Origin of the sequence: Sorangium sp. So ce362, from assembly GCF_051519845.1 — a bacterium.
GTDB lineage: Bacteria > Myxococcota_A > Polyangia > Polyangiales > Polyangiaceae > Sorangium.
On the sequence record NZ_CP150332.1, the window covers coordinates 6,564,533 to 6,795,218 of the forward strand.

The 230,686-nt window shown below is 70.4% G+C and carries 177 protein-coding genes and 8 pseudogenes (2 of these 185 cut by a window edge); 72 read left to right on the forward strand and 113 right to left on the reverse strand.

Going from position 1 to position 230,686, the window contains the following annotated elements:
- Window positions 1-250 carry the start of a glutamate racemase gene (murI, locus tag WMF17_RS24955; protein ID WP_437595636.1) on the reverse strand. Its footprint begins 680 nt before the window's first position, so only the first 250 of its 930 coding nucleotides appear in the window; it begins with the start codon at window positions 248-250; the stop codon falls past the left edge of the window.
- Window positions 247-1,659 carry a homoserine dehydrogenase gene (locus tag WMF17_RS24960; protein ID WP_437643605.1) on the reverse strand — a complete coding sequence of 471 codons (1,413 nt, stop codon included), beginning with the start codon at window positions 1,657-1,659 and terminating at the stop codon, window positions 247-249. Before WMF17_RS24960 ends, murI begins: the two co-directional genes overlap by 4 nt.
- Window positions 1,660-1,715: 56 nt before the next feature.
- Between WMF17_RS24960 and WMF17_RS24965 the strand changes: the two genes are divergently transcribed.
- The 3 genes from WMF17_RS24965 (at window position 1,716) to ribA (ending at window position 6,749) form a co-directional block, all read left to right on the forward strand.
- Complete coding sequence (locus tag WMF17_RS24965) at window positions 1,716-3,647, forward strand: type VI secretion system contractile sheath domain-containing protein (protein ID WP_437643607.1); 1,932 nt, start codon at window positions 1,716-1,718, stop codon at window positions 3,645-3,647.
- Between the two features lie 764 nt (window positions 3,648-4,411).
- Window positions 4,412-5,860, forward strand: a complete 1,449-nt coding sequence (locus tag WMF17_RS24970) for an FAD-dependent oxidoreductase (RefSeq protein WP_437643609.1) — start codon at window positions 4,412-4,414, stop codon at window positions 5,858-5,860.
- Window positions 5,861-5,990: 130 nt separating this feature from the next.
- Window positions 5,991-6,749 carry a GTP cyclohydrolase II gene (gene ribA / locus WMF17_RS24975; protein ID WP_437595642.1) on the forward strand — a complete coding sequence of 253 codons (759 nt, stop codon included), beginning with the start codon at window positions 5,991-5,993 and terminating at the stop codon, window positions 6,747-6,749.
- A gap of 113 nt (window positions 6,750-6,862) precedes the next feature.
- On the opposite strand, the gene WMF17_RS24980 is transcribed toward ribA, so the two are convergent.
- The 3 genes from WMF17_RS24980 to WMF17_RS24990 all read right to left on the reverse strand — a co-directional run bounded on the left by WMF17_RS24980 (window position 6,863) and on the right by WMF17_RS24990 (window position 9,350).
- Window positions 6,863-7,405 (reverse strand): hypothetical protein, encoded by a 543-nt coding sequence (locus WMF17_RS24980; protein WP_437643610.1) that lies wholly within the window; start codon window positions 7,403-7,405, stop codon window positions 6,863-6,865.
- A 260-nt stretch (window positions 7,406-7,665) separates the two neighbouring features.
- Entirely contained in the window at window positions 7,666-8,523 is an 858-nt protein-coding gene (locus tag WMF17_RS24985; RefSeq protein WP_437643612.1) for a phosphatase PAP2 family protein, read from the reverse strand.
- Between the two features lie 143 nt (window positions 8,524-8,666).
- Complete coding sequence (locus WMF17_RS24990; protein ID WP_437595645.1) at window positions 8,667-9,350, reverse strand: TetR/AcrR family transcriptional regulator; 684 nt, start codon at window positions 9,348-9,350, stop codon at window positions 8,667-8,669.
- 169 nt (window positions 9,351-9,519) lie between these two features.
- Between WMF17_RS24990 and WMF17_RS24995 the strand changes: the two genes are divergently transcribed.
- Window positions 9,520-10,740 carry an acyl-CoA dehydrogenase family protein gene (locus tag WMF17_RS24995; protein ID WP_437595646.1) on the forward strand — a complete coding sequence of 407 codons (1,221 nt, stop codon included), beginning with the start codon at window positions 9,520-9,522 and terminating at the stop codon, window positions 10,738-10,740.
- 6 nt (window positions 10,741-10,746) lie between these two features.
- Here WMF17_RS24995 and WMF17_RS25000 read toward each other — a convergent pair whose 3' ends face one another.
- The 5 genes from WMF17_RS25000 to WMF17_RS25020 all read right to left on the reverse strand — a co-directional run bounded on the left by WMF17_RS25000 (window position 10,747) and on the right by WMF17_RS25020 (window position 15,195).
- Window positions 10,747-11,163 carry a class I SAM-dependent methyltransferase gene (locus tag WMF17_RS25000; RefSeq protein ID WP_437643614.1) on the reverse strand — a complete coding sequence of 139 codons (417 nt, stop codon included), beginning with the start codon at window positions 11,161-11,163 and terminating at the stop codon, window positions 10,747-10,749.
- 15 nt (window positions 11,164-11,178) lie between these two features.
- Window positions 11,179-11,661, reverse strand: coding sequence for a DUF1348 family protein (locus WMF17_RS25005; RefSeq protein WP_437595648.1), 483 nt, complete (start codon window positions 11,659-11,661; stop codon window positions 11,179-11,181).
- Between the two features lie 125 nt (window positions 11,662-11,786).
- Entirely contained in the window at window positions 11,787-12,881 is a 1,095-nt protein-coding gene (locus WMF17_RS25010; protein ID WP_437595649.1) for an MBL fold metallo-hydrolase, read from the reverse strand.
- Window positions 12,878-13,453, reverse strand: a complete 576-nt coding sequence (locus tag WMF17_RS25015; RefSeq protein ID WP_437595650.1) for a TetR/AcrR family transcriptional regulator — start codon at window positions 13,451-13,453, stop codon at window positions 12,878-12,880. Before WMF17_RS25015 ends, WMF17_RS25010 begins: the two co-directional genes overlap by 4 nt.
- A 230-nt stretch (window positions 13,454-13,683) precedes the next feature.
- Window positions 13,684-15,195, reverse strand: coding sequence for a sialate O-acetylesterase (locus WMF17_RS25020; RefSeq protein ID WP_437643616.1), 1,512 nt, complete (start codon window positions 15,193-15,195; stop codon window positions 13,684-13,686).
- A gap of 399 nt (window positions 15,196-15,594) precedes the next feature.
- On the opposite strand from WMF17_RS25020, the gene WMF17_RS25025 reads away from it, so the two are divergent.
- On the forward strand, window positions 15,595-16,389 hold the full coding sequence (locus WMF17_RS25025) for an SDR family NAD(P)-dependent oxidoreductase (protein ID WP_437643618.1): 795 nt from the start codon (window positions 15,595-15,597) through the stop codon (window positions 16,387-16,389).
- Between the two features lies 1 nt (window position 16,390).
- Window positions 16,391-16,918, forward strand: coding sequence for an RNA polymerase sigma factor (locus WMF17_RS25030; RefSeq protein WP_437595653.1), 528 nt, complete (start codon window positions 16,391-16,393; stop codon window positions 16,916-16,918).
- A gap of 13 nt (window positions 16,919-16,931) precedes the next feature.
- Here the strand turns inward: WMF17_RS25030 and WMF17_RS25035 are convergent, their stop codons facing one another.
- Together WMF17_RS25035 and WMF17_RS25040 are read right to left on the reverse strand one after the other, a co-directional pair.
- Window positions 16,932-17,543: a DUF417 family protein gene (locus WMF17_RS25035; RefSeq protein ID WP_437643620.1), complete on the reverse strand. Its 612-nt coding sequence runs from the start codon at window positions 17,541-17,543 to the stop codon at window positions 16,932-16,934.
- Between the two features lie 347 nt (window positions 17,544-17,890).
- Window positions 17,891-19,837 carry a di-heme oxidoredictase family protein gene (locus tag WMF17_RS25040; RefSeq protein ID WP_437595655.1) on the reverse strand — a complete coding sequence of 649 codons (1,947 nt, stop codon included), beginning with the start codon at window positions 19,835-19,837 and terminating at the stop codon, window positions 17,891-17,893.
- 426 nt (window positions 19,838-20,263) lie between these two features.
- Here WMF17_RS25040 and WMF17_RS25045 point away from each other — a divergent pair, with 426 nt between their 5' ends.
- On the forward strand, window positions 20,264-20,542 hold the full coding sequence (locus WMF17_RS25045) for a hypothetical protein (RefSeq protein WP_437604384.1): 279 nt from the start codon (window positions 20,264-20,266) through the stop codon (window positions 20,540-20,542).
- A 49-nt stretch (window positions 20,543-20,591) separates the two neighbouring features.
- Here WMF17_RS25045 and WMF17_RS25050 read toward each other — a convergent pair.
- Window positions 20,592-20,726, reverse strand: a pseudogene (locus WMF17_RS25050) (MerR family transcriptional regulator); the annotation flags it as partial.
- 488 nt (window positions 20,727-21,214) lie between these two features.
- Between WMF17_RS25050 and WMF17_RS25055 the strand changes: the two are divergent.
- Window positions 21,215-21,868: an FMN-binding negative transcriptional regulator gene (locus WMF17_RS25055; protein WP_437643622.1), complete on the forward strand. Its 654-nt coding sequence runs from the start codon at window positions 21,215-21,217 to the stop codon at window positions 21,866-21,868.
- Between the two features lie 110 nt (window positions 21,869-21,978).
- On the opposite strand, the gene WMF17_RS25060 is transcribed toward WMF17_RS25055, so the two are convergent.
- From WMF17_RS25060 to WMF17_RS25095, 8 genes are all read right to left on the reverse strand, one after another.
- On the reverse strand, window positions 21,979-23,103 hold the full coding sequence (locus tag WMF17_RS25060; RefSeq protein WP_437643624.1) for a LamG domain-containing protein: 1,125 nt from the start codon (window positions 23,101-23,103) through the stop codon (window positions 21,979-21,981).
- A 181-nt stretch (window positions 23,104-23,284) separates the two neighbouring features.
- Complete coding sequence (locus WMF17_RS25065; RefSeq protein WP_437643626.1) at window positions 23,285-24,199, reverse strand: hypothetical protein; 915 nt, start codon at window positions 24,197-24,199, stop codon at window positions 23,285-23,287.
- A 98-nt stretch (window positions 24,200-24,297) separates the two neighbouring features.
- A complete protein-coding gene (locus WMF17_RS25070) occupies window positions 24,298-25,314 on the reverse strand; it encodes a LamG domain-containing protein (protein WP_437595659.1) in 1,017 nt (338 codons plus the stop codon).
- A 149-nt stretch (window positions 25,315-25,463) separates the two neighbouring features.
- Window positions 25,464-26,315 (reverse strand): arabinan endo-1,5-alpha-L-arabinosidase, encoded by an 852-nt coding sequence (locus tag WMF17_RS25075; RefSeq protein WP_437643627.1) that lies wholly within the window; start codon window positions 26,313-26,315, stop codon window positions 25,464-25,466.
- A 419-nt stretch (window positions 26,316-26,734) separates the two neighbouring features.
- Complete coding sequence (locus WMF17_RS25080) at window positions 26,735-28,393, reverse strand: serine/threonine protein kinase (RefSeq protein ID WP_437643629.1); 1,659 nt, start codon at window positions 28,391-28,393, stop codon at window positions 26,735-26,737.
- A gap of 264 nt (window positions 28,394-28,657) precedes the next feature.
- On the reverse strand, window positions 28,658-30,796 hold the full coding sequence (locus tag WMF17_RS25085) for a carbohydrate binding domain-containing protein (RefSeq protein WP_437643631.1): 2,139 nt from the start codon (window positions 30,794-30,796) through the stop codon (window positions 28,658-28,660).
- 549 nt (window positions 30,797-31,345) lie between these two features.
- The gene (locus WMF17_RS25090; protein WP_437643633.1) at window positions 31,346-32,164 is read right to left on the reverse strand and encodes a hypothetical protein; all 819 of its coding nucleotides are present in this window, start codon (window positions 32,162-32,164) and stop codon (window positions 31,346-31,348) included.
- A gap of 389 nt (window positions 32,165-32,553) precedes the next feature.
- Complete coding sequence (locus WMF17_RS25095; protein WP_437643634.1) at window positions 32,554-33,174, reverse strand: JAB domain-containing protein; 621 nt, start codon at window positions 33,172-33,174, stop codon at window positions 32,554-32,556.
- Between the two features lie 179 nt (window positions 33,175-33,353).
- Between WMF17_RS25095 and WMF17_RS25100 the strand changes: the two are divergent.
- Window positions 33,354-33,734 (forward strand): annotated as a pseudogene (locus tag WMF17_RS25100) (AAA family ATPase); the annotation flags it as partial.
- 44 nt (window positions 33,735-33,778) lie between these two features.
- Here WMF17_RS25100 and WMF17_RS25105 read toward each other — a convergent pair.
- Entirely contained in the window at window positions 33,779-35,323 is a 1,545-nt protein-coding gene (locus tag WMF17_RS25105) for an ISKra4 family transposase (RefSeq protein WP_437643636.1), read from the reverse strand.
- A gap of 393 nt (window positions 35,324-35,716) precedes the next feature.
- On the opposite strand from WMF17_RS25105, the pseudogene WMF17_RS25110 reads away from it, so the two are divergent.
- Window positions 35,717-36,595 (forward strand): annotated as a pseudogene (locus WMF17_RS25110) (AAA family ATPase); the annotation flags it as partial.
- Complete coding sequence (locus tag WMF17_RS25115) at window positions 36,595-37,218, forward strand: DUF4276 family protein (RefSeq protein ID WP_437643638.1); 624 nt, start codon at window positions 36,595-36,597, stop codon at window positions 37,216-37,218. The pseudogene WMF17_RS25110 and the gene WMF17_RS25115, both read left to right, overlap by 1 nt.
- A gap of 24 nt (window positions 37,219-37,242) precedes the next feature.
- Here WMF17_RS25115 and WMF17_RS25120 read toward each other — a convergent pair whose 3' ends face one another.
- From WMF17_RS25120 to WMF17_RS25140, 5 genes are read right to left on the reverse strand one after another with little or no spacing between them, the layout of a single operon-like run.
- Window positions 37,243-38,793 (reverse strand): sensor histidine kinase, encoded by a 1,551-nt coding sequence (locus tag WMF17_RS25120; protein WP_437643640.1) that lies wholly within the window; start codon window positions 38,791-38,793, stop codon window positions 37,243-37,245.
- Window positions 38,794-38,805: 12 nt separating this feature from the next.
- Entirely contained in the window at window positions 38,806-39,504 is a 699-nt protein-coding gene (locus tag WMF17_RS25125; RefSeq protein WP_437643641.1) for a response regulator, read from the reverse strand.
- The gene (locus WMF17_RS25130; protein ID WP_437643643.1) at window positions 39,501-40,199 is read right to left on the reverse strand and encodes a hypothetical protein; all 699 of its coding nucleotides are present in this window, start codon (window positions 40,197-40,199) and stop codon (window positions 39,501-39,503) included. The genes WMF17_RS25125 and WMF17_RS25130 overlap by 4 nt, the downstream gene beginning before the upstream one ends.
- A complete protein-coding gene (locus WMF17_RS25135) occupies window positions 40,196-40,969 on the reverse strand; it encodes a hypothetical protein (RefSeq protein ID WP_437643645.1) in 774 nt (257 codons plus the stop codon). Before WMF17_RS25135 ends, WMF17_RS25130 begins: the two co-directional genes overlap by 4 nt.
- Window positions 40,966-41,634, reverse strand: coding sequence for a hypothetical protein (locus tag WMF17_RS25140; protein ID WP_437643647.1), 669 nt, complete (start codon window positions 41,632-41,634; stop codon window positions 40,966-40,968). The genes WMF17_RS25135 and WMF17_RS25140 overlap by 4 nt, the downstream gene beginning before the upstream one ends.
- 343 nt (window positions 41,635-41,977) lie before the next feature.
- On the opposite strand from WMF17_RS25140, the gene WMF17_RS25145 reads away from it, so the two are divergent.
- A complete protein-coding gene (locus tag WMF17_RS25145; RefSeq protein ID WP_437651386.1) occupies window positions 41,978-42,565 on the forward strand; it encodes a Uma2 family endonuclease in 588 nt (195 codons plus the stop codon).
- 39 nt (window positions 42,566-42,604) lie between these two features.
- Here WMF17_RS25145 and WMF17_RS25150 read toward each other — a convergent pair whose 3' ends face one another.
- Window positions 42,605-44,446: an IgGFc-binding protein gene (locus WMF17_RS25150; RefSeq protein ID WP_437595678.1), complete on the reverse strand. Its 1,842-nt coding sequence runs from the start codon at window positions 44,444-44,446 to the stop codon at window positions 42,605-42,607.
- A 391-nt stretch (window positions 44,447-44,837) separates the two neighbouring features.
- Between WMF17_RS25150 and leuA the strand changes: the two genes are divergently transcribed.
- Together leuA and WMF17_RS25160 are read left to right on the forward strand one after the other, a co-directional pair.
- Entirely contained in the window at window positions 44,838-46,532 is a 1,695-nt protein-coding gene (gene leuA / locus WMF17_RS25155) for a 2-isopropylmalate synthase (protein WP_437595679.1), read from the forward strand.
- A gap of 113 nt (window positions 46,533-46,645) precedes the next feature.
- On the forward strand, window positions 46,646-47,020 hold the full coding sequence (locus tag WMF17_RS25160; protein WP_437595681.1) for a UDP-N-acetylglucosamine-peptide N-acetylglucosaminyltransferase: 375 nt from the start codon (window positions 46,646-46,648) through the stop codon (window positions 47,018-47,020).
- A 33-nt stretch (window positions 47,021-47,053) separates the two neighbouring features.
- On the opposite strand, the gene WMF17_RS25165 is transcribed toward WMF17_RS25160, so the two are convergent.
- The 4 genes from WMF17_RS25165 to WMF17_RS25180 all read right to left on the reverse strand — a co-directional run bounded on the left by WMF17_RS25165 (window position 47,054) and on the right by WMF17_RS25180 (window position 57,609).
- Window positions 47,054-48,538: a cytochrome P450 gene (locus WMF17_RS25165; protein ID WP_437643649.1), complete on the reverse strand. Its 1,485-nt coding sequence runs from the start codon at window positions 48,536-48,538 to the stop codon at window positions 47,054-47,056.
- A gap of 94 nt (window positions 48,539-48,632) precedes the next feature.
- On the reverse strand, window positions 48,633-50,168 hold the full coding sequence (locus WMF17_RS25170) for an SDR family oxidoreductase (protein ID WP_437643651.1): 1,536 nt from the start codon (window positions 50,166-50,168) through the stop codon (window positions 48,633-48,635).
- A 29-nt stretch (window positions 50,169-50,197) separates the two neighbouring features.
- Window positions 50,198-50,932, reverse strand: coding sequence for a 4'-phosphopantetheinyl transferase family protein (locus WMF17_RS25175; RefSeq protein WP_437595684.1), 735 nt, complete (start codon window positions 50,930-50,932; stop codon window positions 50,198-50,200).
- Window positions 50,929-57,609: an SDR family NAD(P)-dependent oxidoreductase gene (locus WMF17_RS25180; protein WP_437643653.1), complete on the reverse strand. Its 6,681-nt coding sequence runs from the start codon at window positions 57,607-57,609 to the stop codon at window positions 50,929-50,931. The genes WMF17_RS25175 and WMF17_RS25180 overlap by 4 nt, the downstream gene beginning before the upstream one ends.
- Window positions 57,610-57,970: 361 nt before the next feature.
- On the opposite strand from WMF17_RS25180, the gene WMF17_RS25185 reads away from it, so the two are divergent.
- Window positions 57,971-58,483, forward strand: a complete 513-nt coding sequence (locus tag WMF17_RS25185) for a MarR family winged helix-turn-helix transcriptional regulator (protein ID WP_437595687.1) — start codon at window positions 57,971-57,973, stop codon at window positions 58,481-58,483.
- A 54-nt stretch (window positions 58,484-58,537) separates the two neighbouring features.
- Here WMF17_RS25185 and WMF17_RS25190 read toward each other — a convergent pair whose 3' ends face one another.
- The gene (locus tag WMF17_RS25190) at window positions 58,538-60,373 is read right to left on the reverse strand and encodes a sialidase family protein (protein WP_437643655.1); all 1,836 of its coding nucleotides are present in this window, start codon (window positions 60,371-60,373) and stop codon (window positions 58,538-58,540) included.
- Between the two features lie 580 nt (window positions 60,374-60,953).
- Between WMF17_RS25190 and WMF17_RS25195 the strand changes: the two genes are divergently transcribed.
- Window positions 60,954-61,571 carry an ECF-type sigma factor gene (locus WMF17_RS25195; RefSeq protein WP_437643657.1) on the forward strand — a complete coding sequence of 206 codons (618 nt, stop codon included), beginning with the start codon at window positions 60,954-60,956 and terminating at the stop codon, window positions 61,569-61,571.
- Entirely contained in the window at window positions 61,555-63,159 is a 1,605-nt protein-coding gene (locus tag WMF17_RS25200) for a serine/threonine-protein kinase (RefSeq protein WP_437595690.1), read from the forward strand. Before WMF17_RS25195 ends, WMF17_RS25200 begins: the two co-directional genes overlap by 17 nt.
- 117 nt (window positions 63,160-63,276) lie before the next feature.
- Here the strand turns inward: WMF17_RS25200 and WMF17_RS25205 are convergent, their stop codons facing one another.
- Both WMF17_RS25205 and WMF17_RS25210 read right to left on the reverse strand, forming a co-directional pair.
- Window positions 63,277-63,945 (reverse strand): hypothetical protein, encoded by a 669-nt coding sequence (locus WMF17_RS25205; RefSeq protein ID WP_437595691.1) that lies wholly within the window; start codon window positions 63,943-63,945, stop codon window positions 63,277-63,279.
- A gap of 246 nt (window positions 63,946-64,191) precedes the next feature.
- Entirely contained in the window at window positions 64,192-64,866 is a 675-nt protein-coding gene (locus WMF17_RS25210; protein ID WP_437595692.1) for a response regulator, read from the reverse strand.
- Between the two features lie 620 nt (window positions 64,867-65,486).
- On the opposite strand from WMF17_RS25210, the gene WMF17_RS25215 reads away from it, so the two are divergent.
- From WMF17_RS25215 to WMF17_RS25235, 5 genes are all read left to right on the forward strand, one after another.
- Window positions 65,487-65,936 (forward strand): PAS domain S-box protein, encoded by a 450-nt coding sequence (locus WMF17_RS25215; RefSeq protein ID WP_437595693.1) that lies wholly within the window; start codon window positions 65,487-65,489, stop codon window positions 65,934-65,936.
- Window positions 65,891-66,229 (forward strand): STAS domain-containing protein, encoded by a 339-nt coding sequence (locus tag WMF17_RS25220; RefSeq protein WP_437595694.1) that lies wholly within the window; start codon window positions 65,891-65,893, stop codon window positions 66,227-66,229. Before WMF17_RS25215 ends, WMF17_RS25220 begins: the two co-directional genes overlap by 46 nt.
- Before the next feature lie 245 nt (window positions 66,230-66,474).
- Window positions 66,475-67,449 (forward strand): GAF domain-containing protein, encoded by a 975-nt coding sequence (locus WMF17_RS25225; RefSeq protein ID WP_437643659.1) that lies wholly within the window; start codon window positions 66,475-66,477, stop codon window positions 67,447-67,449.
- Window positions 67,443-67,643 carry a hypothetical protein gene (locus WMF17_RS25230; protein WP_437595696.1) on the forward strand — a complete coding sequence of 67 codons (201 nt, stop codon included), beginning with the start codon at window positions 67,443-67,445 and terminating at the stop codon, window positions 67,641-67,643. Before WMF17_RS25225 ends, WMF17_RS25230 begins: the two co-directional genes overlap by 7 nt.
- A gap of 345 nt (window positions 67,644-67,988) precedes the next feature.
- Window positions 67,989-69,611, forward strand: a complete 1,623-nt coding sequence (locus WMF17_RS25235) for a glycoside hydrolase family 5 protein (RefSeq protein WP_437643661.1) — start codon at window positions 67,989-67,991, stop codon at window positions 69,609-69,611.
- A 130-nt stretch (window positions 69,612-69,741) separates the two neighbouring features.
- Here the strand turns inward: WMF17_RS25235 and WMF17_RS25240 are convergent, their stop codons facing one another.
- The gene (locus WMF17_RS25240) at window positions 69,742-70,176 is read right to left on the reverse strand and encodes a YciI family protein (RefSeq protein WP_437595698.1); all 435 of its coding nucleotides are present in this window, start codon (window positions 70,174-70,176) and stop codon (window positions 69,742-69,744) included.
- A gap of 571 nt (window positions 70,177-70,747) precedes the next feature.
- On the opposite strand from WMF17_RS25240, the gene WMF17_RS25245 reads away from it, so the two are divergent.
- Window positions 70,748-70,981: a helix-turn-helix domain-containing protein gene (locus tag WMF17_RS25245; RefSeq protein ID WP_437643663.1), complete on the forward strand. Its 234-nt coding sequence runs from the start codon at window positions 70,748-70,750 to the stop codon at window positions 70,979-70,981.
- 45 nt (window positions 70,982-71,026) lie between these two features.
- Here the strand turns inward: WMF17_RS25245 and WMF17_RS25250 are convergent, their stop codons facing one another.
- Entirely contained in the window at window positions 71,027-72,226 is a 1,200-nt protein-coding gene (locus WMF17_RS25250; protein WP_437595701.1) for an acyl-CoA dehydrogenase family protein, read from the reverse strand.
- 49 nt (window positions 72,227-72,275) lie between these two features.
- On the opposite strand from WMF17_RS25250, the gene WMF17_RS25255 reads away from it, so the two are divergent.
- The 5 genes from WMF17_RS25255 to WMF17_RS25275 all read left to right on the forward strand — a co-directional run bounded on the left by WMF17_RS25255 (window position 72,276) and on the right by WMF17_RS25275 (window position 77,370).
- A complete protein-coding gene (locus tag WMF17_RS25255) occupies window positions 72,276-73,358 on the forward strand; it encodes a phosphotransferase (RefSeq protein WP_437643665.1) in 1,083 nt (360 codons plus the stop codon).
- A 415-nt stretch (window positions 73,359-73,773) separates the two neighbouring features.
- Window positions 73,774-74,379, forward strand: a complete 606-nt coding sequence (locus tag WMF17_RS25260; protein ID WP_437643667.1) for an RNA polymerase sigma factor — start codon at window positions 73,774-73,776, stop codon at window positions 74,377-74,379.
- Between the two features lie 8 nt (window positions 74,380-74,387).
- Window positions 74,388-75,653, forward strand: coding sequence for a FecR domain-containing protein (locus WMF17_RS25265; protein WP_437643669.1), 1,266 nt, complete (start codon window positions 74,388-74,390; stop codon window positions 75,651-75,653).
- A gap of 162 nt (window positions 75,654-75,815) precedes the next feature.
- The gene (locus WMF17_RS25270) at window positions 75,816-76,796 is read left to right on the forward strand and encodes a hypothetical protein (protein ID WP_437595705.1); all 981 of its coding nucleotides are present in this window, start codon (window positions 75,816-75,818) and stop codon (window positions 76,794-76,796) included.
- 19 nt (window positions 76,797-76,815) lie between these two features.
- The gene (locus tag WMF17_RS25275) at window positions 76,816-77,370 is read left to right on the forward strand and encodes a hypothetical protein (protein WP_437643670.1); all 555 of its coding nucleotides are present in this window, start codon (window positions 76,816-76,818) and stop codon (window positions 77,368-77,370) included.
- Window positions 77,371-77,421: 51 nt separating this feature from the next.
- Here WMF17_RS25275 and WMF17_RS25280 read toward each other — a convergent pair whose 3' ends face one another.
- The 3 genes from WMF17_RS25280 to WMF17_RS25290 form a co-directional block, all read right to left on the reverse strand.
- Window positions 77,422-80,145, reverse strand: a complete 2,724-nt coding sequence (locus tag WMF17_RS25280; protein WP_437643672.1) for an NAD(P)-binding protein — start codon at window positions 80,143-80,145, stop codon at window positions 77,422-77,424.
- A gap of 486 nt (window positions 80,146-80,631) precedes the next feature.
- Window positions 80,632-80,982 carry a hypothetical protein gene (locus tag WMF17_RS25285; protein ID WP_437595708.1) on the reverse strand — a complete coding sequence of 117 codons (351 nt, stop codon included), beginning with the start codon at window positions 80,980-80,982 and terminating at the stop codon, window positions 80,632-80,634.
- A gap of 666 nt (window positions 80,983-81,648) precedes the next feature.
- Entirely contained in the window at window positions 81,649-83,193 is a 1,545-nt protein-coding gene (locus WMF17_RS25290; protein WP_437643636.1) for an ISKra4 family transposase, read from the reverse strand.
- A gap of 722 nt (window positions 83,194-83,915) precedes the next feature.
- Between WMF17_RS25290 and WMF17_RS25295 the strand changes: the two genes are divergently transcribed.
- The 3 genes from WMF17_RS25295 (at window position 83,916) to WMF17_RS25305 (ending at window position 88,861) form a co-directional block, all read left to right on the forward strand.
- The gene (locus WMF17_RS25295; RefSeq protein ID WP_437643674.1) at window positions 83,916-85,466 is read left to right on the forward strand and encodes a cellulose binding domain-containing protein; all 1,551 of its coding nucleotides are present in this window, start codon (window positions 83,916-83,918) and stop codon (window positions 85,464-85,466) included.
- Between the two features lie 252 nt (window positions 85,467-85,718).
- Window positions 85,719-86,081, forward strand: a complete 363-nt coding sequence (locus WMF17_RS25300; protein WP_437595710.1) for a protein kinase domain-containing protein — start codon at window positions 85,719-85,721, stop codon at window positions 86,079-86,081.
- A 1,265-nt stretch (window positions 86,082-87,346) separates the two neighbouring features.
- Complete coding sequence (locus WMF17_RS25305; protein WP_437595712.1) at window positions 87,347-88,861, forward strand: cellulose binding domain-containing protein; 1,515 nt, start codon at window positions 87,347-87,349, stop codon at window positions 88,859-88,861.
- Window positions 88,862-89,006: 145 nt separating this feature from the next.
- On the opposite strand, the gene WMF17_RS25310 is transcribed toward WMF17_RS25305, so the two are convergent.
- The 3 genes from WMF17_RS25310 to WMF17_RS25320 form a co-directional block, all read right to left on the reverse strand.
- Window positions 89,007-90,275, reverse strand: a complete 1,269-nt coding sequence (locus WMF17_RS25310) for a PH domain-containing protein (protein WP_437643676.1) — start codon at window positions 90,273-90,275, stop codon at window positions 89,007-89,009.
- A 147-nt stretch (window positions 90,276-90,422) separates the two neighbouring features.
- A complete protein-coding gene (locus tag WMF17_RS25315; protein WP_437595714.1) occupies window positions 90,423-90,662 on the reverse strand; it encodes a VF530 family DNA-binding protein in 240 nt (79 codons plus the stop codon).
- A 1,054-nt stretch (window positions 90,663-91,716) separates the two neighbouring features.
- Complete coding sequence (locus WMF17_RS25320; RefSeq protein ID WP_437643678.1) at window positions 91,717-92,637, reverse strand: transposase; 921 nt, start codon at window positions 92,635-92,637, stop codon at window positions 91,717-91,719.
- Between the two features lie 404 nt (window positions 92,638-93,041).
- On the opposite strand from WMF17_RS25320, the gene WMF17_RS25325 reads away from it, so the two are divergent.
- Window positions 93,042-94,331, forward strand: coding sequence for a DUF6688 family protein (locus WMF17_RS25325; protein ID WP_437643679.1), 1,290 nt, complete (start codon window positions 93,042-93,044; stop codon window positions 94,329-94,331).
- Between the two features lie 254 nt (window positions 94,332-94,585).
- Here WMF17_RS25325 and WMF17_RS25330 read toward each other — a convergent pair whose 3' ends face one another.
- Window positions 94,586-97,375, reverse strand: coding sequence for a YncE family protein (locus WMF17_RS25330; RefSeq protein ID WP_437643681.1), 2,790 nt, complete (start codon window positions 97,373-97,375; stop codon window positions 94,586-94,588).
- 509 nt (window positions 97,376-97,884) lie between these two features.
- On the opposite strand from WMF17_RS25330, the gene WMF17_RS25335 reads away from it, so the two are divergent.
- From WMF17_RS25335 to WMF17_RS25345, 3 genes are all read left to right on the forward strand, one after another.
- Window positions 97,885-99,951, forward strand: coding sequence for a toxin-antitoxin system YwqK family antitoxin (locus WMF17_RS25335; RefSeq protein WP_437643683.1), 2,067 nt, complete (start codon window positions 97,885-97,887; stop codon window positions 99,949-99,951).
- A 136-nt stretch (window positions 99,952-100,087) separates the two neighbouring features.
- Entirely contained in the window at window positions 100,088-100,576 is a 489-nt protein-coding gene (gene smpB, locus WMF17_RS25340; RefSeq protein WP_437595720.1) for an SsrA-binding protein SmpB, read from the forward strand.
- A 640-nt stretch (window positions 100,577-101,216) separates the two neighbouring features.
- Window positions 101,217-101,792: a hypothetical protein gene (locus tag WMF17_RS25345; protein WP_437643685.1), complete on the forward strand. Its 576-nt coding sequence runs from the start codon at window positions 101,217-101,219 to the stop codon at window positions 101,790-101,792.
- Between the two features lie 123 nt (window positions 101,793-101,915).
- Here the strand turns inward: WMF17_RS25345 and WMF17_RS25350 are convergent, their stop codons facing one another.
- The gene (locus tag WMF17_RS25350) at window positions 101,916-103,232 is read right to left on the reverse strand and encodes an extracellular catalytic domain type 1 short-chain-length polyhydroxyalkanoate depolymerase (RefSeq protein WP_437643687.1); all 1,317 of its coding nucleotides are present in this window, start codon (window positions 103,230-103,232) and stop codon (window positions 101,916-101,918) included.
- Window positions 103,233-103,438: 206 nt separating this feature from the next.
- Window positions 103,439-104,824 (reverse strand): sigma 54-interacting transcriptional regulator, encoded by a 1,386-nt coding sequence (locus WMF17_RS25355; RefSeq protein ID WP_437643689.1) that lies wholly within the window; start codon window positions 104,822-104,824, stop codon window positions 103,439-103,441.
- A gap of 159 nt (window positions 104,825-104,983) precedes the next feature.
- Here WMF17_RS25355 and WMF17_RS25360 point away from each other — a divergent pair, with 159 nt between their 5' ends.
- Window positions 104,984-106,852, forward strand: coding sequence for a hypothetical protein (locus WMF17_RS25360; protein WP_437595724.1), 1,869 nt, complete (start codon window positions 104,984-104,986; stop codon window positions 106,850-106,852).
- Window positions 106,853-106,871: 19 nt separating this feature from the next.
- On the opposite strand, the gene WMF17_RS25365 is transcribed toward WMF17_RS25360, so the two are convergent.
- From WMF17_RS25365 to WMF17_RS25375, 3 genes are all read right to left on the reverse strand, one after another.
- Entirely contained in the window at window positions 106,872-110,132 is a 3,261-nt protein-coding gene (locus WMF17_RS25365; protein WP_437643691.1) for a protein kinase domain-containing protein, read from the reverse strand.
- 57 nt (window positions 110,133-110,189) lie between these two features.
- Entirely contained in the window at window positions 110,190-111,734 is a 1,545-nt protein-coding gene (locus WMF17_RS25370) for an ISKra4 family transposase (RefSeq protein WP_437643636.1), read from the reverse strand.
- A gap of 812 nt (window positions 111,735-112,546) precedes the next feature.
- The gene (locus WMF17_RS25375; protein ID WP_437643693.1) at window positions 112,547-113,197 is read right to left on the reverse strand and encodes a glutathione S-transferase N-terminal domain-containing protein; all 651 of its coding nucleotides are present in this window, start codon (window positions 113,195-113,197) and stop codon (window positions 112,547-112,549) included.
- Window positions 113,198-114,160: 963 nt separating this feature from the next.
- Between WMF17_RS25375 and WMF17_RS25380 the strand changes: the two are divergent.
- A pseudogene (locus WMF17_RS25380) lies at window positions 114,161-114,385 on the forward strand (hypothetical protein); the annotation flags it as partial.
- Window positions 114,386-114,402: 17 nt separating this feature from the next.
- Here WMF17_RS25380 and WMF17_RS25385 read toward each other — a convergent pair.
- The 7 genes from WMF17_RS25385 to WMF17_RS25415 form a co-directional block, all read right to left on the reverse strand.
- Entirely contained in the window at window positions 114,403-115,662 is a 1,260-nt protein-coding gene (locus WMF17_RS25385) for a hypothetical protein (protein ID WP_437643695.1), read from the reverse strand.
- A gap of 20 nt (window positions 115,663-115,682) precedes the next feature.
- Window positions 115,683-116,075: a DUF4150 domain-containing protein gene (locus tag WMF17_RS25390; protein WP_437476167.1), complete on the reverse strand. Its 393-nt coding sequence runs from the start codon at window positions 116,073-116,075 to the stop codon at window positions 115,683-115,685.
- Window positions 116,076-116,126: 51 nt separating this feature from the next.
- Window positions 116,127-116,846: a DUF3540 domain-containing protein gene (locus tag WMF17_RS25395; RefSeq protein WP_437643697.1), complete on the reverse strand. Its 720-nt coding sequence runs from the start codon at window positions 116,844-116,846 to the stop codon at window positions 116,127-116,129.
- A 109-nt stretch (window positions 116,847-116,955) separates the two neighbouring features.
- Window positions 116,956-118,029 (reverse strand): pentapeptide repeat-containing protein, encoded by a 1,074-nt coding sequence (locus WMF17_RS25400; RefSeq protein WP_437643699.1) that lies wholly within the window; start codon window positions 118,027-118,029, stop codon window positions 116,956-116,958.
- Window positions 118,026-120,698: a DUF2169 family type VI secretion system accessory protein gene (locus WMF17_RS25405; RefSeq protein ID WP_437643701.1), complete on the reverse strand. Its 2,673-nt coding sequence runs from the start codon at window positions 120,696-120,698 to the stop codon at window positions 118,026-118,028. Before WMF17_RS25405 ends, WMF17_RS25400 begins: the two co-directional genes overlap by 4 nt.
- 6 nt (window positions 120,699-120,704) lie before the next feature.
- Window positions 120,705-123,140: a type VI secretion system Vgr family protein gene (locus tag WMF17_RS25410; RefSeq protein ID WP_437595732.1), complete on the reverse strand. Its 2,436-nt coding sequence runs from the start codon at window positions 123,138-123,140 to the stop codon at window positions 120,705-120,707.
- Window positions 123,141-123,449: 309 nt separating this feature from the next.
- Window positions 123,450-124,241 carry an N-formylglutamate amidohydrolase gene (locus WMF17_RS25415; protein WP_437643703.1) on the reverse strand — a complete coding sequence of 264 codons (792 nt, stop codon included), beginning with the start codon at window positions 124,239-124,241 and terminating at the stop codon, window positions 123,450-123,452.
- A gap of 89 nt (window positions 124,242-124,330) precedes the next feature.
- Between WMF17_RS25415 and WMF17_RS25420 the strand changes: the two genes are divergently transcribed.
- From WMF17_RS25420 to WMF17_RS25435, 4 genes are all read left to right on the forward strand, one after another.
- Window positions 124,331-125,479: a hypothetical protein gene (locus WMF17_RS25420; protein ID WP_437643705.1), complete on the forward strand. Its 1,149-nt coding sequence runs from the start codon at window positions 124,331-124,333 to the stop codon at window positions 125,477-125,479.
- A gap of 134 nt (window positions 125,480-125,613) precedes the next feature.
- Window positions 125,614-127,050, forward strand: a complete 1,437-nt coding sequence (locus WMF17_RS25425) for an amidase (protein ID WP_437643707.1) — start codon at window positions 125,614-125,616, stop codon at window positions 127,048-127,050.
- A gap of 331 nt (window positions 127,051-127,381) precedes the next feature.
- Entirely contained in the window at window positions 127,382-128,695 is a 1,314-nt protein-coding gene (locus WMF17_RS25430; protein ID WP_437643709.1) for a glycoside hydrolase family 30 protein, read from the forward strand.
- Window positions 128,696-128,946: 251 nt separating this feature from the next.
- Window positions 128,947-129,735 carry a YbhB/YbcL family Raf kinase inhibitor-like protein gene (locus WMF17_RS25435; protein WP_437595737.1) on the forward strand — a complete coding sequence of 263 codons (789 nt, stop codon included), beginning with the start codon at window positions 128,947-128,949 and terminating at the stop codon, window positions 129,733-129,735.
- A 181-nt stretch (window positions 129,736-129,916) separates the two neighbouring features.
- On the opposite strand, the gene WMF17_RS25440 is transcribed toward WMF17_RS25435, so the two are convergent.
- Window positions 129,917-130,555, reverse strand: coding sequence for a pectate lyase (locus WMF17_RS25440; protein ID WP_437651388.1), 639 nt, complete (start codon window positions 130,553-130,555; stop codon window positions 129,917-129,919).
- Between the two features lie 9 nt (window positions 130,556-130,564).
- Window positions 130,565-131,050 (reverse strand): annotated as a pseudogene (locus WMF17_RS25445) (pectate lyase); the annotation flags it as partial.
- An 824-nt stretch (window positions 131,051-131,874) separates the two neighbouring features.
- Here WMF17_RS25445 and WMF17_RS25450 point away from each other — a divergent pair.
- Window positions 131,875-133,320 (forward strand): sigma 54-interacting transcriptional regulator, encoded by a 1,446-nt coding sequence (locus WMF17_RS25450; RefSeq protein ID WP_437643711.1) that lies wholly within the window; start codon window positions 131,875-131,877, stop codon window positions 133,318-133,320.
- A 128-nt stretch (window positions 133,321-133,448) separates the two neighbouring features.
- Here the strand turns inward: WMF17_RS25450 and WMF17_RS25455 are convergent, their stop codons facing one another.
- The 5 genes and pseudogenes from WMF17_RS25455 to WMF17_RS25475 all read right to left on the reverse strand — a co-directional run bounded on the left by WMF17_RS25455 (window position 133,449) and on the right by WMF17_RS25475 (window position 139,004).
- On the reverse strand, window positions 133,449-134,918 hold the full coding sequence (locus tag WMF17_RS25455; protein ID WP_437643713.1) for a serine/threonine-protein kinase: 1,470 nt from the start codon (window positions 134,916-134,918) through the stop codon (window positions 133,449-133,451).
- A gap of 244 nt (window positions 134,919-135,162) precedes the next feature.
- Complete coding sequence (locus tag WMF17_RS25460) at window positions 135,163-135,636, reverse strand: NAD(P)-binding domain-containing protein (protein ID WP_437643715.1); 474 nt, start codon at window positions 135,634-135,636, stop codon at window positions 135,163-135,165.
- Window positions 135,605-135,790 (reverse strand): annotated as a pseudogene (locus WMF17_RS25465) (hypothetical protein); the annotation flags it as partial. The gene WMF17_RS25460 and the pseudogene WMF17_RS25465, both read right to left, overlap by 32 nt.
- 61 nt (window positions 135,791-135,851) lie before the next feature.
- Window positions 135,852-136,019 (reverse strand): hypothetical protein, encoded by a 168-nt coding sequence (locus WMF17_RS25470; RefSeq protein ID WP_437643716.1) that lies wholly within the window; start codon window positions 136,017-136,019, stop codon window positions 135,852-135,854.
- Between the two features lie 552 nt (window positions 136,020-136,571).
- Window positions 136,572-139,004 carry an alpha-glucuronidase family glycosyl hydrolase gene (locus WMF17_RS25475; protein WP_437643718.1) on the reverse strand — a complete coding sequence of 811 codons (2,433 nt, stop codon included), beginning with the start codon at window positions 139,002-139,004 and terminating at the stop codon, window positions 136,572-136,574.
- A 594-nt stretch (window positions 139,005-139,598) separates the two neighbouring features.
- Here WMF17_RS25475 and WMF17_RS25480 point away from each other — a divergent pair.
- Both WMF17_RS25480 and WMF17_RS25485 read left to right on the forward strand, forming a co-directional pair.
- Entirely contained in the window at window positions 139,599-140,120 is a 522-nt protein-coding gene (locus WMF17_RS25480; protein WP_437643720.1) for a hypothetical protein, read from the forward strand.
- Between the two features lie 364 nt (window positions 140,121-140,484).
- Window positions 140,485-146,013 carry a DUF4215 domain-containing protein gene (locus tag WMF17_RS25485; protein WP_437643722.1) on the forward strand — a complete coding sequence of 1,843 codons (5,529 nt, stop codon included), beginning with the start codon at window positions 140,485-140,487 and terminating at the stop codon, window positions 146,011-146,013.
- Here WMF17_RS25485 and WMF17_RS25490 read toward each other — a convergent pair.
- Together WMF17_RS25490 and WMF17_RS25495 are read right to left on the reverse strand one after the other, a co-directional pair.
- Entirely contained in the window at window positions 146,010-146,228 is a 219-nt protein-coding gene (locus WMF17_RS25490; protein ID WP_437643724.1) for a hypothetical protein, read from the reverse strand. The two genes, WMF17_RS25485 and WMF17_RS25490, sit on opposite strands and share 4 nt — an antisense overlap.
- A gap of 176 nt (window positions 146,229-146,404) precedes the next feature.
- A complete protein-coding gene (locus WMF17_RS25495) occupies window positions 146,405-147,223 on the reverse strand; it encodes a hypothetical protein (RefSeq protein WP_437643726.1) in 819 nt (272 codons plus the stop codon).
- Between the two features lie 217 nt (window positions 147,224-147,440).
- Between WMF17_RS25495 and WMF17_RS25500 the strand changes: the two genes are divergently transcribed.
- Both WMF17_RS25500 and WMF17_RS25505 read left to right on the forward strand, forming a co-directional pair.
- Entirely contained in the window at window positions 147,441-148,571 is a 1,131-nt protein-coding gene (locus WMF17_RS25500; protein WP_437595747.1) for a hybrid sensor histidine kinase/response regulator, read from the forward strand.
- Window positions 148,561-150,942 carry a PAS domain-containing hybrid sensor histidine kinase/response regulator gene (locus WMF17_RS25505; RefSeq protein WP_437643728.1) on the forward strand — a complete coding sequence of 794 codons (2,382 nt, stop codon included), beginning with the start codon at window positions 148,561-148,563 and terminating at the stop codon, window positions 150,940-150,942. Before WMF17_RS25500 ends, WMF17_RS25505 begins: the two co-directional genes overlap by 11 nt.
- 13 nt (window positions 150,943-150,955) lie before the next feature.
- On the opposite strand, the gene WMF17_RS25510 is transcribed toward WMF17_RS25505, so the two are convergent.
- The 5 genes from WMF17_RS25510 to WMF17_RS25530 form a co-directional block, all read right to left on the reverse strand.
- Window positions 150,956-152,293, reverse strand: a complete 1,338-nt coding sequence (locus WMF17_RS25510) for an SLC13 family permease (RefSeq protein WP_437643730.1) — start codon at window positions 152,291-152,293, stop codon at window positions 150,956-150,958.
- Window positions 152,290-153,003, reverse strand: a complete 714-nt coding sequence (locus WMF17_RS25515) for a hypothetical protein (RefSeq protein ID WP_437643732.1) — start codon at window positions 153,001-153,003, stop codon at window positions 152,290-152,292. Before WMF17_RS25515 ends, WMF17_RS25510 begins: the two co-directional genes overlap by 4 nt.
- Entirely contained in the window at window positions 153,003-153,455 is a 453-nt protein-coding gene (locus WMF17_RS25520) for a hypothetical protein (RefSeq protein WP_437595751.1), read from the reverse strand. The genes WMF17_RS25515 and WMF17_RS25520 overlap by 1 nt, the downstream gene beginning before the upstream one ends.
- Window positions 153,456-153,862: 407 nt before the next feature.
- Window positions 153,863-155,068 carry a hypothetical protein gene (locus WMF17_RS25525; protein WP_437595752.1) on the reverse strand — a complete coding sequence of 402 codons (1,206 nt, stop codon included), beginning with the start codon at window positions 155,066-155,068 and terminating at the stop codon, window positions 153,863-153,865.
- Window positions 155,069-155,250: 182 nt separating this feature from the next.
- Window positions 155,251-155,562: a glutathione S-transferase family protein gene (locus WMF17_RS25530; protein WP_437595753.1), complete on the reverse strand. Its 312-nt coding sequence runs from the start codon at window positions 155,560-155,562 to the stop codon at window positions 155,251-155,253.
- 143 nt (window positions 155,563-155,705) lie between these two features.
- Here WMF17_RS25530 and WMF17_RS25535 point away from each other — a divergent pair, with 143 nt between their 5' ends.
- Complete coding sequence (locus WMF17_RS25535; protein WP_437604307.1) at window positions 155,706-156,134, forward strand: YciI family protein; 429 nt, start codon at window positions 155,706-155,708, stop codon at window positions 156,132-156,134.
- 22 nt (window positions 156,135-156,156) lie between these two features.
- Here the strand turns inward: WMF17_RS25535 and argC are convergent, their stop codons facing one another.
- A complete protein-coding gene (gene argC / locus WMF17_RS25540) occupies window positions 156,157-157,107 on the reverse strand; it encodes an N-acetyl-gamma-glutamyl-phosphate reductase (RefSeq protein ID WP_437595754.1) in 951 nt (316 codons plus the stop codon).
- A gap of 48 nt (window positions 157,108-157,155) precedes the next feature.
- Here argC and WMF17_RS25545 point away from each other — a divergent pair, with 48 nt between their 5' ends.
- Both WMF17_RS25545 and WMF17_RS25550 read left to right on the forward strand, forming a co-directional pair.
- Window positions 157,156-157,347 carry a hypothetical protein gene (locus tag WMF17_RS25545; protein ID WP_437595755.1) on the forward strand — a complete coding sequence of 64 codons (192 nt, stop codon included), beginning with the start codon at window positions 157,156-157,158 and terminating at the stop codon, window positions 157,345-157,347.
- Between the two features lie 48 nt (window positions 157,348-157,395).
- Entirely contained in the window at window positions 157,396-158,643 is a 1,248-nt protein-coding gene (locus tag WMF17_RS25550; RefSeq protein ID WP_437595756.1) for a dicarboxylate/amino acid:cation symporter, read from the forward strand.
- 117 nt (window positions 158,644-158,760) lie between these two features.
- Here the strand turns inward: WMF17_RS25550 and WMF17_RS25555 are convergent, their stop codons facing one another.
- From WMF17_RS25555 to WMF17_RS25565, 3 genes are all read right to left on the reverse strand, one after another.
- Window positions 158,761-159,975, reverse strand: coding sequence for a glycoside hydrolase family 11 protein (locus tag WMF17_RS25555; RefSeq protein ID WP_437595757.1), 1,215 nt, complete (start codon window positions 159,973-159,975; stop codon window positions 158,761-158,763).
- Window positions 159,976-160,892: 917 nt separating this feature from the next.
- A complete protein-coding gene (locus WMF17_RS25560; RefSeq protein WP_437595758.1) occupies window positions 160,893-161,129 on the reverse strand; it encodes a hypothetical protein in 237 nt (78 codons plus the stop codon).
- A gap of 65 nt (window positions 161,130-161,194) precedes the next feature.
- On the reverse strand, window positions 161,195-161,596 hold the full coding sequence (locus tag WMF17_RS25565) for a group II truncated hemoglobin (protein WP_437595759.1): 402 nt from the start codon (window positions 161,594-161,596) through the stop codon (window positions 161,195-161,197).
- Between the two features lie 337 nt (window positions 161,597-161,933).
- Between WMF17_RS25565 and WMF17_RS25570 the strand changes: the two genes are divergently transcribed.
- From WMF17_RS25570 to WMF17_RS25590, 5 genes are all read left to right on the forward strand, one after another.
- Window positions 161,934-167,525 (forward strand): nSTAND1 domain-containing NTPase, encoded by a 5,592-nt coding sequence (locus tag WMF17_RS25570; RefSeq protein ID WP_437643734.1) that lies wholly within the window; start codon window positions 161,934-161,936, stop codon window positions 167,523-167,525.
- A 672-nt stretch (window positions 167,526-168,197) separates the two neighbouring features.
- Window positions 168,198-169,178, forward strand: coding sequence for a hypothetical protein (locus WMF17_RS25575; RefSeq protein ID WP_437643735.1), 981 nt, complete (start codon window positions 168,198-168,200; stop codon window positions 169,176-169,178).
- Window positions 169,172-170,743, forward strand: a complete 1,572-nt coding sequence (locus WMF17_RS25580) for a protein kinase (protein ID WP_437643737.1) — start codon at window positions 169,172-169,174, stop codon at window positions 170,741-170,743. Before WMF17_RS25575 ends, WMF17_RS25580 begins: the two co-directional genes overlap by 7 nt.
- 254 nt (window positions 170,744-170,997) lie before the next feature.
- Entirely contained in the window at window positions 170,998-171,654 is a 657-nt protein-coding gene (locus tag WMF17_RS25585; RefSeq protein WP_437595763.1) for a hypothetical protein, read from the forward strand.
- A gap of 1,901 nt (window positions 171,655-173,555) precedes the next feature.
- Entirely contained in the window at window positions 173,556-173,756 is a 201-nt protein-coding gene (locus WMF17_RS25590; protein ID WP_437643739.1) for a hypothetical protein, read from the forward strand.
- 151 nt (window positions 173,757-173,907) lie between these two features.
- Here WMF17_RS25590 and WMF17_RS25595 read toward each other — a convergent pair whose 3' ends face one another.
- Both WMF17_RS25595 and WMF17_RS25600 read right to left on the reverse strand, forming a co-directional pair.
- The gene (locus WMF17_RS25595) at window positions 173,908-174,162 is read right to left on the reverse strand and encodes a hypothetical protein (protein WP_437643741.1); all 255 of its coding nucleotides are present in this window, start codon (window positions 174,160-174,162) and stop codon (window positions 173,908-173,910) included.
- Window positions 174,163-174,204: 42 nt separating this feature from the next.
- Complete coding sequence (locus WMF17_RS25600; protein WP_437643743.1) at window positions 174,205-174,450, reverse strand: hypothetical protein; 246 nt, start codon at window positions 174,448-174,450, stop codon at window positions 174,205-174,207.
- Window positions 174,451-175,087: 637 nt separating this feature from the next.
- Between WMF17_RS25600 and WMF17_RS25605 the strand changes: the two genes are divergently transcribed.
- Window positions 175,088-175,954: a hypothetical protein gene (locus WMF17_RS25605; protein WP_437643745.1), complete on the forward strand. Its 867-nt coding sequence runs from the start codon at window positions 175,088-175,090 to the stop codon at window positions 175,952-175,954.
- A gap of 282 nt (window positions 175,955-176,236) precedes the next feature.
- Here the strand turns inward: WMF17_RS25605 and WMF17_RS25610 are convergent, their stop codons facing one another.
- Entirely contained in the window at window positions 176,237-176,476 is a 240-nt protein-coding gene (locus WMF17_RS25610) for a hypothetical protein (RefSeq protein WP_437643747.1), read from the reverse strand.
- 274 nt (window positions 176,477-176,750) lie between these two features.
- Between WMF17_RS25610 and WMF17_RS25615 the strand changes: the two genes are divergently transcribed.
- A complete protein-coding gene (locus WMF17_RS25615; protein ID WP_437643749.1) occupies window positions 176,751-177,194 on the forward strand; it encodes a WD40 repeat domain-containing protein in 444 nt (147 codons plus the stop codon).
- Between the two features lie 318 nt (window positions 177,195-177,512).
- Here the strand turns inward: WMF17_RS25615 and WMF17_RS25620 are convergent, their stop codons facing one another.
- The 4 genes from WMF17_RS25620 to WMF17_RS25635 form a co-directional block, all read right to left on the reverse strand.
- On the reverse strand, window positions 177,513-179,099 hold the full coding sequence (locus WMF17_RS25620; protein ID WP_437643751.1) for a chondroitinase-B domain-containing protein: 1,587 nt from the start codon (window positions 179,097-179,099) through the stop codon (window positions 177,513-177,515).
- 130 nt (window positions 179,100-179,229) lie between these two features.
- Entirely contained in the window at window positions 179,230-180,438 is a 1,209-nt protein-coding gene (locus WMF17_RS25625; protein ID WP_437643753.1) for a tyrosine-type recombinase/integrase, read from the reverse strand.
- 172 nt (window positions 180,439-180,610) lie between these two features.
- Window positions 180,611-180,853: a hypothetical protein gene (locus tag WMF17_RS25630; protein ID WP_437643755.1), complete on the reverse strand. Its 243-nt coding sequence runs from the start codon at window positions 180,851-180,853 to the stop codon at window positions 180,611-180,613.
- Between the two features lie 59 nt (window positions 180,854-180,912).
- The gene (locus WMF17_RS25635; protein WP_437643756.1) at window positions 180,913-181,410 is read right to left on the reverse strand and encodes an RNA polymerase sigma factor; all 498 of its coding nucleotides are present in this window, start codon (window positions 181,408-181,410) and stop codon (window positions 180,913-180,915) included.
- Window positions 181,411-181,762: 352 nt separating this feature from the next.
- On the opposite strand from WMF17_RS25635, the gene WMF17_RS25640 reads away from it, so the two are divergent.
- Complete coding sequence (locus WMF17_RS25640) at window positions 181,763-182,035, forward strand: helix-turn-helix domain-containing protein (RefSeq protein ID WP_437643758.1); 273 nt, start codon at window positions 181,763-181,765, stop codon at window positions 182,033-182,035.
- A 14-nt stretch (window positions 182,036-182,049) separates the two neighbouring features.
- Here WMF17_RS25640 and WMF17_RS25645 read toward each other — a convergent pair whose 3' ends face one another.
- From WMF17_RS25645 to WMF17_RS25665, 5 genes are all read right to left on the reverse strand, one after another.
- Complete coding sequence (locus WMF17_RS25645) at window positions 182,050-182,655, reverse strand: hypothetical protein (RefSeq protein ID WP_437643760.1); 606 nt, start codon at window positions 182,653-182,655, stop codon at window positions 182,050-182,052.
- A gap of 16 nt (window positions 182,656-182,671) precedes the next feature.
- The gene (locus WMF17_RS25650) at window positions 182,672-183,328 is read right to left on the reverse strand and encodes a hypothetical protein (protein WP_437643762.1); all 657 of its coding nucleotides are present in this window, start codon (window positions 183,326-183,328) and stop codon (window positions 182,672-182,674) included.
- A 3-nt stretch (window positions 183,329-183,331) separates the two neighbouring features.
- On the reverse strand, window positions 183,332-183,634 hold the full coding sequence (locus WMF17_RS25655; RefSeq protein WP_437643764.1) for a hypothetical protein: 303 nt from the start codon (window positions 183,632-183,634) through the stop codon (window positions 183,332-183,334).
- Window positions 183,635-183,654: 20 nt separating this feature from the next.
- Window positions 183,655-184,986 carry a hypothetical protein gene (locus tag WMF17_RS25660; protein WP_437643765.1) on the reverse strand — a complete coding sequence of 444 codons (1,332 nt, stop codon included), beginning with the start codon at window positions 184,984-184,986 and terminating at the stop codon, window positions 183,655-183,657.
- A gap of 188 nt (window positions 184,987-185,174) precedes the next feature.
- On the reverse strand, window positions 185,175-185,693 hold the full coding sequence (locus tag WMF17_RS25665; RefSeq protein ID WP_437643767.1) for a hypothetical protein: 519 nt from the start codon (window positions 185,691-185,693) through the stop codon (window positions 185,175-185,177).
- A gap of 11 nt (window positions 185,694-185,704) precedes the next feature.
- On the opposite strand from WMF17_RS25665, the gene WMF17_RS25670 reads away from it, so the two are divergent.
- Window positions 185,705-186,076 (forward strand): hypothetical protein, encoded by a 372-nt coding sequence (locus WMF17_RS25670; RefSeq protein ID WP_437643769.1) that lies wholly within the window; start codon window positions 185,705-185,707, stop codon window positions 186,074-186,076.
- A 44-nt stretch (window positions 186,077-186,120) separates the two neighbouring features.
- On the opposite strand, the gene WMF17_RS25675 is transcribed toward WMF17_RS25670, so the two are convergent.
- Entirely contained in the window at window positions 186,121-186,369 is a 249-nt protein-coding gene (locus WMF17_RS25675; RefSeq protein ID WP_437643771.1) for a hypothetical protein, read from the reverse strand.
- Between the two features lie 98 nt (window positions 186,370-186,467).
- On the opposite strand from WMF17_RS25675, the gene WMF17_RS25680 reads away from it, so the two are divergent.
- Window positions 186,468-186,812, forward strand: a complete 345-nt coding sequence (locus WMF17_RS25680; protein WP_437643773.1) for a hypothetical protein — start codon at window positions 186,468-186,470, stop codon at window positions 186,810-186,812.
- A gap of 487 nt (window positions 186,813-187,299) precedes the next feature.
- On the opposite strand, the gene WMF17_RS25685 is transcribed toward WMF17_RS25680, so the two are convergent.
- The 4 genes from WMF17_RS25685 to WMF17_RS25700 form a co-directional block, all read right to left on the reverse strand.
- Complete coding sequence (locus WMF17_RS25685) at window positions 187,300-189,045, reverse strand: DNA primase family protein (RefSeq protein ID WP_437643775.1); 1,746 nt, start codon at window positions 189,043-189,045, stop codon at window positions 187,300-187,302.
- A complete protein-coding gene (locus WMF17_RS25690) occupies window positions 189,035-189,490 on the reverse strand; it encodes an ERCC4 domain-containing protein (protein WP_437643777.1) in 456 nt (151 codons plus the stop codon). Before WMF17_RS25690 ends, WMF17_RS25685 begins: the two co-directional genes overlap by 11 nt.
- Entirely contained in the window at window positions 189,487-189,762 is a 276-nt protein-coding gene (locus WMF17_RS25695; protein ID WP_437643779.1) for a helix-turn-helix domain-containing protein, read from the reverse strand. Before WMF17_RS25695 ends, WMF17_RS25690 begins: the two co-directional genes overlap by 4 nt.
- Window positions 189,763-191,130: 1,368 nt before the next feature.
- The gene (locus WMF17_RS25700) at window positions 191,131-192,468 is read right to left on the reverse strand and encodes a hypothetical protein (RefSeq protein WP_437643780.1); all 1,338 of its coding nucleotides are present in this window, start codon (window positions 192,466-192,468) and stop codon (window positions 191,131-191,133) included.
- A gap of 153 nt (window positions 192,469-192,621) precedes the next feature.
- Between WMF17_RS25700 and WMF17_RS25705 the strand changes: the two genes are divergently transcribed.
- Window positions 192,622-193,464: a DUF6602 domain-containing protein gene (locus WMF17_RS25705; protein WP_437651390.1), complete on the forward strand. Its 843-nt coding sequence runs from the start codon at window positions 192,622-192,624 to the stop codon at window positions 193,462-193,464.
- 566 nt (window positions 193,465-194,030) lie between these two features.
- Window positions 194,031-195,209, forward strand: coding sequence for a toll/interleukin-1 receptor domain-containing protein (locus WMF17_RS25710; RefSeq protein WP_437651392.1), 1,179 nt, complete (start codon window positions 194,031-194,033; stop codon window positions 195,207-195,209).
- A 158-nt stretch (window positions 195,210-195,367) separates the two neighbouring features.
- On the opposite strand, the gene WMF17_RS25715 is transcribed toward WMF17_RS25710, so the two are convergent.
- A complete protein-coding gene (locus WMF17_RS25715) occupies window positions 195,368-195,646 on the reverse strand; it encodes a hypothetical protein (RefSeq protein ID WP_437643782.1) in 279 nt (92 codons plus the stop codon).
- A 270-nt stretch (window positions 195,647-195,916) separates the two neighbouring features.
- Between WMF17_RS25715 and WMF17_RS25720 the strand changes: the two genes are divergently transcribed.
- Complete coding sequence (locus WMF17_RS25720) at window positions 195,917-196,273, forward strand: hypothetical protein (protein ID WP_437595780.1); 357 nt, start codon at window positions 195,917-195,919, stop codon at window positions 196,271-196,273.
- Here the strand turns inward: WMF17_RS25720 and WMF17_RS25725 are convergent.
- From WMF17_RS25725 to WMF17_RS25735, 3 genes and pseudogenes are all read right to left on the reverse strand, one after another.
- Window positions 196,270-196,390: pseudogene (locus WMF17_RS25725) on the reverse strand (IS5/IS1182 family transposase); the annotation flags it as partial. The gene WMF17_RS25720 and the pseudogene WMF17_RS25725 sit on opposite strands and share 4 nt — an antisense overlap.
- Before the next feature lie 168 nt (window positions 196,391-196,558).
- Window positions 196,559-196,873, reverse strand: coding sequence for an S-adenosylmethionine:tRNA ribosyltransferase-isomerase (locus WMF17_RS25730; protein ID WP_437643784.1), 315 nt, complete (start codon window positions 196,871-196,873; stop codon window positions 196,559-196,561).
- Complete coding sequence (locus tag WMF17_RS25735) at window positions 196,870-197,196, reverse strand: SDR family oxidoreductase (protein WP_437643786.1); 327 nt, start codon at window positions 197,194-197,196, stop codon at window positions 196,870-196,872. The genes WMF17_RS25730 and WMF17_RS25735 overlap by 4 nt, the downstream gene beginning before the upstream one ends.
- Before the next feature lie 91 nt (window positions 197,197-197,287).
- Between WMF17_RS25735 and WMF17_RS25740 the strand changes: the two genes are divergently transcribed.
- Entirely contained in the window at window positions 197,288-197,848 is a 561-nt protein-coding gene (locus WMF17_RS25740) for a helix-turn-helix domain-containing protein (RefSeq protein WP_437595783.1), read from the forward strand.
- 55 nt (window positions 197,849-197,903) lie between these two features.
- Here WMF17_RS25740 and WMF17_RS25745 read toward each other — a convergent pair whose 3' ends face one another.
- The 15 genes and pseudogenes from WMF17_RS25745 to WMF17_RS25815 all read right to left on the reverse strand — a co-directional run bounded on the left by WMF17_RS25745 (window position 197,904) and on the right by WMF17_RS25815 (window position 220,214).
- A complete protein-coding gene (locus WMF17_RS25745) occupies window positions 197,904-198,929 on the reverse strand; it encodes a hypothetical protein (protein ID WP_437643788.1) in 1,026 nt (341 codons plus the stop codon).
- 53 nt (window positions 198,930-198,982) lie between these two features.
- The gene (locus WMF17_RS25750) at window positions 198,983-200,293 is read right to left on the reverse strand and encodes a family 1 glycosylhydrolase (RefSeq protein WP_437643789.1); all 1,311 of its coding nucleotides are present in this window, start codon (window positions 200,291-200,293) and stop codon (window positions 198,983-198,985) included.
- 46 nt (window positions 200,294-200,339) lie between these two features.
- Complete coding sequence (locus tag WMF17_RS25755; protein ID WP_437643791.1) at window positions 200,340-202,280, reverse strand: glycoside hydrolase family 2 protein; 1,941 nt, start codon at window positions 202,278-202,280, stop codon at window positions 200,340-200,342.
- Between the two features lie 131 nt (window positions 202,281-202,411).
- Window positions 202,412-202,594, reverse strand: a pseudogene (locus WMF17_RS25760) (UDP-galactopyranose mutase); the annotation flags it as partial.
- Between the two features lie 67 nt (window positions 202,595-202,661).
- On the reverse strand, window positions 202,662-203,252 hold the full coding sequence (locus WMF17_RS25765) for a TIGR00730 family Rossman fold protein (protein WP_437595786.1): 591 nt from the start codon (window positions 203,250-203,252) through the stop codon (window positions 202,662-202,664).
- 130 nt (window positions 203,253-203,382) lie between these two features.
- Window positions 203,383-204,867 carry a type VI secretion system contractile sheath large subunit gene (tssC, locus tag WMF17_RS25770; RefSeq protein ID WP_437595787.1) on the reverse strand — a complete coding sequence of 495 codons (1,485 nt, stop codon included), beginning with the start codon at window positions 204,865-204,867 and terminating at the stop codon, window positions 203,383-203,385.
- Window positions 204,868-204,870: 3 nt separating this feature from the next.
- On the reverse strand, window positions 204,871-205,362 hold the full coding sequence (tssB, locus tag WMF17_RS25775; protein ID WP_437476489.1) for a type VI secretion system contractile sheath small subunit: 492 nt from the start codon (window positions 205,360-205,362) through the stop codon (window positions 204,871-204,873).
- Window positions 205,363-205,512: 150 nt separating this feature from the next.
- Entirely contained in the window at window positions 205,513-207,189 is a 1,677-nt protein-coding gene (tssA, locus tag WMF17_RS25780; protein ID WP_437643793.1) for a type VI secretion system protein TssA, read from the reverse strand.
- Window positions 207,190-207,323: 134 nt separating this feature from the next.
- A complete protein-coding gene (gene tagF / locus WMF17_RS25785; protein ID WP_437643795.1) occupies window positions 207,324-208,319 on the reverse strand; it encodes a type VI secretion system-associated protein TagF in 996 nt (331 codons plus the stop codon).
- Window positions 208,320-208,454: 135 nt separating this feature from the next.
- Window positions 208,455-212,165, reverse strand: a complete 3,711-nt coding sequence (tssM, locus tag WMF17_RS25790) for a type VI secretion system membrane subunit TssM (protein ID WP_437643797.1) — start codon at window positions 212,163-212,165, stop codon at window positions 208,455-208,457.
- A 42-nt stretch (window positions 212,166-212,207) separates the two neighbouring features.
- The gene (locus tag WMF17_RS25795; RefSeq protein WP_437643799.1) at window positions 212,208-212,885 is read right to left on the reverse strand and encodes a DotU family type IV/VI secretion system protein; all 678 of its coding nucleotides are present in this window, start codon (window positions 212,883-212,885) and stop codon (window positions 212,208-212,210) included.
- Window positions 212,886-212,919: 34 nt separating this feature from the next.
- Window positions 212,920-214,281 (reverse strand): type VI secretion system baseplate subunit TssK, encoded by a 1,362-nt coding sequence (gene tssK / locus WMF17_RS25800; protein ID WP_437643801.1) that lies wholly within the window; start codon window positions 214,279-214,281, stop codon window positions 212,920-212,922.
- 160 nt (window positions 214,282-214,441) lie between these two features.
- Entirely contained in the window at window positions 214,442-215,230 is a 789-nt protein-coding gene (gene tssJ / locus WMF17_RS25805; RefSeq protein ID WP_437643803.1) for a type VI secretion system lipoprotein TssJ, read from the reverse strand.
- 390 nt (window positions 215,231-215,620) lie between these two features.
- The gene (tssH, locus tag WMF17_RS25810; RefSeq protein WP_437643805.1) at window positions 215,621-218,320 is read right to left on the reverse strand and encodes a type VI secretion system ATPase TssH; all 2,700 of its coding nucleotides are present in this window, start codon (window positions 218,318-218,320) and stop codon (window positions 215,621-215,623) included.
- A gap of 37 nt (window positions 218,321-218,357) precedes the next feature.
- Window positions 218,358-220,214, reverse strand: a complete 1,857-nt coding sequence (locus WMF17_RS25815; protein WP_437595805.1) for a transglycosylase SLT domain-containing protein — start codon at window positions 220,212-220,214, stop codon at window positions 218,358-218,360.
- Between the two features lie 194 nt (window positions 220,215-220,408).
- Here WMF17_RS25815 and WMF17_RS25820 point away from each other — a divergent pair, with 194 nt between their 5' ends.
- Together WMF17_RS25820 and WMF17_RS25825 are read left to right on the forward strand one after the other, a co-directional pair.
- Window positions 220,409-221,701, forward strand: coding sequence for a type VI secretion system-associated FHA domain protein (locus WMF17_RS25820; protein ID WP_437595806.1), 1,293 nt, complete (start codon window positions 220,409-220,411; stop codon window positions 221,699-221,701).
- A gap of 90 nt (window positions 221,702-221,791) precedes the next feature.
- Window positions 221,792-222,484, forward strand: coding sequence for a hypothetical protein (locus WMF17_RS25825; protein ID WP_437595807.1), 693 nt, complete (start codon window positions 221,792-221,794; stop codon window positions 222,482-222,484).
- Between the two features lie 96 nt (window positions 222,485-222,580).
- Here WMF17_RS25825 and WMF17_RS25830 read toward each other — a convergent pair whose 3' ends face one another.
- Both WMF17_RS25830 and WMF17_RS25835 read right to left on the reverse strand, forming a co-directional pair.
- Entirely contained in the window at window positions 222,581-223,498 is a 918-nt protein-coding gene (locus WMF17_RS25830) for a hypothetical protein (RefSeq protein WP_437595808.1), read from the reverse strand.
- Window positions 223,495-223,644, reverse strand: a complete 150-nt coding sequence (locus tag WMF17_RS25835) for a hypothetical protein (protein ID WP_437595809.1) — start codon at window positions 223,642-223,644, stop codon at window positions 223,495-223,497. Before WMF17_RS25835 ends, WMF17_RS25830 begins: the two co-directional genes overlap by 4 nt.
- Window positions 223,645-224,020: 376 nt before the next feature.
- Between WMF17_RS25835 and WMF17_RS25840 the strand changes: the two genes are divergently transcribed.
- The 5 genes from WMF17_RS25840 (at window position 224,021) to tssG (ending at window position 228,566) form a co-directional block, all read left to right on the forward strand.
- Window positions 224,021-224,530 carry an Hcp family type VI secretion system effector gene (locus WMF17_RS25840; RefSeq protein ID WP_437595810.1) on the forward strand — a complete coding sequence of 170 codons (510 nt, stop codon included), beginning with the start codon at window positions 224,021-224,023 and terminating at the stop codon, window positions 224,528-224,530.
- 143 nt (window positions 224,531-224,673) lie between these two features.
- On the forward strand, window positions 224,674-225,159 hold the full coding sequence (tssD, locus tag WMF17_RS25845; RefSeq protein ID WP_437595812.1) for a type VI secretion system tube protein TssD: 486 nt from the start codon (window positions 224,674-224,676) through the stop codon (window positions 225,157-225,159).
- Between the two features lie 47 nt (window positions 225,160-225,206).
- Window positions 225,207-225,629: a type VI secretion system baseplate subunit TssE gene (tssE, locus tag WMF17_RS25850; protein WP_437595813.1), complete on the forward strand. Its 423-nt coding sequence runs from the start codon at window positions 225,207-225,209 to the stop codon at window positions 225,627-225,629.
- 34 nt (window positions 225,630-225,663) lie between these two features.
- Complete coding sequence (gene tssF, locus WMF17_RS25855; RefSeq protein ID WP_437595814.1) at window positions 225,664-227,472, forward strand: type VI secretion system baseplate subunit TssF; 1,809 nt, start codon at window positions 225,664-225,666, stop codon at window positions 227,470-227,472.
- The gene (tssG, locus tag WMF17_RS25860; protein WP_437595815.1) at window positions 227,436-228,566 is read left to right on the forward strand and encodes a type VI secretion system baseplate subunit TssG; all 1,131 of its coding nucleotides are present in this window, start codon (window positions 227,436-227,438) and stop codon (window positions 228,564-228,566) included. Before tssF ends, tssG begins: the two co-directional genes overlap by 37 nt.
- A gap of 92 nt (window positions 228,567-228,658) precedes the next feature.
- On the opposite strand, the gene WMF17_RS25865 is transcribed toward tssG, so the two are convergent.
- On the reverse strand, window positions 228,659-229,366 hold the full coding sequence (locus tag WMF17_RS25865; protein ID WP_437643807.1) for a hypothetical protein: 708 nt from the start codon (window positions 229,364-229,366) through the stop codon (window positions 228,659-228,661).
- A gap of 147 nt (window positions 229,367-229,513) precedes the next feature.
- On the opposite strand from WMF17_RS25865, the gene WMF17_RS25870 reads away from it, so the two are divergent.
- Window positions 229,514-230,221: a hypothetical protein gene (locus WMF17_RS25870; protein ID WP_437595817.1), complete on the forward strand. Its 708-nt coding sequence runs from the start codon at window positions 229,514-229,516 to the stop codon at window positions 230,219-230,221.
- A gap of 81 nt (window positions 230,222-230,302) precedes the next feature.
- Window positions 230,303-230,686, forward strand: the beginning of a protein-coding gene (locus WMF17_RS25875) for a hypothetical protein (RefSeq protein ID WP_437595818.1). 663 nt of this gene lie beyond the right edge of the window; 384 of the gene's 1,047 nt are visible here — the first part of the coding sequence; its start codon is at window positions 230,303-230,305; its stop codon lies off the right edge, out of view.

A 230,686-nucleotide genomic window follows, 5' to 3' on the forward strand; every position in this document is an offset into this window, starting at 1 on the left:
TCGCGACGGCGCTCACCGTGTTGCACGCGACGACGATCGCCTTGACGCCGCGCCCGATGAGCACGCGGGCGCAGCCGAGCGCATAGCGGACCACCGTCTCGGGCGACCGGGTGCCGTACGGGACGCGCGCCGTGTCGCCGAGGTAGACGATGTCCTCCGCCGGGCAGCGCCGGCGCAGCGCGCGCACGACCGTGAGGCCGCCGAGGCCCGAGTCGAACACGCCGAGCGGCGCGTCGCGCTGGGACGTCACGGCTCCTCGATGCGGAAGAGGTGCACCGGCTCGCGGAGGAAGTGCTCGCGCGCGACCGCGTCGATCGCGCCCCGCACGAGCCCCTCCGGCGCGTCGTGCGTGATGAGCACCACGTCGACCGCGGGCTCGCGGGCCGCCGGGCCGCCCGCGGACGCCGCGCCCGAGCTCCCCTTGGTCGGCCCCTGCTGCACGATCTGCTCGATGCTGACGCCGGCGTCGCCGAGCGCGCCGGCGAGGCGACCCATGACGCCCGGGCGGTCCTCGACCGCGAAGCGCAGGTAGTACCGCGAGACGGTCTCGCTGAGCGGACGGACCGGGCGGGGCTTGATCGACATGCCGCGGCCCTGCATGCCCGCGACGCCCGAGGCGATCGAGCGCGCGACGTCGAGGATGTCGGAGACGACGCTGACCGCGGTCGGCAGGTCGCCGGCGCCGCGGCCGTAGACGAGCGACGGACCGACGGCGCGCCCCTCGAGGAGCACGGCGTTGAGCACGCCGGAGACGTTGGCGAGCACGCTCTGCTTCGGGATCAGCGTGGGGTGCACGCGTAGCTCGATGGAGTCGCCGAGGTCGCGGCCGATCGCGAGGTGCTTGATCGTGTAGCCGAACCGATCGGCGTAGCGGTGGTCGGCCTCCTCGATGGTGCGGATCCCGGACGTGGGCACGTCGGCGCTGTCGACCTGCGCCCCGAAGGCGAGCATCGCCAGCACGATCAGCTTGTGCGCCGCGTCATGGCCGTCGACGTCGAGCGTCGGGTCGGCCTCGGCGTAGCCGAGCTCCTGCGCCTCGCGCAGCGCGACGTCGAACGACGACCCCGTGTCGCGCATGCGCGTGAGGATGTAGTTGCAGGTGCCGTTCAAGATCGCGGTGACGCGCTCGACCCAGTCGCTCGCGAACGCGTCGCGGAGCGTCCGGATGATCGGGATGCCGCCGCCGACCGCCCCCTCGAACGCGAGGTCGACCTGGCGCGACGCGGCCCGCGCGAGGAGCGCGGGGCCGTGGGCGGCGAGCAGCAGCTTGTTCGCGGTGACCACGCCCTTGCCGCGATCGATGGCGCGCTCGATCAGCGCGCGCGCGGGCGTATCGCCGCCCATCACCTCGACGACGACGTCGATCGCGGGGTCGTCGACAACGTCCTCGGGGTTCGTGGAGAGCAGGCCGCGATCCAGGGCCGCGACGCGCTCCTTCTCGAGGTCGCGCACGACCACGCGCTTCACAACGAGGGGCACGCCGGCGCGCTCCGCCAGGTAGCCGGAGTTCTCGGCGAGGAGGCGGAGGACGCCGCCCCCGACCGTCCCGCAGCCGAGGAGCCCGATCTGGATGGGGGCGCCGCCACGCAGGCGCCTGCGATCGCTGGCGGCGTGGGGTTCAGGGTTCAAGTTCAGGGGCGAGGCGCCTTCCGTCTTCATGCGCGCGGAGCTTAGCGCTTCTCGCGCCGAGAGGTGACGCCTATGCTGCGAGGGCCATGGCGGAAACGATCAAGGGCGTTCTGGGCGACGAGTTCAGGTTCCACGTGGGCGAGGACGGGGGCGCCGTGGAGCGGGGGCCGCTGCTCCCGCTGCGCGTGCTCGTGATCGCCGATCTCACCCCGCGCGATCCCCACAACGCCGGGGCGAGCCCGCCCGCCGGCGCGGCCCGCGTCGACGCGAGCCGGTTCGATAACCTCTTCGCGATACTCCGGCCGCGGATCGCGATCGAGGTGCCGAGCGTGCTCGCGGGCGGCCGGGCCGCGCGCGTCGACCTGTCGCCCACCGGTTTGAAGAGCTTCCGGCCCGACGCGCTGTGCGCCGAGGTGCCGCTGCTGCGCTCGCTCCTCGACGGCCGGCGCGTCCTCGAGCGGCTACGCGACGGGTCGGCCACGCTCGATCAGGCGCGCGCCGAGCTCGATCGGCTCTGGGGCGGCTCCCCGCTCGTGCGCGACATCCTCGGCCTGCTCCCGGCGGAGCGCGAGGGCGCGTCGCCGGGTCGACCCGCCGCGCCGGCGCCGGAGCGACCCGCCGCGCCCGCGCCGGCCTCGGACGTGGACGCGCTGCTCTCGATGGTTGATCTCGGCGGCGGCGGGGACGCCGGCGCGGTGCCCCCGCCGGCGGAGGCGGGCGGCGCCGGTCAGAGGCCCGCGGAGGGGGGGCGGTTCTCGGAGCTCATCGCGACCGTGGCGGCGAGCGCCCGCCCCCGCGCGGGGCAGGCCGCTCGGCCCGCCGAGGCGATCGGGCAGATCGAGCGCGCGATCGGCGCGCAGCTCGGCGCGATCCTGCAGCACCCGGAGGTGCGGCGCCTCGAGGAGGCGTGGCGGGGGCTGAGCCTGCTCGTGGACCGCGTGAAGGCGGCGGAGGGCGTCCGGGTCGAGGTCGTCAGCGCCCGGCCGGACGAGGCGGCCGGCGCGCTCGCGCGGGTGCTCGCGCAGACGGCGAGATCCGAGCCGCCGGCGTCGGTCACGATCGTGGACGTCGCGATCGACGGCAGCGCCGCCGCGCTCGCGCGGCTCGAGGCGATCGCGCGCGTCGCCGAGGCGCACGCGCTCCCCGCCGTGGTGAACGGCGACGCGCGGCTGCTCGGGGTCGACGATCTCGACGGCATCGAGCGGCTCGACAACAAGGCCGCGCTGTTCCGCGCGGCGCACCGGGCGCCGTGGCGCGCCGCGGCGGCGCGGCCTTGCATGCGGTGGGTCGCGATCGCCATGAACCACGTGCTCGGCCGGATGCCCTACGACAAGTCGAGCTCGCGGATCCGGGAGGCGGCGATCGTCGAGCAGCCGGGCGACGAGGGCGGCCGCGTCTGGATCGCGCCGGCGTACGTCGTCGGCGCGCTGATCGCGGCGAGCTTCCGCGAGACGGCGTGGCCGTGCCGCATCGCGGGCGCGATAGGCGGCGGCGTGGTCGGCGACCTGCCGGTGCACGAGGTGAAGGGCGCGTACGAGGGCGACGAGGGCGTCGCGATCCCGACAGAGGCGTTCGTGTCGACGGAGACCCAGCGCGATCTCTCGAAGAGCGGCGTGCTCCTGCTCGCGTCGGCCCCGAACAGCGACGCCGTGTACGTCCTCACCGCGCCGACGGCCTATGTCCCTCCGGAGAAGCTCACGTACGACAGCCCGACGGCCGAGCCCGAAGAGCGCCTCGAGCGCGTCTCGCTCGTCGACCAGCTCTTCGTCGCGCGCGTTGTCCAGTTCCTGCGCGCGCTCTGCGCGAAGCTGCCCGCGGACAGCGACCCCGCGGAGGTGCAGCCGGTCGTCGAGGGGGCGCTGTGGACGCTGTTCGAGCGCGCGCCCCCGGCCAGCATCGAGCTCGCGGTGAAGGCCGGCCGCGGCGAGGGCGGGGCGCAGATCGCGGTCACGGTGCGCCCGCGCCGCTTCCTCGGGGTCGGGCTCGACGAGGTGTCGCTCGAGCTGCCGCTCGGCTGACGCCTCGGCAGGATTGACGCCGCCCGGCCCGCGGGGGAAGAATCGCCCGCATGCGGCTCCGCGTCGCGATCCTCATCTCCGTCCTGAGCAGCCTCGTGACGACGTGCGAACGGCCGCCGGCCCCGCAGGCGCCGACGGCCGAGTGCGGCTGCCGCAAGAAATAGCCGCCGGGTTCGCGCATCTCGGCCGGGCCCTCCTCATCGGCCGTCTCGCGAAGAACGACACGGCGGCCCCCCGGGCCGAATCGGCCCCTGTCGCCGCGGAGCACGAGCTCCTCGGGCGGAGTTGACCTGTCTTGCGGGGGGATGAGCTTCCGGAAGACCTGAGATCGCTCACCCCACCTCGGCGGAGCTCCGGCGGAGGAATCCTGCGTGGCGCACTCACACGCACCGCAGAATCGCCACCCGCCATCCGGAGGCATCGTCTCGACACGATCTCTCCGAGGCGGTCGGCCGGCGCTTCTCCGGTGACGACGATGCGCGTGGAACGATCGCCTCTCTCGTCCCGACGGAGCGCATCGGATTGCGCCTTTACGCAGATGCTCCGCCACGCAGTCGCTCATTGCGCAGTCGCTCCTCGGCGCAGTCACCGATTGCTCAGTCGCTCCGCGGTGCAGTCGCTCCGTTGCTCAGTCGCTCCGTTGCGCGGTTGCGCGCGAATTGCGCAGCTCGCGCGACGCGCGCTGACCGACTCCTCAGGAGGCGGGCGTTGCGTCCGCCCTGCGTTCGTCGGGAACGGCCCGCGTATTGCAATCCCGACGCCGCATGAAGCCTTGCACCCAGCAGAACATCCGCTCCAACCACTCGTTCGCCGGCCGCAGGGCCGTGGTGATCGGTGGGAGCATCGCGGGCCTGGTCGCAGCCCGCGTGCTCGCCGACCATTTCGACGAGGTGGACGTTATCGAGCGCGACGGCATCCCCGACGACCTCCGCGAGGCCCGCAAGGGCGCGCCGCAGGCCCGCCACCTCCACGGCCTGCTCGCCCGGGGAGAGCGCATCCTGAACGACCTGTTCCCCGGGTTCACCGAGGACCTGATCCGGGACGGGGCCGTCGCGTACGACTTCGGGGTCGGCCTCGCCTGGCACCACCTCGGCGCGTGGAAGCCGCGCTTCCATACCGGCGTCCAGACCGTGTGCATGACCCGGCCGCTGCTCGAGGCGCACGTGCGCCGCCGCACGTTCGCGCTGCCCGCGGTGCGGCGCCTGGATCGGCGCGATGTGATCGAGCTCTCGGCCTCTCCCGATCGCTCCCGGATCACCGGCGTCGTGGTCCGGCGGCGCGACGACCCGGGCGGGCTCGAGGAGCTCTCGGCGGACCTCGTGGTGGACGCCAGCGGGCGCGGCTCGCGCGCGCCCGTGTGGCTCGAGGCGCTCGGCTATGCGCGGCCCGACGAGTCGACAATCCAGGTCCGGGTGGGGTACGCCGGCCGGCAGTACCGCCCGCGGGATCCGGCGCAGGTCCCGTGGACGTCGCTGTACGTCCTCGGCTCGCCGTCCGATAGCCGGCGGTTCGGCTGTATCGCGCCGGTCGAGGGCGGGCGCTGGGTCGTGGTGCTCGCGGGCCTGTTCGGCGACCACCCGCCCGCCGATCCCGAGGGCTTCCTGGAGTTCGCGCGCGGGCTGCCGAACGACGCGCTCTACCGGGCGCTGCTCGGGGCCGAGCCGGTGACGGACATCGCCACCTACAAGTTCCCGGCGCACCTCCGGCGGCACTACGAGCGCATGGCGAGGATGCCCGAGGGGCTCGCCGTGCTGGGCGACGCGCTCGCGAGCTTCAACCCCGTTTACGGACAGGGGATGACGTCGGCCTGTCTCCAGGCGCTCGCGCTCGACACAGCGCTCGCGGAGCAGCGCCGCCGCGCGGGCCCCGGCGCGATCACGGGGCTCGCGCGCCGCTACCACGTGGCCGCCGCGAAGGCGGTCGATCTGCCGTGGCAGATGTCCACCGGGGAAGACCTCGCCTACCCCGAGACCGACGGCCGGAGGCCGCTCCTCCAGCCGATCCTGCGCTGGTACACCGGCATGCTGCACCGCGCCGCGCAGGTCGATCGCGAGGTTTACGTGCGCTTCGTGCGCGCGATGCACATGCTCGACGGGCCCGAGGCGCTCGTGGATCCCCGCCTGATCCTGCGCGTGCTGCGCGCGGGGAGATCGCCCTCGCCGCCCGGGGTGGCCGCGGCCGCCCCGACCCACCGGCAGCCCGCCGACGCCTGAGCGGCCCCGGCTGCCGCCTCGCGGCGGAGCGCGGCGGCAGGCGTTGCCTGCCCGTCCTGTTCTGGTAAGAAGTACGCGCATTTACCCATCACCGCTCGGCGCGCGAGGCGGCTCCTCGCGGAGGCAGGACATGACCGACCCGATGAATCCGCTGCTCGAGCTCGTCACCCGGGATCGAGAGCACGACTGCGATGGGTATGGCCACGTGAACGTCTGTGTGCGGGTGGTCGGCGTCGCCGAGCTGCCGACGCGCGCCGGTCATTTCCGCATCGTCGCGTTCTGGAACAACCGCGACGCCAAGGAGCACATCGCGATGGTGCACGGCGACGTCGTCGGCGCCTCGAACGTGCCGACAAGGCTGCACTCCGAGTGCCTGACCGGCGACGCCATGGGCTCGCTGCGCTGCGACTGCCGCGATCAGCTCCTCGAAGGGCTGAAGAAGATCAAGAGCATGGGGCGGGGCATCCTGCTCTATCTGCGCCAGGAGGGCCGCGGGATCGGCCTCATCAACAAGATCCGCGCGTATGCGCTGCAGGATCAGGGGCTCGACACGGTCGACGCGAACCTCGCGCTCGGCTTCCGCGACGATGAGCGCGACTACGCCGTGGCGGCGCACATGCTGCACAGCCTGAACGTGAGGTCGGTCGAGCTCATCACGAACAACCCGGACAAGATCCAGCAGCTCACGCAATACGGGGTGTCCGTGACCGGGCGTATCCCGCACGTGATCCGGCCGAACGATCACAACCGCTTTTATCTGGAGACCAAGGCGAAGCGGTCGGGTCATTTCATCGATACGTGGGGCAAGCCGCACCTGGTCGAGCAGAGCGATCCGGTCGTTGTCGACGGGATGTCACCGCCCCGGTCCGAGCCGCCCCCCGCGAGCTGAGGCGCCGCGGGAGGGGGCCCGGGCAGAGCGGCGTCTGCGCCCGGCGGCCTCCATCGAGGTCGGTCAGACTCGGTCAGGCTTCGCGGGCGCCGCGCGGCGCTGTCGTCATCGTCTCACGGCGCGGCGAGCAGGCGGCGCACCCGGCCCGCGTGGGGGCTCGACGGGAACTGCGCGAGGAACGCGTCGGCGCGGGCGCGCGCGTGGTCGGCGCGCCCGCGGCGCAGCAGCGCGTCGATCGCGATGAGCTCCCGCTCCGCCGCGAGCCGGCCGTGGGGGAACTCGGCCCGGTGCTCGTCGAGCAGGGCGAGCGGCGCCTCCGGCGACCGCGCGAGCGCGGCCCTGATCGACGCGAGCCGTCCGGCCTCCTGGAGCAGCTCGTCGCGCTCCAGCAGGGCGGCCCCCGGCGCGGCCGGCCGAGCCGCGGCACCGCCCTGGCCGGCGCTCCTCGAAGCCAGCTCCCCGCGCGCGGCGGCCCGAGGCGGCGGCTCGGCGCCGGGCACAGGCGCCCCGAGCGCCTGATCGCTGCAGCCCGCGAGGAGGACAGGGAGCGCGGCGGCGAGGCCGCCTGCGATCCATCGATGGCGTGACGAATGGTGAACGACGTTCATGTCGCCGGACTCCTTCATGCGGCCGAGCTGACGGATCTCCGCTGACACGGGCTCGCGCCGAGGCGCGCGCCCATTCCCGGCCGCAGCTCGCCGTCGCCGATGCCGCGGGGGCGGCACGGCGTAGTCGACGTGTTCGGTTCGCGCTCCAGCAACGGCGGCTCGAGCGCCAGCATCCGTGGCTGACAGGCGTAGTGTAAAAATCGAATACCGCTTTGTCAACTCTACTTACATAGGTCGTCTGAAAGCAGCGTGGGCTCTTGTCGAAGGCGGCGGTCGCCGCACTCGGCTCACACTCGGCTGAAAAACGCTCAAAACGTGCCGGCGATGCCCGCGCCGACGCCGCCGCTCGCGGGTGCGAGCGAGAGACGGAAACCCTGCGTGTCCGGACCGGCAACGCCCGGGCGCGGACCGTGAAACAGAGCTGGAATCAGCACGCCGGCGGCGGAGCCGAACACGGCGCCCGTGAGCACATCGGTGAAATAATGGCGGTCGCCGGCGATGCGCAGATAGCCGGAGAGCGCGGCGATCGCCATTCCTTGCGCCCATACCCACGGCGCCGCGCGATAGCCGCGCATCGACGCCACGGTGCCGCTCGCGGCGGCGAGGGAGAAGGCGGCCGTGGCGTGGCCGGAGAAAAAGGAGAGATCGTCGTCGTGCGGGACGGGGCGCGAGCAGCTCTCACCCGCGCAGAGCACATCCTGGTTGTCGTGGCGGGAATAGGGCCGCTGGCGGCCGACAAGGTACTTGGTGAGCTGGTTCAGGCCCATCGCCACCACCATCGCTTCGGTGACGATCACGAGGTCGGCGGCGGTGTTCTCGGAGCGGCCGTCGTACCACGCGGCGAGCGCGGTGAGGCCCAGCGCGGAGGCGGGCGCGACGCCGAAGACGGTCACGTTGCTGAGATCATGGGCGGTTTCCGGGTCGCCGCTCCAGACCAGCGCGTCGCGGATCGACGTGTCGAGCGCGTTGGCCGCGCACCAGCGGCACGACGCGGGCGCGAGGCCCTTCTTGGAGAGCTCGGAGATGACCCACCCGGCGCCGCCGACCACGGTGATCGGCAGATCGATCTCCGGCCGGTACGTGAGCTCGGGAGACGGCTCGGCGGCGGCGGCGGCCGGCGACAGGGTGGCAAGGAGGGCGGGCAGAGCGATCGCGGCGGTACGCACAAGGAGCGCGAGCGTAACCCGGGCGGCACGGCGCGGGAATCGATGCGCGCCGGGGATCGCCCCTCCCCTCCGCAAGGTGCCGCCGCTTGCCGGTGGCGCCCGCCTCGGGTCGCCGGCGGCGTCCACCGGGGTCGCCTCCCCGCTCAGGCGCGCGACGGCCCGGGCGCGGTGACGAGCAGCCCGTCGAGCAGGCGCGCGTGGGCGTCGTCGACAAGGCGCCGGAGCTCCACCGGGCCGGCCTTGGACAGCGCGCCCGCCGCCGCGAGGGTCGCGAGGCCGTGGTGCATCGCCCAGATCGGGACCGCCAGCGCCATCGGATCGCCCGGCGGGAACGCCCCGGCGCGCTGCGCCTCCTCGATGAACCCGAGGAGCACCCCGAGGTTCTGCGACGTGGCCGCCGCGACCCGCGGGTCCTCCACGTTCACCTCGCCGGAGTACATCACGAGGAAGGGCGCCGGGTGCTCCAGCGCGAAGCGGACATAGGCGAAGCCGGCGGCCAGGAAGCGCGCCCGGAGCTCGCCGCCGGCCTCCTCGAGGGCGGCCGAGATCTGCGCGCCGAGCGCCGCGCTCGCCTGCACCGCGAGCTCCGTCATCAGGGCGCGCTTGTCCGCGAAGTGACGGTACGGCGCGGCGTGCGAGACGCCGATGCGCCGCGCGACCTCGCGCAGCGTGAAGCTCGCGTTCCCCTGCGCCTCGATGAGCGCGAGGGCCTCCTCCAGCACGGCGCGCCGGAGGTCGCCGTGGTGGTAGGGCCGGTCGGCGGCGCGCGACGCGGGAGCAGGAGGGGTGCGCGCGCGCGGGCGGCGGCGCTTCAGGGGGGGAGCCACAGCGCAGGCGCACGGTACCACGAAGTCGGCCCGCCGCAGGGCCCGCGGGACGGCCGCGGCGAAAATGTTGGCAGTGGAAACTTTCGAATGTTGCCAGTGTCATCATCGGGCGCGCGGGCGGCCCGGAGGGGCCGGCGCGCCGTACCCCCGTCCAGGAAAGGAGCCCCGTATGTCCGAGCCCCGTCGATCCCCCGATCGCGAACACCTCCTCGCCGCGGTGGAGCGCGTCCGCGGCGTCGCCGCCGCCCACGCCGAGGCGTCCGAGCGGCTGCGCACGCTCGCGCCTGCGGTCGTCGACGCGCTGCGGTCGAGCGGCCTCCTCGCGATGGCCGCGCCGCGCGCGCTCGGCGGCGCGGAGAGCGATCCGCTGACGCAGCTGGAGGTCTTCGAGGCGATGGCGCGCGCGGACGCCTCCGCGGGGTGGTCGCTGATGATCAGCGCGCTGCTCGCCGCCCTCGCCGGGGGCACCTTGCCCGACGACGGGGCCCGGCAGGTGTTCGCGGGGCCGTTCCCCACCTTCGCAGGGCTCCAGGTCCCGAGCGGCCTCGCGCGGCGCGTCCCGGGGGGCTACGTGCTCGAGGGCCGCTGGGCGTTCGGCAGCGGCGTGCGGCACGCGCGCTGGGTGTTCACCTGCGCCGTCGTGGCGCCGGAAAACGGGGCCCCTCCGGCGGGGCCGCCCGAGATGATCAGCCTCGCCGTCCCCATCGAGCAGGTGGTGCTCGAGGACACGTGGGATGTCGCCGGCCTGCGCGGCACCGGGAGCGATCACTACCGGATCGAGGGCGCGCTCGTGCCCGAGGCGCTGACGTGCCCCTTCCCGGGGGCCCCGCGGCGGCGCGGCGGCGCGCTGTACGCGATCCCCCTGATCGCCCAGCTCGCGGCCGGTCACGTCGGCTTCGCGCTCGGCGTCGGGCGGCGCGCGCTCGACGAGATCGCCGCGGTCGCTCCGCGCCGCATCAAGGCGTGGCCGCAGCTCGCGCTGGGCAGCCACGCGGCATTCCACATGGACCTCGGGCGCGCGGAGGCGAAGCTCGCCGCGGCGCGCGCCTATGCGTTCGACGCCGTGGGGCGGATGTGGGACCGGGCGCGCGCGGGGGAGGCGCTCTCGATCGAGGACTGGGCGGCGATCCGGCTCGTCCAGACCTACGCGACCGACGTCGCCGCGGAGGTCGCGGGCTTCGCTTACCGGGCCGGCGGCGGGGGCGCGCTGTACGCGGCGAGCCCGCTGCAGCGCTGCTTCCGCGATATCCACGCGGCGACGCAGCACATCGCCGCGACCGACGACGCCTACGAGTTCGCGGGGCGCGCGCGGCTCGGGATCGCCGAGCTGCACCCGATGCTCGCCCCGCGACAGGCCGCGGGCGGCGACCAGGAGCGACAGGCCGGCTGATCGAGCTCACTCACGGGGCCGGGGAACCAGCAGCGGAAAAGCGGTGGCCGTGATCCGTGCGTGATTCGACCAGCGCGGGCAGCTTGCCACGGCGTCGGGCGAGCCGCCGGCGACCGGCCAGGCATCGTGAATGTCGTGCTGCACGAAGCGGACGCGGGGGGAGACCACGCGGGCCCTCGCCTGCCGCAGCATCCCTTCGGAGAAATCCAGCGCGAGGACGCTCCCCGCGCGCTCGGCGAGCCACTGCGTGTTGCGCCCGGTGCCGCAGCCGATCTCGATCACGTCACGGCCGGCCAGCTCCAGGCCCCGTTGCCGGAGGACCGCGGCCGAGAGCTCGCGGGTCCGGTTGGGATCGTCATCGTACGTCGCGGCCCAGCGATCGTACGCCGTGGCGATCTCGGGCCTGCTCGGAGAGGCGGTCATGCGCCTGCCCGCCGCCTAGAGCCCGAGCTCGCTCAGCCCCGGGTGATCGTCCGGCCGGCGTCCGAGAGGCCAGTGGAACTTCCGGTCCTCCGCCGCGATGCGCACGTCATTGATGCTCGCCTCGCGCCGCCGCATCAACCCGTGGGCGTCGAACTCCCATTGCTCGTTGCCATGGGCTCGATACCAGCTCCCGCTGTCGTCGCGCCATTCATAGACGAAGCGCACCGCGATCCGCTCCTCCGTGAACGCCCAGACCTCCTTGATCAGCCGGTAGTCGAGCTCCCGCTGCCATTTGCGGTGCAGGAACGCCTCGATCGCCTCCCTCCCCTGGAAGAACTCCGCCCGGTTCCGCCAGCGGCTATCGACGGTGTACGCCTGAGCCACGCGAGCGGGCTCACGGCTGTTCCAGGCGTCCTCAGCCAGCCGCGCTTTCCGGGCGGCGGTCTCGGCGGTGAAGGGCGGCAACGGCGGACGCGGCGCGGCGGGATCCTGGCTCAAGGTGCACCTGAACGAACCTTCGTCCAATCTCCCCTTCCCGGCAACCCCCTTTTCGCGCTCGGCTCCCCAGCGGCTCTCCGGGGCTCCCCCGCTCCCCTCCTGCGGCCGGTACGCGCACGGCCGGCTCAGCGCGGGAGGGGCATCCACGCGCCGTCCACCGGAACGTGGATGTGCGCGGACAGGCGCTTCGTCGCGGCGCGCTGCACGAACGCCGTGACCGGCTCGCGGTAATGGCCGAAGGTGGTGTGGTGGATCGGGATCACGTGGCGGGCGCGGAGGAGCGCCGCGGCGGCCACGGCCTCCTCGGCGTCCATCGTGCGGAGGCCGCGCGCGCCGTCGACGCCGACCGCGCCGAGGTGCGGCAGCCAGAGGTCGATGGGCGCGAAGCGGGCCGCCACCGCGCGCATGGGATCGGTGAAGACCGAATCGCCGGTCCAGTAGATCGAATAGGGATTCTCGCCCTCCCAGCGCAGCACATACCCGTTCCCCTTTCCTAGCGTCGCGTCGAGCGCCGCATCGTGGGTATGGTTCGCCGGGACGGCGAGGATCCGGAGGCGGCCGGCGCGGGTCGGAATGACCGTCTCGCTGTCCCAGTCGAGCGGCGTCAGCCTCGTGAACCCCGCGGCGCGCGCCGCCTCGGCCGCGTCGGGCGGGAGGACGAAGGGGACGTCCTTCGGGAGCGTCTCCTTCGCGACCGCATCGAAGTGGTCGGCGTGGTTGTGGCTGAGGAGGATGACGTCGAGGCGCCCGAGCGGCTCGGCGGGAGGATCCGTGTAGCGGGCGACCGGCGCATTCTCGACGCCGGTCGACGGGTGCTTCGGGAAGACGAACGCGGCAGGCCCGCGCGGCCCGAGGACGGGATCGGTGAGGAGCCGGAGCCCGTCGCGCTCGAGGATCGCCGTCGGACCGCCACGCCACTGGAGACGCGCGCTCGAGGCCTCGGCGGCGGTCGATGCGCCTGCCGAGGGCCCGGCGGCGGCCGATACGCCGGCCGATACGCCGGCCGGCGGCGCGCTGGCGTCGACGCGGTTCGCCGGCGCGCACGCGGCCAGGGAGAGCGCGAGCAGCGGTGCGGCGAGGGCGGCCGCGCGCGCCGGCGGCGTCCGCGGGAGGCGCGCAGAGCGCTCGCCGTACCCGGGCACCGCCCCGGTGAGATGAGGGTCCGGAAGCTGCTCGGCACATCGAATCGACCCGCTCGGGACACGCATGCTCTGGTTCATCGTCGTCGCCTTCCTGGCCGCGCTGTGGCGAGGAGCACCTCGGCGAGGGAACGCGCGCGCGCGGCGGCGCCCGGTCCCCCCTCGCGGACGGCGGTCACCGTCGCGCCGTCGATCAGCAACAGGAGCTGCGGCGCCAGCGCGCCGGCGTCCGGCACGCCGGCGTCGCGCAGGAGCCCCTCGAGATAGTCGATGAGCCGCTGCTTGTGGCGCTGCGACGCCTCGTGGGCGGGGTGGCTCCGGCTCGCGACCTCGACCATCGTGTTGAGGAACGCGCACCCGCGGAAGTCGTTCGCGGCGAACCGCTCGGCGAACGCGTCGAAGACCGCGAGCGGTCGCTCGCACGGGTCGCTCGCGAGCTCCTCGACGCGCCCGGCCAGCCACGCGCGAAAGCGCGCGTCGCGCGCGTCGAGCACCGCCACGAGCAGCTCGTCCTTGGTCCGGAAGTGGCGATAAAAGGTGGCCTTGGCGACCTCCGCCTCGGCGATCAGGCGATCGACGCCGACGGCGCGATACCCCTCCGCATAGAAGAGGCGCTCCGCAACCTCGAGGATGTGCCGCCGGGCGTCGCTCACGTCCCTGATTAAGACAGACAGGTCTGTCTTGTCAAGGGCGCGTCGCCGCCGGCGCGAGCGCTCGGCGTGGAGCGCCAAGAAAGGAAGGGAGAAGACCCCTGTTTCTTCTCTTCCTGTCCTGGCGTCCTTGGCGCCTCGGCGGTTCACCCGCTCTGTGTCGCTGTACCCGACGCGGCCAAGCGCCGCTGCGCGGCGCGAACCCTCCCTCGCACCGGCGCCGCCCCTTCACTTCACGGGACGCTCATCTCGAACGCCACGCTGTAGTTCGGCTGGGCCTTGCCCGTGACCGAGCCGACGAACGGATCCGAGTCGCGCAGCTGACCCCAGCGCGTCGTGCCGCCCGCCATCGACGTTCCGTCGGTCGTCGCCGCGTAGCCGACCATCACGCCGGAAGCCGGGAGGCTCCGCGCCGTGATCTTCACCGCCTCGCCGTCGATCTCGACACCGCTGATCTCGATCCGGGTGTTGCCGCTCCAGAGCTCGAATCCGCGGCCCTGCGCCCACTCGGTGAACGCCGTCTGGTGGGGAGACGGCAGCGCGCTGTCCCAGACGAGCGGCGGCACCGGGACGTGGAAGCGCACGGTGACGACGTCGCCGCTGCGCTCGACGCGCGTCGGCTGGAGCGGCTGCCAGTCCTTCCCGAGGACGACCTTCTCGAAGTAGACCTGGCCGTACTTCTCGCCGAGCTGCTGGTACCCGCTCGCGTTGAGGTGGATATGATCCTGCGCGTACGGATACTGGTACTTCGGACCCGAGCAGACGATATCGCCCGGATGGGTCACGCCCACGCGCCACTGCGCCAGGGTCGATGTCGACCGCGAGCCCACCTCGGTGTGCACCGAGTGCTGCTGAGATACAAGCATCGGGATGCTCCGCGACTGCCCGGTGAGCGGCGGGATGTCCTGGTTGTAGTCGGACCACAGCTTGAACAGCTCGTCCTCGTAGGTCGCGCTGCCGGCGTCAGACTCGCCGTGCGTGATGAGGATGGCGCCGACGCCGAAGGTCTTGCCGGCCTGGCTGGCGAGCCGCGCGATCGCCTCGGCCTCGAACAGCGTCGCCGCGTAGGCGCGGCCCATGGACGTGGCGCCGCTGGCCACCTCGGTGGCGCCCTTCCGGAGGACGCTCATCGGCTGGCCGCTCTCGCCGACGACGGTGTGCACCGTGACGTGATCGCCGCCCGCGGCCGCCTTCACCAGCGACGAGATCTGGTCGGCCATCGCGGTGTGGGGCGTCTCGCCGTAGAGGTTCTTCGGGTAGGCGCTCGGGTAGGTCGTCGCGAAGTTGCGGATGGGCTCGACGAGCGGCACCAGGGAGAGGGCGCTGCTCTCCGGATCGAACGGCGGCACGCTCGCGTCCCCGAGGGACAGCTTCAGGTTGTTGAAGCGCTGCTGCGTCCCGATGGGCGGCGTCCCCTCCGCGCCGACCGACAGGCTCTGTCCCGTGCCGACGATGCCGGTCCAGTCCCAGGCCGGCGCCGGAGGTACGCCGCCGCCGGTGCCGCCGGTGCCCACCGAGCTGCCCCCCGTCCCTGCGCCGCCCCCCCCTTCCGCCGCGCCTCCGGAGCCGGCGGAGGCGCCGGAGCCGCCGGCGCCGCTCCCGCTGCTCGTCGCGCCCTGACCGCCGGCGCCTGCGTCGCCCCCTGCGCCGGAGGATGAATCGCTCGATGAACCGCACCCGAGCCCCATCAGGAGAAGAACGAGGATACCTGACGAGCTGAGGCCCAAGAACGATGGTTTTCGCATGATGGCTCCTTGTCGCCCACGAGCTGGTCCGCAGATCCCTGCATGCGGGAGAGTGGATCACCGGTCCTCGCGATCGAGGCGGGACCGGCGATGCCGCGGAGGCGATCCGCGCTGGCGTCAGGCACGGCTGTCCAGGGCCACGGCGCAGGGCGCGGGCTGTGGTGCGCGGTAAGCGCATAGTAGAACCAAACCGGTTAAGCTTGTCAAGTTTTCAAGGCTCCACTCGATACGCTCTCACTGTAATACAAACAACACGTGCTCGCTCCTTCGCCTGCGCACCGTGAGGGGCCGCTTTCACGCCACAGCGCTGCCGGGCGAGCCATGAGGAGGAGGATGGACTAGGCCCTCCCCCTGTCGCGCGGGGAGCGGCGTCGCCCCCCGCGCCGAGGAGGACCCATCATGGACCTGCGAATTTCTGGTCAACGAGCGATTGTCACCGGCTCGACCGCCGGGATCGGGCACGCCATCGCGCAGCGCCTCGCCGGAGAGGGGGCCGAGGTCATCATCACCGGGCGCACCCAGGCTCGCGTCGACAAGGCCGTCGCCACCCTCCTCGAGCAGGCGCCCTCGGGGCGGGTGCGCGGCCTGGCCGCGGATCTGGGCACCGAGGCGGGCTGCCGCACGCTCATCGAGGCCACGCCCGACGCCGAGATCCTCGTCAACAACGTCGGCGTCTACGGCCCCAAGCCGTTCGAGGAGATCACCGCCCGCGACTGGCAGGAGATCTTCGCCACCAACGTCATCTCGGGCGCGCTGCTCTCGCAGCACTACCTGCCCCGGATGCTCGCCCGCGGCGCGGGCCGGGTCATCTTCATCTCCAGCGAGTCGGCGGTGCAGATCCCGGCCGAGATGATTCACTACGGCGTCACAAAGACCGCCCAGTCGGCCCTCGCCCGCGGCCTCGCCGAGCTCACGCGGGGCACGGCGGTGACCGTGAACTCGGTCCTGGTCGGGCCGACCCGGTCCGAGGGCGTCGATCGCTTCGTGACCGATCTGGCGTCGAGCCGCGGCGCGAGCGTCGCGCAGGTCGAGAGCGAGTTCTTCACCACCACGCGCCCGACCTCGCTCCTCGGCCGCTTCATCACCACCGAAGAGGTCGCCAACGTGGTCGCCTTCCTGGCGAGCGGGCTCGCCGCGGCGGTGAACGGCGCCGCCGTGCGCGCCGAGGGCGGCCTCTTGAAGGGCGTCTTCTGAGATGAGCGACAAGGGATTTCTGAGCTGGGTGACGCGGCTGGTCCTCCTGCACCGCCGCGATCTGCTGGGGGTCGCGAGGCACCAGGGCCTCGCGGCCGAGGACGCGCTCGACGCCGTGCAACAGGCCTTCGTGACCTTCCTGCGATTGCCCCACGCGCGCGCCCTCACCGACGAGGAAGAGGACAGCCGCAAGCTCCTCACCGTCCTGGTGCGCAACGAGGCCCGCAATGGGCGGCGCCGGCATCATCGCAGCCGGCCGCACCTCGGCGACCCCGCGGCGATCGAGGAGCTCGATGCCGGCGCGCCCTCGGTCGAGGCGCTGATCGCTGCGGCCGAGGCGCACGTGACCGCGCTCGGCTGCATCGACCGCCTCGGCGAGGTGCAGGCGCGGGTCGTGACGTTGCGGCTGCTCGACGAGCTCCCCGGAGAGGCCGTGGCGGAGCAGCTCGGCCTCACGGCCAACCACGTGGCCGTGCTCCTCCACCGGGCCAAGCAGCAGCTCCGCGAGTGCATCGACGAGCGAGCCTGAGCGGAGCGATCGCTCACGCCGCCGGGCCGACGGCTCCGGCGGGCGCTCTCCTGGGCGCGCGTCGCGCCATGTACTCTCGAGCGGACTGGGCCATGGTGACCAGCGCGGCGCCGAGCATGATCGCGTCCTTGATCACCAGGCGGCCCCGCCCGCTCAAGTACGGGAACCCGTGCTCCGCGTCGCCGAGCTTCGGCACCCAGCTCTCGGGCGTGGTGATCAGGAACGACAGGGTGACGACGGACATCCCCACCACGAGGAGGCTGCCCACCGCGCCGAGCTCGGGCCTCCAGTAATGCGCGGCGATCAAGAGGCCAAGGCCGACGATCGCCGCGCCGAGCCCCCACGAGAATCGATAGGTCCCGTTGGCCTCGTGCCAGGCCCGGTTGGCCGCCACGAGCTCTCCCTCCTTGTTCATGTGCCTCGTGTACTCGGGCGCCGGGTGTTCGTAGAAGAAGCTCATCGCCGGGCTGTTGGCGACGAAGGGCACGATGCCATCGGCCTCGTAGGGAAACGCCTTGAGCCCGCCGATCCACAGGAGCACGGTGATCAGCCCGATGCGCAGCGCGTGCATTCCGAGGCGATCGGCGCGCGCGGCCCATCGCATCGCAGCTTGGAACCAGGTCATGGGAATGCCTCCAGTCAGGGGAGCCCGGGGCCGGAGACTGCCCGGCCACGGGGATCACCCGCAGAGGTCGCGGAGCCGCCGGGCGTTACAAGGCGCCGCGACTTTCTGTCGGCGTGCGTCTCCAGCCCGTGCTCTCCACCCACGCCGCCAGGTAGGGCGCGCTCGCCTCGCGCCGCTGGAGCAGCACAAGGAACGGCGACGTCACCTGGAAGGACCGGGGCGGCGCGCGCTCGGCGAGGCGCTCGCGGCGTGGCTCTGGTCGCGGGGGGTCCGGGAGGACGCGCGGGGCGTGTCGCTCCAGGGCGAGCGGCTCCCGCGCGAAGAGAGCCCGCTTCGCGGCTGCTTCTTCAGAGTGCTTCGAGGAATTTCACGACCTGGAGCTGCTCTTCACGGCTCAGGCGGCGCCACCTCTCCATCACGTTCTTCGCCTCGCTCCGGTTCGGGCTGCTCCGGCGGCATATGTCGTACTCTGCGATGTCGAGCGTCGGCCTCGGGCAGAGTGAGTCATCGGGCCCGCCGTGCGCGTTGGGCGGCGGCGACGGCAGGTCATGGAGCTCGATGGCGGCCAGGAGCGCCTCATCGAGGTTCGTGATCACCAGACGCTCGTTGACGGCGCCCGCGTAGCTCGCCACGGTCTCGGCAGGGCGGAGGACGTTCAGGAACACCCGCGCGTCATGCAGGAAGGGCGCGCCCGTCTTGCCGATGCCCATGAGCGGCGGCGTCCTCCACTCGTTGCCCATCGCGCGACCCTGATCGGGCAGGGCGAAGTCGGCGAGGTTGCGGCTGATGCCGGGGTAGGGCGCCGGCCTGAGCGCCTCTGGGCGGACGAACGGGAACTTGCCCATGTCGTGGATCAGAAGATCGGAGAAGAGCGGCGCCCAGCGGTTGCTGAGCAGCTCGCCGCCCACCCTCGCCGGCGATCTCCCCGTCCTCATGATCGGGATGTGGCAACCGACGCAGTTGAGCTTCCGGTCCGCTGCGATGCCGCGGTCGGCGTCCGGATCGCCGAAATTCGTCGGCGTCATCCCGGGCACCATGCGGCTGCGGAACGCCTCGAGATCGACGCCGAAGAGCCTCGCGCCTGCGTGGATGTCGGCGGCGAGCGGCGTCGACGGTGTGGGTTCGAGCAGCTCGGACGCAACGTCAGGGATCCCGAGCAGGCGCAGGAGTGTGCGCAGATCTTCCACCGCCTCGGCGGTGAGCTCCGGATCGGGGACGATGTCGCAACCTCGGCCCTGGTTTTCCTGGTTCAGGGGTTGCTCGGTCGGAAGGAAGGGGCTCGTGAGCCCGATCTCCCCCTGTGTGCCGCCGACGTCGAACTGAAGGAGCGTCGGCCCTGCCGCCCGCAGCCCGAACCGCGAGAGCCGCACCTCGGAGTCGCCCCCGACGAACGCGAGGTCGGCGCGGTTCTCGTTGTGCCTTCCGGAGATGCAGTCGTTTGCACAGAGGCGCGAATCCGGGGATGGCGGGAGCGACGATGTGCTGCCCTCGACATCCTCTGGATCTTCGTTGGCCAGGATATCGCCGGCGTAGACAGCCTCCATCAGACCGCGCCCGATGTAGGGCGGAGCGGCCCGCTCACCCACCGCCCGCACGAACCCGAGGTCGCTGATCCCGGTGACCGGATCCGCGCCGCCCGCGAAGTTCGGATCGATGGACTCGGGCGGGATGGTGTCGATCTCGCAAAGTGGGACGGACCTGACGTGTTGAATGGGTCCGCCGAACTGCGTGAGCGGATCGAACCTGCCGGTGATGACGTTGAAGTCGCCGAAGAGCGTGAACGAGGCGGTTGGCGGCGGCTGCGAGCGCGAGATCTCCGAGTAGTCCGTCACGCCCTGCCGTCCGGCACGGGAGACGGGGGTGCTCTCGAAGTTGAGGTCGGCGGGCGGGCTCCAGAGCCTGCCGAGCGCCTCGGACTGGTTTCTCTCGATGTCGTCCGAGTTCAGATGGCAGCCGAGGCACCTCGGCTGGTTGAACATGGGCCCGACGCCCTCTTCTTGCGTGTGGATGGTGATGAAGAAGTGAAGCGGGCTGTTCGCGTCATCCGGGTCCAGGAAGCGGCGCTCGGCCGGCGTGGCCTCGGGGTACGTGAGGTGCTCCGCGTCGTTCCTCGCGCCGAAGAGCTCCCGCGGTACGCGCACGACAGGACGGAGCGCGCCCGGATCCGACGGACCTGCGATGCCGGCGAGGTCGTCTTCAGTCCCCGGGCCGCCTGCCCCGCCGGTGATCTCGCCCGTACATCCTGCCGCAGCCAGGGTGGCGAGCACGCTATGCATCAAGAATCTAGTCTTCAATGTCCCCTCCTCATAACCGACCGTGGTGGATCGCCGGCAATCCGTCCGTCCGGCGCCTGCGCGCGTCCGACGTCTCTGGAGGACTGCGGAGGACGCGTTCTGCTCCCTCCCGTCGGTCCTGCGGCGCGCCCAGTGGCCTGACGGCGCAGGCATGACGGGGACACTCGCGGATGAGCTCCTTCTTCGTGTTATGGGCACAATGCATCATTTGCGCGCAGCGCCTGTGTGATAAGGAGCCAGCGACTATCTCGACAGGCAGGAAATCTGCCAGGATGACGAAAGAATCTGCGACGGTGTCCGATGTTCGGAGCGCATGAGGCGTCTGAACCGTCGTGGTCGCGACCGCCGTGGCGGCTACCCCAACCTGGGTCGACGCGCGACGGTCGCCGCTACCGGATCGCGGCGCAGTCGAAGAAGGGAGGCGTCGTGCCCCGGGGTCCCTCACATCCGTGGGCCGACGGCTCGCTGCGGCTCCACACCTTTGCGACGGTGCTCGGGCTGATGCTCGTCAGCCTGGCACGCATCGCCCTTGGCACCGACGCCTCCGCCGCGCTGAGCAGCGCCATGATGGACAGCCTCGGCGACATCCGCGCCACGCTGGTCCGGACCGCAACGGGCGCCCAGGGACGGCGCCCCACGATCCCGCTCGCGCCCGAACTGAACCCAGAACAGCGCCAGCCTTGCGCCGGATTCCCAGCTTCTTGATCGCGAGCGCCCGCAGGAGGTGCTCGCGGCCGCACGTCGTACGGCGGCCGCGGAACGCGAGCTTGTGCATCAGGCCCTCCGCGATCCAGTGCTTGATCGTGCCGGTGCTCACGCCGGCGGCGCGCGCCAGCTCGACGGCGCTGTAACCGCGCGGGGCGACAGGGGGCGCAGGGACCAGGGGCATCGAGACATGCCTAGCCGAAGAACCAGACAAAACTCGACGTAATCTAGAAAATGCGTCCTGGATTCGAGGTACATGGAAGCTACAACGAGAGTTTCGTCGCTCTGATCTGGATAAATACGTGCTTGATCCAGAGAATTAACTCAAAAAACTGGGTCGAATCACCCTGGATCTAGAAAAACAGCTCAGAAATCGAGCAAATCGGGCCACTCTTCGTGCCCGCTCGATGAAGACATGGCCCGGCTCGACTTCCGGGCGCCGGCCTCTCGACGCGCTGCTGCCGCTGCTGCTGAGTCGCACACCGATATCAAGCCGTCCCGCGAGGATATCCGCATGGTTCCTCTCGTCGTCGCCCGAAATCCCAGGCGCTCTCTCCGGGATAGGTCCTAAGCTCTCGGGCCGATGGATGTCGTCTCCGACCCTCCCCTACGAGGAGGAGGTCTTCGAGCACCGTCGTCTCCGGCGGGCGCTCCGTGGTACACCCTGCCGGCATGACGACGGGCGTGCCGCGATCCATCTACCTTCCCAGGGCCTTCGAGGCACACGACCTCGCTGGTCTCCACGATCTCGTCGACGCGCACCCCTTCGGCATGCTCGTCGCGCCCGGGGAGGACGGCGTGCCCATGATCGCGCACCTGCCCTTCCTGCTCGATCGCGACAGCGGCCCTCACGGCACCTTGCTCGCGCATGTCGCGCGGGCCAACCCGATCCGGCGCGCGCTTGACGGGAGCACGCCGGTCCTGGCCGTCTTCCGCGGGCCGCACGGGTACATCTCGCCCGGGTGGTACGCCTCGCGCGACGACGTGCCGACCTGGAACTACGCCGTCGTCCACGCGCACGGCGCGCCGCGGGCCATCGAGGACCACGACGCGCTCCTCGCGCTGCTCGCGCGCCTCTCCGACGTGAACGAGCACGGGCAGCCCGACCCCTGGAGCGTCGCGGAGCTCTCGCCGGAGAAGCGAAGCGCGCTGCTCCCCGCGATCGTCGGCCTCTCCATGGAGATCACGCGGATCGAGGGCAAGCTCAAGCTCTCGCAGAACCGCCGCCCCGAGGATCGTGACGGCGCCATCGCCGGGCTGCGCGCGCGGGGCACGCCCGACGACCGCGCGCTCGTGGATCTGATGGAGCGCGCCCGCCCTCGCTGAGCCGTCAGACCTCCGCGCTCTTGCCGACCTGCGCTTGAGGCGGAGGTGGTCAATGGCCCGTACCATGTCTCGAAGCCCCCCTCCTCGCGCCTCCCCGCGCGTCCTCTCGCCTACGGCGCGGCGAGGGCCGCCATCTCGTCGGCCGAGAGGGCGCGGTCGTAGATCCGGAAGTCGTCCATGTACCCCTTGAGGAAGGGATCCGCCTCGAACTGCGAATCGCCAAGGAAGTTCCTCATCGTGGGCGCCAGCTGGGACGGCTTCACGTCGTCTGGAGGCGCCGGCGTGGTCGATGCAACGGAGACACCATCGATCCATATCTGGTACGTGCCGCTCGAGATCGTGACGGCCACATGCTTCCAGACGTCGACGGTCAGCGGGTTCGGGACCGCCACGATCGCCTCGTTTTCGTCGTTGTAAACCGCGAAATGCAGCTCCCCGGCAGCGTTGGACGGGGTGAGATACATGAATCCGTTACCGCCGAAATCGAAGATGCGAGACCACATGTCGATGCTGCTCAGGTTGACCCAGGTCGCGATGGTGAGATCGTCGAGGCCGTCGATGAGGGCGTCGGGGAGATCGACGAAGGGGTCGGCGCCCTGCAGGCTGAGCGCGCCGCCGATTCGCCCCGTCGGCGACCATCCGGCGCTCCCGGCGAGCGTGGCGTCATTCGCGTTCCCCGACGCGTCGCTGGCGATGAGGCCGGCCTCCTCGTCGAACGTATAGTGCACGACGAGCGTCGGAGCCGGCCCGGCGCCGCCGCCGCCGCCCGCTCCGCCGCCGCCTTCACCACCGCCGCTGCCGCCGCTGCCGGTCGCACCACCGCTGCCGCCTGCGCCGCCGCTGCCGGTCGCACCACCGCTGCCGCCGGCGCCGCCGCTGCCGGTCGCACCACCGCTGCCGCCGGCGCCGCCGCTGCCGCCATCACCACCGCTGCCGCCGGCGCCGCCGCTGCCGCCATCACCACCGCTGCCGCCGGCGCCGCCGCTGCCGCCCGCGCCGCCGAGGCCGCCTGTCCCCTCGCCGCCCGCGCCCCCGATGCCGCCCGTCCCCTCGCCGCCCGCGCCGCCCGTGCCAGGCGTGGTCCCGCCGCTGCCGCCTGAGCCGCTCGTGGTGGAGCTTCCACCCGACGTCGTCCCGCTGCCGCCGCTGCCGCCATTGCCGCCGCTTCCCGGGTCGTCATCGCTCGATCCGCATCCGGTGGCGACTGTTCCGAGCATCACGGCCGTGAGCAGCATGGCCCCGAGACTACCCGACAAGATCGATGCCTCTCTCATAGCATCCTCCAATGAAGCGATTCCTCGAGCATCACGGAACGGTCCGACGGTGCTCGAGAAGGGTTGTTAAAGTGGAGCAGGTCGCGCCGACGACGGCGACCCTCGTCAAGATTCCAGCGTCCGGTCGAGAGATGATACCATCTCACATACCGCGGAACGACACCGTACCATACACTCCGGTCCGGTTCGGCTCCACGGACACCGTGATCGGCCGCTCCTCCGTGGGACGGAGCAGATAGGTCAGCGCGGCGCCCGCGAACGCCGCTGCGCCTACACCGAGAGAGATGTCGGCTATCAGGTACCGCGTATGCACGTTGGCAAGATCGCTGTCCGTGCACTTCGGCCTGCAGGTCTGTTCGAGGTGGTCCTGCTCGGATCGACCCATGAGGCCCCACACCGCAAAGCTCGCCGCGCCCGCGACCCCCACGCCCGCCAGCACGTAGGTCCACGCCGGCACCGGACGGTAGCTCTCCGTCATGAGGGCCTGAGCCACCGGGGCCTGCGGGACCACGACGGGCTCGAGCGCGACGTTCAGCTGCCGGAAGCGCTGCCCCTCGAAGAGGATGAGCTCCTTGGCCACCGGCCTGTGCCCGTCATGCTCGACACGGTACGTATGCTTCCCCGGGTCGAGCCTGAGCGGCGCACCGCTCGACGACAGCTCGACCGGCTGGCCGTCGACCAGGACCCTCGACCCGGCGACCTGCTCGCCGCCGCTCGTCACGTTGAAGACGACCGACGGCGTCGCCCTCTCGATCTCGTCGACCCACGCGACGCAATCGCGAAGGACCGGCGCCGGGCATTCGGATCGCGCGCAGCCCTTCAGCACACGGCGCGCCTCGAGCAGCCGCTGATTCCTCCGGAGCGCCTGCACCTCGGCGTGCGCCGCGACACACTGCTCCACCCCCGAGGCCGCTCCCGCTTCCGGCACCACGGGCTCGTCCGCCGGCGCCGAGAGCGGCCAGAGAGAGGTCGCCAGCAGCGCGAGCCCCACGCACCCGCCGCGCCTCATCCCGAGAGGCTTCGCCCATCGCAGCACGTCCGTCTCTCCAGCCATCACGCCGAGCTCCTCGTGTCCAGCACACTCGCATCCGACAGCCCGTGGAGCAAACTTCCGACGGTCCGCCGGCCGCGGTCGCGCGCGGCCGCCGCCCCCGGTCACAGCGCCGCGAGGGCCGCCACCTCGGCCGCCGAGAGCGCACGATCGTAGATCCTGAAGTCGTCCACGATCCCGTTGAAGTAGGGATCCGTCGGGAACTGGGAGCGGCCGATGAAGTTCTGGGTCGTGTTCCCCACCTCCGAGGGTCGGGTGTAGATCAGATCGCTGGTCATCACCTCGACCCCGTCGACGTAAATCGAAGAGCGATTCGGGTTGAAGGAGGCCGTCACCGCGACGTGCCTCCACGCCCCGACCGTCAAGGTCCAGTCCGCTGTATACTCATCGACGCCCGCAAGGGAGTTCACCGAGAAGCGGAGGCCCGGCGGATCCGCCGCCTTCGGGCACAGGTAGATCCACGCCGATTCCCCGGATCCGAAGTCGAAGATCCGCTGCCACAGCTGCTGCCGGCCGAGGGAGACCCAGAGAGCAAACGTGATCTCGTCGAGCGTCTGCAAGATCCCGGGCGGAACCTCCACGTACTGCTCGACCCCCGAGAGGGACAGCGCGTTTCCGATGTGCCCCGGCACCCACGTCCCACCCATCACGATCGCGTCGTGCAGCACGTCGCCGGTGGCGTCCGCCGCGAGGTCCCCCTCGGTCTCGTCGAACGTGTAGTGCAGGAAGAGCCCGGATTCGAGATCGACGAGGGGACCGCCCCCGGCGCCGGCGCCGCCATCCCCGCCGCCATCCCCCCCGACACCGCCGGCGCCCCCGGCAGCGCCGGCACCGCCATCCCCGCCGGCGCCCCCGACGCCGCCATCCCCCCCGACACCGCCGGCGCCCTCAGCAGCGCCGCCATCGCCGCCGGCCCCGGCGAGGCCTCCCGAGCCACTGCTGCTCTCGCTGGAGCTCTGCGTCGAAGAGCCGCCCCCGGCGCTCGTCGTCTCCTGCTGGAGATGGGACAGGTCTTCGACGAACGAGCACGCCCCGAGGAACAGGGGAGCGATCGCCAGGAGCGCACGTGCCGCCGGACGAAGAGCCGCAGGGCCGGCCAGCATCCTTCCATGACCTGCCATGTTCATGTCACCTCCCACACGATGGATGTCTCCTGAGCGCGCGCGATGCAGTGGTCGTGGCCGCGGGGACCACGGCCACCGCGGGAGTATAGGGGAAGGAGCCCGGCGCCCGCGACAAACCGACGTATGAGCCACCCCCGAGCGCCAGCTCACGGCCCGCCGGACTCCGGCCAGCCATCGGTGCCCCAGCTCAGCTCGGCGACGCGAAGGGCCCACATGCCGTCCGCGTCGGCGTCGTACGAATGGTAGATGTGATACCAGGACTCACCATCTCGGATCAAGCCGTTGCTGCCAGGCCCACGCCACCTCGAGCTGCTGGTCAGCACGCGCGAGCCGCCGCCGTCGAGCATGCGGCTCCCGAGCCTGTCCACGTAAGGACCGGCGAGCGCCTGGGACCGGCCGACCATGATCTTGTACGTGCTGCCCGAGCCGACGCAGCAGGTGTCGAACGAGGCAAACAGGTAATAATGTTCGCCTCGCCTCACGACGAACGGCGCCTCGATGGCCGTGCTCGGGCGTGAGGCGATGGACGTGAGCGTCCCGTCGACGGGAGCGCCTGCGAGGGTGAGCTGCATGAGCTTGAGCCCCGACCAGAAGCTCCCGAACACGAGCCAGGGCGTGCCCCGCTCGTCGATCACGACGTTCGGGTCGATGGCGTTGTAATCGGTGCCCTCGCTGCAGACGACGGCGCCGTGATCCAACCAGCGGGTATGCGCGTCGTCCAGAGACGGCCTTGTCGCGTGACCGATGCAGGAGCGGTTCGTCCCGAAGTACGAGGCCGCATAATACAGATGATAGAGCCCGCCCCAGTAAGAGATGTCCGGCGCCCAGAGCGCGTCGACGTCTCCCACCGCGCTCGCGACCCATTCTGGCGTGGAGCTGAATACGGCGCCGGCGAGGCCCCAATGCACGAGGTCCGCCGAGGTCCGGATCGCGATCCCGGGGCCGGTGGAGAAGACATAATACAGATCCCCCGCCCGGAGGATCGACGGGTCGTGCACTCCCTGGACGTCCCCGCTGAGTACGAGCGCGACCGGAGGCAGGTCCGTCGTGACGGGTCCGCCGCCGTCACCCCCCGCACCCCCGGTGCCCGCGCCTCCAGAGCTCGCGCCCCCGGTGCCCGCGCCCCCGGAACCCGCGCCTTCGGAACCCGCGCCTCCAGTGCCCGCGCCCCCGGTGCCCGCGCCCCCGGTGCCCGCGCCTCCGGAACCCGCGCCTCCGGAACCCGCGCCTCCAGTGCCCGCGCTCCCGGAACCCGCGCCTCCAGTGCCCGCCGAGGAACCGGACGACACGCTCACCGTCGCCGGTCCGCCGGCGCCGCCCTGTGTTCCGGCGTCTCCGCCTGTCCCGCAACCGCTCATCACAGCCAGGGCCAGCGCGGAGAGCGCCCCCGTACCCGAGGTCGTGTCGACAGGCGATCTCACATGCACTCGACCTTGAAGCGTTTGATCCCATCGGCGTCGATGGTGTACGGCGGGTCGCATCGCACGCTCGGCGGGCTGACAGGCGCGGCGGGAGCTGGCTTGGCCGCCGACGCCGGAGGCGAGGCGACCTCGTCCGGCGCCTTCGCGGACGACCCGGCCTGCTTTGCCGTCGGCCTGGCCTGCTTCGCCGACGGCCTGGCCGGCTTCGCCGACGGCCTGGCCGGCTTCGCCGACGGATCGGCCGGCTTCGCCGACGGCTCGGCCTGCTGCGCGGATGGCGCAGCGGCCACCGCGACGGAGGCAGAGCCCGACGAGGGAACGGTCTCCTCGCGCAGCGGGGGCGCCGGCTCCCCGGACGCCGTGACGGCGGCGGGCGCAACGGGTGTGGGCGACGGAGGCGGCGGCGCCAGCGCAGCACCGGCGTCCACGGACGGGCTCGGGGAGCGCGACGAACGGAAGGTGACGCCGAGGACGACGCCGACGCCGATCACGAGCACGGCCGCGGCGAAGAGCGAGCGGGACGCCCGCTTCAGCCACGGGCGCGGCGCCTCGCCTTGCGCGTCCGTGCGCCGCGAGTCCGAGCTCGTCATCGTCGCGTAGCCGGCGCGCGCGAGCGATTGAGACAGCGGCGGCGGCGACGACGACGCGACGTCGACCGGCGCGGACGAGCGCACCATGGAGGCCCGGCGCTTCATCTCCTCGCCGATGATGCGCCTCGTCTGCGTGCGGAGCTCCTCGAACTCGCGCGACACGAACCTGCCGATGTCGCGGTTCGTCACGGGGATCATCCCGGCGAGGAACACCTCGAGGTCGACCTCGAGCTCCGGCGCGGTGGCATAGCGAGCCTCCCGCGAGAACGACAGCGCCTTGACAATGATGCGCTCGAGCTCCTCGGGCACGTCGGGGTTGGCGTCGCGCGGCCTCGGGAGGTTCCCGTTCAAGACGCGATTCATGATGACGACGTCGCTCAGCCCCTTCCACAGCCGCTCGCCCGTCGCGGCCTCCCAGAGCATGACGCCCACCGCGTACAGATCCGCCCGCCGATCGACCTTGTTCCCCTCGATCTGCTCGGGCGGCATGTACCCGATCTTGCCCTTGATCACCCCCGTCGCCGTCTCGGCCCCCGTGCCCAGGAGCTTCGCGATGCCAAAATCGATGAGCTTGACCTGACCATCGTAGGTCACGAAGACGTTGTGCGGCGAGACGTCGCGGTGCACGACGTCGAGGGGCTCGCCGTCGAAGCCGGTGAGCTCGTGGGCGTAATGAAGGCCGCGAAGCACGTCGATGATGATGCGGAGGTGCATCTCCAGCGGGAGCTTGGTGCGCGCCTTCGACCGGACGACCGAGAGCGGCTGGCCCTCGAGGTACTCCAGCACGATGGCGGCCCCGCGGGTCGTCTGGACGATCGCGCTCGTCTGGACGATGTTCGCGTGGTTCAAGCGAGCCGAGAACCGCGCCTCGTTGATGAACATCTCGCGCAGCTCGGCGTTGTCCTGGAAGTCGGGCCTGAGAAACTTCAGGACGACGAGCTTGTCCACGCCCTCCGCGCCGCTCTGCACGGCGAGGAAGACGTGCGCGGTTCCTCCCCGCCCGAGCTCGAGCAGGAGATGATGCCCCTCCTCGATCGGACGACTGCTGGACGGCCCTACGTTCACCTCGTCGATGATGGCACGAAGAAAACGGCCACGACCAGACGGTTTCAACGGGCTCTCGAGCCATCCGCCGCGAGGCGCTGCATTGTTCCACCTCCCTGCGAAAACAAAGGTGAGATATTGTCGTAGTATCGTCGCGTCAACGCGGCGTACGCCCGAGCACCAGCATCCGCGATACGCGGGTGGGCTCACATGCGCATTGCCTTGCGGCGCCGGCTCGCCACAGGGCCCGCGCGCTCGACGGGGTGGGCACGCCTGGCGCCGAGCCTAGTTGACCCCCGCGGCGCACTGGCCCCAGGGGGCGCAGCGCAGGCCCGCGGCGCACGCGCCGCACGTTCCGCCGCACCTGTCGTCGCCGCACGACACGCCCGTGCAGTCCGGCTGGCAGGCGCGCTCCGCCGTGCCGAGGTAGAGGTTATCGAGGGTCACCTCGGTGCCGTCGTGGCGGCTCGCGCCGTCGTTCCCGAGGTCGATCTCGAATTTGTAGGTGCCGGCGCTCTCGGGCGTGAAGCTCGGCGGGCTGCAGGTCGACCAGGCGGTCCCGACATCGCAGTCGAAGGCGGCGAGCGTCGTCCAGGGATCGTGCGCCAGCGCGATCTTGATGGGCACGACGCGGGGCGCGCTCGCCTTGACGTCCACCTGCCATGTGTGCTCCGTGCCGGCTGCCAGCGGGAAGCCCTCCTGCCGGACCTGGACATTCCACGGCTGCGTGCCGCCGTTATCGATGCGCACCCACTGCACGTGGCCGTGGTCGCCGCCCTCGTCGATGATCTCGGTGAGGCCGCCGCCGCCCTCGAAGAAGATGTCGCTGCGGTGGTACGTGTGGTCCTCGTTGAACCCGCAGTTCTTGAGGAGGTTGTCCGGCGCGCCGTCGCCGTCGCCGTCCTGGCACGCGGCCGACGGCAGCCTGGGGTACCCCGAGGCGCGGTGATACCAGCGGACGTAGTCGACCTCGAGCCTGGCGAGGTCGCCCTGGGTCGCCCAGTCGACGTCGATGCACGACGCCGCGGTCTCGTCGCACTGGCCGTCCACGCACGCGGCGCCGTTCGCGCACTGGGCGGCGGAGGAGCACGCTCGGTCCTTCCACCCGAGGCAGCCGAGCTCGCCGCCCACGGCGAGGTTCATGATGAGGTACATGGGCTGGCGGTACTCGGTCGCGCCCTCTCCGATGCTGAACACGCCGACGGGCGTCCCGCCGTTCTGCGGCAGCTCGTCGATGTAGATCGCGAAGCGGTCCTCGTCCCAGAGGAAGCCCCAGGTGTGCCACGCGCGATAGTCAAGGGTCACGCCGTCCCAGGTCGACCTCGCGCCGCCGACGTCGGCGTCGCATTTCGCGTCGCCGCCGTTGGGCCACGCGCTGCAGGCGTTCGGCTCCCAGCCGCCGGGGCTCGCCGCGATCTCCCCCGCCTCGGGCCGCTCGCGCCAGAGCGCGTTGAAGCCCATCGCCCGGTTGTCGGGGTAGAGGGCGGGGTTCTCCTTGATCTGGGTGTACTCCATCACGTCGATCTCGCCGTTCATCGGCCAGCCGACGCTGTCGTCCACCCCGCCGTCCTTGAGGGCGCCGTTCGCGCCGAGCAGCCAGATGGCGGGCCACATGCCGCTCGGCGGGACGTCCCCCGCCGCGAGCTCGGCGAAGGGCATGCGCGCCCGGAACTCGAGGTAGCCGTACCGGAGCTCGATCTTCTCGTCCGTGCTGAGGCGGCCGGACGTGTACGTCATCCCGTTCGCGGGCGGGTTGGCGATGCCGGTGTGCGGAGCGCACTCGTCGTGGTCCCAGACGCTGTTCTGGTTCTTGTCGCTCAGGCAATACCCGTCCATGCAGGTCCCGTTCGCGTCGCAGTCCGCCGCGCCCGCGCACGTCTTCCAGACAACGCAATCGAGGGGCTCTTCGCGCGCGAGGAGGGTGAGCTTTCCCTCCTCGACGCAGTAGTTCCAGGTGTCGGGGTGGTCGGTGCACTCGCGGTTCGTGTAGGCCTGCTGCTCGAAGTTGACGCCCAGGTTTTCTTTGCTCCAGAAGCCGGCGTTGACCCGCGACCTCGGCTGGCCTGCGCCGAGATCGCCGCCGAACTCGTCGGCCCAGGTGAGCGTATGCGCCTCGCCGTCGATGACGATCGGCGGGCCGGCAGGCGCGCTGCCCCCGGCCCCGCCGCCCGCCCCACCGGCTCCGCTGCCCGCCCCACCGCCGCCGCCCGCACCACCGCCGCCGCTGCCCGAGGTCGCCTGCGTCGCGCTGCCCGTGCTCGCGGTGGTCGCGGCGGCCTCGCCGCGGCCGTCCTCCCCCCCGCAGCCGAGCACGACGAGGCCGAGCGCGAGCGCGCCGTGACCGAGGGCGCCAGGTCGCCGGGTGATCGCGCGGGAGCGCGCGCGTCGTCCGTGAGATCTCGCGTCGCGGTCTTCGTTGCGCATGGGGGGCAACGATAGACAGGAGGGAGAGCGAGCTCCAGATCGAATGAGGAGCCCCCGGGAGCCCGTTGCCCCAGCCCGCCGTCTGAACCGATTAATCCTGGTCCGACGGCCATGAAGAACGCGCGCTTCTTTCCTCGGGGCGCGCGCACGTCGTTCGTCGCCACACCCGGGCGACGGATCGAGTCCTCGGGTGCGCTCCGGCTTTCGTCGAGGAGCATGCAGGACCGCTCGCTCGCGCTCTGCGCTGAGGGCCGGAGGGGGTGCCGAGCCCGGGCAGGCGCTCTGTTTTGCGGTCCGGAGGGGTCCCTACCCCCCCTCTGGCACAAGATCCAGCACGTTCCCGGCGGTTCTGGCACAGAATTCCGGTGTAAAACGCGAATTCTGGCACAATCTGGCTCCCGGAGACGCTCTGCAGAGCGTCCTCGAGGGGTCCGGACCCCTGTGTGTCGCAATGCATTGCGTTTGTGCCAGTGCCGGACCCCCCTCGTCTGGCACAGATTACGGGGGGTTGGCACAGGGCGGGCGGTGGGCGGCGTTACGCGAGCGGGCTCAGAGGTCGACCGGCGCCGGCGCGGCGCTCGGCGCGTCGGGCGGAGGGGGCGCAGCGGGCTCGCCCTCGGGCTTGTCGTTCTTCCGGGCGGCGCCGCGACCGCTCGGCCCGACGCTCCAGGTCGCGAGCGGCGCGAGCAGCTTGTCGGCGAGCTCCTGCGTCTCCGGCTCGTCGGGCTCGACCGCGCCCATCACCTTGATCACGTACGCGCGCAGCGCATCGGTGAAGGCGTCGAGCGCCTCGCGCACGCTCGGCGGCGCCGCCGCGGCCGCGGCCGTGGGCGCCGTGACGCCGAGCGCCTTGCCGTAGGCGGCGTGCGCGGACTCCAGGACGACGAGGAAGCGCTTGCCGCCGAGCGCCTCGAGGCGCGCGTCGAGGCCGTTCTTGCGGATGCGCTGCAGCCGGAGCTCGCTCTCGGACCACTCGAGGACGTACGTGAGCTGGAGGAACTTGAGCCCTCCCGTGAAGATGGCCGCCTTCAGCGCGCTCGCCTCGGCGACCTCGGGCGCGTCGGACGGCAGCTTTGTGAACGCGGTCAGGAAGTCGTGGAGACCGCTCCAGCAACCGTCGATGACACGGTCGCACTGGACGGCATCCTCGCTCGCCTCCCCTCCTCCGGACAGCGACACCTGATCGCGCAGCGCCGACGCGAGCTCGCCGTGCCGCGACGAGAGCACGGCGAGCGCCCGCGCGATGCCCTTCGCGAGCTGCTTCTTCGCGGGCTTCGCCGCCGTGAGCAGCTGCTCGCCGAGCGCCATCGCCCCGACGGCGGTGAGGCGGGGGAGCTGGATCACTTCAGAAGCGGTGTATTTGCTCATGAGATCATCCTCGTCCGTGGCAGGAGCGCGGGATTGCGCTGGAATGCCAGACGGGCAAGCGTGCTCTATTCATGATGGGAAGAGAGGTGTCCAGAGAGAAGTGGAGGAGAAGATGATTTATAGAAGAAGCGAGGGTGTCGAAATCCTGCGGTGTCCGGGGGAGCGCGGGGGATGGATGGGTGAGAAAAACGAGGGATGTTGCTGGGATAGCTTGGCTGGCATCGTTCTGGCCAGGAGGGAGGCCGGAGGCGCCCAGTGCGGCCTCGGGAGGCCCCGTCGAAAGGTTGCTCTCGGCAGCGGCGGCAGGGACGTCCCGGGCCTGGTGGTCGCTCCGCGCGACGCACGGGTCTGGCGGCGAGGACGCCGGTGGGCGCCAGGATCCCGACGGTCTAGCGGGATGAGCCAGCCCGGAAGACCGAGGCGAAGCGCCCGGCGGGCGTCAGGATGACGTGGTCCTGGAGGGGAACGCCGATCAGGTGGGCGGCGTGCTCGATCTCCCGGGTCAGCTCGACGTCGTCGTCGGACGGGGCGGGGTCGCCGCCGGGGTGGTTGTGGGCCAGCACGAACGCGACGGCGCCGAGCTCGATGGCGGCGCGAAGGACATCGGCGGCGCGGACGGAGCCGCCCAGGAGGCCGCCGCGGCAGACCATGCGCGCGCCGCGGACGCGATCGTGGGCGTCGAGCGCGGCGAGCCAGACCTCCTCGTGGACGAGCGGCGCCAGCGTCGGGTGGAAGAAGCGGGCGACGTCGCGCGGGCGGCGCAGGCGCTTCGGGCGGCGCGTGCGCGCGGCGTGAACGCGCCGACCGAGCTCGAAGGCGGCGGCGAGGCGGGTCGCCGCCTGGAGCGCGAGCTCGGCGCGCTCCGCCAGCGCGACGGGCGACAGGCGCGCGAGGGACGGGAGGTCCTCGGCAGGGAAGGCACGGCGGCCGAGGGCGGGCAGGCCGAGCACCAGCTCCAGCGCCCGTCCGGTTGACCTCCCTCTGCCCTTGATCGATAACCATCGCGCCATGTTCGACCTCGTGAAGCCATCTGCACCGAGCTCCTCAGCAGGGTCTGCATCTCCGGCCTCTGGAAGAGAACGAATCCACGCAGGCTGGAACCAGGCTGGGCGTGCTCGGATGACGGGCCGACGGCACTGAGCGGATTGCGGTAAATAACGTCCTCGCTCCTTCCCTGAACGCACCTACCATGCCCAGACGCCCTGCGCACGCTGTCCCTCTCATCGAGACCCTACGGGTCAAGAACTACCGTGCCCTGCGAGACCTCGAGCTGAGGGAGCTGACGCCGCTGACGGTACTGCTCGGCCCGAACGGCAGCGGAAAGTCGACCCTCTTCGATGTCTTCGCGTTCCTGTCCGAGTGCTTCACGGATGGTGTTCGTCGCGCGTGGGACAAGCGCGGCCGCTTCAAGGAGCTGCGCTCTCGCGGGGCCGAAGGGCCGATCGAGATCGAGGTCCGCTACATCGAGCCGGGTTTCACCCCCACCGTCTACCAGTTGACCATTGACGAGACGCGTCGAGGTCCGGTGGTGGCGGCCGAGTCGCTGCGCTGGACGCGAACACAGCGCGGGGGAAATAATTTGGGTGCGGCTCTTCTGGAACGAGGGCGTTTTGCTCATTTCACCCGGCGCAGTTTGGGTCGAGGCGGCGGCAGCGGTGAGGGGACATCGCCTCCTGCATAACGTGCACGGTGCGTTCGGTCATGCTCCTGCTGCAGGTGGAACGCCCAGTAGGCTTCGAAGTCGCCGCTCGAGCGCAGCGAGCGGAGGCGCAGCACCGCCTCTGCGCCTTGGAGCGACCAGCGAGCCCCGGTGCGGTCCATGCGATCCTTGACGAGATGGCGGCATGCGCCCTCGATCACCCCCGTGGCGATGGGCAGCCCCGCTGCGAGCGCGCGATCGTAGTGCAAGAGCGTCCGATGCTTCACGAGGTAGCCGATGCAGGTATCGAGCGTCACCGCTGTCCCCATGTCCACCACGCGGCTGCTGGCATGGCGCCGGATGGTGCTGGCAATGGCTCCGGCCGTGCGCCCCGCGAGCAGCTCGTGCAGCCGGCACGTCACCCACTGCTCGACCTCCTTGGTCCCGTCGGCGAAGAAGCAGTGCGCGGCCTTCCAGAGATATTCAAGCACGTGGATGATATCGAGGACTATTGTGATCTCGACGCATGCCTTCTTCGCGGCGCGCTTGACCAGGGTGATCTGGTCCTTGTTGCCGTCGACCAGCACCACCCACCGCCGAAGGCGTTCCGGATCGCGACGCAGGCCTTCAGCAAACGCCGCCGAGATCACCTCTCGCGATGACTTCTCCACGCTCGCCCAGACCCGTTTGTTCACCGGCCGCGGCCGTTGCGCGGCGACGTCATGCACAGGGCGCAAGTCGTTCACGATGTCGTCAGGCGTGCGGACCCAGGGGTCTATCGTGTAGAGGGTGGCGACCTCGGCCATTCGCTTCCGGTTGCGCTTCTCGCCCTTGGCGAGGCGCTTCGTGAGCTTGTGTTTCCCCGCTTCCGCAGCCTTCCGCGTCGCAGGTCGGAGGTCTTCGCGCCGCATCGCGATCCCCTTGCCGTCGAAGCTGAGTACCAGCAGCGCCTGAGTGTCCTCGACTTCGACGGCGCGGGTGGAGTAGAACGCATCGAAGTCCTGCGCGGCGCGCTCCGCGAGCTCCTCCACCTGGCGCTTCGGCACCGCGGCGCCGGTCGATTTTCTCAATCCCTCAACGACCTCATCGAACGAGCTGCGGGCGGCGCTCTCGGCGACGTAGCGACGGACGCTGTGCGAGTAGAGCTCGTCCGGGAGGCTCAGCGCCGCATCCATCGGATGAAGACCGGGGACGCCCGGCGCCTGATAGGCCGCGCGTGGCACATCGACCTCTCCGACGACCGACATGAGCGCTCTGCTGCTGAGACGTCGATGCTTGCGCTGAACGCCGTCCGCGCCCTTGACCTCCACGGGCCTTTCGCGCTCGGCCCGAAGCTCGAGGTGGGCCTGGAGGAGCCGCCGCTGGTACTCGCGCCCCTCGTCGACGACGAACCCCTCCAGCTCGGCATGCGTGCTCTCCATCGACTCGGATGACCGAAGATGCTTCTCCATGGCTTCTGCCTGCTCCCGGGCGCTCTCGAAAGGGTCCTGACCTGCTGCAACGGCGTACGCGGCGCTCACGACCAAGTCCTCCTGCCGGTCCAACCTGCCTGTCGGGACCGGCCTCTTGCAGAGGCCATGGATACGTCAGATTCGTGGAATTTCAACGCGTTGCATTTTCGCGCCCGGAATTATCACCTGTGGCGAAGTATACGATCGTCAATCCGTCGAATGTGGCCTCGCCCGCGCCCGGATTCTTTCACCTCTCGCGGCCGAACCTGGGCTGCGGCTTCGCGCTTGGGCCGGCGGATAAGTGCACGGCATCAACGTCGCAGGGGGGCCAAGTCCACCGGCTACGTCGACGGGCGTCTGCGTCGATGTGATAGGGGCGCGGTCCCAGGGACCGCGCCTTCGGCGCAACACCATGAAAGCGCACGGACTTTTGTCGTCGCCAAGGATCTACACCCAAATAATTTCAGGTTTCTCGATTTCAAATATGGCGAGGGCTACGTCATCGGCGGCGAACGGCCGGACGCAGGCGGCGGTCGAACCGAGGAACGTCTGGCATCCGCCGAGGTGCTCGCCGTCAACACCCTCGGGCAATTCAAGAGCCACCCACGCGTGGTCGCACTGCGAAATTTTATCACGGGCTGGTATCTCTCGTATCTCACGACCACCACGTCCGGCGCGCGAAATTCGCCCGAAGCTGGTCCACAGGAGCGGCTCTCCCAGACTGGCGATAACCTCGCGAATGTGGTGCAGTACCTGCGCGAGCTGCATCCAGAGCGGCTGGATGAGATCCTCGCAATCCTTCGCAGTCGTGTCCCTCAGCTCGACAAAGTCGATGCCCGCGTGCTCGAGGATGGCCGGCTCCTCCTCCAGCTCAAAGACGCGCCGTTTGCGGAGCCGATCCAGGCGCGCTTCGCGTCGGACGGGACCCTGAAGATGCTTGCGTACCTCACCGTGCTATACGACCCGGAGCCGTGGCCCCTCATCGGCATCGAGGAGCCCGAGAACTTCCTTCACCCCAGACTTCTACCCGAGCTCGCCGAGGAGTGCCGAGTTGCGTCGGAGAAGAGCCAATTGTTCGTCACCACGCACTCACCGTTCTTCGTGGACGCCTTGAATCCCAGGGAGCTCCGCGTCGTGTACCGCGACGAACACGGATACACGCAGACCCAGCGTGCGGCGAACATGCCTGGGATCCCCGAGTTCATCGATTCTGGGTCGAAGCTCGGTCAGCTCTGGATCGAGGGCCACTTCGAAGCAGGCGATCCGCTGGTACGCGCAGGGAGGCCGCTTCGATCTGGCGTCGGCCGAGCGCACCCGAAGAAGGCCTCGGAGCGGCACTGATGCATCTCGAGATCCTCGTGGAGGAGCCCTCTGCGGAGGTTGCGCTGAATGAGCTCGTACCGAAGATCGTGCCTGGATGCACATTCACGCTACACCCGCATCAGGGGAAGACCCAGCTCCTGGACCGCCTGCCGGCCAAGCTTTCGGGTTATGCGAAATGGCTCGCCGAGGACTGCCGCATTGTCGTCCTGGTAGACCGGGATCGCGAGGATTGCATAGCATTGAAGAAGAGGATCGTCGAGGCGGAACGAAAAGCGAGACTGCCGAAGCCCCTTCTCTGTCGCATTGCCATCGAGGAGCTCGAAGCGTGGTTTTTGGGTGACATCCCGGCGCTGGTGCGGGCATATCCCGGCGTACCACCTGGCGTCGGTTCAAGAAGGCGATTCCGGGATCCGGATGCCGTCGTGGGCGGGACGTGGGAGGCGCTCCAGCAGATCCTGCAGCAAGCTGGGTATTTCCCCTCAGGGTTGGCAAAGATCGCGGCCGCGCGTGCAATCACCCCTCACATGGACGTCGAGGCGAACACCTCGCGCTCCTTCCAGGTGTTTCGGGAGGGGCTACGTCTCCTCGCCGCAGGGCAGGGTACGATTGCTGCCGCGGGTGGTCCGTCTCGCTCACGTTGACTCTGGAGCGCCACCCAGCCCTCTCTACTGCCTCACCGGCAGCTCCACAACGAACCGCGCCCCCTCCCCCGGCGCGCTCTCCACCGTCACCGCCCCGCCGTGCGCCTCGACGACGCTCTTCACGATGGCCAGCCCGAGCCCCGTCCCGTTGCGGCTCTCGTCGGTCGTGAAGAACCTGTCGAAGATCCGCGCCCGGTGCTGCGCTGGCACCCCCGGCCCCCGGTCGCGCACCGAGATCCTCGCCGTCCTTCCACCTCCCCCGCCCTCCCCGCCCTCCACGGTCACCACCACCGCCTCCCCCGGCGGCGAGAACCTCACCGCGTTGTCCACGAGGTTCAAGAGCGCCGTCTCCAGGTCCGTCGGCCGCGCCCGGAGCAGCCGCTTCCGCATCTCGTACCGCAGCACGACCGGCTGCCCGGGGGTCGCGCACCGCTCCACGACGCGCGCCACGAGCGCCTCCAGGTCGAGCACCGTCATCGCCTCGCTCGAGGCCTCGATGCGGCTCAGCTCCAGGAGCCTCGAGACAAGCCGGTCGAGCCGCGCCACGTCGAGCTCGATGTTCCGCAAAAAGCGCCGCCGCGCCTCGAGATCGTCCGCCGCCCCCTCGTCCAGCAGCTCGGCAGCCCCACGGATCGACGTGAGCGGCGACTTGAACTCGTGCGCCACGTCGGCCGCGAAATCCGAGATGTACCGCAGGCGCGCCCCCAGCCGCTCGTTCATCGCCGCGAACGACGCGCCGAGGTCGCGGATCTCGCCGCTGCCCGAGACGGGCACCACGATGTCGCGCTCGCCGGAAGCGATGCGCTTGGCCGCGCGCGAGAGCTTGCCGAGCGGCCTCGAGATCGACCACGCGAGCGCCAGCGTGACGAGGCCGGTGAACAGGCTCGCGATCAAGAGGACGCGGAGGAGCCCCGAGCGGATCCGGTGCAGCTCGACAAGCACCGGCTGCGTCGAGCGCACAACGTAGACGGCGCCCAGCACCTCGCCGCGCCGCCGGATCGGCTCGGCCAGGAACAGGAGGACCGCCGGCTGCCGCTCCCGGACGCGCGTCCTCGCGGCGCGACGCCCGGCGAGCGCGTCGCGCACCTCCGGGCGGTCCGGGACCTCGGGCCAGCGCTCACGCGCGTTCTCGCCGAAAGACCGCACCTCGTCGGCGAGATCCGCGAGGCCCCGGCCCGAACCACCCTGGCTGCGCGGCGAGATGAGCCGGGGGGCGGCCGGCTCCGGCCCCTCGGGCGGACCGTTCTCGTGCGAGTCGGCGACCACCACGCCCGCCCCGTCGAGCACCCGGACGCGCGTGCGCGTGTGCCTCGCGGCCCGGGTCAGGACGTCGCCGTGCTCCGGCGCGTCGAGCTCGAGCCCCCGGTCGAGCGCCGAGGTGAGCATCGCCGCGACCAGGACCGCCTGGTTCGCCATGTCGCGCTCCAGCGAGCCGAGCAGCTGCCGCTCGTAGAGGCGCGCGAACTCGAGCCCCGCCACCGGCACGAGCAGGACCACCAGGTTGACGATGAGCAGCCGGACACGGATCCGGCCAAGCTCGCGGCGCAGGCGCTCGGTCATCGCAATGCCCGGCATCGCGCGGCCCGGCTACGCCCCGTGCACCTTGTAGCCGACGCCGTGGACCGTCGCGATCGGATCACCGCCAACTACGCGAAATTTCGCGCGAATCCGGCGAACGTGGGTGTCGATTGTGCGCTCCGTGATGAGGTTGTCGTAGCGGTAGGCGCGCTGCATGAGCTGGCCGCGCGAGAGCACCACCCCCGGCCGCTCGAGCAGCGCGCCGAGCACGCCGAGCTCGGTCGCGGTGAGCGACACGAGCTGCCCGAGGTAGCGGGCCTCGTGACGGTCGGTGTCGACCTCGATCGGGCCGTGGCGGAGCACCGCCGTGCGCGCGTCGGCGGGCGGCGGCGCGGGCGGCGGCGCCTCGGCCCGCCGGAGCAGCGCGCGCACGCGCGCCACGAGCTCGCGCGGCGAGAACGGCTTCGTGAGGTAGTCGTCGCCGCCGAGCTCGAGGCCGACGATCCGGTCGACCTCGTCGCCGCGCGCCGACAGGAAGAGGATCGGCGTCCTGCTCGCGGCGCGCAGCCGCCGGCACACCTCCAGGCCGTCGAGCTCGGGGAGCATGACGTCGAGCACGATGAGGTCCACCTGCCCCGCCCCCGCCGCGTCGAGCGCGGCGCGCCCGTCGGCCACCGCCGTCACGGTGTAGCCCTCCTTCTGCAAGGCGTAGAGCAGGACCTCGCGGATGCGCGCCTCATCGTCGACGACCAGGATGTGCTTGCTCACGTCGCGATCGGTTCCTCTGATCCAGCGCCGCCGTGCGCGTCGATGGCCGCGCCGAGGCCCTCCACGCGCGCCCAGACCTCGGACACGATACCACCGACGCCCTCGACCGAGGATCCGGCGAAGCGCGCCAGGACGAGCTGCGTGCGCAGCGCCTGGACGAGATCCGCGAGCTCCTCGAGGGCGCGGGCGTCACGGTCGCGCATCGCCCGCAGGCGGCGGATGTTCTCGAGGTGGAGGTGCGCCGTCGCCAGCGCGCGCCCCCCGGCGCCGCCGCGCTCGATCTCGGCGACGCGCGCCGCGGCGGCGGCCTCGTCGAAGCCGTCCTGGCGGAGCAGCGCGTCGAGCTCGGCGTGGCGGGCGGCGGCGCGCGCCACCTCGGCCTCGATGCGCGAGGCGGCCTCGCGCGACAGGAGCGCCTCGAACGAGGTGCCGGCGCACGCGCTGACCCCCTCGCGCAGGGCCCCCTGGACGCGCGCGGCGGCGGTGCCCGCGCCGGCGTCCGGTCGCCCGCCGCCCTCGCCGCGGCCCGCGGTGAGCGCGACGGGCGCCCAGATGGGCCAGAGCGGCACGCAGAGCGCCGCGGAGAGCGCGGCGCGGCGGCGCGCGTCGCCGCGATCGCGCGAGGCGCGGTACACCGCCACGGCGCAGGCGAGGCCCGCGATCAGGTACAGGATCGAGAGGTCGCGGAGGCTCATCGGGCCCCCTCCGGCAAGCCGCCGCGCGCGGCGTCCCCACCGCTGGCATAGGCGGGCGCGCCGTCCGGCTGCGACGCTCGGCCGTCGTCGTGCCCCTCGAGGGAGCACGGGTCGTCGTAGATCCCGAGCGCCGAGCGGCAGCTCTTCACGAACGCGTCGGCGAAGCTCCCCTCGCGGGCGCGCAGGAACGGGACCTCCGTTTCGCTCGGACGGCCGAGGTACGGCCGGAGGATCCACGCCGCCTGGCCGCCGATCGCGAAGAAGACGGCCATGAAGGCGACCGCGGTGAGCGCGCGGCCCGGGCCCGCGCCGATGCCGCGCACGAGCACGCCGAGCGCCGCGAGGCCCGCGACGGCGTAGGCGAGCCAGGCGGCGACCGAGGAGGCGTGGTAGCCGAGCCCCAGGTCGATGAGCAGCCAGAGCACGGGCGCGAACGCGAGCAGCACGAGCGAGGAGCGGCCCGCCGACGCGAGGGCGAGGGCGATGACGGACCGCATCGGCCAGGGTCGGCCGAGGACCGCCGCGAGCGCGTGGAACGCCGGGGCGCAGAGCGCGAGCGTGATCAGCATCGCGAGCGGCACCTTGACGGCCGCGTAGAGGATCTGCTCGTCGCCGCGGAAGCTCCCGATCACGCCGCCGAACACGGCCGAGCCGAGGGCGATGGCGCCGAGCGACGCGAGCGCGATGGCGCGGACGTCCCTGTCCTCGCGGCAGCTCGCGGCCACCTCGGAGGGCGCCCGGAGCAGGCGGCTCAGGACGACGGCGCTCACGAGTTACCCCCGTCCAGGAGCGGGAGCGCTTCCCACCAGACGCGCAGGGCGAGCACGACGGCGAACGCCGCGAACCCGAGGAGCGCCGCGGTGTACCCGGACCGGGTGAAGAGGCCCTGATCGCGCCGGAGCGCGGCGCCGAGGTCGCGCAGGAAGACGCGCACGCCGAGGGCGCCGCCGACCGCGAGGCCGAGCAGCCCCATGAGCGCCGCCGTGTCCTGCGACCCGCTCGTGACGACGAAGAGCGCGGCGGCGGGCGCGAGGCCGCCGAGCACGAGGCCTGTCGTCGCGGCGGCGCGCGCGGTGGCCGACAGGACGCGCGCGGGGTCGAGCGGCGCGTCGAAGAGGGTCAGGACGATCGCCAGCGCGGGGACGCCGAGGCAGGCGACGGCGACCATGGCCGCGGGGACGCCGGCGGCGTGGTGGACGAACGACATGCCGCCCTGCCGCGCGCCGAGCGCGAGGCCATAGACCGAGGCGAGGCCGACGCCGACGCCGAACCTGGACAGGTCCTGACGGAGCTCGGCCGCCGGCCGCTCGACGAGGAGAGCGGCCGTCCAGCTGGGGTGTCCAGCGCGCGCCGCGGGCTCGGCGACCGCGCCGGCCGCGGGGGGCGGCGGCGCGTCGTCCCGGGGCGCCGCGGGCCCGGGAACACCGGCTTCCATGCCGGGCTCCGGCGAGGGTGGGATGAGAAGACAGGGAGCTTGCGCGTGCACAGGACCTCCGGGGTGGTGAGCGCTGCGCGGCACGCTCGACCGAGCCTCCTGGACCGATCGCCCGGGAGGCTCGGCCTGCTCGCTGCCGCCGCAGGCCTCGATGGGAGTACCCCCCGGGCGAGGCGCGCCCGCGCCCGCGACAAGGAACGGACGCGGAGAGGTTGTGGCGAAGTTGTGGCAGGTCGCCCGCCGTGGCCGGAGCCACCCGGGAGCAGGGACGTCGTCCACCCCCGGACAGGCGCCGGCCGCCGTCGGCCTGCAAGCGAGCGGCAGCGCGCGCTATGCTGGCGGGATGTCGGTCGCCTTCCAGCTCGGGCCCCGGGCCGGCCTCGCCGATCTGCTGGCCATCCCGGAGGAGCAGCGCTTTCACGAGATCCTCGACGGCGAGCTCGTGCGCAAGGCCATGCCCAGCGGCCCCCACGGCAGGGCGCAGCGCGTCCTCGGAGGCCGCATCGGCGATCCGTACGACCGGCGTCCAGGCGGGCGGCTCCCGGGCGGGTGGTGGATCGTGACCGAGGCCGAGGTGCAGCTCGAAGAGGATCAGGTCTATCGCCCCGACGTTGTCGGATGGCGGCGGGAGAGGTTGCCCGAGCTGCCCAGGACGACGCCGATCTCGGTACGGCCCGACTGGGTGTGCGAGGTGCTGTCGCCCTCCAGCGCGCGCAACGATCGGGTGAAGAAGATGCGCGTCTATCAGCGATGCGGGGTGCCACATTACTGGATCGTGGATCCCGAGGACCAGACGCTGACAGTCCACCGCTGGACGTCCGAGGGATATCTGCTGATCCTCACCGCCGAGCGCGGAGAGCGCGTCAGGGCAGAGCCGTTCGGGGAGGTGGAGCTGGAGATGGACGCGCTCTTCGGAGACGAGGCCCCGTGACAGCGGTCGATCGGCCGTCAGCGTGGCCGGCGGGTGACGTCAACGCGGGACGGGCGGGGCCACGACGTCGTTGATGCTCTCGACGTTGCCGCCGGCGGGGTAGCCGTACGAAGCGAAGAAGTCCGTGCCCCAGACGGTGACGCCGAAGGCGCCCGCGCTGCTCGCCTCGTGCTGACTCGTCTCGCACGCGGGGGTCGCGCCCACGAAGCCGCGGCTCAGATCGACGTGGGCCACCTCGAACGCGCCCGCGGTCCCGACAGGGCGCCACCCGGTCACCGGACCGAGACAGCTCAGCTCCACGTCCGCGAAGCCGTTCGGGCCTCTGACGCGGGTGATCACCAGGCTTGTCGTGGCATAGGTCGGATCGGTGAAGAACACGTATCGCTCGAGGAACTGCTCGGGCGGCAGCTGGATGACCCACTCCTCGTCCCCGAGCTGGCACGGTGAGCCGGAGACCGGGATCTCCGCCACGCAGCCAGGGCGCGTCCAGGCGGGGGCGCCGGGCATGTACTGCGTGAGCATGAAGGGGTGATCGCCGCCCTGCGACCGCACCGAGAACAGCGACGTCGTCTGGAACTCCGCGACCTCGCCCGCCTCCAGGGTGACGGGCGCGCCGGCCGGCGGCGCCGGATCCCAGGACAGCGTCGTGTCGTCGGCCACGCCCAGGAGACGGTAGACGACGCTCTCCGGCTCCTGCGAGGACAGCCGCGAGACAACGCCGGCGCCGACGTACTCGCCGCCGAGAGCGCTGATGGGGACGATCTGCTGGTGGGCGGCGTCCTGACCGCCGCCGGCCGGGGACGTCTTTGTCGCCACCTGCAGGTACGTGTTGCCGGTCCACACGCCGATGGGCTTGCTCGACTGGAGCACAGCGCCGCTCGGGTCGACGCCCATCCACTGGACGACATCGCCGGCGCCGAGCTGGATCTGCGTGGCGGTGTTGGCCGGAGCGCCCGGGACGCCGGGACCACCGGGGAGGCTCGACGGGGGAACGAGATCCACCGTTGTGTCGTCCTCGGCGGCGACGAGCATCATCCACGGAACGCCGAGGCCGTGGAGGTGCGGCGCCAGGGCGTAGTAGTTGGTGCCCCACGTGCTGCGCGGGAGCAGGAGCGAGGCGCTGGGGAGGAAGCTCGACGCCCCGCCGTACGGCAGGATGTCGTACGCCGAGACGGGCGTGTCCGACGCGACCTGAAACGCGGCGCCGGTGCCGCTGTTGTGCACCGCTACATCGGCCAGCACGGCGGGAGGCCGCGGGCACTCGAGCGAGTCGAAGCCGGTCGATGCACCCGTCCGGTGCGAGAGGAACAGCACCGCCACCTCGCCCGGCGGGATGCCGTTCTTGGGCAGGCGCGTGTACCTGGTGCTCGGACCGATGCCGCTCGGGAGGTAGGTGAACCCGGTCGCGTCGAGCGCCTCGCCGTCGTAAGCGACGCGGAGCCTGGCGTGGCGATCCCAGGTATTCGCGAGGAAGACCGCATGGCACGCGCCGCTGAACGTGGAGCCGGCGAGATCGTTCTGGAAGAACGGCGGCGACGGCGCGAGGTAGTCGCAACCGATCGAGCCGCCCGCCTTCTCGGCGGCCTCGCAGGCGGGGATGCACTGCCCCTGGTAACACCCCAGCTGGGGCGGGCACGCGCCGAGGACGTTCCCCTCGGCGTCCACGACGTCTCTCATGTCCGCGGAGCATCCGCTCCCCGTCAAGCCGCCGCTGATGCCGCCGCCGACACCCAGGTCGCCGATGGTCCCCGAGCCGCCCATCCCGTCCTCGGCCGCCGGTCTGGGCGGGTTCCGGAACGGGTCGGCCCTGGGGGTGCAGGCGGCGGCGAGGAGGGACGGCGGCAATAGCGCGACGAGAAGATAAGTGAGGGAGAACCTCATCTCCTGAAGTCATCGTGTCGCCGGAGAACTGTCAAGCGCTGTCGGGCCGTCGGCTGGCGAGGCGTGCCGCAGCTGCGCGAAGTTCCTTAGCAAAATCATCGTCGTGCTCCCGCGCGAAGCAAGAAGCCGACGGATCGCGGCCAGCGCGCGCAGAGCCCCCTCGCGCCGCCGCGCTGGACAAGCAAGAGCACGTTCGCTAGGCTGCCCCGCGATGTCTGTCGTGCCCGCGCGCTCCCTTTGCCCCCGCCTAGGCCTACGGCCTCGGGGGCTCTGCGCGCGCTGCTGACGACGTTCATCCTCGCAGCTCGGCCCCCTCGGTCTCTTGTCCCGGTGGGGGTCCTCGCATCGTCGTCGCGACGACTCCCATCTTCATCCTTCAGGGAGTCCTGTCATGTCCACGATGCCCGTCCACAAGTACAAGCCGTTTCAGCCCATCCATCTGCCCGATCGGCGCTGGCCCAGCCGCGTGATCGAGAGGGCGCCGCGCTGGTGCAGCGTGGATCTGCGCGACGGCAACCAGGCCCTCGTCGAGCCCATGGGCCCCGAGCGCAAGCTCCGCATGTGGCACGAGCTCCTGCGCATGGGATTCAAGGAGATCGAGGTGGGCTTTCCCAGCGCGTCGCAGCCCGACTTCGACTTCGTGCGCCGGATCATCGACGAGGGGCTCGTCCCGGACGACGTGACCCTCCAGGTGCTCACGCAGGCGCGCGCCGACCTGATCGAGCGGACCTTCGAGGCCATCCGCGGGGCGCGCCGCGCCGTGGTTCACCTCTACAACTCCACGTCCACGCTCCAGCGGCGCGTGGTGTTCGGCCTGGACCGCGCGGGCATCGTCGATATCGCCGTGCGCGGGGCGAGGCTCGTGAAGGAGCTCTCGGCGCGCATGCCCGAGACCGAGGTCGTGCTCGAGTACTCCCCCGAGAGCTTCACGGGCACCGAGCTCGATTTCGCGAAGGAGATCTGCGAGGCCGTGATGGACGTGTGGCACCCCACCCCGTCACGGAAGATCATCCTGAACCTGCCATCCACCGTGGAGATGGCCACGCCGAACGTCTACGCGGATCAGATCGAGTGGATGCACCGGAACCTGAAGCAGCGCGACTGCATCGTGCTGAGCGTGCACCCGCACAACGATCGCGGGACCGCGGTGGCCGCGGCGGAGCTCGCCGTGATGGCGGGCGCCGACCGCGTCGAGGGCACGCTGTTCGGCAACGGCGAGCGCACGGGGAACGTCGATGTCATCACGCTGGCGCTCAACCTGTTCTCCCAGGGCGTCGATCCGGAGCTCGAGATCCACGACGTCCAGGCGATCAAGGAGACGGCAGAGCACTGCAACCGACTGCCGGTCCACCCGCGCCACCCCTATGTCGGCGAGCTCGTGTACACCGCCTTCTCGGGCTCGCACCAGGACGCGATCAAGAAGGGCTGGAAGGCGCTGCGCGAGAGCGGGAGCACGGTCTGGGAGGTGCCCTACCTGCCCATCGATCCGCAGGACGTGGGGCGCGGCTACGAGGCGGTGATCCGCGTGAACAGCCAGTCGGGGAAGAGCGGCGTGGCGTACGTGCTCGAGCACGACCATGGCTATGCGCTGCCGAAGGGGCTCGCGATCGAGCTGAGCCAGGCGGTGCAGCGCAGGGCGGAGCGGACCGAGGGCGAGGTGCAGAAGGCCGAGATCCTGGCGATCTTCGAGCGCGAGTACGTGAACCGCAGCGGGCCGCTGCGCGTGACGGCGCACAGGCGAAGCGGCCAGGGCGAGGGTGAACGACACGAGTTCCACGTCCAGATCCGCGGTGTCCCCCAGGTGCTGAGCGCCGCCGGAAAGAGCCCGGTCGAGGCCTTCGCCAGCGCGCTCTCGCGTCACGCCGGGATCGCGATCGCGCTGGACGAGCACGCGGAGCAGGCGGCCGAGCGGAGCGCAGGCGCCGAGTCCGTGGCGTACGCGGCGATCTCGGTCGGGCGCAAACGCACCTTCGGGGTGGGGACGCACCGGAGCGCCGTCATGGCGTCGCTCGCCGCGGTCGCGTCGGCGTGGAACCGCGCGCGCCCGGCGGAGCCGGCGCGGCTCGCGGCGGCGGCGGCGGAGTGAGCGGGCGCGCGGCCCGCGCCGGGTCGTGAGGCGCGCCGGTGGACCACCGCTCATCGACCTGGGCGGTCTTTCGCTCGCGCTCGCGGCTGAACGCCGGTACCTTGAGCAGACGCATGGCCCCGGCGCTGGTCGCGGAAGTGTCTCGCCTCTATCAGGCCGCGTGGAGGGATCCCGCTCAGTGGAGGTCCGCGCTCGATCGCGCTGAGCGCTTGTTGCGCCAACATCTCGAAACGGAGCCGGACTGCATCGATGCGCTGACGTCGCTCGGTGCTGTTCTGTCCGACGCGGGGCGGCACGCTGAAGCCCTGATAGCGCTGCGACGCGCCGAGGGGCTCGGCTCCACCGACGCGAACACGTATTACAATCTGGCCGTCGCCATGATGAACACGAGCGAGCGCGGCGAAGCGCGCGGCTACTTCAAGCAGGCCGCTCGGCTCGAAGCGGGGGCAGGCACCCTGCAGGCCTACTTTGATCCACACGCACACTGAACAAGCACTCCGGCCCTGAGGGCCGATGCGCCGTCAGGCCCGGGCGCCGTACGGGCAGCCGTTGGACCTCGCGGCGGGCGTCGCCGCGGGGGCGACCGCGACGGGCTCCGCGGCCGCGGGCTCGCCCCGAGTCGCCGGCGCCGCGCGCGCCGTCCTCACCGGCTCCCGCCGCTTCAGGATCATGCGCATGCCGTTCACCGGCTGCAGCGAGATGAAGCCGCGGCAACGCGGGTCGAAGCCGGGGACCAGCCGGAGTCGATACCGCTGGAGCGCCATCGCGACCATGATCTTGCCTTCGAGCTGCCCCATGAACTCGCCCAGGCAGATCCGCTGGCCGGCGCCGAAGGGGATGTAGGCGAGCTTGTCGTCCGCGCTCCGCCGGTGATTCGCGAAGCGCTCGGGGTCGAACCGCAGCGGATCGCTCCAGAACTCCGGGTGCCGGTGCGTCACCCACGGGACGATGGCCACCGTCGACCCCGCGGCGACGTGGTGGCCGCCGAGGACGTCATCCTCCAGCGGGCTGCGGAGGATGAACGGCACGGAGGGCAGGAGCCGGAGGCACTCGTTGAAGACCATGGCGAGGTACGGCATCGACTCGACGTCCTTCGCCGTCGGGGCCCGGCCGCCGAGGACGCGGTCGATCTCGTCGGTGAGCCGGGCGGACACCTCGGGGTGCTGCGCGAGGAGGTACAGCGCCCAGGAGGCGGTGACGCTCGATGTCTCGTGCCCGACCATCAGGATGGTCTTGATCTCGTCCCGCAGCTGCGCGCGGTCCATCGTGGCGCCGGTCTCGGGATCGACCGAGCTCATGAGGCGCACGAGCACGTTGTCCGCGTCGCCCGCGCCGCGCTGATAGCCGTCGATGATGCCGTCGATCACGGTGTGCACGCGGTCCATGGCCCGGCGGAAGCGCAGGTGGCTGGGCAGCGGCCAGGACAGGGGCGGGTTGACCAGGGAGTACATCCGGCTGAGCGCGATCGACAGCGCGTATTTGAACGCCTCGCGGACAGTGTCCGTGTGGGCCTGCAGCGCGGCGCCGAAGAACGCCTCGCCCGCGATACCGAACGTCACGTCCATCATGTCGTCGTTGATGTCGCGCTCGAACTCCCCCGGCTGGGCGTCCCAGCGCCGCAGCGCCGCCTCCATGTGGTCGACGATGATAGGCACGAGCTTGAGCGTGTTCGCGTGGTTGAACTGGGGCTGCACGTGCCGGCGCTGGCGCCGCCAGAGCTCGCCCTCGCTGTTCACGAGGCCCCAGCCCAGCACGTGGGCGAGCTCGTGATACCGCTTGCCCTTGGGGTAGTTCCGGATGTTGGCGCGGAGGACATGCGCGATGTCGTTCGGGTGAAACGCCATGACGAAATCCTCGGCGCCGGGCGCCCGCAGGCGCACGACGTCGCCGTACCGCGCGAAGAGGTGCTCGTAATGGCGCATGTCGCCGGTCCTGAAATTCGCCAGGTACCGCAGGCTGGCCAGCGGGCCCGGGCCGGGGGGCTGCCGGTAGAGATTGGCAATCATGATTCCTCCTTCTCCGCTATCTGAAAGGGAGCTTTCGCGAGCTCACGCGAGATTCCGCGCGCCGAGACCAGGCCGGTACCCACCATCGCAGCCGTCAGATGCACAGCGAGCCCCCGCCGTCGACGGTGAGGGTCGCGCCGTTGATCATCCGCGCCCCGTCCGACAGGAGCAGCAGGACGGCCTCGGCGACGTCCTCCTCGGTGCAGAGCCGGCCGCCCGGCGTGCGAGACTCCCAGTAAGGGAGGATCCGCTCGTGATCCGGGTAGTTGCTCGTCACGTGGCCGTAGATCGGCCCGGCGGAGATGCAGTTGACCTGCACGTTCCGCGGGGCGAGCTCGACGGCGAGCGCGCGGCTGAGCGACTCCACCGCGGCCTTCACGGCGCCCATGGCGCCGAAGTGCTCCAGGTACCGCGACGACCCGTTCGACGACAGCGCGACGATCCGCCCGCCGCCGTGGCGCTCCATCAGGCGCGCCGCGCGCATGGCGCACTGGTGATACCCGATGACGTTCGTGCGGAACGCGAGCTCCCAGTGCTCCGGGGTCGTCTGTTCGAGGGGGCCGAACCGGCCGTTCGACGCGTTGCTGACGAAGTGGTGCAGCTCGCCCACCTCGCGCGCGATCGCCTCGAAGAGCTTGTCGACGTGCGCGGGGTTGGCGACCGAGCCCCAGACGTGCACCGCGTCGCCGCCGGCGCCGCGGATCTCGTCGGCGACCGCGTCGCCGTCGTCCCGCGAGTGGAAGCTGTTGATGACGACCCGCGCGCCGGCGCGCCCGAGCTGCGTCGCGATGGCGCGGCCCAGCCCGCGGCTCGATCCGGTCACGAGGACCGTCTTGCCCGCGAGCGCTGCCAGAGGAGCCGGGTTCGCGCGCTGCGCGACGGGAGCCGCCGGCGCGCGCGCCGCGGCGACCTGCGCGGGCGGCGCGGGCGGCGTCGCGCCGAGGAGGCGCGCGAGGCCGCCGACCGTGCGGGCCTCGTCGAGCGCCCCCGCGAGGGCGTCCGGCAGGGCGCCGCGCTGCCGGAGGAGCGCGTGGACCTCGTCGCGGCGGCGGCGGTCGATCCCGAGGTCCTCTTCGAGCCGCGCGTCGGGGACGAGCAGCTCGACGGGGTGGCGCGTCACGTCCGCGAGCGCCTGGACAACGACGCGGAGCGCCTCGCCCGCTGACTCCGGCGACGGCCTTGCCGTCAGGCCCGCCGGCTGGGCGGCGCTGCTCGCCGCGCCATCGCCCGCAGCGTGGCCATTGACGTGCCCGGCCGGCTGCGCGTGGCCGTTGGCGTGCCCGGCGAGCCCCGCGTGGCCGTTGGCGTGCCCGGCGAGCCCCGCGTGGCCATTCCCATGCCTCCCGCCCCCCGCAACGTCGGCCCACGGCGCGGCGTCGGAGTGCGCCGCGAGCGTGCGCGAGAGGAAGTCGCTGACGCGGGCCACCGTGCGCAGCTCGTCGGGCTTCGCCTTGAGCGCCTCCGAGAGGCCGAAATCCGCGCGCAGCGTCGCGAGGATCTCGCCGCGCTTCACGGAGTCGATACCGAGATCCTGCTCCAGGTCGGCGTCGGCGACGACGACCTCGTCGGGGTAGCGCGTCATGCGCACGAAGACGGAGCGAACGTGTTCGAGGAGATCTTGAGCTTGCATCGTCGAAACCTCGTGGTTGTGAGAGCCATTCATCCCAGAGCGGCGACCGGAGAGACCGGCACGGTCGCGACGAGCGCGAACGCACCGGTCAGCACGGCCCGGCCGAAGAACTGCCCGCCGCGCGCGGTCAGCGCGAAGGCGCGGACGGAGGGCGGCGCCAGGCGCACGCCTCCCGGCGGGAGCGCGATGTCGATGTCCCGGAAGGAGAACCGGGCGGGCAGATCGAGCGCTCCCGTCTTGTAGAGCGCCTCCTTCGCGCTCCAGAGCAGCGTCTCGAGCGCGGCGCGATCGACCCCCGCCGCGGCGCCGCGCGCGAGCCCCCGGCGCTCGCGCGGCGTGAAGTGCTCGTCGGCGAAGACCGCCGCGCGCGCCTCGACCCGCTCGACGTCCACGCCGACGGCGCGCGCCGTGGTGACCGCCGCCGCCGCGAGGTCGCCCGCGTGGGAGAGCGACAGCGCGAACGCGCCGTCGTCGAAGCGCGGGGGACCGCCGCCGGGCCCCGTGATCGCGCAGGCGAGGTAGTCCGCCGGCCGGTGCGCCGCGAGCGCGGCCGCGTCCAGCGAGACCAGCGGCGCGCCGCGGCCGGCGGCGAGCTCCAGCCGCAGCCACTTCGCGGCGACGCGCGCGCACGCGGACTGCGCCCGGCGGGCAGCGACGCGCTGGCCGGCGCACGCGCGGCGCTCGCCGGCGGTCAGGTAGGGATCGAGGCGCGCCGCCGTGCATTCGTCCGCCCGGACGACCGCGATCGCGAGCGGCGGCGTCACGACGCCCCCAGCGGCAGCGACGCCGGCGCGGCCCCGCGCGCGTCCGCGGCCACGCGGCCCACCACGAGCCCCTCGAGCCCCTCGACGTCGAGCAGCACGCCGCCCGCCGGGTCGAGCGCCTGCGCCCACGCGCCGAGGACGCGATCGCCCGCCGCAGCCGGGACCGCGGCGACGAGCCGGACCGCGCCGCCCGCGTCGCGGATCGCGAGGTCGTTCGCGGCCGCTCCGAAGCGGATGCGATCGACGCCGCCCGCGGCGCACACCGGGAACGCGCCCGCCTCGTCGCGGCGCAGCGTGCCGAGCGTCAGGAGGGCGTCGAGCAGGAGGAACGGCGTGGCGGCCGCGCGCAGCCGCCCGAGGGCGCCGTCCTCAGGGGCGCGGAAGCGGGCCGATTTGAGCGCGTCGCCGAGCACGAAGGTGCCGAGGTGATCGAACCAGCCCGCGTGCCGGAGCGGCGCGCCGGGGCTCGCGTAGGGATCGCGGACCGCCGGCCCCTCGACGCGCCCGGCGTGGCGCGGGGCGAGGGCGTCGCGGCGGGCGTCGATCGCGCCGAGCTCGACGACGCAGGTCGCGAAGACAACGTCGGCGCGGAGGAGCACGCCCGACCTGTGGACGAAGTCGCCACGGACCTCGACGGCGCACGCGGCGCGGCCGCCGGCGAGCCGCTCGTGGCGGGTCGTCACCGTACGCACCTCGCGCGCCGCGTCGTCGGGCAGGCGCAGGAACTCGAGGAAGCGCACGTCGCGGACCTCGCGGACGAGCGCGCCGCCGTCCGCCGTCGCGAGCGCGTGCCGGACGGCCAGCTCGACGAGGAACGCGCCGGCCGCGACGGCGCTCGAGCGCGCCCGGTGGTCGGAGAGCCACGGATCGACGCGCGGATCGAGCGTCCACGTGCGGTCCGGCGGGCTCGCCGCCGCGATGCGCGGCGCCGGCGCGCCCGCCGCCGCGATGCGCGGGGCGAAGCGCTCGATCTCGCTGTCGGTGAGCAGGACATGGGCCCCGCCGGCGGGGCGCTCGGCCACGAGATCGAGGAAGATCTGCCTCCCCTCCTCCGGCTCGATGCCCCGGAGCCCGCGCGCCGCGCCGAGCGCGCTGTACTCCGACCCGGCGGTCATGCCGACGCCGTTCCAGCCGAGCCACGCGATGCTGGACCACGGGCCGGCGTCCGCCTCGGCCGCGAAGTACGCGGCGGCGCGGTTCAGCGCCTCGTTGGCCGCGCCGTAGTCGGGCTGCCCGTCGTTGCCGAGCACGCTGAACGCCGACGTGACGAGGTGGACGTGCGGGCGGGCGGCGGGCAGGTGGCGCGCGAGGGCGCGCCGGAGATAGCAGAGGCCCGCGAGCTTCGTGTCGACGATCCGCTCGAAGAGCTCGAGCGACTTCGACGTGAGCCGGCTCGACACCTGGATGCCGGCGCCGTGCACGATCAGGTCGACCCGGCCGTACGCGGCAGCCACCGCGGCGACGGCGCGATCGACGTCGGCGCCGCTCGTCACGTCGGCGGCGTGGTAGTCGACGCTCCCGCCCCGCGCGCGCAGGTGGGAGAGGACGCGGTGCGCCTCGCGCGCCGCCCGGATGCGCGCGTAGCGCTCGCGCAGCGCGGTCATCCGCACGCCCCGGCCCTCGCGCAGCGCCTCGGCGTAGAATTCCCGCTCGTACGCGTCGAGCTCCGCGTCGGTCATCGCGAGCGTGCGCGGGGGAGCGTCCTCCAGCCGCGAGCGGCCGAGGAGCACGGCGCGGCAGCCGAAGCGATCGAGCAGGCCCTCGACGAACTGCGCCGTGATGCCGCGCGCGCCGCCCGTGACGATCGCGACCGCGCCGGGGCCGAGCGGAGAGGCCGCGCGCGGGGTCAGCTCCGAGGCGGCGCGGGCGAGCTGCACCACGTGCCGCACGCCGCCGAGATCGACCACCTCCTCGGGGGCGGCCGGCCGGGCGCGCCGCCACTCCTCGAAGAGCGCGCCGAGCGCCGCGGCGGCGCCCTGCGCGTCCGTGTGGACGACGCGCACGTCGCCGCCCGGGAGCTCGCGCGCCAGCGACTTCATGAAGCCGCCGACCGCGCCGCTCACCGGCGCGAGCCGCCCGGCCGGGTCCACCGCGCCGACGACGACGGCGGCGAAGGCCACGTCGCCGCGCGCCACGGCGTCGTAGTAGCGGCGCGCCGCGCCGAACAGCGCGCGCAGCGCCGGCCGGTACGAGCCCGGCGCGCCGTCGAGGAACGCGCGCGCGTCCCCGGCGCGGGTGAGCACGACGACCGCGTCGACGTCGTCGGGCGCGAGGGCCCCGAGCGACGCGCTGAGCCGCTGCTCGTCGCGGGCGTCGATCGACGGCCCCCCGCCGCCGCCGGCCCCGGATCCCGGCGCCGCGAGATCGCGCCGGGCCCCGGGCGCGGCGTCGGGCGCCGCCTCGCCGGCGAGCTCGAGGACGCGCGCGCGCTCCTCGGCGGAGCGGGCGGCGCGCCGCACCTCCGCGGCCAGCGCCGCGTCGGTGCAGACGTAGAGGACGCGGGACGGGACGCGCGCGGCCGGCCCTGACGCCGGCACGGGCGCGATCTCGGGGACATAGCGGTGGATCGGCGTGCCCGTCGCGAAGCCCGAGGGCGGGGGCGCCGGGGCGACGTGCACCCCCTCGGGGGGCGCGACGTGGACGGCGCGGGCGTCCGAGGGCCAGCGCACGACGGCGGCGCCGTGCGCGCGCGCGTCGCGGATCGCCGCGAGGAGCTCGACGGCGCCCTCGGCCCCGCGCAGCCGCGCGCGCGGGCCGCGCGGGTCGTTGACGACGAGCTCGCGGCCGGCGAGGCCGCCCTCCGCCGCCCCGGCGCCTGTCGCGACGTGGAGGCGCGCGAGCACCGGCCAGGCGTGGCGCGCGGCGGTGTCCTCGGTGCACAGCGCGACGAGCAGCGCCGCCTCGCCCACCGGCCGCGGGTCACGGGTCGCGGACGCGCCACGCGCGACGTCGTCGCTGAACGCGTTGACAGCCCCGGCCAGCACGACCTCGCAGTCCTCGTCGAGCACGAGATCGGCGGCCGCGAGCGCGTCGAGCAGCGAGGTCGCGGAGGTGTCGACGACGAAGTTCGGCCCGCGCAGGCCGAAGACGTTGGCGACGCGCCCGGAGATTACGTTGGGCATGTTGCCCGGCTGCGTGTACGGCCCCGTCGCGGGCGAGCCGGCGCGGAGCGCGCCCACCGTCGCGGAGGCCAGCGCAGGGCTCACGCCGCGCGCGCGGAGCGCCCGCGCCACGCGGTCGGCGAAGAGCCGCTCGTTCGCGCGCGCGCCGCGGCGCGTCTTGCCCTCGTGGCCGACGACGACGCCGATGCGCTCGCCGAGCTCGCGCGCGGGCAGCGCCGCGAGCGCCTTCTCCGCGGCCATCGCCGCGAGCAGCTGCGTCGGGTCCATCGCCTCGAGGGCGTCCGGGAGGACCGGCGCGCGGGCCGGCAGCCGGAGCGCGCGCTCGTCGAACGCGAGGACGTCCGAGGGCGCGTCCGCGGGCGCGCCCTCGGCGCCGGGGAACACGGCCCCCAGCCCGACGACGCACAGCGCGCGGGCCTCATGGCGCGGCCGCGGCCGCGGCGCGTGGCGGCCGGGCCGGTGCTCCTCGACGATGAGGTGGGCGTTGGTGCCGCCGAAGCCGAAGCTGTCGAGCGCGGCGCGCAGGGGGCGGGCGCCGTCGGCGGTCCACGGGGCGGCCGCCGTCGAGATGGCGAACGGCGAGCGCGGCAGGTCGATGCGCCCGCTCGGCGCCTTGAAGCCGTGCTGCGCGAAGAGCGTACGCTCGCGGATCGCGAGCACGACCTTGATGAGCGACGCGACGCCGGCGGTCCAGCCCGTGTGGCCGAGCAGCGACTTGACGCTGCCCAGGGCGATGCGCGGCGCGCCCTCGTCGCCGGCGAACACCTCGGCGAGCGCCTGGAACTCGGTGGCGTCGCCGACCGGCGTCGCGGTCGCGTGCGCCTCGACGTACTGCACGGATCGCGGCGCGACGCCGGCGCGCTCGTAGGCGCGCCGCATGGCCAGGCTCTGCCCGCGGCTCTGCGGCACCGTGACCGACGGGCTCGGGCCGTCGCTCGACACGCCGCTGCCGAGGAGCACGGCGTCGACGCGATCGCCCCGCGCGCGGGCGTCGTCGAGCCGCTCGAGCACGACCACGGCGGCGCCCTCGCCGAACACGACGCCGTCGGCCGACGCGTCGAACGGGCGGCTGCCGGTCGCGGAGAGCCCGCCGAACTGCGAGAACTGGCACGCGTTGGTCGGGCCGGGCTGGTAGGCGCCGCCGGCGATCACGACGTCGGCGAGGCCGCGGCGCAGCATCGCGGCGCCGAGGTGCACCGCGTGCATCGACGACGCGCAGGCCGCGTCGACGACGACGGTGTGCACGCCCTCGCGCACGACGTCGCGCACGACGCGCGCGAGCGGCTCGAGGTGGCCGCGGCACGCCGCGCGCCGCTCCGCGTCGAGCCCGAGCTCGCCCGCGAGCGCCTCCGCCACGGCCGCGCTGTCCGCCGGGCCGGCGGCGATGCCGGCGAGCGCCCGCTCGACGCCGAGCAGCAGCGTCGCCTCGTCGTGCTCGATCGAGCCGTCCGCCGTGGACCCGAGGAGGCACGCGATCCGCAGCGGCGCGCCGTCGCGGAGCACCGCCGCCTGCGACCTGGCCTCGGCGAGCGCGCACGCCAGCATGCGGGCCGTCTTGGGTAGCCGCTCGAGGGTGGGCGCGTCGTACCCGGTCCGCTCGGCGTACGGCCCGAGCGCGTCGACCGTGCCGACCAGCAGGCTGTAGGTCTTGTCGGCGGCGCGGCCTGGGTTCAGAAAGTCGGTCGCGAGCTCCGGGTGTCGCGCGCCCGTGTCGGTGATCCCGCACGTGCCCGCGCGCAGCTGCGCGAGGTAGGCGTCGACGCCGCCGGACCCCGGCAGCACCGCGCCCATGCCCACGATCGCGATCGGGGCGGCGCCCGCCGTGGAGGCGTCGTCGTCGTCCGGGGTCGCCGCGGGCGCGGCGGGGGTCGCGGGCGGCGCGGCGCTCGCGGGCGCGGCGTCTCCGCGCGAGCCGCGGTCGTCCCGGTCTTCCTCGGGGAGCGGCGCGACCGCCGTCAGCGCATGTCCAGCGGCGCGCAGCGCCTCGACCGCGCGCCGGTGCTCGGCCACCACGTCCTCTCCGGCGCGGAACGTCGCGATCACGCGCAGGTCGGGCCCCGGCGGCGCGTTCCGCCGTACGAGGGCGGTCAGGGTGCCGCCGCCGCCGCACTCGACGAAGGTGCGGCAGCCCGCCGCGTGGAGGTCGCGCACGGCCGCTCCGAAGTCGAGCGGCGTCACGAGGTGCATGGGGAGCAGGCGCGCGGGCGCGAGCGGGCCCTCGCCGTAGTGAACGCGGTCGATCGGCGAGTACGTGGCCAGCGCGGGCCGCGCCGCGTCGGCGCGCCCGACGGCGCGCGCGAACGGACCGACCGCCGTTGCGAGCAGGGGCGAATGGAAGGCGTACCGGCTCGCGAGCACGGTCGCGCGGACGCCGGCGCCCTCGAGCCGCCGCTCCAGCGCCGCGATGCCGTCCGCCGTGCCCGAGGCGACCGCCTGGTCGGCCGCGTTGGCCACCGCGACGAACACGTCGTCCCGGCCGAGCGCCTGCACCTCGTCGCGCAGCCGCTCGGCGCCTGTGTGCGCCGCGAGCATGCGGCCGGGCGGCGCGCCGCGGAGGGCGAGCACCCGCCGGCCCACGATCTCCGCGGCCGTCGCGAGGGAGAAGGTCCCCCCCGCGGCCAGCGCGGCGATCTCCCCGAGGCTGTGACCCGCCACGACGTCCGGCTCGAGCCCGGCGGACCGGAGCAGCGCGACGGCGACGTAGTCCTGGACGAGGGTGCCGAGCTGATCGAGGTCGGCGCACGCCTCGAGGGCGCCCCGTGCCTCCGCCTCGCCGCCGGCCACGAGCGCCGCGAGCGACGCGCCGAGCAGCGCTCGCGCCGCGGGCTCGGCCGCGGCGACGGCCGCGCGCGCGGCGTCAAAGCGCGCGTGGAGCGCGCGCAGCAGCCGGAGGTCGAACGAGCCCTGGCCGGGCAGGAGCAGCGCGACCTTCGCGGCGCCTTCGCGGCCCTCCCGCGCGGGCTCCCCTTCCCGCGCGGGCTCGTCCGCCGCGCCCCACCGCGTGCGGTGCGGGCGCGACGCGTGCAGCGGCCCCCGCGCGACCTCGACGGCGTGCCGGAGGAGGTGCTCGGGGAAGAGCTCGCGCAGCGCGGAGCCGCCGCGCAGGGCCAGCTCGACGAAGCGCTGGTGCGGCGCCTGCTCGTCGAGGGCCCCGGCGTGCATCGTCACCGATCGCGGCAGCGGCGCGAGCTCGTCGCTCGTCGCGGAGACGGCGACGATCCGCTGGTAGCCGCACGCCACGGGCTCGCCGTCGAAGCGGACCGTGCGGAAGTAGCCGTACGCGCTCGAGCGCGTCACGGCGCCGAGGGTCATGAAGATCGCGACGCGCTCGCCCACGCGGACCGGCGCCAGGTTCCGGCTGTAGCCCTCGGTGGTGAGCAGCCGGATCGCCGCGCGATCGTCCTCGTACGGGAGCGTGCCGTCCGCGGCCTCGGCGAAGTAGAGCGTCTCGCGCGCGATGCACTGGAAGCGGAAGTTGGTGAGGTAGTGATGGCTCCCGTAAGCCATGCTGTCCTCGAATTTCACGCAGTAGGGAACGACGAAGTACTCGCCCATGGGTCCTCTCCACGCAGCCCACCCCCGCGCGCGGCGACGCACGTCGTGCGTCCCTCACCGCCGCGCGGTCCGGGCCATCGAAATAAGTGTACCTACACGCAAATGCGCACCGCGGGCCCACGGCCTCCGACCGCGCCCCGAGCCGCGGGTGCGCACCTCGGCGCCTCGCGGCCCGAGCAGCGATCCATCGGCGGATCGGTCAGAGCGCGCCGGAGCCCTGAGAACCCCGGCGCCGAGCCAGCGATCGAGCGGAGAATGCCGCCCCGCATCGTGGAGATAGGTGTACCTGCACCTGAACAGATGTCAAGCAGTTCAGGACGTCCCAGTTAGCCGGTCCGCTCGAAATGGTGTACATACACTTGTGGTTGATTTTGCTCGGGCCTCCGAGATCATCGCGAGCCAGTGCGCCCTCGTGCGCGTGCGCCGCGCGTCGCGCGCGCTCACGCGGCTCTACGACGAGAGCCTGCGGCCCTCGGGGCTCCAGGCGACGCAGCTCACGATGCTCGTCGCGGTCGCGACGTGCGGCGACGGGGGCGTGAAGCTCGGCGCGCTCGCGGACGGGCTCGTCATGGATCGCACGACCCTCACGAGGAACCTCGTGCCGCTGGAGAAGGCGGGCCTGCTCCGCGTGGCGCGCGCGCCCGACGACGCGCGCGTCCGCCTCATCTTCCTGACGCGCCAGGGCGAGCGCGCCATCGAGGCGGCGTTCCCGCTGTGGGAGCGGACCCAGAAGCACGTCCGCGAGCGGCTCGGCGCCGGCAAGGCCGACGCGCTCCGCGAGGAGCTCGGCCGCGTCGTGGCCCTGGCCGCGCGACCCGAGAGGGCGCCGGCGCCGGAGCCGCCGCCGCGCCCGGCCAGGCGCAAGGCGAAGTGACACGAGCGCCTGAGGTGCGATGGCAAGGAGCCGGCGGGACCGCGCGAGAGGCGCTCAGCGCACCCTGAAGGTCTGGAAGAAGACGTCGGCCTGCGAGTGCTTCTCACCCGAGATCGGGTTCTCGGGGTGGCGAGGCTCCCTGATGAGATTGCGCAGGTCGCCCCAGGCCGAGTGGAGCTTCCTCCGCTCCGACGTGACGTCGAGATACTCGCCGAGGTTGTAACAGGGCCGGACGACCCGATCGAAGTTCGTCGTCGGGAAGACGTCATCGACAGGCACGTCCAGCGGGATGTTCGTCGGCGAGAGGCGGAAGGAGGTGTCCGTGACCTGCTGCCTGTCGCCGTCGCCGAACGATGCCCCGTATTCGAACGAGCTCGCCATCTCCACGTCGATGGACCTGTCACGATTCTGCGTGTAATAAACGATGTGCACGTCGCTCTGGCGATTGCCGATGGTCACGGCCGGGAGCACATGATGGATGTTCTCCCCGGCCGTGGAGGTGACGGGGATCGGCGGCGTCCACGTCCCCCCGCGGTCGTCGGAGCGGATGAGGAAGACGTTCGAGCCCGAGCCCGCTTCGCCGACGGTCTCGCTGGTGGAGGCCGACCAGGTCAGGTAGAGGACCCCACGGAGCGCCGCGAGCGCCGGCTGAACGATGAGGCGAGAGGCGTGCACGTACGTGGGCAGACCTCGCCGCCCCGTGCGGCGCGGCCCGTCGGTGATGGCCAGGCGGATACCGCCGTCGTTGCCGCAATCGATGCGCTCGCCGGGCTGGACCACGGGCAGGAGCGTCGGGTCCGGGGCTCCCGCGAGGTTGAACTCCACGAACTCGAACGTCTCGCCGGCGTCACGGGACACCAGCATCCGGATGAAATCGGCGTTCGCGCCGCTGAACTGAAGGAACGGTAGGTAGAGCGCGCCGTCGTAGGGATCCACGACGGGGTTCGTGAACTGGATCGAGTCCTGCGGCAGCGTGGGATCCGGGTTCGCTTCGGGAGCGAAGACGACCTTCGATGTCCAGGTCGCGCCGCCGTCGGTCGAGCGCGCGAAGCGGAGCTCGCTCCGGACGGGAGCCTCCGGGGGCTCCAAGCTGGTCCAGGTCACGTAGATGTTGTCGCGGCGCCGGCGCACCGGGTCCGGGCCCACGGCCAGCCAGCTCTTGTCGGCGCCGTCGTCCTGGGCCACGAGCGCTCCCTCGCTCCACGTGCGGCCGCCGTCGGTCGACCTGTTGGCCTGCACGGCCCTCCGGCCCTCCGCGTCCTGCGCGAGCCCGGCGAAATGGAAGACCCCGCGGCGGTCCACGCGCACGACCGGATCGCCGAGCGTGGTCGTGCTCCCGGGCAACGGAGGGATGAAGCCGCTCTTCCAGGTCACGCCGCCGTCGTTCGAGGTCGAGAAGCCGGAGAAGAACAAGGGATCGAGCACGATTGTGTTGTCGACCAGAACAGGTTCCACCCCCGAGGACGTGTTGTAGGCAACGACGATGTCGTGGCCGTGTGCGGCGATCGAGGTCTCGCTCTGGGTCACGTTGACGAAGGGACGTGTCGGCGGGCGGGTGAAGAACTTATGAATCTCGTCGAGCCCCGGATCGTTGACCTGAACGTTCTCTCCGCTCGGCCGGATCGACGGCGTGTATTCCGGCCAGTGGTACGAGGAGGTTCGCTCGGTGATCCTCGCCCACTCGCGGCCGGTGAGCCTCTCGGACGCGGCGGGGTTCACGGTGCGGACAGACAGCGCGACGCCGTTCTTCATCACGCTGCCGAGCGCGAGCTCCTGGCCGTCCGCAAGCGGCGCTCCGTCGAGCTCCGGTCCTTGCGAGCACGCTGGGAGCGCTGGCAGGGCAGAGAGGAGAAGTGCGATGAAAACGATGTTCGATTGTGAAGAACGCATACGATCTCCTTGGGCTGGGCGCTCCGTCGAGCACACGCTCGCGCTCGCGCTCATCGCCCGCGTCGAAGCGGCAGTGCGCAGCAGCCGCCGAAGAGAGCGCCCCGCGGCGATCTGCGCTAGGCGCGGCGGCCCCCTCGCCCGGCCGAGCGATCGCGAGATCGCGGAAAGCCCTGCTTACTACTCCGTACGGCGGAGTCGCGCAACTCACAGAACACACGAACTCCGCCTTTGACTCGGACACTCGCTCAAGCTCGGACGCTCCATGGCGTGTCGCAGGGATGAACAGACGGAGGAGGTCAATTCACGGGATCATCGACGCTGCGACGCCGGGCAGTTCCAGCGTCAAGGTGACCACAACGTCGCGGCGAGCCCCGCTCAACGGAGATCCCGCCCCACGGGGGCCGGGCTTGGCGACGGGCATGCTCCCTCGCTGGCGCCCGGAGATTCGAGCGGCCGGGGCGGCGCGTGGCGCGCCGGCGTCCCGCTCCGGCTGTCGCGGGCTGTCGCAGCGTAGAGCGCTGTCGGGCTCGTCAGCCCGGATATTTGGTGTACGCTCCGGCCTCAGCGAGGCGCCCCCCCCATGAACGCGAGCGATCCACGCCCCCCCGGGCCGAGCGACGGCGAGGGCATCACGGTCCTCCTTCACGCCGCCCAGGAGGGCCGGAAAGACGCCGCGGACGCCCTGCTCCGCGCCGTCTACGCCGAGCTCAAGGCGATCGCCCTGGCCCGTGTCCGCCACCTCCGCGCCGGGCAGACCCTCGGCCCCACCGCGCTCGTCCACGAGGCGTACGAGAAGCTCTTCCGGGACGGCGAGGCCCGCTTCCAAAGCCGCGCCCATTTCTTCGGCGCCGCCTCCCAGGCCATGCGCGACCTGCTCGTCGATTACGCGCGCCACAAGGCCGCCCGGAAGCGGGGCGGCGACCAGGAGCGCACCCCCGAGGAGGCCATCGACGCGCTGGCCCTCCCGATCGACCTCCCCTTCGAGGACATCCTCGCCCTCGACGAGGCCCTGCGCAGGATGAGCCGGGAGCACCCGCGCAAGGCCGAGATCGTGATGCTGCGCTACTTCTCGGGCCTTACCGAGGGCGAGATCGCCGAGCTCTCCGGCGTGACGACGCGCACGGTGGAGCGCGAGTGGCGGTTCGCGAAGGCGTGGCTCTACCGGGCGCTGCACGGCGGAGATGAGTCAGCTCCTTGATCCGAGCGAAGTAGAGGCGCTCTTCGAGGCAGCGATCGACCAGAGCCACGGCCTCCGCCGGGCGTTCCTGGAGGCCCGGTGCGCGGGTCGCCCGGAGCTCTTCCGGGAGGTGTGGAGCCTGCTCTGGTGCGACGGCGCGCAGCCGGACGGGTTCCTGCAGGGCGCCGCCGTGTCCCTGCCCGCGCCGGGTGAGCCGCTGAGCCCCGGCACGCGCATCGGGCGGTTCACCGTGCTCGCCCGGGCCGGCGAGGGCGGCATGGGCATCGTCTACGCGGCGTACGACGCGGAGCTCGACCGCCGCGTCGCCCTGAAGCTCATCGCGCCGGGGGGCTTCGATCCGGAGGATCGGGCCCGCCTCGTGCGCGAGGCGCAGGTGATGGCCAGGCTCTCCCACCCGAACGTCGTCCCCATCTACGAGATCGGCGAGCACGGGGGGAGCGTGTTCGTCGCGATGGAGTTCGTCGACGGCCGGACGCTCCGCGACCTCGGCCGCGAGCCGCCGCGCGCGTGGGAAGCCGTGCTCGCCGCGGGGATCCAGGCCGGCCGCGGCCTCGCGGCGGCGCACCACGAGGGGCTCGTCCACCGCGACGTGAAGCCGGACAACATCCTGATCGGCAAGGACGGCCGGGCGCGCATGGCCGATTTCGGGCTCGCGCGCCTCCAGATCGAGGAGGACCAGCTCCCCTCCGGGGGTGGTGAGCGCGGCGGTGCGAGCGCCGATGTGCCCGGGAACGGCCTGCTCCATGCGCCGCTCACGGCCGGGGGCGCGCTCATGGGAACGCCGGCCTACATGGCTCCCGAGCAGGCCGAGCGGCTGCCGGCGACGGAGAAGAGCGATCAGTGGAGCTTCTGCGCGACGCTCCACGAGGCGCTGTACGGCGAGCTGCCCTTCGAGGGCGAGGACCTCCACGCGCGGCTCGATCGGGCGCGGCGAGATCTCCTGAGGCCGGCGCCGCCCGGCTCCAAGGTGCCCGCGTGGGTCCGGAGCGCGCTCGCGCGGGGGCTCCGCGCTCGCCCCGAAGAGCGGTGGCCGAGGCTCGACGCGCTGCTGGACGCCCTCGCCGAGCAGCTCGCGAAGAGCTCCGACATCGATCTCACCGTATCCAGGCGCGAGCGGATCCGGTTCGGCCTCACGATCGGCGCCGTCGGCATCGTCATGGCGACGATCGGCGTGGGCCGCCTCGTTCCGGTGGTGCGCCCGGTGGACCTCCTCGCGATGGGCTGCGTCACGGCGCTCGCGGGGCTCTCGCTGCTCTGGGCGTTCCGCCGGCCGCTCTCGAAGAACGCGGTGAACCGGCGGATCGGCCATGTGGTGAAGGTGCTGTTCGGCGCGATGCTCCTGCACCGGGCGATCGCCGTGATCACGGACGAGCCCGTGGAGCGCGCGCTCGCGACCGATCTGGTCCTGTTCGCGGCGGTCCACGCGACCGCCGCGCCGAGCCTGCCGAAGGCGAGCTGGCTCTCGGCGGCGCTCTGCGCGGTGTGCGCGGTGGCCGCCGCGGGGTTCCCCGAGCACGCGGCCGTCCTCTACGTTACCGGCGTGCTGGGCTCGCTGGCGAACTCGCTCGTCGCGTGGCACCTCGACTAGCGCGCGGCGCGACGAGCACGGACTCCGACGGCCTACGGTGATTCAGGGCGAGCTGCCCCACATCGGCGCTCCCCGCGCGACGAGCACGGCCCCCAAGGGGAGAGCTCTAACGATGTGTTATTCCGTCACGATAGAGATGGGGTTGAAATAGACCCTGACTCCCGTCTTCGTCCCCGCGTCGTTCCCCTTGGTGTCTCCGACGTAGTCCAGCTTGTTGACGAGGCTCTCCGGCGCGAACGAGAAGATGTCGTGGGCGTGGTCCGTGTCCGTGTACGAGTGGCTGAACTCGACCGGACTGACCACCTCCACGATCGGGCGGCTCGCGGTGTGCAGCCGGTACCAGGCGGTCCCCGCGGCCCGGGTCCAGTTGCTCTTGGTCTCCAGCGCGTCCATGTAGACAGCCGCCCAGAGCTCGTTGCCGTTGAAGACGCTCAGCTCGACCTGGAGCGACACGCTCGGCCCGTGGCCGTCGTACTCGGCATCTCCGCCGACGCGCGGGGGGACATAGAATCCCGTGGAGAGGCCGACGAGCGTGCTCGCCGACAGGAGCGCGTCCGCGCCGGCGCCGGCCGTCGAGAGCTCCGCGCCGTCCTCGATCGCCAGAGGGGCCATGGTGGCTGCGAGCTCGGCGGAGTCGGTCCCGGTCTCCGCGCCATCCGACGCCGGGGCGTCCTCGGCAAGGGAATCGACCTGCGTCTCGGCGGCCGTGGCCACGCAGCCGGGGGCGGCGACGAGGAGGGCGAGGGCGAGGGGCGAGCAGCTGCGGAAGAGGGCAATGTGGTTCATGATGGCTCCCAGGGATTTCGTTCGGGTGTTGAGCGCAGGCGCGCGGCCCCGGGGTGGCCTCACCCCGGTGTTCGCGCGCCTCACCACGTCATCCGGAGGCCGGGAGAAAAACCCGACAGCGGGTCGATCGATTTTCTCCGGAACCGCCCACGGCTCGGGTCCAGGGCGAGCCCTCCGCCGCCCGGCGCTCCCGCCGGGGCGGGCCCGGCGGGGCCTTTCCGGTTGCCCTCTCCGGCGCCCGGGCGCCTACGGCGCAGAGCCGCCGGACGACATCCCCCTCGCGAGCAGCTTCATGAGCGCCGCCGGCTCGACCGGCTTCAGCAGGTGGTGATCGAACCCGGCGTCGATGGCGCGCTGTCGGTCGGCGTCCTGGCCGTAGCCGGAGACCGCGATGAGCATGCACCGATCGAGCGACGGCTCGCCCCTCAGCCGCCGCGCGAGCTCGCATCCATCGATCCCCGGCAGGCCGATATCCAGCACCGCGACGTCCGGCCTGTGCTCCCGCACCAGCTCCAGCTCCAGCTCCAGCTCCAGCTCCAGCGCCACGAGCCCGTCGTGCGCGACCACGACGTCGTGACCCCACCGCTTCAGGGAAACGGCGAGCAGGTTGGCCGCATCGTGGTTGTCGTCCACCACGGCGACGTGCAGACGCGCCGCACGCATTGCCGGTTCGCGCTCGCGGGCGCCCACCGCCGCCCCGCGCAGAGCGCCGCCGAGAGCCAGCTCGCCGAACGGGCACGCGCGGTTGCCGAGCACGAGCTTCTCGTCGCTCTCCTCGATGACGTAGAGATCACCCTGGATCCGCCGCTTGAGGTCCACCAGCACCTGGGTGACCTGCTCGCGTGTGAGCGTCGGCGCCTGAAACCCCGACCGGTACTCCTCGTTGAGCCTGTCGCCGATCTTCTGGCCCACGATGCTCACGAAGCCCTCCGTGACGGGGAGATCCGAAGCCCGGCGACCGCGCTCCGCGGGCGCGCCGAGACCTGCGGGCGAACCCTCGCCGGCGCAGCAGGGCCGAGGCGCCGCAAGCGCGTAGTTGATGCCAGGGAGATCAAGGAGCGCATATGACCACGGAGCCGAGAGCGGCAGTCGAGATCGGCGCAGGAGCACTCGACCTGTCAGGTGCGCACACCTCGGCTCGGGTCTGACGACGAGCTGGAGGAGCAAGCCGGCAGGCGGCGCGGAGCTCCGTCCCGGCGTGGCGCAGCGCGACGCATGGACCTCGCGACGAGCGTGTCCAGCGCGGACGCGCCCTCGCGGACGGGCCACCGCGACGCGGTGTGGCCGGCGCCTCGACACATGACGAGCGCGCCCTCGCATTACGTCAGGAACTGATCGGGAACGCCGGTGATGCCGGTGATGCCGGTGATGCCGGTGATACGACGAGAACGTATCTGCCGACATTATAAATGGCTCTATCGAAGCGATGGCCTGCTGGTATAAACAGGGACAGGCGCATCGATCCCATCGTGCCTGTGGAGATCGAGGCGCCGCGGAACAGCACAGCCCTGTGGGTGAGTCTGCCCCAGCGAGCGAGGTCTATGAACACGCAACCGACCGCGCAGCCTTCCTTCGAGTTGTTCTTCGAGGCCTGCCAGCACCCCTTCTGCGTCGTGACGGCCGAGGGCCGCCTGGTGAAGTGGAACGCGGCGTGCGCGCGGGCGCTCGGCCGGTCCGACCTGGATCTCAGCGGCAAGCCGCTCGACGAGCTCGTCGTCGAGACGGATCGCGCGCAGGTGCGCTCGACGCTCGGCGGCCTCTTCCCCGGCCCCTCGACGGCGGACATCGAGTGTCGCGTGCTCCGTGGCGACGGCTCGACGCGCCTGCTCTCGCTCCGCGCCTCGACGTACGGCCGAGGCGACCTGGCGTACGGCGTCTTCGAGGACATCACCAACCGACAGGCGAGCGCGGACGGGCGCTTCCTCGCGGGGGAGGTCTATCCACGATGCCGATCATCGGCGTGGTCGACAGCGTCCGCGCGGCCGAGATGATGACCGCGCTCCTCGAGGCCGTCAGCGTGCGCAGGGCGCGGTTCACCATCGTGGACCTCACCGGGGTCGACATCGTGGACACGGCGACCGCGAACCACCTGCTCAAGCTGGTGCGGGCCGCGCGCCTGCTCGGGACCACGTGCGCGCTCTCCGGCATCTCGGCCGCGGTGAGCAGGATGCTGGTGGGCCTCGGCGTCGAGCTCGGCGAGCTGCGCACGTTCAGCACGCTGCGCGCCGCGCTGCGCCATGTGCTCGGCCAGCTCGGCGTCTCGGTCGTCCAGGTGCGCGCGTGAGCCGGGGCAGGCCGCGCGCTCGCGTGAGCCGGGGCAAGCCACGCGAAGCCGCAGACGACCCGGGGGATCGGCGGCGCGTCGTGGCTCCACACATCGGCTGAGCCCGGCGGGCGCGGCCCGCGGGTGCGGCGCCGGCGCTCGGTTGCGGTAAGCTCCGCGAAAAGCACGGCTGCTTCCTGGCGGCACACGAGGCAGAATCCGCGCTCCCCCCCCCCTCTCTCTCGCCCGAGCAAGAGCACCTCCTCATGGCCGATCTGAACGATCCCGCGCGCCTCGCCGAGCTGCACCAGGTGCTGCTGCGCGACGACGCGGACGCCATTCTCGACTCCTGCGTGGAGCGCGCGGCCGAGCTCGCCCAGGCGCCGATGGCGCTGGTGAGCTTGATCGTCCGTCACATCCAGCTGTTCCGCGCGCACCGCGGCCTGCCGCCGGAGCTGTGCGTGAGCTGCGCGACCTCGCGGAGCAGCTCTTTCTGTCAGCTCGTGGTCCGCCAGGAGGCGCCGCTCATCGTCGAGGATGCCGTGCACGACGAGCGCGTGCCCAAGGAGCTCGTCGAGCGTTATGGCATCCGCGCCTATGCGGGGGTGCCCATCCGGGTGCGCCGGCACGTGGTCGGCTCGTTCTGCGTGCTCGACGTCGTCCCCCGCGGGTTCGGCCCGCGCGTGCTCGAGGGCCTCGAGCGGCTCGCCGCCGAGGTCGGCGCGCGGATCGAGGTCCTGGAGAGCGACGCGCCGCCGCCGAGCCGTACCGTGAGGGAGCGCCTCGCGTGGTTCGAGCAGACCGCGCGCACGCTGGAGCACGCGCTCGGGGCCATCGCTCCGGTGATCGCCGAAGCGCAGAGCGCCGCGGCGACGCTGCCGGAGGCGCCCCCGGCGTCGCTGAGCCCGGCCGACCTGCGCGCGGCGGTCGACTGCTACAGGGACATGTTCGCGATCGCGGCGGAGCTGGCCGAGGACGCGATGCTCCTTTCGCGCTCGTCTCCGGCCGAGACGGCCGCCGAGATCGCCCTGGCGACGCGCTCCCTCGCGCGGGACATGGTCGAGATCAGGCCGCTCATCCGCCTCGCCGAGGGCGTGCTGCAAGGCACGCTCGACGAGAGAGCCGCCGCCAGGGCGGCGCACGTCGTGCGGGACGCGCTGGCGGCGCACGAGACCGCCTCTGCCGCGGTGCGCCGGATCCTTGCCACGGTCGAGCGCGCGCGAGCAACGGAGGCGTGGTGAAGGGCAGAGCCTACCAGCTGCTCCGTTCCTGTCTCGGCGACAAGGATCCTCCGAGCGCGCGCGATGCGTTCATCTATGCGCGGATCATCATGCGCGCGCGCGTGGTGCCCGAGGAGATCACGCCCGTGCTCGACGACCCCGAGGTCGAGCGCCGGCTGGAGCACGCGCTGGAGGAGATCCTCCGCCGCGCATAGGGCCACGGGCGCGCGCGCCATGAGGGGCCGGGCAGCGCGCTCACGGGCACGTCGAGTGAGGCACGAAGGAGCGGGACCGGACGGGCGCGCCTCGGCGGCCTCGGATCGCCGGGCCGGCCGGCGCGCTTCGATGTCGGCAGGCGCCCTCTGCGACCGGCGCGACCGGCGGCCGGTGCAACCTGTGTGACCGAGTCGATAGCTCTCCCGCTTTTACCTTCACCCTTCGGGGTGGGCCTGCTATGCAGCGAACCTGTCTTCTTTGCTGACGCGCCTGCTTGACATCCCTTGCTCGATGCCGGGCGCTTCGATCGAGAGCCTTCCTTGGAGAGTACAATGAGCCACGATGTGACGACTGGACTGTTCGCTGGGCCGAGGTGGACGCGCGGCTTTCTACATCTCGCGCTGCCGGCGATGATGCTGCTCGGCTGTAATGGCTCGTCGGGGGACTCGGCATCAGGGGGCGGCGACGCGACGACATCGACGTCCTCGGGAGGCGGCGGCGACGCGTCCACGTCAACCTCGACGTCCTCGGGGAGCGGAACGGGCGGCGCCGGCGGAACGGGCGGCGCCGGCGGAACGGGCGGCGCCGGCGGAACGGGCGGCGCCGGCGGAACGGGCGGCGCCGGCGGAACGGGCGGCGCCGGCGGAACGGGCGGCGCCGGCGGAACGGGCGGCGGCGACGCATCCACCGTGGCGTCCACGTCGGCCTCCTCGGGCGGCGGCATGGGCGGTTCCGGCGGCACGGGCGGCGACGACGCATCCACCGTGGCATCCACGTCGGCCTCCTCGGGCGGCGGCGCGGGCGGCGCCGGCGGCATGGGCGGCGGCGATTCCTCCACGTCGAGCGTGACCTCCACGTCGGCCTCCTCGGGCGGCGGCGCGGGCGGCGCCGGCGGCATGGGCGGCGGCGATTCCTCCACGTCGGCCGTGACCTCCACGTCCGCCTCCTCGGGCGGCGGCGCCGGCGGCATGGGCGGCGGCGACGCGTCCACGTCGAGCGTGACCTCCAGCTCCAGCGGCGTGACCTCGACGACCTCGACCGGGACAGGCCCGGCCACCGGAACGCCGGTCGAGCGGCACGGCCGCCTCCGCGTGATGGGCAACCGCGTCGTCGATGAGTACGGGGAAGAGCTCCAGCTCAAAGGCATGAGCATGTTCTGGAGCATCTGGGAGGGAGAGAAGTTCTACAACGCTTCCGCCGTCAACACGCTCGTGGACGACTGGGATGCGACCATCGTCCGCGCCGCGATGGCCGCCAGCATGTCGGGACTCGGCTACGTCCACAGCCCGGAGGCGGAGAAGAACAAGGTACGAGCAGTCGTCAACGCCGCCATCGCCAAGGGCATTTACGTGATCATCGACTGGCACGATCACAATGCAGCCCAGGCTCCGAACAGGGAGGCAGCAAAGCGCTTCTTCCGGGAGATGGCCACGGAGTACGGCGACGAGCCCGCGGTGATCTTCGAGATCTTCAACGAGCCGGACAACGAGAGCTGGGCAGAGGTGAAGTCGTATGCCGAGGAGGTGATCGGCGTGATCCGCAACGCCGGCTCCGACAACCTCGTGATCGTCGGGACGCCGACCTGGTCGCAGGACGTGGACGTGGCCGCCAGGAGCCCGATCACGAGCGACGACAACGTCGCCTACACGCTGCACTTCTACGCCAACACGCACAGGGGTGCGCTGCGCACCAAGGCGACGAACGCGATGGCCGCGGGGCTCCCGCTCTTCGTGACCGAGTGGGGCACCTGCGACGCCAGCGGGAGCGGCACGCTGGATCTCGACGAGGCGCAGAGGTGGCTCGACTTCCTGAACAGCAACAACATCAGCTGGCTCAACTGGTCCATCGTCGACAAGGCGGAGGCCTGCGCCGCGCTGAGGCCCCGGGCGAGCACGGGCGGCCCGTGGTCCGATGGGCAGCTGACCGAGTCGGGGCGGTGGGTCAAGGAGAAGCTCAAGGCGCCTTGACCCGGACGGGGATGCGGAGCTCATCGCTGGAGATCGAGCTCCGCTCATGACCGTGTGGGTCCGTGTTCGTACGACATCGCGGAGCGCCCTTGCGGCGACGTCCGCGTGAGCGTGGGTGCGGTCGCTGGGCCTACCGCGCCCTCGAGAACGACGCGCTCCACGTCGGCGCCACATCGGCGATGATCTCCCTGTACCGCGGGGGGATGTCGGAGAGCTCCGTCATCTGCTGGATCGTGAGCACCTCGTCGCTCCCGAGCCCGACGGGGCAGCGCAAGGCCCATTCGATGGCCTCTTCCTTGGAGCTCACCTCGATCAGGTAGAAGCCGCCGACCAGCTCCTTCGTCTCGATGAAGGGCCCGTCGAGGACGGTGCGCTTCCCCCCGGAGATGCCGACGCGGGCGCGGGCCCCGCTGGGATTGAGCCCCTCGGACGCGACCAGCACGCCGGCCTTCATCATCTCCTCGTTGAATTTCATGTACGCGGCGAAGAGCTCGTCGTCCGGAGGCCCATCCGCCTCCGCCTTCGCCTCGTTGGTGCCAGGTGCTGCGGTGATGATGAATCGCATCGTCGTGTCTCCTTCGGGTGGGATGCGGGGCGCCCGGACGGCCTCGACCGGCTGAGCCCTGCCACTACCGTCACGACGAACGAGGGGGCGCGCGATCGACAGGGCGGACGCGCTTTTGTGCGGGTTCGGAAGATTGCGACAATGAAGGAATTTTGCAACTGTGCTGTTGTGATCGGCTGATGTGGGTTCACCTAGGTTCACCTCAACCCGGGTCGGGTCCGGGGCACCTCAACCCGGGTCGGGTCCGGTCACCTCAACCCGGGTCGGGTCCGGGGCACCTCAACCCGGGTCGGGTCCGGTCACCTCCGGGCACCTCAACCCGAGTCGGGTCCGGTCGCCTCAACCCGGGTCGGGTCCGAGCACCTCAACCCGGGTCGGGTCCGGGCACCTCAACCCGGGTCGGGTCCGGGCACCTCAACCCGGGTCGGATCCGGGCACCTCAACCCGGGTCGGATCCGGGCACCTCAACCCGGGTCGGGTCCGGTCAGGTCGGCCCCGGTCAACCCCGGTCCGGCCCGGCCGGTGAGCCCCCGCACGCCGCTACAGACCATCGACGAGCGTCTCGCCGCCCGTGATCTCCAGCACCGAGCCGGTCATCTGTGGGTTGGTCATCAGCGCGCACGTCGCGAGCGGCTGGCTGCGCGACGACCGCGTGACCGTCGCCGAGGCGGCCGTGCGGCTCGGCTACGACTCCGAAGCGGCCTTCAGCCGCGCCTTCAAGCGATTCTCGGGGTTGCCGCCGAGCTCGGTGCGGCGGCAAGATCGCGACGAGGGCTCCCGGGCCTCGCGCGCCAGGGTCCCCTGACGGCAATGAAACGAACGACGCGACGGCCCGCGAGGCGGTCCCCTCTCAGATCAGCGTCGTCAACGCGCCTCGCAGGAAGTCACGCGCGACGACGACGTCGTGGACCTCGTCCGGGCCGTCGGCGATTCGAGCGGCGCGGGCGAAGCGGTACCAGAGCGAGAACGGCATGTCCTCGCTGTATCCGAGCGAGCCGTGCATCTGGATCGCGTCATCGAGCACCTGGCAGAGGAGCCGCGCGACGTGGTTCTTCGCCATCGACGAGTAGGGTCGCGCCTCCTTCTCCCTGCCTTGCTCGAGCATCGCCGCGCAGTGCAGCGTCATCAGGTTGCCGGCGTGGATGCCCGACGCCGCGTCGGCGATCTTCTTCTGGATCATCTGGTGGTGCGCGAGCGCCTTGCCGAAGCTCTCCCGCGTGAGGACGTACTCGCGGCACATCGCGAGCGCGCGGTCGGCCCAGCCGAGCCAGCGCATGCAGTGCGTGAGGCGCGCCGGTACGAGGCGCCGCTGCGCGAGGAGGAAGCCCTGGCCGACGCCGCCGAGGACCGCGTCGTCGCCGACGCGTACAGCGTGGAAGCGGAGCTCGGCCTCGCGGTGCGCGAGCATCGGCGGGCTCATCACGGGGATGTCGCGCACGTGCTCGACGCCCTCGGCGTGACGATCGACGACGAACATCGTCGCGCCGGTGCGAGGATCGTCGGATGTCCGCGCCATCACGATGAGGAACGCCGCGTCGCCGCCGCCTGTCGTGTACCACTTGTGGCCGTCAACCACCCACCCGCCGTCGACCCGGGTCGCCTTCGTGCGCAGGTTCGACGGATCGGCGCCGGCGCCGGGGGCGGGCTCGGTCATCGAGAAGCCGCTCGTGATCTCGGCCCGAGCGAGCGGCGCGAGGTACCTGGCGCGGATCGCGGGCGAGGCCGTCTTGAGCAGGAGGTCCATGTTGCCCTGATCCGGCGCATCGCAGTTGAAGCAGGCCGCGCCGAGCGGAGAGCGGCCCATCTCGCGAAAGAGCGCGCACATGCCCATGATGCCGAGCCCCAGCCCGCCGTGCTCCGCCGGCAGGTGCGGAACGAAGAGCCCTTCGGCCCGCGCGCGCCCGCGGAGCGCCGTCAGCGTGTCCTTCCGTCGCGCGCGATCCTCCTCGAGGATCGAAGTCTCGCTCGGGATGACGTGCGCGTCGACGAACGCGCGCACTCGGCCGCGGAGCTCGGCCAGCTCGGGGGGCAGATCAAAGGAGATCGTCACGGCGGCAGTATAGGAGGCCGGAGGGCTGCGTGATAGGTTCGGGCGCGCGATGGCCCTCACTCCGCCGACCAACACACGCGCGCCCCGCGAGGCGCACCGGATCGACGAAGCGGCCCTCGGTCGCTGGCTCACCGAGCACGTCGAGGGCTGCGCGGGAGGCACCGTGACCGTCGCCCAGTTCAAAGGCGGTCAGTCGAACCCGACCTACTGGGTGGGCGTCGGCGGCGGGGTCGACGGAGATCTCGAGCTCGTCCTGCGAAAGAAGCCGCCCGGCAAGCTCCTTCCCTCCGCACACGCCGTCGAGCGGGAATACCGGGTCATGCGCGCTCTCCGCGACACGGAGGTGCCCGTTCCGGACGCGCTCGCCCTCTGCGAGGACGCCTCGGTGCTCGGCACGCCGTTCTTCATCATGCGGTACGCCGCCGGGCGGATCTTCTGGGATCCGACCCTGCCCGAGCTCGGGACCGCCGGAGAGCGCCGCGCGATCTACGCAGAGTACATCCGTGTCCTCGCGGCGCTCCATCGCGTCGACCACGCCGCCGTGGGGCTCGCGGACTATGGCAAGGTGGGCGGCTTCGCCGCGCGGCAGGTCGACCGCTGGTCGAAGCAGTACGAGGCCTCGCGCACGGGCGAGGTGCCGGCGATGGAGGCGCTGATGCGCTGGCTCGCCGCGAACGTCCCCGCGAACGACGAGACAACGCTCGTCCACGGCGACTACCGGATCGACAACCTCGTCTTTTCGTCCGGCTCTCCCCCCGAAGCGGTCGCGACGCTCGACTGGGAGCTCTCGACGCTTGGACATCCGGTGAGCGATCTCGCGTATGCCTGCATGGGCTATCACATCAACCTTCCCGGTCGCGGCGGCCTCGCCGGGGTCGACGTCGCGTCGCTCGGGATCCCGACCGAGGACGAGATGGTCGCCTCCTACTGCGAGCTCTCCGGTCGCGATGGCATCGCGGCGTGGCCGTACTTCATGGCCTTCGGCATCTTCCGCCTCGCCGCGATCGCCCAGGGCGTCTACAAGCGGAGCCTTCAGGGCAACGCGAGCTCCGACGACGCGGGCGGATACGGCGCGGCCGTGACGGTGCTCTCCGAGCTCGCCTGCGGGATCGCGGGGATCTCTCCGCGGTAATACGATAATACGATGTCGCCGATCTCGTTCTGCCGGTGACCGGTTTCAGCCGCGCTCCATCGCGAACGCGATGCCACTCTGCAGGTTGCCGCGCACGACGGGCCGCTCGAACGCCACGCCCAGACCGATGAGGGTCCGCGCCATCTCGGGCCGAATGCGGCGGCTCGATCCAGGCGCCGCTCCCGACGACGGCGCTCAGGAGGATCCCCGTCGTCGGCTGGTGGGAGACGGCGCTCGCTGCCGCCCTTTCGCGGCGGCCAGGGCCGACCCCGGGCGGGGGCCGCCGTGGCCCTCCTGGAGGTGCCGCGCGAGCGGTGAGCCGTCTTGCGACGCTGCCGTGACTTAAGGGTCCGGTCGGCTCACGAGGCGGCATCAGGCGTTCGGTCATTTCCAGCGGAGCCCTACGATCATGGTGATGCGCGCCCCAGCTCTTGCCCCCCCTCGCAGGCTCGGCGTGGTCGCCTATGCGAGCGACGAGGCGCTCGTGGAGGGTCTCCGCGCGAGGCATCCCGCCGCGCTCTCCGCCTTCCACGAGCGCTTCTCCGGGCACGTGCTCCGCGTCCTCGGCCGGCTGCTCGGCGGCCGTCACGACCTCTCCGACGCTCATCACGACGCCTTCGTCCGCGCGCTGTCCTCCCTCGACACCCTGCGCGATCCGGCCGCGCTGAAGGCGTGGATCACGTCGGTCGCCGTGTTCACGGCGCGGACCTGTATCCAGCGGCGCGCGCGCCGGAAATGGCTCCTCTTCTTCGCCCCCGACGATCTCCCACCCGTCGTGGAGCGCCCGTACGAAGGCGAAGCGCACGAGGCGCTGCGCGCGACCTATCGCGCGCTGGAGCGGCTCCCGGCCGACGAGCGCATCGCGTTCGCATTGCGGCGCATCGAGGGGATGGATCTCAAAGAGATCGCCGACGCGTGCGGCGTCTCGCTCGCGACCATCAAGCGAAGGCTGGCCCGCGCGGAGGCCAACTTCCTCGCGGCGGCGCGGGACCAACCCGCCCTCGAAGAGTGGCTGAAATGAGGCTCATCATGAGCGATCGTCCCTCGCTCGATCGTCTTCGTGAGCTCGGCCGCGCCCAGGATGAGGAGCTCGCGGCGCTGGATCTCGAGGGTGCGCGCGAACGATTCCTGGCGAGCGCGGCCGGCGGATCCACCCATCCCGGGGCTGCCCGGCTCGGGCCCTCGCGTCCTCGGTGGATCGCGCCCGCAGCCTTCGTGACGCTGGCAGGAGCTTGTGCGGTGCTGCTCCTCGTCCTGCTCCCATCGTCTGCGTCGCTCTCGTTCGCGGTCGGATCGGCGCAAGGGCAGGTCGGGACGTGGATCGCCGCCACCGCGGACGCTCCTCTGCCGGTCCGCTTTTCGGACGGCACGTCGCTCGCGCTGGACGCGAACGCCCGGGCGCGCGTGGTGGCCGCCGACGCTCGTGGGGCGCGGGTGCTGCTGGAAGGCGGCCGGCTCACGGCGACGGTGACCCACACCGCGACGAGCACCTGGAGCTTCAACGTCGGCCCGTTCGACGTGCTGGTGACCGGCACGCGCTTCGAGCTGAGCTGGTCCCCGGTGCGAGAGGAGCTCAAGCTGGTGCTGCGGGAAGGATCGGTATCCGTGTCGGGGCCGCTCGTGGGAGGGCGGCGCACCGTCTCTGCGGGAGAGACGCTCGAGGTCTTCTGCCAGCAGCGGCGCTTCGAGCTCACACGCGGGGAACCGCGCGCCGGCGCCCCGCCTCCGCCGTCTTCCACGCCCATCGCTCCGGCGGCCTCCGGGCCGGCCCCCGCGGCGACCGGCGACAGAGCGATCGTCCCGAAGGCCGCGGACGCCTCCCCGCGCCGGCCGAGCTGGCGCGACCTCGTGGCCGCCGACGAGTACAAAGAGGCCATGACGGCGGCCGAGGCCGAGGGCTTCGACGGGCTCGTTGCCCGCGCGAGCGCGGCGGATCTGCTGATGCTCGCCGACGTCGCGCGCTTCTCCGGGAAGCCGGCGCGCGCCGCGGCAGCGCTCACCGTGACGCGGAGCCGATTCGCGGGCTCGGGCGAGGCGGCGACGGCCGCCTTCCATCTCGGCCGGATGGCGTTCGATCAGCGGCGATCGTACGCCGAGGCCGAGCGTTGGTTCGGCGTGTACCTCGCGGAGCAACCGGGCGGATCCTTCGCGCAGGAAGCGCTCGGGAGAGTCATCGAATGCCGGGAGTTGACAGGCTCGGCCAGCGGGGCCCGCGAGGCCGCGCGCCGCTACCTGGCGCGCTATCCGGCGGGGCCCCACGCCGCGCACGCCAAGAGTCTCCTCGAGGAGGAGTGAGTGCGATCTCGAAGGCCGGCGCGCGCGACGCACGGCGGAGCCTGGAAGCTCGGGCTCTGCCTCCTCGTCGCATCCGAGGCGCGCGCGGCACCACCGGAGCCTCCGCCGGAGCCTCCGCGCCCGAAGGTCGTCCTGATCGCCGATCGCCGGACGGACCCCATCATGGCCCGCGTCTACGCCGAGCTCGCCACGCTCGGATTCACGGTAATGGTCGTGCGGGGCGACGCCGATCCGCCCTCACACAGGCCCATCGAGACGAGCGCGCGCGAGGCCGGAGCGGCGGCGGTGATCCGCGTGACGGACGTGCCGGGTGGAGTCGGTGTCTCGATCGCCCATGGTGCGACGGCCCAATCGATCCAGCGCACCGTGATGGCCCACGATGCCCCCACGGTCGCCATTCGCGCGGTGGAGCTTCTGCGCGCGATCCTCCTGGAGGTGCGCTCGCCCCATCCGGCGCGGGGCGCGGTCGAAGCCGATCCGGCGGCCCGCGCCGCCGCCGATGCGCAGCGACCGCCGCCGGCCCAGCCTGCGCCCGTCGCCGCCGCGCGCCCGCGAGCCGACGGCACCTCCCACGCGCCCCCTTCTCCGCCATCCAGGCCAGGCGCGACCCGAAGCGTATCGACGACATTCGGCGTCGGGGCGGCGCCCGCGGTGCTGTGGAGCGCAGGCGGCCTGCCCGCCTCCCCGATGCTGGACGTGTCGGGGTACGCGATGATCGGGTCTCGACTGGGGCTCTCCACCTTCGTCCAGATCCCGCTCGCCGGCGTGAGCCGCGAGGGCAAGGAGGGCACGCGGCGCGCGCGGGTGGCTCTTGCCGCCCTGGGGGTGCGCGTCCCGCTCGGCCCCACCGACTCCGCGTGGCTGCCTTCGGTCGGCGCGGGGCTCGCCGCCGCCTGGCTGCACGTCGAGGGCGAAGGCCGCTCGCCCGAGTACGTCGGCGCGTCGAAGGACGCCTTCGCGCTCGCGCCATACCTGCGCGCGGGGCTCTCGTTCGCGCCGATTCCACGCCTGCGAATCAGCGAGCACCTGCTTGCCGGGATCGGGGTGCCGCGCGTCGTGATCGACGCCGCAGGTCGTGCGACCGAGTCGTGGGGTCGGCCGTTCCTGGGCGCCTCTCTCGGGGTGGAGGTCGTGCTGCCATGAGCCGAAAAGGGCAGCTGCCGTGACCTCAGCGCAGCACATCTTGACGCCGGGCGCCTCGGCGCCCCGCGTGGAGGACCCAATGAAGATCACGGTGACGAAGCTCTGGGCTCTTGGCTCGTCGATGGCCCTCGCGTCCGCGCAGGCGGCGTGCGTCGACACCCATGTCGATCCGATCGTCCAAGTTCACCTGGCGACCTCCGTCGAGGGGGCTACCGAAGGGCCGTGGGCTGTCTGCGTTGCCCCCGGGGGCGAGGACTTCCTCCCCACCCTTTGCCCGGATCCCGGACCGGGCGGCGCGGAGCGCGCATGCATGGTGTCGAGCGTGACCGAGAGACAAGACGATGGATCGATGTGGTGCGATGTGGCGGCGCTCTGCATCTACGAGTGCGAATCGGCGGAGGACTGCCCGCAGCCGCAGAGCGGAACCGCCAGGCCCGCGTGCAACGCGATCTGCTCGTTGCCCTGCGACGAGAACGCCACGTGCCCGAATGGAATGACGTGCTGGCACCAATACCACGGGTCCGGCATCACGGACGAGCAGGGCGTCTGCATGTGGAAGTACGAATGTGACTGAAGGTCGAGATCGACGAACCTGGCGAATCCGTCTCGGTCCGGCCGCGAGCGCTCAGTAGAACAGGTACGGCCACACGCTCTTCATCCGGCGGCCGTCCGCGAACGTCTTCGCGGCGCCGAACGCGGGCATGGACTGGTACCACCACGTCAAGAACCCGCCGCCGCAGTCGCCGTGCAGCGCCTCGTAGGCGGCCCACGTCTCCTGCGTGACCGCCTCCGTCTCGTCGACGCCGCACGCCAGGCCGTTCTCGCCGAACGCGGCGCACGACGACATCACCTCGTCGGAAGGCGCGTAATCGTAATGAGAGCGGCCATTGGGCGGGAAGTGGACATTGCCGCAGACCGCGTCGTACGGCTCGACCTCGAACGTCTGGTCGCCGGCCGTGAAGACCGCGTCCGTGGGGCCGGGGAGCTCCACGCAAGGCGGCGTCGTGCAGTCGAGGCCGTACAGGCTGGAGAACGGCAGCCCATATTTCCTGTCGAGGTCGAAGGCGGCGAACGGCGCGAACCACTCCGAGAGCCCCGGCGCCACGCCATGCGCCGCGGCCGACTCCAGGCCGTGCCCCTGCGAGTGCATGTAGCAGCCCGGGCCACGCGTGTAGTTGACGAAGCCGATACGCACGCTGCGGCCGCAGAAGGGCACGTCCGGCTCGAAGCAGCCGTTGCCGGCGCACCTCTCGAACGCGCCCGCGATCCTGGTGCCCGACGCTGTGTAACGCTGCTTGTTCTCCAGCACCTCGAACGCCGGAGCGTCCGGCACGTCGCCCGACCCGACCATCCAGACCTCGTGCACGAGCCCGCGATCCAGGAGCGCGCAGAGGTCCAGGAACTGCCCCGGATCGTCGGGATCTGAATACCCGTAGAGCTCGGCGAACTCCTCGGAGAAGAACGCCCCGTAATCGAGCACCAGGCCGTCCGGCGTGCTCTTGCGCGGGTACAGCGTGCTGTTCTCGTAGGGATAGTCGGGCGGCGCCGGCGGCCGGCCGTTCACGCCGTCGCGCAGATCGACCACCTTGTCGATCTGGTAGACGAGCTGCGGGGCCGCCTCGGCGTCCCTGTAGGCATGGAACCGCGAGCCGTCGGCGAAGCCGGCGACGACGTCGGACACGATCGTGGACGTGGCGGGGTCCGACGGGTTCGGGAAGTGCAGCACCAGGAGCCGCGGCCTCAGCACCTCGATCTCGTCGTGGTGCGCTGCGATCCACGGATCGCTGTTGGCGCGGCTCGTGGGATTGGGCCACTCCGCATGGACGCCGTCGTCCTGCAGGGCACAGGCGCCGTCCTTCTCGACGAAGCCCTCGGCGCACTCGCCGCAATCGGGCCCCGTCGCCCCGAGCTCGCACGAGCAGCCGAGCGACAGAGGTTCGCACGCGCCGCGGCCGGAGCAGCCCGACGGGCACGACACGGCGCAACTTTCCCCTTCCTGCTTGAACGAGAGCGCGTCCACCGACAGCGAGAAGCCCGCGTCCCATGTATCGGTGCGGATCTCGATGGCGGACACGCGCGCCATGTCGATCGCGGGGCCCTCCACCGTCCACCCGTCGCCTCCCGCGACCGGCACCGAGAGCAGGCGCCACGCGATTCCATCGACCGGCAGGAGGACCGACCCCGGCGTGTAGATCCGCTGTGCCCCGTCCTGGTCCTCGACGACGAGCACGGGCGAGTTGATCTGCCACCCGAAGCCGCTCGTGTTGTTCGCGCGCACCGCGAGCTGCAACGACGCCGCGGCGCTCGCGTCGACAGGGGACTCCGGCTCGAAGCGCAGGTGAAACGCGAAGGCAGCCTGCGTGTCCGCCTGCACGAACGTGCCGTTCACCCCGCCGTCCGGCTGCGTGATCGACGTGGTCGCGCCGTCCTCTGCAAACGCGGACCACTGTCCTGTCATGTCCGTGAGATCGGCGCACACCACCGTCGTGATCGGCGTCGGCGCACAGCCCCCCTCGCCACCCGCGCCCGTTCCCCCCGCGCCGCCCGCGCCCGTTCCCCCCGCGCCGCCCGCGCCTGTTCCCCCCGCGCTCGTGCTGCCCCCACCCGCGCCCGTGCCGCCTGCACCCGCGCCCGTGCCGCCTGCACCTGCGCCGCCCGCGCCAGACGCGGCCGGCGGCTCCCCATCACCGCCACACCCTGCGCCTCCGAGCAGCAAAGTCCCACACAGCCCCACACAAGCCATACGCCATCGCATACCCGGAGCTGAGCACCGCCCCGTGCGGACGGCAATCGTCTCGCGGGAGCCCCGGCGCACCGTCGCGCAGCCGCTTGTGCGGGAGCGCGCCCGCGCCTGCCCCTGCCATGCAGCCGTCCTCCTGCGCCTCGATCTCAGCGCGGCGCCGCCTCCCAGACCTTGATTCGTCCCATCATCGCTGGCGGAGGCGAGCCGGCGCCCGTCGGGGCTGAACACAACGTGGTTGACGGCCTGGGTGTGTCCGCGAAACGTGCGCACCTCCCGGCAGGCAGCGACGTCCCAGACCCTCACCGTCTGGTCCTCGCTCGCCGAGGCGAGGCAGCGGCCATCCGGGCTGAACGCTACCTTGTAGACGCGCTCGGTGTGCCCGCGCAGCGGCCCGATGACGTCGCCACCGAGGCGGAGTTCGAGCGCGTCTCGGCGCGCGTCCGCGCCCAGGACGACCCGGGCACCTTGCTCGAGCTGCTCGCCGATCCGCACGCCCGGCCCCTCGGCACGCTCGACGACGAGCGCCGAGATGCCACGGCGACGCAGGGCGATCGCGGCGGAAGCGCCGGCAGGGCCGCCGCCGAGCACCAGGACGTCGGGGCGCACCGGCAGCTCTCCGTGCGATCGCCCCCGAGGCGGGGATCCTCTCGACATGAGGCACGCTCGCTCCATCATGCCGGAACAGCAAGCCGCACAGGCGCGCACGGACCCTGCAACTCGCGCCAGCTCGCTGACGTCGTGAGTGGTCAGCGCGCGCTCACCCGGTGTCAACGCGGGTCAGGTCGCGATGAGCCTGGACGAGTGGATGGCGACGCTCTTCAGCCCGGACCGCCCGGATACGGGCGTCATGGAATGGTACATCGAGCGCACCGGGCGGTGTATCGTTCAGATCTGGACGCTGACCGAGAGGCTGCTCGATGCGGGCACCAGCGAATCGTTTTGCCTCTCTTTCTCTCACCCCCGGCCGCATCCTCACCCACTTTGGTGGACGCATCGGACTCATCGCCAGTGGCGTCGATTGCGCATGGCTCCGGGCTTGAGGCGCCGCAGCCGTGACGTGGGGAACTCGCAGGGTCGGTCGGCGCTCGACGCTCAGCCAGCGCGCAGCGCGTAGACCTCGAACGGCTTGAACACAAAGTTGTCGAGCTGCTTGTGCACGAGCGGACTGTAATCGGGAGAGGGATCGACCTGCCGGGCCTGGAGCCCTTTCCTCTCCTCACCGTGACCTTCGAGCGTGTGGAGGAAAGAGGCATCGCGCTCGTGGAGGTAGCGCAGAAATTCATCCTTCAGCTTCGGCGCGCCGTGCCGCCTGAACTCGGCGACGCGCTGGAGGCGCGCCTTGAATCGTGTTCGCTTGAACTCATCGGCCCGGAGCTCGTCCGTTGCCCCCGCGCTGCCCGGCCAAGCGACAGGCGCGGTCGACGACGCCGCCTCCCCGTCCACACGGGGGAGGCGGCGGCTACAGGTCGTTCGTTGGGTCCGCGTTGGGCCATGCCCAAGGCTCGCCCGGCTGTAAATCGGTCAGAAGTCACTGAAATTATTGACATTTCCACCAGCCCCGTCTCGTCATTTCAGAAATTCTGAAAATTTCTTGATAGGTCAGAATGGCTTTGCGCTGGCTATCCTCCCCACACCGCGCCACGAGCCCCCTCCCCAGGGGCCTACCGCCTTCCATCTTGTTCATGTCGATGCCCGTCGGACATCGGCCCTCCCCCACACCGCGCCACCAGCCCCTCCTCAGGCGGCCTACCGCTTTCCATCTTGTTCATGTTTACTCACGATCGGCCCTCCCCCACGCCGCGCCACGAGCTTCGCCTCCGGCAAGAAGCTCAGTCGGTCTCGCCACCGCGAATCGCCAGCGGTCGGCCGCAAAAGGCAGCAAAGCGACGGACCGATGTTCATCGGAACACATACAGACGCACGTGTGGTGAGACCGACAAGCAGCCGAGCGGCGCCATGAGCGTCTCGATGCGTGGCGCGCACCAGGGTGAACCAGGCGCTCGGTCACCATGCGCTCCGATGAGCGGCAAAACATCAGGGCGCGCAAAATCGCAGAAGGAAGAGCAGAAAAAGGTTGGGTGCGGCTCTTCTGGAACGAGGGCGTTTTGCTCATTTCACCCGGCGCAGTTTGGGTCGAGGCGGCGGCAGCGGTGAGGGGACATCGCCTCCTGCATAACGTGCACGGTGCGTTCGGTCATGCTCCTGCTGCAGGTGGAACGCCCAGTAGGCTTCGAAGTCGCCGCTCGAGCGCAGCGAGCGGAGGCGCAGCACCGCCTCTGCGCCTTGGAGCGACCAGCGAGCCCCGGTGCGGTCCATGCGATCCTTGACGAGATGGCGGCATGCGCCCTCGATCACCCCCGTGGCGATGGGCAGCCCCGCTGCGAGCGCGCGATCGTAGTGCAAGAGCGTCCGATGCTTCACGAGGTAGCCGATGCAGGTATCGAGCGTCACCGCTGTCCCCATGTCCACCACGCGGCTGCTGGCATGGCGCCGGATGGTGCTGGCAATGGCTCCGGCCGTGCGCCCCGCGAGCAGCTCGTGCAGCCGGCACGTCACCCACTGCTCGACCTCCTTGGTCCCGTCGGCGAAGAAGCAGTGCGCGGCCTTCCAGAGATATTCAAGCACGTGGATGATATCGAGGACTATTGTGATCTCGACGCATGCCTTCTTCGCGGCGCGCTTGACCAGGGTGATCTGGTCCTTGTTGCCGTCGACCAGCACCACCCACCGCCGAAGGCGTTCCGGATCGCGACGCAGGCCTTCAGCAAACGCCGCCGAGATCACCTCTCGCGATGACTTCTCCACGCTCGCCCAGACCCGTTTGTTCACCGGCCGCGGCCGTTGCGCGGCGACGTCATGCACAGGGCGCAAGTCGTTCACGATGTCGTCAGGCGTGCGGACCCAGGGGTCTATCGTGTAGAGGGTGGCGACCTCGGCCATTCGCTTCCGGTTGCGCTTCTCGCCCTTGGCGAGGCGCTTCGTGAGCTTGTGTTTCCCCGCTTCCGCAGCCTTCCGCGTCGCAGGTCGGAGGTCTTCGCGCCGCATCGCGATCCCCTTGCCGTCGAAGCTGAGTACCAGCAGCGCCTGAGTGTCCTCGACTTCGACGGCGCGGGTGGAGTAGAACGCATCGAAGTCCTGCGCGGCGCGCTCCGCGAGCTCCTCCACCTGGCGCTTCGGCACCGCGGCGCCGGTCGATTTTCTCAATCCCTCAACGACCTCATCGAACGAGCTGCGGGCGGCGCTCTCGGCGACGTAGCGACGGACGCTGTGCGAGTAGAGCTCGTCCGGGAGGCTCAGCGCCGCATCCATCGGATGAAGACCGGGGACGCCCGGCGCCTGATAGGCCGCGCGTGGCACATCGACCTCTCCGACGACCGACATGAGCGCTCTGCTGCTGAGACGTCGATGCTTGCGCTGAACGCCGTCCGCGCCCTTGACCTCCACGGGCCTTTCGCGCTCGGCCCGAAGCTCGAGGTGGGCCTGGAGGAGCCGCCGCTGGTACTCGCGCCCCTCGTCGACGACGAACCCCTCCAGCTCGGCATGCGTGCTCTCCATCGACTCGGATGACCGAAGATGCTTCTCCATGGCTTCTGCCTGCTCCCGGGCGCTCTCGAAAGGGTCCTGACCTGCTGCAACGGCGTACGCGGCGCTCACGACCAAGTCCTCCTGCCGGTCCAACCTGCCTGTCGGGACCGGCCTCTTGCAGAGGCCATGGATACGTCAGATTCGTGGAATTTCAACGCGTTGCATTTTCGCGCCCGGAATTATCACCTGTGGCGAAGTATACGATCGTCAATCCGTCGAATGTGGCCTCGCCCGCGCCCGGATTCTTTCACCTCTCGCGGCCGAACCTGGGCTGCGGCTTCGCGCTTGGGCCGGCGGATAAGTGCACGGCATCAACGTCGCAGGGGGGCCAAGTCCACCGGCTACGTCGACGGGCGTCTGCGTCGATGTGATAGGGGCGCGGTCCCAGGGACCGCGCCTTCGGCGCAACACCATGAAAGCGCACGGACTTTTGTCGTCGCCAAGGATCTACACCCAAAAAGGTTGGCCTCGAGCAGGGCGCGGAGCGAACATCGACGCTGCAGATCGGAGCGCATCTCTCACACCGTGCGAACCATTTGCACGAACCACGGAAACTTCGAACGAAGCCGTGGTTAATTTCGAGTCCTGATTTTCGGTTTCGCTTCGCGACCGTTTCGACGATTGCTATCATGGGCTGACAGCGGCCGTTGGCCAGCTTCTCTCGGATGGCGTCCGCGGCTGCGCCTCGACAGGCTCGTACCGCACGTGCTCGCATCGCTCTTCGGTCGCGAGCCTGTCAGCGCCCGGCGCAGCCGCGTGGCCTTGGCATTGTGAAAACGGAGGCGATTCCCATGAACCTTGCACTCTGGCCGAAGCTCTCGCTCCAGCGAGGCGCGCTTTCGCGAAACGAGAGCGGTGAACAGCGCTGGGCCAGGAGGGAGGCGCCAGTCGGCTCGGCAGGCGCTCGCCAGACCGGAGCTCGCTGCGCAGGCCATCGCCGTTTATCGGGGTGCGCTCTGGTCGGGATGCTCGCCGTGCTCGGCGCGTGCATCGCGGAAGATGCCGGCGATTCCGAGCTGGGCAACGAATCGCAGGTGGCGCTCGACAACGGCCTGTCCGCTGCGGTGAACTACCAGCAGTACGCGGGCAACCGCTACTGCGCCAAGATCACGGTGTCGAACGCCAGCGCGAGCGCGACCACGTCGTGGACCGTCGTCATGGACGTTCGGGACGCGACGGTGACCAGCTCCTGGAATGCCGAGCTCTCGAGGAGCGGCGCGCTGCTGACCGCGACGGCGCTCGCCCGCAACGCGCGGATCGCCGCCGGGGGCGCCACCGACTTTGGCTTCTGCGGGACTGGCAGCTCCCGCCCGATCGTCGTGTCCGTCACCGGCGCCGGCACGCCGTCCGGCGCGACCAGCACGGGCAGCGGCTCCAGCGCAACGACCACGAGCGGCTCCGGCGGCTCTGGCGGCTCCGGCGGCTCCGGCGGGGCCGCCACGAGCGGCTCCGGGGGTGCCGGCGGCTCCGGGGGTGCCGGCGGTGCCGGCGGCTCCGGCGGTGCCGGCGGCTCCGGGGGTGCCGGCGGCTCCGGCGGCAGCACGGGCTCGGGAGGCGGCGCGGGAAGCGCGCCGACCGCTCTGCCCACCGCGCGGGAGGCGTGCCCGACGATCACCACCGGGACCATGAAGTTCCTCGGCCGCGAAGTGCGCGTGTGGGCCGGCCAGAGGTCCGCCACACCGGCTCCGGTGGTCATCTACTGGCACGCCACGAGCTCCGTCCCGCAAGAGGCGTTCTCCGGCCTCGGCCAGGCGGCCATCGACGATATCACCAGGCGCGGCGGCGTCGTGTTTGCGCCCAACGCGTACGATGGTCAGGGAGGAAAGGACGGTACGAAAACCACGTTGAACAACGTGTGGTACGTGGGCGACTTCAACACCGCCGACGAGGCGCTCGCGTGCGCCATCCAGCAGCGCAACATCGACACGCGCCGCATTCACGCGCTCGGGTTCAGCGCGGGCGGCGTGCATAGCGCGTGGATGGCGTACGCGCGCTCGAGCTATATTGCGAGCATCGTGACGTACTCGGGCGGCAAGACGGGCTACGGCTGGCCAGGCCTCCAGGACCCCAGCAACCCGCCTGCCGCCATGGTCGTTCACGGCGCGCCGGGCTCCGACGTGGTCGTGATCGACCTCGCGCAGACCAGCGCGGCGCTCGCGGCGGATCTCAAGGCGAAGGGCGGCTTCGCCATCGATTGCAACACCGGCGGCGGACACAGCATCCCGACGGACATCGCCGCGTCGAGCTGGCAGTTCCTGAAGGACCATCCGTACAAGGGTCGACCCGAGCCCTACGCGTCGGGCATCCCGTCGAGCTTCCCGAGCTATTGCCGCGTTCCCTGAGCGCGCCTATCCGCCCACCTGGCCGCGCGCGGCGGCGGCCAGCGCGGGCGCGGCGTCCACGAAGCTGCGATGGCGCTGCACCGCTGCCCGCGGCACGCCTCGTGTTTGCACCGCGGCGAGCGTGTCACCGGACCGCAATCGATCGCGAGACACCTGCATGGGATCGACGCCGCTGGACGTCGAGCTGCGTCCGGCGCGGTCGACCCGATGCGGTCCGTTCACGGCGCGCTGGCTCCGCCGCGAGAGGGGCGCATGTCGAAGCTGAAGTCGCACGGACCCGTCGACGCAGGCGGGATGATCGCCGGCAAGTACAGGCTCGTCGAGAACATCGGCGAAGGGGCCATGGGCTCCGTCTGGTCGGCGCACCGGAACGTCGTCGATGTCTACGACATGGTCGAGACGGCCGGCGGCGAGCCGTTCCTGGTGATGCAGCTGCTCTCGGGCGAGACGCTGGCCGAGCTGCTCGCGCGCAGGCGCCGGGTCGAGCCGGAGCTCGGCGCGGCCATCGGCAGGGACGTCGCGAGGGGCCTCGCGGCAGCGCACGCGCTCCACATCGTCCCCCGGGACCTGAAGCCATCGAACATCTTCCTGCACCGGGAGCTCAGCGTGGTGTAGACAAATTTACACAGCCGAGTGAACTCGTTGGATCTGTTGGTTTTTGTAGGCGGATCAGTGGGTCGTACTTTTTGTACATTATGTGAACTGCCGGTCGTTGGCGGAAAATTCTTGTCAGGTCGGAATGGCTTTGCGCGGGCTATGCTCTCGGCGACGTCCCGCGCACCTGCCTCTCCGAAGCCGCCGCGAAGCGGCGCAGAAGTCCGGCCATCCATGGCCGGGCTTCTGGCGGAACCAGGACGGGGGACGGACAACGGGAGACGGACGATTCGAGACGCACGTGGTCCTTTGACCTTACCAGGGCGCGGAGGACATCGCGCCACGGCGTATCGGCGTGACATGGCCCACGACCACGGCGCGGGCCGCGGCGGAGCGGGAGTCGCCCCCCGCCGCGCCGAGCTGAGCGCCCTTGTTGGACCGCGGCCCGGCGACGACCGGTGGGCCGCGGTCCGGCGGTGTGCGAATTCACGTTCGATGTGAAAAGCGGTTGACACAGAAGGCGCTCTTTCGTCTTTTGCGCGCCGCTCGGCGCGCGGCGCGTTCGTGCGCGTCCGGGCCACGTCATCAACCACGAAGACGGCGACGCCAAGAGGATCGTCGACGATCTATCGCGCATTCTGAAGATGCCTTGATCCGATCGGTCGCGCTCTGCGACGATGCCATTGTTCACCAGGCGCCCCGTACGAGCCTGGCCCGCCAGACTCCCCTCGCTATCCACGCCGGCGGGGATCGCTGGGCGGACCAGAATCACCGACGATCCCTGCCGTGAGGTCAGCGGCCTAGGGCTCAACCCGATGGTGACAGTGGCGCTATCACCCAATGTTCCGGCCAAACGGGCGTACAGCTTGCATCGCCACGCGCGGTGGCACCCCTGCCGCGCGCGCCATGTAGAAGGAGTCGACGATGAAGCATGTAGAACTGATCGCAATCCTCGCGGCAACCGCGGCGGTTTCGGTAGCACCCAGCTCGCCGCAGCTGACATCACCACGCCTGTCGAGGATCTCGCGCTGGTCGAGGAGGTGCCGGCCCCCGGGGTCGGCGCCGCCGATACTTCGTCACATCCAGCGAGCACAGCAGCCGTGGTGCCCATCTTGTATACATAACATCTTTAGCCATCGCAGCTCGTGATCAAAGGCTCGCTTCCCGGGCATACACCCGTGCCCGCGGAGCTGCGCGCTTCGCGCGTGAAACGCTGACATAAGATTCTTACTTGAGCATCTTGTCGATTACCTTGCGGCTCATCCGGCCGCTCGAAGGAGAAATTTATGCGTCTTACCAGCTTACTGAGCTACGGCTCGGTCGCGATCGCATGCTGCCTGCTCGCCTGTAGCGGCGGCCCGTACGGCGACGACGACGAGATCGAATCGCTGGAGAGCGATCTCCGCAGCGCGGACTCCGCGGTGTTGGCGGAGCTCACGCTCCAGTCGCAGTGGTCGACGGGGTACTGCGCGAACGTGACCGTGAAGAACACGAGCTCCGGCGGGATCACCGCCTGGGGCATGACCGTCGCGCTCAACGGTTCCACAGTGACCAACGTGTGGGGGGTGCGCAAAACGGAGCCGGTCGGGCAGCAGCTCATCGCCTCCAACGAGAGCTACAACGGCTCGCTGAGCCCGGGAGCGACGACGAGCTGGGGCTTCTGCGCGAACGGCACCGGCAGGCCATCGCTCGTGTCCGTCAACAGCAGCGGGACCGGGGGCTCGACCTCGGCGAGCAGCAGCAGCAGCAGCAGCAGCGCTTCGAGCAGCAGCTCCTCGGCCAGCTCCGGCGCGGGCGGCGCAGGGGGCAGCGGCGGCGCAGGAGGCGCAGGCGGCGCAGGGGGCAGCGGCGGCGCGGGAGGCGGCGGCGGTACCCCGGGCGGGAGCTCGGGGCTCCCGGTCCCGCCTGGCGGCGGCGTGCCCAGGCCGTCCGGCGCGCCCGGGAACCTGGCCGTGCTCAACTGGGCGGGGTTCCAGGGCGCCGTCTCGTATACCTTCGACGACTCGAACTCGAGCCAGATCCAGAACTACGACGCGCTGAATGCGCTCGACGTGCCGTTCACCTTCTACCTCCAGACCGGCAAGAGCGAATCGAACAATCCGGTGTGGCAGAGGGCGGTGATGGACGGGCACGAGCTCGGCAACCACACGAAGAGCCACTCGAGCAACGACAGCGGCGCCGATACGGACGCCGCGACGCAATTCATCGAGCAAAAGTTCGGCGTCAAGGTGTGGACGATGGCGGCCCCGAACGGCTCATCGGTGTACTCGAACATCGCGCGGACGCGCTTCCTCATCAATCGCGGCGTGGCCAACGCCCTGATCGGCCCGAACGACTCGACCGATCCGTTCACGCTGCCCTGCTTCATCCCCCCGACCGGCGCCTCCACGGCGACGTTCGATCAGCAGGTCACGAGCGCGCGGTCCGCCAACAGGTGGCGCACCGTCCTGGTGCACGGCTTCACCGGCGGCAGCGACGGCGCCTATCAGCCCGTACCGCTCCGGGCCTTCCTCGATCACGTCCAGCACACAAAGGATCTCGGCGACGTGTGGATCGACAGCGTGGTCAACATCGGCGCCTACTGGCGCGCCCAGAAGGTGCTCTCATCGGTCACGCCCATGACGTCGGGCAGCGACAGGACGTGGAGGTGGACGCTGCCGGCCCACTTCCCGCCGGGCAAGTATCTGCGCGTCAAGGTGGGCGGCGGAACGCTCAAGCAGGGAGGCCGCACGCTCGCGTGGGACGAGCACGGCTATTACGAGGTCGCGCTCGACGAGGGCTCGCTCACCCTGTCGCCGTAGAGTCCGATACCCATCCACCCCTCGCGGTGGTGGCCGGATTTGAACATGAAGGCGGATCGGCCGGCGCGCCGTGAAGGCGGCCGACGGGCGATCTCGTCCTGACCCCGCAGGCTATGGCGTGATGGCTGCCCCTTCGGCGGAGCGGTCATCGAGCGCGCGCGCGGAGGGCGCGCTCGACGTCGTCCTCGGCGAGCGCCCCCTCGGCCGCCTTCTCGAGGGCGGCGCCGAGCGCGTCGTCGGCGCAGGCGCCGGCGGCGATGCGGATGCGGTGCCGGTGGCCTGGGTCCGGCGCCGTCGAGAGCGCCATGGCTGCGCCGATGCGGCGCTCCACGGGAGCCGCGCCGTCTTCGACGACGGAGGCGAGGTCGTCGGCGTCGAGGGGCGCGTGGCGGTACCCGCCGCCGCCGTCGCGCCGGACGAGCGCGCCGAGGGCGCTGCGCCACTCCGCGAGCGCGCGACCGCGACGATCGAGCGCCGCGAAGCGCGCGGCGGCGCCCTGGCCGCTGCGCGCCGCCATGGCCTCGCGCACCCGTGCGAGCAGCACCTCGGTGCTCGCGGCGAGGCTCGCGGGCGCCGACCCCGCCGCGGCGGAGCCCTTGCTCATCCGCGCCATCGTCGGCAGGAGCGTGCGTGCGCCGCCGGGGTGAGCGAGCCAGACGCCGCGCTCGTCCGCGGACACGCCGGTGACGAGCGCAAAGGGGATGAGGCGCCGGTGAAAGAAGCCCTTGATGGTGACGCCGTCCGTGCCCACGAGCGCCGTCCTCGCGCCGAGGAGCCGGAGCGGCGGATAGGCGAGGAGCGGCACCGCCACGGCGAGCGTCACCGCGAGGAGCGCCGCCGGGCCGCTCCACAGCGCGATCAGCGCGATGGGCGCGGTCGGATACCCCATGCAGACGGCGAGGCAGATGAGGCCGACGCGCTCGGCGCGGGTCAGCCGCTCCGCGGCCACGCTCACGAGGCGCGTCGAGAAGACGTGCTGATCCGCGGCGAAGCCCGCGGCCCGGAGCAGCGCGCTCGCCTCCGCCGCGCCGCGCACCCGGATCCACGCGGCGTCTCCGCCCCGGTCCCGGAACACCACGTGATGCTGGCCGGCGAACCCATCGATCCAGCCGGCCTCGAGGCGCGCGCGCGGGAGCCGCGTCGTTCGCGCGGCCTGCGCGACGACGATCTCGTCCTTCTCGACCGCGACCGTGGCGGGGCGCGCGGAGCCTCGCCTGGGCGTGCGCCCGGGGGACGTGTGATGGCCGATGAGGAAGAGCACGGCCCAGACCATCGCCCACTGCGTGAGCACGACCAGCACGGGCGCGGCGGCCGTGAGCGCGACGCCCCCGATCAGGACGGCCCACGCGGCGATGCGCGCGCGGCGCGCGTGGACGAACGCGACGCCCTCGCTCTCGATGCGCAAGCTGTTCACCCCAGCATCGTACACGCTCGGCAGCCCCTCACCCGGACGATGTACGTCGGCTCGACGCGGGCGCGGGTCGGGCGCCCGCGATCTCCGAGGGCGAGGTCGACGAGGGCCTCGCGGCATACGCGATGCCCTCGGCGCGGATGAAGCTGGTCAAGGCGTGGGCTTGGCCTTCTCCTGCACATCCCGCAGGTAGAGCGCCTCCACCTGCTGCCGGGCCCACGGCGTCCGCCGCAAGAATTGCAGGCTCGATTTGACGCTGGGATCGTACTTGAAGCAGCGAATGTCGATCATGCGCCCGAGCTTCTCCCAGCCGTGCTGCGCGACCAGGTGCTCGACGATCCTCTGGAGCGTGACGCCGTGAAGCGGGTTGTTGGGCTGGGGCTGGGACATATCGATTGTGCGGGGCGGCGGGGGGATCGGGCCGGAGGGGCGGGCGCGATCCCTGCTATGTAGCACGTCTCGCGTCGCCGCACGCGCAGGCTCGCCACGGGTGGATCCAGAGTTGCGCAATTCGCGCAAACCGGGAGGGACGTGGCCCGCGTCGCGTGGCCCCTCGCCGCGGGCACGGGCGAAGGTGGCGTGTCCGATCCGCGAGCCAGCGGGGCTCGTCTGTCCACAACCCGGCAGGCCCGGGCGGGGAGCACCATGACCGCCGTGTCCGCGACGGCTCACCTCGGACAGTCGAGGTCGATCACCGCGAGATCGTAGCTCACCACGCCCGGACGGCTCGTCGGGATCCGACGTGCCGTCCAGCTCGGCCATGGTTTTCCGCCGGCGCGATGCGCGCGGAAGGGGCTCGTCCTTCCTTCCTCGCTCAACCTGGGGGCTCGTCCTTCCTTCCTCGCTCAACCTGGGTCGGCGTCGCCGGCTCACACGCCGACTCCCTCTATGCGGCCACGCCGGAAGGGGCCACCCGCAACCTGGGTCGCCGGAGGGGGCCACTCTATGCGGCCACGCCGGAAGGGGCCACCCGCAACCTGGGTCGCCGGAGGGGGCCACCCGCAACCTGGGTCACCCGGCCACCCGCAACCTGGGTCGGGTAGCGCCGGCCAGCCACCCTCAACCTCGGTCGAGTCGGCCCACCCGCAACCTGGGTCGGGTTGGTCCCACTGGTCCCACCGCCGCCAGGTGGGTTCCGGGTCGCCTAACCTGGTCGCGGGTCCCGGTCCCGGTCCGTTCCCAACCCGGGTTGGGTCGTTCCAGCTGGGTCGCCGCCGTTCGTGGTCGCCGCCGTTCGGACAGCCAGGGCCTACGATTATGTTATCGCTGGCGCCCCTTGGTGCGCGCTTGGAGTGGCATCCCTCATATGACTGCAGCCGCGCAGCGCTATGCGAGGTGGTCGACCGCACGCAGTACGCTGTGAAGACGAGCGTTTCCCACCACGACGTGCCGAAGCCGTCGCCCGCCCTCGCCCACCGGGGTGTGTAGCGCGCTCGCCCAGTGCCTACACCATGAGCACGCCGTCCATCACGCTGGCGCCATGAAACGTACGCATCCACCACGTCCCCGCCGGAAATACGACGCTGCGCACACCGGTATGCCATTGTTCGAGCGCTGCGCGATATGACGCGCGAAACGCCCGTACAGCGGCACCGGCGATTCGCCATGCGTCACCCTGCGCACGGCCTACCGCAAATGTAGGATTGCGTTCGCGCAGCGCCTCGAAGCTCGTAGCGCGCTCGTAGGGGGAGATCTTGCTGGCTCGCTCCGCGCCCAAGAAGCAGCGCCCATGCTGCTGCATCTCCGCATGAGCTCGCGCTTCTTGTCGCTCGAGCTCGGCGGCCACCTCTTGGAGAAAGCCCTCCGCGCTGTCCTGCTCGATAGCCGGTGGCAGCGAGAGCGGAAGCGTCACTTCATCGGGCCACAGAGGGTTTTCCGGGTCGAGGTACACAGAGGGGCGTGCCGCGCGCAGCACGCCGCGACCGAGCTCGCCCACATCCACCTTGGCGCCCGGCCACTCACGCGCATGTCGGACGAGGCCAGCAGCCACGGGATTCGCCAGGACGTAGGCGATCTTCTCCGCCATCGCTGCGCGCGTCAGCAGCCGGACCACGCTCGGGGCCTCGTGGTCCCACACCGGTCCTTCCCATGTGCGGAGCACCTTCGTTCCGAGCGCGACGATGCGATGGAAGAACTGCAGGAAGCGCGGCAAGACGCCCGTCACGTCGGTCACGATCAAGTGAAGATGCGTTGACATCGCGCAGAGGGCGTGGACCTGGAGGCCGTAACGGCGCGCGGCGACCACGAGGGCATAAATCAGGAGCTGGGTGATGGCGGCGTCGGGGCGTAAGAGCAGGTGCCGACGCAGGACGCGACGGGTGATCATATACGTGGCGCCGTGAGCGATCTCGCGGGGGTGGCTCATGGCCGGCGCACACAACAAATGTCGTGCCGGGGTTGTGGTGAATTATCTCAAGGAGTTGCCACCCTTCCTGGGGGTGGCGGCCGCGTTCCGTGGGTGGCGGCCGCCAGCTGGGGTCGTCCGCCCCCCGGTTGCTACTGGGTCAGGTCTTCGGGTCTCGGTCGATCTGGCGCGGTCTGGCGCAACCCGGGTCGGTCTCGCGCAGCCCGGTCGCGTCTGGGTCCAACCCGGGTCGGTCTCGCGCAACCCGGTCGCGTCTGGGTCCAACCCGGGTCGGGTCTGAACCCGGGTCGGTCTCGCGCAACCCGGTCGCGTCTGGGTCCAACCCGGGTCGGGTCTGAACCCGGGTCGGGTCTGTTCGGGTCTGTTTGCTCACTCCCGACTGGAGCCGTTACCATGCTGGACGCATGTCACAGCAACCGCCGCCCGAGCCGCCGCCCCCCCCACCCAAGCAACCGTTCTCCCTCGCGGACGCCGGCATCGCCGCCCTCGTCGCCACCGGCTACGGCATTCCGGTGCCCTCGGCGCTGCTCTTCGGCGCGGCCACCGTCGCGCCGTTCGACGGAGCGCTCTTCATCGCCGTGGCGCTCTGCCTGGCGGGGTGGCTCGGTCTGACCGTATGGACGTACCGCGCGATCCGGCGCCGCGGGCGCGCCCCCTTCCAGGTCGCGTCCGAGGTGCTCGCGCTCCTCATCCTGCCCGCATGGGGCATGGCGTACAGCCACGAGGCGAACGACACGTGCGCTGTCCAGGCCTGCGACGCCGGCACCACGGCGTTCCGGCCGCTCGCCGAGCCCGAAGTCTACGGCCTGCTCGCGCTGCACGTCCTCACCGCCCTCGCGTACGTCGTGTCACGGCGCCGGCCAGAAGCGCTCCTCGGCCCCGCCGAGCTCCTCGTCCACGCAGCCTTGCTCCTCGCGATCGCCCTCCACGCCCTCCTGGCCGTCCACTTCGGCCTCTGGGTCCTCGGCGGCCTGCTCGTGCCGCCGCTGCTCCTGCCCTGCGTCGCGCCGGTGCTCACGGTCGCCTTCTATTCCGTCGAGCTGCGCGCGCGCCTCGTGCGGCGGGGCGTCGAGACCGCCGCGCCCACCCCGCTCGCCGCCGCGCCCGCCCCGCTCGCCGCTGCGGAGGCCGCCTATCGCGCGGGGCCGCCCCAGCCCCAGACCCCGCTCCCGCCGCCGCCCGCGATCCACCGGCCGACGCTCTGGCGCGCCCTCGCGGTTTCCCCGCTGCTCCTCGGGATTCACGCCGTCGTTCACGCGGCCTGGCTGGGACATCCGGCGGCCGCGCTCCAGGTCTTCACCCGCACCTGCGGATATACCCTCTCGCAGCTCCCGATCGTCACGCTCCCCGGCGACTGCCATTACCTGTGCACCGTGGCGACGCGCGGCCACGCCTGGCTGGTGCGCCCGCTCCGGCTCGGTCGGCGCGGCGGCACGCCGATCCTCGTCAACCGCCAGCTCGCGATCGCGAACGCCTTCGAGGAGCTCCTGCACGAGCGCTGGCCGCGCTTCGGACGCGCGGCGCGCCGCCTCTACGACCGGCTCGGGCTGCCCGTGAGCCGGTACATCGGCGCCGCCTGGGCCGCCGATCTCGTCTATCTCGCGATGAAGCCCCTGGAGTGGGCGTTCTACCTGGCGCTCCTGCTGCTCGACCCGCGCGCCCCCGAAGCGCGGATCGACCGCATGTACCGGTGATCGCCGGGCCGGTGCTACCAGGTCACGACCGACCCTCTGTGCCGCCTCGACGATGCCGGCGACTGGAGTCGCGCACCAGTTCGGCGGCGAGCTCAACGCCGTCGAGCTCGTGCTTCCCTCGAGCCTCACCTGCGTCGACCTGCTGAACGGCGCCGGGTGCGCCGCGACCGACGCCGACTGGCTCTGCCTCCTCGACGCGTTCGAGGGGCACGTGCCGCTCGGAGGAGAGCGCACCGTCGAGCGGTCTGCGGCGCTCAGCGCCGACGGGCAGCGGGTGGCGTGCTGGCAGGATCCGCGGGATCGCTGCACGCATCCTCCTCGTCGCCGTCGAGGAAGCCGTCGGCGTCGCGGTCGATCGCGATGCGATCCCCTGAGCCCGGCGGCGCGCAGGTATAGGTCAGGCGGGCGGCGGCGCCCGTGACGCGCGCCCGGAGCGCGGCGCCGGATACGGTCGGGCTCGCTTGACGATCGGCCATGAGCTCGTCCGCGCCAACATAGAGATAGCTGACCGCTCGACCGGCGATCTGCCCCTTCACCACGAGATCGCACTCGCCGGCGTCGGCGCGCGACATCAGCAGATGAATGCGCGGCCCGGCCACCGCGGCGTTGGTTTGGGTCAGCGTGACCTGCTGGCCGACGATCGGCGCCAGGTTGCTGTCGAAGGCCAGCACGAAGGCCTCGAGGTGGCGCCGGATCACCTCCCCCCCCGGCGGGTCCGGGATCCCCCCGGGCGGAAACTGCGTCGAGAACCCTAGCGCGTGGAGGAATCGAAAGATGGTGTCCACGCTCCCGTCATGGATGAAGCCGAAGCCGCGGATCTGATCTCCGGTGAAGCCGTTGTCGCCGGGGATGAACCCGAACGCCGCCGGGAAGCCGAACTTCCCCACCTTCTGGTAGGCATTGCGGAGCTGAGGCACCTTGAAGAGCTGCGTCTCCAGGGCGAAATTGGACAGCCCCGCCGTGCCGAAGAGCCCGGCCTCCGCGTCGAGCACATGGCACCCGATGCACGCCTTGCCGTTGATATCCAGCGTGGACTGAAACGCCTCGAAGCCGCTCTGCTGCTCGGCGGTCAGCGAGTTGTCCAGCGCGCGGATGGGGTTCGGCGGATACGTGATTTGCAGGACGAAGTCCGTGAACGCCTCCATGTCCGCGTCGGGGATGGGAGCGTGCCGCCCGAGGAGCTCGGTGAAGCCGCCCTGGAACTTCTCGAACGCCGCGCGCTCATCGAAGCTGCCGCTGTCCGGCTGCGCGGAGGGCGCGTCGTTGCCGCCCGTGCGGTCCCCGCGCCAGTGCATCGGGCCATGGTTCGCCATCCCTCGCAGGCTCTGGGTGGTCATCGGGCCCTTCATGGGGTGGAACGTCGGATGGGTGATGGGCTCGCCGGTGATCAGGTTGACGAGCGGATCATCAGCGAACGGCCCCGGGTGATCGACCACGGGAGCGTCCGGGTTGCCCAGATCCCAGGCCAGGCTGTCGAGGTCGCCGAACACATGGCAGCTCGCGCAGGAAGAGTCGCCATGGCTCGACGAGAACGACGCGTCGTAGAGGAACGGGCGACCGCGGACGACGCTCTCCGGCTCGGGGTTGAACATCCAGACCTTGTTGACCTCGGCGCGCCGAGCCGTGCTGACGATGGAAATGCCATTGTCGAAGCGGGTCAGGACATACAGCTGCTGGCGGGGCTCGTCGAGCACGACCCCCGTGGGGCCCCCGCCGGTCACGGGGATCTGGTACCTCGCGGTCGGCGCGGTCATGCTCTCGAGCGCCGCGGTCCGATAGACGCCCACCTTGCTCGAGCCGAGCGCGGCGACGTAGAGCGTCTCGCCGTTGCTGGAGACCGCCATCCCCGTGGGGCTCGCGAGGCTCGCGGCGTTCTCCTGGTTCGGGATGGCCGCGCAGCACGCGGCGTAGTCGATGTGGGAATTGAGGTGTCGCGGGGTCACGCCGTTCGCGCCGATGACGGTGATCCGGCTCTCGTGGAGGTGACCTCGCACGGTCTGCCCTGCAAAGGTGCCCGGACCCTCGAAGCGGTCCAGGTTGTTCGCGTCGGTGTTGGAGACGTAGATGGCCCCGTTCACCGGGTTGACCGCCATGTTGTAGAGGACGGTGCCGACGCCCGTGAAGGACCCCGCGGGCCCCGGGCGGAGCGCGGGCCGCGTCGCCATGGCGTCGATGACGAAGACGTCCTTGTCGGGGAGCGAAAGCTTCACGGCGTCATCCCAGGTGCGCCCTGCCGTGTCCACCCAGTGAGCGCCGCTCCACTTGACGATGATGCCGACCTCCGGCGCGGGCTGCTGCTCGAAATTCGTGCTCGGCGGCGGGAGGCCGCCCGGGCCGAAGCCGTCGGGGACCATCGTCTCGAAGACGCTGGTGGTGCGGTTGCCCGAGTGGAAGCCGGCCGCATAAACGTGGCTGCCGTCCGGGCTCACAGCGAGCGCGCGGGGGGTATCCGCGAACAGCGTGATGACGGCGAGCGGGTCGCCGCCCAGGGAGCGCCCGAGATCTCCGGCGTCGAACACCCAGACGTCGGCGCGGCCGACGCCCGGCGTGGTGAGCTGCGGATCGAACGGGACGTTCTGGCCACGGTGGGCCGCGGTGATGAACGCGCGTCGTCGCCCGGGCCCTGCGAACACGATGTCGCGCGGCTCGTCGCCGACCAGCAGCGTGCGGTCCACGTGGCCGCTCGCTCCCTTGCGACCGAGCCGCACGACGCTGACGCTGTCGGAGAGGTGATTGACGACCCACACCTCGTCGTTGGTGCGCGCGGCCAGCGCGACGGGCTCGAGCCCCACAGGCACGGAGGTCAGGTGGACCAGACGGCCCTGGCGGACGCTGTACACTTCGAGGCGGTTGTCGGGTGTATTCACGGCGAACAGCCGCCGACCGTCCGGGGAGAGCGCGAGCGGCCGGACCTGCCCGCTCTCGAAGAGAGTGAATGAAGGCGCCGTGGCGCCCGCGCGCGCGCTCACGACGAGGAGCGCCGCCACCACGCATACGGGCACGAGCTTGAACACCGCACCTCGACGGGAATAACGAATTGGCATGCCACCCCCCATGGCGTCCGAAAGACCGACTCCGTTCCGGAAGGACGAAGGTCCGCTCACCCGCCGGGACGCCCGGGAAAGCCCCTCGACGGACGCGGCGCGGGTGCTCGGTCGACCCGTGCAACGCGGTACAAAGACGGATGGACGCAAGTTTCAGAGCTATCATGGAAAGGCTGAGATGGCCAGATGGCGGGAAGCATCTTGTCGAGTCCACGACATGCGTCCAGGGCGTGCCCGACGCCGAGCGGCGCGAAGAGCTCAGTCGATCTTCGTCGTACGATAAGCCACGGCAGCGCCTCGATACGAAACGCCGGTGCGCACGTCGACGAGGGGACGTCCGGCGTGTCCTTGTGCGATCTCGCAGATGCCCTGTCAGGCAGGAGGCGCCCTGCGACGGCCGCCGCCCGCGCGGCTCGCCCGGGTGCTCGCCCCGAAGCTGCGCTTCATGGATCTTTGCAACCAGCATGAACAACCGCCTTGTCAGCGCGAAACCCGATAGGCTGCGATGCGTGGACTCGACGACACACCACGGCGCGGAGCGACCTCCGTCGGTCCCGCCTGCAGCCAGGTACGACCCCGAGCACGGGACGTTCGAGCTCGTGGAGACCGACGCCGACGGCCGCCCTTCCGGCGAGCGCCGCGTGTACCGCGCGAGCGACGGCTCGTTGCTCTCGCGCTGCTGCTATGCGGGCGGGGTGAAGGACGGGCCGTTCGCGATGTTCCACCCGAACGGTCAACCCGCGCAGCGCGGGCGCTACCGGGACGGCCAGCTCGACGGCGAGGTGGTGGTGTACGGCAGCGACGCCCCGAGCGAGCTCAAGCTGCGGCCGTGCTGTGTGCCGCCCGGCGCGTGGGAGCTGCGAACGCACTACCGGCAGGGGCGCATCGTGCGCCAGGTCTTTCACGATCGCGCCGGGTACCCGATCTCCGCGGACGGCTCCCGCTGGCCCGACAGACCCGCCGGCGTCGCCGAGGAGGCGGACTACGACCAGGACTCGCAACGCTGGCTGGTCCTCGAGGAGGACGAAGCGTCGGCCGCGCTCCTCCATCGCTATTTCACGCGCGAGGGCGAGCCCTCTCAGGAGATCGAGATTCGCGCAGGAGCGCGCTATCGCGAGCGCCGGTACGGCGCGCTGGGCCGCCCTTCCGAGGAGCGGCACCTCGATCCCGAGGGACGCTTCCACGGCCCGTCCGTCCGCTGGTTTCCCGATCCGGACACGAGCCCTTACCTCGATCCGCGCGTGCGCGAGGAGCGCGGTCAGTACGCGCACGGTCACCCCGTCGGGGCGTTCACAGGGCTCGACGCGGGCGGGGCGCCGGTCGTCCTACGCGAGCTCGGCGCGGCCCTCGACGAGGCCAGCCTCGTCGCGTCGCCCGCGCTCGCCGAAGACCTCGCGGCGTGGGACGCCGAGCGCGCCTGGGCCCTCGCGCGAGAGCTCTTGGAGGGCGGCCGCGCGCGCGAAGCCTGCTGCGCCGCAGCCCGCGCGGCGGTCCGCGGGGGCGAGCGCGAGAGGCTCGCCGCGTTCCTGCGCGCCGCGACGCTGCGGCCAAGACCCGAGGTCGCGGAGCGACGCGGGCGAGCGCTGCTCGAGACGCCCGACGCGACCGCGCTCGGCGCCCTGGACGAGCTGCTCCTCGGCGCCGAGCCGAGCGCTGCCTACCGCACGCTCGCCGCCGCCTTGCCGTGCTCGCGGCGCGTCGCGCTCGCGCTCGTCGAGGCGGCGCTGCTGCTCGAGCCCGAGCGCCGCTCGACCTGCATCACGCGCGCGCTCCTGCGGCTCCAGCTCGGCGACACGCGCGGGGTGCTCGAGGATGCCGCCCGCGTCGAGCCCGAGGCCCCCGCCATGGCCGAGCACCTCAGGACCTTCGTGCGGCTGCTGTTCCCGGAGTTTGCTTTCTGGCCGGCGCGCCAGGTCATCGATCCGTTGCCGGCCGACGCATCGGCCACGGTCGAGCTCGACCAGCCGATCGAGCAGGTTCGGCAGAAGATCCAGCTCTACGCCACCCGCTTGCTGCGCCTGCGCGAGGCCGTGCAGCGCAGCCTGCCGGGGACGGAGCCCTGTCCGTGGCTCCCGCCCGACCTGTCGCACGTGCTGCCGGGCGGGCCGGTGGAGCTCGCGCGGACGGCGGCGACCTTGACCGAGGAGACCGAGAACGGCGTGGAGACCGTCGAGCTCACCGTGGACGAGACGCTCGACCCAGGAGCGCTGCCGGTCTCTCTCCTGATGCGAAGGGCCCGAGCCGAGTGGGCCGCCCTCTGCTGGCTTTGCTGGTCGGCCGGCCTCGACCGCATCGCGTTGCCGGAGCGCATCGCGCCCCGGCCCGACTTCACGGCGGCGGTCAACATGTCGCTCACCCGTTGCTTCCGCGCGCGCGATCAGCTGCAGACCGGCGGGCTCGTCAGCCGGGCGCGCGGCGTGCCGGGCTTCGTCTGGGAAGGGCACGCCATCGACCGGCTCGACCCCACGCTCGCGGTGATCGCGGCCGACGAATACTTCGAGATGCGCTGCCTCTTCGTGTGGCTCCTGTTTCCGGCGAACATCTCCCCGTTCCAGAGCGACATCCGCGCCGTCTGAGCCGATTCAGGGCGGCAGAGCGGAGCGCGCCGGTGAAGAGAACGATCGGAGTGGACGTGCATGCCACCAGCGCGACGTTCGCCGCGCTCGGCGAGCGCGGCGAGGGGCGCGGGCGCGTCGTGCTAAGATCCCCCTCGTGCCGAAGGAGAAGGCCAGGCCGGGCGAGACGCTCATCGCGCGCAACAAGCGCGCGGGCTTCGATTACGACCTCGGCGACCGGTTCGAGGCGGGGATCGTCCTCAAGGGGAGCGAGGTGAAGATGCTTCGCGCCGGCAAGGCCGACTTGACCGACTCGTTCTGCACGGTCTCTCGGGGCGAGGTGTTCTTGCAAGGTGTGAGCATCGCCGCGATGGCCAGCGCCGCCTTCGGCCACTTGCCGAAGGGCGCGCGCAAGCTCCTCCTCCATCGGCGCGAGATCGAGCGCATCGACCATTCGATCGCCCGCGAGGGGATGACCGCTGTCGCTACCCGGCTCTACTTCAAGAGCGGTCTGGCCAAGGTCGAGATCGCGCTGGCGAGGGGGAAGAAGATCTACGACAAGCGCGAGGCCATCAAGACGCAAGATGCCGAGCGCGAGACGCGAGCCATGGTGGTGCACGGACAACGACGGTACGGACGCGCGTGACGCAGGGTCCGCGCCGCGGTCGAGCGGCAGCCGCGGGCGGCGGCCTCCTGCTTCTGGCGTGTGATGGACGCCGCCCCGACCTGGGCCGCGACCCCGACCTGGATCGGGTCGCGGCTGGTTGCGGCTGGTTGCAGCTGGTTGCGCTGAAGCACACGCGCAGGCCAGCGCGCGCCCCGTCGTCCTGACGGGGCGGCGTGCGCCATCGCGGCGACGTGGCACTCGAAGCTGCCCACGACCGTGCGAGGGCCGCCTGCGACAGGCGCCGACCGCGAGGTGCGCGGGGAACGGCGGTGTTGCACCCGGTTGCACCCGGTTGCACTCAGGCCGGCCCGTCGGCGTGGGACCTCCACGAGCAGGGCGGCCACGAGACAGTGCGCCGACGAGGCCAGGGGCGAGCGGCGCGTCCCGGCATCCCTGCGGCGTCGCGCCCGCCGAAGGCGACGGAAGGCGGCCGCCCCTGCGCCCCTGCGCTCTCGCAGCGCGCTCGGCGCACCGCGGGGAAACAGCCGATCTCTCGCCTGGCACGGCCCTTGCGAAACGGCTTTGCGTCGCGACGACACGATGAACAGGGGCGCTGAAGAGCGCTCGATGCCGTCGCGCTGACCATCAAACTCTTTTTCTTCTCTACGAGGAGCAAACTATGTTGATCCGTAATACGTGTGCGGTCGTTGTGGCTTCGCTGTTCGGGTTCGGGTGCGCCGTCGACGCGGGGGACACGGGCGGCCTTGACGAGGATCGCGAGGAGCTCGCCGGCGCCGGCGACGAGGAGGCCGTCGCGAGCGACGCCGAGGCGCTCGCCGTCGGCGCGCCGCGGCGGCATGCGAGCTTCAGCCGTCATTACGGCGGGAACATCATGGAAGAGGACCATTACCCGGAGTTCGGCGGGATGTGCTCCCCGGGGTACGAGAGGGTGAGGGTCGACGTGAGCTGGAACGGGAACGGAGCCTGCGAGTTCGCCGGCTGGGTCAACCCGGGCAATCCGACCGATTGCCGCGCGAAGCTCCATGTGCACACGAACGCGTTCTGGGGCGGCGGAGAGTGCATGGCCACGAGCTTCGAGGCGCGCAGCAACCTCTACACCTGCGGCGACAGGCTCCGGAATTATTGCGGCGGAGCCGGCCCTCAGCCGAACGGTGCAGCCCCGGTGTGCTTCTGCGACAACTCTTGCACCGTGTACGGGGATTGCTGCCCCGACTACCATCTGGTGTGCAATTGAACCACGCACGTCACCCGCGCGCGTGAACGCGCTCCCATGCGCAGGTGAACGCTGCCCTTCCTCACGCATCCTGCCCGTTCACGGAGGTGGGTTGTCACCCGATCTCCCCGACGAGACGGCGTGTCAGCTCCTGGCGCTTCGATGCCGGCGACGGAACGTCAACAGCGCAAGGCCCACGGCGACGGCCGCGGCGTAGGAGCTCCTCGGCTTCGCATGGCCGACGACACAGGCGCATCCGCCGGATTCAGATGCGGGAGCTGGGTCCGCGCCGGGGTCGGCGCCGCCGGCGGTGCCGCCTGGGGCGCTGCCGCCCGCGGCGCCGACCCCGGCGCTCCCGCCGTCACCCGCGGAGCCACCGCTCCCCGCTGCGGGTCCGGCGCCGCCGGCGTTCTGAGCCCCCCCGGTGCCGCCGCCCGAGCCGCCCGCGCCGCCCGAGCCGCCCGCGCCGCCCGCGCCACCGCTGCCGCCAGAGCCCGAACAGTCGGTCTCTGGATCGACACCACCGGCCTCGTCGAGACCGAAGAACGCGAGGATGGCGTCGTGCTCGTACGCCATGGAATGCGCGCCGTCTTTCCCTGACCAGGCCTCGAACACCGTGGTACCACACTCGTTGCTCCAGAACTTGCGCTCATAGGTGGTCCCGTTCGCGGTGGTCGTGCTGTCGGTCGAGGTCGGGGTCTCGCTCAGCTCCAGGACGTTCGTCCATTCCTTGATCGCCTCGCCCTGGTTGTTGTAGTTGATCGTCGCGTCTGCCGTGCCGTGGAAGATCTGAAGGCGCGGTCGATGTCCCGTATAGCCAGGATACATGGCACGAACCTGGTCTCCCCATTGCTGGGCCGTCTTGCTCGTTCTGCCCCCCGCGCAGTTGCCGCTCCACTGGTTGCTCGGGTCGAAGCCGTCCGCCCAGCACCCAGCTGGCACCCCCGCCCTCGCCGCGCCAGCCCTGAAGATGTCCGGGTACACCGCCAGCATGGCTTGCGTCATCATCGCTCCGGATGAGCCACCCATCACGTAGACGCGCTCCGGGTCGCCGTCGTACTTCTCGAGCGTGTACTTCACCATCTGAGCGACGGCCTGCGTGTCGCCGCCACCGTCGTGGGTCAGGGATTTCATCGTGCCCACATCCCAGCAGTTGCGGCCCGTGGCCTCCGGAAGGATGATGATGAAGCCGTTCTTGTCGGCCCCCGCGCGGATCCCCGAGATGTTGCTGAAGAACCCGCTCACCGGCGTGCTGCAAGAGTGGCAGGCCACCACGATGGGTGGATTCTCCGCCAGCTGGTCCGGGACGTAGATGTGCATGTTGACGTAGTCCGGTACGCCGCTCGCTCCCCACGTTGCCCGGTTCACCGGCACCACGGACGCCGCGTGCGCTGGCTCGGCCGCGAGCAGCCCCAGAGAGATCGACGCGAGCACGAGAACGTGATTCTGAAATCGACGCATGTCCGAGCACCTCTTGAGCTGGCGTCGCCGACGATGGCGCGCTTGGCACGTTGATCCTAATCGACACAAGAACTTCGGCGCAAGCCGCTTCGAGTTCTTCCATTCCGGAAAAATTGAACCAAGCGCTCCCGCGCCGCAGAACGTCACCGCGTTGCAGACGGCCGTGAGCCCGCGGCCGCGCGGCGCTCCGCCGGCCAGGAGCGTGGCTATCTCCGGAACCGCTCCGCGTCGATCCCATACCGCTTCATCCAGCGCTGGATCTGCATCCGCGCCTTGCCCATCTCGCTCGCCACGGCGGAGATATTCCCTCTGTGCACGCCGAGCAACCGGACGAGCTCCTCCCGCCGCGCGGCATCCCCTGCGTCCCCCCCTTCCAGCGCGCGTTGCACCGCAGGGGAAAGATGCTCCAGCCCCACCTGCCCCTCCTCCCCCGCGAGCACGACCGCTGTCTCGAGGCACTTCTCCAGCTCTCGCACGTTCCCCGGCCAATCATGACGGAGCATCGCTCTCGCCGCGCGCGGGTGGATCCGGACCCGCGCGGCGCGCTCCGGCGGGAGGCGGGCGAGGAGCGCGCCGATGAGCAGGCCGAGGTCCTCGCGGCGCGCGCGGAGCGGGGGAAGCTCGACCTTGTGGCCGGCGAGGCGGTTCCAGAGATCGCCACGAAACGCGCCGTCTTCGACCATCCGCTCGAGGGATCGGTGGGTCGCCGCGATCACCCGGAGATCGACCGCGACCGAGCGTGTGCCGCCGATCGGGCGGACCTCGCGCTCCTGCAGGGTCCGGAGCAAGGCCGCCTGCGCCGGCGCCGGCAGATCGCCGATCTCGTCGAGGAACAGCGTACCCCGGTCGGCGCTGCGGACGAGGCCGAGGCGATCCTCCGTCGAGCCCGAGAAAGCTCCCCTCTTGTGGCCAAAGAGCTCGGCCTCCACGAGATCTTTCGGGAGCGCGCCGCAATTGACGGCAACGAAATCGCCGGTCCGCCGCGAGAGCGCGTGGAGGGCGCGCGCCATCACCTCCTTGCCGGTGCCGGTCTCGCCTTCGAGGATCACCGAGACCGTCGAGCGCGCGATGGGGATGAGCCTCGCGAACATGCGATGGAGCTGAGGGAGCACGGTCGCGAGGCCCGGGGCCTCCGGACGCAAGGCAGCCCAGTCGAGCACGGGAGGATCGTTCGGATCGCAGGCAATGGCTTCCCGGTAGATGAGAAAACTCTGCCCGAGCTCGATCCGATCGCCGTCCTCGAGCTCGGCTCGAGTCGTTCGAACGCCGTCGATCAGCGTGCCGTTCTTGGATCCGAGGTCGTCGAGGACCCAGCGCTGGAGCAGCTTGCCGAGGCGCGCGTGGGTCGAGGACATGTGGCGATCGTCGGTGCGAACCGTGAGCCGGCGAGCGCCGACCACCGCCTCGACCTCGCGGGCGGCCCCGCGGCCAAGGATGAGCTCGTCGAGCTTCGCGAGCGAGAACCGCATGGGAGGGGCGAGCGGGCGGTGCGCCTCGAGGACGAGGAACAGGTGGGGGCGGTGATGGACGTCGCCGATCTCCTTGGGCTCCTCGGTGGAGGAGAGCGTTCTGTTCTCCGGACCGTCGATCATCGCATTTTCTGCATACACCATCTCCGGACGGGCGTCGCCGAGGCGCAGCCGGGCACTGGACGCAACAGGGGGTGCAACCCTGCAACGTGCGCCTCGCAGACCGAGAGCCCGGAGGGGCGTTCGACGGGGGCGGGCATGGGTCTTGTAAGGGCGCTGGGCATGAGCTTTCGACGCACCCTTGCCGCGCTCGCCCTCGTGCCCGCCTTCGTCACCATGGGGTGTACGGCCGGAAACATGATGGAAGACGAAGTTACCGCCTCGACGCGGCAGGCCCTGAGGGGCCCGGCTTTCGAGATGCCACAGAATGGGCTCGACCCCAGAGCGCTCCCCCGGAACGCCTCGCTGCTGGAGGCGCTGAGATACCACAAGCTCGATACCCAGGGGCTCGACGCGATCCTGTCGGCGAACCCTCACATGGCCGAGCGATTCATCGACGCAGCCGCTGGCAACGCGAACGAGCTCATGGAGGTGATCGTGTCGTGCGCGCTCGGTCCCGATGAGCAAGTGAAGGCCACGATCCACGCCGAGACATTCATCTGGCGGGGCAAGCTCGGCCTTTGCGGCAAGGAGTCCCCGCTGGGTAGCTGGGGGGATCTACCCACGAAAGAGTGCCTCGAGGTGGTCTCGAGCTGTGTCCTTGCGCGGCTGAACGCCCTGGATAGGCAGGTCCCCATCTCGATCCGCGGCCAGGATGCGAGCCTCTTCGTGCTCCGGGACAAGGTTCGGGTGGAGCGCGAGCTCCGCGACCGGGCGCCGATCGCGAGCTTCGAGGCATGCACGCCCTACCACACCGAAGGCGAGAACAGGCGCGACTGCGGCTGGCAGGCGGCCTACGTGGGCAGGTGCGAGCCCAAGGCCTCGGTGACATTGCAGCGCGAGCGCTGGTCCGTGGTTCAGCCCATGGTGCGCGTGTGCAGAGGCATTCACGGTTGCAATCATGATCAACCGGACGTCGCGAGCTCCCGGGATCTGCCTGGTTATGCGGGCTTCGTGGCAGACTTCGCCGAGGAAGAGGAGATCTCGTTCCCTTGCCCGCCTGGCGACCTGTTCAGCGTCATGCTCGCGTCGCCGGACCCCAAGGAGCAGTTGCCGCCGGAGCTCGACGTGGTCCCCTCTCCCGGCACCCCTGCCAAATATCCCGCCAGGGAGGAGGACGTCTTCACGTATCGCGAGGGCTCGTTCTTCGGCGACATCTTCAATGGGCCGAAGAATAGATACGCATGCTACAGCGACATCTGGAGCGCCGGGAAGGCACACCTCGCCGACCGACTCTGCGGAGGCCCCAGTGACGAGGATTGTCTCCTGCAGGAGCCCTTGCCTTGTCGAGCCGCGCCAAGCAGCGACGAGCGCACGGCGCCTGCTTACACGCAGCTCTGCTTCGGTGAAAGCAAGGCCCCCAGCTCGGCGTACCTCGACTGCGAAGGGGAGCAACGTGTCCGTCGTCCGTGGCAGCACGGGATCACCGTCTTTCTCAGCGACCCTTGCGCCCTCTCCAGCGACATCAAGGGCTGCTTGCTGGCGAACAAGTGTATCCACAGCGAATGCACCACGGGGGCCGCGCTCGACGATGGATGCAGCCCCGTCGTGACGAGCATCTGCGCCGCGGATGCCTACTGCTGCAACGCCGCCTGGGACAGCATTTGCGTCACCGAGGTAAAGACCGTGGCGAAGAGCGCGCAGTGCGTCGAAGGCACCTGCGGCCACACGCTCTCCACCGCAGGCGATGAGCTCACCCCCGGCTGCGACGTGCCGTCCCTCTCCTCGCCCGGTTGCGTGGCCAGGATCTGCAAGACAGATCCCTACTGCTGCAGCATCGCCTGGGACAGCATTTGCGTTGACGAATTTCAGCGCGAGTGCGCGCTCACCGAGTGTTCCCACGACGAATGCACGACCGGCGCAGCGCTCTTCGGCGACTGTAGCTCGCTCGCGATGAGCATCTGCAGCGTGGATCCCTTCTGCTGCACCACCGCCTGGGACAGCGTCTGCGTCAGGGAAGTCCAGACCGTGGGCGGCCAAGCCTGCGACTGAGCCACGAGCAAAGCTCCGCTCACCGCGCCGGCGCCTCGACAAGCCGCCGCATCTCCGCCACCGCGGGCACCGTCTCATCCGCCACCGACCACGCGTCCAGCACCTGCTGCGCGAGCTCCCGCGCCCGGTCGCCTTCCCCCCGCCGCGCCGCGCGGCGCGCGGCGCGCACCACCGCGAGGCTCGCCCCGTTGAGCTCCGAGGAGCGATCGGCGAGCGCCGCCTCCAGCCGCGCGACGAGCTCGCTCTCCCCCGTGCGCTCGAACGTCTCCACCATCGGCTCGGCGAGCACCTCGACGAACGGCCCCGGCGTCCTGAGCAGAGGCCGGAACGCTCGCGCCGCGCCCGCAAAATCTCGCTTCGCATAGCGCTCGGCGCCCTCGGTGAAGGCGTCCGCGTCCGGGAGGGCGCTGTACGACAGGCGCTGTCGGAGCTCCCGGAATCGGGTGAAGCAGCGGCGGGATACCGCGGGCGAGGCGTGCGCGCAGATTGCAGGGAGCCGGAGCGGGACGTCGAGGTATGCGCCGTCGAGCGGCGGAGGCTCGGGATCGAGGAATCGCTCCACGAGGAGATCGGCGATCTCCTGCGCGCGGCCGAGGACGAGCGCGATCTGCAGCGCGCGCCAGGCAATCTCGAGGCGCTGCACGCGCAGCCATCCGGCGTCGTCCGCCGCGACGACCATGGCGCGTCTGGCACGCTCGAGCGCGGCGCCGAATCGCGCCTCGCTCGCCTCGAACCGCACGAGGAGCAGGTCGCTCGCCACGCGGTGGACGGGATACCCCCCCGTCGCGAGCGCGACCGCGATGCCCCGCGCCTCCTCGTGCGCGCCGGAGGCGAGCAGCTTGTCCGCGAGGGTGCCGGCCACGGACGTGTCGAGCGGCGAGAGGACATAGGCGCGCCGGGCAGCCGCGAGCGCAATGGCCCTGTCGCCCGGGCGCTTCGCCTGAAACAGCCAGCCATAGCTGTTCCAGGGCACCCAGGCCTGCATCGCGCGCAGCGTCGCCCCTGCGCTCGTGGTGCCATACGTCACCGAGAGGAGCTGGAGCCAGGGCGCGCAGCCCTCACCGATCGGGTTCCTCGGCTCCGCCTGGACCGCGAGCAGGGCCATCTCCGCGGCCCGCTTCGGGTCGGGCGACTGAAGGAGGCACGAGAGGGTCGTGGCGAGCGTCGAGCGCCCGAGCGGCGTGGCCTCGCGCGCGAAGCGGCCCTCGAGCTCGGCGATCGTGGCCGGATCGTCCTTGCGCAGGGCGACGTGCTCGACGCGGCCACGCGCGGCGAGCTCGCCCGAGGAGGCAGGCTCGCCGCGCGGAGGCAGCTCCACCTCCGGCAGCGGAAGGCCGAGCGTGTAGGCGCAATGGCGGCCCTCGGCGCGCCCCAGCTCCGCGAGATCGGCGCTCCTCGCCGCGACGCGGGAGCACTCGTCCGGGAGCCCACCCGCGTTGTTGCTCATGGCCGCGGCGAGGTCGAACAGCACGAGGGCGCCGCCGATGTCGCGCGCGCGCGAGAACTCCGCCATGGTGGGATCGAGAGAAGGCGCCACCGGGAGCGCTCCCCGCTCGGCGAGAGGATTCATCGCGTCCCGCACGGCTTCGTAGAGGGCACGCCCGGCGCCCACGGAGCGGTCGATCTCGGCCCCGTCGGGGCCGCGGAGGGTGACCGTGATGCGGAAGCCGGAGCCCTCCCGGACGACCTCGCCGTCGACGTAGGCGGCCGCTCGCCGGTGCGCTTCCTCGACCGCTCTGGCGCGTGCTCCGGGGGCGGCGTAGGGATCCTCGGGGAACCGGTCCACGGGCTGCGCCGGGAGCGCCAGGAGCTCGGCGGGGATGAGCGTCCGCCCGGAGGCCCCCCCCAGCGCGAAGCGCGCTCGTTCGCAGAAGAGGGACGCCGCGGCAGCGCCCAACCACCCCGCAGGCGCGTCGACGCCCGACGCATCGAAGGGCGGGCACGCCAGCACCGAAGACGGCGAATGCAGGGGCGAGACGGGAGCGGGCACGGCCGAGGCGGAAGGAGGCACGGCTCGTGCGGACATCTGCCGATAGAGGACCGATGCGCCGGCGACCGCGACGAGCGCACCGCCCGCCAGAGCCAGCAGCCCGATTCCCGCCCTTCGAGGTCGACCGGGCGGCGACGACGCGCGCAGCGATGGCACCGGGTCTTCAGGCGCCGCCTCTCCTCCCGCGCCGACGGGAGCTGAAGACTCGATCTCCGACACCGAACGTGTCGTCGTCGAGCCCTCGGGGAACGCCGACTCGGTCTCTTCCGACGCGGTCCCCGTGGCTCCGGGTCGCGCCCCGCCCTCCTCGTGGACGCCGCCCCCTTCCGCGGCCGCCACCGTCTCCGCAACGGATCCCTCCACGCTGCCGGGGGCCGGACGAGGCAGGTCGAGGGGAGCCACGTCGGCGATCCCGAGCGCGTCGCCGAGCGCGCGCACCGCCGCGGTCGCCGTGGCGAATCGCCGGTCCGGATCGACGGCGGTCGCCTGCGCGAACCATGCATCGAAGCCGCCGGGCAGGAAGACGCCTCTCATGGCCGCGCGCGCGCTCGCCGGCTCCACCGGGCCGTACGCCGCGCTGAGCGCGAAGGCGACGAGGTTGTCTTCTTCCTTTTTTTCATCGACCCAGTACGCCTCGCCGACGAGGAACGTATAGGCCATCATCCCGAGCGCGTAGATGTCCGTCGCCGCCGAGACGCGCCGGCCCCGGAACTGCTCGGGCGCCATGTAGAGCGGCGTCCCCACGGTCTGGGTCGCGCCTCCGCCGGCGGTGCTCTCGGCGATGATTTTTGCCACGCCGAAATCGAGGATCTTGATGCGCCGCTCGCCGTCCGCGCGCACGCTGAGAAAGACGTTTGCCGGCTTGAGGTCGCGATGGACGATCCCCGCCCGGTGCGTCTTGTCGAGCGCGAGCGCCATCTGGTGCAGGCACGCGAGCGTCTCCTCGGGCGAGAACCGCCCCACGCGCCGCAGACATCGGCCGAGCTCCTCACCGCGGAGCAGCTCCATGACGAGGAACGGCACCCCGGTGGCGTCGTCGACCCCGGCGTCGAAGACCTCCACGATGAACGGACTCTCGATGTGCGCGGTCACCCGCGCCTCGATCTCGAACCGCCTGCGGAGCTCGGGGCGCTCGATGATATGGGAGAGCATCACCTTGAGCGCCCACCGGCGATCGGTCCCGAGGTGACGCGCCTCGTACACCGCGCCCATGGCGCCGGCGGCGAGGCGGCGAACCAGCCGATAACGGCCGGCGAAGATTGTCCCCTCGACCACCTCGATGGATACCACGCGAGCCCTCGTGGAGAAGGATATGGGTGCGGCTCTTCTGGAACGAGGGCGTTTTGCTCATTTCACCCGGCGCAGTTTGGGTCGAGGCGGCGGCAGCGGTGAGGGGACATCGCCTCCTGCATAACGTGCACGGTGCGTTCGGTCATGCTCCTGCTGCAGGTGGAACGCCCAGTAGGCTTCGAAGTCGCCGCTCGAGCGCAGCGAGCGGAGGCGCAGCACCGCCTCTGCGCCTTGGAGCGACCAGCGAGCCCCGGTGCGGTCCATGCGATCCTTGACGAGATGGCGGCATGCGCCCTCGATCACCCCCGTGGCGATGGGCAGCCCCGCTGCGAGCGCGCGATCGTAGTGCAAGAGCGTCCGATGCTTCACGAGGTAGCCGATGCAGGTATCGAGCGTCACCGCTGTCCCCATGTCCACCACGCGGCTGCTGGCATGGCGCCGGATGGTGCTGGCAATGGCTCCGGCCGTGCGCCCCGCGAGCAGCTCGTGCAGCCGGCACGTCACCCACTGCTCGACCTCCTTGGTCCCGTCGGCGAAGAAGCAGTGCGCGGCCTTCCAGAGATATTCAAGCACGTGGATGATATCGAGGACTATTGTGATCTCGACGCATGCCTTCTTCGCGGCGCGCTTGACCAGGGTGATCTGGTCCTTGTTGCCGTCGACCAGCACCACCCACCGCCGAAGGCGTTCCGGATCGCGACGCAGGCCTTCAGCAAACGCCGCCGAGATCACCTCTCGCGATGACTTCTCCACGCTCGCCCAGACCCGTTTGTTCACCGGCCGCGGCCGTTGCGCGGCGACGTCATGCACAGGGCGCAAGTCGTTCACGATGTCGTCAGGCGTGCGGACCCAGGGGTCTATCGTGTAGAGGGTGGCGACCTCGGCCATTCGCTTCCGGTTGCGCTTCTCGCCCTTGGCGAGGCGCTTCGTGAGCTTGTGTTTCCCCGCTTCCGCAGCCTTCCGCGTCGCAGGTCGGAGGTCTTCGCGCCGCATCGCGATCCCCTTGCCGTCGAAGCTGAGTACCAGCAGCGCCTGAGTGTCCTCGACTTCGACGGCGCGGGTGGAGTAGAACGCATCGAAGTCCTGCGCGGCGCGCTCCGCGAGCTCCTCCACCTGGCGCTTCGGCACCGCGGCGCCGGTCGATTTTCTCAATCCCTCAACGACCTCATCGAACGAGCTGCGGGCGGCGCTCTCGGCGACGTAGCGACGGACGCTGTGCGAGTAGAGCTCGTCCGGGAGGCTCAGCGCCGCATCCATCGGATGAAGACCGGGGACGCCCGGCGCCTGATAGGCCGCGCGTGGCACATCGACCTCTCCGACGACCGACATGAGCGCTCTGCTGCTGAGACGTCGATGCTTGCGCTGAACGCCGTCCGCGCCCTTGACCTCCACGGGCCTTTCGCGCTCGGCCCGAAGCTCGAGGTGGGCCTGGAGGAGCCGCCGCTGGTACTCGCGCCCCTCGTCGACGACGAACCCCTCCAGCTCGGCATGCGTGCTCTCCATCGACTCGGATGACCGAAGATGCTTCTCCATGGCTTCTGCCTGCTCCCGGGCGCTCTCGAAAGGGTCCTGACCTGCTGCAACGGCGTACGCGGCGCTCACGACCAAGTCCTCCTGCCGGTCCAACCTGCCTGTCGGGACCGGCCTCTTGCAGAGGCCATGGATACGTCAGATTCGTGGAATTTCAACGCGTTGCATTTTCGCGCCCGGAATTATCACCTGTGGCGAAGTATACGATCGTCAATCCGTCGAATGTGGCCTCGCCCGCGCCCGGATTCTTTCACCTCTCGCGGCCGAACCTGGGCTGCGGCTTCGCGCTTGGGCCGGCGGATAAGTGCACGGCATCAACGTCGCAGGGGGGCCAAGTCCACCGGCTACGTCGACGGGCGTCTGCGTCGATGTGATAGGGGCGCGGTCCCAGGGACCGCGCCTTCGGCGCAACACCATGAAAGCGCACGGACTTTTGTCGTCGCCAAGGATCTACACCCGAAGGATATACCTTGGCGCTCCAGCCACGGTCCACGTTTTCACGCCGCGATGTCCCCTCCGTTCACCGTCCGCAGGCCTCACAGGATGACTGCGCCTCAGCGACTCTCGCGGCTACGCGCAGGCGGCGGCCCCGACGGCTGCCAGCAGGGCACGACGAGTCGGATGGTCCGGCGTACCCATCGATCTATCGCGATCCGTAAACGGCACAGCCCGACGCGCGAGGCGCTGCTCGCCGCGACCGTCGAGGAGCACCTGCCCGCGCTCGCTGGACACCGCGGACTACGCGGGCGATCCGGCGCCTGCCGCCGGCCGAGACGGCGCCACGGCGTCTGCGGGCAGCGGCGCTCAGCGCCCGGGCGCGCTCAGGCCGCGCTGGCGTCAGGGCTCACCGGCGCGGAGCGACACCGCGCTCCGGCCGGGCGGGCTCACGGCGCGTCGAACCGGTACGTGGTCGCCTGGGCCGCGGCGCGCTGGCCGAACTCGCCGCAGAAGGCCGTCAAAGCGCGATAGCCGCTCGTCGGCAGCATCTTCCGGAACTCGAGGTGCGTGACGAGACAGAACGTGCAGACCTCCAGGTAGCTGAGGTCGCGATCCTGGGACAGCCCCGCGCGCGCCGCCTGGAGGTTGTCGTCGAGCCAGGCCAGCATGTTGAGCAGGCTCTTCTGCAGCTTCGTGAGCTGCGCGTCGTCCTCCGGCGTCCCCGCGAGCTGGCCCATGATCAGCGTGACCTCGGTGGCCATGGCCTGCACGACGAGCTCCTGCGCGTTCGCGGTCAGCGCCTCGGTGAGGTGCTCGGGCCAGACCACGCGCCGCTGCACCGGCGCCCGACGCACGAGCTCTCGGCAGATGTTGAGCGAGCCGAGCCACGTGGTCGCCCCCGTCCGCAGGATCGGCAGGCGCAGCGCGGGATTGCCCGCGTAGTCCGCGGTGTCCAGCGAGCGCAGGTCGGGTACGACCTCGAAGGCGCAGGCGACCCCGAGCTCGGCGGCGAAGATGCGCGTGACGCGCGTGAAATGGGAGCTCGAGCGACCGACGAGCGTGGGAACACGGCCAGGATCATGCGCGGGCTCGGTCACCCGCACGGACTACCACATGCGCCAGCCCGGGGGCCAGACGGTCACCGGGGCGGCCGGCGCGGCCGATCGGCCGGCCCTGCTGCTCCCGCCCATCACGGGACAGGCCCGATCAGAGGCAGATCCCGAGCTCGGGGTAGCCGAAATCGGTGCAGAGCCCGCCGCTCGAGCAGGGCGTCCCGAGGCCGGAAAGCTGAAGCGCTATCCGAAACCGAGCGCAGCGTGGCAGCCGTCCCATCGTACAGCCACGCTGCACACGTTGGTGGGTCGATGACCGCCATGCAATCCGCTGTCGTGAGAAAGCGGCGCCTTATCGAGACTCACTCACGAATCGAGCTCAGGCCGCTCGCGACGCAGAGCGAACGAGACATGTCCGACAGAGGCTGGCCCGGGATCTTGCCTGGGAACGGCCCCAGGAGAAAAAAAAACCCGCCAAGGCGCCAAGAACGCCAGGAGAGGAGAGTATTTTTCCGGCGTCCTTGCCAGCTCGTCCCATTTCGGCGTGCGGGAAACGCTGCCCGCTGCACACGGAACCAGGAACGAGGGAGCGCAACTCGACAGATATTTCCAACACCTCATCTTCATGCGGAGACCTCTCCGGATAAACGACAACATCGCCTGTGCGCGCACCATAGCGGGAGACCGCGGCCAACATCGAGATCCAGCGTCGTTATTGCATTGCAGTGATACCATCGCATGAAACGCTCAGCTCGCCCGTCATCACGCATCGCATCGTGAGCGCCAGCGCGCTTTTTAAGATGTTCATGAATCGATCGCGCGGCGAACGTCGCGCGACCATGACCATGAAGAGGTACCTTGCTTTACTTTAACACTCCGCTTCGACTGGTCTTGTGCCTGGCCATCGGCACCTCGGCGACGGCCTGCAACCGGTTCAACATCGATCCCGTGGGTCCCTGGCGCCGGCGACACGGACGATAGCGACGCCGCCACCCCGCGGCCGCGACCTGGCGCGCGCGGACGGGACGACGCCCGGTGTCGGGCGGCTTCGACGAGGAGGCCGCGTTCAAGAGGTTCAACCCCGCGTTCATGGATCTGCTCGGGCGGCACGCCGAGCTCGATGACCCGGAGATGCAGGCCTTCACCGACCTCATCCTCCAGGTCACCTATCCGCCCAACCCGATCCGGAGCCTCGATAGCTCGCTCACCCCCTCCCAGGAGAGCGGGCGCGACGCGGGCGACGCCGGCGTTCAGCGCGATTGCAGGAAGTACCTGCGCGCCGCCTCGCAGAGCTCCGGCCAGCGCTGGGCGAGCGCGGGATCGGCGGCGAGGCGGGTTGCCCAGAAGGCGTCGAGCGCGGCGCGCGCGGCTGGAGAGGGAACGCCGTAACGCGCGTGCGTGCTCTCGACGTAGGCGGGGTACAGCTCGCACGCGACGACGAGGCCGGCGTACTGGTTGAGCGTGAGCGGGGGCGTCGAGCGCGCGCTGAGCGGGTCGCCGGTGCTCGCAGGCGCCGGCGCGGAGGGAGGCGGGGCGCTCGGCAGGGGGGCCGGCTGAGCGCCCGGGATGGCCGAGGGCGGGGCGCTCGGCGCGGCGGCCGGAAAGGCGCTCGGGCCGGCCACGACCGGGGGGCGCTCGAGAGGGAGCGACGGCGCCGCGGGGCCGTGGTGCGCCGCCGCCGGGGGGATCTCGTGCGGCGGTGCTCCGTTGTGGCCCGCGACGGGCTGAAAAGGAAGGGCCGCGTCAAAGCGCGCGACGGCCGACCGCGGGCGCTCCTCGGAAGCCACCGGGATGAAGGGCAGCGCCGAGTCGACGAGCCTCCCCATCTCGGGGAGCGTCTTGCTGGCGGGCCTGGTCTCCTCGTCCCACACGGGAGGCCCCGCTCGGGAAGACGGCGGCTCCGTCCGGGGAGCGGACGCCGCCACCGGCACGGGCTCGGGCACAGGCACGGCCATCGGCGCGGGCGCGGCCAAGGGCGCGGACACGGCCATCGGCGCGGGCGCGAACATGGCGATCGGCGCGGACACGGCCGTCGGCGCGGCCACGAAGGGCAAGCCCGCGCCCGGCCGAGAGAGCGGCCCCGACGCCTCGACCAGCGCCGGCGCGCCCGTCGCGGCAGCATCAACGGCTGCCGCTGCGGCTGCCTCCGCCTCGCGCCACGCCGCGGCCCGCTTCGCCTCCGACAGCCGCTCGTCGAGCACGCGATGCACGCCCTGGAGCGCGCCCAGCGCCTCGGCGCTCTCGCCCTCCGGGCCGAGGACGCGGCCGATCGCCAGGAGCATCTCGCGCGCGGCGCGCAGCGCCGGCTCGTCCACCGCGCGGCCCGGCAGGTGCCGCCTGGCGAAGGCCGACAGGTCGCCGTCCTCGCAGCGGGCCAGGTCCGCGAGCCGGACCGCCACGCGGCGCCGCTCCGGATCGAGGCTGCTGCCCCGCAGCGGGCGCATCGCCTCGTCGAGCCGAACGAGCGCCTCGGCGAGCGGGCTCCTCTCGGGCGTGGTCGCCTCCATCACGGGTCCAGGGCGCGCGCCGCTCACGGGGAGAGCACGATGACCGTGGTGATGCTCGGCACGATCGCCATGCCGACCGCGTTCGTGCTGTTTTGCAGCGAGATGCTCGTCAGGCGCGTCATCGGCGCGCAGCCGACGATCACCGTGAAGGCCGCGGTCACGTTGCGCGACGGGCCCATCACCATCCCGGACGCGACGCCGAGCGCGACGCCCGGGTTGTCCCCCATCGTGAGCGGCGCGACGGTCAGCATGTTGTGCGCCGGCGCGCACGTGACGAGCACGTTCGGCACGAACATCACGCTCATCGGATGCAGCGAGATGTTCGGGTACGGGATCGGCACCGGGGCCGGCGTCGGGGTCAGGCACACGTCGGGGAACGCCAGGCACATCCCCCCTGCGGTCGTCTTCGCGAGCATCGATTCACCCCTCGTCCTTGCCGGCGTCCGCGGCGCCGCGCGGCACGCCCTTCAGCCGATCTTCACCTGCTCGCCGTCGAGCTTCGCGAGCGTCCGCGCGGCGACGATCGTGTTCTCCCCGCGGACGGCCGCGAGGCCCTCCGCGCGCAGATCGAAGATGCCCGCGCGCACCTGATCGAGCGCCTCGATGAAGCGGAACGCCTTCTTCGCGCGCTGCACGAGGCGGTCGGCGCGCACCTCCATGCGCTCGGCGACGACCACCGCCTGCTGGAGGTGCGCCTCGAGCGAGCGGCCGACGAGCCCGAGCTCCTCGATCGCGGCCGCCGCCGCCTGCGCGCGGATCTGGAGCTTGCCCGTGAACAGACCCACCTCCCGGGCCGCGGCGATCTCGATCTGATCGCCCGCGCCGAGCCCGAGGCGCCCCGTCGCCTGCACCTTCAGGTCGCCCTCGGCCACGATCCGCGTCGTCGCGCCGGCCTCGCCCTCGAGCACCGCGAGGACGAACACCTGGTCGCCGTCCGCCACGCAGAGCACGCGATCCCCCGCGTCCGGCGCGACGAGGCAGCTCTTCGCGCGCCGCGCGACGACGAGGCCGCCGCCGAGCTCGACAAGGAGCCCCGACGCCGTGCCCCGGACGACGCCCGTCTCGAGCGACGGCGCGCGCCGCGGCGACGCCTCCAGCGACGGCAGATCCACCGCGGCCAGGAGATCGTCCTGCGCGCTGTCGTCGTGTGCCACCGTCAGGGGCTCGCGGGCCGCCGTGCTCTGCATCTCGGGTCTCCTCGGCCTGGCTCCGCCCGTTCGGGACGTGCGCGCAGCATCGCTACTTTCGGGGAGTTTTCGGACAGAAGCAACGGCATCCTCGCGCTTCACCGAAGCTTCACGGGCGCTGGGCGTCGCGCTCGCCGCCGCGCTTCGGCTTCCAGTCCTCGAGCGCGGCGAGCTTCTCGTCGTCGCCGAGCCACCCTGCCCCGGCCGGCAGCCGCGCGCCGTCGCGGCGGGCGCGGTGCAGCTTCGCGCGGAACATCCCTGCCTGCGTGAAGTCCGCGCCCGAGAGATCGCAGTGCGAGAGGTCGGCGTACGCGAGCTTCGCGCCGACGAAGCGCGCGCCGGGGCACGAGGCGAAGGCGAGGTACGCCTCGACGAGCTCCGCGCCCGAGAAATCGGCCTCCGCGAGCGCGGCCCGCTCGAAGATCGCCTGCTGGAGCCTCGCCCGCGAGAACCGCGCCCGCGCCGCCTTCGCCTCGCCGAAGAGCGCCTGCGTCAGGACCGCGTCGCTGAAGTCGCAGCCCGAGACGTCGGCCCCGGTGAAATTGCACTGCGTCGCGTCACAGCCCGCGAAGCTCGATCCCGCGACGCTGCCGCGCATGAACTGCGTGCGGAAGAGCTTCGTCCCCTGGAACGCCCGCGCGCCGAGCTCGGACTCGAGCAGCGTCGTGAGCGTCAGGTTCGCGCCGTCGAGCAGCGCGGTGCGCAGGTCGAGCTTGTACATCGTCGCCTTCTCGAGGTTCGCGCGCGAGAAATTCGCGCCGTCGGCCGTGATCTCGATGAGGTTCGACCGGTCGAGGTTCGCCCCCTCGAGCGAGGCGCGCGTGAACGAGCACTTCGCCCAGTTCGCGACCTGCGCCTCCGCGCCCGACAGCGTCGCGCCCTCGAACGTCGTCTCGACGAAGCTCGCGCCGATGAGCCTCGACCCCGACAGCCCCGCCCCGTCGAGGCAGCTCTGGACGAAGCTCGTCAGGTGCAGGTCCGCGCCCGTCATGTCCGCGCCCGACAGATCGCACTCGGAGAACGTCGACTCCTTGATGAGCGCGCCCCGCATCGCGCGCGGCATGCGCACGCGATCGAACACCGCGCCCGAGAGATCCGCGCCCGTCAGGTCGAGCCCGGAGAGGTCCGCGGCCTGGATGGCCTCGCCGTGGCGGATCTTGTCGAGCACCTCGTCGCGGTTCATGTCGCGCCTCCAGCGGCCGGCGCGCCCTGCCGGTCGAACCGGGTGAAGTCGACCGCCGCCTCGGCGAAGGTCGTCCGGCCGTCCCCGCGCGCGCGGCTGAAATCGGCGCGGCAGAGCTGGGCGCCGGTGAAATCCGCCCCTGCGAGGCGCGATTTCGAGAGGATCGCCTCGGTCAGGTTGCACCCGCGGAGCGAGGCGCGGTCCAGGATCGTCCGGATCAGGAGGGCGCTCTTCAGGACGGCGCGGTCGAAGATCGCGCCCGTCGCGTCCGCCTCGGAGAGATCGGTCATCGTCATCTGGGCGCGATCGAAGCGCGCGCCGCGCAGGTCCGTCGTCCGGAAGCAGGTCTTCTCGAGCACGGCGTCGCGGAAGTCGGCCTCGGGCAGGCCGCTCTTGTAGATGGCGACCCCCTCGGAGAAGCGCGCCCCCACGAAGCGCGCCCGCGCCCCCGTGCAGCTCATCAGCGTCGCCTTGTGCAGCCGGGCGCCCGAGAGGTCCGCGCCGTCGAGCGAGCACTCGAGCAGCATCGCCCGCTCGAGGTTCGCCCCGGTGAGGTTCGCCCCGGCGAAGCTCGCCTGGAGGAACGTGCAGACCGCGAGGTCCGCGCCGGAGAGATCCACGCCCTCCCAGCTCACCTGCAGGACGTCGGCGCGCTCGAGCCGCGCGCGCTGGAGCCGCGCCCCGGCGAGCTTCGCGCCCATGAGCACGGCCTCGGTCAGATCGGCGTCGTCGAGCACGGCGCGCTCGAGGTTCGCCTTGCCCAGGTTCGCGCCCCGGAGCCGCGCGCCCGTGAGGTTCGCCCCCGTGAGGTCGGCCTTCGCGAGCACCGCGCCCTCGAGCACCGCGCCGGAGAGGTCGCAGCCGCGCAGGTCGGCCCCCTCGAGCAACGCGCGCGCGAAGCTCATCCCCCGCAGGTCGACCCCGCGCAGGTCGGCGCCGGTGAGATCGCGATCGTCGAGCGGCTCGCGCGCGTCGCGCGCCGCCTCGATGACGACGCGCGCCATCAGGGCGGCCTCGGCGGTCATCGGCAGGGCCGCCGGCGTGAGGTGCGCCGAGCCGCGGTAGCCCTCGCGCGCCGCCTGCTCCAGGCGGACCAGCTGCTCGTGGAACGCCGGATCCGCGAGCATCGCCTCGAGCTCTTCGTTGGGCACGCCGCCGCGGCGCCCCGCCTCGGCCAGCTCGGCGTACTGCTGGAGCTGCGCCTGGGCCGAGAACTTCGGCGGGCCGCCGGGGGGCTCCCCCTCGGCCTCGGCGCGCCGGAGCGTCTCCTCGGACACCCCCATGTCCGCGGCCCGCGCCCGCATGCGCGCCTCGGCCTCGTCCTTCGTGCGGGCGGCCTTCACCTCTTCCTCCTCGAACTTTCGCGACGCGTCGTCCAGGTACACGACCAGCGCGTCGAGGTCGTCGACGGGCGGAGGCGCCTCCTCCTCGGGCAGCGGCGCGTCGAGGCCGTAGCGCGCCGGATCGGCGCCGTCGGCCAGGAGCTCCTCGCGGCGGCGCTCGCGGTCCCGCTCCGCGCCGCGCCGCAGGTTCTTCGCGGCCAGGTTCTCGCTCTTGATCCACTGCATCATGTCGAGCCCGGCGATGTTCGCCGCGACGCCCGACGCGCGCGGCGGCATGAGATCGCTGTCGCTGAGCCCCGCGATCGCGCCCCGGTCCTTGTCGAGCCGCCGGGCGAGCGCCTCGCGGTAGTGCTCGATCGGCCGGGGGCGGCCGATCTCCTCGCAGGCCACGACGAGGTCGATGATCTCCGCCGCGTCGTCGTCGACCACCGGCATCGAGCCGTGGAAGATCACGACGCCGAGGTTGGCCGAGGGGAGGAGCCACACCGTGTCGCAGCGGACCGGGAGCTCCACGAACGTCTCCCCGCTCGCGTCGCGGCGGGTGACGAGCACGCGCGCGCAGAGGCCGGGGAGCGCGCCCTCGATGCGCGGGCGCGCCGGGTGCATGTTCTCCACGAGGAACGCCTCGTCGCCCCGGAACGGCTCGGCGCTCCACTGATCGCTCGGCGCGACGTTGAAGAACGACGGATCGACGTCGGGCGGCAGGCCGGGCGCCCACTTCTCGGCGTAGTCCCCGCCGTACGTCCCCGCGCGGCCGCGGCGCTGGGCGAAGCTCACGTCCATCGGGAGGAAGGACGCCGGGCCCGGCCGGTCGGACGGCGAGCGGATCAGCGCGCCGTAGTGCTCCACGTTCGGGAGCGGCCGGACGCGCTGCCCGCCGCGCTCGACCTCCTCGATCCCCTTGCCGTAGGGGTTCGCCGGGTCCTTCGGCCCGCCGAGGGCGCGCGCCCAGTCGATGGGCATGTCCGAGAACGGCTCCGGCTCGGTGAAGCCGCGGCCGGTCCAGTGCCGGTCGCCCAGCACGGCCAGGCGCTTGTCGATGGATCCGAGCCGCGCGCGCACGAACGACGCGGCGACGCGGCGGCCCTCCGGGGCGTGGCACCGGCCCGCGACGAGCAGCTCGCCGCGCGCCTTGGCGATGCCGTCGTCGAGCGCGATGTTGCCGAGCTCCGCCATCGCGGCCGGCCAGAAGGTCATCTCGTCGACGACCGCGCGCGGCGCGTCGAGCGGGAACGCGACCATGGCGCCCACGTGGAACCGGAGGCGACGCGCGACCTCGACGACGCGCGTGAGCGCCGGGACCTTGAGGGGTTTAACGACTCGCATCCGCGCTCACAGCTTCGTCACGGCGATCTGGTGCGCGAGGACCGCCCCGATGATCGCGCCAATCGCCTGCTGCTTCACGTAGGCGCCGACCTGCTTCAGCTTCACGCCGACGGCCTTCTTGTCCATCCCGACATAGTCGAGCTTGATCCCCACGAACTCGAGCTTGAGCCCGTACAGCGTCTGGTACAGCGCGGCGTGGTCGGTCTTGAGGACGCCGCTCGCGCCCTTGTAGACGTAGAGCTCGTGCTTGTTCGGCGTGATGTCGAACGTCATCCCGAGCACCTCCCACTTCAGGTCGGTGGCCGTGATCTTCGCCTTGGGCGCCTTGATCAGGAAGCTCGTGTCGCTCTCCAGGTCGACGTTCCCGCCGAAGTGGCCCTTCCAGGTGGTGGCGACCTCCGTCTTCCAGCTCTTGTAGTCGTCGAAGTTCTCGGCCGTGACCTTGTGCTTCCACGGTCCGGTCACCGTCGACGAGCCCCCCGGCTCGATCGTCTGCGTGAGCTCGCCGTGGACGTCGTGCTTCATCCCGCCGCTCGTGATGGTCAGCTCCATCCCGTCGGTGATCGTCTGCTTCATGCCCCCGGCTTCGACCGTGTCCACGCGGCCCGTCTTGATCGTGGTCGTGCGCGTCGCGTAGTACGTCTCCTCCGCCGCGCCGGTGACCTGGAGCGTGTAGAGCCCCCCGACGCCCGCCCAGAGGTTGCACACCACCATGCTGAACTTGTTGCCGCCGACGTTCTCCCAGGAGTCGCCGCCGATCCAGGACCCGCCGTCGCCCCCCGTCGTCTCGAGGTAGCTGAACGTGACGCTGACGGTGCTGCTGCCCGCGATCGCCGGGTCGGCGTTCTCGGGGGACAGGAACGTGCCGACCTGCGTCTCGCCGTCGCCCGTGTAGACCGAGGAGTGGCCGCCGCTCGGCGTGCCCATGTAGATGCCGGTGCGGTTGTTCGGCGTGTGGAGGAAGATGAACTCCTTGCCCTGCTCGTCCTCGAGCACGAGCTGGTTGCCGGCGCCGGTCCGGATGATGTTCTGGCTGTGGTTGCGCTCCGCGACGACGCTCGGCCGGTGCGCGTTGGGCACGACCCCGGCGATGAACGGCCGGTCCGGGTCGCCGCCGAGGAAGGCGATCATCACCTCGGTGCCCTTGCGCAGCGGGAAGTGGAAGCCCTCCGTGGTCCCGCCGTGGGGCTGCATCATGCGCACCCGCGTCGAGACGCGCGCGTCGGGCAGCCCGCTCGTGTCGAACTCGAAGCGCACGAGGTAGCGGCCGTCGGCGTCGATCTGGGCGTACTGGCTGTCGGCGGCGCCGCAGACGATGGCGTTCTCGAACCCGTAGATGCGCGGCCACGGCGTCGTCTGCGGCGCGCGGAACTGCGCGTCGGCCGGGATCGCGAGCAGCTTCATGCCGTAGACGTCCTTGCCCGAGAGCCGCGTCAGCCGCGCGATCTCGGGCGTGATCCCGGCGATCGACGCGGTGTGGTGCACCTCCAGCGCGAGCCACTGGTCGCCGACGTCGGCCGGCTGGTCCTCCAGCGAGAACCGGTACCCGGCGCGCGGGCCGAGCATGTCGCCGCTGCCGCGCAGGGTCACCTCGCGGCAGCCGATCGACTGCGCGCGCACCTGCGCGAGGCGCTCGGCGTCGCTCTGCAGGAAGACGCGGTAGCCGTACTCGCGGATCGCGCCCAGCCCCTTCGCGGTGATGCTGCTCTCGCCCTTCACCGACGCGGACGGGTTCGCGTAGTTGTAGTCGGCGATGGTGACGCTCTTCGGGAGCCACTGCACGTCCTGCTCGAGGTGGTGCAGGCCCGGCGGCGCGGTCACGTCGTCGCCGAAGAGGGGGATGTAGCGCACCGTGCCGCCGCCCGGGAAATCGTCGTGCAGCCCGCGGTCGTCCACGATGACGAGCACCTCGCTCGAGCCGTCCTCGGGGTGCTCGAAGAAGTAATAGAGCCCCTCGCGCTCGAGCCACCGGTGGAAGAACGCGAGGTGCGTCTCGCGGTACTGCGCGACGAACTCCTCGTTCGGGTAGTCGCCCTCGTCGATCGAGAAGCGGAACTCGCTTGTCGCGAGCCCGCCGCTCTGGAGCGTCGACGAGAGGAACTCCTTCACGGGCTGGTTCGTGAAGACGTGGCTGCGCCAGAAGTGGCGCAGGAGCCAGAGCTTCGGCACGAGCAGCGCCTGGTAGAGCGCCCGGTCCGCGTTCTGGTGCAGGAGGCGCACGCTCGCGATGACCCCGTGCAGGACGAAGGGGTCGTTCTCCTCGCCGCGGCCCGCGCGCACGGTCGCGCGCTCGCCCACCGCCTTGCGCACGTCGGTGTTCGCGGGGACGGAGAAGAAGAGCTCGAACTCGTACGGCTGCGAGACGTGCTCGGTGCCCCGGAAACCGATGAAAGCGACGCTGGCGAGCGCCGAGCACGAGAGCGTGAGACCGTCGTGGCGCATCAAGAGCCTCCCCATCCCAAGCCTGGGTGTTGAGGGCGGAATCTCGGTGCGTCGCGCCGCGGCGTCAACGCTCGCCTGCTCCCGGGCGGCGCAACGGAACAGCGGATCCAGCGGTGGGACGAGCGCGCACCTGTACGCGTCTGGCGCCGGGCAGCGCAGCCTCGCGGGCGTGCACGCACCGCGAGATCGTGCCGAACTTTCGCTCGAAGACGGATTTTTGCAGCATCATCGTACCGCGTTATCGCGCGACAGTGGATTCATGCAGCGTCATCGCACGAACGCGGCCTTGCGCGGCAGCCTCGCGCCGTGTCATCGCGCGGCGGCCGTGAGCGCGGCCACGGCGCTGCGCGTGAAGTCCCGGAGGCGCGCGACGTCCTCGGGGCGAGGGGCAAGCGAGCGCGCGTCGCAGTAGAGCCGGCGGGCGATCTCGATCTGGAGCGCGTGCACCCCCTCGTCGCGGCGCGCGTGCCGCTCGACCGCGTGGCCGCCGGGGAACGGGTCGTCCAGCGCGAGCGAGAGGCCGTGCGCGCGCGCGACCGCGGCGACCGCGTCGCGCGCCCACGCGGCCGCGCTGGCGCCGCCCCGGGTCCCGAGCACGACGTCGGCCACGCCCGGGAACATGACGTCGGGATAGCTGTGCGCCGAGACCAGGATCGCGACCCCATGACGCGCGCGCGCGCCGGCGAGGCGCGCGGCGATCTCCGCGTGGTACGGCTCGAGCACCTCGCGCACGCGGCGCTCGACCTCGGCGCGGGGCGGCGGGCTCTCGAGCCACTGCTCGCCGCTCGCGGACCGCCGCCGCACCTCCCGCAGCCCGTAGGGGAGCTTGTCCTCGTAGGGCGTGGGCACGCGCGGGGACGTGTTGAGGTCGATGACGAAGCGGCTCAGCGTCGCGACGACGAGCGCGGCGCCCTCGAGCGCGACGTCGCCGAAGAGCGCGTCCGCCGCGATGTCCGCGTCGGCCACGAGGGCGCGCTCCGGCACGCGGGTGAAGCGCGCCGCGAGCTCGTCCACGACGAGGCCCGCGTGCGGGACCTCGACGACGACCGGCCCCGGCGTGGCGGGCTCGTGGACGCGGAAGGGAGACGGCGGCGCGGACATCGTTCCTCCGGAGGGTGGGCGCGGCCCGGGCCCCGGGCAACACCGGGTTTTTCGCACGGGCGCCCCGGTTTGCGCTCTCATGGCCGGCCATGGACCACCCGACGTGGCTGCTCGCGAGCCGCTACCACCTCGACACCTGGCTGTCGTTGCTCCTCGTGTACGTCGTCGCGACGGCCGGCCTGCTCGCCCTCGCCGCCAAGGCGCTCCGGGCGTCGGTCCGGGAGCGCCGCGCCGCCGCGCAGGCCGATGCCTCGTTCAACCCCGGCGTCGCGCTCGCGCCCGGCGAGGCCGTCGTCAAGGGCACCGTCGAGCGGGAGCAAGGCGCGGACGTGGCCGTGCGCGTCGAGGTCGAGCAGGAGGGGTCCGAGACCGAGAGCTCCGGGGTCTGGAGCCACGAGTGGTCCGAGACCGACCGCAAGGTCCGGGTCCACCCCTTCTACCTTCGCCACGCCTCCGGCGCCCGCATCCGCGTCGAGCCGGGCGAGGACGTGCAGCTCGTCGACGCGCTCGACGGCATGATCCTCGTCAATCGCCAGAGGCGCGTTCGCGTGGCCGAGCTCGTGCCCGACGAGCAGGTCTTCGCGGTCGGCGAGCTCCGGCGCGCGCCGGATCCCGAGGCGCCGACCCAGGGGTACCGCGGCGTGGCGCAGGGATACGTGCTCGTGCCCCCGCCCTGGCGGCCCATGCTCCTCTCGTCCGAGCCGCTCGGACAGCGGTTCGCGCGCAGGGCCGCGTTCCACCTGCGGTGGGCCGTCGTGGCCGCCGTCGCGGCGCTCGCGTTCAACGCCGCGTTCGCGCCCTTCCACGCGCGCCTCTGGCTGGGGGAGACGGTCGACGTCGGCGTGACGGATCTCAAGAAACGCGAGCGCGGCGACGACGAGACCCACTTCGAGGTCTCGATGCGGACCGCCGACGGCGTCGCCCTCTCGGACGAGGCGTCCCACACCGACTTCGTCCGGCTCCGCGGGGTGCAGCGGATCAAGGCGCGCTACGTCCCGTCGTGGCCCTCCGCCAGCACGCTCGGCCCCGACGTGACGGTGCATTCCGCCGCCTTCGTCGCCGTGCCGCTCCTCGGCGCCCTCGCGCTCGCGTACGTCCTCCGCGCGCACTCGTCGCGGCCCTGGTACGACAAGAAGCTCGTCGAGCAGGGGAGCGGCAAGCTGCCCGACAGCGAGCTTGCCGCGCAGAAGCCCCCGAAGCGCCCGGAAGGTCGCCGCCGGGAGACCTCCTCGGGATAGGCGCGCCTCGTCGCGGCGCCTCGTGAGCCGATGCGACGACCGGAGCGCATTGCAATGACCCGGAGCGCATTGCCACGCGCCGCTCCTTTCTTCACCCCGTCGCGCGCGTCGGCCTCGTATAAGGGACCTGCACCATGAAGATCTCCGAGTACACCGCCTTCGATGCCCTGGGCCTCGCGGAGCTGGTCCGCCGGCGCGAGGTCACCCCTGCCGAGCTCATGGACGTGGCGTCGGCCGCCGTCGAGCAGGTGAACCCGGCGCTCAACGCGGTGATCTCCTCGCTGCGCGACGACGCCGAGCGGGCGATCCGCGCGGGGCTCCCGGAGGGGCCGTTCACCGGCGTGCCGTACCTTGTGAAGGACCTCGGCCTCCTCGTCGCGGGCACGCCGACCGGCATGGGCTCTCGCCTCTTCCAGGGCCTCGTGTCGCCCGCGGACGACGAGCTCATGACGCGCTTCCGGCGCGCGGGGCTCGTGTCGCTGGGCAAGACGAACACCCCGGAGCTCGGCCTCAACGTGGTCACCGAGCCGGCCGCGCACGGGCCGACGCGCAACCCGTGGCGCCCGGATCGCACGCCCGGCGGCTCGAGCGGCGGCGCGGCGGCCGCGGTGGCGGCGCGGATGGTGCCCATGGCCCACGGCAACGACGTCGCCGGGTCGATCCGCGTCCCGGCGTCGTGCTGCAACCTCTTCGGGCTGAAGCCCACGCGCGGCCGCGTCCCGACCGGCCCGATCGAGGGCGAGGTCCTGATGGGCTTCGCCACCGACCACGTGCTGACGCGCTCGGTGCGGGACAGCGCGGCGCTGCTCGACGCGATCGCCGGGCCCGATCCGGGCGCGCCGTACTTCGCGCCGCCGGGGCCGCGGTCGTTCCTGGAGGAGGCGCGCATGCCGCCCGGGCGGCTGCGGATCGCGTTCAGCGACGCCGCCTGGAGCGGGGTGCCGGTGCACGACGAATGCAAGCTGGCGGTTCGCCGGGCCGCGGCGCTGTGCGAGCAGCTGGGGCACGAGGTCGTGCCGGCGCGGCCGGAGATCGACTGGGAGCGGGTGCGGATCGCCTTCAGGATGCTGCTGTCGTACCAGGCCCACCTGCTCGATCGCGTCTGCCCGCTGTTCGGGCTCGCGCCGGGGCCCGACACGCTCGAGGCGGCCACGCTGACCATGGCCGAGGCCGGCCGGAGGATGAGCGCCGTGGATGTGCACGACGTGCTCGTCGCGCGCGATCAGCTCTCGCGGGAGCTCGGGCAGTTCTTCACGCAGTTCGACGTCCTGCTCACGCCGACGCTGGCCACGCTCCCGATCCCGCCCGGCACGCTCGACGCGAGCGATCCGGCCGTGGGGGCCGAGGCCTGGCTGGACCGGCTCTTCGAGTTCGCGGCGTTCACGCCCCTGTTCAACGTGAATGGGAGCCCGGCCATGTCGGTGCCGCTCCACGTGACCGCCGACGGCCTGCCGGTCGGGGTGCAGTTCGCGGGCCGGTACGCGGACGACGCCACCATGCTGCGGCTCGCCGGCCAGCTCGAGCAGGCCGCGCCGTGGGACCGGCGCCGGCCGGGGCTCTGCGCGAAGTAAGCGGCCCCGGGAGCCGCCGCCGGGAGGTGGCCCCGGGAGCGGCTCGCCCTCCGCCCGGTTGACGACGGCGAGCACGTCGAAATTTACAGCGTCGGTGACACCGCACAGGCAGGAAACGGCCGGGTCGGTGTGCGCGCGGTGAGGATCGATGATCAGAACCGAACGCTTCGGGAATGTGACTTTGCGGAAAGCGCGCGCCGCGCTCTGCGCCAGGACGATGCCCCCAGAGAGAAGCGATCCGCGAACGCGACGAGACCGAGCTGCGCGAGTCGCCGAGGCAGGGGCAGGCGGCGCGCCCCCCACGGAGGGACCGCCGACGCCTGAACCTGTGTTGATCACCTCCAGCCCAGACGCCTACTGGAAAGAGGGGACGGTGACCGAGGTCACGGGCGAGACCGCCGATGTGACCGTCAACGACGGCTCCACGGCGCAGGACTGGGCCGGCTTCGGCGGAACCTTCAATGAGAAGGGCTGGGAAGCCCTCGCCGCGCTCGACCCCGAAGATCGAGACAGGGCGATCAAGCTCCTGTTCGACGCGGCGGACGGCGCCAAATTCATCTATGGCAGGATCCCGATCGGGGCGAGCGACTATGCCACGAGCCGCCACACGCTGAACGACAAGGCCAACGACACGTCGATGGAAAGCTTCTCCATCGCGCGGGACAGGGAGAAGCTGATCCCCTTCATCAAGGCGGCGATGGCGGTCAATCCTGACATCCACTTCTGGGGCAGCCCCTGGACGCCTCCCCCGTGGATGAAGGACAACAACGCGTACGATCGCGGCAACATGAAGGACAACGCCGCGAACCTGGACGCGTATGCCCTCTATTTCGCCAGGTTCGTGGAGGAGTACGGCAAGGAAGGCATCACGATCGAGGCGGTCCACCCGCAGAACGAGCCAGGCTTCCCTCAGGACTATCCGTCCTGTCTCTGGACGGGAGCGCTGATGGCCAAGTTCATCGGGAGCCATCTGGGGCCGACGTTCGAGGAGCGGGGCATCCGCGCCGACATCTTCGTCGGCACCATGTCCAACACCCAGACGGACGGCGACATCGTGACCACCGTCATGGACAACGCCGCCGCCAGGTCCTACGTCAAAGGCTACGGCTTCCAGTGGGGCATGCTGGACACCTTCACCGGCCTGCGGTTGGACAAGGGCTTGGCCATCTGGCAGACCGAGCACAAGTGCGGCAATTACCCCTGGCAGAGCGGGACCGACCAGAGCAAGGCCCCGAACGACCATGCGTATGCCGTGGAGAGCTGGGGCCTCATCAGGGACTGGATCAAGAAAGGCGTGAACGCCTACTCCGCCTGGAACATGGTGCTGGACACGGTGGGCAGGAGCCTGGATACGGTGCGGCCCTGGGCGCAGAACGCGCTTCTGGCGGTGGACGTTCCGGGGAAGAAGCTGAACATCACGCCGGCCTATTACGTCTTCCGCCACGTCTCCCAGTACGTCGATCCGGGCGCCAAGGTCGTCGCGACGAGCGGCGGTGATGCGCTGGCCTTCAAGAACCCTGACGGCACCCTCGTCGCGGTCATGTACAACGCTGGAGCCGCGAAGCAGGCGGTCGTCGCCGTGGGCGGCAAGAAGCTGCAGTTCGAGCTGCCTGCCAGGGGATGGGCCACCATCAACTGGAAGTGATCCCCGCCTGAGCCACGGGCGCCGCGCACCTCTTGCAGGGTTCCTCATTCACGCCGCCAGACAGCATTATCCGGAGGCATTTCCAATTCTGCTGCACAGGAGAGCGCGTACCTGCTGAGCATATCTCCGCAATGCCATCGACAACAGGTCGCGCGCCGCGCCGGGAAATGTACCGCCAAATTGCGGATAATTGTCGTGAAGTCAACGAATGACACATTCCGGCCGGAGCGCGGATGTGACATCATCCGCCAATGCATATCCTCACGAACAGGTTCATTCGTAGCGTTCGATGCCTCGTCCTCGTAGGCCTGCCGCTCGCCGTGCTCAACTGCTCCAGCAGTGACCCCGATCCGTCGGGGGACGGCGGCGGCGGCGCCGCGACGAGCGGTGGAGCCACCACCAGCACTGGCACCGATAGCACGAGCTCGTCCAGCAGCTCTGCCTCGTCGGCGACCTCAGGGAGCGGCGGGGCGGGTGGCGCGGGAGACGGCGGCGGCGGCGGCGGCGTGGGTGGAGAGGCCGGCGGCGGCGGCGAGCCCTCCGGTGCATTCACGCTCACGAGCCCCAATCACGCGGAAGGCGCCGAGTTCGCCGACAAGTACACCTGCGCGGCCGCCGGCTTCCAGAACAGCCTCCTGCCGGAGCTCAACTGGACCGCAGGGCCTCCGGGGACGAAGAGCTACGCCATCACCTTCATCGATGTCACCCTGGCGACCCAGACGCCGCCCGTGGCTAACGGCTATCACTGGGTCATCTACAACATTCCCGCCGACGTCACCTCGCTGCCCGAGGAGTTCAAGGACGCAGCGTCGATAGGCGCCAAGCAGAACAACAACTACCTCGGGCCTTGCCCCAATTTCGCCGGCGGGAACGCCAACACCGACACCTACGAGTTCACGATCTATGCGCTCGCCGAGGCGTCGGTGACGATCGCGGGCACCGGCACGGCCGCGGCGATGGACGCGGAGAAGAAGCTCGAGATGAACCATCTGGCGAAGGCGAAGCTCACCGGCACGTCCGATGCCTCACAGCCTCGGTGAGCGGTAGCGGGCGGCGACGCTCGCCGGGGGGGGTGACCGTGATGGCGGGGTGGGCGGCGAGCGTGAGCGGAGGCCTGTCGCCGCTCGCCGGGGCAGGCCATCCTTCACCGATGCAGCTGTGGCTCGCCTTCACCTCCCCCGTCGCCCGCAAGATCGCCGGGCGTCCGCGACCGCGCGCGGATCAGTACTGGGTGTTGTTGGACGTGGTGATCTTCGAGGAGCTCACGCCCATGAAGAGCTCCTTGCCGATATCTCTGTAGCGGGTGTTCGTCATCGTCACGCTGCTGCTGCTGCTGTCCGTCCTGAAGATGGACTCCTTCATCTTCGAGATGTCGCAGCGGTCGATGAAGACGTCGACCTTGAAGTCGGTGCCGCCGTTCTGCCGGATGAACTTGCCCGCGTTCTCCGCCTTGAAATTCGAGACCCTGAACGTGCTGGCCGCGTTGATCTGGAAGACCTTGTCGTCGCCGTTCTTCGCGGAGCCGCCGTTCAGGACCACGGTGCCGGACTTCTTGACCGTCAGGGCATCTTCGCCGATGTCCTCCCAGACGATGTTCTCGAGCGTGACGTTGCCGTACGTGTGAATGCCGTCGGCGGCCGGAGCGCCGAGGACGACGTTCTTCAGCCTCGCGCCGTCCTCGAGCTTGAACACCGGCTTCTGCCCCTCTTTCTGGCTGCCGTCGCCGAGCGTGTTCTTGTCGGCGATGAACCGCTTGCCGCCGCCGTCGAACGTCTCGCCGGCCTTCACGACGATCGTCGAGCTGACGACGCCGCCGCCCCCCGTCGTCGTGGAGCCGCCGCCCGAGTCGCCGCCGCCCACCGGGACGAGCTCGATATAGTCGATCTTGAGGTCGTAGCCGGACGCGGACGAGTTCTTGCCCGTGACCTTGAAGGTGAACTCGACGTTCCCGGAGAGCGACTTCTCCGCGAGCTTCGCCGTCGTCCAGCTGTCGCCCGTGGCGGAGGTATAGGCGTCGAAGGACTTGACCGAGGAGCCGTTCGCGCTCAGCTCGTACTTGCCGTACACGTTCCGCTTGGCATACCGGAGGACGATCTCGTACTTGCCGGACGCGACCGACCTGGAGAACTTGAAGGTATCGCCGCTCTGGTTGGCGCGGAGCTTCACGTTGTCCGCGTTGTCCTCGATCCTGTCGCCGGAGGAGATGGACCAGGACTGATCCTCCGCCTGGATCTTGACGACGCTGAGCGCATCGCTCGTCGCATCCATGTCCACCTCGCCCTCGTCGGCCGCGATGCAGCCGACAAGAGCGAGCGACAGCAGCGACCCCAAAGCACCGACCCATTTCAAGCTCATGATATCATCCCTCGTTGGTTGCACTCCGCGCGACCGAGCTCGTCGCCAAGCCTGTCAGAAGATCTCAACCTGCTCGACGGTCCAGGGCTCTGCGCCCCTCGCCTCGATGCAGCGCCCCGCCGCGCGTCTCGACAGGTCTCCGTCTCCAAAGCAACGCTCGGGCCACGAAGCGACTTTGCCCGAGATCGTCCAAATACACGCTATTGTTGCATTTTTCCGGCCGAAGAACCGCGGTTCGAGCGTTCCGGCTTCAAGGCATGCTCGCCGCTGTCGCGCGGGGCCGTCAACCACGTCAACGCGAGGTTGACAGGCGAAGCCCGCCGTCGACTCGACACCTCACGCCCGACACAGGGCCACACGGTGGGAGCGCGTGGCCCAGAGCGCTCCTAAGGCGGCACCTGGGCCGAGCTGTCCACATGGCTCCCTGGGCGCCGCGAGCGACCGGCGCTGCGGAGAGCTTGCGCCTCCGGTGTTACAGCCAACCGCTCTCACGGCCCATCGGCCGATCCCCCGCAGCGGCCCCGCCCTACCGGCTCGCCTCTGCGGTGGAGAGCGGGAGCTCCCGCTCTCCACCGCAGAGGCGAGACGGCAGGCGTCAGGCGGGAACGGTATACGGAATACGGGCACGGTACACCGGGACGCTCTTACAGCGGCGGCCGGGAGCTCCATGCGGCGCCCTCGTCGGGCGTCGCCGCTGCGATCGTGCTCCGCGGGCTTCTCACCACGCATCGGTCTACCGATGCCGTCGGAGGTTTGGTAGTATCGCCCACTCAATGCCCGGCGACAGAAGTTCATCGACGAAGAGCCTCAGCACCACGGCATCGATGCAGATTTACGTGCCGACCTTCCGGCACGCGAGCTCGGGGGCCGGGATCGTGCTGCTCTATGCCCCCAACTACGAGCAGTTTCGCCCGGCGTACCCCCTGTCCGAGTCAGGCTCAATCCTCGGCCGCGACCCGAGCGCGGACATCTACATACCGACCCGCACAGCATCGCGCCAACACGCTCGCATCGAGCTGCGCGGGGGCGTCTGGCAGCTCTCCGATCTCGGCGGTCGCAACGGCACGATCCATAACGGGGAGTTCGTGACCGAGGCCGTCCTCGCGCACCTCGACGAGATCCGGATCGGCGACGCCATCTTCAAGTTCGTCGAGAGCGACGCCGAGGCCTACGCGCACTACCGCATCGACGGCGCGTATTTCGACGATCCGGACGCGCCGGAGGAGGCCCGGCCGCGCTTCTCGACGAGCCGGATCGTCGGCGGCTACCAGAGCCAGCGCCTCGCCGGGCGCGTGCGCGAGATCGCGCGCAGCGAGCTGTCGGTGCTGATCCTCGGCGAGAGCGGGACGGGAAAGGAGATCTTCGCCGAGCAGCTCCACGACTGGAGCGGCAGGCGCGGGCCGCTCCAGGCCGTCAACTGCGCGGCCATCCCCGCCACGCTCGTCGAGGGGGAGCTCTTCGGACACCGGCGCGGCGCGTTCTCGGGCGCCGACCGCGACCGGATGGGCATCCTCCGCGCGGCGCACCAGGGCACGCTCCTCCTCGATGAGATCGGGGATATGCCCGTGGAGGCCCAGGCGAAGCTCCTCCGCGTGATCCAGTCCAAGGAGATCACGCCGCTCGGCGCGGCGCAACCCGAGCAGGTCGACGTGCGGATCGTCGCCGCCACCCACCGCGATCTCGACGCGCTCCAGCAGGCCGGCGCCTTCCGCGCCGACCTGTTCGCTCGCCTGAACGAATTCAGCATCACCCTGCCCCCCCTGCGCGAGCGCAAGGAAGACATGTTCTCGCTCTGCGTCGCGCTCGCGAGACGCCACGACCGGCCCGAGGTGCGCCCCAGCATGGCCTTCATGGCGAGCCTGCTCCACCACGATTTTCCCTACAACGTGCGAGAGCTCGAGACGCTCATCAAGCGCTGGGCCGCCACGGCTCGCGGCCCCGAGCTCGATCTCCAGGACGTCAGCGACGAGATCCGGAACCGGATGAGGACCTACGGAGCCCGGAGCTCGGCGCCTCCGCTCCCGCCCACGGACGATGCCCGCGCCACGCTGATCCCGGAGGACGGGGCGGCGCTCTCGGCGCACGAGGGAGCGTACGCGCCGAAGGGGGCGCTGCCGCCGCGGACCTCCCCGGACGAGAAGGCGCTGCGGGAGCTCCTTGTGCAGCAGCGGGGAAACGTCGCCGCGGTGGCGCGCGAGCTCGGAAGAGATCGCGCGCAGGTGCACCGGTGGATCCGGCGGTACAACATGAACGTCGACGAGTTCCGCTGACCGCGCGGTGGTGCCGTCATTTGCCCAGAGAGGTTTCACACGAAGTCGGGGAGTCACGAAGATCCTCAGGGTCTTCTTCCCCCCTTCCCGCCTTCATCTTCAAAGGACTGCACCCCCCTCGAGCGCGGCTACTCGAGGCGCTGAGGCATGAGCGGGTCGCTCGTGTCCGCGCGGGCAGGCGCCGCGCTCGCCGTCGCTGCGGGCCGAGGCTTCCCGCCCTTCAGGGCCGCAGGCGCCCTGTCGATCTCGACCGAGGGCTGCTCGACGACGGCCGCCAGCCCGATCCGGTGCGCGAAGGCGGATGGCTCGGGCGCCGGCGAGGGCGCCGGGCGCTGGACGGAGAGCGCCTCCAGCGCGCCGCGGATCGCACGCTGCACACCGGAGGACGCCGTCCTGGGCGCGTCGGCCGGCCGGAGCACCGCGGCCCAGCCGAGGCTCGCGACGAGCAACGCGAGGGCCGAGAGCGGCAATCTCCTCAGGCCCCGGCGCGGCGGCGGCGCGGGCTCGCTCGGCGGTCGCTCGTGGACGCGGTAGTCCTCACTGAGCGTCGTCTCGTGCGGGAGCGCCGTCATGCTGCCCTCGGGGAGGTCCTTCCACCGCTCCGCGCCGGCCGCATGGATCCTGGACCGCCGGGGCACGCGCGCCCTCACCCGGGGCTCGAACCGTGGGGCGACGGCGAGGCGCTCGGATGGCATCAGGGGGACAAGCATGCTCTCGTCCAGCGACAGCGGGTCGTCGCCGAGCAGCGGCAGGATCGCGTCGAGCATCGCCGAGGCGCTCGGATACCGGTCGGCCGGCTGGTACTGGAGCGCGCCGTCGATGACGGCGGCGACCTCGGGCGAGACCCACGGCGCGAACTCCTGGACCGGCGCGGGCAGGTCGACGACCAGGGCGGCGATGAGATCGCCGACGGCCTTCACGTCCTCGGTCGGCGTTCGCCCGGCCAGCGCGCGGTAAAGCACGACCCCGAGCGACCAGACGTCGGTCCGATGACCGATGTCCTTGATGGCCCGCGCCTGCTCGGGGGACATGTAGCGCGGCGTCCCGAGCATGTACCCGGACCGCGTCAATCCCGTGGTCTCTCGGCGAGGATCGTGGCTTGGCCGGATCTTGGCGACGCCGAAGTCGAGCAGCTTGACGACGAGCCCGCCGTCCTCCTCGCGCCGCGCGAGGAACAGGTTCGCCGGCTTGATGTCCCGGTGCAGGACCCCGGCTTCGTGCGCCTTCTGCAGGCCGATGCACGCCTGGGCCACGATCCGGAGCGCGAGCCCGGGAGGCAGCGGGCCGAGGCGGTCGAGGACCTGCGCGAGATCCTCGCCGCGGAGGAGCTCCATCACCAGGAAGGGCGAGCCCGTCTCCTGGTCCACGCCGGCGTCGAGCACGCGGACGATGTGCTCGGTCCGGATGGCGCTCGCCGCCCTCGCCTCGCGCTCGAACCGGCCCAGGGCAGACCGGCCATGGGCAAGCTCCGGCGAGAGGATCTTCACGGCGACGCGGCGCTCAAGCGCGACATCGTCGGCCTCGTAAACGGCCCCCATTCCCCCCTTGCCGATCAATCGGCCAAGGGTGTACCTGCCGTTCAGCGTCGTCCCGTCCACGAGCGGCATTTACCCTACGATGGCTGAGGTCGTGGCACAACCCGGCTCTGCGGGACGCTGCGTGCATCCCCGATGCCGGGTGGATGCGGGCCGACCGCCGGGTCGTGACGCTTCGGTGCGCGGCGCTCGAGCGGCATTCCTCCTGCATATTGCGGGAGCCCTGCGGGAGGAGCGCTTTCGCGCGTTGGATTCTTGCTCTCCCGCAGACGGGGAGCCGGGCAGGGAGCCCGCCCGCCGCGGTCCTTCACCCCGCCCTCGACAGCGCGAACCCCTCGCAATGCTGGGCCGCTATCTCCTCGCACCTCTTCCTGTAGGGGACGCCGGTCGAGCCCGTGCCGAGGACGCCGACGCGCTTGCCGGTGAAGTCGACGCCCTCCTGCGGCCAGCGGCTCGTGTGGTGCCGCTCGCCCTGGAAGCGCTCGATCCCCTCGATATCGGGCGTCTTCGCGACGGACAGGCAGCCCGTCGCCAGGACCAGGAACCTGGCGGACACGCTCTCGCCCTGACCCGTCCCGAGCGCCCACCGATCCGCGCCCTCGTCGAAGAGAGCCGCGGTCACGCGCGTCCTCAGCTGGATGTCCCGGCGGAGATCGAACCTGTCCACGACGTGGTCGAGATAGCGCAGGATCTCCGGCTGGGTGGCGTATCGCTCGGTCCACTGCCATTCCTGCTGGAGCTCTGAGGCCGCCGCGCTCGAGCCGCAGCAGCTCCCGCTCACGCCCGCAAAACCGGCGGATGCGGCGCGGGTCGGGGGAGCCGTCGACCGTCTCGGCGCAATCGCCCGAGCGATAGCGGATCAGCGGCATCCAGGGGTTGCGGACGCTCGACACGATGAGGCTGTAGATCGTGCTGCCCTCCAGGACCGGGATCAAGCGAGGCAGAAGGTCGCAGAAGCGACGACCTCCCGCCTCGCCCGCCGACCGGGTGGCCCTGTCAGCTGATGCAGCCGGCCTTCTCCGAGATGCAGCCCTCCTTCTTCGAGATGCAGCCCTCCTTCTTCGAGATGTAGCCGGCTTCGAGCGTCGATTCATCGACCGAGTTGGCCGTGACCCACTGGTTCCAGAGACGGTCCTGGGCGATCTTCCGAATCAGATGATCCATTCGAACCTCCGACATCGTGATGGTGGATGATGGGTGAACGGCGCGCACGTCCACAACCCGCGCGCCGCTGCGGTCGTGTGCTCGATGGCCAGGCAGACACGCAGCGTGTGCAGCCCAACGGTCTCGCTGACTATATGAGTCCAGCAAGGAGGGTCAAGGAGCGCAGCGCGGGGGTCGATCCCGCCGCCCGGCCATCTGCAACAGGCATGCTCCAGGCGCAGCGGGGCGAGCACACCACGGGGCCGGCACACGACGATCTCAGCGTGGACGCCTGGGAGCACACACCGGGATGGCGGTGCAGCCGATCGCCTCGACCGGGCCGTGCAGCGTGCTTCGGCAGGTCCTCCGGGCTGAGGACCTACGCCCAGCCGGCGCTCTCCGGGTCCGGCCCGCCCGGTTCAGCCTGAGCTGGCTGCCGGGCGAACGGCACGGAATCCGCTCTTCACGTGGTTCATGTAGAAATGGCGACCCGAGCCCCTGACAGGCTCGCGGCGCGCCTCCCCGGCGGGCTCGCGCGAGCCGCTCGGGCCAGGCCGAGCCGACCGGCTACGCTTACGGGAGGATGGCCGGCGACGGGTCGCCCGTGTAGACCTGCGAGCAGCGGGGCTTCTTCACGTCGCTTGGGCAGCGGAGCCCCTGGTAGAAGCTCAGCGAGTTCGCCGGGGCGGCGTAGCCGCTCGGGATCGGGAGCTTCGACACCTGGCCGAAGTAGGCGAGGCACGCGTCGCGCCACCAGCGCGCCTCGTAGTGCTGGATCTTCAGGAACTCGGTCACGTTGCCGAAGCGCTTCTCGTCGATACGCCCCTTGACCGACTCCCATGCTTCTCGCATGAGCCCCACCTCATCGACGCCGCTGCTGTACTGATGGACGAGCTCCTCCCAGACCGTCCTCCCCGAGCTCAGCTCGTCCTTCCAGCCGACGCGGTGGAAGAAGAGCAGGAGATCCTCGGGCACCGTCTCCCGGCTCCCGAACTGCTGTCGCACCGGCCCGAAGTACTGGGCGACAGCGTTGCTGCCCGACGATGACCGGTCGAAGCCGATGCCGCTCTCGTTCGCCTTGTGATAGTAGACCGGGTTCCACTCCGCGCGACTCAGGGTGTTCGACCATGGGGCCGGCCCGTAGTGATGGTCGTTGCCCATGATGTGGACCAGGCCGAGAGGCGTCATGTAGTCGGCGAGCGCATCGCGGGATTTCATCATCATATCGACGACCGGCTCGCGGACGACGGGGTCGCTCGAGAAGGTCTGGCGGACCCACTCGTCGGCGATGGCCTCCGAGGAGAGGTCTGGATTCCATGCCAGCCGTCCGAACACGTACCAGTTCGCCTGGTTCATGTGGGACCCGGTCCAGTTCGCGTCGTCACCGACGTTGGCGACGCCCGCGATCGCGGTGGTCGCATAGTCATGGAGGGTGCCGTCGATGACCCGCGCCACGGTCGAGCCCGCGCCGTCCGCGTGGGTGTCCGCCTTGAGGACCTCCTCGAACATCGGCCCGAGATAGGCGAGGTGCGTATCTTCGCCGAGATACTCCTTCGTGATCTGGAGCTCGAGGACCAGGGGCGTCTTGGGCATGGCGCCAAACAGCGGATGGAACGGCTCTCGAGGCTGGAAATCGAGGGGACCGTTCTTGGCTTGCACGAGGACGTTGCCCTTGAACCTGCCGTCCAGAGGCTTGAACTCCTCGTACGCCTCCTTGATGCGGTCCGGGGGGCTGTCGTCCGAATAGACGAAGGCGCGCCACATCACGATGCCCTTGTGAGGCGCGAGGGCGTCGGCGAGCATGTTGGCGCCGTCGGCGTGGTTCCGCCCGTAGTCCTGCGGCCCCGGCTGCCCCTCGGAGTTCGCCTTCACCAGGAAGCCCCCGAAATCGGGGATCTGCCGGTAGATCTCGTCCACCTTGTTCGCCCACCATTGCTTGACGCTGGCGTTGGTCGGATCGGCCGTGTTCAGATTGCCGATCTCGATCGGGGCGCTGAAGCGGGCCGTGAGGTAGACCTTGATGCCATAAGGACGGAAGACATCGGCGAGCGCCTTGACCTTCGTGAGGTACGAGGCCGTCAGGACCTGTGCGTTGGCGTTCACGTTCGTGAGCACGGTTCCATTGATGCCGATGGATGCGTTGGCTCTCGCATAGTCCTTGTAGCGGGGAGAGAGCGTGCCCGGCAGCGCATTCCAGTCCCAGATGGATCGGCCCGCGTAGCCGCGCTCCACCGAGCGATCGAGGTTATCCCAGTGGTTCAGGATGCGGTGCTCGATCTTGGGAGAGCCGGAGAGCGACAGCTTCGAGAGAGCGCTGTGACTCTGGACGTGCCGGAGGAGCGCGAAGGTGCCATAGAGCACGGCCACCTCCGTGTTGCCCGCCACGGCGATCACCGATTGGCCGCCCACGTCGGCGGCTTCGATGAGGTAGCCCTCGGGGCCCAGGGCGGCGAGGCGCGCGGCGAGCGGCAGGTCTTTGATGATGTCGGCGGTGGCCGTCCCGATCACCACGGCGCCCGGGCCCTCGACGGCCGCGCCGGCCTCGACCGTCGCGCCGGTCAGACCGCTCAGGCCTTTGACGAGCTCGGCCTCGGCGATGTCGAGGCTCGCGCCGCTCCCCGATTTGATCACGCGCTTGAAAGCCGCCTGATACTCCCCGAGGCGCCCCGGAATCGGGACTTGCGGGTACCTGAGCCAGAGGTCTGCGCCGGTCTCGTCCGGCAGGGAGTCCGGCACGAGATACACCTCGTCGGAGCCCGACTCTCCACCTGTGGTCCCGGTCGAGCCTGCCGCGCCCGCGCCCGCGCCCGTGCCCGTGCCGCCTCCGCTCCCAGGGACGACGCCGCCCGAGCCCCCGACGCCATCGTCGCCGCCACCGCCGCTCAGGCCGGCGCCACCGCCCCCGGTCGTCCCGTTCGACCCATTGGCGCCGCTCGAGGAGCAGGCGCTTGTGAGCGCGACGCCCAGGAGCCCGACCAGCAGCAGCGGCACCCTCAGGATCGTCATCGAATGGGACCGCCATGGGGGCGGTCGGCGTGAGCAACTTGAAATCTGATTTTCCGAAGGAGGCGTCATCTGCATCAGCCTTTCCAGTGGAGGTGGCCCAGGGCGAAGGAAAGGCATACCGATCGCGGAAGTCAAGGGTGAACCGCGACGCTCGTCTCGGGCTGACATTCGGAGATCGGGGCCACCTTCGTCGCCCTCCAACCCAGATCTCGATATGACAGAAGATTTCTTGCGCGATCCGCCATCCCTGGAAAACGACAGAAACAACTCCCGGCCTCTCGTGGCCGGGACAGCACCACTGCCGCGCCCGGACTACGGATCTTCCGTGACGCGCGCATGGCACAGGCTCGCGCTCGGCGATCGCGGCTCGAACCACCCCGCGCCGTCGGATAGGCTCCGGCGGCGTACCGCCGGTGCCTCCTGCTGCGGTCCCGACATCCTGAGCCCAGGAGGCGGAGGTGACCTGAATGGGTCGTGACATCGATCACCTGCACCACGTCGGCCACGTCGTGAACGACATGAAGGAAGGGCTCGAGCCTCGCCCGCTTCCAGGGCCTGCACATCCTCGTCTTCAAGACCCCTGACGCAGACGCCGTGGCCGGCAGGCTGAGCTCCGAGGGCATCCGCCACGGGGGCGTCAGCGCGGTTCGACGGCCGGTGGACACCGCAAAGGGACCTCGGATGGAGCCGCTCCGCTTCATCGAGCTCGACAGCGACGCTCCGGAGGACGCCGGGGCAGGACGCGCGCCCGAGGGGAGGCTCGCGATGGCGGAGGACCCGGCGGCGGAGCTGCTCGAGGCGCAGCTCGCCATGGATCATCCGAACGGCGCGGTGGACCTCGTCGACGCCGTGCTCTGCGTCGCCCGGGCGGCGCTGCGCGATGTCGAGCGCCGCTACGAGATCTACCTCGGCCGCCCGGCGCGCGCCGAGGGTCCGGCGCGCGTCGGGCGACCTCTTCGTTCCCGCCGCGGCGGCGCTCGGGGCCGCGATCGTCTTCCGGAGCGCCGGGGGCGTGAAAGCGGGCTGAGCCGCGCGACCCTCCCGGAGCGCGGGGTCGGCCGAGACGCAGGACGGGACCGCGGCGCGCAACGCCCTGCTCGCGGCGCTCGCATTTAATTTGAGCACAAACTATTTTGCGATCTCCAGTCGGAGCGCAAATGTCAAGCGTGAACCGGGGTGCGACGCCGGGCGCTCGCTCGTGCCATAGCAGCAGAAAGGAAGCACCGACTCCACCCGACGCTGCATCGCGCAATGCGCGTCATTCGTCAGCGGAGCTCCCTTGGAGTCCGCCGAGAACGGGTTGTCGTGGCGATGTGCCCGAGTGGACGAGGGTGAAGTAATTTTCGCCTAGAGGTGCGAAGGGCGCCCGGGCTACCCTGGAGCAGGGTCGTCCGACTTCCTGCCCGAGCGCATCCGCTCCTGTTCGTCGAGGTGTGTCGTGAGTTTGAGAACGTCTTATCTGGCTTTGGCGGTGGGATTGATGCAAGTAGCTGCCGCCTGCGGAGGGGACGCGCCCTCCACGGGCAACCCCGGCGCAGGCGGCTCGGGGAGCGGCACGAACTCCGGTGGTTCCGGCGGCGAGGCCGGGAGCGGCGGCATCGACTTCGCCGGGAGCGTCGGCTCGGGCGGCAGCGGCGGAGAGACGCCGGATCCCTGCGCCGGCGACGACCCGCCCCCCGAGTGCAACCTGCCTCAACAGCCCGCCTGCGGCGACGGCAAGATCAACCAGGCCAGCGAGACGTGCGACGACGGCAACAGCCTGCCGGGCGACTGCTGCTCCGGCCTGTGCGAGATCGAGCCCTACTGCGAGTGCCCCACGCCCGGCGCGCCGTGCGTGCTGACCATCGCGTGCGGCGACGGCGTGGTCGATCCGGGCGAGTTCTGCGACGACGGCAACACCGTGGATGGCGACGGCTGCAGCGCCGATTGCTACTCGGTCGACCCCTCGTACGTCTGTCCGATGCCGGGCAAGCCCTGCACGCTCCTCTACGACTGCGGCGACGGCCGCGTGAACGGCTCGGAGACGTGCGACGACCGCAACAAGGTGTCCGGCGACGGCTGCAGCGCGGACTGCAAGCGCGAGGCGGGCTTCTCGTGCTCGCGGCCCGGACAGCGCTGCGAGCGCCTGCCGGTCTGCGGCAACGGGGTCAAGGAGGCCGGCGAGACGTGCGACGACGGCAACACGGCGAGCGGCGACGGCTGCTCGGGCCTCTGCCGGCAGGAGTCCTTCTACAACTGTCCGACGCCGGGGCAGCCGTGCGAGCTGCTGATCCGGTGCGGCGACGGCGCGATCGATCCCGGCGAGCTCTGCGACGACGGCAACACGACGGGCGGCGACGGCTGCAGCGCCGACTGCAAGGCGCTCGACCCGCTTTACGTGTGCGCCAAGCCGGGTGAGCCCTGCCTCCTCCTCTATCGCTGCGGCGACGGCCGCGTGAACAACGGCGAGCAGTGCGAGGACGGCGGCGACCCGCCCGTGTCCGGCGACGGCTGCAGCGCCGAGTGCATGCGCGAGCCGGGCTACGTCTGCCCGCGGCCCGGGCAAGCCTGCGAGCGCCTGCCCGTCTGCGGCAACGGCCGCCTGGAGAGCGGCGAGCAATGCGACGACGGCAACACGGCGGGCGGCGACGGCTGCTCCACCCTGTGCCGGCAGGAGGCGTTCTATGCCTGTCCGACCCCGGGGCAGCCGTGCGAGCTGCTGATCTGGTGCGGCGACGGCGATATCAATCCGGGCGAGGTCTGCGACGACGGCAACAACGTGAGCGGCGACGGCTGCGCCGCCGACTGCAGCGCGGTGGAGCCGATCTACTCGTGCCCCACGCCGGGCGTGCCCTGCACCCTCCTCTACTGGTGCGGCGACGGCCGCGTGAACGGCTCCGAGCAATGCGAGGACGGCGGCAACCCGCCCGTGTCCGGCGACGGCTGCAGCGCCGACTGCATGCGCGAGGAGGGATATCAGTGCAGCCGGCCCGGCCAGCCGTGCACGCAGCTGCCCGTCTGCGGCAACGGCCGCAGGGAGGCCGGCGAGGTGTGCGACGACGGCAACACCGCGGGCGGCGACGGCTGCTCGAGCCTGTGCCGGCAGGAGTCCTTCTACAACTGCCCGACCCCGGGGCAGCCGTGCGAGCTGCTGATCCGGTGCGGCGACGGCGCGGTGGATCCCGGCGAGATCTGCGACGACGGCAACACCGCGGGCGGCGACGGCTGCAGCGCCGACTGCAAGACGGTGGACCCGGCGTACGTGTGCCCCGAGCCGGGTGAGCCGTGCATCCTCGTCTACCGGTGCGGCGACGGCCGCGTGAACGGCGGCGAGCAGTGCGACGACGGCCAGAGCCCGCCCGTGTCCGGCGACGGCTGCACGTCGGATTGCCGGCTCGAGGAGGGCTGGATCTGCCGGCCGGGCCAGCCCTGCACCGAGAGGACCTATTGCGGCGACGGCGTGGTGCAGCTCGGCGAGCAGTGCGACGACGGCGGCGAGGCGAGCCCTGTCGGCGGCGACGGCTGCACCTCGCAGTGCAAGATCGAGGTGGGCTGGACGTGCCCGCCGGCCGGCGGCTTCTGCAACCCGCCCCCGCCGCCCGTGTGCGGCGACGGCCGCGTGAACGGGAGCGAGCAGTGCGACGACGGCGGGGAGCCCCCGGCCGGCGGCGACGGCTGCAGCGCCGACTGCCAGATCATCGAGGATGGCTGGGATTGCTCGCGCGTCGGGTTCCCGTGCAAGACCGTCTGCGGCGACGGGATCAAGGTCGGCGCCGAGCAGTGCGACGACGGGAATCTCTTCCCGGGCGACGGCTGCGACGAGACCTGCCGCATCGAGGCCGGCAGCGTGTGCGACGACGGCGAACCCCAGGACTGCACGGGCTTCTCCGTCTGCGGCGACGGCCTCCGCGAGGGCACCGAGGCGTGCGACGACGGCAACGGCGACTGGCGCGACGGCTGCACGCCGGACTGCAAGCGCGAGCCGACCTGCCCCGGCGGCGAGTGCACCTCGGCGTGCGGCGACGGCATCCTCCTGCCCGGCGATCCCACCGAGCAGTGCGACGACGGCAACACCGAGAGCGGCGATGGCTGCTCGGCCGAGTGCACCGTCGAGCCGGGCTACCTCTGCACCGTGACGCCCTCCGAGATGCGGCTGCCGATGGTCATCCGCGACTTCATCGGCTGGTGTCCGACCGACTACAACCGCAACGTGAGCAACACCGAGTGCGATGCCAACCTGACGGACAACATCATCGGGCACTTCGACTTCGAGATCGAGCCCTCGGGCAGCGGGCAGCTCGACGGCACCGTCTTGACGACGCTCGACGGCGACGGCAAGCCCGTGAACGCCTACGGGAACCCTTTCACCACGCCGCGCGCCGCGACCGGCTGGACCTCGGGGCAAAACAACTTCCAGTGGTGGTACCGGGACAACCCGAACTTCAACAGGAGGCTCTCCACCACGATCGAGCTGATCGAGACGCCCCCCGGCTCCGGCCGGTTCGTGTACGAGCGGAGCCCGTTCTGGCCGGTGGATCGGAGCCCGCCCAACGGCGATCCCGTGCTCGACAGCTTCGTGGCCGACGGGCGGGAGAGGACGCGCACCGACGGGCACAACTTCTACTTCACGAGCGAGGTCCGGTACTGGTTCCAGTTCATGCCGAACGGCGCCGAGGCCGATCCGGTGCTCACCTTCTTCGGTGACGACGACGTCTGGGTGTTCATCAAGAACACGCTGACCGCGGACATCGGCGGCATCCACGGGCAGGCCCAGGAGAGCGTGACCATCCTCGACAACGGCAACGCCCGCGTGACCCCCTGCAGCACCAACGAAGGCTGCCCGAGCCGCAACCCCTACGTCGTCAACCTCAACCTCGAGCCGGGCAAGGTCTACGAGATCGCTGTGTTCCAGGCCGAGCGCCACATCACCGGGTCGAACTACCAGCTCACGCTGTCGGGCTTCAGCGCCGGCACGTCGGTGTGCACGCCGCAGTGCGGGGTCGAGGATCCGGTGGTGACGCCGGGCGAGGAGTGCGACGACGGCCCCGAGAACGGGACGGGCTATGGCCAGTGCAACAACTGCCAGCTCGGCGCCTACTGCGGCGACGGCGTGAGGAACGGCCCCGAGGCCTGCGACAACGGCGCCAACAACAGCACGTACGCCAACGCGTCCGGCGCCTGCGCGCCGGGGTGCGTGGCCCCGCCCCGCTGCGGCGACGGCGCGGTCAACGCGCCGTACGAGGCGTGCGATCTCGGCTCCGGCAACACCGCGAGCGGCTACGGCGGCTGCACGACGTCGTGCGAGATCGGGCCGTTCTGCGGCGACGGCGTCGTCAACGGCACCGAGGGGTGCGACGACGGCGTGAACGACGGCTTCTACGGCACCTGCAACCCGAACTGCACGCCGGCCCCGCAGTGCGGTGACAACAACGTCGACGCGGACTGGGGCGAGGAGTGCGACAGGGCGGGCGACACGACCTGCGTGAGCTGCCAGCTCGGGGAGCACTGCGGCGACGGCGTGCTGCAGCCGGAGTTCGGCGAGGAGTGCGACGACGGCATCAACGACGGCGGGTACGGCCGCTGCGCGCCCTCGTGCCTGTACGGGCCGCGCTGCGGCGACGGCATCGTCCAGCCGGAGGAGGAGCGCTGCGATCTCGGCGAGGGGATGAACACCGGCGCGTACGGCGGGTGCAATGCCACCTGCAACTACGGGCCGTACTGCGGCGACGGCGTGCGCAACGGCGCCGAGGCGTGCGACGACGGCGTGAACGACGGCGCCTACGGCACCTGCGCCACGGGCTGCACGCCGGCGCCGAGGTGCGGTGACAACAACGTCGACGCGGAGTGGGGCGAGGAGTGCGACAGGGCGGGCGACTCGACCTGCGTGAACTGCCGGCTCGCCTCGCAATGCGGCAACGGGGTCACGCAGCCGCAGCTCGGCGAGCAGTGCGACGACGGCGTGAACGACGGCGGGTACGAGCAGTGCGGCCCTGCGTGCCTGTACGGTCCGCGCTGCGGCGACGGCATCGTCCAGCCGTCGGAGGAGGACTGCGATCTCGGCGATGGGCTGAACAACGGCGCTTACGGCGGGTGCGATGCCTCCTGCAACTACGCGCCGTACTGCGGCGACGGCGTGCGCAACGGCGCCGAGGCGTGCGACGACGGCGTGAACGACGGCACCTACGGCACCTGCGCCCCGGGCTGCACGCCGGCGCCGACGTGCGGTGACAACAACGTCGACGCGGACTGGGGCGAGGAGTGCGACAGCGCGGACGACACGGGCTGCGTGAGCTGCCGGCTCGGCGCGCACTGCGGCGACGGGGTGACGCAGCCGCAGTACGGCGAGGAGTGCGACGACGGCTTCAACGACGGTGGGTATGGCGAGTGCGGCCCCGCGTGCGTCTACGGCCCGCGCTGCGGCGACGGCATCGTCCAGCCGTCGGAGGAGGACTGCGATCTCGGCGATGACGAGAACGGCGGCGAGTACGGCGGGTGCACCGGGCTCTGCCAGTACGGGCCGTACTGCGGCGACGGCGTCGTCAACGGCACGGAGACCTGCGACGACGGCGTGAACGACGGCTTCTACGGCAGCTGCCTCCCTGACTGCACGCCGGCGGCCAAGTGCGGTGACGACGTTGTCGACGAGGCGTGGGGCGAGCAGTGCGATCCGCCGAACGAGGCCACGGGCTGCAGCAACAACTGCCGCCTCGGCGCCCAGTGCGGCGACAAGGTCGTCCAGGCCGGCGAGCAGTGCGACGACGGCGAGAACGACGGCGGCTACGGCGAGTGCGGCCCGCGCTGCCAGCTCGGCCCGCGCTGCGGCGACGGCATCCGCAACGGCACCGAGCAGTGCGACGACGGCGACGGCAACAACACCGGCGGCTACGGCAAGTGCGCGCCGGGCTGCGTCTACGGTCCGTACTGCGGAGACGGCAAGGTGCAGAGCCTCTACGAGGCGTGCGACGACGGCAACCGCGTGAACGGCGACGGCTGCAGCCTGACCTGCCAGCACGACGGCATCCCGAACTAGCCCGTCGCGAGCGGGCTCGCGGGGCGCAGGCGTCGACCGAGGCCTGCCCCCGCGAGCCCGGCCGGCCCCGCCCCGAGGGGCGCGGGGAGCGAGAGCCGCTGCTCATCGCCTTCCTGAATCACCTGATCGAGCTCGACGAGGCGCACCGGATCGTCTCGATCGAGCGACCGCCCCGGCGACCACGATGTCACCGGAATGATCCTCTGTCCGCTCATCGTCCTTCTTCCTCGACCTTCCCGCCGAACGCTGGGCCAGCTGCATCTCAAGTGACATCGTGGTCGGGGTGAGCGCCGCGCGTGGACCGGTCGGCGCTCGCCCCCGGCGGCAAGTTCGCCCTCGCCGTCTTGCCCGGCGGTCGCAGCCCGTCGGGCCATGACGCCGGACCCGCGGGTCAGGCGGCCGTGGACCGGGCGGACACCTGCCCCGCCGACGGCGCGCGCCGCGCTCGCTGCGTGAGCCCGCGCAGCGCCAGCGCCGCGAGCAGCGCGGCCAGCCACGCGAGGCCGTAGGCGCTCGCCGTCGGCATCCGCCCGAGCGCCGCGTGCAGCGCGACGAAGAACGCCGCGAATCCAAACAGGCCGCGCACGAAGCCCGCGAGCAAGGCCGCCGTGGCGGCGGCGCCGTGCCTGGGCAGGGTGAAACACGGAAGGATGTTGCCGGTGATCGGGATGGCGAGCAGCAGGCCGCTGAGGCCTGCGGGCGCGACGCCGGCGCTGCGCATGATGCACCAGGCCATGGCCATCGCGGCCACCACGCGGCAGGCGAGCTCGGCGCGCGGAATGTCCGCCGCAGCGGGCGCCTCACAGCGGCGCGGCAAGGCCAGCGTGCCCAGGGCGGGCGACAGCAGCGCCACGGCGCAGGCCCAGGGCGGGGGCAATCGCAGCGCGAGCAGCGCCGCCCCCAGCGACAGGAAGGCCACGTTGGCCGCGAGCAGCGCCACGCCCCAGCGAAAGCGCGTCGCGCACCACGCAAAGCCGAGCACATGAACGATCGTCGCCGGCAGGCACACAAGCGTCGCGAGCGCGATCGCGTTCGCCTGGGCGGGCGTCTCCTGCAGCAGCACGAAGCCCATGATCGGGCCCACGATCATCGGCAGCCCGGCGATCGCGCCGCCCACCCCATGGCCGAAGCGGCGCGCCGCCAGCGTGGACAGCAGCACCGATGCGCCCACCAGTGTGAGCTTCAGCAGCACGCTGGCCCGGGCATCCATCGATCGCGTTGCAGAACGCACATCGCTCGCCGGATCCCTATAGGGCAATGTTCCAGGGGAGACGTCGAGATCCGCGACGATCGCGCTCAGCTCCGCTGGCCATGAACGGCGCCGCGCGACGCCGGTCGCGCCGCCAGGCAGCCGCTCGGCCCAAGGCCGGGCGCCATGGTGCGAACCGTGGATCCTCGTGTAACCTCGCGCCCGAAGCCGAGGGCGCATGGAGCAGCAAGAGCCGAGATCCAGGGTGCTCGTCGTCGATGACAACGAGCAGAACCGCGCCCTGGCCCAGGCCACGCTCGAGGACGACGGCTACGAGGTCGTGCTCGCCGTCACGGGCGAGGAGGGGATCCAGCAGTTCGAGCGCCACAAACCGGATTGCGTGCTGCTCGACGTGCGGATGCCGGGGATGGACGGGTTCGCCGTGTGCGCCCGGATCCGCAGCCTGCCCGGGGGCGAGAGCGCGCCGATCGTGTTCCTGACGGCGCTCCGCGACGTCGAGACGTTCGACAGCGCGCTGCGCGCCGGCGGCGACGACTTCCTGACGAAGCCGGTCCGCCCGTCGGAGCTCCTCGCGCGGGTGCAGGCCGCGCTAAGGCTGCGCCGGCTCGGCGCGGAGCTGCGCGAGCACGTCGAGCTCGTCCGGCAGCAGCGGGACGCGCTCATGCGCCTCCAGCTCCAGAAGGAGCAGCTCACGGCCTTCGTCGTGCACGATCTGAAGAACCCCGTGAGCAGCATGGACCTGCACGCGCAGTTCCTGCTCCGGGACCGCTCGCTCCCGGAACAGGCGCGCGACTCCGTGCGGCACGTCCGCGATCAGGCGCGCTCCCTGCTGCGGCTCATCTACAACCTGCTCGACATCAGCAAGAGCGAGGAAGGGAGGCTCGCCCCCGAGCGCGCGCGCGTCGATCTCCGCGCGCTCGTCCTCGAGACGTTCGCCGCGCTCGACCTGCGCGCGAGCTCCCGGTCGCTCGCGCTGCGCGAGGCCGTCGAGGTGCCCGCCGTCCAGGCCGACCCGGACCTGCTGCGCCGCACGCTCGAGAACCTCCTCGAGAACGCCGTCCACCACGCCCCGGCCGGGACCGCGGTGACCGTGAGCGCCGTGAAGGACGGCGCCGCGGTGGAGATCCGCGTGGCGGACCAGGGGCCGGGCATCCCCGCCGAGATGCGCGCGAGGGTGTTCGATCGCTTCGTTCAGCTCGGCGGCGAGGATCCGGTCGTCCACCGCGCCGGCCGCGGCCTCGGGCTCGCGTTCTGCAGGATGGCCGTCGAGGCGCACGGCGGCACCCTCCGGATCGAGGACAACGCGCCCGGCGCCATCTTCTGCGTGAGGCTCCCCGATGACCCGTGAACACGCCTCCATCGACCGCCTGTCTCCATCCGACCAGGCGCCCCACGGGCCCGGAGCTCCGCCGCTCGACGACGGCACGTTCCGCCTGCTCATCGACGCGGCGCCCGACGCCATGGTGGTCGTCGACGAGCAGGGACGCATCGTGTTCGTCAACGTCCAGACCGAGCGGATGTTCGGCTACGCGCGCGGCGAGCTCCTCGGGCAGGCCATCGAGCTCCTCCTGCCGGAGCGCTTCCAGCGGGCGCACGTCGCGAACCGGTCGGCGTTCATCGCCGTGCCCAAGGCGCGCCCGATGGGGTCGGGGGTGGAGCTGTTCGGCCGCCGGAAGGACGGCGGCGAGTTCCCGGTCGAGATCAGCCTCAGCCCGCTGACGACCGAGCGGGGCACGCTCGTCTCGAGCGCCATCCGCGACATCAGCGACCGCAAGCGGGTCGACCTCGCGATGCGGCGGCTGGCCGCGATCGTCGACTCCTCCGAGGACGCCGTCATCGGCGAGGCGCTCGACGGGCGCATCGCCAGCTGGAACCGGGGCGCACAGGCGATCTTCGGCTACAGCGCCGAGGAGATGATCGGCAAGCCCCTCACCGCGCTCGCCCCGCCGGGGCGGGAGGACGAGGTGCCGCGGATGCTCGCTCGGCTCAGGCGCGGCGAGCACATGGAGCACTTCGAGACGGTGCGCAGGCGCAAGGACGGAAGGGACATCGACGTCTCGATCACCCTCTCTCCGATCCACGACGCGATGGGCAAGGTCGTCGGCACCTCGAAGGTGGCCCGCGACATCAGCGAGCGAAGGCGCCTGGAGGCCGAGACGAAGCGCACGACCGATCTCCTGCGGAGCGCGGTGGAGAGCATCCAGGGCGCGTTCGCCGTGTTCGACGCGCAGGATCGGCTCGCGCTCTGCAACAGCGTGTACCGGCACTGGCTCGGCGCGCGGGTGAGCGGCCCCATCGTCGGACGGCGCTATGATGAGCTCATCGACGAGGGCATCGCCGCGGGGCTGTTCGCCCTCGGCGGCGAGCCCCAGGCCGACTTCCGCGGGAGGCTGCTCGCCTACCACGCCGAGCCGAGCGGCACGCTCGATCTCGGCACGAGCGACGGGCGCAGCCTGCGCGCGACCGAGCGCCGCACGGCCGAGGGCGGGACCGTGTGCACCCTCTGGGACATGACCGGCGACGTGCAGCGCGCCGAGGAGCTCCGCAAGGCGCGGGCCCTCGCCGAGGCCGCCAGCTCCGCGAAGAGCGAGTTCCTCGCCTCGATGAGCCACGAGCTCCGCACGCCGCTCAACGCGATCCTCGGCTTCGCGCAGCTGCTCCAGCGCGACCGGAAGACGCCGCTCACCGACCGCCAGAAGGAGCGGATAGAGCACGTCCTGAAGGGCGGCGAGCACCTGCTCAAGCTCATCGACGACATCCTGGACCTCTCGCGCATCGAGGCCGGCCGCGTGACGGTCTCGATCGAGCCGGTGAACGTCCCCGAGGTGCTGGACGAGGTGAAGACCACGCTCGACCCGATGGCCCAGCGCGCCGGGATCGAGATCGCCCTCGCGCCCCTGCCCCCGGAGCTCCCGAAGATCACCGCGGATCGCACGCGCTTCGCGCAGATCCTCATGAACTACGGCTCGAACGCGATCAAGTACGGCCGGAAGGGGGGCCGCGCAACGATCGCTGTGTCGATGCCGGAGGACGGCGTGGTGAGGATCTGCGTGGCGGACAACGGCATCGGCATCCCGCGAGAGCAGCACGCGAAGCTCTTCCAGCCCTTCCAGCGCGCCGGCCAGGAGACAGGGCCGATCGAGGGGACCGGGATCGGCCTCACGATCAGCAAGCGGCTCGCGGAGCTCATGGGCGGCGGCGTCGGCTTCAACAGCGTGCCGGGCGAAGGGTCCGAGTTCTGGATCGAGCTCCCGGCGCACGAGGAGCCGCCGGAGGTCGCCGCCCCGGAGCAGGCCGACGCGCGCGTCGAGGGGTCGCCGCTCGCCGGGCCCGGCGGCGTCCGGCATTCGGTCCTCTACGTCGAGGACAACCCGTCGAACATCGCGTTCATGGAGGAGCTCATCTCCGAGCTCGAGCGCGTCCACCTGATCACCGCGCCGAACGCCGAGATCGGCATCGAGCTCGCGCGGTCGCGGCGGCCCGAGGTCGTCATCATGGACATCAACCTCCCCGGGATGAGCGGCTACGAGGCCCTGCGCAAGCTCGAGGAGTGGCCGGAGACGCGCGACATCCCCGTGATCGCGCTCAGCGCGGCGGCGATGGCCCGGGATACCCGCCGCGCCGAGCAGGCCGGGTTCTACCGCTACCTGACCAAGCCGGTGAGGGTCGACGAGCTGACCGCCGTCCTCGAGGAGCTCCTCGTCCAGGCGGCGCGCTGATGGCGGCAGGCGCCTACCGCGCCGCCCAGACGGCGAGGAGCGCGTACGCGATCGCCACGGCCTGGATGACCGCGAAGCTCAGGAGGCCGGTCGGCAGGAAATCGAAGAAGCCGAACCGGATGGGCCTGCCGTCGACGTCCCGCAGGTCGGCCCGCTCGGTGAGCGCCTGCGCGAGCGGTCCCGACGTCGCGGCGGTCAGGAAGAGCGAGCTGCCCGCGCAGACCGACAGGGCGAGGCCGACATAGACGGCGGGCCCGGGCAGCCGCTGGGCGAGCGACTCGGCCACGTCGAGCAGCGCCGCCATGCTGGGGCCCGCCGAGAACAGCCCCGTGAGCACGCCGGCGAGGACGAGGAACGCGACGAGCTGGAGCGACGGCGCGACCGGCAGCCGCTCCAGCGAGCGCGAGACCTCCTCGAAGAGGCCGGTGCCCCGCACCGCCGCGACCATCACGAAGAGCGAGAGCAGGAAGAGCACCGCCTCGATGTCGAGCCCCGTCCTCGCGAGCCGCTCGCCGTGCCTGCGCGCCAGGAGCAGCGCCGCGCCGGTGCCGAGCCAGCACACGAGCTCCGGGCCGACGCCGAGCTCGGCGGGCAGGAACAGCCAGGCGACCACCATCGCGGCGAGCGACGCCGCCGCCGGCACGAGGAGGCGCCGATCGACGCGCACTTGCCGGTGCAGCGCCTCGACCGCCGCGCGCGTGAGCCGCGCCGAGACCGGATCGCGCGGCACGCCCGCGGCCGGGCGCACCACGACGCGCACGACGAGGAGCAGGACGGCGAGCGCGAAGAGCGTCGCCGGGGCGGCGCGCGAGAGGTAGCCGCCGAACGTCATGCTGCCCCGGCCGAGCAGCAGGATGGCCGGGAAGTCGCCGATCGGCGTGGCGGCCCCGCCGAGGTTGCAGGCGACGAGCAGCAGGCCGAGCAGCCAGGAGACGTACCGCTGCCGCGTGCCCATGAGCCGGAGCAGCACGTGCAGCACCGGCAGGACGAGCACGAGCGCCGTGAGGTTGTTGACGACGCCGCTCACGAGGTACATCGCGATCGAGAACACGAGCAGGACGCGGAAGGGCTCGGCGCCGCTCAGCCGCGTGGCCACGACGGCGAGGCGATCGAAGAGCCGCGAGGCGGCGAGGAGCTGGGACAGGAGCCCCAGGGTCACGAGGATGACGAGCACGTCCCACGGCACCTCGGCGAGCAGGCGCTGCGTGGTCGCGACCCCGAGCAGCGTCGACGCGAGGCAGGCGAGGGCCGCGCCGCCCGTCACGACGAGCACGCGGCGCGACGGCAGGAGCGCCTGGAGCAGGAGCGCGCCGAGCAGGAGGGTGAAGAGCGCGGCCTGGGGCGCCGTCACGTCGCCTCGCGCGCGGGCGCGGGCGCACGCGGGTGGCCCGCGCCCGCGGCGGCCTCGGGCGCGGGCGCGGCCGGCCCCACGAGGCACGAGAAATCGCCCGCGCTCGTCTCGACCATCCAGCGCGGGTACACCGTCATGGGCCGGCCGAGGATGTCCCAGCCGATCAGCGAGCGGAACTGGGTCCGCACGTCGGGGCCCGAGACGCGCAGCCACGAGGGGCTCACGTGCGCCGCGTGCCCGTCGGTGCCGTAGACGAAGGTGAGCAGCGCGCTCCGCCGCCCGGCCCAGCGGTGGAGCTCGGACAGCCCCACCGGCTCCATGAGCCCGTCATAGTTCGCGAGCACCCGGCGGAAGTCCGGGTCGAGCCCGCCCGCGTCGGTGACGAGGCCCGCCTCGACGCCGGAGAGCCGCGGCACGAGCGCGTCGAGGCCGTCGGCCTCCAGCCCCACGACGAGCAGCCGGTTCACGCCGCGGAGCGCGTCGAGGACGCCCGCGGGGTCGAGCGGCGCCTCGGCGCCGCCGGAGAGCCACTGCTCGGCGACGAAATCGAGGACGGGGAACTCGCGCCCGAGCTGGTCGCGGGCCTCGCCGACGAGCGGGGCGCCGCCGGCTCCCATCAGCTCGCGCAGGAACAGCCGCGCCGCCGAGCGCATACCCAGCTCGGCGGCCACCATCCGGAACGCCTGTCCGAGCGCGGGCGGCAGCGCCATCAGGCCGGCTCCGCCCCGGCGCGGGCGCGCGCGGCGCGCGCGAAGAGGGCGTCGAGCAGACAGACCATGGCGGCGTTGGCGAGCGCGTGGTGCGGCGGGCCGTCGGTCAGGCAGTCGACGAGCGCGGCGAGCTTCGGCGAGCCCTGCGGGGCGAGGCGCGTCAGCGGCGCGAGCGGGATGGCCAGCGGGTAGTCGTGATCGCTGCCGCGCGCGAGGTGCGGCGGCAGGCGGATCGGCACGGCCAGCGACTCGCCGCGCGGGGCGCCGCCCTCGTCCGGACCGAGCTCCTCGAGCAGGAGGCCGAGCAGGCAGAGCAGCGCATAGCTCGCGCCGCGGTGATGAATGGGGCCCTCCCCGACGATGCACCGGACCACGAAGGCGCGCTCCTCCGCGTCGGGCATCCAGGGGGCGAGGAGCGCATCGAGCCTGGCGGGGCGGATGAAGGCGGACACCGCGGACGAGGGCAACGGAGCGTGGCGCGGGCGGTGGTCGCGAGGCGGTCGGGACGGAGGCATGGGGGCGTACGAGCGTAACTGCTCGGAACGACCCGGATCCAGGCCTGATCTCGTGAGGGTCCGGGTGCGCGTGCTGGAGCAGCGGCCTGCGCGGATGCGCTGGGACGGGCCATCGGACCTGCGCTCGGACAAGGGACCACGTTGACCGAGCTCTTCCACCCGGAGGACCGCTGCACGCTCGCGGCGCGGCGGGAGCAGGTCCGCGGGAGCGCCGCCCCCGTCCAGGTCCACGGCCGGATCATGCGCGGAGCGCGGCTACCGGCCGTTCTCGTGCTTCGTGCGCGGCACGCGCGCGGATGGGCCGACGCGGCGCACGAGCCCGTGAGCCCCCCGGGCGGCCGAGCTCAGAACAGCTGGACGTCGTCGAGCTCGATGCCGAGCGGCTGCCCCGCGGGCGTGCGCCAGCTCAGGTCCTTGACCGCCCACGGCTCGAACGGCGCCGGCGTGCCCCACCCCTGCTGCATCAGATCCCACCAGCGCAGCTCCACGGTGACCCACTCCGTTCCGACCCAGAGGTCGATTCCGTGGCCGTCGAAGCAATCCGAGCAGAACCCGCCTTCGGGCCTGGTGAGGAGCGTGCCGATCTCGAAGCGAACCTGGGAGCCCTGGGCACGGACGTTGAAGCGGATGCCCTGGACCCCCGACATGTTGACGGGCCACGATTCGAAGGAGAGCATGACGCCGGCGCCCGACACGGACGGCCCCCCCGGGGAGTAGGCTGCGAGCGCCGTCGAGCCGAGAGGCCCCGGCACGGGAAACACGTCGACCGGCGGAAGGGTCCCGTCGCCGTACGTCACCCACGGCCCCGTGAACGGCGGCAAGCGCCTGGCGTACGGCGGGGAGCTGAAGAAATCGCCGTCGTCGAAGTCCTCGATCACGAGGCCCGGCGTCGCGCAGAAGGGCTGCCACTGGCAGTCCGGATCGCTGCAGTCGGCGTACCCGTCCCCATCGTCGTCATAGCCATTGCTGCACGCCGCACCGGTGTCCTCGCGCCACGGTACGCAGAAGGGCTGCCACTGGCAGTCCGGATCGCTGCAGTCGGCGTACCCGTCCCCATCGTCGTCATAGCCGTTGCTGCAGGCCACATCGGTGTCCTCGCGCGGCGCCGTCGTGTCGTCGACCCCGATGACGATGTCGAGCGTCCCCTGGCCGACGGAGACGACATCGCCGTCCGCCCGGAACTGAAACATGAGCGTCGACGTCGCGCCTTCGTTGATGAAGACCGGCGTCGGATTCGCCGACGTCAGGCCCGCCGGAACGTACTGGTAACCGGAGCTGGTCCACCGCTCGAGGATCCAGCCAGGCTCCAGGTACACGTCGTAGCGGCCGACCGGCAGCACCTCCGTGAGCACCGTCGCGTCGCCGTCTCCATAGAAGAGCCGGTGCGTCGGACCGTGGATATTGAACAACGCGGAGGAGAGGCGGTACGTCGCGCCCGTGGCGCTGGTCCCGACGAGGGCGAGGCTGATCGAGCCGATATCGGACGCCTGGTCGGCGCCGTCCGGCGCCTCCGCTCCACAGCCGACCGGGATCATTGCGACCGCCAACACCGAGCATACGAAGAGTTGTTGCAAGTGTCTCATGATGACTTCGTATCAGAGACGCTCGCTCAGGAAAAGTGGGATCCTTGGGTGCCCGATGACAGCGCGCGGCCATTCCTCGCCTGTCTTCGATAACCGGCGAGGACCGGCTCATGTCGGCGCGTGTAGCAAATGTGTGCGTTTTCGTGTACTTACACGCGCTTTCGTGCGTTTAAGAGGTAGGCGTCGCCGACCGAGAAGCGATCGAGCAGGAACTCCCGCCCTTCGAGCCGCTGGGCCACCCAGCCGAGGCGGGCGTCCGCCCTGGCGAGCGCGTAGGCCTTGACCTGGGCCGGGGCCGCCTCGTCCAGGAGCGGCAGGTAGATCGCCTTGTGGAGCTCGGTGCCGATGAAGCAGAGCCACTGCTGGAGGCGCGCCCGGCCGAGCGGATCCCGCGGCGCGAGCCCCGCTTCCGGGAACCGCTCCGCGACGAGCTGCAGGAGCGCCGCGTTCTCGGACGGCACGGGCGCCCCCTCCCCCGGACCGCTGCAGAAAAAATCGAAGGGGCGTGTCGATCTCGCGCCCCCTCGTTCGTCGTCACGACAGAGCGGGGGCTCACGCCCGGTCGAGGCCGTGCGGAGCCCTGTATCGAGAAGGAGACATGACGATGCGGTTCATGATGCTGATGATCCCGAGGGGATACGAGAGCGCGGCGCCGGGCACGATGCCGGACGCCAAGGCGGTCGCTGCGATGATGAGGTACAACGAATCCCTGCAGAAGGCCGGCGTGCTGCTCGCCGTCGACGGCCTCCACCCGCCCTCGATGGGCGCGCGCATCTCGTTCCCCGGAGGGAAATCTCAGGTGATCGACGGGCCCTTCGCCGAGGCGAAGGAGGTGCTCGGCGGCTACTGGTTGATCCAGGTGAAATCGAGGGAAGAGGCGATCGCGTGGGCGTCGCGCTGCCCCGGTTCGGACGACGCGATCATCGAGGTTCGCCAGGTACAGGAGCTCTCGGACTTCCCCGCCGATGTCCAGGAGGCCGCGGCCGGGCTCCCCGAGATGCAAGCGCACGCCCCGCAGCACCGGGAGTCGTGACGCGGCGGCCGCGGCGCGCCGGTCAGTCGAGGCCGGTGCTCTCCGGCGTGCCGAGCATCAGATTCAGGTTCTGCACCGCCGCGCCGGAGGCGCCTTTGCCGAGGTTGTCGAGGCGCGCCACGACAAGGATCTGGTCGGGCTTGCCGAACACGAACACATCGAGGCGGTTCGTGTCGTTGCACTCCAGGGCGCTCAGGGAACCGTCCTCCAGCGCGCCCTGGCCGCCGAGCGGCATCACCCGGATGAACGGCTCGCCGGCGTAATATGACGCGTAGAGCTCGTGCACCGACGCGGGCGTCGCGGGTCGGCTCAGGGCGTCCACGAACAGGGGCACCGAGACGAGCATGCCTTTGTAGAAGTCGCCCACGACCGGCTGGAAGAACGGCGCCCGCTCGAGCCCCGCGATGGCGCGCATCTCGGGCAGGTGCTTGTGCTGCAGGGTGAGCCCGTACGGGCGCGGGCCGCGGAGCTGCTCGCGGCGGGCCCCGCCGGCCTGCTCGTAGGTCTGGATCATCTTGCGCCCGCCGCCGCTGTAGCCGGTGAGCGAGTGAGCGATCATGCCGGCGTCCCTGGGCAGGAGCCCCTGGTCGACCAGCGGGACCACGAGGGCGAGGAACCCGGTCGCGTGGCACCCGGGGACGGCGACGCGCCGCGCGCTCCGGACGGCCTCGCGCTGCCCGGGGCGGAGCTCCGGGAAGCCGTACACCCAGCCGTCGGCGGTGCGGTGCGCGGTGCTCGGATCGATGACGCGCGTGCCCGGGTTCTCGATCCACCCGATGGACTCGCGGGCGGCGTCGTCGGGCAGACACGTGATGAGCAGATCCGCCTCGTTGATCAGCGCGCGACGCGCCGCCGGGTCCTTGCGCCGCTCCGGGTCGATCTCGAGCAGCTGGAGATCGCGGCGGCCCTGCAGCCGTTCGCGGATCTGGAGCCCTGTCGTCCCTTCCTGTCCGTCGATGAACACCCGATGCATGGTGGCCCTGTTCATACGCCGAGCGCGCCGCCTCGACCAGGGGTTCGCGTGACCCGGGCGGCAGCCGCGGACGACGACGTGGCGCCCGAGGGCGTTCCCGGCTGCCTCTTCACCGTGGGCGCGGGCGGGCCGACCGCGGCGCCGCACCACCACCACGCGTTCGACCTCAACGAGCGCGCGATCGGGCTCATCGCGGAGATCTTCACCCGCGCCGCGCTCTCCGCGCTCAGGCCGGCGTGACGCGTCCGGCGACACGCGCGCGCTCCTCGCGGCATGCTGCCGCCCGCGATGACGAGAACGCTGCGGACCCTCCTCACGTCCAACCGCTTCACGCTGCTCCTGCTCGCCTCGATCGCCGCCGGCGCAGGCCTCGGCCTCGCGCTCGGCGAGCGGGCGGCGGTGCTCAAGCCGCTGGGCGATCTCTTCCTCAACCTGCTGTTCACCCTCGTGGTGCCGCTGATCTTCTTCTCCATCTCGTCCGCGGTGGCGGGCATGAGCAGCCTGCGGCGCCTCGGGCGCATCGTGACCGCGATGCTGGGCGTCTTCGTCACCACCGGCCTCGTCGCATCGACGCTGATGCTCACGGCGGTCGAGCTCTACCCGCCCGCGGAGGGGCTGCAGGTGACGCTCCCCGGGCGTCCGGAGGTCGCGCCGGTCAGCCTGGGCGACCAGCTGGTGGGCGCGATCAGCGTGCCGGACTTCGGCGATCTGCTCTCGCGCAGGAACGTGCTGCCGCTGATCGTGATGGCCTTCCTTGTCGGCCTCGGGACCACGGCGGCCGGCGAGCGCGGCCAGCCGGTCGCGCGGCTGCTCGCCTCGGCGAACGAGGTGATGCTCAAGCTCGTCGATTTCGTGATGTATTACGCGCCGATCGGCCTCGGCGCCTACTTCGCGCACCTCGTCGGCGCCTTCGGCCCGACCCTGCTGCAGTCGTACGTCCGCGCGATCGGGCTCTTCTATCCGCTCGCCGTCGCGTACTTCTTCCTCGCCTTCACGCTCTACGCGTGGCTCGCCGGCCGGGGGCGCGCGGTGAGGGCGTTCTGGAAGAACATCCCGGCGCCGGCGCTCACCGCGCTCGCGACCTCGAGCAGCATGGCGGCGATCCCCTTGAACCTCGAGGCGGCGCGGCGCTCGCGGGTGCCTGACGATATCGCGGAGGTGGTCATTCCGATCGGCGCGACCGTCCACATGGAGGGTTCGTGCCTCTCGGCGGTGCTCAAGACGGCGCTGCTGTTCGGCGTCTTCGGCCGCGAGCTCGGCGGGGCGGACACTTACCTCGCCGTGGTGGGGGTCGCGATCCTGAGCGGCACCGTGATGAGCGGCATCCCCGGCGGGGGCTTCATCGGAGAGCTGGTGATCGTCTCGCTCTTTGGATTCCCGATGGAGGCGCTGCCCATCATCTCCACCGTCGGGGCGCTCGTGGATCCGCCGGCGACGCTGGTCAACGCCGCCGGCGACAACGTGAGCAGCATGCTGGTGGCCCGCATCCTCGACGGCCCGGGCTGGAGCGAGCCGCCGCCGGGGGCCGGCGCCTGAATGGCCGATCCCGAACCGGCGGCGGGCGAGCTGAGCAAGATCCGCGGGCTTGGGGGGGCGAACCGTGCGTCAGCGCGGCTCGCCCCCTGCCCACAGCCGAGGCTCAACGCCCAGGGCTCACCTCATCGACACGCTCACGTCAGCGCTCCCACTGCTCTGGTACCCTTCCACGACCATCGAGACCTCATACAGGTTCCCCATGGTCATCCCCAGGCGCTGCCATGCATCGAAGTGGTTGGCGACAGAGATGGTTCCACTCGTGCGCTTCGCGGTGCGGACGCTCCAGAACTGATAGAAGGTCTTGGTGCCTTCGATGGAAGGCTGGTTGACTCGCTGGGTCCGATAGATGTCATAGGTACCGCCATCACTGGTGACGGTGCCCATGCGCCCCTCCCCGCCCGGCGGACGCCAGCTGCCCCAGCTATCAATGATGTAGTACTCCACGAGCGGGCTCTTCGTCCACCCATAGACGCCCAGGTAGGAGTTGCCGTTCGGCCGGTAGTCGGCCTCGTAGGTCACGATTTGATTCTTTGACCCAGGCCTCAGACCCTTACGACCCAACAGATTATTGATGTTGTTCCAGTCGACGCTGAAGCCATCCGCTGTGTTGATCTGGCATCCGCTCCCTGAGTCCTTCCAGTACTCGAAGGTGAAGCCGCAGTGGGTGCCGGTCAGATTGCTGCAGACCGACTGGTCGGGTGCCGTGCACGTGCTGCCGCCGGAGCCGCCGGAGCCGCCGGAGCCGCCGGAGCCGCCCGCCCCGCCCGAGCCGCCGCCCGCCCCGCCCGAGCCGCCTGTCCCCGAGCTGCTGCTCGACGACGCGCTCGAGCTGCTGCTCGACGCGCTCGAGCTGCTGCTCGACGACGCGGAGGTGCTCGAGCTGCTGCTCGACGACGCGGAGGTGCTAGAGCCTCCGCTGCCGGTGACCGATGCGACAGACGGCTTGCCGGAGCCGGTCGCGCAGAATCCGAACGTCGTCGAGCCACGCGGCTGCAGAGCGCCGTTCCAGCTCAGGTTCGAGGCCGTGAGCTGCCCGTTCGACGAGCCAAAGGTCGCGTTCCACTGGTTGTTCACCGTCGAGCCGTTGAGCGCGATGCCCACGCGCCAGCTGGTCGTGTTCTGCTGGCTGATGTTCGTGATCGTCACGTTCGCGCAGTAGCCATCCTGCCACTGCGACTGAAGTGCGACATCCGCGGACAGCGTGCCGTCCGGGCTGTTCAACGCGGAGTCCAGAAGATCGATGTCCTCGTCCACGATGCTGTCAACGCTGCACGCCAGCAGGCTGCATGCGATCGAAGCGGAGAGGTAGCCAAGTAAGGAAAAGATGCGCATTTAAGGTTTCTCCATGTTCGGACCGGTTGAATCGCGGGCTTCTGCTCGAGATGGAGTTGTGAACCATCGAGACGCCTGCGAGCCCTCCGATCTTCTATCGGTTAAAATTCAAAATTTCCGACCAGCGTGCTCGTGATCCCGGTCATCCCGGTGATCACGGATGCCCACGCGGGCCTGCGCCGACCACATGCCTGGCAATCACGATGTTTGTCGGACAGATGCTCACATGCGAACACCCCGTGTGATGGGGCCGAGCATCAACTCAGAAAAAGCAAGAACAACTCGGACGTGCAGCCGTAAGAAGCAAGTGACCCCGGCAATAGCCGCACTCGGAGTCGGCCCTTGAGCGATCGTGCCACCGGCTGCGGTACCGGCCGAAGCGGCCCTGACCACCAAGGTAGATTGGAGCATTCTCACAAACAGGAGGAGAATGTCAAGACTCTTTTCTTAGTCGTGGCCGTTTGCGTTTGCCGTGGTTTGCCGTGGTTTGTCACGCAGCGTCCGTTCTGCGGCTTCTGCGGCTTCTGCGGTTTCTGCGGTTTCTGCGGTTTCTGCGGTTTCTACGTACAGTAACGTTGCGCGCGTGGGTTCGATCATAGAACTCAGATCCGTCAGATTCGTTCACCCTCGTGGAAAAGTGACGATGTATCGATAATCGACCCCTGCATCGACGGGGCCTATCCAGTGCCGCGGCCCAGGAGCGCTCATCCCGTGCGACTCGGTGTCCACTGTGGTTCATTCTCGATCTTCGAGCGGATCGGCGCTCTGGCTGGAGCGACAAACGGGCTGAAACCGCCGGGAGAGAGCAGCATTTCGAACCGCCAAGGCGCCAAGGTGCCAAGGAATAGAACCCTATCCTGGCGCTCTTGGCGCCTTGGCGGTTCGACTCTCGCTCGATCAACGTGTCGGTGGTCTGACTACCAGCCGGCGTCGTCGTCGTCGCCGTCGTCCAGCACGCCGCCGATCAGGCCGGCTGCGCCCCCGACGGCCGCGCCGCCGCCGCCTGCCAGGAGACCCCCGATGAGCGCGCCCTTGGCAGCACCGCCGACGGGATCCCCCTCCGAGGACTCCGTCGCCTTCCTCTCGGCGATCGGGGCCGGCGCCTCCTGCGGGGTCGTCGTCTTCGCTGGCAGGTTCTTCTTCTGCTTCTTCATGGTGAGCTCGACTGCAACACCCGCGCCAGCAGCGGCGGGCGCTCACCGGACGGGCGCAAGCCGGCTCAGCCGGGTCGGTTGCGCATGAAGTCCGCCACCTCGCCGAAGCGCCGGTCGAGGAAAGCGTGGAGCTCCGCGGGCACGCCGAGCTCGGCCATGGCCGCGCGCATGCAGCGCATCCAGGCGTCGCGCATTGCCACATCGACAGGTACGCGGGCGTGGCGCATCCGCAGCCGCGGGTGGCCGTGCGCCGCGATGTAGTCCTGCGGGCCGCCCAGCCAGCCGATCAGGAAGAGCGCGAAGCGGTCGCGGCTCTCCCGCGAGACCTGCCCGCGCTCGTCGCACACATGGAGGCGCGCGAGCGCCGGCTCGTCGCGGGCCATCAGGTCGTAGAAGCGCTCGACAAGCCGGCGCACCGCCGGCTCGCCGCCCAGCAGGTCGAAAGGGGTCTCGGACGGGTCGGACATCGGCACGCCGTCTAGCGATCTGCCGCGGCCTCGTCAACGTGGGCCGGGCCGCCCGCTCGGCGCCGCGCTCGACGCGCTGGCAGCGCGCGGATCGCCCGCTCGGCGCTGCGCTCGACGCGCAGGCAGCACGCCGGCGCCGGACGACGCGCGGGGGCCACTTTATGAAATGGTGGGCAGCGACATCGGCCGCCCGAGCATCGGACCGACCACATCGTCGAGCTCTGCCGGCGCACGCGCTGAACGAGCTCGACAGCCGCGATCGTCGCGATGCTCTCGTGGTGTGGCGCCTTCCGCCCGAAGCCGCCGCGGGGAGGCGGCCGCCACCGGAGGGGTTGCGATGAACCGGGAGATTCTCGCTCCAGGGATGGTGTTCCAGGGCCGCTACGAGCTCCTCTCCTTGCTCCGGGAGAGCAGCCTCGGCGCCGTCTACGCAGGGCGGCAGATCGACAGCGGGCAGCCGATCGCCCTCACGCTGATGCCCCTCGCCCCGGACAGAGCCCCCGCGGATCCAGCGCGCGGCGACCGCGCGCGCGCCCTGCAAGCGATGCGTGGCTGCGCGCGACTCCAGCACCCCAACATCGTCCGGCTCATCGACTGGGGGCAGACGGACGAAGGGCAGCTTTATACGATCTGCGAGCTCGTGCCCGGGCAGAGCCTGGCCGAGCTGCTGGCGGAGCACGGCGCGCTCGATCTGCAGGAAGCGCGGCACCTGATGCGGCAGGTCCTCGGCGCGCTGGCCTGCGCGCACCGGCAGGGCATCGTTCACGGGGCGCTCAGGCCGAGCCACGTGATGATCGTGCCCTCGGCGGGGCGGCGCGACGCGCGGGTGCTCGATTTCGGCCTCGCCGCCGTGGCCGCGAGCCTGCGGAGCGGCCGGGGCGGAGCGCCCCCCTCGGGCACCGAGCCCCTGGGCTCGCTGGCCTATGCAGCACCCGAGCAGCTCCAGCGGCGCTCGCCGACGGCGCGCTCGGATCTGTACGCCTGGGGGCTCATGTTTCTCGAGTGCCTCGCCGGCAGGCGCGTGGACCGGGCCAGCCCTCCGGACAGGGAGGGTCTCGAGCAGGAGAGCCGCGGGCCGGTCCGGATCCCTCCCGCCCTCCTCGGGCACCCGGTCGGCGCGATCTTGCGGCGGGCGACGACCGAGAAGGCCGGCGAGCGGGCCGCCACGGCCGAGGGCCTCCTGCGCGAGCTCGACGCCTGCGAGCCGGGCGGGCTCCGCCGCGCAGGCGCCGTCGAGCTCGGCGCGCCCCTCGGCGCGGAGACGACGGAGAGCGGGGGCTCGGGGGCTCCGGCGCGGCGGCAGCCCGAGCCGCTCGCGGCGGGCGCGCTCCCCGAGGAGATGGAGACGCCGGAGATGGAAGGGGTCACGCCTCCCACGGAGGAGGCGCCGACGACGCCGGCGGACGCCCTCGGGGGCTTCGTGCCCCCGGACGTCGGCGACACAATCAAGCACTACGAGATCATCCGCAAGCTGGGCCAGGGCGGCATGGGGGTCGTGCTCCTGGCCCGCGACACGCGGCTCGGCCGCCTTGTCGCCATCAAGCTCCTCCGCGAGCACAGCAGGCAAGGAATCGGGCGCTTCCTGGCCGAGGCGCGGGCCACGGCGCGCTGCAGGCACGAGAACATCGTGGTCATCCACGAGGTGGACGAGATCCACGGACATCCCTATCTCGTGCTCGAGTACGTCAAGGGTCGCACGCTGCGCGAGTGGATGGCGCATCGCGAGCACCCCAGCGCGCCCGGCTCGCCCGCCGCGCACACGCCGCCCGGCCCCCTGTCGCCCAGCCTGGCCGTGGAGCTCATGATCCCGGTGGTCCGCGCGCTGATCTGCGCGCATGAGCTCGGGATCGTGCACCGCGATCTCAAGCCGGAGAACATCCTCCTGGAGGACACCGGGGCCATCAAGGTGCTCGATTTCGGCATCGCCAAGCAGATCGAGGCCGAGAAGATCTCGATGTTCACGGGGGTGCGGAGGGCGCTCGCGGGAGGGGCTCGGCCGAACGGGCAAAGCACGGTCCTCGGCACGCCCCGGTACATGTCGCCCGAGCAGCTGCGGGGCGGGGACATCGATGCTCGCTCCGACCTCTGGGCGGCGGGCATCATCCTCCACGAGCTGGTCACGGGGGCGCACCCGCTCGACCCGTTCTCGGCCGCGCGGCTCGTGGAGATCGTGAACCTCGATCTCCCCATGCCGCTCGCCAGCGAGCGGCGCCCGGACGTGGGCGCGCTCGGTGCCCTCATCGACCGTTGCCTGAAGAAGCGCCCGGACGAGCGCATCGGCTCGGCCAGGGAGCTCCTCGCCGAGCTCGAGGCCCTCCTGCCCGGTCGAACGGCGCTCGATCTGGGCGAGGACGAGAACCCGTTCGCCGGCCTCGCCGCGTTCCAGGAGGCCGACGCCCCGCGCTTCTTCGGCCGCGGGCGCGAGGTCGCCGCCCTCGTGACGCGGCTGCGCAACCAGCAGCTCGTCGCCGTCGCCGGGCCCTCGGGGGCGGGCAAGTCGTCGTTCGTCCGCGCGGGGGTGATCCCGGCGTTGAAGCGCTCGGGGGACCGCTGGGAAGCGTTCATCCTGCGCCCGGGGCACCGCCCGCTGTCCGCGCTCGTCGACGTGCTCGCGCAGGTCGCCGAGGCGGAGTCCGCCGGCGCGACGAGCTCGCCCGAGCCCCCCGATCACGACGCGCTCGTCGCCACGCTGCAGGCCCAGCCGGGCCGCCTGGGTGCCCGGCTGCGCGCGCGCTGTCGCCGGGAGGGGAGGAGGCACCGCATCCTGCTCTTCGTCGATCAGTTCGAGGAGCTCTACACGCTCGGCGTCGCCGCCGAGGCGCGGGCGGCGTTCGTCGCTTGCCTCGCGGGCGCGGCCGACGACGCCTCGTCGCCGCTGCGCGTCCTGCTCGCCATCCGCTCGGACTTCCTCGATCGCATCGCCGACGACCACCACTTCATGACCGAGGTGACCCGCGGGCTCCTGTTCCTGCCGCCCATGGGGCGCGACGGCCTGCGCGAGGCGTTGACGCGGCCCACCGAGGCGACCGGTCACCGGTTCGAGACCGCGGAGATGGTCGAGCACATGCTGGGCACGCTCGAGAGCACCCGGAGCCCCTTGCCGCTCCTGCAATTCACGGCCGCGAAGCTGTGGGAGGCGCGGGATCGCGAGCGCCGGATCCTGACGCGGGACAGCTACGAGCGGCTCGGCGGCGTGGCCGGCGCCCTGTCCGCCCACGCGGACGCGGTGCTCTCGGCGCTGCCGCTCGCCGAGCAGCAGCTGGCCCGGGCGGTGCTCCTGCGCCTCGTGACGCCCGAGCGCACGCGCGCCGTCGTGCGCATGGAGGAGCTCCGCGAGCTCTCGCGGGACGGCCAGGGGGACGCCGCCCAGGCGATCGCGCAGGTGGTCCAGCACCTCGCCGGCGCGCGGCTCCTGCTCATCGAGACCGGCGGCGAGCGCGAGGGCACGACCGTGGAGCTCGTGCACGACGCCTTGATCGACCGGTGGGCGAGGCTCGGGCAGTGGCTCGCCGAGAGCGAGCAAGACGCGGAGTTCCTGGCCCGGCTCCGCGCCGCGGCCCAGCAGTGGGAGGCGAGCGGGCAGGCCGAGGGGCTGCTCTGGCGCGATCGTGCGGCGGAGGACGCCCGGGCCTGGTACGCGCGCCGCCGCGCCGAGCAGGGGGCCGAGTGGCGCGCCGGGCTCGGCGGCCGCGAGGAGCGCTACCTCCTGGCCGTCGTGGCCCACTGCGAGCGGGCCCGCCGCCTGCGCCGGCGGCTCACCACGGGCGTGATCGCCGCGCTCACGGCGTTCGCGGTCACCGTGTCGTACCTGGCGGTCCGCGCCGACCAGCAGGCCACGCGCGCGGATCGGGAGGCCTTGCGCGCGCGCAACGCCACCCGCGTGGCCGCGGCGCGCGAGCTGCAGGCCGACCCCACGAGCGTGCTCGCGATCCTGCGCGAGGTCGAGCCGCCCGACGCGCCGCGGGGGTGGGCGGTCCTCGCGCGCTGGGCGCTGTACAGCAGGATCTCGCGCGCGGTGCTCATCCACCCGGACGGGGTGCTGGACGCGGACTATAGCCCTGACGGCAAGCGCATCGTCACCGCGTCCTGGGACAGGACCGCGCGGGTGTGGAACGCCGACGGCACGGGCGAGCCCATCGTCCTCCGCGGCCACACGGATGTGGTCTATTCGGCGGCGTTCAGCCCCGACGGCGAGCGCGTCGTCACCGCGTCGGCCGACAGGACCGCGCGGGTGTGGAACGCCGATGGCACGGGCGAGCCCCTCGTCCTCCGCGGTCACGAGGACTGGGGCCAGTCGGCGGCGTTCAGCCCCGATGGCAAGCGCATCGTCACGGCGTCGGCCGACAGGACCGCGCGGGTGTGGAGCGCCGACGGCGCGGGTGAGCCCATCGTCCTCCGCGGCCACACGGATCAGATCTACGCGGCGGCGTTCAGCCCCGATGGCGAGCGCATCGTCACCGGATCGCAGGACCGGACCGCGCGGGTGTGGAGCGCCGACGGCAAGGGCGAGCCCATCGTCCTCCGCGGCCACGAGGATCGGGTCTATTCGGTGGCGTTCAGCCCCGATGGCGAGCGCATCGTCACCGCGTCCTGGGACAGGACGGTGCGGGTGTGGAACGCCGACGGCACGGGCGAGCCCCTCGTCCTCCGCGGCCACACGGATCGAGTCTACGGGGTGGCGTTCAGCCCCGACAACAAGCGCATCGCCACCGGGTCGCAGGACGAGACGGTGCGGGTGTGGAACGCCGACGGCACGGGTGAGCCGTTCGTCCTTCGCGGTCACGACGATCAGGTCTATTCCGTGGCGTTCAGCCCCGACGGCCACCGCCTCGTCAGCGCGTCTCACGACAAGAGCGCGCGCGTGTGGGACGCCGACGGCACGGGCGAGCCCATCGCCCTCCGCGGCCACACGGATCGAATCTACGGGGTGGCGTTCAGCCCCGATGGCCGGCGCGCCGCCTCCGCGTCGCTGGACAGGACGGTGCGGGTGTGGAACGCCGACGGCACGGGCGAGCCCCTCGTCCTCCGCGGTCACGACGACGAGGTCAACTCGGTGGCGTTCAGCCCCGATGGCCAGCGCATCGCCACCGGGTCCGCCGACAAGACCGTGCGGGTGTGGAGCGCCGACGGCACCGGCGAGCCCCTCGTCCTCCGCGGTCACGAGGATCAGGTCTACTCGGCGGTGTTCAGCCCCGATGGCCGGCGCATCGCCACCGCGTCATGGGACAGGACTGTGCGGGTATGGAACGCCGACGGCACCGGCGAGCCCCTCGTCCTCCGCGGTCACGAGGACCGGATCTATTCGGTGGCGTTCAGCCCCGACGGCAAGCGCATCGTCTCCGGGTCGTCGGACAACACCGCCCGGGTGTGGAGCGCCGACGGCGCGGGCGAGCCGACGGTCTTTCGTGGCCACGACGGCGGGATCAACGCGGTGGCGTTCAGCCCCGATGGCCAGCGCATCGCCACCGCGTCATGGGACAGGACCGCGCGGGTGTGGAGCGCCGACGGCACGGGCGAGCCGCTGGTCCTCCGCGGTCACGAGCACTGGGTGCTGGGGGTGGCGTTCAGCCCCGACGGCAAGCGCATCGCCACCGGATCGCAGGACAACACCGTGCGGGTGTGGAACGCCGACGGCACGGGCGAGCCGCTGGTCCTCCGCGCCTCCGATTCGCCGATCAACGCCGTGGCGTTCAGCCCGGATGGCCAGCGCATCGTCGCCGCGGCGGACGACAGGGTGGTGCGGGTGTGGACCGATCTCGAGGAGCTCCGCGGCGTCGACGACCCGAAGCTGTGGGCCGCGACCACCTACTGCATGCCGCTCGACCGGAGGACGGAGCTCCTGCGCGTGTCCGAGGCCGCCGCCAGAGCCAGCCGGGAGGCCTGCGTGCGCCGGGTCGAGCAGGCGCGCGTGGCTGCCAAGGGGCCCTGAACCGCGGGTCAGAAATCCTGCCAGGATTCCTGAGACGATGCGGCGGGGTTGGAGTGCTTCGACATCGCAAAGACCTCCTCGTCCGGGCGTCCGGGGTACAGAGTCTCCGGTCAGGAGACGGCGGCGCGGCAGAGCTCGTCAGGCGGCCCGCAGGTTTGCGACGGATCGAGACCAACCCGGCCGCCTGAAAAGGAGGTGCCACGGAGGTCACGACCATCGCCGGCGCTCGTTACGAGGCCGCGGAAAGGTCGCGACCCATCGCGAAGGATCTTTTCGGCCAGGGAATCAGGTCACGATCGAAAGAAATGAATTTTTTCATACAAACGGCGTGGTCCCGACCAGGCCATCGGCTCAAGAGGAGCCTCCACGATGGGTCGAGACCGCGCGGGGGCATCCGAACGAGCGCCGAGCACCTTGTTCTGAAGCCTATGCAGAGCACCGCCCCCTCGCGCGGTCACGCCCGGGACTGGAGCCGTCACCCGTCGCGGTGCTTTTTGCGGTCCGCAGAGAGAATTTTCGTCGCTCGTGCGCAATGCATCGCTGAAACATCGCGCGGGACGCGCGGCGCTTCTGCGCGCCCGGCCGCACCCGTCACGGTGGTATGAAGAGCAACGCCGCGCTGGATTGGGCCAGCGCGGCGTTGTGGTCCCCCTCGTAGCCCCGAGGTGAACCGTGCATGCGTCTAATCCACTGGTCCATCTGCGGCAAGCGGCGGCCCTGGCTACCGTCCTTGCCTCCACGTTCCCCCTCCAAGCCGAGGAGCCTTCCCCACGCTCCCGAGAGGTCCAAGAGCTCATCGACGAGGCCGAGAAGGCCACCAAGCGCCTCGATCTCCCGCGCGCCCGCGAGTACTGGGCGCGGATCAACCTCCTCGATCCCTCTCCGATGGCCGTGTGTCAGCTCGGACAGTTCGACTTGCGCCTCGACCGCCTCGAGGAGGCCATGGCCGAGCTCTCCCAGTGCGTCGAGCAGATGCCCGCGCCGACCAACGACCTCGAGCGCCGCCGCTACGAGCAGAGGCACGCCGATCTCGCGGCGGTTCGGCAGCGCGTGGCAACGCTCCACGTCAGCCCCCCCCCGGACACGGCGCGGCTGCTCGTCGACGGTCGCGAGGTGAGCGTGGGCGCCCCGGTCTTCGTCACGCCTGGACAGCACGAGGTCACGGCGACGGGGAAGCAGGGACAGGTAGCCCATGCGCTCGTGAAGGTGGCGGCAGGCGATTCGCGGCGCGTCTCGCTCGCCTTCGAGGCCCCGAAGGCTTCCGCCTCAAGAGCCCCTGTACCGGCTGCGGTCGCGCCGGCGCGCTCCAAGCCGAACCCCTGGATCATCGGCTCCGGCGCGGCCGCCTCGGCGGCCCTGCTCGGCGCGGGCGTCGGGCTTCACGTCGCCGGCGACGCCGCGGAGAGTGAAGCGGCCGCCAAGGTGGCTCGCATGACCGACGGCTCGATGCGCCCGAGTAGCGCGCAGTTCCGCCGCTTTCACGACGACGCCCACGCGGCCGACACTCGAGCGAGCCTGTTCCGTGGCTTCGGCTCGGCTGCGCTCGTCGCCGGCGCAACGCTCGGCGCCGCGACGGTCGTCTATGTCGTCTGGCCGCGGAAGGCCGAGATCCGCCCGCGAGGCGCCGGCGCGGAGGTCAAGCTTGTATGGTAGCCGTCGGCGAGATCTGGGAAGGCCACGAGCTGCTCAACGAGGAACGCGGCCTGGTCCGTCACTTCCTCGCGCGGCAGGGTGGCGACAAGGGAGATCTCGTCTGGTTGCACGTCCACGAGGGCACGGGCCTTGATGAGGGCGCGTTCGCTGAGGAGATCGCGCGCCTGCAGCGCCTCTCCGACGAGGTCCCGGAGGTCGTGCGCGTGCTCTACGGGGGGGTGCGCGGGTCCGTCGCGTGGGCGGCGACCCCCGTTCTCAGCGACGCGGTCCCGCTCCTCGACGCCGCGCGCGGGTACGATCTCGGGCCGGCCGCGCTCCAGGAGCTGATCGCCATTGGCCGCTGTCTCGAGCGCGCTCATGAGCTCTCCATGATCCATGGTGCCCTCAGTCCGGACCGGGTCTTCGTCGTGGGTGACGGCCGACATGCGATAACGCACTTCGGCTTTGTGCGGCTCTTTCAGCTCGGCTCAGACGATGCTCGTCAAGACCCGTACGGGTATCTACCACCGGAGCTCTTCTCCGGTGGGCGCCTGGGACTTCGCGCGGATGTCTACGGCTTCGGCACCATCATGTATGAGCTCTTGTGCAAACGCCCCCTCTCGACGTGGACCGAGCCCACGAGTTTTCCCGTCGGGATGCCTCGGAAGCTTCGGGGGATGATAACCACCTCGCTTGCGGAGATCCCCAAGCGACGGCAGCCGAGCATCCGAACGATGCTCGCTGTTCTGGCTCCCTTCGCCCGCGAGTGGGAAGACCTCGGCGAGCCGCCGGCCGCTCCCAACGTGGACATCTTCGCCGAGCCATCCGGCGCTCGGTGCAAGCCGGACGAGGGAGCGCCGATCTCCGTGGAGGACGAGGCGGAACCGCTCGGCTCGGGTGAACAGGTGGGACGAGCCAGCGTGCTCCCCACGCCGCGCCCCTCCGAAGCGCCCGACACGGCCAGGAGCGCGCCGCCTCGGGACGCGCAGGACCACGCCCCCCACGCGCCGCCGCTCGCCGCGCCGCGCCCTCCCGACACGCCCGACACGCTCAAGAGCGCGGTGCCGCCGCGGGACGCGCGGGACCACATCACCCGCGCGCCCACGGTTGTACCGCCGGCGCCTCCGGCGCCCGTGCTACCGGATCTCGATCCGCGGCTGCCCGTCCCGCCGACGCCCTCGACCCCTCCCCCTTCTCCGCTGCTGTCGGTAGCGCCGGCGCCTTCGCCCCCTCTGCGTTCAAACGGCACCCCAGGGCGACGCTCCCCCACGCGCCGGCTCAGCGCCGTGCTCGCGCTCGCCTTCTTGCTCGGGAGCGCGGGAGCGCTCCTCCTCCGGAGGGAGCAGTCCCCCCCCAGAGCTGCGCCGCGCCTGGCGCGGGTCGTCCAGCGTGCAGCCCTCCGAGCCACCCTACCGCCTCCCCCGCGGCCGTCCGATGCACCGCAAGCGCCGCCGCCCGTCGCACATCGCTCCGTCACGAACCGCCAGGCCGCCTTCCCGCGGCAAGCCATGAAGACGCCGTCGAAGGACGGCGATGATGGCGATGTTTGTTACAAGCTCGTCGTTTGCGGGCCGCACAAGTACTGAGCCAGGGGGAGTGGTTCACGATGCGATCAACACCTTATTTTGCTCTCGGTACGGCTGCGCTGCTCGGCTGCGGTGAAGGCCTCGAGATTCCCGTACCCCGGACCGAGGATCACACGGTATTCCTTTGGTCTGGATCCGATCCGAATCCTCCACCATGTCCCCTGGGCCGGCTGGACTACTGGGATGGATGGGCCGATGTGTCTGCGAGCCCTCAGAAAGAGTGCGGGACGTGCAGTTGTGGACCTGCCCCCTGCGTGCTGCCGTCCGAGTTCACGGCCCACGAGTCGAACCTATGCGCAGACGATGGGATCCCGGTCACGCTCGACACCGAAAAGCATCAACGAGGGGAATGCATCGAGGCCAATCCGCGTGTCCCGGATGAGGCGCTCGCTTCGATCACCCTCGCTCCGCCAACGGTGGCCTCCCGGTGCGAGCCCCTGCAGCAGTTCGGTCCGCCGCCCCTTACCGGGATATTTGCGCGCGCTTGCCCGTGGGTGCCAAAGCATTTTGCCGACTTCGACGGATTGGCGTGCATCGCGCCCGATGAGGATGGGTCATGCCCGGCGGGCTTCTCCGTTCGCTTCGAGTTCCAGGAGCGGATCGGCGATGCTCGCACATGCACTCCATGCGCTTGCGGAGATCCGGCGGGTGGACGGTGTTTGGCGGATGTGCTGCTCTTCCGCGACACAGGCTGCTCCGATCTGATGACGTTGTACAACGGAGTCGAGACCCACGCATGCATCGAGGCACAACCAACCTGGTCGCTGGCAGCGGCACGCGTGATCCTCGCGCACGAAGAGCCTGGGGCTTGCCCGCCGACGGAGAAAACTTCCTATGTCGGCGGCACGATCGAGAGTGGCGAAACACGCGTGTTCTGCTGCACCCAGCATATCATCACGGATGAAGATTGACCGAAGCAAAGGATGAGGCATGCGATGCGAACGGCTGCGTCATACACATTGGCCACGCTGGCACTCATCGGCTGTTCCTCGCCGGTGCCCGACGACGGCCTACCGGATCCGGACCCGACCAAGCTCATTCTGCTGTTCGGCGGCCGGCAGGAAAGGGCACCGACGTGCGCTCCGAATGGCGAGCTCCTGTGGGAAGGGTGGACAGCGTGGGATGAGGATCCTGAGCCGGACGAATGCGAGCCATGTGAGTGTACGCCGGCAGCCTGCGTTCGACCGCCGGAGGTGTCCGCGCGCAGGTCGGGTTGCCCCGGTGGCAACGCCATCCTCACGCTCATCGGTGGCGACTCCTGGGACGGGGCATGTGCTGCCGGCGCCTTCTCGGTGACGAGCAGCTCCTACGATTCCGTGACGTTCGAGCCGCCGACGCTCGCCGATTGTCAACCTGTCTCGCCAGTACCCGCACCGTCGCGAAAGAAGATGAGCTTCGTCCGAGCTTGCCTTCCAGACACAAGCGAGATCACCCGCACGGATTTTCGCCGCTGTTACCCCCCGCAAGACAATGGAGAATGCTGGCGTAAACACCCGACGCGTTTCGAGTTCCCGGTCTACACGGACACGCGCACATGCACCCCGTGCTCGTGCGGCGCGCCACGCGGAGGAAAGTGTACCGCGCAAACCACGCTGTACAGGGGAGAAGACTGCTCGGGCGAGGTTGGATCTGTTGCTATTTCCAACGCGGATCATCCGATTTGCACGGAGGAGATCGATGGAGAGATTGCGGCGATGCGGTCCGCCTGGATACAGAACGAGCCTGGCACCTGCACCCCTTCGACGGCTTCCAAGATCGCGAGCGGCAAGCTGGAGCGCGGTGAAACGCGCGTGTACTGCTGCAACCACTAGAAGCACGTCGACGCGCGACCTTCTCTGGATGAAGACTGACCGAAGCAAAGGATGAGGCGCACGATGCGAACGGTTACGTTCTACGCACTGGCCACGTTGGCACTCATCGGCTGTTACTCGCCGGTCTCCGACGATGACCTACCAGAGCGGGACCCGAGCAAGCTCATTCTGTTCTTCGGCGGCTTCCAGGAAAACGCACGGAGTTGCGATCCGGATGGCAAGCTCCTGTGGGAAGGGTGGACGGACTGGGGTGAGGATCCTGGGCCGGATCAATGCGAGCCTTGTGAATGTACGCCGGCGGCCTGCGTGCGACCGTCGGAGGTGTTCGCCAATACGTCGAGTTGCCCCGGTGGCACCCCCGTCGTCACGCTCAATGGCGGCACCTCCTGGGACGGTGCGTGCAAGGCGGGCCCCTCCTCGGTGACGAGCAGCGATTATGTTTCCGTGACGTTCGAGCCGCCGGCGCTCGCTGATTGCTCACCCGTCGCGCCAGTACCCGCACCGTCGCGAAAGAATCTGAGCTTCGTCCGAGCTTGCCTTCCAGGCACAAGCGAGATCATCCCGACGCTCTTCCGCGTGTGTTACCTTCCACAAGACAATGGAGAGTGCTGGCGAGGAAGACAGGCGCGTCTCGAGTTCCCGGTCTACACGGACACTCGCACGTGTACCCCGTGCTCATGCGGCGCGCCACGCGGGGGAAAGTGCACCGTGCAAACCGCGCTGTACAGTGATGAGGACTGCGTTGACAAGGTTGGCTCTGTCGCTATTTCCAACGCGGATTATCCGATTTGTACGCCGGAGATCGACGGAGAGATTGCGGCGATGCGGTCCGTTTGGACACAGAACGAGGCTGGCACCTGCGCCCCTTCGACGGATCCCACGATCGCGAGCGGCAAGCTGGAGCGCAGTGAAACGGCCGTGATCTGCTGCGACCCGTGGTAACGCGTCGCCGGGCGTCCTTCTTGGAGGCCGGCTCAGCCACGGCCGCCGTGGCTGGAGACGTGCCCGAGCTCGGATCGAGGCGGACGACGGCCGCGCCGAGCTCGCCGACGTCCGCCTCGACCTCCGCGCCAGTGTGCCCGAGGAGGGCGCCCGCGCCGCGCTCGCGCTTCTCGGTCCTCGTCGCCGGCATCATGCCCGAGCTCGGCCAGGTGGACAGCGGCGGCGCCGAGTTCGCGCAGCGCTTCTATCGGAGGAGATGATCCCTCGCCGAGGTGCGAGCCGCCCGAGGCCCCTCGGCGCGTATCGCCACAGTCGCGCCGCCGCGGAAGGGGCGCCACCAAGCTCGCCTCGAGCTCGTCGCCGTCCACGCGCCCAACTCGGCCACGTGGACGGCGGTCCGCCAGGGAAGGGCTACACCGGATCCACCCAAGTCCACACGCTCGAGAAGAGGCACATGTAGATTGTCGCCTCGCCCATCAACACCACGCTCATCGCCACATCCGGCACCACTTCGTTCCCGAGCTCCGGCGGGATCGGTCGGTAGCCGGGGTACGTGGCCTCGATTTCTTCAGCGCTCTCGCGCGCCACCGGTTCCCCCTCGGGGATTCCGGGGAGGTGGATCCCGTAGTATGGCCCGATCAGGGACACGTGGAAGCTGAGCGCCATTTCGTCGGTGAGCCAGATGCGGGCCGAGTACGCCGGGTCGGCCTACCCCGCCAACAGGCTGAGCGACTCGTTCTGAAGGCTGTGTCGATCCCCCAGCCTGTCGATCATGGCGTTCCACCTTGGGTACTCTGCTCGCCCGCGGTTTGGGGCTTCCACCAGGCAGCGGTACTCCTCCGTGTCGTCGTAGAAGGGCTCGTTGGGAGGCACGTGGATGCGCTCGAAGCAATGTACGCCCCGCGGGTAGAAGCGGTAGACGACATCGAGCAGCTCAGAGCGAGTTATCGTCATGGCTTCGTCACCTTGGCGCCGAGTCGCTTGTACTTGGATTTGAACGCAGCCTCCACCTCGGCGCGAGGCCTGAAGCAGAATATCCCCTGCGGTAGGTCGTAATCCATGCGGTTTGCGACCTCCTCCGTGATCTCCTCGCTGAGGCTGGCTGCACGGTCTGCATCGATTCGTCCATACATCTCAGTCCGTAGCGGCATGCCGATGGTAAAATCACAGGACCAGCCGGGCTCGCCTTCAGCTTCCGAAGCTGCGTTGAGAAATCGATGCCGAGCCGGGCGCATACCGCCCGGATCCCGACGAGCGGACGCGCCCCGTCTTGGACGACATCCAACTCGTCCCCGTGGAAGGTGAACGTCGTCAGGCTTGCCGCTGCGCCGCGCGCCGTGCTCTTTCTTTTCGTCGAAGCCTTTCTTTCGGCGGTCACGCCGCGGGCTGCGGATACAGCGCCGGGGCATTTGCTGCGGGTCGCCGTCCGCGCTCGCGCTCCGAGCGCACGTGGCCCGGCAGATCCCCTATTGCCAAGGTCGGCACTTTGGTCAAGCGATTAGGCGCTCCACGTGTTCAGTAGACGACGCTCCGTCGCGGATCGTAGCCTGGGACGATGGAGGCCGTGGAGAACAGGTGCGCCCGGTGCGACATGCAGGCGCCGGCCGGCGAGAAACACTGCGCGGCATGCCGGAGGGCAGAGGCCCCCGAGGACCCGCGGGCTGTGCTGAGCGCACTGGCCAGCGGTCCGAAGCGCGAGCCTACGCAGCCGGCGCGCAAGCCTGGGCTCACTGGACGAGGTCTCGGCTGCATCATCATCGTCGGCGCCCTGGTGGTCGCCCTGGTCGGCGTGGCGCTCGAGCGCCCGAACCGCGTGGGAGGAGGCGGCGCCCACCGACCGGCGACGCAGACCGAGGCACAGCGAGCCGACGACGCAGAAGCCGACGATGCCGTCCGCGTGCTCCGCGCCTACTACGGCATCGGACAAGCCGTCGCGGCAGCGGACTGGCGGTGGGCAAAGTGTCACGACGAGACGAAGGGGTTCGATCCACTCCTCGACTGCGCGAAGAGCGTCGGCGCGGACATCCAAGCGCTGCGCGCGCGGATCCCGGCGCCGGCCTTGGCGACGAGTTCCTGCGGCCACGAGATCGAGGGCGCTCACCGCCGCTACGTCGAGGCGCAGGAGCGATTCCACGCTGACGTGGTGGCGTGGCTCGAGAAACACCGGGCGGCGCTCACAGCGCCACTCAAGCGCGCCGCGCTCCCAGACGGCGCCTGCGACGCGGCGCCGAAGGCGTGCGAGGCGCAGCCAATCGATGCCTCCGAGAAGTATGGCCCAGGCGATGGGGCCAGCTACGCCCGGGTGAACGGCATCGAGTGCACGAAGCGGCTCTTCACCTGCGGCGCAGCCGACAACGTGTGCTTCGTGAACAAAGTCGCGTCTCGCCTTGGGCTCGGACCAGAGGCCAGCCGGTTGGGCGACCTGACGGTCGGTTCCACCGGAAGGCGGATCCGGTAGCACACACACGCCTACGTGACAGGCGGCTAGCGTGGCGGCCGTCGTGGCTCATGCGTATCCTGACCTCCTGTTGACGCTCAGGCTGGCTTATGGGTCGCCGGGCAGGCTAATTGATGGCCATTGCGGGTGTGCTCGGTTGCGATCCGGGACCGTGATGGCCATCTCTCGGATGCGCGGGGTGGGTCACCTCGTGATGGTCATCATCGCTCTTGACGGTCGACACCGGCGCCGGGCAGGTGCTCGGCCGCCGGCGCCGAGGGGGCACCGTCGTTTCAGCCGGCGTCAGATGCCGTCAGGCACCAAGTCGCCGACGATGCGCGCCATCATGTCGCGCTCGACGAGTTTCTTCTTTCGCCGCGCCGCCTCGCGCAGCGCGGCGGTGGCCATGCGGTCGATCTCGCGCAGGCTCGAGCCAGCCGCCTCGTGAAGCAGGGTCAGTGCGTCGGCGGTGAAGGCCTCGCGGTCGGCACCGGCGCGGCTCATCCGTAGCCGCACGTACTCGCCGGTATCGTCGGGGACCATCACACCGATCGACAGACGCCGCCTCCTCTGGCGCCACGAAGCTGCTCCCCTCGAGGCGCAGGAGCCGCGGCGCTGCGGGCATCCCCTCGCCTCGCACCGGGACCACGCGCTCGACCCGCCACTCCCCGGCGGAGCCTGCGACGAAGCTGACCCGAACCGGACTGCCATCCATCGCAGCCGGCGATGCGCCGACAGGCGTTTCGCCGCGGTTTCCGCGGGATGATCTTCCGTCGCCCGGAGCTCAGCTGAGGACGAGATACGAGTCGCCGAACTCGTGGCAAAGATACCCCGCCTGCTCGGCGTAGGCGTTGGTGCGGTGGAGCAGCGGGGCCGGCGGATCTACTCGGTGGCGTTCAGCCCCGACGGCAAGCGCATCGCCACCGGATCGCAGGACAACACCGTGCGGGTGTGGAACGCCGACGGCACGGGCGAGCCACTGGTCCTCCGCGCCTCCGATTCGCCGATCAACGCCGTGGCGTTCAGCCCGGATGGCCAGCGCATCGTCGCCGCGGCGGACGACAGGGTGGTGCGGGTGTGGACCGATCTCGAGGAGCTCCGCGGCGTCGACGACCCGAAGCTGTGGGCCGCGACCACCTACTGCATGCCGCTCGACCGGAGGACGGAGCTCCTGCGCGTGTCCGAGGCCGCCGCCAGGGCCAGCCGGGAGGCCTGCGTGCGCCGGGTCGAGCAGGCGCGCGCGGCTACCAAGGGGCCCTGAATCAGGGGTGGCTCGGGAGTATCGGCGGGGAGTCGATGGCGCTGGCGCTATTGGCGTGATCTGCTCCATGTACAATTTCTCCGATGAGAACGGCATTGAACGGTCACCCACGTATCCGCGGAGCTCCTGGGGCACATGGGGTTGAGCACGGTGGGGCTGGAGCTGATCGCCCTGGATCGGCAGATGCGTCAGGTTGATGAGGCGCAGCTCTCCGACAAGCGCGAAGAGATCCGCATCCCCCCTGGAAAAGTGACGCTGTATCAGCAACTCATCCATGCATCGAGGAGGCCGCGTTCACTCCACAGCCTGCGGGGATTATCACGGCCTGTGGCGCTTGGGGCGGCCCCCGCGAAGCGCCGCGACCGCCGCCGCGACGACGAGCGCCGCGAACGCCCCGTGGCCCGTCCGGCCGCTCGTCTCCGGCGCACCGACGACGCGGCAGCCGCAGCCGTCGTCCTCGGCGGCGGCGCCGTCGCCGCTGCCGCCGGCTCCGCTCGTCGCGCCCGGACCCCCCGAGGCCGTCGCGCCGCCGCTGCCGTTTGCGTTGCCGCCGCTCGCTGCGCCGCCGTCTCCGCCCGGGCCGCCACCGGTGCCGGCGCCGCCGCCAGAGCCCGCGGGATCGTCGCCGCCCTGGCCGCCGCCGCTCCCGCTGCTCGAGTCGCCGCCGAGGGGCGGAGGCACCGTCTCGCAGTCGCCGAGCGAATGCTCGAGAGCGCCGAGGGTGGTGGGGCCGTCGGGCCGATCGCGCAGGCAGTAGTCGTCCGGCACGTCGGCGCGCGCGGTGCCGGCGCCGATCCACGCCGAGACGTCGCCGAGGAGGCGCAGGTCGCCGGCCTCGGGGTCCTGATACGCGGCCAGGAACGTCTCGAGCGCGATCTCCTCGACGTTGGTCCCGGCGGTGAACGAGCCGCCGTCGCGCCCACGGATGCGCCCGCTGACCAGGTTGCCGTCGGCCTCGCCGGTGCTCGACGCGTAGCGGAAGTCGATGCCGGTCGTCGCGACGAGGGTGTTGTGGAGCAGGCGCGTGTCCGCCGACTTGTTGAGGTAGATGCCGACGTCGCTGCAGCCGACGATGATGTTGTTCCGCATCAAGCCGTCTGTGTGCTCCGGATCGCACGGGACGTCGGCGTCGAAGGCCGGAGCGCAGTACTGGTTGCCGGTGCCACCGCCGCCGAAGGAGAGACCGATGCGGACGCCGCCGGTCTGCACCGCGTCGGAGCAGAGGACGAGGTTCTGCTCGAAGACGCCGCGGTTGCCGCCGCTCTTCATGAACGCGCCGTAGCTGATGCCGTTGCCGCCGTTCTTGTGGAAGTCGGCGATCACGTTGGCGCGGACGACCCAGTCGTCGCCGGTGTCGATGTTGAGCTTGGTGACCGGCGCGTCGGTCTCGCGAGGCGACGTGTCGCGGATCTCGTTGCCCTCGACGAGGCCGCGGTGCGGGATGACGTAGCTGCCGTCGCTCAGCGACGCGTTGACCTTGAGCTGCGAGCTGAAGTCGATGATGCGGTTGCCGCGCAGGACGAAGCCCTCGGCGGCGCCCACGACGTGGAAGGCGTGCTCGCAGCTGCTGTCGTTCGCGCAGGCGCCGTGGATGTCGAGATCCTCGAAGCGCCAGTGCGCGCCGCGGACGATGAAGCCCTCGAGCGAGTCGAGGTCGATGCGCGCGCCGTGGGGGTTCGCCGCGCGGACGACGATCGGCGCGGCCTCGGTGCCCATCGCGTTGCAGCCCGCGCCGGGGATCGCGTACGTGCCGTCGGCGAGGACGATCTCGTCGCCGGCGGCGGCGGCCTCGAGCGCGGCGAGGAGCTCATCGGCGTTCGCGACCGGGACGATCTCGGCCCGGGCGGCGGTGGTGAGGAGGAGCGAGGTGGAGACGGCCGCGAGCGAGAGGGGGAGGGTTCGCATCGCGGCGAAGAGTAGTCACGAGTCTCGCGCGATAGGAACCCTCCGGGAGAGGTTCGAGGCGCGCGCCGGCGCGCGAGGTCGATCGCGGGGCGCGTCACGGGGGCCAGGAAATCCAAACGCGATCCGAAGGTCAATCTCCTCGTAGTGGCCGTCCCGCCGTGCAGCCACGCTGCACGCGCTGGTGGACACAGAGAACCTTACGCGATCCGCATCCCTCCTGGAAAGGAGACGCATTCGCTTCATTTTCCGGGGTTTCTGCGTCGTCCTGACGATTGCCTGACGAATCGTCGTGGCCGTCGTCGCCCAGCAAGGTGGCGGGTAGCGGAGGGAACACCGGCTCGAACCGGCCGGCGAGTTGCTCGGCCTCCCGGACGTAGCGCTGCGTCGTGACGAAGGCCGCGTGGCCTGCCCGGCCCATGATCTTGAGCGGGTCATCGCCGCGGATGGCCATCCACGTCACGCCTGTCGCGCGGAGGTCGTGGAACGTGATGGGCTTCCGTGTCGCGTCATCCGCGAAGAGCTCGGGCCGGGTGACGCCCGCAAACGCCAGGAAGCGGCGCAGCCTCGCAGCCAAGGACTGACCGCATACTATCCGGATCACCCGCGCGTCCGGGTCGGCCTTGCCCTTCATCGCGCGCAGCAGCGGCATCAGGTTCGCCTCGATAGCGAACCTCCGGGCGAGCCTGCCCTTGGTCGACTTCTCCTTCGCGCGCAGCCGATCGATGCCGCGGTTCACGTTGATCACGCCGTGGTCGAGGTCGACGTCGCTCCACCGCAGTGCTTCGAGCTCCCCGGCGCGCAGGTACAGGTAGACAGCCAGCGCGATGATCCGGCGCCAGTGGAGCGGCACTCGATCGCTGTTCATGAGGGCCAGGAACTCGGAGGGGTAGAGATAGCTCTTCGCCCGCTCGACGCCGCGGTCCGGACCGACCACATCAGCGCAGGGGTTGTCATCACGCACGCGCAGCGCAGCGATCTTGGAGCGGTGCGAGTCCTTGAACATCTTGCTCATAATGATCCACACGCGCTGCATGGTCTGCCAGGAATGCGAGCCTGCGGAGACCTTGGCGTCCAGCGTCTCTACTACCGCTTCGATCTCTGTGCGCTTGACATCGGCGATCGGCTTCTTGCCGATGGTCGGCTCGATGTGCGTCTTGAAGGCGGACGCGTCTTTGTTGATCGTCACGAGCCCGCGCTTGTCGCGAGCGGCGTTCCAGCGCCCGAAGTACTCGGAGACAGTCTCGCCAGGGCTGACCGCCGACGCGTTGCCGCCGTGCTTTGGTCTCAGCTCCAGCCCTTTCGCGTTCTCGCTCCAATACTTCGCCTTCTCCCTCGCCATCGCCTCCGAGCAGCCAGCCGGAAGGTGGTAGACGGGACGACTCCCATCATCCAGCGTAACCCGGACGTCCCAATGATCTCCATGTCGAAAGACCGTGCCAGTTCGTTGACGTGCCATGTTGTCTATTCCCTGTAAATATGGAAGCTCATCTCGGTTGGATATTGCCGCCGCGTCATCGCGTCTCGTCCCGCTCGCGACGCACGAAGAACCGCTCGATGGCGTCGAGCACCTGCACGGCGCCGCGTGCCTCTGCGACGAGCACGCGTTCGGCGTGCGTCTTGGCGTTCATCTGGGCGTCAAGCACGGCCGTCCAGAGTTTCTCGCGGTTCCATGGCCGGACGGGGAACGGGAGGAGCGCCAGCGCGGCCTCTGCGACGGCGCTCAAGTCCGCCTCGGTGAGCACGACGTCTGTCAAGATCGGCGTGGGCGGCTTCGGCAGCTTCCTGCGGGCGCGCCTCCGCTTGGCTCGGTCGTTCATCGGCGCCTCCGGAGTTGGAGGGCCAGCGCCTCGCGGGCGAGGCGGAGACGGCTCGCCGCGGTCCCCGGGCGCATGCCGTTGGCCTTGGCGAACGCGACGAGCGAGCGGGGATCGTCGACCGCGAGCAGGATGTCGCGCTGCCAGGGCTTCAGGCCCTCGATGGCAAGCAGAGTCTCGCGCGCGGCGACCTGCGCTTCGAGGCTCGGCCCAACAGGCTCGCGGAGCAGCCCGAGCGGCTGCGCGTGGAGTACAGCACGGCGCACCCACGCGCTCCCGAGATAGTGCCCGGTCTTGCGCCACGCGATGCCGTAGAGCCACGCGCGGAGCGCCTTGCGGGCGTCCTGCGTGGGGTCCGGCCGGTACATGCCCCGACGCACGGAGTTCCACGCCCCCATGAGCACCTGCTGCTCCACGTCCGGGTGGTCGCGCCGCGGCACGCCGCTCGCGATGAGCACGGCGACGATCACGGACCGCTCCGCAAGGATCGCCTCCATGCTCGGATGGGCCGCAGGATGCCGCCTCGCGGGGTCCTCATGCTCGGCACCCGCGCCGCGGCTGGTTTCGGTGCTGGACCGCCGTGCTCGGCGGTGAAGGAAGCGATCGGGTTGATGGGTGGGGCTGTCGACGGACAGCCCGATCTTTTGGCCCTTTTCGGGCCGCGGACGTAACTTGCCCATGTCGGACCTCGCGCAACGGGGTTCCGGCCACGCTCCCCGGTCGGTTGGCGCCGACGCGGGGAGCACTTTTTTTGCAGCCTCCAGCGTACGCTCCAGCATTTTTGTTCGTCAAGAAAATACGGCACAGTAACACGTTTTTGCGTAAGGAACGCACAGCTACGCCGGCAGCGTGGAACCCCTGGAACTCGAGACGCTGCTTCTCTACATCGCCGCGAACATCCGGCGGAATCGGCAGCGACTCAGCATGACGCAAGAGGCACTCGCGGAATCTGCGGGTCTCGATCTGCGGTACCTTCAGCAGATAGAAAGCGGGCGGCAGAAGATGAGCATTGAAGCTCTCCTGGCGATCGCCAATGCCCTCGAAGTCGCTCCGGCGACTCTACTCCGCCCCGCAACAATGCCTGAGGTCAAACGAGGTCGTCCGCGGAAGGCGCCAAAGTGACAGGCGCCTTTCGTTCACGGTCGCCGCTGGTACCTCCGCGCGTCGCTCTCCGCTCCAAGCCGAGCTAGCGCTGCAACGGCGTCGTCGTCGGACATCCCCGGCTGTCCCGACATGATGCGGGCGATCTTTTCGCTGGTCGTGAGTCCGGCGAGCGGGGAGGCGTGGCCGACGAGCCGAGCATGCTCGGCGCGCTCCGCTTGCTCGTCGCGCCCGGCGCACTCCTTCGCGATCGCCGCGCTGTGGATCGCCTCGTATACATCCGCGGCACCGTGCTGGCCGGCAGCACGCAGCTGAGCCAGTCTCGCGAGGTGCGGCGTGTCGATCGGCGTCGTCGCCATGGCCGGCGTGCGGGCGTTCGCGATCTCCGTGGCGAGCGCGCGTGCGCTGCGCTCGGCTTCGATCGCCCTCGCGTGGATCGCCTCGTACATCGTCGCGATGGTCATCTTCCCATCGGCTTTGAACCTCTCCAGCTGATCGAGGTGCGACGCCGGGACGAGGTGCGGCTCGATGCGATAGCCGTTGTCTCGGGCGAACTTCACCGCGGCGTCGGGCTGGCCATTCGCCACGAGTTCATAAAAGGCGCTCATCGCCATCGGGCTGTTCTCGATGTTCTCGCTCATGTGCTGCTACTCCTACTCAGTCGAAAAAGCCGCGGATCTTGCTCCCGCTCTCGTCGAGATCGGCGCGCAATCCGTCACTGACGTGCGGCTCCACATGCGCCTTGACCCACGCGATGAAGGACTCGGAGCAGTCGGAAGGCTGGACGTAGAAACCGCGCGGGTACTCCGGTGTTGTGGAGGCAGTCACCCGACGAGCCAACTCGAACTCCTCATCCTCCATCATCCGCTGAAAATCCCTCCAGCGTTTCGGCACCTCGCGGAGGTGCACCGCCGTGCGCGGTGGCTCCTTCGGCTTCGGCCAGAAGCCTCCCGTAGCGTCGGGGCGCGCCCATTCGATCGCAACGACCTCGGCGTGCGCCGCCCGAACCCATGCGGCGAAGCTCGGATCAACCATCGACGGCGTGACGTAGAACGCAAGCGAGATGATGCGCCGAGCTTCGATGAAGCATGCCTCCATCTTCTGTCGCGCCTGCCGCTGCTCCCAGGTATTGCGCTCAGCGCTCGCGAGGTGCCGGATGCCCTTGGAGATCAGTTCGTCAACGCGCGTGCGGGCAGCAAAGTGTTGGTTGAGCGGCACGCGCGCGATCGTCGGGCTCGACGTCGCCACGACGTCACACGTCACGTCGGCGTCGATGCCCAGCGGGCGCAGGTCAAAGGTGCGTGTTGTGAGCATGCATCACCTCCAGGACTCGTCGGCGTCGTTGTAAAAGCAGTCCCAGATCACTGGGTTGCAGTACTGCCGCATGTACGCCTTTGCCTGTTCGCGAAGCTCGGCGGGGACATCCGACGGGCGAACGAAGCAGCCATGATCTCGCACGTATCCGAAGGCTTTGCGATAGTCCCGCGACACTGGCTGCGCGTTAAGGATCTCGATGAAGCGATCGTAGACATCGGACCAGTCTTGGATCGGCTCGCGCGGTGGCGTCGGGTAGAAATGCTCGCGCTGGCGCGGGTGCGTCATGCCATGGGGAAGTGCCATCTACTTTATCTCCTGCGGCATCAAAGGCCGCGATCAGACCACGTAACGAAGTTGCGCCCGCTCGGCTTGCGCGTCGCGAGCGGGGACATGCTCAGTGCGCCATCGGAATCCGCGATCGCGGCGGTGAGCAAGAGGGCGGCGTAATCATCATGTCCGGTGCGGGCGCCGTATGTGAGCGCGCCCGTCGTGGTAAACTTCTCCGAGAACGCGTGGAGCTGTTTCCGTATGGTCTCGTGAGGTGCGATCGTGATGACGCCATCACGAAGCCACCCGCGGATCAGCCCGACGGCGGCCGTCTTGTTGCTGTTGGTCCAGTCGTACGCCGTGAACTTATAGCCGCGCGTCGCGAACGCCGCTTCGAGCATGAGAGCTTCGCGCTGGTCGGACACGACGCGGCGAATGGCGTGCTCCTCGCAGACTCCGCAGAGTCGATCCACGACGTCATCGCCTCGCATGTTCTGCCAGAACGCGCCGTCGATACCGCCGATCTCTTCGACCTGGAGGAAGGGGTTGATCTGGCCGGTGTAGTCGTCTCGCACGATCCGGTTGCCGCGCGCGTCGACTACGTACGCACAGCTACCCGCGATCACGCGCCCCCATTCGTCGGTGAGGTCGGTCATCGCGTACGCCGTGACAGGAAGCAGCGGCCACGACCACCCGACGACGGCGTACGTGAACGAGTCGTTGCGCCCGCTTGACGGGTCGAGCACGAGGACGCGCTCGCCAGCGTGGTACGAGCAGCCCGGATCGCGGAACGCTCGATCGACGGCATCGGGGTCGAACGCGGCGGAGATCGCAGCCTGGGGAAGCGCCCGGTACTCGCGCGCCCACACCCGCGCGTCAGGCTCAAGCGCGCGCGTGTCCTGCTCCGAGATCGACGGGTTCGCGGTCCACGTCGGCGCGTACGCTACACACTGCGTCGACGTCTCGCCCTGCTCGCACGCGTCGTAGTGAGCATCGAGCGTGGACAGCGGCGACGACGAGAGAAAGAGCCGCGCGCGAGGCTGCGTCGCCATTGTCGGGCGGAGAGAAGCCAGCACTTCCTTGGCCGGGTTGGCTCCCGTATCTCGGTCCTGCCACTTTGCCACCTCGTCGCAGATCGCCGCGATCGCGGTGAAACCGGAGACCCCCGCGATCGATGCGGCGAAAACCTTGAACGCGACCGGCGCGCCGTCGTCGCGCTGCAACTCGATCGCCTCTCCGGCCTTGCGGAAGTCGACGCCGAGCGCGCGGAGGATCGCCTCGATGGTCCGCAGGCGTGCCGCTGCCTCATCACGCGAGGTCGACACGATCGGCACCGTCCCAACGTCGCCAGGCGGGATGTGGTGCTCGCCGAAGAGCGCCTCGACCACCGCGACGCGGCAGAGGGTGGACGACTTGCCTCCCCGGCGTCCGACGCGAAGCACGAGGGTGCGCCGGCCGGAGAGGTAGAAGAGTTCGAGGGTCGACCACCACCAGGCGGAGATCGGGGGGAAGCCCTGCGCTGCGAGCTCAGCGTCGACGGCGCGGAGATGGTCGAGGATGCGGCGGCCGTGGTCGCTCACTGCTCGCTGTCGCCCTCGGCGTGCTCGTTCAGTCGAGCCGCAGCACGCTCGCGAACGCGATCGAGCGCCGTGCGGCGGCTGGAACCGCGCGCCTTTGCTTCGCGAGCGGCGAGTTCCCATGCGGCAAGCTCGTTCTGCCGCGCCTCAGCGGCGAGCGCGGACGCGCGCTTGAGGAGCTCCGCATCGCCGATAGCGGCCCCTTGGTTTTGGAGGTAGCGCGACGATGCGAGGGCGAGCGCGGCAGACTCGACGAGCGCGCCGACGCCGGCCGAGATCGTCCCGCCATGCGCCGCGGCGAGTTCACGCCGACGATGCGCGCCGTAGCGCCGTCCCCAGCGGGCGAACGGCTTGAAGGCCTCGGAGGTCGAGTCGATCCCACCGACACCCCCGAGCGGACCGGCGCGGAGCCGTCGCGCCCGTGCGGCCGTGTTGCCACGGGTGAAGCGACCATCAGAGCCCCGATCAGAACGGACCGTTTTGGTGCCCTCAGCGGGCGGTAGTTCGTCGGGCGGCAAGACCTCGATGTGTGGGCGCCCTCGACCTTGGCCATGTCCAGATCGAAGCGCCATCACGCGACCTCAGCGGTGGCGGCTGCGCGGCTGAGCTCGTCCCGCATCGCACGCAGCCCGCGCACGAGGGCGGAGCGAGCTACAGCGGAGCGCTTGACGGTCAACCCATCCCGCGACATCAGCTCCGCAACCGCCTCGATCTCGGTGCGGAGCTCTCCATCGATTCGAAGGTTGAGATTATCTTGAAGCACGTTTCTAGACATTGTTTCACCAGTGTTGTTGCGCGCATTGATGACGCCACGAGCGACGAGCGCTCGAAGAGATCGGCCAAGATGCCGCGGATGCAGTCGACGCAACCGGCGCAACGACAGCCCGTCCGGTTGCGCTGAGAGCGCGACGACGATCGCCCGCGGTGCGCTCCCGATGCCGCGGCTCAGGAGCGCCGCCCCATGGGGCAGAAATGCGTGGCCTGCTTCACGGCTATCGCGGCGTACCGCGGTTGCTCAACTGGTCTCGGAGACCAGTTGCGAGCCGTCAAGGTGACGAGGGTCACCTCCGAGTCCGGAACGCCATCAGCAGCGACGGGCTGCTCGCGGGAGGCAACGACGAGCGCCGGGAGGACGAGCGCGATCTCGGCCGCCAGCACGGCGAGGGCGGCCAGCACTGCGACGACGAGCGCCAAGTGGACGCGACCTCGACCAGCGCCGCCCAGCCGCCGCAGGCACCCTCTATGAGGCCGCAGGCGGGCCGAGCGGCTGGCACCTCGACTCGACCCACGGCGTGCGCTCGGTCACGTGGTCGATTATCGGTACCGATGAAACTACAACCGCCGCGGACTACACGCTGAGCCAGAGCGGCTCCGTCGGGCAGACGGTCTCGTTCACCGCCGGGTCCGCAGGGACTGCCGGCATCCTCCGCGCCGCGATGAACGGCGGCGTCGACCTCCAGACGGAACTCGCTGACGAGAGCACAAGGGCGACGGCCACGCATGCAACCTCGGAAGTTCCGAAGTTGGGCGGCACCGGTAGCCGAGCCATGGGTCAGGACGTCGACATCGCGCGCCGCTGCTCCGAGCTCGATCACCGCGAGCACCGGCGCGGAGGTGCCGATCGAGCCGCTGGCTGAGGTGTCGGGTTGCGCCGGCCCCCCTAGGATGGGACGCACAGCGCGCCGAAATGCCTGAAAATCAAGGCTTTGCGCGATCGAATCGTCAGGGCGAAGTGTCAGAGCATCGCGCGGCTGAGCTCCGCCGAGGTCGAGGGCGCCATGCAGAGCGGCTCCGCCGACCACGAGGGCGCCGAGGTCGAGGTCGGCGTCGCGATCGAGCCTGCGGCGATCCGCAAGCGCGTCCGCGGGACACCAGCACGACCACCCAGTCGAGGGACACCAGCACCAGCCCGAGCGCCACGCCCGATGCCAGGGGGGCCGGCGAGCAGCGGCAGTGCGGGGCGTGCGGCGTTCCGGGATGGGCCGGTGCGGCGCCGGTTCACCTCGACCGGCTGTAGGCATGTAGGCAGAACGAGGGGGCTGTTTCCATAAACCTCTCTGGTGCTGACCCGTCCACTTACCTGGAGGAAGTACCCGGATCTGGTCCCTACAAGTGCCTACGTGCCTACAAGCCTGCATCGCCGGCCCCTTCCTGCCGGTCGTCGCCTTGGTGGCGGAGCCCGATGCCGCGCCAGACGTCCCGCGGGGTTCTGTGTCCCTGGACGCGCTTCGTACCCTCACCCGCGCCGAGGTTTCGGATCCGATCCGCGAAGCGTTTGGACCCGAGCGGGTACTTGTTACCGTTGTCCTGGCACCATCGATCGTACTCCCGACGCAGCGCCGCTTTCTCCACCCATACCTCCGGTGCGACGACGCAGCGCGCCTCGAAGAAGTCGCGCAACGGATCGTTCTCGGCGCGGTAGGCCTCTGTCGCTCGCGTGATCGACGCCGGCACATCCAACCCTCGCTCCCGCCATTCGCGGCACCCGCGCACCGCCCAGGCCAGGATCGCCGGACCACCGATCGCCGGATCGAGTAGCGCTGCCTTGACCTGCGGGTCGCGCTTCTCCTTTGGAACGGTGTGCTCGAACGGGATCCGGAGGATGCGGCGCCAGATCGCGGCGTCATCATCCCGCACGCGCGGCGCATCGTTCGCGGCCAACCACAACTTGAAGGCCGGCTTAAACTCGAAGGACTCGCGGTAGAGGTACCGAGCCGTCACGGTGTCGCCGCCGGTAAGTTGCTTGACCAGCCCTTCGGCGAGTCGCTTGCCTTCGTCGACCTCGATCGAGAGCACGAGGCGAGCGCCCGCAAGCCGCGCGATGTCGTTGCGCGGACCGCCCGAGTCACGTCGGGCGATGAAGGTCTCGAAGTCTGCCTTCGCCGCATACTCGCCCATGGTGATCTTCAGCGCTTCGAGGAACGTCGACTTTCCGGAGGCCGGCGGACCGTGGACGAAAAAGAGTACTTCCTCGCGGACGTCGCCGGTCAGCGTGTAGCCTGCGGCGCGGCGGAGGAACCCGATCAGCTCCTCATCGTTGCCGGTTAGGTCAGCGAGGAAGCGATCCCAGATCGGCAGCTCCGCGTCTGGCTCGAACGCGACCGGAACGATCCGGCGCATCATGTCGCGGCGGTCGTGGTCGCGCAGCTCTCCGGTGCGGAGATCGAGCACGCCATTGCGGCAGTTCAGAAGCCAGGGATCGGCGTCGAAGTCATCGGGCTCGGCGCGGACGATGGGCTCCGTTTCAGCAAGGGTGAGCATTGCCTCGATGCCGCGCGCCGACTGAGACTTCCTCGCCCAGGTGAACAGCGCGGTCGCTTCCTTGTGCTGCGCCTTCGCCCTCGCCACCTCGTCGTCGTCGTGCGCGCGCTTCACCTGCTTCGCGGCCTCGCTCATCGCGAGCCCGGCATCCGTGAGCAGGCGGCGCGTCGTCTCCTTTGCGAGCTCTGCCGCCGTGGCCCGATCGCAGCACCATCGCGAGCCGGTCCAGGTGTGCCAGCCGCCGAGCGCACCGACATGGCGCAGATCGCGACCGTACAGGGCAACGAGGCGCTCCGCGTTCGCGAGGTCGCTGTCCGCAGCGGTGCCCTGCCTCAGCGTCACGATGACGTGCCGCGACCCGTTGCCGTTCGCCGCACCGTGTCCGGTTGGCGTCCCCGCGGGCACCATCGATGTGCCGCACGTATCGAGCCAGAGTCCGTCGCCGCGCGAAATCGGCTCGTCGTCGCCGGCCTGGTCGGCGTCTGCCTTCGCGTCGCCGTGGTCGCTCGGCTCGCTCGGCGCGACGTCGTTCGCCGCGCGCGCCTCGTCGTCGTGGTGCCGCTCCGGTCCGGCCGTCGATGGCTGTGCCGAGGTCGGTTCAGCGTGCATCCCGCACCTCCGCGCGCTTCCGGTGAAATCGCGAGAGAATCAGCGCGGCGATCTTCTCGGCGGACTCGCGCGAGCCTGCCCACGTGGTGCTGATGCCGTAGTCCTGCTCGATGGCGAGCGCACTTGCGATCACCGCCTGCGGCATCGTCTTGCTGCGGTAATGATGCGCCCAGACATCGGGGACGCCGGCCTCCACCAGGATCGTCTTGAGCTCGTACGAACGAAGCCGCTCGCACTCACGGAGAAAACGGCCGCGCTCCCACGTGACGCTCTGCACGAAGTCGTCCAAGCTCTTCCGCTCGATCGCGACGACGCTCTCGAACCCGGCGATCGAGTAATCGCCCGCGGGCAGCGTCGCGTGCTCGATGCGGAGGGCACCGCCGAACGTCCACGGGCGCTGCTCGCGGGTGTCGATGATGATCGTCATGCTGTCCGCCTGCTTCATCGCGACGGCCTCCGGGGCTGAAGGGACGCGAAGAAGGCGCCGTCAACATCGTCGCCGCTCTGCGCCTTCGGCTTCGGCGTGCGCGCTTGCGTCGCGATCCACGCGTCGACGTCCGCCTTCCTCGCCATGAGCTTGCGGCCGATCTTGAAGCTCGGGAACGCGCCCGTGGCTGCTGCGCGCCGGAAGGTCGTCGGCGCCATCGGGCACGACTTCGCGTCGTAGAACTCGGCGCCGGTGTCGCGAACAGCGTTCTCGTTCGCTACATGGCGCATCGAGTCGATCAGGTAGCGAGCGATGGTGGCGAATGCTTTGGACAGTTCATCCTGGGTAACAGCTCTTCTCAATGACACCTCCGAGGAACAGCACGATCCACAAGCGCGGCGCGCCCGACGCATGGCCCCGAGCCTCACGACGGGTCCGGACACGCGGCCCTCCTGGCCGACGGCAACAGCGGACGCGGCCAGGCGACCGAAGACGAACGAAGCGACAGCAACGGGGCGCCCTCGGCTGAGGAGCCACCAGCGCCTGACGCCGGTCAGGGACCGGCGCTGGTCGAGGTCCTCCGCGCTCCGACGCCCTGCTGGTCGACCCAACGCCGGCCGCGCCGTCGGGGTGCGCCATGAGAGCGAGCCGAGCGGCGGGGCGGGGCGCCGGGCTATCCCCGACCGTGGCGCCGGACAGCGGCCGACGGCGGCCCCTTCCTTAAACTATGGAGCTCGAGATCGAAGGTGGTGTGATTCGTTGCGATGCGCAGCCCTGAGGTCCAGCGACTCGGTCGACCTGCCCCACGGTCCGGTGCCTGCCGGTCGACCAGCGCCGGCCGCGCGATCTGGAGCGCGCCACGACGAGCTGAACGACGGGGCAGACGCCGGAGGCCCCTCGCCAATGGGCAGGGACCGAGGGCCTCTCCTAGATCATGGAGCTCGAGATCGAGCGGGTTGTGATCCGTTGCAGGACGGAGAGTTGGGGTCCGGCTCGGTCGAGGCGCCCACGCTCCCACGTCCTGCCGGTCGACGCTGCGCCGGCCGCGGTCCGAGGCGCCCCACCAGGACGAGTCGAGCGGCGGGCAGGAGCGCCGGGCTACTCCCGGACCGCGATGCCGGGCAGGGAGCCGAAGCGGGCCTTCCTTAGATCATGCAGCTCGAGATCGAAGGTGCTGTGATACGACGTGCTGCGGAGAGCTGGGGTCCGATGCCGGTCGAGGTGCCGACGCTCCGGTGCCCGTGCTGGCCGACGCTGCGCCCGGCCTCGCGACCAGGAACGCGCCACGAGGACGACCCGAGCGACGGGGCAGACGCCGCGCTCCCCGACCGTGGCGCCGGCCAGGAGGCGAAGGGGGGCCTTGTCATGGTCATCGGCGGTCGGCGCAGGACACCCTGGATCGATGCTGTTGGCTTCGCTGCATCGGGTTCTGCGGCCCCGAGGCTGTGTGCTATTTCGCACGAATCGCGCAGCAGGCGCATACAAGCCGAGACTTGCCTCGGGCCAATACGGTCATCTAATCCGGCGAGCACAAGGCAAGTCAGCCCAAGTTCTGATAGCAAGCGACTATCATGCACTAGACCTAGAATCACAACAGCGCGCCACGAAATATATTTATACAACCACAGTGGTATTCACGTATGCGCAACCGCAAATTCTCACTGATTATCCGTCAAAAGGCTAACTTGCCGTGGCGACAGCATGTCGAAGTCGAGGGCCAGTCGCGCCAGTGGCCTTGGGCTATAAACCGCAGCATTTCCCTGCGTCGACTTGCTCACGAGGCCCTTCGCCTGCAACGGCTGTAGTACAAGCTGAATGAAGTGCGGCGCGTTAGGAACGCCATATTCCTTGCAATCCTTAGGCCGTGCAGACTTTCGCTCACACATTAATCGGAGGATACGTCGCTCACGCTCGTCAAGCTCAAGTCTTTGCACCTGTCGGTACACGGATTGCTTCAACATATTTTCAGCAGTTTCCGGCGGAACATTCTGCAGTCGCGGAAACTCAGCGATGGCGTCAGTAATGATTTCATCGGCCATCTTGAACACGTACCTGATTTCGCCCGCAGATGCATGAAACAGTTTCTGCAGTAACCCTTCTCCAATGGGGGCAACAGCATCGTCTCGAGTCCTAAAGTGGTCAATTCTGGCTTGAATAGCAAGATTGAAATCATCCCACGATAGCCCCTCCAATGTGGTCTCTGTTCCTTTGATGCGCTGGGCAACACGAGGGGCCTCGGCGTCGATAAGATCAAAAAGGCCCCGTTGTCCGATCAGAACCCACCAAACCCCATTAGCGGCAAATAGCGTATCTCTGTACTTATTAAGAAGGCTTACAGTTTGCTCGGAGTCCACCATTTCAATATTGTCGATAGCGACTATTAATCCCCTGTATTCTTGGCCGGCGATGGCTGTCGTGGCCTTTGCGAGTCGCTCAAGCCGGTTAACGAGTTCGTTTAACGATGCGCTCTCTTGTGGAGCCTGCGTAGTGGCCGGCGTCCTCGGACTTACTTGGAGAACCGCGGTTGCCGTTTCTACTGTGCCAAGTGGACGCGGCGCGCCCGGTGTGGAGCCGAGCCAATAGAGCGTTCTGGAGATTTCGTCAGGAACCGTTACTCGGAAGTGTTCACACGCATGCTTAATTGAAAGAGCGGCCGACTCGATAATCCTAACCAAAAATTCCTGGTCTGACTGAGTTGATTCTAGCTGCACCTTGCTGAACGCAGGAAGAAGTCGAGGCGGATCGTATTCCAGTCCGAAGTCCTTCTTGCCCGTCATGCACAGATATTGGCAAACATTCAAGAAGCTCGTCTTCCCCGTGCCGATGTTGCCGCCCACAATCGTGATTGCCCCGTTGGACTCGTCCCATTTTCCAACAAGGCGTCGAATCTCGGCCCCTCGACCCACGAACAGGTCGCTTCCTTCTTCCGAGATATTGATCGGTGTTGTGAAATATGGATTCTCCTTGAATCCAAGACGTACCCAAAGACCGCTCATGGTGTGCCCTTCCGCCAGTGCGTCCGTTTACGCTATTAGACGTTGGTATCCTGGGTCCTGTCAATGTGAGCCCGTGGCACAGCTATGCCTACAGTGTGCGCCTATCATTTTTGGCTTGTGCAGAGCGGGCGAGGTCGACGACACTGAGGAGTGATGCTGTATGACGGCTGGGTGGAAGACATTGCCAAGCGTTTTCAACGCAAGCTGGATGAGGTTGCTGCGGACTATAACTTTGACTACGGAATCGAGTTTGAGATTTCTCTGGCCGAGGTGTTGAGGCAGGTACTGCCGGAGCGCGCTGGGGTTTGTCGAGGGTTCGTTGTAAGCCGTGATGGCCAAAAGGCAGGTGATGATATCATCATTTATGACAAGTCCCGATTTCCTACGTTGCGCTCACTCGGCGGGCGACTAGAAAGAAAGGAGCGTGTGCCTGCGGAAGCGGTTCTGGCTTACATCGAGGCAAAGTATACTCTTGGTATCGATGGGGACGGCGGTCAGAGCCTTGACAAGGCATGTCGTCAGCTTGAGCTCGTCAAGCGATTGCCACGTTTCTCAGGGGCGGGTAGTCTGAGTCCATGGTACACTGCTATTATTGCCAGGGGCTTGAGAGGCGATAATTCGTGTGCCGGAGGGCATGCCGAGCAGCTGGCTCAGCGGACGGACATGCTTTCATTAGGATTGTGTGCTGTTCCTGATGTGATTCTAGCTGGGCAAGTGATTGCCTTGCCGGCTACGATCGCGCGAGATGCCAATAGAATCACTAGTGTACACATTCGCCAAACTAAAACCGCCGAGACCGAAACCGTGTTCGTGGAAGTTCCGGGGCATGCATTTGGAATAGCTGTTCTTCATCTGTTGTGGTCGATCGGTGGAGCGGACAACGTAGGAATGCCTTGGGAGGACATGATCGTTGAAGCGCTAGGGGGCGAGAGCGCCAGGATTTTTGCGGTTCTCGCACAGCCGGGCACATCGCTTGAGCATAGTTGGGCTCGCTGATGTGGTCGCAACACAGAAAGGTCATCCGGTTCGTCGTCTTACGCTTCGTCTGCGCTCTACGCTGTGTTTCGACAAGGCAAACTTGCTCGATGGCGCGCGCTCAAACAGATATAGAATGAAGCTAATACACGCGTCGACCGCTGCCCGCGGTGGCGCGTAGGACGGGCTAGGATCGGACGCGCCGGCCGTGCGCGATGGCAGGGGAGCAACGTGCGCAGGTGTCGACGGGGTACTATGCGACGGTCCGCCAAGGTTGCGCGGTGATCTGTTCCGCCGTTAGGTCTCTGCTGATAAGGTGGCCGGCCTGGCGTTGGCTGCTAAAGGCGAACGCGCCGTGCGCTAGCGAGGTCGACGACAGGCGCGACGTGCTGCGCCTGCTGCGGGGCGCTGAGGAGGTCCGAGAGGGTGCGAGCGGCGATCTGCGCGGTCGCGAGGTCGCCCCACAGGTGAAACGCCCCACAGAACTGTTCGCATGTACAGTGCTCGTTGCACCGGGGCGCCACGGTGGCCGCACCAGGCGACGCGGACTAGGCGTGCAGGCGTCGTTGTGCAACGATGTCGTTGCTATGGCTGGTCGGCCGACCGTCTTCATCAGCTACCATCATCAGGACAAGGAATGGAAGGAGCGGCTCGTTCAGCACCTCAAGGTGATCGAGAAGCAGGGCTTGCTTGAAGTATGGGACGATGAACGGATCGGCGCTGGTGAGAATTGGAGGGAAGAACTCGCGCGTGAGATAGGGCGCGCTCGTGTCGCGGTCCTTCTGGTGTCGGCAGACTTTCTGGCCTCTGACTTCGTGCTGACGGAAGAGGTACCTCGCCTGCTCCGCGGGCGGCAGGCATCCGGCCTTCGGGTTGTGCCTATCCTCGTCAGGCCATGTCTGTGGCAAGCTGTCCCATGGCTCGCCGAAATGAAGCTGCGCCCTCATGATGGGCGTGCTTTATCAGCTGGGGCGGGCCATTCAGTTGACGCAAATCTTGCTGCGATATCGGGTGAGATACTGCGCGAGGTTACCTCTGTCGCTTCCTTGGTTCACGCTCGCGCTGATGAAGCGAGATTCAGTGCGGTTGATCCGCGTGTCACTGCCCCGTCGCCTCGGAGTGGTAGCGCATCTCCGTGGACCATAAAGAAGATGTTGCAGATTGGGCTCATCTTGCTTGCCGGGTTTGTGTATTTCGGGCTTGCGAGAGCCTGTCTGTCTGTGCGCGGGTCGACAAGTTCGCAGAGGAGTACCGCCGAAGAGCAGGAAATGAGGTTGAGGGAACTGCTGCGCGAGAATGAGCTATCGAGGGCGGAGTTGGACGGTCGGGATGCGTCGGCTGCCGTTTATCCCGACTCTCGATTAGACCCGTTGGCTGCCGACCTGGGGAATGCGCCGAGCGATAGAGTTGGGCGTTGGTCGACTACGCCGTCAGAGCCCGTTGAGTTGGAGCCGATTTACGACCCTTCCTTGTTGGGTCATCGTGGCATTGTTCAGGATGCTGTCACCATGGCGCTTGTCCGTGGTGCGCACGTTACTCTGCTTGGAACGCCGTGCGATGCATGGACGGATGTTGCAGGCATGTTTGACTTTGCTCAGTGTGATCCGGTGTCAGTGTCTCGGATTGCAGAATCTAAGGTTCTCATTGAGCTGCCCAACGGCGTACGCTGCAGTGACATACGCATCCAGGCCCCCCCAGCTGTGACTCGTGTCAAAATCAATGGGCAAAACTGTGCGGTTGCGTTGGTCGGTGACGCCGGATTGTAAGTCTGTGATCGTCGATGCTCGATTGATAGCGGTGGAGGGACCAGTTTGAACGCATCGCGACGAGGGGCGCAGCGTGGGCGGTGTGCTCCGCGTGGAGCTTTTGCGCACGTGATCGCGGTAACCCGCATACGAACGGTCTGCTGTAAATTTCAGAAAGGTTAGGAGCGGACGCGCCGGGCGCTGGCGAGGTCGACGACAGGCGCTACCCGCGGCGTCGCCTGCGGGGCGCTGAGAAGCTCCGAGAGGGTGCGAGCGGCGATCTGCGCGGTCGCGAGGTCGCCCGCCGCATGGGCAGCGGCGATGGTCTGCGTGAGGGTCGCGACGAGCACCTGGCGCGGGTTGCTCGCCGGAGGCGTGATCAGGGCTGCGTTGGGTCGGGGAGAGGTCGCCAGCGCCGCCTGCTCCACTGCCGCCGAGAGCACCGCAGGAAGCGTCACGGAATCGTCCGGCCGACCAGAGATCGCGGGGTTAGCGCCCGCCATCGGCAGGTTGACACCGACGTCGACCCCCTCGAAACCCGCGCAAACCCGCCCGATCGCATCATCCCGCTCCCCCTGGAAAAGTGACGCTGTATCAGCAACTTATCCATGCATCGGGGGGGCCGCGTTCACTCCACAGCCTCCGGGGTGAGCGCCGCGCTGCAACGGAGAGTCTTCGCTTGCGCCACCGATCTGTCACGAGCGCGGCTCACGCTGTTTCCCAGGAACATGCTGATCGATCCGCCAGCCACACTGGGACGACACACCTTGATCCTGCACCTCGATCCCGCGGAGGACCAAGGCCCCGAGGCCAACGAGTCGTTTGGCGAAGCCATCTGGTTCGACCGCCGGGATCCACGATCCATTCGCCGCGCTCAGGAGATCATCCAGGACCGGCTGCGACTCTCGGTCGCACCGACGCTGTGCGACGAGCCTTCGCCTGGCCTCGGGGCAGCGTTGGGCTGGATCCTCGCGGCCCTTGTCAACGCGCTCGAGCGTTGGCATCGGCGCAACGCTAGTGAAAACCACCTTGAGCTCGAGCCTCGAAGGACGGGATCAAGCCGCAAGACATCTCCATCCTGTTAGGGCGTGTCGGCAACCGCACGCAACCACAGGCGGACAGCCGCCAACTCGACCATGGGCCAGGTACTGTTCGCCTCGTTTCTCGTATCGGGTCGCGACGCGGCGGAACTGCTTCAACCTGTTCATCAGGCGCTCCAGATGACCGCGCAGCCGGCACGCCACACCGGATCAGCATGGCGCGTAGCAGCCCGCTCTCGGCGAGGATCGCTTCGGGCTTGACGTCGACCGACGGCGGGCGCGGCGTTGTCTGCGCGACGGGCGGGCGCTCGGCCCCCCTCTGTCGCTTGCTCACTCAGCCTTCTCGCGTTCAGCCGGGGCTGAGGACGAGATACAGCGCCAGTCGCCGGCGCCGAACAGCAGGGCCGAATAGCGCCCCTCGGACAGCTCGCCGATGAGGCGCACCTCCACCGCCGCGCCGCGCCCGGTCGCGCCGTGGAGCGAGGCCGGCAGCGTGGCGCCGTCGTTGACGACCAGGAGATCGCCCGGCTCGAGGAGCGCGGGCAGATCCGCGATGCGCGCGTCGCGCAGGCGCCCGAGGCGCGGGTCCACGTGGAGGAGCCGCTCCGAAAGGGGGTTGTCGCGAGGCCAGGCGGCGGGGCTCATGGCGCCTCCGGGAGGCGCGCGGCCTCGAAGCGCGCGCCGCTCGGCGCCTCGCCGGCGCGGGCGATGAGCGCGACGATGCGCCTCGCCACGTCCGCCGGATCGGCCAGCGTGCCCGGATCGGCGTCGGGGATGGCCATGGCGTGCATCCGCGTGTTCATCTCGCCGGGATCCACCGCGTAGAACGCGACGCCCGTGCCTTCGAGCTCGGCGGCCCAGGTGCGGCTCAGGTGATCGAGCGCCGCCTTGGAGGCGCCGTAAGCGCCCCACCGCGGGTTTGCCCCGGCCTGGATGAGCGCGTCGCTTCCGGTCGATTCGCTGTTCATCGTGAATTCCGCCTCGACCCACAGGCTAATCCGCGCTGGCTCATCTGTTGGAGTTGGTTCCAATGTCTTGGACACATGCTAATCTCCGGACATGGACCAGGACGCGGAGCTCGCGGGGAGGCTCGCGAAGAACATCAAGCAGCTACGGGAGGCCCGTGGGCTGACGCAGCAGCAGCTCGCCAAGCTCGCCGGCGTGCCGCGGGCGACCTGGGCGCACCTCGAGTCCGGCGCGGCGAACCCGACGCTCGGCGTCCTGCACCGCGCCGCCGCCGCGCTCCAGGTCTCGATCGAGGAGATGCTCTCGGCCCCCCGCGCGACATGCCAGCTCTATGCGCGCGACACGCTGCCCACGCGCTCTCCCGGTCAGGCGCTCGTCCGCAAGCTCCTGCCGGACCCGATCCCGGGCATGGAGATGGATCGCATCGAGATCCCGCCGGGCGGGAGGATGACGGGCGTCCCGCACACCCCCGGCACCCGCGAGTACCTGACGTGCGAGTCGGGGGAGCTCCAGCTCGTGGTGAGCGGCGAGCGGTTCACGCTCGGCTCGGGCGACGTCGCGGTGTTCCGCGGCGATCAGCGCCACTCGTACCATAACCCCGGCAAGCAGCCGGCGGTCGGCTACTCGGTCGTTGTGCTCGCACGGGTGCTCTGATGGGGCGCGCGTCCTCCAGGCGCGCGCCCAGGGCCGCACGGAAGCGCGCTGGCCGTCAGCGCTTCCTTCGCCCGGCCAGCGCCGCGCACGCGAGCAGCGCGAGCGCCGCCCCCCCGGCCGCTCCCTCGCTGTCCGGACCGCTTTCGCCGGCGGCGCGGCAGCTGCAGCCGCTCACCACCGTGTCCTCGTCGCCCGCGCCGCCGCCGCTGCCGCTGCCCGGTTCCATCCCTGAATCGCACGTTCCCCCGGGATAGACGTCCTCCTCCGTCCACGCCGGCTCGGGCGGCGGAGAGAAGCTCGGTTGCGCCGGCGCCGGGTCCTTCCTGTAGAAACACGGCTTGCAGGCGTGCACGGTATCGCCCGCGGCGTTCCCGGCCGCATCCATCGCCGTGACCCGGAAGCAGAGCGCCCTCGGGGCATCGACGCGGTCGAGGACGCCCACGGACTGGCGGATGGCCATGGTCACCGACGCGGCGCTCACGAGCCCGCTCGCCGAGAACACCGGGTCCGCGAACGTGACATCGCGGAACGCCTCGACCGTGTAGATCACGGGGGCCTCGCCGGTTCCTGCGGCTTCTCCCTCGGCCGTGATCCACCACGCGACATCGCTGGGCGACCGGCAGTCTCCGCCGCTCAGCCCGAGAGCGGCATAATCGTGGACGTCGAACGAGAGCCCGCTCGGCCTCGGAGGAGCCTCCGTGTCAGCGGCGCCGGCCGTGAGCTCGATCCGCACCGCCTCGCACGTCGCGAGCGGCTGGCAGAAATCGCCCTCGATCACGATCGCCTGCCCCTCGCTGGGTGGCGGCTCGATCCGCGCGACGAGGTTGTACCCCGCCGCAGGCACCTCCGGCGCAGCCACGAGGCTCGCCGGCTCGCCGTCGACGGTCACCGACACGGCGTCCAGCGACATGGCGTCGCCGGCGAAGAAGAGCGCGGCATTCCCGGGATAGGACCCGCCGCTCTCCGGAAAGACCCCCGTCAGACCCGGATACGGCATCCCGCACGCGTCCGCGCTCGACTCCATCCCCAGGGTACAGGCCAGCGCAGCGATGATCCCAGCACTCCACGAACCGTGTTTCATGGCCACCACCGTATCGCATCGCCGTGCCGGCCCGAAGCCGGGAGCACGTCTGGTCATCCTCGACGTACGGATCGGGGCGCTCCGTAGAGCAGCCGCTCGTCGCGGCGCCACCAGCCCGGGGCCCCGGCGAGCGGGTGCTCGGTGCGGCCGGCGGACGCGAGCTCCTTCGCGACCGCCGCGAGCGCCGTGGGCCGCGGCGCAGGCCCGCGCACGTCGAAGACCCCCGGCTCGTAGTGGCCGCGCGCCTGGGTGACCAGGCTGTCCCAGTCGTACGCCCCGAAGGCCGACCACAGCGTCACCGCCCGCACGTCGGCGCCCTCCGCGCGGGCCGCGAGCGCGCCCTCCCAGGCCTCGACAAGCCAGCGGACCTGCTCCTCCGGCGTGCACCCGAGGTGGACCTCGGTGATCGCGATCGGCGTCCCGTACCGCTGCCACACCTCGCGCAGCACGTGCTGGTGGCCGAAGATCCCCTCCTCCCGGACGCGCACCGCCTCCACGTCGGCGTACGCGTCGCGCCCGTTGCCGCCGTGCGTCCAGGAGGGATAGAGCTCGAGGCGGTGATCGAGGAACCTGTCGCTCGTCAGGTAGTAGTTCACGCCGATCACGTCCGGCGGGCAGGGCTCCGCCGCGAGCCGCGCGAGCTCCTCGTCGGCGACGCCGCAGTCGCGGAGGTGCTTGTGGAGCGGGTGCGCGGCGTCCACGCGCCCGTACAGCAGATCGAGGCTCAGCCAGCGCCGGTGGTTCTCGAACGCGGCCTGGTAGGCGAGCCTCGGCGTGCTCGCGGTCGCGCCCAGGTCCTCCGTCTGCACGAGGCGCGCGTCCGGGCGCACGCGCCGGATCGCGCGCATCGCGGCCAGGGTGGCGCGCGTCTCGACGAGCAGCGCGCGCAGGAGGGAGGCCGAGTCCCGCCGGTGCGGGTACCAGTGCCCGTAGAGCGCGCTGAAGCGCGCCGTCGTGAGCGGCTCGTTGACCGGCGTGAAATCGCGCACCCACGGGTAGCGCTCCGCCACGGCCCCGGCGAGCTCCGCGAGGCCGCTCACGAAGCTGTCTTCCATCAGGCTGGTCCACGGCGGCCCGCTGCCGTGATGGACGAGCCCGACGATCACGTCGATGCCGAGCTCCCTCAGCCGGTGGAGCCGCTCGTCTGCCCAGGAAAAATCGGCGCTCTGCAGGCCGTTCGGCGCCGTGCGCTCCCACAGGACGGGATACCTGACGGCCGTGACGCCGAGCTCCGCGAGCCGGTCCAGGTCGGTGATGCGCGCGTGGTGACCGGTGCGCTCCAGCTGGTCGAAGTACCGGTCGCCGACGCGGTTGACCGTGCACTCGACGCCGGCCCAGAGCGCGGGCCCGGCGCGCTCTCTCATGAGACGAGGCCGCCCACGAGCACCGTCAAGCCCTGCCCGCGCGCCGTCATCGCGGCGCACCCATGTCCGCGAGCCCGGGCATGTCCGCCAGCGCGGGCATGTCCGAGAGCCCCCCGTCGCTCAGCGCCGAGGCCGTCTCGTTCGGGCCGACGAACGGCATCCCCTGCGTCGCGGCCGCCATCTCGTGCAGCGGGAACTTCGGCGTGCGGTCGGCGTAAAGGAGGCCGTTCGCCTCCTGGTACGTATCGGCGAACTGCGTGTAACAGAAGCCGGCGAGGAGCTCGAGCGAGTTGATCACCCGCATGAGCTTCGTATAGCGCTCGGCGAACTCCTCCGGGGTCCTGCACGCCGAGTACCCCCACGTGCCGCTGTCCCCGTTGCCGGGCACGACCGCGATCCCGCCGAACTCCGACAGCATGATCGCCGTCTCGTGGCTGACCGACGGGTCGAGCACGAGGGCGCGGCCCCCGGGCCTCTCCCGCTTCAGCAGCTTGGGCACGACGTCATGCGCGAAGTAGCGGCGGGCGATGCGCTCGGGCGAAGGGTCGTAGTCGTGGATCCCGATGATGTCGGTCGCCACGCTCTCCCACCCGTCGTTGCCGACGACCGGACGCGTGTAGTCCATCGACCTCGTGAGGTGATAGAGCGCCTGCACGTAGTGCCGCTCGTTGGGGTTGTCCGGCAGGTTCGGGACGCCCCACGACTCGTTGAACGGCACCCACGCGACGATGCACGGGTGGCTGATGTCCCGCCGTATCGCCTCCAGCCACTGCCGCGCGAGCCGCTCGATCGACTTGCGCGTGTGCCGGTAGGCGCTCGGCATCTCCTCCCAGACGAGCAGGCCGAGCTTGTCTGCCCAGTAGAGGTACCGCGGATCCTCGATCTTCTGGTGCTTCCGGGCGCCGTTGAAGCCCATCTGCTTCGTGAGCTCGACGTCGCGGCGCAGCGCCTCGTCGTCGGGCGCGGTGATCCCGGTCCCGTCCCAGTAGCCCTGATCGAGCACCATCCGGAGGACGTACGCCCGCCCGTTCAGGAGGAAGCGGTCGCCGCGGACGGCGACCGAGCGCAGCGCCGTGTAGCTCTTCACGCGGTCGATCGTCATCCCGGCCTGATCGTAGAGGACGATGTCGGCGTCGATCAGCGTCGGGCGCTCGGGGCACCAGAGGAGCTCGTTCCGGAAGTCGTCGATGCCGGGGTCGGAGAGCGTGATGCGCCGGTGGGCCTCCCCGGCCACGACCGTGTACTGGTCGTTCGCGATCGTCACGTCGCCGACGCGCAGCCGCACCCCGACCCGGGCGCCCTCCACCGGCGCGTTGGCCACGCGGACCTCGACAGCGATCTCCCAGCGCTCGAGGTTCGGGGTCCACCGGAGGTACTCGACGTGCATGCGCGGCGCGCGCTCGAGCCACACGGTCTGCCAGATCCCCGTCGTCCGCGGGTACCAGATGGAGTGAGGCTCGAGCTTCCAGTCCTGCTTGCCGCGCGGCTTCGCGAGGTCGTTCGGATCGTCGTGGGCCTGCACCACGATCGTGACGCCCTCGCGCCCCTTCACCTGCTCGGTGATGTCGATCTCGAACGGCGTGTAACCGCCCTCGTGCTCGCCGGCGAAGCTGCCGTCGATCCACACCCTGGCCAGGTAGTCGACGGCGCCGAAGTGCAGGATGAGCCGCTCGGACGCGCCGAGCTGCGGCACCTTGACCCGCCGTCGATACCAGCAGGCCTTGTAGAAGCCGGTCTCGCCGATCCCGCTCCGCGGCGTCTCCGGGGCGAACGGCACCTCGATCGTCCTGTCGAAGCGCACGTCGGCCGGGGAGCACCACTCCGCCCGGGGATCGAGGGCGAACTCCCACGCCCCGTCCAGCGAGCTCCAGTCTTCTCGCCGGAGCAGAGGGCGCGGGTAACCGCGGGCGCCGCGGGCGCCGCCGTCGCTGTCGGTCGGCGGCGCTGAACCTGGGATACCGATCTGTGCGAGGTGCTGTCGAGGCATGGGTCTGTTCAGGCAGCGACGGTCACCGTCGCCTCGGCTTGCGGGAGCTCGTACACGACGCTCGTCTCCGGGTGCAGCTGTCCCGTGGGGTGCTCGAGCTCCGTGACGCGGGCGCAGGCGTGCTCGTTCGGTTAGCTGATGACCGCGCTCGGCTGGAAGACTTCCTCATCATGCTTCTCGAGCTTGAACTCGATCGAGCGGCAGGGGAGCTTCCCGTAGCGGAGGCCGAAGAACGCGTCCACCGGTCCGGTACAGATCATCTCCCTGAAGTTCACCGCGTTCATGATGTCACGATAGTCGGTGTTCATGAGGACGCGTGTCTCCTTGAGATGCGCCGAGCTCGGGCGTTTCCTGCTGGCCCTTCACGAAGGATGCAACTGCCTATCTTTCGCCAGGCGTCATCCACTTGTACTCGGCGCTCGGGCGCCAGGCGGCGAGCAACGCCAGGAGGGCCGCTGCGTCGCCTTCGACCTGGAGCATCGCGCGGTGGCCCGGCTTGAGGAACTGCTCGGCCACCATGTGATCCAGAAAAGCGATCAGCGGGCGGTAGTACCCCTCGACGTCGAGCAGCCCGACCGGCTTCTCCTGAGAGCCGAGCTGCGTCCAGGTCCACGCCTCGAACAGCTCCTCCAGCGTCCCGATGCCCCCTGGCAGGGCGACGAAGGCGTCGGAGAGCGCGGCCATCTTCGCCTTGCGCTCGTGCATCGTCTCGACCACGTGGAGCTCCGTCAAGCCCCGGTGCTCGATCTCGCGCTGGTTGAGGAAGTGGGGGATGACGCCGATCACCTCGCCGCCGCGCGCGAGCACCGCGTCGGCGACCGCTCCCATCAGCCCCACGCGGCCGCCCCCGTACACGAGCCCGATCCCGCGCGCGGCAAGGAGCTCCCCGACCCGCACGGCCGCCGCGCGGTAGGCCGGCGACGCGCCGGGGCTCGACCCGCAATACACGCAGATCCTTGAGAGTTTCCTCATCGCGCGAGCCTACGCCGGAGGGCGGGCTCGTACCAGCGGCGCTCCGGGGGGCTGGCGCGCCGCGCTGTCGCCCGGGCGGCGTGAGCGCGGCCTGGCACCGCGCGCGCCGCGCGGTGCCGTGGCCTGCCGCTCACTCCTTGTCGAGCTTGCCGACGAGGCTCAGCGTGAAGAACGCGCCCATGTACTTGAAGTGCGGGCGCACCTGCATGTCGACCTTGTACCAGCCGGCGTTGCCCGGCACCTCGGTCACGATGATCTTCGCCTTGCGGAGCGGCCTGCGCCCGCGGGTCGCCGCGGAGACGACGTCCTGATCGGCGACGTACTGGCCGATCCAGTCGTTCAGCTCCTTCTCGAGATCGGCGCGCTCCTTCCACGTCCCGATCTGCTCGCGCTGCAGCACCTTCAGGTAGTGCGCGATGCGGCACATGATGAACATGTACGGCAGCTGCGTCCCGAGCCGGTAGTTCATCTCGGCCGCCCTGCCCTCGTCGCTCTGCCCGTAGAACTTGGGCTTCTGCGCCGAGTTGGCCGAGAAGAAGCAGGCGTTGTCCGAGTCCTTGCGGAACGTGAGCCCGATGAAGCCCTCCTCGGACAGCTCGAACTCGCGCCGCTCGGTGAGCAGGATCTCGGTCGGGATCTTGGTCTGGATCTCGCCCATCGCCTCGTACTGGTGGAGCGGCAGGTTATCGACCGAGCCGCCCGCCTGCGGGCCGATGATGTTCGGACACCAGCGGTACTTGGCGAAGCTGTCGGCGAGCCGGGTCGCGAAGGCGAACGTCGCGTTGCCCCAGCAGTACGCGTCGTGCTGGCCGACCACGTCCTCTTCGTAGTTGAACGCCTTCACCGGGACGGTGTTGGCGCCGAAGGGCAGGCGGAGCAGGAAGCGCGGCATCACGAGCCCGACGTAGCGCGCGTCCTCGGTCTCGCGGAACGCGTTCCACTTCGTGTACTGCGGCCCCTCGAAGAGCGCCTTCAGGTCCTTCAGGTTGGGCAGCCCCATGAAGTCCTTGAGGCCGAAGAACTGCGGCCCCGCCGCCGCGATGAAGGGCGCGTGCGACATCGTCGCGACCGCGGCGCACTTCTGCAGGAGCGCGATGTCCTGCGGACCCGGGCCGAACTCGTAGTTCGCGATGATCGCGCCGACCGGCTTGCCGCCGAACTGGCCGAACTCCGCCGAGTAGACGAGCTTGTACAGGCCGCTCTTCGGCACCTCGGGGGCGTCCTCGAAATCGGCGAGGAGGTCCTCCTTGGAGCAGTTGAGCACCTCGACCTTGACGTTCTCGCGGAAGTCGCAGCGGTCGATGACGAACTTGAGGCCGCGCCAGGCGGACTCGAGCTTCTGGAAGCTGGGGTGGTGGAGGATCTCGTCGATCTGCCGCGAGAGCTTGACGTCGATCTCCGCGATCAGCGCGTCGACGAAGGCCTTGTCGACCTTCTCGCCCTCGCGCCGCGGGGCGACGAGCTCCGAGATGAAGGCCTGCACGCCCCGCTTGGCGATCTCATACCCCTCGTCGCCGGGCGTCATCTTCGTCTCGGCGAGGATCTCGTCGAGCAGGGACCCTCCCTCGAGGGTCTGGACGCCTGCGCTCCCCGCGACCTGTGTCTCCGTCGCCATCGCTCACTCCCCTTCCTTCTCGAGCCCGAGCTCGCTCACGATCTTGTTGCGCTGAGCCGGGTCGCTCAGGATCTGCTGAATCTTGTTGCGGAACGCCTTCTCGTTGCCGAGAGGCCCCTTGAGGGCCGTCAGCGCGGCGCGCAGGTCGAGCAGCTTCTTGAGCTCCGGCACCTGGTTCGCGATCGCCTCGGGCTCCATGTCGCTCAGCCGGCGGAACTTCAGGTTGACCGTGAGCTCGCTGTTCTCCTGCTCGGAGAGGACGTCCTTCACGTTGAAGGCGAGCGCGAGCTTCTGCTCGCTCATGACCTTCTGGAAGTTGTCCTTGTCCACGTTGATGGGCTTGCGGTCCTCGAGGGGCCGCGGATCCGCCCGCTGCGTGTAGTCGCCGAGCATCAGGAGCTTCAGCGGCAGCTCGACATCCTCCTTCGCGTTCCCCGTGGCCGGCTTGTACGTGATGTTCACGCGCTCCTTCGGCGCGACCGATCCCTCTTTCATCGCAGGCTCCTTTCCCCGTCGGCAGCGGGCGGAGGGCCCGCAGGCCGCACGAGCATAGACCAAAATCCCCGCCTGTCGGGCAAGCTTCTCGGCGCCACGCGCATCCGCCTTCTATCGGGCGTCTGCTCGGGCCCCCACGGAGGCCCCACTTCAGGCCCCCAGCGAGAGCTTCAGGGCGAGCGCAGCGTCGAGCTGGCAGACGCGCTCGAAGCAGAGCGCCTCCTTCGCCTTGGCCTCGGGGGTGGCGTCGTAGCCCTGGTTCAGGGCTCGGTAGCATGTGTGGAGCGCGGCGTAGAGCTCCGCGCAGAGATCCGGCTGCCAGGTGGTGAGTCGGTGGTGGTCGACGATCTGCTCCAGCGCCTCGAGCTGCGCGCGCGCCACGAGGAACTGGGACAGATCGATGTTGATCTGCGCCATCGCGAGCCTCACGCGGAAGCGGTCCAGCGCCGACGGCGCGGTGGCCGCGGCCTTCTCGAGGAGCACCATCGCGTCGACGGGCTGCTCGTTCGCGACGAGCCCGCGCGCGTCGGAGAGCGGCTTGTCGAGGTAGCTCCGCGGCCTCGCTGCGGCCCCGGCGCCGTTGCCTCCCGAGCCGCCGAGGGCGGCTGCCACCTCGGTCGAGAGCCAGGTCTGCGTCTCGGCGTCCGCGAACGGCGTGCCGTCGTTGAACTTGAGGGTCGGCAGGAGCGGCGCGCGGAGCATCAGGGCGCCCACCTCGACGAGCACGGCCCGCCGGGCCTCGGCGTGGTCGTCGCCGAGCTGCTCGAGCGCGTTCGCCGCGAACCGATGCGGATCGAGCCAGAGCGGGTAGTTCTGCGCGTACTCGTCGGCGATCGGCAGGAGGTCGGCGAACGCCCCCTGGCTCATCAGCGCCGGGAGCGTCCGCAGCACGTGCTCGGGCGGCGGCGGGATCGCCGTGGTGCCGGTCTTGGACGCGGCCCCCGGATCGTCGAGGAGGTCGACCCAGAGCCCGACGCGGAGGATGCGGTACGCGGCCGCGCGCTTCGGATCCGCCGACCGGAGCGCGTCGCCCGCGCGCGCGATGAGCGGCGCGCAGCGGCCGAGGACGGTGAGCGCGGAGTCCTCGTCGACGATCGCCTCGAGGCTGAGCGCCGGGTCGGCCGTGCCGACGACCGGCGGCGGAGCCGGCGGCGGGGCGACGACAACCGCGGTGGCCGCCGGCGCCTGGACCGCCTCGGCGGCTTTCGGCGGCGGCGGCGGCGGCGGCGGCGGCGGTGGAGGTGGCGGCGGCGGCGCCTCTGCGGGGAGGCTTGCGACGAGGCTGCGGATCGCGTTCGGGAGCGGGCCGAACCCGCCGTAGGCGTCGCCGAGCCTGGTGCTGAGGTCGGCGTCCACGGCGCGGCTCACCCGGTCGAGGGCGTTCACCACGTCGCGCTCCGCGGCGGAGGGCGTGTGGCCTGTGAGCGCTGCTGCCGCGATGTCGCCGAACCAGGCGCACAGGTTGCCGCGCGCCTTGGGCCGCCGGATCGCGGGGTACATCGCGTCCCAGAACGCGCTGTCCAGCTCCTGCACGAGCACGAGCCCGTCGAGCAGGCCGGGGAGCTTGTCGAGCTGCGCCTTCGCCGCCGCGTAGTAGAGCGCGACGCGGAAGTCCTTGGACTTCTCGCTCAGGATCTCGTCGGCGCCGGTCGCGATGCGGGCCCAGTCGACCTTGCCGCCCGCGAGCGACTGGAGCTTGTCGACCTCGCTCTTGAGGGCCTCGAATGCCGCGTCGTAGGTGACGTCGGCGCCGACGCCGCCGTCGATGGGGGCGAACAGCGCCTCGATCCGCGCTCTGGATTGCTGGATGGCGTCTTCAGCGGCCATGGGGCGCGCAGGATATCAAGACGTCCCGGGTGCGGACGGCGAATCGGACGGCGAATCGGACGGCGACGGCGACGACGACCCACCGGAGCGGCGGCGCGTGGGGCGGGTCGGGTGTCGTGTGCTCGGGAACGGACTCACCCGAGGGCTTCCAGGAAGCTGTCGAGCGACAGGTCGGTCCGCGCGACGAGGGCGTCGAGCTCCGGCCCGAGCGCATGTCGGGAAACGTGCTCTTCGACTGGCGGGGGTCCGCAGAGGTCGGCGATGTGCTCGGCCTGGGTGGTGGGCGCGATCATCTCGCGGAACGACCCCGTGTGGGGGGGGCCGAGGTGGAGGAGCAAGGTGCGCTGGGGCGTCCAGAACGCGTTCATCAGCGTGCGTCCCCATTTCGACAGGCGGAGGGTCATGTCCATCCACACGGCGGCGGCGTAGGCGTCACCGGCGCCGAGCGGCAACCTGAGCGCGAGCCCTGTCCTGGGGAGCTCCTGGCCGCGGAACGGCGTCACCGAGTCGAGGATGTTCTGCATCACCCAGAACCGGCTTGCGTCGGTGCCGAAGCCGGCGTCCCAGAGCGCCTTCATCGGCTGGGTTTTCAGCCATGCGCGGTAGGCGGCGTTCGACGCGTCCGGGTCGTCGAGCGACGGCGGAGCGATCTGGGAGACGCGGTGGAGGAAGGCGTCGACGGGCAGCGTCCGGCCGTTCGTCGCGGCGTCGTGGGCGGCGGCGAGGAGCGGGAACAGGGTGATGGGGAGCGACGGCCCGGCGGAGACGAGCTGGTCGTAGTCGTACGAGCCGAACACGACGATCGGGTAGAGCCGGCCGGCGTTGTCGCCGCTGGCGGCCCAGGCGCCCACGAGCCCGCGGGTGGGCGGCTCGTCGCCCTTCGGGTCGCCGTGGAAGACGAAGAGGCCCAGCGCTGGCTGGTAGTACGCCTCGAAATGGGGGCTCATGGCGCGCCGGGCGAAATCGATGGACGCGCCCAGCCATCGGTCGAAGGCGGCGAGCTCTTCTCCACCAGCGTTCAGCCGGATGAAATCGCCCGTGGCGGGCAGCTTGCCGAAGCAGCCGATCTGCGGCGGAGCGGCAGAGCCCTTCTTGCGGCGCCAGAACATGACGGCCTCGGAGTGAACCACGAACCGCTCACCGAGCGCTACAACCTTCCCGGTTGTTCCCCGATCGCGGCGGGAGCGGGCGGGTCCAGGACGACGGATCGAGGCTCAACCCCGGCGATCCCCCGTCCCCCCCCGCTCACGCCGTCGCTGCTCGGCTCACCCTTTCCCGAAGCGATCACCGATGCTGGCCGGGCAGTTGGTCGCCCTGAAGAAGCTCATCGGGAACGGATGGTTCCCTCGGGTCGGCCGGATCTCCATGGTGACGGTCACTGGCGGAGCGGTCATCTGCCAGGTCACCGTGAAGAGCGCGTCGTTGTCTCTCTGTGCGGTCGTGGTCCCGGCCTCGAACAGCCGGAAGATCCCCCACGGCCCTTCGCGCACGAGCTCCTCGTCGAGCCCGCCTGCCCCGCGCACCTGGATCCGCGCGCCCTTCGCGCCTTCCCCTGGCCAGTTGAAGGTGTGCCAGAACTCCTTCTCGTTGCGATAGAGCCTCTTCTGGCCGTCGACCTCGAAGACCACCTCGCTCACGATGGGGCTGACCGTCTTCATGTTGATGTGGAAGACGACCTTGGGCTCCGCGCCCCCGCTGCTCCCGAACAGCGCGTCGGAGATCTCGTCCGAGCGCCTCAGGCAGTTGTACAGGTTCGCGTTGAACGGCGTGAACGGCTTCGCTGCCTGCGGCTGCCCCGACAGGTGCGACTTCGGGAAGTACTCGTGCCCGACCTGGTAGTGGAAGCCCTTGAGGTACGTCTCGTAAAAGCCCCAGAGCACCCCCTCCTTCGGCTTGAAGAAGGCCATCGCGTCCTCGAGCGAGGCGTCGCGTGAGGAGGCGAGGTTGAACGGGTAGCGGTCCTTGATCTTGTCGCGGTAGTGCGGCCAGACCTCGACCTCCCAGATCCCGCTCGCCGCGCCGCCGGCGCGCCGCACGACCGCCTTGTACGCCTGCCGCAGTGGATTCATGAGGAGCGGCTCCATCAGCCGCTGCCCGGTCTGGTCCATCGAGAGCAGGAGCCCCTGGGTCTCCTTCACCGCGTCCTGGAACGCCTCGGTGGCCCGCGAGGTGTCCGTGTCCGGCGGCCCGTCCTCGACGACGCTCATCTCGCCTGCGAGCCGCTCGAGGTGGCCGATGTACGGGTTGAGCTTGGGCGCGGGCGGCGGCTGCCCTTCGGGCGCGGGCGGAGGCACGCCGAAGCTCGCCATCGACTCGAACTTGTCGGGCACCGGATCGTAGTGCTCGCGCCGGTTGCTCCCCGGGAGGATCTGGTCGAGCCGCGCGCCCGTCCGCTGATCGACCTTCTGCTGGATGATGTTCTTGGCCTGGTCGATCAGCCCGCCGTCCGCGGTCAGCGCGCTCGGCTTCTCTTCCTTGAACTGCGTCTCGTTCGACAGGCGCTGGAGCAGCCGCCGGTAGGGCCAGTCGGGCGTGGAGAGGACCCGGAACTCGTGGATCGCTTCACGGTTCGTCCTCGGGATGTCGACCTGGATGTCGCGGAAGAACGCCTCCCACTGCGAGATGTACGCGTTGTCGTAGTCCTGCCGGACGCGGTCGAGCTCCTTCTGGATCTGGTCGCCCGTCCGCTTCTCGTCGCTCGACAGGGGGAGCACCCAGAGCTCGCGCTCGAGCTCCTTCCTCCCCTCCTTGAGCGACTCGATCACCTGCGCGTGCCCCTTGGCCGTGTAGGGCCCCTGCACCTCGAACCAGGTCCCGGCCCGGTTCTTCTGGGCGCTGTGGATGACGGTCAGCACCTCGGGCCGGTCCGCGAACATCTCGTTCAGGGACACCGGCGGGTACTTCAGGTTCTCGGGCGTGTTCGGCCCCGACTCGTCGTACTTCTGGTCGATCAGCCGCGTCACGAACTGGTCGTAGTAGCGCTTCGTCGGGTCGACCCGGAGCAGGTCGGCGCGCGCCCTGGCGATGAGGGGCTCGTTCAGCTCCTCGGCCTCGAGCTTCTTGCGCTTCACGAGGTCGATGTAATAGGCGACGTGCGGCGTGAGCCGCTCCTTGAGGTCGCTCTCGGGCAGATCGGTGAGGGGCTTCAGGATGTCGGCCCAGACCTGGACGAGCCGGCCGGTCTGCCACCTCGCCGCCTGCTCATCCATGTGGTCCTGGTAGTCCTTGCCGAGCAGGAGGTAGCTCCGCAGGGCGTTGTAGCCGTCGAGGAAATCCCCGTCGCGCACCCGCTCCAGCTTCGCCTCGAGCTGCGCCTTCGCCGGGCCCACGAACCCCTGCTTCAGGCTCTTGATGTACTGCCCCATCGTCGGGGGAAAGAGCTTGTCCCCCTGGAACATGAACCAGCCGTGGTCGAGGGGCGTGTTCTCGACGTACCGATCGAGCAGCCCCACGTGCCCCTGCAGCCGGTCGAGCTTGTCGATGTTCGCGGGCACGTTCGGCGGCGTGCCGCTCCGCCCGGACCAGTCCACGAACGCGATCTCGTCCGAGATGCGCCTCGTCTCGGCGACGAGCGCCTTGTTGTTGAAGTACGAGATCAGCGCCGGGAGCAGGAACAGGAGGGCGACGAGCGCCGCCGCCGCCGCCACGAGGATCCGCTGCAAACGGCGCCGCCGCAGCTCGGCCTCGGTGCGCGCCGCGAGATCCTGATCGGGGAAGACGACGCCGGTGAAGACGTCGTGCAGGAAGAAGCTCTTCGACTCCTTCGGGAGCGCGGCCTCCTCCTCGTCCTCGCCGAGCGCCGTGCGCAGCCCGAACGCCCGCCCCATCGCCCCGACGACGCGGTCGAGCGGCCGCCCCTCCTGGACGCCGCTCGTGAAGTAGAACCCGCGCAGGATCGGCGCCGGCGCCGCGCCGGCCCCGGGCGCGAACGCCGCCCCGATGAAGTCCGCCAGGTTGCGCTTCACCGCCGCGAACTCGAGCGGGAACTGGTAGCTCTTCTCCTTCACGTCGCGGTTCCGCTCGCCGATGAGCCGCTTCGTCAGGCGCGAGTGGAGCCGCTCGACGAGCACGTCGAACTCGCGATCGAAGATCTTCCCGGGCTCGGACTTGTTCTCGTCGAGGCGCACGGTCGCGCCCCAGGGCTGGGCGCGCTCGCTCTTCTTCAGGTCGCCGAAGTACTCGGTGAAGCCCGCCACCAGGTCGGTCTTCGTGAAGAGCACGTAGACCGGCAGGATCATGTGCAGCGTCTGCTGCATCTCGTCGATGCGCGCGCGGATCTTCTTGCCGGTCTGGTCGATCTGGTCGTCGCTCGCGTCGAGCAGCTCGCTCATGCTCACCGCGACGATGATCCCGTTCAGCGGCTTGTGCTCGCGGTACTGGAGCAGCAGCTCGAGGAACGCCATCCACTCGTCGTGGTCGTCGCTCTCGGTCGTGTACCGGCCGGCGGTGTCGAGGAGGATCGCCTCGTTCGTGAACCACCACTCGCAGTTCCTCGTGCCGCCGACGCCGCGCACGCCCGTGCGCTCGGGGTCGATGTACGGGAACACGAGCCCCGAGTGCCGGAGCGCGGTGGTCTTGCCGGCGCCGGGCGGGCCGACCATCACGTACCAGGGCAGGACGTAGAGCGCGTCAGCGCCCCGCTTGCCCCCGCCGAGCTTCGAGGTCTTGAGCGCGGCGATGCCCTCCTGCATCTGCCGGTTCAGCTCCTGGATCTCCGCGCGCCGCTCCGGCTTCGCGTTGATGACCTGCTCCTGCGCCTGCTGCGCGATCGCCTTCTCGAGCGCCCGCGCCGCCCGCGCGGCCCGGATACGCCGGTAGATCGCGAGCCCCACGAGCAGCGCGAGGACGGCCACCGTCGCCGCGATCGGGATCTCGATCGGCAACGCCTCGGCCCCCTCCCCTGCCGCGGGGCGCAGCATGAACCACACTCCCCACACGGCGGTGAGGAACAGGGCGCTCAGGATCCACAGCCACATCGGAAGTCTCCCTCGGAAACAGCAGAGGACGGGCGGAGCCGCCTAGGTCCCTGTACTGATCAGCTTCTTGATCTGGTCGGCCACGCCCTCCGCGTCCGAGGCCACGACGAGCCGGAGCACGATGACCACGAGGACGGCCAGCACGAGCAGGCCGAGCGCGATCGCCAGGAAGGGCAGCTCGCGGCGCACCGCGCCGGCGCCCCCGTCCTTGCGCTCCGCGTTCGGCGCGAGGACGTCCCCGCCCCCCTCGGCGACGGCGACGTGGTTGCCCACGCCCTCGATGACCGCGCCGAGGCCCTCCTGCTGCCGGAGACGGTATTTCCCCTGGAAGCCGAGGGCCAAGCACAGGAAGTAGATTTGCGCGACGTGGTTCCTGCCGCGCTGGCCGTAGAGGTTGTCGAGGTTCGTGAAGAACCCGTCGCCGGCCGTGTTCAGCTGGAAGAACTGGAACTGCAGCGGGTTCTGGAGCCACTGCGTCCTGCCGGGCCAGTTCGAGCTGAAGATCACCTCGTCGGCGAAGGCCGCGAGCGCGAACTTCGCGTCGATCATGTCCTGCTCGGGGATGCGGGCCTCCCGCCCGTTCTGCATCATCGTGTCGAACAGGCCGAGGACGCGCCGCTGGAGGATGTCCGGCGCCGGAAGGTCGCGCGAGTTCCTGAGCTGCAGGATCAGCGACAGCACGTCGGAGCAAACAAAGTACATCGTCTGCGAGAGGCTCATGGGCTCCTCACCCCGAAGGGACGGCCTGGCACGGTCACTTCGCCGCCGGGACCGCGATCAACCGGAGGTCGACCTTCTGCGGTTCGATCGGCTGGTAGATGGCGATCGTGCCAGAGCCGAGGATGTCGTTCCAGTAATCGCCAGTCTGGTTGACGCGGAGGTAGACGAGCCCCGGCCTGACCGGGATGGCGCCCGGCGGCCGGTACTCGATGGCGACGTTCACGCCGGGCGTCGCGGAGTGCAAGATGTGCCCGATCTGCGTCCACGAGCCGATCTTGAGCAGGCGCGGGAGCCGCTCGCGCAGCGTGCCCTCGTCCGCCCCCTTCGCCTCGAGGAACATCTCGTGGCTGCGCGGCAGCTTCGGGTCCTCGAACCTGCCGAGGTACATGCCGTCCTCGCGCTTCTCCAGCGGCACGATGACGAACTGATCCGTGGCGATCCCGCTGATGAGCGTGACCGCCCGGTCGAACATCGGGTCGAAGACGCCCTCCAGCTCGAGGTAGTTGAACTTCGGGAGCGTCGTCGGGTCGCTGTCGGCCGCCGAGAAGGTGCAGAGCTCGCCGATGAGCGAGCCGAGGACGACGAAGCACTGCTCCGGGTGCGCGCCGCCGTGATCGACGAGGTGCGACACGACCGGGATGTACGAGTTCACGGTGTGGAGCAGCCAGAACTTCGTGAGGTCGGAGGCCTGGAAGTCGACCGAGGCCGCGGTGCGCATGCGCCGCCCCTCGACGAGCGACTTCTGCTTGCCGACCAGGGCCGAGAGCACCCGCCGGAGGCCGGACATCATGTGATCGGACGTGTTGATGCGGAGGACCGACGGGATGAAGCTCTTCCGGAGGACGATTGCGCCGGAGCGGTCGCGGACGAGCTGCGCGACGCGCACGGTCTGGTAGGCGTCGCGCGGCTCGGTGCCGAAGATGAGCCGCAGGTTGGTGCGCGCCCAGGTGACCGACGTGTCGTTGCGCCCGGAGTTCACGTCCGGCACCGTCGTCTGGGCCGCCACGAAGCGCTGGGCCGGCCCCACCTTCGCCGGGTCGAGGCTGATGTTCGCGGCGGTCTCGCGCAGGTTCGGGATGCCGAGGTAGACGTCGAGCGCCTCCAGCGCGGCCGGGAAGGCGCCCTCGAGCGGCCGCGCCTCGACCTGGTCCTCGCCGCGATCGCCGATGAAGAACGGCGTCCCGTCGGGGAAGATGCCGTGGCATTTGACCACCTTGAACTGCCCGGAGGAGAGCGCGCGCTCATCGAACTGCGCGGCCGAGATGCCCCAGTCGTAGCCCACGACCGCGTGGAGGCGCGCGTGGAGCAGCGTCTCGTGGTACTGGTCCGACTGCTGCAGATGCTGAGGGGTCATGAAGAGCCCCTCGGTCCAGACAGGCTTACGCGGGTGGATCATGTCGCCCGTCCACTTCTACCAGATGTGCTGCGCAGCGCGGCGCGAAAGCTGGACGCGCGCGCGGAGCCATGACGCCGCGCGCGTCCAGCTTTCGCGCCGCGCGCGTGTCCTGCGACCACGCGAGCACAGCATCGAGGACGATCGGGGCGCGCCATGACCGCTACTTCCCCCGAGCGGCTGGCGCCTCCGGCGCGGCCACCTTCTTCGGCAGGCTGAGCCGGCGGACGGCGCTCGCGTTGGGGAACATCGACTCGTCGAACTCGACCCCGTTGTCGATCTTTGTCGAGTCGATGAAGAACGCGACCCGCGGGTCGGCCACGGGCGGCCCCGCGTCGGTCTCGCGCCCGCCGCACTGGGCCTCTCCGGGCGGGAGCGGGAACTCGTAGAACGTCTTCCAGCTGCTGCCCTTCGGGCTGTGGAACAGGGCGGCGCCGACGAGGTGGCTCGCGTCCGGCAGGCGCTCGAACTTCACCTCGACGAGGTCGTTCGGGAAGACCTCGACCTCGTCGACCTTGGCGAGGTCGTCCTCGAGCGTCTCCTTGTCCCGGAGCAGGATCTGATCGTACGTCGCGTTCTCCATGCGCGCGCTGCTCTTCAGCTGGTAGAGCCGCACGACGACGGGCCTCGGGTTCCCGTTCTCGTTGGGGTTGATGTTGTCGGACGCGTAGATCGACAGCGTCACGATCTGCACGTCGCACGGCTCGGGGGCCGCGGGTGGCGGCGCGGCGGACGTGCAGCCCGAGAGCGCGGCCGGCAGGGCGACGCCGAGCGACGCGGCGAGCAAGGCTGCGGCGGCGCCGGCGGCGACGCGGCCCGCGCGCGATCTGGCGGGAGACGGCGGCGAGCGGCGGGATCCGGCCGGGCACGCCGTCCGCTCCCGTGAGGGGTGGGGCGAGCGCGGATCCCCGGCCGCCGCCGAAGCCTGGAGGAGCGTTTCGAGCGCGACCATGCCTCAGGGTTGTATGCGGAGTCGCGGCGGCCGTGCAACTTTCGGAGCAACCGTGGCGGATTGCGGTGCTGTCAAGGCACGGGAACCGGAGGCTTCATGGCCCGCGCCGCGCCCGAGGCCGCGCACGCCCGTCTACCCGCCCTGCCGTCCGCTTCCCGGGACGGTGCACACTCGCGCATGCCGCAACCCGAAAAAGGGAGCGCAGGAGGCCGCCGAGGCTTGCGCAGGAGGCCGCCGAGTCTGCGCAGGCGACGTTCGATTGCAACGCAGGACACCAACATGGGCGCGCAGGAGGGGCGCCGGGGCTGCGCCTCTGTGGTTCACAAACTCTCTCTCTCGCGGCCTTTCGAGGCACCTCCCGAGCTGGCAGCGATCCGCGGCCGGCGTCGTTCAGTCCGAGAACGCGACCGTGAAGTTCTTCTCGGCGTCGACCCCGATCTGGAGCCGCTTGGGGAGCGCCCCCTCCGCCATCTTCTCCAGCACGGCGACCGAGAGCTGCGGCAGGAGCGACGCCCGGAGGATGTGATCGATGTTGCGCGCCCCCGTGTCGACCTCGGTGCAGCGCGCCGCGATCGTCTCGACGAGCGCGTCCGAGTACGACGCCTCGATCCGCTGGCTCTTGCGCAGGCGGTCGACGAGCGCGTCGAGCTTGAGCCGCGTGATCTCGCCGAGCGCGTCGGGCGAGATCGGCAGGTACGGCACCGTCGTCATGCGGGCGAGCAACGCCGGCTTGAAATGCGCGGAGAGCGTCGGCTTGATGGCCTCGACGATCTCCTTGATGAACCCGCCGTCCGCGTCGAGCTGCCGCGCCGGGTCCTCCTCGCGCGCCGCGATCGTCATGTTCGTGATCTTGTCGGTCGCGAGGTTGCTCGTCAGGATGATGACCGTGTTCTTGAAGTCGACGAGCCGCCCCTCGCCGTCGCTGAGCATGCCCTTGTCGAACACCTGGTAGAACAGGTTCAGCACGTCGGGATCGGCCTTCTCGACCTCGTCGAGGAGCACGACCGTGTAGGGCCGCTGGCGCACGGCCTCGGTGAGCATGCCGCCCTCGCCGTAGCCGACGTAGCCGGGGGGCGAGCCGATGAGCCGGGAGACGGTGTGCTTCTCCTGGAACTCGGACATGTTGATGACCGTCATCATCCGCTCGCCGCCGAACATGAGGTCGGCGATCCCGAGCGCGGTCTCCGTCTTGCCGACGCCGCTCGGCCCGACGAGCAGGAACACGCCCTGCGGCGTGCTCAGCGGCTTCAGGCCCGCCCGCGCGCTCCGGAGCTCCTTGGAGATGGTCACGATGCCGTTCGTCTGCCCCTTGATCCGCCGGGTCAGCCGGCCCTCCATCTCGAGGAGCGCCTTCACGTCGTCCTGGACCATCTTGCCGACGGGGATGCCCGTCCACGCCGCCACGACGCTCGCGACCATGGCCTCGTCGACGTCCGGCCGGATCAGCGGCACCTCGCCCTGGCTCTGCTTGAGCTCGTCGAGGGCCTTCACCACCTCGCGGCGCTCGGCGTCCCGCTCCTCGCTCGTCTTCGCCTCGTCCATCTTCTTGCGGGCGTCGATGACCCGCTGCGTGCCGGCCGTCTCCTTCGCGTAGGCGGCGCGCACCGTCTCGAGCTCGGTCTTCGCCTTGACGAGCCTGTCCTTCAGCTGGGCGACCCGCTCGCCGTCGACGTGCACGCCCTTGTCCCGGTCGCGCTCGAGCGCCGCGAGCTCGGCCTCGGTGTTCACGATGAGGATCTCGGCGTCCTCGACCGCGGCGGGGCGCTGCTGCAGCGCGACCTTCACCCGGGCCGAGCAGGTGTCGAGCAGGTCGACCGCCTTGTCCGGCAGCTGCCTGCCGGTCAGATAGCGCGCCGAGAGCCGCACGGCGGCGGTCACCGCCTCGTCCTGGATGACGACGTTGTGGGCCTGCTCGAACTTCGGCCGGAGCCCGCGGAGCATCACGACGGCCGCCGGCTCGCTCGGCTCGTCGACCTTGACGGGCTGGAAGCGCCGCTCCAGCGCCGCGTCCTTCTCGATGTACTTCTTGTATTCGCTCCACGTCGTGGCCGCGATCGTCCGGAGCTCGCCGCGGGCGAGCGCTGGCTTGAGCAGGTTGGCCGCGTCGCCGCCGCCCTGCTGGCCGCCCGCGCCGATCAGCGTGTGCGCCTCGTCGATGAAGAGGATGATCGGCTTCGACGACCCCTTCACCTCGGCGATCACCTGCTTCATCCGGTTCTCGAACTCGCCCTTCACGCCGGCGCCTGCCTGGAGCAGCCCCATGTCGAGCCCGAGGATGTCGACCCCTTGCAGGAGCGGCGGCACCTTCGGGTTCTCCGGCGTGCTCTCGACGATGAGCAGCGCGAGCCCCTCGACGAGCGCCGTCTTCCCGACGCCCGCGTCGCCGACGATGATCGGGTTATTCTTGCGCCGCCGCGCGAGGATGTCGATCACCTGCCGGATCTCCCGCTCGCGGCCGAAGATCGGATCGATCTGCCCCGCGCGCGCCTTCCCCGTGTAGTCGACGCAGAACTTCGCCAGGGCCGAGTCGGCTCCGGCGCTCGCCATCCCTGCCGGCAGCTTCCCCGCCCCGGGCGCGCCCGCGGACGCCGCGGCGGCCTCGGCCTCTTCCTTCGAGCCGGAGACGATCTTGGAGAGGTTGGTCTTGAGATCGTCTTTCGAGATGCCCTCGAGGTAAGCGCCGATGCCGCTCACCGAGTACCGGGTCGGCTGCTGGACGAGGCGCTGGAAGAGCACGCCGCTCCGCACCCGCTGGTAGCCGTACTCCATGGATCCGACGAGATACGCGTCCTGCATCCACTCGAGCATCGTCGGCGAGAGCACTGGCCTCCCGGCGTTGCCCTTCCTCAGCTCTTCCAGGCTGCGCTGGAGCGCGGCGCGGAGGTGCGACGGGTCGAGATCATAGTGGGATACGAGAAACGCGATGTCGGAGTTCGCGTCGTCGAGCAGCGCGAGGAGCAGGTGCTCGAGCGTGACCTCGTAGTGGCGCGCGTTGACACACTGGCCAATCGCCGCCTCGAGGGCAGAGGTGCAGTTCTTTGTGAGTCGCTTGACGATGGCCTTGGTGTCGACGAGCTGCATGCGAGGCATGCTAACCGAGGCGCGCCCTCGTCCGGAAGCGCCGTCGTCAGCCTCGCCCCTTGGGCTTCTTCGCCGCGGCCTCGGGGGCGCGGCCCTCGGCTCCGCCGGCCTCCCGCGCGAGCGGCTTGGCTCCGCCGCGGGCCGCCTCACCGCGCGGCGCCGCGCCACCCGATGCCGGCGCCGCGGCGTCTTGGGCCTTGTTGTCCGTTGCCTGCGCGACGAGCGCCTCGCTCGAGGCGATGCGGTCCACCATGTCGGGCCGTATTCGCAGCTTCAACAGGGCGCCGACGCGGAGCTTCTGGTCCGGATCGATCCTGTTATCTCGCGCGACATCCTCGACGTCTATGACGAATTGCCGCGCCACGCCGATCAGCGTATCGCCGGGCCCGACGCGGTAGAGCATCACCTCACGCGCAGGCCTCGCCGCCAGGCCGCGCGCGGGCTGCGATCGCGGCGGGGCGTACTGCGCGTCGTCGTCGGACGGGCCCTCCGCGTCGCCGTCGAGCGAGGCGACGGGGTCGCGCATCGAGCGCCGCTTGCTGATCCCGGGTCGGTCGTCGTCGTCCACCGTGTCCACCGCCCGCTTCCGCTTGGGCTTCGGGAGGAGCGAGAGCAGGCTCCCGTCCTCGCGGCCCCCCCGCCGCGGCCTGAAGTCGCGTCCGCCGAGCAGGTCGACCGGATCGAGGACCGACGCGTCGTCCGGGGCGAGCTGCTCCGCGGAGAGCATCGCGGGCAGGGCCGCCTGCGCCCGCGCGAGCGTATCGGGCGGGAGCATCACGATGAAGTCTCCCCGCCCCGGCGGCACGCGCTCACCGAGGATGTCGGGGTTCAGCGTCCGGAGCGTCGACGTCGCGACGCCCGCCGCCTTCGCCAGCGTCTTGAGCGGCGTCCCCGGGGGCGCCGCGATCTCGGCGGCGTCGACCGGCCGGTTCACCTCGACCTGATCGAACCCGAACCGCTCCAGGTTGTTCGCCACGATCGCCGCCGCCCCGATCTTCGGCACGTAGGCGGCCGTCTCCGAGGGGATCGCCTCCTGGCGTGCCAGCTCGTTGAAGTCGGACGTGCCGTACCGATCGATGCGGTCGAGCAGCTGCTCATAGCCCATGTTGTAGGCCGCGAGCGCGAGGTCCCAGCTGTTGAAGCGCATGTAGAGATCGCGCAGGTGGTGGGCCGCGGCCTGCGTGGCGAGGCGCGGGTTCTTCCGCTGGTCGAGGTGCCGCGTCTTCTGGAGCCCGTAGACCTCCCCGGTGGCGGGCATGAACTGCCAGAGCCCCACGGCGCCCGCCGGCGATTTCGCCCTCGGGTCGAAGCCGCTCTCGATCATGGCGACCCAGATGAGATCTTCCGGCAGCCGCCTGTCCCTGAGCTCGGCCTGGATCATCTCCTGGTACCGCCCGCTCCGCTTCAGCCACGTCTCGAACATGTGCCGCCCGCGGTCGGTGCGCGTGAAGAAGCGGACGTACTTGAGGGTGCGGCGCGACACGGCGAGCCGGAGGTCCGGCAGCTGCAGCTTCGAGAGCGCCTCGGCGCCGGCCGAGTCGAGGTCGTCCACGTCGTCGGAGGTGCGGCCCTCGGCGGAGAACGTGCGCGGCGGCTGCGAGAAGCTCGGCCGATCCAGCTCGCAGGCGGCGCCCTCCCGCGCCTCGCGCCCGGCGACGTCGCGCAGCCGGACGAGCTCCCGCGACTCCCCCCCAGGCGGCAGCGCCGGCGCGGCGAGCCCGCGCGCCGGCGGCGCGTACGGCCCCGGCGCGGCGGCCACCGGCACGGCGGCCAGGGCCGTGATCGGCGCCGCGGTCTGCGCTCCGCCCAGCTGGTAGGTCGACACCGCGGAATGGACCGACGAGATCGCCGCCTGGGGCGCCGCCATCCCGACCCCGTAGCCGAACGCCAGGGCCGAGACCATGGGAGGGATCTTATGGACGAGGCTCATATGTGGTTTAAGGTCGCACCATGTAGGCAAACAGGTCAAGAAAGCGACCGGCCCGCTGGAGCCGTGCGCTGCGGGCTCTCGGGTGGACCGCGCATCGAGGGGCCACCTGGTGCGGATGGGGCGTCAGGCACTCCCGTGCGGCGGAGAGGGTCTGCTAGTCTGCCCCCATGCCGGCGGCGCTCTCGGCCCGCGTGTCCGACACCCAGGCCAACCAAAGCTTCGACGTTTCGTTCGAGCGCTTCCCTGTCCGGATCGGCAGGAACCAGCTGAACGACCTTCACATCGACCGGCCGTACATCTCCCAGTTCCATGCGGCGGTGGACGTCCGCGATCGCCGGATCCTCGTCCGCGACCTCGGCTCGACCAACGGGACGATGTTCGCCGGGCACCGGCTGGCGCGCGACACCTCGGTGGACGTGAGCAGCCAGCCGGAGATCACGATCGGCCCGATCCAGATCCGGCTCGCGATCATCGAGGCGCCGCTGAAGTCGGAGAGCCCGAACGACGGCACGCTGCTCGGCACGGGCGGCGAGAACCTCAACGCGCTGCTCAACCCGCAGAAGCGCGCCGCTCACGGCGGCGAGGACCCGTACCTGCGTCAGGTGGTCCCGTACCTGGAGGCGTACCGGACCGCGTGGGCGGCGGTCTACCGGATGATCTGGGATCACCTCGCGCGCCTCCCGCCCGACGCGCGCCAGAGCTACCTGCGCCGGCTGGGCGAGGAGCACCCGAGCGTCCTTGGGGAGCGGGACTTCCAGAAGATCGCCCAGTACTACGGCGTCGACTACCGCACGCTCGGCGAGCTGGCGCCGGCGAACGCCGCGTTCACGGCGCTCTCCGAGCTGGCGGGGGCCCTCGCGCCCGGCACGAAGGCGCCGGACGACGTGGCGGGCATCGTCAACTTCGCGCGGCGGCTCCGCGACACGATGGAGGTCTTCCTGAAGTGCTTCGTGAGCTTGCGCGACGGCTACCAGGAGTTCGAGGCCGAGGTGCTGGCCCGCGATCGCTCTGCGGAGACGGACAAGGTCGCGAACGCGCAGGACGCGAAGGAGCTCGGCACCGTCCTGCTCACGCCGGTCGGGGGTCCGGACGCCGCGCGGCACCTCCACGAGATCTTCGTCGACGTCATGAGCCACCAGCTCGCGCTCCTGAACGGCGTGATGGGGGGCGTGAGGTCGCTGCTCGTGAAGCTCGCGCCGAAGACGCTCGAAGAGAAGCTCGAGCGCGATGGCAAGAAAGGCGGGCTGTTCTCCAGCAAGTACGAGGAGCTCTGGAAGCTCTACGAGCGCCGCCACGGCGACTATTCGGGGGAGGACAAGGAGACGTTTCGGGAAATATTTGGCGAGCAGTTCTCTCGGGCGTACGCTGCGACCGCCGCAGAGGACGATGGGTCATCCGGCGAGTCGGGAGGCAGGAGCATCGTCCGCTTCCCCGTCTCTGGGAATCCGAACAAACGGTAGCGCCCCTCAACGGCTGGGCTTCGCGCGGTGCGCCGCGCATCGGGCTCGCCGATCTCCGCCGGTGGCGCGGCCGAACGCGAGGCGCGGTTCATGCGAATCAGGGAGAAAGTCGTAGCAGCAGGTTGTCTGGCGGTCGCCGCGTGCGTCCTCGCCCCGGGCGAGGCGGCCGCGCAGACGAGGGTCGAACGCGATAAAGGCTGGGCCACGGTCTCGGACGTGGGCCTCGTGCTGGGCTCCTCGGTCGTCTTCCTGATGCCGCGCGTTTATTACAGCGATCCGGAGTCCACGGTCGGCTGGAAGGGGCGCTGGCATTTCTCGGTCCTGGCGCCCGCCATGACGATGACCGCGCTGACGCTGCTCGTGGATCTGCCGATCAAGGACGCGATCGAGTCGACCCGCCCCGGCTGCGGGATCGAGGCGACGAAGACGGCCCTGGCCGACTCGGGCTGCGAGTCCTTCGGCGGCCCGTCGACGCACGCGTTCGCCTCGTGGGGGGCGACGGGCGCGGGCACCGGCATCTTCGTTGTCGACACGTTCCGTTACTCGTCTGGCCGCTTCAATGCCGGCGGCTTCATCGGCCATGTCGCCGTCCCCCTGACGGCCTCGGTCGTGACCACGATCGCCCGCGGCGTCGCCACGGACGGCACGCGGCCGCACGAGAACGCCGGTCAGATCGCGATCGGCGGCGTCACCGGCTTCCTGAGCGGCCTCGCCGTCGGCACCGCGTACGCGATGTTCCAGCCCCCGAACTGCGGTTACGGCAACGCGCTGTTCTGCTGGTAGCCACACGCTCGCCGGCGAGCGTCCCTCGCCGGCGAGCCCCCCGCCCGCCCCCTCTCCGGCCCCCCGGCGCTCCCCTCTCCGGCCGCCGCTGCAGCGCTAGTCCTGTCCGACGACGCGCTCCCAGAGCGGATCATTCGACGAGAAGATCGTATCCCGCTCCACCCGGAGGAAGCGCTGGAATTCGACACGGCGGAGCTCGCGGTCGCTGTCGCGGTTGCTGTCGTCGTACTTCACGATCTTCACGCGCACCTGCTCGAGCAGCTGGATGCCGTTCGGTTTGTAGGAGACGTCTGTGCGCAGCACGTAGCGCGCGTAGAGCCCGCGCTCCGTGACGGAGGGGACCACCGCGGTCCGCTCCAGGTCGACGGAGGCGGCCTCGATCAGCCGCCCCCGGCGCGCCAGGTAGAAGTGGGCCCGTTGCCGGCAGTCGTCGGGATCCGGGCAGCTCTTCGTCTCGGCGACGACGAGGTTGTCGTTGCCGAGGCGTACCGGGGACAGCTTCGTCCCCTTCGCGGGCGCGCGAAAGCTGCCGACACCATAGACGTCCGCCCGGTCGCCCGATGCGCGCACGAGCGCGACGAGGCCGCCCTCGTCGCCGTTCTCGAACGTGAGGACACGCACCCAGATGGCGCGCAGCCCTTCCGGCCCGGAGCGGACCTCGACCTCGTCCGGGTCGAGCTTGCGTGGCCAGCCGGACCTGGAGATGCCGCCGCGCAGCGTCTCGTTGGCGAATACGTAGTGGCCGGTGCAGTCGACGTCGGTCGGCCCGAGCCCGCGCTCCTCGCTGTAGCCGGGGACGACGACCCCCAGCCACTGGTCGGGATCGAGGGTTCGGACGGCCGCCTTGTCGCCAGCCGCGCGCCGCGCGGGCGGGAGCTGGGTCGTGCATACCGGAATCGGGTTCTGCTTGCGTGTCTGCAGCTCACCGTGCGGCTGCTCGGGGTACGATCCGCAGCCCGCGAGGGTGGCGGCGAGCCCCAGGCCGACGACGTAGCCGAAACGAACGATGCTCACGCGTCCTTCGTACCATGCAAGGCCTCGCCGAGGCGAGTTCGCGACCTAACGCTCTGGCCGGCCCCGTTGGCCGGCCAGCCCGGTTGGCCGGCCAGCACGTTGGCCGGCCAGGCCACCTCGTTCTCCATGTCGGCGGTCTTGCTCACGCCGGGATCGAGCCGCCGGGCCGCGCATCGTCACGTCGCCCACAACATCCACAACGCGCATGACACACCTGCGCCGCCTTATCGAAGCGATGGCCGATGGCCCGGCGACGGAATATTGCGCACCTCAGGAACTGAGGTGCGGGACCGGAAGACGGACCAGAAAGCCCGCGCTGCCCTGGGACACAAAAGTCTTGACGCTCCCATATAGGGAGTTACCTTCTGGGCTCCCTGCGATGAACAGGGATAGAGATACGGTGAGAGTCTTATCTCTAGGCATCTAGACTCCTACTCCCGACGGGACGAACCGTCTGCCAGCGCGCAATGGGGCGTAGACTGAGCCCAGGCGGCGAGACCTCGAAGGAAGAGGCATTTGATCATGGCGTTGCAAGCTCATCTCAAGTTGAAGGGTGTTACTCAGGGCGCCATCGACGGCTCGGTCACCCAGAAGGGTCGCGAGAAGACCATCGCAATCATCGCGGTGCAGCACACGGTCGTGAGCCCGCGTGACCCGGCGACCGGGATGCCCAGCGGGAAGCGCCAGCACAAGCCCTTCGTGATCACGAAGGAGCTCGACAAGGCAACCCCCCTTATTTACAACGCCCTGGTCAACAACGAGAGCATCTCGGAGTGGGAGCTCAAGTTCTACACGCCGGGCACCGCGGCGTCGAAGAACGTCGGCAAGGAGCAGAACCACTACACGGTCAGGCTCACGAACGCGACGGTCGCCAGCGTGGACTTCCACATGGAGAACACCCGCCGCCCCGACGCCAGGGAGATCCCCGAGTACGAGAAGGTCTCCTTCACGTACCAGAAGATCGAGTGGTCGTACGACGACGGCGACGGCGCCCGCCAGGCGGACGACGACTGGGAGTCGCCGAACCAGTAGCCCCTAGCTCCTAGCTTCGGGTCTCGTCGCGCCGGGCGGCCTTCGGGTCGCCCGGTCGCGTTTGTCGTCCTGGAGTCGAGCTGGCCGGGAAGTCGCTCGAATTCAGGCATGGCGATACTGCGTCCTACGATCAGAATGTTGGCATGCCCCTCAACGCCTACCTCAGACTCGTCGGCGAAAGACAGGGCGAAGTCAGGGGTTCCGTCACCCAGAAGGGGCGAGAAGGTAGCATTCTGGTCACCGAGGTATTCCACTCGCTGGTGGGACCTCGCGACCCGGTGACCGGGCGCCCGACCGGCAAGCGGATGCACAAGCCCTTCATCGTCACGAAGGACCTCGATCGATCGACCCCGCTCCTCCTCAGCATGCTCAGCCACAACGAGGGCATCCCCCGCTGGGAGCTCCAGTTCTACCGGTCGGCAGCGATCGGCGTCGAGAAGCCGGTCTTCACGGTCCAGCTCACGAACGCGAACATCTCGAGCATCCAGTTCCACATGCTCAACGTGAGGAACCCGTCGCTAGCGCGCGTGCCCGAGCAGGAGGAGGTCGCGTTCACGTACCAGAAGGTCCTCTGGCTCTGGAACGACGGGGGCATCTCGGCGGCGGACGACTGGCTCACCCCGCGCTGAAACACCGGACTTCCGCTCGAGGCGCGAGCTGAGCTACGATCCGCCCCGTGGCCGGCGCATCGCTCCTTACCCGAATCATGCACGCGGCCGACCCGCACTCGACGGAGCGGCACACCTACCGGGATCACGACCTCGAGTCGGCCATCCTGACGCACCTCGGGCACATGCTGAACACCCGCCAGGGCAGCTCGCTGACCTGCCCGGACTACGGCCTGATGGAGGTGTCCGAGGTGCTGCACGAGTTCCCCGAGGCGATCGGCCTGGTGCAGCGCTCGCTCAAGAACTGCATCCAGGCCTACGAGCCGCGGCTGAAGAACGTCCAGGTCCGGCACCTGCGCAGCGACTCGCTGCTGCAGTCGATGGTCCTCGAGTTCGAGATCACCGCGCAGATCCAGTTCCCCGACGGCCGGCGCCAGGCGCTCCGGCTCGGCGCTGCGGTCGACCAGAGCGGCAACGTCCGGATGACGTAGCTTCTGTCCTGCGGCCGGGCTCACGGCGGTTGACATGCTTCGGCCCCGGCGGTCGACTGGCGGTGGCGAGAGGATGTTCAACAAGTACTACCAGGACGAGCTCACCTACCTGAGGGATCTGGGGCGGGAGTTCGCCGCCGCCTACCCCGGGATCGCGCCCATGCTCGCCGAGCGCGGCGGCGACCCCGACGTCGAGCGCCTGCTCGAGGGCGTCGCCTTCCTGACGGGCAAGATCCGCCAGAAGCTCGACGACGAGCTCCCCGAGGTGATCCACTCGGTCGCGTCGCTGCTCTTTCCGCACTACCTCCGTCAGATCCCGGCCACCTCGATCATCGAGTTCACGCCGCTCCCGAACGTCGTGCGCGAGAAGCTCGTCGTGGCCCGGCACGCGGAGGTCGGGTCGGTGCCGGTCGACGGCGTCTCGTGCCGGTTCCGCACGACCCAGGACGTCGAGCTCGTCCCGCTCGCGGTGGAGGACGTGCGCGTCGACACGGGCGCGCAGCTCGCGCAGACGCTCCGCATCGAGCTCCGCCTCACCGGCGGGGCCGCGCTCTCGGGCCTGTCGCTCTCCTCGCTCCGCTTCTACATCCACGGCGAGCGCAGGCTCCAGGACGACCTCCGCCTCTGGGTCGGCGCGCACGTCGATACCGTCGCGCTCGCCGCGGTGGACGCCGCCGGTCGCGACACGACGATCGCGTCGCTCCCGGCGCGCGCCGTGCGGCTCACCGGCTTCACCGATGAGGAGGCGCTGATCCCGTACCCGAAGACGGTCTACCCGGGCTTCCGGCTCCTGCAGGAGTTCTTCACGCTCCCGCAGAAGTTCGCGTTCTTCGAGGTGACCGGCCTCCAGGCGCTCTCGACGGAGCGGATCTCCGACAGGTTCGCGATCCTGCTGCAGTTCAAGGACGGGCTCCCGCCGGGGACCCGGGTCGGCAGGGAGAACCTCCGGCTGTTCTGCTCGCCGGTCGTGAACCTGTTCGAGCACACGAGCGATCCGATCAAGCCCGAGGCCACAAAGCACGAGTACCTCTGCCGCCCGGCGGGCGCGACGCCCGCGGCCTTCGAGATCCACAGCATCGACAAGGTCGTCGGGATCGCCAGGCGCACGAGCCAGCGCGTCGAGATCCCCTCGTTCTTCAGCTTCCAGCACGAGCTCGATCCGGAGGCCGCCGCGCGGACGATCTTCTACCAGGCGCACCTCCGCCCGGCCGCGATCGGCGACGGGATCGACATGTACCTGTCGTTCGGCTCCCCGCAGGACGCGGGGGCGCTCCCCGAGTTCGACGTGATCAGCATCGAGGCGACGAGCACGAACCGCCGCCTGCCGGCGCAGCTGAAGCTCGGCGATCTGCGCGTGCCGACGGCGACCTCCCCCGCGGTCGCGAGCTTCACCAACCTCACCGGCGTCACCGCGCCGCTCCCGCCGCCGATCGGGCGCGAGCTGCAGTGGCGCGTGCTGGCCCACATGGCGATGAGCTACCGCTCGATCACCGAGCTCGAGGTGCTCCGGGCGACCGTCGATCTCTACAATTTCCAGGCGATCGTCGACCGCCAGGCCGCGCGCGCGAGCCAGCTCCGCCTGGCCGCGATCAAGTCGATCCGGGTGCGGCCGACCGATCGGCTGTACCGAGGCGCGCCGGTCCGCGGCGTCGCGGTCGACATCGAGCTCGACGAGGGCGGGTTCGTCGGCGAGGGGGAGATGTACCTGTTCGCGAGCATCCTGAACGAGATCCTCGGGTCCTACGTCTCGTTGAACTCGTTCACGCAGCTGACGGTCACCGGCACGAACACACGCGTGGTGCACAAATGGGACCCGAAGAGCGGCAGCCTGACGCTGATCTGAGGGCAGCGCCGAGGGGCGCCGCGACCGCCGACCCCGTCGCGCTGGCGACGCTGCGGGGCTTCGCGGAGGCCGCGCCGCGCTTCTCGTACTACCGCCTCGTCTACCTGCTCGAGCGGCTCTTCCCCGCCGCGCCGCCGGTGGGCCAGCTCGGGCCCGTGCAGGACGAGCGCATCCGGCTGCGCGGCGACCCGTCCCTCATCTTCGCGTCGAGCGACGTGAGCGAGCTCGCGGTGGTCAAGTCCCCGGACGCGATCCAGCGGGCGCGCGTCTCGACCACGTTCCTCGGCCTGTACGGCTCGGTGTCGCCGCTGCCGGCGTACTTCATCGAGCAGATCGCGCTGGCCGACTACCAGGGCGGGCCGCAGCCGATCCGCGAGCTCCTCGACGTCTTCCACCACCGGCTCCTGTCGCTGCTCTACCGCGCGTGGACCAAGTACCGGCTGCCCGTCACGTACCGCAAGCAGGGCGCCGATCCGTTCTCGCGCCGGATGCTCTGCGCGGTCGGGCTCGACGGGTTCCGCGACTACGGGACCCCGCTCGATCGCTTCTTCTTCCTCCGCTACGCGCCGATCCTCGCCTCGAAGTCGCGCTCGGCGCGGAACCTCGAGACGGTGCTGTCCGAGATGCTCGGGCAGATCGACGTGCGGATCGAGCAGTTCGTCGGCCACTGGACGAAGATCGAGAAGCCGTTCAGGAACAAGCTCGGCGTGATGAACCATCAGCTCGGCGAGAGCCTGACCCTGGGGCGCTACGTGTTCGACGGCTCCGGCCGCTACAAGGTCGTGCTCGGCCCGGTCGGCTACGACGAGTACCTCTCGTTCTTGCCCGGCGGCCGGCGTCAGGAGCTCGTCCGCGGCATCATCGAGACGTTCACGCCGGGCATCCACGACGTGATGCTCGAGATCCACGTGGACACGGAGGAGGCGCCCCGGTTCCAGCTCGGCTCACCGCGCGCCGCGACGCTCAAGCGCACCGCGTGGATCGGAGGATCTGCGGCGGAGCGGCTCGTGATCACGATCCCCCTCGACGACAAGCACCTCGCCGGCGGCGACGATGAGGACGATGAGGATCGGGGCGAGCCCCCGCCGATGTGAGCGAGGCGGGCGGCGCCGCGGCGGCCTCTCGGGATCGAGGCGGGTGGCGACGGCCCTGGCGCGGCGGGCGCCGGTCAGGGCGCGGCGGGCGCTCAGTACACCGTGAGGCTCTGCAGCGCGGCCGTGATCTCGTCGGCGTTCGCGTCGATGTTCTCGTGGTGCACGATCTGCACGAGCAGGACGCGGCGGGAGCTCCGGACGAGGATCTCGTGGGCGAAGGCCTCGGAGACGGGCTTCGAGGGGATCTTCGCCTTGACGAGGTAGCTGCGCCCCTGCGTGTTCGCGGTCGCCACGGGCGCGCGGCCGGAGAGGATCTCCGCGCCTTGCTCGTCGAGGTCGGCCTCGTAGCGCTTGAGCACGTCGGGCCACGGGTCCTCGGGGCTGTCGATGCGCTCGTAGATCGAGAACAGGAACTGGCGCGGCGACTGGTACGTGATGAAGCGGCGCTCGGGCGTGTAGTCGGCGCCGCCGACGTTCCAGTCCATCGGGCGGCTGATGCGGACGTCGCCGTTCATGAGGCCCACGCCGATCCGGCGCGGCACCCGCTCGGTGGCCGGGGCGTCGAGCGGCGGGAAGTGCACCTCGAAGCTCGAGTCCTTGCTCAGGAGCCCGCTGGCGCCGTGGAGATAGAAGACATCGTCCTGCCTGGGGGCGGTGGGCGACCCGCCGCAGCCGGCGAGCAGCGCGATCGCGGCCGCGGCGGCGCAGGCCGCTCCGGCGCGCCCAGCTGCGGCCGCGGGCCGACGCCGGGCGCGGAGGGCGGAGACGTGCGCGAGCATCGGCATTCCGAGGTGCCTCATCGGGCCAACTCTAGGCCAGCGGGGGCGCGCCAGCCAAATGTTCGCAGAGGAGTTTGCCCTCGGGGCGTCCGGCATTGAATGATTGCCCGGCCCGGGCAGCGCTGCGCCCACCGATCGAGGCGGTGCCCCAGGTGCCGCGAGAGAGCCATGTCGAACGAAAGCAAACCGAGCCGCAAGGGCGCGTCCGCCGGAGCACCGGCGGCGAGCGCGCCGAGCCCCCCCTGCAGCATGAGCCCCGACCGCGGGCGTCCGGCGCCGAGCCGCCGCAGGCCCCGACGCCCCGCGCTCGCGGCGACCTTCGCGCTTGCGCTGGGGGCCCCGGCGTGCAGCGGCATCGACGCCGGCGTGGCGTACCCGAACGACCTGCCCGAGGTCGATCGCTACCTCTTGACGCCCGAGAACGGCCCCGAGCCGCCGCTCGCGCTGGGCGAGTTCAAGGTCGGCCCCGAGACGTGCAAGGGCGTCGACACGCACCCGGTCACGCAGAAGCTCGCGCCCGATGACCTCAGCCGCTTCCTGTCGGCGCAGGGCGCCGGGAGCATCGCCCCGAAGCAGGCGAGGTCGAACCTGTACTGGTTCGATTTCCCCGCGAGCGACAAGTCGTTCGTCCGGCTGCGGCTCGCGGTGCTCGAGGACGCGAAGCACGCGACGCAGGATCTCCACGACGCGGTGTTGCAGCACGGGCCGGGCTGGTGGGGCGTCCGCCGCTCGAACCTGGCCGTGCTCGCGCCGAAGGCCAGCCTGCGGGAGGCGATGGCGTTCGCCATCAAGTACAAGCTCGTCTGCTGGGGGGTGTTCACGTACGCGGGCAACGACGACGCGTACGTGGTCCCCGGGCCCTACACCGAGCTGTGAGCCGAGCCGGCCGCGCGCGGCCGGTCGGGTCGACCTCTGCGAAGCTGGCCCACGTGCGGGGAGAACGCGTAGACTGCGCCCATGCGCCGTCACGTCTTGCTCGCCGCCGCCGCCGTCGCTCCGATCCTCGCCGTGACCGCAGCCGTCTCTGTGCCAGGTTGCGGCGAGGAGTTCGAGAACGTCTGCGCGTTTCTCAAGGATCCGGACAGTTGTTACCGGACGTTCCACGTCGAGACCGACGCCCGGTGCGCGGTGCCGCGCGAGGGGGACGCGCCGACAGGCAGATTCGCCAGCCGGGAGACTCTCGACGTCTGCTTCCTGACCAGCGGCGGTCAGGTCGTCTTCGATCCGCCGCTCGATCTCGCGGCGTTCCCTCCGAAGAGCCTCACGTTCAAGCGCCTCGACGCCCAGGCGCAGGAATGTGGCTCATTCACGTTCTCGGGGGACTTCAACTATTCGGTCTCG

Bases quoted from the DNA above. Each gene is read 5' to 3' on its own strand.
- WMF17_RS24960 (WP_437643605.1), bottom strand. From the start codon at position 1,659: ATGAAGACGGAAGGCGCCTCGCCCCTGAACTTGAACCCTGAACCCCAC.
- WMF17_RS24965 (WP_437643607.1), top strand. From the start codon at position 1,716: ATGGCGGAAACGATCAAGGGCGTTCTGGGCGACGAGTTCAGGTTCCAC.
- WMF17_RS24970 (WP_437643609.1), top strand. From the start codon at position 4,412: ATGAAGCCTTGCACCCAGCAGAACATCCGCTCCAACCACTCGTTCGCC.
- ribA (WP_437595642.1), top strand. From the start codon at position 5,991: ATGACCGACCCGATGAATCCGCTGCTCGAGCTCGTCACCCGGGATCGA.
- WMF17_RS24995 (WP_437595646.1), top strand. From the start codon at position 9,520: ATGTCCGAGCCCCGTCGATCCCCCGATCGCGAACACCTCCTCGCCGCG.
- WMF17_RS25000 (WP_437643614.1), bottom strand. From the start codon at position 11,163: ATGACCGCCTCTCCGAGCAGGCCCGAGATCGCCACGGCGTACGATCGC.
- WMF17_RS25010 (WP_437595649.1), bottom strand. From the start codon at position 12,881: ATGAACCAGAGCATGCGTGTCCCGAGCGGGTCGATTCGATGTGCCGAG.
- WMF17_RS25020 (WP_437643616.1), bottom strand. From the start codon at position 15,195: ATGCGAAAACCATCGTTCTTGGGCCTCAGCTCGTCAGGTATCCTCGTT.
- WMF17_RS25025 (WP_437643618.1), top strand. From the start codon at position 15,595: ATGGACCTGCGAATTTCTGGTCAACGAGCGATTGTCACCGGCTCGACC.
- WMF17_RS25030 (WP_437595653.1), top strand. From the start codon at position 16,391: ATGAGCGACAAGGGATTTCTGAGCTGGGTGACGCGGCTGGTCCTCCTG.
- WMF17_RS25035 (WP_437643620.1), bottom strand. From the start codon at position 17,543: ATGACCTGGTTCCAAGCTGCGATGCGATGGGCCGCGCGCGCCGATCGC.
- WMF17_RS25055 (WP_437643622.1), top strand. From the start codon at position 21,215: ATGACGACGGGCGTGCCGCGATCCATCTACCTTCCCAGGGCCTTCGAG.
- WMF17_RS25060 (WP_437643624.1), bottom strand. From the start codon at position 23,103: ATGCTGCTCACGGCCGTGATGCTCGGAACAGTCGCCACCGGATGCGGA.
- WMF17_RS25070 (WP_437595659.1), bottom strand. From the start codon at position 25,314: ATGGCAGGTCATGGAAGGATGCTGGCCGGCCCTGCGGCTCTTCGTCCG.
- WMF17_RS25085 (WP_437643631.1), bottom strand. From the start codon at position 30,796: ATGCGCAACGAAGACCGCGACGCGAGATCTCACGGACGACGCGCGCGC.
- WMF17_RS25090 (WP_437643633.1), bottom strand. From the start codon at position 32,164: ATGAGCAAATACACCGCTTCTGAAGTGATCCAGCTCCCCCGCCTCACC.
- WMF17_RS25095 (WP_437643634.1), bottom strand. From the start codon at position 33,174: ATGGCGCGATGGTTATCGATCAAGGGCAGAGGGAGGTCAACCGGACGG.
- WMF17_RS25115 (WP_437643638.1), top strand. From the start codon at position 36,595: ATGCATCTCGAGATCCTCGTGGAGGAGCCCTCTGCGGAGGTTGCGCTG.
- WMF17_RS25120 (WP_437643640.1), bottom strand. From the start codon at position 38,793: ATGCCGGGCATTGCGATGACCGAGCGCCTGCGCCGCGAGCTTGGCCGG.
- WMF17_RS25130 (WP_437643643.1), bottom strand. From the start codon at position 40,199: ATGAGCCTCCGCGACCTCTCGATCCTGTACCTGATCGCGGGCCTCGCC.
- WMF17_RS25140 (WP_437643647.1), bottom strand. From the start codon at position 41,634: ATGGAAGCCGGTGTTCCCGGGCCCGCGGCGCCCCGGGACGACGCGCCG.
- WMF17_RS25145 (WP_437651386.1), top strand. From the start codon at position 41,978: ATGTCGGTCGCCTTCCAGCTCGGGCCCCGGGCCGGCCTCGCCGATCTG.
- WMF17_RS25150 (WP_437595678.1), bottom strand. From the start codon at position 44,446: ATGAGGTTCTCCCTCACTTATCTTCTCGTCGCGCTATTGCCGCCGTCC.
- leuA (WP_437595679.1), top strand. From the start codon at position 44,838: ATGTCCACGATGCCCGTCCACAAGTACAAGCCGTTTCAGCCCATCCAT.
- WMF17_RS25160 (WP_437595681.1), top strand. From the start codon at position 46,646: ATGGCCCCGGCGCTGGTCGCGGAAGTGTCTCGCCTCTATCAGGCCGCG.
- WMF17_RS25165 (WP_437643649.1), bottom strand. From the start codon at position 48,538: ATGATTGCCAATCTCTACCGGCAGCCCCCCGGCCCGGGCCCGCTGGCC.
- WMF17_RS25170 (WP_437643651.1), bottom strand. From the start codon at position 50,168: ATGCAAGCTCAAGATCTCCTCGAACACGTTCGCTCCGTCTTCGTGCGC.
- WMF17_RS25180 (WP_437643653.1), bottom strand. From the start codon at position 57,609: ATGGGCGAGTACTTCGTCGTTCCCTACTGCGTGAAATTCGAGGACAGC.
- WMF17_RS25190 (WP_437643655.1), bottom strand. From the start codon at position 60,373: ATGCGTTCTTCACAATCGAACATCGTTTTCATCGCACTTCTCCTCTCT.
- WMF17_RS25195 (WP_437643657.1), top strand. From the start codon at position 60,954: ATGAACGCGAGCGATCCACGCCCCCCCGGGCCGAGCGACGGCGAGGGC.
- WMF17_RS25200 (WP_437595690.1), top strand. From the start codon at position 61,555: ATGAGTCAGCTCCTTGATCCGAGCGAAGTAGAGGCGCTCTTCGAGGCA.
- WMF17_RS25205 (WP_437595691.1), bottom strand. From the start codon at position 63,945: ATGAACCACATTGCCCTCTTCCGCAGCTGCTCGCCCCTCGCCCTCGCC.
- WMF17_RS25215 (WP_437595693.1), top strand. From the start codon at position 65,487: ATGAACACGCAACCGACCGCGCAGCCTTCCTTCGAGTTGTTCTTCGAG.
- WMF17_RS25220 (WP_437595694.1), top strand. From the start codon at position 65,891: ATGCCGATCATCGGCGTGGTCGACAGCGTCCGCGCGGCCGAGATGATG.
- WMF17_RS25225 (WP_437643659.1), top strand. From the start codon at position 66,475: ATGGCCGATCTGAACGATCCCGCGCGCCTCGCCGAGCTGCACCAGGTG.
- WMF17_RS25240 (WP_437595698.1), bottom strand. From the start codon at position 70,176: ATGCGATTCATCATCACCGCAGCACCTGGCACCAACGAGGCGAAGGCG.
- WMF17_RS25255 (WP_437643665.1), top strand. From the start codon at position 72,276: ATGGCCCTCACTCCGCCGACCAACACACGCGCGCCCCGCGAGGCGCAC.
- WMF17_RS25260 (WP_437643667.1), top strand. From the start codon at position 73,774: ATGCGCGCCCCAGCTCTTGCCCCCCCTCGCAGGCTCGGCGTGGTCGCC.
- WMF17_RS25265 (WP_437643669.1), top strand. From the start codon at position 74,388: ATGAGCGATCGTCCCTCGCTCGATCGTCTTCGTGAGCTCGGCCGCGCC.
- WMF17_RS25270 (WP_437595705.1), top strand. From the start codon at position 75,816: ATGGCCCGCGTCTACGCCGAGCTCGCCACGCTCGGATTCACGGTAATG.
- WMF17_RS25295 (WP_437643674.1), top strand. From the start codon at position 83,916: ATGAACCTTGCACTCTGGCCGAAGCTCTCGCTCCAGCGAGGCGCGCTT.
- WMF17_RS25300 (WP_437595710.1), top strand. From the start codon at position 85,719: ATGTCGAAGCTGAAGTCGCACGGACCCGTCGACGCAGGCGGGATGATC.
- WMF17_RS25305 (WP_437595712.1), top strand. From the start codon at position 87,347: ATGCGTCTTACCAGCTTACTGAGCTACGGCTCGGTCGCGATCGCATGC.
- WMF17_RS25315 (WP_437595714.1), bottom strand. From the start codon at position 90,662: ATGTCCCAGCCCCAGCCCAACAACCCGCTTCACGGCGTCACGCTCCAG.
- WMF17_RS25320 (WP_437643678.1), bottom strand. From the start codon at position 92,637: ATGAGCCACCCCCGCGAGATCGCTCACGGCGCCACGTATATGATCACC.
- WMF17_RS25325 (WP_437643679.1), top strand. From the start codon at position 93,042: ATGTCACAGCAACCGCCGCCCGAGCCGCCGCCCCCCCCACCCAAGCAA.
- WMF17_RS25330 (WP_437643681.1), bottom strand. From the start codon at position 97,375: ATGCCAATTCGTTATTCCCGTCGAGGTGCGGTGTTCAAGCTCGTGCCC.
- WMF17_RS25345 (WP_437643685.1), top strand. From the start codon at position 101,217: ATGTTGATCCGTAATACGTGTGCGGTCGTTGTGGCTTCGCTGTTCGGG.
- WMF17_RS25350 (WP_437643687.1), bottom strand. From the start codon at position 103,232: ATGCGTCGATTTCAGAATCACGTTCTCGTGCTCGCGTCGATCTCTCTG.
- WMF17_RS25355 (WP_437643689.1), bottom strand. From the start codon at position 104,824: ATGATCGACGGTCCGGAGAACAGAACGCTCTCCTCCACCGAGGAGCCC.
- WMF17_RS25360 (WP_437595724.1), top strand. From the start codon at position 104,984: ATGAGCTTTCGACGCACCCTTGCCGCGCTCGCCCTCGTGCCCGCCTTC.
- WMF17_RS25390 (WP_437476167.1), bottom strand. From the start codon at position 116,075: ATGCTCGCGAAGACGACCGCAGGGGGGATGTGCCTGGCGTTCCCCGAC.
- WMF17_RS25395 (WP_437643697.1), bottom strand. From the start codon at position 116,846: ATGCAGAGCACGGCGGCCCGCGAGCCCCTGACGGTGGCACACGACGAC.
- WMF17_RS25400 (WP_437643699.1), bottom strand. From the start codon at position 118,029: ATGAACCGCGACGAGGTGCTCGACAAGATCCGCCACGGCGAGGCCATC.
- WMF17_RS25405 (WP_437643701.1), bottom strand. From the start codon at position 120,698: ATGCGAGTCGTTAAACCCCTCAAGGTCCCGGCGCTCACGCGCGTCGTC.
- WMF17_RS25410 (WP_437595732.1), bottom strand. From the start codon at position 123,140: ATGCGCCACGACGGTCTCACGCTCTCGTGCTCGGCGCTCGCCAGCGTC.
- WMF17_RS25415 (WP_437643703.1), bottom strand. From the start codon at position 124,241: ATGTCCGCGCCGCCGTCTCCCTTCCGCGTCCACGAGCCCGCCACGCCG.
- WMF17_RS25420 (WP_437643705.1), top strand. From the start codon at position 124,331: ATGGACCACCCGACGTGGCTGCTCGCGAGCCGCTACCACCTCGACACC.
- WMF17_RS25425 (WP_437643707.1), top strand. From the start codon at position 125,614: ATGAAGATCTCCGAGTACACCGCCTTCGATGCCCTGGGCCTCGCGGAG.
- WMF17_RS25435 (WP_437595737.1), top strand. From the start codon at position 128,947: ATGCATATCCTCACGAACAGGTTCATTCGTAGCGTTCGATGCCTCGTC.
- WMF17_RS25450 (WP_437643711.1), top strand. From the start codon at position 131,875: ATGCAGATTTACGTGCCGACCTTCCGGCACGCGAGCTCGGGGGCCGGG.
- WMF17_RS25470 (WP_437643716.1), bottom strand. From the start codon at position 136,019: ATGGATCATCTGATTCGGAAGATCGCCCAGGACCGTCTCTGGAACCAG.
- WMF17_RS25475 (WP_437643718.1), bottom strand. From the start codon at position 139,004: ATGACGATCCTGAGGGTGCCGCTGCTGCTGGTCGGGCTCCTGGGCGTC.
- WMF17_RS25485 (WP_437643722.1), top strand. From the start codon at position 140,485: ATGCAAGTAGCTGCCGCCTGCGGAGGGGACGCGCCCTCCACGGGCAAC.
- WMF17_RS25490 (WP_437643724.1), bottom strand. From the start codon at position 146,228: ATGAGCGGACAGAGGATCATTCCGGTGACATCGTGGTCGCCGGGGCGG.
- WMF17_RS25495 (WP_437643726.1), bottom strand. From the start codon at position 147,223: ATGGATGCCCGGGCCAGCGTGCTGCTGAAGCTCACACTGGTGGGCGCA.
- WMF17_RS25500 (WP_437595747.1), top strand. From the start codon at position 147,441: ATGGAGCAGCAAGAGCCGAGATCCAGGGTGCTCGTCGTCGATGACAAC.
- WMF17_RS25505 (WP_437643728.1), top strand. From the start codon at position 148,561: ATGACCCGTGAACACGCCTCCATCGACCGCCTGTCTCCATCCGACCAG.
- WMF17_RS25515 (WP_437643732.1), bottom strand. From the start codon at position 153,003: ATGGCGCTGCCGCCCGCGCTCGGACAGGCGTTCCGGATGGTGGCCGCC.
- WMF17_RS25535 (WP_437604307.1), top strand. From the start codon at position 155,706: ATGCGGTTCATGATGCTGATGATCCCGAGGGGATACGAGAGCGCGGCG.
- argC (WP_437595754.1), bottom strand. From the start codon at position 157,107: ATGCATCGGGTGTTCATCGACGGACAGGAAGGGACGACAGGGCTCCAG.
- WMF17_RS25550 (WP_437595756.1), top strand. From the start codon at position 157,396: ATGACGAGAACGCTGCGGACCCTCCTCACGTCCAACCGCTTCACGCTG.
- WMF17_RS25555 (WP_437595757.1), bottom strand. From the start codon at position 159,975: ATGCGCATCTTTTCCTTACTTGGCTACCTCTCCGCTTCGATCGCATGC.
- WMF17_RS25560 (WP_437595758.1), bottom strand. From the start codon at position 161,129: ATGAAGAAGCAGAAGAAGAACCTGCCAGCGAAGACGACGACCCCGCAG.
- WMF17_RS25565 (WP_437595759.1), bottom strand. From the start codon at position 161,596: ATGTCCGACCCGTCCGAGACCCCTTTCGACCTGCTGGGCGGCGAGCCG.
- WMF17_RS25570 (WP_437643734.1), top strand. From the start codon at position 161,934: ATGAACCGGGAGATTCTCGCTCCAGGGATGGTGTTCCAGGGCCGCTAC.
- WMF17_RS25580 (WP_437643737.1), top strand. From the start codon at position 169,172: ATGGTAGCCGTCGGCGAGATCTGGGAAGGCCACGAGCTGCTCAACGAG.
- WMF17_RS25595 (WP_437643741.1), bottom strand. From the start codon at position 174,162: ATGGCGCTCAGCTTCCACGTGTCCCTGATCGGGCCATACTACGGGATC.
- WMF17_RS25600 (WP_437643743.1), bottom strand. From the start codon at position 174,450: ATGACGATAACTCGCTCTGAGCTGCTCGATGTCGTCTACCGCTTCTAC.
- WMF17_RS25605 (WP_437643745.1), top strand. From the start codon at position 175,088: ATGCAGGCGCCGGCCGGCGAGAAACACTGCGCGGCATGCCGGAGGGCA.
- WMF17_RS25610 (WP_437643747.1), bottom strand. From the start codon at position 176,476: ATGGTCCCCGACGATACCGGCGAGTACGTGCGGCTACGGATGAGCCGC.
- WMF17_RS25620 (WP_437643751.1), bottom strand. From the start codon at position 179,099: ATGCGAACCCTCCCCCTCTCGCTCGCGGCCGTCTCCACCTCGCTCCTC.
- WMF17_RS25625 (WP_437643753.1), bottom strand. From the start codon at position 180,438: ATGGCGAGGGAGAAGGCGAAGTATTGGAGCGAGAACGCGAAAGGGCTG.
- WMF17_RS25635 (WP_437643756.1), bottom strand. From the start codon at position 181,410: ATGGAGGCGATCCTTGCGGAGCGGTCCGTGATCGTCGCCGTGCTCATC.
- WMF17_RS25645 (WP_437643760.1), bottom strand. From the start codon at position 182,655: ATGAGCGAGAACATCGAGAACAGCCCGATGGCGATGAGCGCCTTTTAT.
- WMF17_RS25650 (WP_437643762.1), bottom strand. From the start codon at position 183,328: ATGCTCACAACACGCACCTTTGACCTGCGCCCGCTGGGCATCGACGCC.
- WMF17_RS25655 (WP_437643764.1), bottom strand. From the start codon at position 183,634: ATGGCACTTCCCCATGGCATGACGCACCCGCGCCAGCGCGAGCATTTC.
- WMF17_RS25685 (WP_437643775.1), bottom strand. From the start codon at position 189,045: ATGCACGCTGAACCGACCTCGGCACAGCCATCGACGGCCGGACCGGAG.
- WMF17_RS25690 (WP_437643777.1), bottom strand. From the start codon at position 189,490: ATGAAGCAGGCGGACAGCATGACGATCATCATCGACACCCGCGAGCAG.
- WMF17_RS25695 (WP_437643779.1), bottom strand. From the start codon at position 189,762: ATGCGCCATGTAGCGAACGAGAACGCTGTTCGCGACACCGGCGCCGAG.
- WMF17_RS25700 (WP_437643780.1), bottom strand. From the start codon at position 192,468: ATGAGCGGTCTTTGGGTACGTCTTGGATTCAAGGAGAATCCATATTTC.
- WMF17_RS25705 (WP_437651390.1), top strand. From the start codon at position 192,622: ATGCTGTATGACGGCTGGGTGGAAGACATTGCCAAGCGTTTTCAACGC.
- WMF17_RS25710 (WP_437651392.1), top strand. From the start codon at position 194,031: ATGGCTGGTCGGCCGACCGTCTTCATCAGCTACCATCATCAGGACAAG.
- WMF17_RS25720 (WP_437595780.1), top strand. From the start codon at position 195,917: ATGCTGATCGATCCGCCAGCCACACTGGGACGACACACCTTGATCCTG.
- WMF17_RS25730 (WP_437643784.1), bottom strand. From the start codon at position 196,873: ATGAGCCCCGCCGCCTGGCCTCGCGACAACCCCCTTTCGGAGCGGCTC.
- WMF17_RS25735 (WP_437643786.1), bottom strand. From the start codon at position 197,196: ATGAACAGCGAATCGACCGGAAGCGACGCGCTCATCCAGGCCGGGGCA.
- WMF17_RS25740 (WP_437595783.1), top strand. From the start codon at position 197,288: ATGGACCAGGACGCGGAGCTCGCGGGGAGGCTCGCGAAGAACATCAAG.
- WMF17_RS25745 (WP_437643788.1), bottom strand. From the start codon at position 198,929: ATGAAACACGGTTCGTGGAGTGCTGGGATCATCGCTGCGCTGGCCTGT.
- WMF17_RS25750 (WP_437643789.1), bottom strand. From the start codon at position 200,293: ATGAGAGAGCGCGCCGGGCCCGCGCTCTGGGCCGGCGTCGAGTGCACG.
- WMF17_RS25755 (WP_437643791.1), bottom strand. From the start codon at position 202,280: ATGCCTCGACAGCACCTCGCACAGATCGGTATCCCAGGTTCAGCGCCG.
- WMF17_RS25765 (WP_437595786.1), bottom strand. From the start codon at position 203,252: ATGAGGAAACTCTCAAGGATCTGCGTGTATTGCGGGTCGAGCCCCGGC.
- tssC (WP_437595787.1), bottom strand. From the start codon at position 204,867: ATGGCGACGGAGACACAGGTCGCGGGGAGCGCAGGCGTCCAGACCCTC.
- tssB (WP_437476489.1), bottom strand. From the start codon at position 205,362: ATGAAAGAGGGATCGGTCGCGCCGAAGGAGCGCGTGAACATCACGTAC.
- tssA (WP_437643793.1), bottom strand. From the start codon at position 207,189: ATGGCCGCTGAAGACGCCATCCAGCAATCCAGAGCGCGGATCGAGGCG.
- tssM (WP_437643797.1), bottom strand. From the start codon at position 212,165: ATGTGGCTGTGGATCCTGAGCGCCCTGTTCCTCACCGCCGTGTGGGGA.
- WMF17_RS25795 (WP_437643799.1), bottom strand. From the start codon at position 212,885: ATGAGCCTCTCGCAGACGATGTACTTTGTTTGCTCCGACGTGCTGTCG.
- tssK (WP_437643801.1), bottom strand. From the start codon at position 214,281: ATGATCCACCCGCGTAAGCCTGTCTGGACCGAGGGGCTCTTCATGACC.
- tssJ (WP_437643803.1), bottom strand. From the start codon at position 215,230: ATGGTCGCGCTCGAAACGCTCCTCCAGGCTTCGGCGGCGGCCGGGGAT.
- tssH (WP_437643805.1), bottom strand. From the start codon at position 218,320: ATGCCTCGCATGCAGCTCGTCGACACCAAGGCCATCGTCAAGCGACTC.
- WMF17_RS25815 (WP_437595805.1), bottom strand. From the start codon at position 220,214: ATGGTCTCGGCCCTGGCGTTCGGCTACGGGGTCGGGATGGCGGCGCCC.
- WMF17_RS25820 (WP_437595806.1), top strand. From the start codon at position 220,409: ATGCCGGCGGCGCTCTCGGCCCGCGTGTCCGACACCCAGGCCAACCAA.
- WMF17_RS25825 (WP_437595807.1), top strand. From the start codon at position 221,792: ATGCGAATCAGGGAGAAAGTCGTAGCAGCAGGTTGTCTGGCGGTCGCC.
- WMF17_RS25840 (WP_437595810.1), top strand. From the start codon at position 224,021: ATGGCGTTGCAAGCTCATCTCAAGTTGAAGGGTGTTACTCAGGGCGCC.
- tssD (WP_437595812.1), top strand. From the start codon at position 224,674: ATGCCCCTCAACGCCTACCTCAGACTCGTCGGCGAAAGACAGGGCGAA.
- tssF (WP_437595814.1), top strand. From the start codon at position 225,664: ATGCTTCGGCCCCGGCGGTCGACTGGCGGTGGCGAGAGGATGTTCAAC.
- tssG (WP_437595815.1), top strand. From the start codon at position 227,436: ATGGGACCCGAAGAGCGGCAGCCTGACGCTGATCTGAGGGCAGCGCCG.
- WMF17_RS25865 (WP_437643807.1), bottom strand. From the start codon at position 229,366: ATGAGGCACCTCGGAATGCCGATGCTCGCGCACGTCTCCGCCCTCCGC.
- WMF17_RS25870 (WP_437595817.1), top strand. From the start codon at position 229,514: ATGTCGAACGAAAGCAAACCGAGCCGCAAGGGCGCGTCCGCCGGAGCA.